This is a genomic window from Pseudoxanthomonas sp. z9 (genome assembly GCF_006542425.1).
In the GTDB taxonomy this organism is placed as follows: Bacteria; Pseudomonadota; Gammaproteobacteria; order Xanthomonadales; family Xanthomonadaceae; genus Pseudoxanthomonas_A.
In genome coordinates this window covers 228,581-452,514 of record NZ_VFID01000007.1, presented here as the reverse complement: position 1 = coordinate 452,514, position 223,934 = coordinate 228,581, and the positions used below count along the sequence as shown (strand labels likewise).

Below are 223,934 nucleotides of genomic sequence, written 5' to 3'. Positions count from 1 at the left end.
CACCAGCGGCGCTTCCGGGCCGACCACGGTCAGCGCCACGCCTTCCTGTTTCACCAGTTCGACCAGGCGATCGATTTCGGTCGCGCCGACGGCGACGTTGCGGCACTTGCCCTCGCGCGCGGTGCCGGCGTTGCCGGGAGCGACCAGCACTTCGGTGACGCGTGGCGACTGCGCGATCTTCCAGGCCAGCGCGTGTTCGCGGCCGCCGGAACCGATGACGAGGATCTTCATGGCTGTCTACTCCGAAATGCGTGTGGACCCGCGGTGCGGATCAAGGAAAGGAAGGGGAATGGTGGCGCGCTCACGCCTCGGCGCCCAGGCGCGCGGCGGTCAGCCTGACGAAGGCCGGATCCAGCTCGCTGCCGACATAGCGCCGGCCGCTGCGCAGCGCGGCCACGCCGGTGGTGCCGGAACCGTTGAAGGGATCGAAGATGCGATCGCCCGGATCGGTCGAAGCCTCGATGCAGCGCAGCAGCAATTCCACCGGTTTCTGGGTGGGATGGCGGCCATGGCTCTTCTCGCCCTTGGCCGGCGCGGGCAGGCGCCACACCGACTTCATCTGCTTGTCGCCGTTCTCCGCCTTCATCTTCCGGTAGTGGAAGCGATGCCTGCTCTTCTCCGTCTTCGCCGCCCAGATCAGGGTCTCGGTGGAATGGGTGAAGGTGCGGCAGGCCAGGTTGGGCGGCGGATTGGGTTTTTCCCAGGTGATGTCGTTGAGCAGCTTCATGCCCAACTGCTGCATGGCGAAACCCACCGAATGGATCACGTGGTGGGTGCCGGACACCCACAGGGTCCCGTCGGGTTTCAACGCGGCCTGGCAGCGTTGCAGCCAGGCCAGGTTGAACTCGTGGTTGTAGGCCGGGCCCTGGCTGCGATCCCAGGCGCCCTTGTCGACCTTGACCATCTTCCCGCCATGGCAGGTGACGCCGCCGTTGGAAAGGAAATACGGCGGGTCGGCGAAGATCATGTCGAAGAAGCCATCCGGATGGCGTTCGATGATCCGGTCCAGCAGTTCCAGGCAGTTGGCGCGGTACAGCAGCACGCGGCCGTCGGCGTCGGCCCAGGCCAGCCGGTTGGGCGAGGTCGGGCTTGCGGCCAGCGTGCCCAGCCCCAGCGCGTCGGCCAGGGCGTGGGAGGTGGCGGCAGGCTGCGCGCGGGCCGGCACGATCAGTGCCGGAAGTGGCGCACACCCGTGAACACCATGGCCAGGCCATGTTCGTCGGCGGCGGCGATGACCTCGCTGTCGCGCATCGAACCGCCCGGCTGGATTACCGCCTTGATGCCGGCTTCGGCGGCGGCGTCGATGCCGTCGCGGAACGGGAAGAACGCATCCGAGGCCATCACCGAGCCTTCCACCTGCAGGTTCGCGTCCGCGGCCTTGATGCCGGCGATGCGCGCGGAGTAAACCCGGCTCATCTGGCCCGCGCCGACACCGATCGTGCGGTTGTCCTTGGCGTAGACGATCGCGTTGGACTTGACGTACTTGGCCACCCGCCAGGCGAACAGCAGGTCGCGCAGCTCGGCCTCGGTCGGCGCGCGCTGGCTGACCACCTTCAGCTCGTCCGCGCTCATGCCGCGGTTGTCGGAGGACTGCAGCAGCAGGCCGGAGCCGATGCGCTTGCTGTCGTAGTTGTTGAGGCCGGCGCCCAGCGGGATGCGCAGCACCCGCACATTGGCCTTCTTCTTCGCGTAGTCCAGCGCGCCTTCCTCGTAGTCCGGCGCGATCAGCACTTCGACGAACTGGCGATCCAGGATGACCTTGGCGGTGGCCGCATCTAGGGTGCGGTTGAAGGCAATGATGCCGCCGAACGCGCTGGTGGGATCAGTGGCATAGGCCAGTTCGTACGCATCGCCGCAGGCCACGCCGACCGCCACGCCGCACGGATTGGCGTGCTTGACGATCACGCAGGCCGGGGCGTCGAACTGGCGCACGCATTCCCATGCCGAATCGGCGTCGGCCAGGTTGTTGAAGCTCAGTTCCTTGCCCTGCAACTGCTGGAAGGTCGCCAGGGTGCCCGGCACCGGGCCCAGATCGCGGTAGAACGCACCGGATTGGTGCGGATTCTCGCCGTAGCGCAGGTCCATCACCTTCACGAAGGTGGAATTCATCTGCGCCGGGAACTCGCTGCGCGCCGGCACCACCGCCGAAGCATCGGTGACCGCGGACAGGTAATTGCTGATCGCCGCGTCGTACTGGGCCACGCGGTTGAACGCCGCCACCGACAGGGCGAAGCGGGTTTTTGCCGACAGGCTGCCGTCGTGCTCGTCCAGTTCGCGCGCCAGGTCGGCGTATTGCGCGGGGTCGGTGGCGACCGCGACATGGGCGAAATTCTTGGCCGCCGCGCGCAGCATCGCCGGGCCGCCGATGTCGATGTTCTCCACCGCCTCGTCCAGGCTGCAATCGGCGCGCGCGGTGACCTTCTCGAACGGATACAGGTTCAGCACCAGCAGGTCGATCGCGCCGATGCCGTGCTGCGCCATCACCGCGTCGTCGGTGCCGCGGCGTCCCAGCAGGCCGCCGTGGACCTTGGGATGCAGGGTCTTGACCCGTCCGTCCATGATTTCGGGAAAGCCGGTGACGTCGGAGACATCGCGCACGGACAGGCCGGCGTCACGCAGGGCCTTGGCGGTGCCGCCGGTGGACAGCAGTTCCACGTTGCGCGCGGCCAGGGCCTGCGCCAGTTCGATGAGGCCGGTTTTATCGGAAACGGAAAGCAGTGCCCGGCGGACGGGCAGGCGTTGGTCGGTCATGGGGAGATGCGGCGGGAGGACCGCGGAATTATAGCCTCCCGGGCGGGTCGCTTCCCCCGTGGACGGGGCGGATCAGGCCTCAGCCGGCATGATCCGGCGTCATCGGGCGCGCTCAGGCCAGCCCGTAATCCTTGAGCTTCTTGCGCAGGGTGGCGCGATGGATGCCGAGCAGGGCCGCGGCCCGGCTCTGGTTGCCCTCGCAGTGGTTCAGGACTTCCACGAACAGGGGAATCTCCATTTCCCGCAGGACAATCTCGTACACGTCGTCGGCGTCGCAGCCGTCCAGATCACGGAGATAGCGGCGCACCGACTGGGCGACATGCTCGCGCAGCGGCGGACGGGGCGAACGGGGGTTGTCTTGGCGGGTGGAAGCTGCGTTCACACGGGTTCCCGGAAGCGGAGGACGAAGCGCCCGCCTTGTGGTTGTGTTCTGCGGCGGGGGAGGGAGTCTAGCGCCAGTCGTGCGTCCGTGCACCCCGTTCGTCGCGGGAACGCGCGATGGTGGCGCCGATCAGTGGAAGTCGAAGGAAAACGCGACCACGTTGGCACTCGGCTCGCGGACCCGCACGGCCACCTGGGCGCTCTGCCCCGGACCAATGGTCGCCTGGGCCGCGCTGTCCCTGGGCAGGTACTCGGCCGGACGCAGCGCGCGCGCGCCCAGGGTGCGCCCGTCGGCATCCTTCAGCGTCAGCGTCAATACCGGCCACGACTGCGCCCAGCGCGCATCGTTGCGGAAGGTTGCCTGCGCCAGCAGCACGCCCGGCGCGCCGGGCACCGGACGCACGTCGCGGTCGAGCATCGCGAACGCCTGCGGTTCGCGCCACGGCGGCAGCGAGCAGCCCAGCGCGTTGCACAGCGACGCCAGTACCGGCCGCCAGCCGGCATCGGCGGAAAGCCGCGCGCGATCGGCCAGCAGCACCTGCAACACCAGCACCACCGCCAGCACGATCAGCGTGGCCCATTGCCAGCGTGGCACACCGGAAGGTACGCGTGCATGCGCCTGTCCATGCAGGAAGCTGGGCGCGCGCGATGCCGGCCGCGCCGGAGCGTGGGCCGCCGGCGCGGCGGCGGGTAGCTCGACCGCGTCCGGTTCGGTGATCGCATCGGCGGAAAATTCGGAGGAATCTGCGGATTTGGATTCGGTTTCGGCGATGGAGGATGCCGCCTCGACCTCGACGGCGTCGTCTTCCGCCGGCCTGGCGACGGACGCGGATGATTCGACCGCACCGGCTTCGTCGCGGCGCAGCAGGCGCGCGAGGCTGGGGCCGCCGTCGACCGCCGCGGCATCGGGCACGGATGCGGTCGCGCGTCCGTCGTCCCGCGCGCCGGCGTCGCCCAGCGCGCCCCCGCAACGCGGGCAGTGCGCCGGGGCATGCTGCCCACGCGGGTCGGTGGCCACCAGATAGCGACAGTGCGGGCAGGCGATGAACATGCGGCCTATTCAAACATGCGGGCCGGGGCGCGCAAAGCCGGGCAGGCAGGGGCGGACCCGCGCGCACCGTCCAATCGGCGACGCCGTCCTGAGATGGCCCGCGAGTTCCATCGCGGACTGGATCCGCAAACCCGAGGGATTGCGCTGTTCTGGTATTGGTGTCCGGAGTGAAGCAGGCACCGCGGACGCGCATGTTCGACGCGCGCGCTTCCCCTTCTTCACCCCTGCCACAAGCGGCTGGGACTTCTGGCCGATGGCGCCACACCGGCGGGCTTCCTAGAGTGGTGATACCGGAGAGCCGCCCCGAGCTGAAGTTCGGCGGCAGCGCGTCGTTGCTGACGAGGAGCGGTGATGAAGTTTCGACTGGCCGGATGGTTACTGGCGGGATGCGGGTGGCTGGGGACGGCGCAGGCCGGAGAGTGTCCGGCGGCTATCGTCGGCAAGGGTGCGCGGGTGCCGGGCGCGGTGATCGTGTCGTTCCGGGACGCGCGGGCGGACATCGATGCCTGCGGTATGGCCGATGTCGCAGGCCAGCGCACGATGTCCAGCGAAACGGTGTTCCAGGCCGCCTCGCTCAGCAAGCCGGTCACCGCGATGATCGCCCTGGCGCTGGTCGATGACGGAAAGCTGGATCTGGATCGCCCGCTGGCGGGTTATCTGGATGGGCCGTACCGGCATGATCAGGCGCTGCTGGGCGACCAGCCGGTGTGGGATGTCGTCGAGGATCCGCGCCTGCGCAAGGTCACCGCGCGCCTGGTGCTGAGCCATCGCGGCGGGCTGCCGAACTGGGCGTTCGGCGAACCGCTGCGGTTCGCGACCGAACCGGGCACGGAATGGAAGTATTCGGGCGAGGGCTTCTCGCTGCTGGCGACGGTGCTGGAGCACATCACCGGCGAATCGTTGCCGGCGCTGGCGACCGAGCGGGTCTTCATCCCGCTGGAAATGCGCGATAGCAGTTTCGTCTGGCGCGACGACTATGCCGATCGCATCGCCACCGGCTACGACAAGCAGGGCAAGCCGCTGGATGCGATGCGCTTCCGCCGCCCCATCGCGGCGGCCTCGCTGTACACCACGCCGGCCGACTACGCGCGCTTCGTGCAGGCGTTGCTGCGGGCCGCGCCCCATTCGGCGCAGGCGCGCCTGCGCGAGCGCCAGGTGGAGGTGGACGCGGCGTACGCGCTGGGTTGGGGGCTGGGCGTGGGGCTGGAGGAACACGCCCAGGGCGACTGCCTGTTCCACCATGGCATCAACAACGGCTTCCAGTCGTTCTTCATGGCCTGCCCGGCGCAACGTCGCGGGGTGCTCTGGTTCACCAACAGCGACAACGGCCTGTCGCTGGCGCCGGAACTGCTGGAGACCTATCTGCCAGGCCCGCATCCGGTGCTGGGCTGGCCGACATTGCATCCCTAGTCATCCCGGGCGGGACGGATCCCCGCGTTGCCCGCGACACGCGGTTGCGAAGACCGGTCGCCGACCTTAGGCTCCAATGCGGGGACGAACCGGATCCGCCGGTTCGATCGGTATCAGGGGCATGCAAGGGTGATGGGAAGGATCGCGCTGTTCGCGCTGCTGGTGTTGTTGGCGGGGTGCCGGGTCTCGTTCACGCCGTCGCAGGAAGACAAATTGCCCGCATCCACGGCTGGCACCGCCGAGGAACAGGAAGCGGCGCGGAAGGCCGCCGAAGGCTATCTGGCCCTGATCGACAGCCAGCAGTATCAGAAGACCTGGGAAGACGCGGGCCCGGCGTTGAAGGACATGACCAGCGAGTTCGTCTGGGTCAACACGCTGAAGCTGACGCGCAAGATAGTGCTTCCCGAGGGACGCAAGTTGCAGGGCTTCGGCTTCAGTACCCGCGTGGATGCGCGGGTGCCGGAAGGCGAGTACGTCGTGGTCCAGTACCTCAGGCGCGCGGACGGCGCCACCGGCACCGAGAAGGTGGTCATGCAGCGGCACGAGGGCCGCTGGATGATCATCGGCTACTTCGTCCACAAGCAGGTCAACTTCAGCGCCGACGCGGACTAGCGGCCGCCCGCGTCGCACCCGCCGGCCATCGCGCATCGCGCGCGTTGCGGAAGACTCAGCCGGCGCGCGCTTTCAGGAACTGCTGCGCGGCCGCTTCCCAGTTCTGCCCGTCGAACGGGAACACCTTCAGCGCCGACAGATCCACCTCGTCCACGCAGCGCAGGTTGACCACCCACATCGCCGGGGCGATGCGCGGATGGCTGAAGGGACTGACGCCGCAGTGCCGGCAGAAGTAATGGGCGGCGGTCTGGGTGCCGAACCGGTAGGTGCCCAGTTCGGATTCGCCGGACAGCAGGCGGAAATGCGCGTCGTCCGTGCCGTGCCAGAGCGCACCCTTGCGCCGGCAGATCGAGCAGTTGCATTCGATGGCGACGCCCACCTCGCCATCGAACTCGAAGGTGACGCGTCCGCAATGGCAACTGCCCCGATGTGCTTGCATGCCGCTCTCCCGTGCGTGATGCCGGAAATGTCCGGTGGATTCCCGTGGCCCGGGGACGGCGGCCGCCGCTGCCGGGAAACCGCAGCCTAGGGCGGTAAACCGCCGCGGGCAAGGCGCGGTGCGGCAGCGCGACGGAGAACTGCGGCTAGCGCCGGCGCTTGCGCGGACGCTTGCCGCCGTCGCCGATCAGATCCAGCAGGCCGGTGCGCTGGCGCGGCGAAAGGCTGTCGAAACGTTCCAGCAGGCGGCGCTGCTGCTCGCTGAGATCCTTGCCGTAGCCGGCGCCGTCCTCGCCGACGTGCGGGTTGGGCTTGTCGATGAAGGCCGGGCCGCGGCCGGTGGCGAGGAATTCGAAACCCATGCCGGTGCGGATGGCCAGGGCGATCATGTTCTCGACCGACGGACAGGTGCCATCGACCATTTCCCACTGGGCGATCGCGCTGCGGGTCAGGCTCAGTTCGACCGCGAGTTGTTCCTGGGTCAGACCGGCGTGTTCACGGGCCTGTCGGACCCGCAGGTACAGCTTGTTGCTCACGATGTTGGCATGGGAGGACGAAGGGGAAACCGATATAGCCGGTCCTCCATGCAAGTGAGGTCAGTAACACTGGCTCTGGCGGATTGTTAGTGATTCTAACATGGTGAAAATTATGCCACTCACATTAGCTGGCGGCGAAAGATATTCGACTCACGCTGAGCGGCGGATGCCGTCGATGCGCATCCAGTCGTCCTCGCGTTCGGCGCGCAGCGATTCGAACCACGGCGAGTAGCGCTCCAGCAGATCCGCTTCCTGCCCGTGCAGGATGCCCGACAGCGCGATGCGTCCACCCGGCGCGACGCGATCGGCCAGGGTTTCGGCCAGTGCGTCGAGTGCCGAGGCCAGGATGTTGGCGACCACGATCGGATAGCGCGCCACCGGTTCGTCTTCCGGCAGGAACACCGACAGGTGATCGCCCACTTCGTTGCGCCCGGCGTTGTCGGCGGTGGCGATCAGCGCCTGCGGATCGTTGTCCACGCCCACCGCCGCCGCCGCGCCCAGCTTCAGCGCGGCCAGCGCGAGGATGCCCGAGCCGCAACCGAAATCCAGCACGGTGCGCCCGGCCAGTTCGCCGTCGCCGGCCAGGCCGTCCAGCCAGCGCAGGCACAGCGCGGTGGTCGGATGGGTGCCGGAGCCGAATGCCAGGCCCGGATCCAGCCGCACCACCGCCGCATCGTCGGTGCGTGCTTCCTCGGGCAGTTCGTGGTTCCAGGGCACGATGAAGGTGCGCGCGCCGAAGCGCATCGGCTTGAACTGATCCAGCCAGGCGCGTTCCCAGTCCTCGTCCTCGACCGTGCGGAAGGCCGCATCGGTCCAGTCCAGGCCGGGATCGAAGGCTTCCAGCGCGGCCAGCAGGATCAGCGCATCGGTATCGGCGGGGAACAGCGCGGTCAGCACCAGCGAATGCCACAGCGGGGTCTCGCCGACGCCCGGTTCCAGGATGGCCCGCTCGTTGCCGGTATCGGCGTCGGCGTCCAGCAGGGTCACCGACAGCGCGCCCACATCCTCCAGGGCATTCTCGTATCGCGGCTGTTCAGATTCGCGGCAGCGCAGGGTAAGTTCGAGATAGGGCATGGAGGGCGGAAAAATGCGGTTCGGGCGCGCATTGTCGCATGCGACCCGGCAAGACCCGGCCGCGTTGAAACCCCCCACGCGGCCACGGATAATCGCGAGATGCCTCGCATGCTCCCCTGGGTACTCGTATGCGCCTGCGTGCTCGGCACGGCGGGTGCATGGTGGTGGGCGCAGGGCGCGCGGAATGCCGTGGCGCCGATCGCGACCACGGTCGCCGACATCAGCGGCGAACCGGCACCGGCCGCCCGGCCGGCGCGCCGGATCCAGGAACCCTCGCCGACCGCGCTGGCGTTCGACAGCCGGCGCGAATTCGAGACCACACCGGATCTGTTCGTGTATGCGCAGCAACTGGCGCTGCAGGCGCGTGCCGGCGACGCCGATGCCTGGTGGATGCTGAGCCGGGTGCACGATTACTGCGCCGGCTTCGCCAGCAACCCGGCCGGCTATGCCCGCGATACCCGCGCCATCGCGGCGCTGGACGTGTCCAACGCCGCGACCATGGCCGCCGCGCGCGAGCGGGTCAGCGCGCGCTGCGCGCGTTTCATGCCCGAGGACGGACTGTCCTCGCGCAGCGTCCACGAAGCGCGCGTGCAGGCCGCCAAGGCCGGCAGCCTCGCCGCCGAGGCCGCGCTGATGGCCGATGGCGAACCGATGTCGGAGGACGCCGGCTATCGCAGCGCGCTGGTCGCGCGGGTCACCGCTTCCGGCGATCCGCAGGCCTTCCTGGCGCTGTCGCGGGCGATGGGCCTGGCCGCCAGCGGCGCGGAAGCCGAACTCGGTGGCGTGTCCGGTACCTGGCTGTCGGAAGTGGCCTGGCAGATCGCCGCCTGCCGACTGGGGCTGGATTGCCGTCCGCAAGGTAATCTGATGACCGCCTATTGCGCCCACGGTGGCATCTGTTCGCGGGACCCGTCGCAGGACTTCCCCGCATTCGTCGTGGACGCAGGCGTTCCGCGACAGGGTGTCGAGAACTTGAACGAGATGGTCGATAGTCTGCTGTCGGGCAGGAGAGCAATCCAATGAGCCACCCATCGAACCGCAACCGGTTCTTGCCAAGGCCTCACATCTGGCTGTGGATGCTGGTGTTCGTCACCTATGCCGCCGCCGCCGCCACCGTGGTGATCAACGCCATGGACGCGCCGTACCGCGATCTGCAGCGCACGCCCGCCGGCGTGCAGGCCTCGCAGGAAGATCGCGCGATCGGCGCGGCCCAGATGGTCGCGCTGTACCGCGCGCGCAGTGGCGCGCCGTTCTCGGCGCTGCCGGCCGGCACCACCCTGGAAGTCACCTGGCCGGACGGTTCCAGCGAAACCCTGCGCATCGTCGACCCGCTCTCGCCGACCGGCGTGGTGCCGGTGAAGGGCACGCAGCGCGAGAAGCGCTGAACCCCATGCTGTGGGAGCGACGTCAGTCGCGACGGTGATATCACCCGGCTCGCAAACCCATCGCCCCAAACGAAACGGCCCGGGGCGGTTTCCGATCCGGGCCGGGTTTCTTCGCGACTGACGTCGCTCCCACAAGAGAGGGGAAGGGTGACGTCAAGGCCGCGCGTTCGACTCGCCGGCCGGTGTGGTGCCGGTGAAGGGCACGCAGCGCGAGAAGCGCTGAACCCCATGCTGTGGGAGCGACGTCAGTCGCGACGGTGATATCACCCGGCTCGCAAACCCATCGCCTCAAACGAAACGGCCCGAAGCGTTTCCGATCCGGGCCGGGTTTCTTCGCGACTGACGTCGCTCCCACAAGAGAGGGGAAGGGTGACGTCAAGGCCGCGCGTTCGACTCGCCGGCCGGTGTGGTTCCGGTGGAGGGCACGCAGCGCGAGAAGCGCTGAACCCCATGCTGTGGGAGCGACGTCAGTCGCGACGGTGAAATCGCCCGGCTCGCAAACCCATCGCCTCAAACGAAACGGCCCGGGGCGGTTTCCGATCCGGGCCGGGTTTCTTCGCGACTGACGTCGCTCCCACAAGAGAGGGAAAGGGTGACGTCAAGGCCGCGCGTTCGACTCGCCGGCCGATGTGGTTCCGGTGGAGGGCATGCAGCACGAAAAGCGCTTAACCCCGCGCTGTGGGAGCGACGTCAGTCGCGACCGTGATATCACCTGGCTCGCAAACCCATCGCCCCAAACGAAACGGCCCGAAGCGTTTCCGCTCCGGGCCGGGTCTCTTCGCGACTTACGTCGCTCCCACAGGGAAGTGGGAAGAGGGTTTGATCACACCAGCGCGATCGACTTGTTCTTGCGTTCGGCCAGGCGCTTTTCCAGGTAGTGGATGTTCTGGCCGCCGGCCTGGAAGCCCTGGTCGCGCATGATCCGCTGCTGCAGCGGGATGTTGGTCTTGATGCCGTCGACCACCATCTCGCTCAGCGCCACCCGCATGCGGGCGATGGCGGTTTCGCGATCCGGGCCATGCACGATCAGCTTGCCGATCATCGAATCGTAGTTCGGCGGCACGCGGTAACCCTCGTAGATGTGGGTGTCCACGCGCACACCGGGGCCGCCCGGCGGATGGAAGTGCTGGATCAGGCCCGGGTTGGGCATGAAGGTTTCCGGATCCTCGGCGTTGATGCGGCACTCGATGGCATGGCCGCGCAGGACGATGTCCTCCTGCTTGATGGTCAGCTTGCGACCGGCGGCGATGCGCAGCTGCTCGCAGACCAGGTCGATGCCGGTGATGCGTTCGGTGACCGGGTGCTCCACCTGGATGCGGGTATTCATCTCGATGAAGTAGAAGCGGCCGTTCTCGTACAGGAACTCGAACGTGCCGGCGCCGCGGTAACCGATGCGCAGGCAGGCTTCCACGCAGACCTTGCCGATTTCGGCGCGCTGCGCCTCGGTGATGCCGGGCGCGGGTGCTTCCTCCACCACCTTCTGGTGGCGGCGCTGCATCGAGCAGTCGCGCTCGCCCAGGTGGATGGCGTTGCCCTGGCCGTCGGCCAGCACCTGGATTTCCACGTGGCGCGGATTTTCCAGGAACTTCTCCATGTACACCTGATCGTTGCCGAACGCCGCCTTGGCTTCCGACTTGGTGGTGGCGATGGCGTTGCTCAGCGCGGCCTCCGCGTGCACCACGCGCATGCCGCGACCACCGCCGCCGCCGGCCGCCTTGATGATCACCGGATAGCCGATCTCGCGGGCGATCTTGGTGTTGGCGACGATGTCGTCGCCCAGCGGACCGCCCGAGCCGGGCACGCACGGCACGCCGGCGGCCTTCATCGCGCGGATCGCTTCCACCTTGTCGCCCATCAGGCGGATGGTGTCGGCCTTGGGACCGATGAAGACGAAGCCGGACTGCTCCACCCGTTCGGCGAAGTCGGCGTTCTCCGACAGGAAGCCGTAGCCGGGATGGATGGCCTGCGCGTCGGTGACCTCGGCCGCGGCGATGATCGCCGGGATGTTGAGGTAACTCTCCGACGACGGCGCCGGACCGATGCAGACCGACTCGTCGGCCATGGCCACGTGCTTGAGGTTGCGGTCGACCGTGGAATGCACGGCCACCGTGCGGATGCCCAGGGTGTGGCACGCGCGCAGGATGCGCAGCGCGATTTCACCCCGGTTGGCGATGACGACTTTATCGAGCATGGGAAGGCCGGGAATGGGGAATGGAGAATGGGGAATCGTAAAAGGCAGTGCGGTTCATGCGGGCTCCACCTGTGGCTTGCCGATGGCGTTCATGAGGGCGGTGAGCTTGGCGAATATCCGGTCGATGAGTGCTTCCAGTTCCGGCGATGCATCGACAAATCCCAGGCGAATGGCGATTTGCTGTTGCGTATCCAGTTCCGACAACGAACCTCGTGCGATCGAAAGAAACCTCAGATATTCGGCCGTCGAACGGCGGGCGGCACCCTCGGCGATGTTGGAAGGAATGCTGACGGCCGAACGCCGGAGCTGCGCGGTCAGGCCGAAGCGTTCCGAATCGGGAAAGTGGGCGGACAATTGGTAAGCCATTTCCACCAGATCCATCGAGTCCCGCCACACTTCCAGCCGCGCGTGCGGCCGCTTGGACGATTCCCGATTCTCCATTCCCGATTCCCGTTGATCAGCCGATGACGAACAACGGCTGATCGAATTCCACCGGCTGGCCGTTCTCGGCCAGGATGGCCTGGACGGTGCCGGAGACGTCGGCTTCGATCGGGTTGAACATCTTCATCGCCTCGATGATCGCCAGGGTGTCGCCGGCCTTGACGGTCTGGCCGACCGTGACGAACGCCGGCTTGTCCGGCGAGGCCGAGGCGTAGAAGGTGCCGACCATCGGCGCGCGCATCACGTGGCCTTCGGGCAGGTTGCCGCCGGCCTTGGCGGCGCCGCCGGTGGAGGCCTCGGTGGGCGAGCTCATCGGCATCGGCGCGGCCGGGCGGGCCTCGACCGGGGCGTACACCGGCGCCGGCGCGGCGGCGACCAGGCCGCCCTTGGGCACGCGCGCCAGGCGCACGGATTCCTCGCCTTCCTTGATTTCGATTTCGGCGAGATTCGACTCTTCCAGCAGGTCGATCAGTTTCTTGATTTTGCGGAGATCCATAGGGGCCTCTTGGTTGAGCGGGTTCCCAGGCGGGGAACGAAAAGGAAAAGGTCGGAAAGGGTCAGCCGGACAATCGCGCCAGCGCGGCATCCAGCGCGTAGCGGTAACTGTCGGCGCCGAACCCGCAGACCACGCCGACCGCCAGATCGCTGAAATAGCTGTGGTGGCGGAACGGCTCGCGGCGGTGCGGATTGGACAGGTGGATTTCGATGAAGGGCAGGGCCACCGCCGCCAGCGCGTCGCGCAGGGCGACCGAGGTGTGGGTGAAGGCGGCCGGATTGATCAGGATGAAGGCGGTACCATCCGTGCGGGCCGCCTGGACCCGGTCCACCAGCAAATGCTCGGCATTGGACTGGACGCTGGACAGCTCATGGCCCCCCGCCTGCGCCTGCGCCAGCAGGGCCGCGTCGATGTCCGCCAGCGTGGCATGGCCGTACACCTCCGGCTCGCGGGTGCCGAGCAGGTTGAGGTTGGGACCATGCAGGACCAGCAGTTTAGCCATGGGCGCTCCGACGGGAGGGCGGCAGTCTGCGCGAAGCCGGCGATCCTGTCCAGATCGCCGAAGTTGTTGGCGTTTTAAACGGATGTTTGAATTTCCGGAGCCCCACGCGCGCAAGGCTTGGTGGATGGACGTTTCGCGCGGGCAGGCCCGCGACAAGGGGGCCGGAGGGCGGTGGGTCCGCGACGCCAAACGGGCTGCGGACTTCCCGGGAGTTTTAGGTGGTGGCGTAGAACCGTGCGTTGACGGCATGTTCGCCGGAGAAGGCGGGGGATGCGTCTGGGCCCCTCGGGTCAGCGGGCGCCTATTGAGCTTGGCTGCTGACGTCCGCGACGAAGCGCGCGGCGATGGCGGCGTGGCGCGCGGACAGGCGCTTGATCGCCGTATCGAACCGGGAGCGCCAGCCGCTGCCGCGTTCAAGGAGGTCCGCGACCGATGCCTGCAGCGCATCCACATACCCCTGGTCGAGCATGCATTCGATCACGGTGCCGGCTTATTCGAGGTCTTTGAGCGACTCGACATGATCGGACGCCGGCCTCACGTAAATCTGACGGGCCCCGCCGTCCAACTAGGCGAAGTACCACGCTTGCCCTTGATGGACTTGGACTGAAAGGAGCCCGACAGGGGGCCATGCTCCGGTGCAGTTCCGCATGGTGGGTCGCTTCATAGGCTTCGCCGCAGGCGGCCTGGGCGCCTGCGGGGAGTTCGCGATAGAGCGCGGTCATGACGGATAGTCCGAGTTATACAACTAAGGACAGAGACGGTTGTATAACTCAGATTTCAAAGTAGGGCGGGCCAGACAAGCTCGTCCTGGCACACCCCCGGCGCCTCTTGTCTCAAAATCGAACGAGATGATCTTGGAGCGGAGTTCGTCGCCCAGTCTCAAAACGGTCATTCGATTTGCAATGAAATTCATCGATCCGGACCACTTCGCGGCACAGGGCTGCCTGCGCCTGGAGGGATTCCATCCGCGGACGCGGCTGGCGGCGCTCAAGCGGGCACTGGATCTCGAGTTGAAGCGCGTGCACGCGGGACGCGGCGTATCAGCGTCGCTGCGGGCCCTGCCGGTCTTCCAGCAGATCGGCCGGTTGTCCGCGCTGGTGAAGCTGCCGGGCCTGCACGAAACACTGGCGACACCGGAGCTGAGGCAGAGGGTCGCGCACCTCGGTGGACGCACGCCGTCCGGCGTCCAGGACACGCAATTGTTGCTGTCGCCCGTGAAGCAGGGGACCTGGACACTGCAAGGCCTGAACTGGCACGTGGACGTGGGGGCGGATGCGGACGGCCCAATCCCCGGCATTCAGGCGTTCTTCCTCATCGATGACGTGGCCCCCCACGGGGGAGCGACGCTGGCGCTGGCCGGATCCCATCGGCTCGGCGCCGATGCGATGCCGGCGTTGAGGCGAGTGCTCAGGACGTCGACGGATCTGGAGCGGGACCTTGCCGGTCTTGGCATCCGGCTCGTGGAAATGTCGGGGCGCGCCGGCGACGTGTTCCTGATGGACCTGCGCACGCTGCACACGCCATCGGTCAACACGACGGCACAGGTACGCATGATGGCGACCACGCGCTACTTCATGGGCGAGTGATGAAATCGTACAGCGCATAGTTGTCCCAACAACGATGACAGCGGACGCTGGATGGCGTTCGTGTGGCGAATGGCAATGGATCCACTCGGGGAAGTGTCTGCGTGAGATGTTTGTTTCTCACCGAATGACGGTGGATGGCATATCTCGTCATCTGCATAACATTGAACGCCAAAGCATTGAACGCGCTCGATGGCGAAGGCAGACTCGTCGCCGGAGCTCCAAAACTCCTTCGTAACGTAAAGCCACCGAAGAATTTTGGAGTACTACCAATGAGTTCAGAGTCTGCTACGTCCGCTTTGCCCCGCACCGGCTACTTCTTTTCCGAAGCGGCCATCTACGAACTGAAACAACTGCGCAACCAACTCAACCTGATGGGCTGCCTCAGCGCCGCCTGCGGTGGCGACGAACACAACGAACCCACCATGGCCATCCATCGCTGGTACGCCAGCTTCGAAAGCATGGAGCGACAGGTCGATCGGATCATGAGCCAGTCGGAGTGGATCTCGGTCAGCCCGGCGAAACCCGGCGACGGCCCCAAGCGGAAGCTGCTGAAACGCAAGCGCGCGATGCGCTGATGCGGGTAGGGGGAGATCGGGTAGCACGAGGATTCCCCCGTCAGTCCAGTGGAGGGGAACTTCCTGAATTTCCCCCCGGCCTCGGGCATCATCGCGTCTCGCCCATCCTGCGTGGCTGCTGGACTTCCCGTCGACTGCAAAAGGCATGGAGTGACGCGGCAGACGCAGCCGGGGTCGCAACCGAATTTTTCCCCGCGAGGGGTGTGTTGCGGACGGGATGCAATAGCGGGAAGCTCCACATCCTCGGCCAGGGAGGTGCGGCGATGGCATGCGACTGGATCGGCTTTTGCAGCCTCAAAGAGGAGGCCCAGGCAGCTTGGGCCCAGGCGGTCCTGTCGGTGTTTGCCATCGGCGTGGCGATCTATCTGCCGCATCGAGACCGAAAGGCCGAATTGCGGCGTCGACTGGATGTCTACTGCACCCTGCTGGGCACGCTCTCCACCCAGGCAAAGATGGACGCCGAGCACCTCGAGCGAGCCATCCAGATCGGTGGCGACGCCACCCGGCCATTGGATGGATGGCAAAAGATGGTGGATGCGATCGCGTCGTGTCCCCTGCATGACGTTCCCGACCACCGGCTGGTCCTGCTCCTGTCGGATGCGGGCATCATGGCCGGGATGGAAGGAGAGGCCTGGAACCGCGGACGCGGTGCCGACGTGATCCCTGCCGAGCGGAGGCGCGCGCTGCGGGATCTGAAGATTGCCGCCAACACCCTCAGGGAAATCCATGAGGATGCGGTCGCCATCCGGAATGAGCTCGGGAGCTCCACCTGGATCGGAGCCGCCCGCTATCGGGCATTTCGCCTGAAGCGATGGCTGGCCGCAAAGCGGGAGAAAGAAGGAACGACGGGTGCCTGACGGCCTGTTGCCGCAAGCAGATGGATGCCAGCTCCCTTGTCCCGTCAACAAGTGTTGACAAGTCTTCTATCGTCAACTATTGTTGACGCCATGAGGCTACCGAAGACCTTGCCTGACCCCAATGACAGTGCGGATGCCCTCGCGGCCGTACTGGCGCTACGCCAATTGGCGGATGAACTGGAAGCCCGGGCGGTGCATGCCGCGCTGCGCGAGGGTTGGTCGTGGTCCCAGATTGCGGAGGCTTTGGGGGTTTCGAAGCAGGCCGCACATCGGCGTCTTTCACATCTCCAAACCACCGCAAAGGGATAGCGCAATCATGTTCATGTCGCTCAGTCGATATGTGAAAGATGCCCGTACGCTGGCCAAGCTTTGCAGCCGGGCGGAAGAAATCGCGCGCGACCATGGCCATGCCAGGCCGGGCTCCGAGCATTTTGTGCTGGCGGCGCTTGGATTGGCCGACAAGACCGCAAGCGAGGCCTTCGGGCATCTCGCGCTGACCGAAGCGGCTTTCCTTGGCGCACTTGCTTCCCAGCACGAAGCCGCACTTGCCTCCATTGGTGTCGCGCGACCGGCGGTGTCCGCAGGCCCCCCTGCCCAGACACGGGTCGCTCCGAAAGGCAGCCTCTACGAAGCGGGGCCTTCCGGCCAGTCGCTTGTCCAACGCCTGGCGGAGTCGCGCGGCGCACGGAAGGGCCGCGAACTGCTGGGCGCGGATGTCCTGCTTGGCGTCGCCCAGGAGGTGCACACAAGCGCGGCCCGTGCCTTCCGGGGGCTCGGAATCAGCGCCGAGCAAATGGCCGACGCGGCATCGGCGGCGATGGCCGGGCACGCGGCTCGCGCAGGCGCTGGCTGATCCGGATTCATCTCCAAGCGTTACGGCGATCTTCCAGATGAAGGCCGGTGACCCGGATCCGCTTCCGGGATGATGAGCCGATCTACCTGGCGAGTGGTGGGTCATCTCCGACCGAAAGGTACACGGCTGTCGGGATGGGATTTCAGGTCCACTCGTGAAGATTCCGACGCCCCGAGTCCCCATCCACCCCGCCATGCGCGTTTGCCCTGACTGAAGCAGCAGCCTGCGCGGCACCCTGGGTGGAGTTCATCAATTCCGGCAGCGAATCATGCTGCCGATGCAGTCCAGCGTTGGCCAACCCTGGCAGAAGCACCGTGTCGTTTGCCCTTGTCCGATGGCAGCAGCGGGGAAACCGACTTTGAGCGTCGATCTTCGCGGGACGACGGCGTGGCGACTTCGGATGTGCCCGGGCGCTTCCGGACGGGCTGCGATAGAGGGTGGCCTGGAGACGACGAGTCCATGAGCCCCCGAGTCTTTCGGAGACGCCTTCGAAGATGAGGCTGTCATCCAACCGTCCGTCGCTGCCGCGCAGGTCCACCGACAAGGAGGACCTTGGGCTTTACCCACCCCGCCGCGCCGAATGCTGCTGCTATGCAGCAAGGAATCTCCCACAGTTCCTCCTCTGAGGTCATTTGGCGCCAATTTGGGGGGCGGATGGCGGATTTCTGCCCGGGGATCCGTCCCGGAGTGAAATAGCACTTGATTTGTATGATTGAATATTTGTATACATTATCGGGAGGGGATGGTTTGACCTGACCGGCGTCGCCGGACGGAGCCATCGGACCGCAGCCAAACCTGGAGGGGGTAATGAGCTACCGGAACAACCTGTTGTGCGACGCGATCCGTGTCGCCTTGCTGTTCGGCGTCACGCTGTCACCGGTCATCGCCGTCGCGCAGCAGGCCGAACAGTCCACGGCCACAAGCGCGAACGCGGACGAGCCGGCGGCCGGCGTCCAGAGCCTGGATACGGTGCGCGTCACCGGCTCGCGGATCCGCCGGGTCGACGTGGAGACCGCGCAGCCGATCGAAGTGATCAGCCGCCAGGACATCGAGAAGCAGGGCTTCCAGTCGGTCGGCGACATCCTGCAGAACCTCAGTGCGATGGGCAACGCGCCGCTGAGCCGCGCCAGCCCGAGCAGTTCCGGCGCGGACGCGGGTGGCACCTATGTCAGCCTGCGCGACCTTGGACCGGAGCGCAGCCTGGTGCTGGTCAATGGCCGCCGCATGGGCGTGGGCATCACCGGCCAGGCCGACGTTTCGCTGATTCCGGCCGCGGCGGTGGAGCGGATCGAAGTGCTGAAGGACGGCGCCTCCTCGATCTATGGCGCTGACGCGATCGCCGGCGTGGTGAACATCATCACCCGCTCGAACTTCGAGGGCGTCAGCGCCAGCGTCTACTATGGCCAGTACAGCGAAGGCGACGGCGCGGTGACCAAGGGCGACATGGTGTTCGGCTTCAGCGGCGATCGCGGCTCGCTGACCTTCGCCGCGGAGTGGGCCAAGGAAGACCGCGTGGGCGCCGTGGATCGCGAATACAGCCGCTATCCGAGCTCGCAGCGCCATCCCACCGACAACTGGGCGATCAACCTGCCCCGGGCGGTGTTCACCAGCCGTCCCTCGGATGGCCTGCCGAACGTGGTCTACACCGGCAACAACACGCGCGTGCTGCTGCGCGACGGCGGCGACCCGATGAATCCGGCGGACTATATCGCCCAGGACACCTTTGTCGGCACCTGCCTGCCCAACTCGGTCGCCCAGCCGGGACCGAACATCTGCGTGCCCGGTTCCACCGCCACCAAGTTCAACACCAAGGATCTGGCGGACTTGCGGATTCCCCGCAAATGGAAGTCGGTGTACGCGGACGGCATCCTGAACATCACCGACGCCGTGCGCTTCCGTACCAACCTGCTGTACAGCGACCGCTCCAGCACCCGTACATCGTCAGGGCGGCCACTGACCGCCAGCCGGTTCAATCTGCCCATCTCGGGCGATAGCTACTTCAACCCGATCAATCGCGACATCACCACCTGGTTCCGCAACTTCCAGGAAGTCCCGCGGCAGACCACGAATGAACTCAGCACCTTCCGGTTCTCCGCCGCGCTCGAAGGGACCTTCGAACTGGCCGCGCGCCCCTTCGACTGGGACGTGTCCTACATGCACAACCGGAACAAGCTGCTCCTGACCGGCATTGGCGATATGGGCATCGATCGTCTCCGCAACGCACTGGGACCGTCGTACCTGGATACGGCCACGGGCGAGGTGCGCTGCGGACGACCAGGCGCGGCCGTCGCCGGGTGCGTTCCGTTCAATCCGTTCATTCCCTATGGAACCGTCGCCCCCTACGGTCTGACGGGTAACCAGAAACTGCTGGACTACCTGTATCACATCGAACACGACAGCGGCGAAACCATCACGGAAGTGCTGGCGGCCAACCTGTCGGGAACCGTGATGGCGCTGCCGGCCGGCGATCTGGGATTCGCGGTGGGCGTCGAGCGCAGGAAGGAGAGCGGCGAGTTCATTCCCGACGCGATGGCGGCGGGCGGACTTTCCACCAATCAGGGCGACAACCCCACCCGCGGCAGTTACTCGGTGAAGGAGCTGTACGCGGAGCTGGAGGTGCCCCTCCTGGCCGACATGCGTTTTGCCCGGGAGCTGAGCCTGAACATGGCCAGCCGCTATTCCGACTACAGCAATTTCGGCGATACCACCAACAACAAGATCGGCCTGCGCTGGAAGCCGATCGATTCGCTGATGCTGCGTGCCACGCTCGCCGATGGCTTCCGCGCGCCCACCATCAGCGATCTCTACGGTGGCATGAGCGAGACGGCCGAACGCTATACGGATCCGTGCGATGTGGTGTACGGCAGTTCGGCGTCCAATCCGACCACCCGTGCCAACTGCCGGGCCGAGCTGGGCGCGCGCGCGGATACGTTCCGCCAGCTCAACGCCGCCGGCACGCCGGTCACCGGGCCGGGCGCCAGCGCGGCGGTGCCGTTCTTCACCGGATCGAACCCGGATCTGCTGCCGGAGACATCCAAGTCGCAGACCATCGGCGTGGTGTGGAGTCCCGGCTTCATCCCCGGGTTAAACCTCGCCCTGGATTGGTGGCGGATCCGCATCGACGACACCATCGTGTCGGATGGTCCGGACAGCATGCTCACGGATTGCTACGTGATCGGCATCGCCTCGCGCTGCGGACAGAGCACGGGCAACGGTTTTACCCGGGATCCGGCCACCGGCAACATCAATGATCTGCGCTTCGGCGACACCAATGCGGGTTTCCGCAAGGTGCAGGGATTCGATCTGGATCTGTCCTATCGTTTTGAACTGGCGGACTGGGGCAAGTTCAGCATCGGGTCGACCTCCACCTACACGGTGTACGACTACTCGGTCAGCAGCGATCTGCCGGAGCATCCGATTTCCGACGTGGGTTGGGCGGGAAGCAGCTTCCGTCTTCGCTCCAACCTCAACGTGGGCTGGGAACGCGGCATCCTGGGCGCAAGCTGGAGTACCCGCTACTACTCGGGCATGAAGGAAGCCTGCGTCTACTTCACGCCGACCGGGCCCGGCGCGCCGCCGGTGACGCAGCCCCATCTGGAGTGCGACGAGATCACCTATGCGCCGAGCGGCACGCTGGGGCCGGATGGCCGGCCGGAGAGCGAGATCTCGCGGCGCCGCAACGTGGGGGCCACGGTCTTCCACGATGTGCAGTTCCGGGTGACCCTGCCGTGGAACGCCACGGTGTCGGTCGGCGCCAACAACGTGTTCAACAAGGTCGGGCCGCTGATGTACACCCAACCGCTGTCGAACTACGCGTACTACGGCGGCTTCGACATCGGCCGGTTCCTGTACCTGCGCTACACGCAGTCCTTCTGATCCGTTTCCCGAACCCACGTCCTGTCATGCCCGTCGAATGCCGGAACATTGAAATGAGCAAGCGCGGTCCGGCGCCGCGGATCCTGTTCGCCAAGGTGCCGGGAATCGTCCCCGGCGCCTTGGCGTCGGATAGATTGGAATGTCCCGGCACGGGAGAAAGGGTAGGAGTCTCATGAGGGATTCAGGCGGAAATGTCCGACACGAACCGTCGCCTGCGCGGACGCCAACGGGTGGCTGGAGCCGGACCACGACACTGGTCGTCCTGGCGGTGGTAGCGGCCGCCGCCGCATTGCTGGCGCTCTATCCCCGGGACGACCACGGCCAGGCCGACGCTCCGGCGACGACGCTGGAAAAAATCAGGCGCACCGGCGAGATCACGCTCGGACACCGCGAGAACAGCATCCCGTTCTCGTATTTCGACAACCAGCAGCACGTGGCCGGCTACGCACACGAGATCGCGATGGCAATCGCACGGGAGGCCGGGCGTGAAGCCGGTGTGCCGGCGGTCAAGGTGAAGCTGGTGGCGGTGACTTCGCAGACGCGGATCCCGCTGCTGATCAACAACACCATCGATCTGGAATGCGGCACCACCACCAACAACTTGGCGCGTGCCCGGTCGGTGGCCTTCACCACCAACTACTTCATCGCCGGCACCCGCCTGCTGGTGCGCCGGGACAGCGGCATCCGGGACTTCGACGATCTGCGGGGGCGCAACGTGGTGGTCTCCGCCGGCACCACGTCGGAAATCGCGCTGCGCCAACACGACGCCCGTCATCATCTGGGTATCCGCATCATCGCCGCACGGGATCACGGCGATGCGTTCGTGGCGCTGGAGTTCGGAAAAGCGGTGGCGTTCATGAGCGACGACGCCATCCTGTTCGGCGAAATGTCCAAGGCCAAGCAGCCCGACGAATGGCACGTGGTCGGCACTCCGCTGACCCGGGAGGTCTATGCCTGTGCCCTGCGCAAGGGTGATCCGGCGTTCAAGGCCGTGGCCGATCGCACCATCCAGGCGATGATGCGCGATGGCCGCATGCGCGCGCTGTATGCGACCTGGTTCCAGTCCCCGATTCCGCCGCGGCAGGTGAATCTCCAGGTTCCCTTCGGCGCGGACCTGGCCGAGCTGTATGCCCACCCCAACGACCGGCCGCTGCAATGAACTACGACTGGAACTGGGCGATCTTCTTCGCGCGCACCTTCACCGGGGCAGGACGCTACGCCGACTGGATCCTGTCGGGACTGGCGTTGACCATCGGCATCGCACTGGCAGCGTGGGTGCTGGCACTGGTCCTGGGCGTGTTGCTCGGCGTGGCGCGGACCTTGCCATGGCGCGCGGTGCGTGCGGTGGCGGCCACCTACGTGGAGCTGTTCCGCAACATCCCGCTGCTGGTGCAGTTGTTTTTCTGGTACTACATCGCGCCGGTGCTGCTGCTGCCACAAGCCTTGCAGGACGATCTCAACGCCGCGCATCCGGTGCTGGTACAGACCGCCACCGCGATATGGTGCCTGGGCCTGTTCACCGCCGCGCGCGTGTGCGAGCAGGTGCGCGCCGGCATCCAGGCGCAGCCGCCAGGACAGTTCAATGCCGGCTTCGCGCTGGGCATGCGGCGGTCGCAGGTCTATCGCCACGTCATCCTGCCGATGGCATTCCGGGTGATCGTGCCGCCGCTGACTTCCGAGTTCCTCAATGTCTTCAAGAACTCGGCGGTGGCGCTGACCATCGGCCTGCTGGAACTGACCGCGCAGAGCCGGCAGATCGGCGAGTTCACCGGACATATCTTCGAGGCGTTCATTGTCGCCACCGCGCTGTACTTCCTGATCGCGCAGCTGGTCGCCTGGCTGATGGCGCGGCTGGAACGGCGGTTGCGGCTGCCCGGAGCGGAGGCCCACCGATGAACGACGCGCTGGACTGGAGCGTGATCGGGGAGGCCATGCCGTTCCTGGCCCGGGGCATGCTGCTGTCGCTGGGCCTGCTGGCCGCCTCGCTGCTCGGCGGCCTGGTGCTCGGCATCGGGCTGGCGCTGATGCGGCTGTCACCCCATCGTTGGGTATCCGGCGTGGCGACGTTGTATGTGTCGGTGTTCCGGTCGATTCCGCTGGTGCTGGCGATCTTCTGGTTCTATCTGCTGGTGCCGCTGTTGATCGAGGCGATCCGAGGAACCTTCACCCCGATCGGCCCGATGTATTCGGCCTTCATCGCCTTCGTCGCGTTCGAGGCGGCCTACTTCTGCGAAGTGATCCGCGCCGGCATCCTGAGCATCCGTCCTGGCCAGACCAGCGCCGCGCTGGCGCTGGGCATGACCCGGGGACAGGCCATGCGCCACATCGTGCTGCCGCAGGCCCTGAAGGTGATGACACCGCTGATCCTGACCAAGGCGATCATCATTTTCCAGGACACCTCGCTGGTCTACGTGATCAGCGTCAGTGATTTCCTCGGCGCGGCCACCAAAATCGGACAGCGCGACAGCCGTCTGATCGAACTCTATCTATTCGCGGGCGCGGTGTACTTCGTGCTGTGTTTCGCGGCATCCAAGTGCGTGGACATCTACACGGAAAAGAAGCGGGCGGCGGCATGATCAGGATCGAGAACGTGTCCAAGTGGTATGGGCAGACCCAGGTGCTGCACGACTGCAGCACCCAGGTCGGCAAGGGCGAAGTGGTGGTGGTATGCGGCCCGTCGGGCAGCGGAAAGTCCACGCTCATCAAGTGCGTCAACGCGCTTGAACCCTTCCAGCAGGGGCGCATCGTCATTGGCGATCAGGTCATTCCCGCACCGGCGTCGAAACTGCCGTCCATCCGCGCCGGCGTCGGCATGGTGTTCCAGCACTTCGAGCTGTTCCCCCACATGGACGTGCTGCGCAACCTGGAGTTCGCACAGCTCAAGGTACTCAAGCGCGATCCCGCCCAGGCGCGGCAGAAGGCGTTGGGCTACCTGCGGCGGGTGGGCCTGGAGAACTTCGCCGACAAGTACCCGGCGCAGCTGTCCGGCGGACAGCAGCAGCGGGTGGCGATTGCACGGGCGCTGTGCATGGACCCGGCCTGCATGCTGTTCGACGAACCGACCTCGGCGCTGGATCCGGAAATGGTCAACGAGGTGCTGGAGGTGATGACCGGGCTGGCCCGCGAGGGCATGACCATGGTGTGCGTCACCCACGAGATGGGGTTCGCCCGGAAGGTCGCGGATCGGGTGATTTTCATGGACCAGGGCCGGATCGTCGAAGACTGCGCCAGCGAGGCGTTCTTTGGCGATGTCGCCCAGCGGTCGGAGCGGGCACGGCGGTTTCTGGCGAGCATAATTGCATAATTGTGTACTAGACCCGCCCCGGAGCCGACATGACGACCTTCTCACCATCCGACACCCCCGAGTGGCAAAACCACGACGTTCCGCTGCTGACCCGCCTGACCAACTGGATCTCGCACCCGGAAAGGATGCAGGGGGTGTGGGTCACCGAGGCCGAACTATCCCTGGTGTTCGGAGTGAGCCGGACACCGCTGCGCGAAGTGCTCAACCAGTTGAACGGTATCGGCCTGATCCGGCGCCAGCGCAGCCGCTCCATCGAGATACCGCCGCTGTCGGTGGCCGACATGGTCCAGCTCTCGCGCACCCGCGAGGAACTGGAAGCGCTGATCACCGTGCAGGTGACCGAGCGCCATATCGCGCGCGAGATCGACATCGGCAGCCTGGAACGCATCAACCGCCAGATGGGCGCGCTGGCCGCACTGGGCGATACCGGCGTGGTGCTGGCGACGGGCCGCGATTTCCACGGCGAACTGCGCCTGCTGTCCGGAAACCATGTCGCGTCGTTCCTGCTGGAGCAGCTGATGCTGCGGATGGAGCGCTATCGCCAGTGCATTCTCAGTTTGCAGGGACGATCGACCGAGATCGTCCACGAGCACGACCAGATGCTGGAAGCCATCCGTGCGGGCGATACCAGTGCCGCCGCGCATGCCGCGCGCGCGCACATCGTGCATGCGCGCGCGTTCTACCGGGACGAATTGATCAAGCACGGGCTGTTGTAGCCCGCGCACCTTTCCAATGCAGAGGATCCGATGAGAAACCGCACCTCCCTGTTCCCGCGAAACGTCGCACGGAAAGTCCTGACCGCGGGCCTGCTGGCAATGGCGCTCGCCATGCCTTCCTTCGCGCGGGACGCGGCGCCCCATGGATCCGGTTTCCATCCCTACGATCTGGACAGGAATGATCTCGGCCGGTCCGACGGGGACAGGTTCATCAGCCGCGCCCAGGCCGTCCAGGATCTGGACGCACTGGCGGATGCCATCGACGGGAACAGCTCCTACATCACCGCCTCCACCTTCGACTATCGCGGCGCGCTCGCGCGGATCAAGACAGCCCTTCCGGAACGGGTTTCGGTCAATGGCCTGTCCACCCAGATCAACAAGTTCGTGCGGTTGTTCGGCGATGACCACGCGCTGGTCGTGGGCTGGGAGAAGCGGATTCCTCAGACCGGCATCGCCGTGCAGATTGGGCGCGCGGATGCGCGCTACTTCCTGTACACCGAGTCGCCGGGCGGACTGCTCGATGCGCGGTATCCCTATGTGCGCGCCATCGACGGGGTTCCCATCGAGGAATGGGTCCGCGTCATGGGCGATATCGGGCAGGGGCCGCTCAGTTCGGTCTCGGCGCGGTTCTCGCGCGGCTACCGGTTGTTTCCTTACACCAACTACCTGCGCCGCGAAATGGGCCTGCCGGAGACCGCCGAAGTGGTGCTGGACATGGTGTCAGAGGACGGCCGCGACAGCGCCCTCCGGCGCCTGCCCGTCGACACGCCGGTCAAGGCGATGGCGGCGAAACCTTTCCGGCTGTCCAACGACAGCCGCCTGCTCGCAGGCAACGTGGGTTACCTGCGTGTCCCCGCGCATCGCGGGGAACTGGCTGACCGCTTCGTCGCGCAGTTGCCGGAGTGGATGCGACGGTTCAAGGATACCGACGCGCTCATCATCGACGCCCGCCAGGGCGGAGGAGGGCGCCGTACCGTACTCAACGCGCTGTTTCCTTACTTCATGCCCGCGAACGCGTCTCCCTACGTGTTCAATGTGGTCAAGCTGAGGCAGCGCCCGGAGAACGCCGATCCGACGCAGGTCTTCGATGATCCGGACAAGCAGTTCTGGTACGTCACCGATCCGAAGGCCCCTGCGGATGAGCGGGCGGCCTACGAGCGCCTGACCCGGAGTTTCGTGCCCGCCTGGAATCCGCCGAAGGACCGGTTCACCGACTGGTATTTCATGGCGCTCAAACCCTCGGCGGACAAGCCGTACTACGGAAAGCCCGTCTACATGCTGATCGATTGGGGACTGGGCAGCGCGGGCGACATCTTCACCTCGGCGTTCAAGGGCTATCCGGGCATCACCCTGGTCGGCACCGCCACCATGGGACGCAGCGGACAGGGGGTGGAGTTTCCGTTGCCCAACAGCCAGCTCGAAGTGAACCTGTCCACCATGGCGTCGTTCCAGAAGACCGGCGAGCGCTACGACACCGTGGGCATCCAACCGGACATCCCGATGGAGCCGATTCCCGGCGACTGGTATGGCGCCGGTGACAGCGTACTGATGCGCGTGCAAGCCCTCATCGCGGCGCGCAAGACGTCTGGGGGGAACTGAACATGCCGGCATTGCAATCCAGGGCGGCGAGCCGCCGGTTGGTGGGCGGGCTGGTGCTATCGACCTGTCTCATGGTCTTCGGCGCCAAGGCAGCGACTCCGGCGCCCGACGCGAGGGACCGGCAGCAGGCCCGCGAGATCTACAGCGAACTGCTCAGGATCCCGACCGTCAAGGGACAGGGCCAGGTACCGGTACTCGCCGAGGTGCTGATCCGGCGGTTGCGGGCGGCGGGTTTCCCGGCCGAGGACATCCAGACCCTCCCGCTGGACGTGGGGGGAGAGACCACGGTGGGCCTGCTGGTCCGCTACCGGGGCGCCGCTGGCAACACCCGCAAACCCGTCGCGCTGCTGGCGCACATGGACGTGGTGGGCGCGGTCGCCGAAAACTGGTCCACCGATCCGTTCCGGCCGGTGGAGAAGGACGGCTACCTGTACGCACGCGGCAGCGTCGACACCAAGGCATCGGTGGCGTTGCTGGCCACTACCTTCATCCGGCTCAGGGAGGCGGGCTGGGTGCCGGATCGTGACCTGGTGCTGGCACTGTCCGGCGATGAGGAGTCCGGCAGTCGCACGACCCGCCAATTGGCAGCGCATGCATGGATTCGCTCGGCCGAGTACGCATTGAATGCCGACGGCGGCACCGGCGAAATGGCGCACGACGGTGCTCCGGCCGCGTTCTTCTTCCAGGCGGCGGAGAAGACGTCGGTCAGCTTCAAGGTGGAGACCCGCAATCGCGGAGGACACAGTTCCGCACCCCGCCCGGACAATGCGATGTACGAGATGGCCGATGCACTGAAGGGCATCCAGGCACTGCGTTTCCCCGTGCAGTTCAACGAGGTCAACCGCGCGATGGCCGAGGCCATGGCACGGGCGCGCGGCGGCGAGGTGGCGACGGCCTTGCGGACGCTGCTGGGCGATCCCGGCGATGCCGCCGCCCGGGCGGTAATGGAGAAGCATCCGGAAGACGCGAACATCCTCTGGACGACCTGCGTGCCGACGATGATCGAAGGCGGCAACGCGCGCAACGCGCTGGCCCAGAACGTGGCGGCCACCGTGCATTGCCGGATTTTTCCCGGTGTTCCGATCGAGCAGGTCCAGGCGGCGCTGGAACGGGCGGTCCGTGGCAGCGGTGCTTCGGTCAGCGTGGATGCCGCACGCGGTTCGAGCCCGCCTTCTCCCATCCGTGCCGATGTGTTCGAAGCGGTGCGCAGGGCAGTGAATGCGAACTATCCAGGGGCCACGCTCACACCGGAAATGTCGTCGGGCGGTACCGACGGACGCTATTTCCGGGCAGCGGGCATTCCCACGTACGGGGTGGGCAGCCTGGCCCTGCGGCATCCGGAAGATGATCGGGCACACGGCATCGACGAGCGCATGTGGATGGAATCCTTTGATCGCGAGCTGACGTTCTGGGACGTCCTGCTGAAGGACATCGCCGGCGAGCACTGATCAAGAAAGACGTACTTCCTTATTGGAGCAAGACCTTGTTGGACATACCCAAACGACAGAATGCCAATCCCACCTACGTCGAATGCCCGGTTCGGCGAGTAGGCCAGGAAGACGGCCGCCACCACTTCTTCGGCTACTACAACAAGCCGGTGTGGAGCGCGGACGGTCGGCGCATGCTCGCCCAGCGCGTGCACGTGATGCAGGCCGAACTGGGACCTCACTTCGCCGCGCAGGTCGGTTACTTCGATTTGCAGGATGGCGACCGCTTCCATGCCGTCGGTGAAACCACTACCTGGAACTTCCAGATGGGCAGTCAGTTGCAGTGGCTGGAGAACATGCGCAACGGCGTGGTCTACAACACGCGCCGGTTCGATCAGGGCGGTCCTTATCCGGACTTCGGCGCGACGGTAGTCGATCTGGAAAGCGGCCAGCGCCGCGAGCTGCCACTACCGGTGTACGTGGTCGCATCGAGTGGCGAGTTTTCCCTGTGCATCAGCTACGATCGCCTCCAGCAGGCGCATCCGACCATCGGCTATTTCCGCCATACCGCGCCTGCGCAGCTGCGGTTGGCACCCGACGACGATGGCATTTGGCGCATGGACATGACGACCGGCGCGCACGAACTGCTCATCAGCCTGCGGCAACTCCGCGAGCATCGGCCGGTGGCATCCATGGACAAGGCATTCCATTGGGTAACCCACATGGAGATCGCACCGGGTTCGCGGCGTTTTCTGTTCCTGCACCGCTGGACCGAATGCTTCGAGGACGAAACCCGCTGGTTGCATCGCCTGTTCACCGCAAACGTCGATGGCAGCGACTTGACCTTGCTGGAGGATGGCGATCATCCACTGGTGCCGATTCCGGACCCGGGTGCGCCGGAAGCCGGTGTCTTTGACTACGAGAAGTCCATCTGGCAGCTCTCGCATCCGGCCTGGCGCGATGATGAACACGTGATTGTCTGGGGCCCGCACCTGGCCCGGGCGAACTATCACCTGTACACGGACCGCAGCGACTGGGTCGAGATCATCGGCCGCGGCGTGCTGACCGAAAACGGGCATATGACCTATTCGCCCGATGGCCGCTGGATTCTTTCGGACACCTATCCTGATGATACCGATCACCGCATGCTCATCCTGTTCGATACGTTCAATGGCGAGCGCATCGACATCGGTCGATTCTATACGGATCCTGCGCTGGGCAAGGTCAATCGCTGCGATCTGCATCCGCGCTGGAGCCGCAACGGGCGGCAGGTTTGCATCGATTCCGTGCATGAGCATCAGCGCCAGTTGTATGTGGTCGATGTTGGGCACATCGTCGGTCCATGAATGACGAACACGACGGCGTGCAGGAAGGAGGATCGCGCGCTGTCATGAACCGGCATGAGGACATTTTCCCTGCCGGGAGTGGCGTGCCGGAACCGACGGGTCTGGACGAGGCAAGTTGGGCCCGCATCAGCGAGCGCCTGTCGCGCCGTAGCCTGGGTCGTGTGCACAGGAACAACAGCACCCGGGTATTCGTGGAGGTGGTGCTGTGGGTTGCGGAAACGGGGGGTGCGTGGGACCGGATACCCCGACGCTACGGCAATCGGCATTCCATCTATGTTCGCTTCACCCGCTGGGCACAGGACGGCACCTGGATACGGATCCTCCTGGCGCTGGACGAGGATGGAATCGCCCGGGAAAACCTGAAGCGCCTGGTGGGAAACTACTTGCGCCTGCGCAAGGCCAGACAGGACATACTTGCTCCTGGCGAGGCCGCCGGCCGAACCCCGTCGCCGGGAAGTGGCTGAGCTCGACTTGCCCTCCTGCTCCGGAATGCAACCCCGGGCCCGCTTTGTGCATCCGACCCCACGGAAAACCACAAACGAGGATGGACAAGATGCGCAGAGGGACGATATTGGCGGTTTGCCTGGCCTGGGGTACCCCCTTTCTGGCCCATGCCCAGAACCTGATCACGCTCGATGACGACATGGTCGGCCCGCGCACGCAGATGCTGGTGCTGGGGTCGGTCCACCTGCGCGAGCAGAAGGATTTCAAGGTGGAGGCGCTGGCGCCGCTGCTGGATAAGCTGGCCGCGTTCAAGCCGCAGGTCATCACCATCGAGGCGATTGGCGGCGAGCAGTGCGATCTGGCCGCGCGCCATCCCACTGTCTACGGCGAGGACTATTGCCGGAGCACGGACCAGGCCAAGGCGGCCACGGGGTTGGACATCCCCGCCGCGATGGCCGGGGTGAACAAGGCGCTGGCCGCGTGGCCGGCGAATCCGGCGCCCGCGCAGCGCCGGCATCTGGCCGCGCTGTTCCTTGCCGCCAGCGATCCCGCGTCGGCCTACGTGCAGTGGCTGCGGCTGCCGGCGGACGAGCGCCGCATCGGCGACGGTCTGGACGAAGCGCTGGTGCGGACGTTGCGGGAACTGGAAACGCGCAACAACGAAAGCTTCCAGATCGGCGCGCGGCTGGCAGCCACGCTGGGCCTGGAGCGTGTGCATCCGATTGACGATCACACCGGCGACAGCCATCAGATCGCGGACACCAAGGCTTTCGGCGAAGCGGTGATGGCGGCATGGAAGAGCGATCGCACGAAGCTGGAACGGGCCATCGCCGAGCAGGATCGGCTGATCAAGGCGCCGGACCTGCTGCCGCTGTATCGCTACATCAACCAGCCCGAAGTGTCCTGGACCTATGCCGAGAACAATCTGCGCGGCCCGCTGCGTGCGCAGTCGCCGCAGCACTATCCGCTGATCTGGGTCAACGGCTGGGAAATCCGCAACCTGCGCATGGTTGCCAACATCCTGGAGACGGTGCGTGATCGCCCGGGGCAGCGCGTGCTCAACATTGTCGGCGCGTCGCACAAACCCTGGTTCGATCAGTGGCTGGGGCAGATGCCGGGGGTGAGCATCGTGGATGTGCAGGCGGTGTTGAAGTAGAGGGTGAGTGGGTGGGGGGGGATTTGCGTGGTGCTGGAAGTAAAGAGCAAATCCCCCTCAATCTCCCTTTTGCAAAGGGGGAGGCAAAAGCTCGCGCGACCTGATAGCCCCCTTGACCAGCCATTCGGCTGTTGAAAGCGAAAAAGGGGGCGGGCACCCGCGCTAGCGGGTGACGGGGGATTTGCGCGGTGCTGGAAAGAAAAAGCAAATCCCCCTCAATCCCCCTTTTAAAAAGAGGGAGGCAGAGCTCAACGCTTGCTCGCCCAGCCGGTGATCTCGCCTTCCACGAAGGGCCCGATCTTCTGTTTGAGGATGCGCCCATCCGCGCCCACCAGCACGGTGTAGGGCAGCACGCCCTTGGCGTTGCCCAGCCAGACGCTGCTGTCGGCCGGGCCGGGCGTGTCCAGCAGGATCGGGTACTGCACCGGCACCTTGGCGAGGAAGTCGTTCACGCCTTCCACGGTGTCCAGCGCCAGGCCGATCACCTGCACGCCGTCGGCGCCCTGTTCGCGGGCGAAGCGATCCAGTTCCGGCATTTCCTTGATGCACGGGCCGCACCAACTGGCCCATACGTTGATCAGCAGCGGACGGCCGCGATAGCTCGCGAGGTCCACGGTCTTTCCGTCGGGGCCGGGCAGGGTGATCTTCGGCATCGGATCGCCCACCTTGGCGGGGGTCACGCCGGGCGGCGGCGTGGGCGCGGTCGCGTTGACGACGGTCTGCAGCGCCTGCTGTCCCGGTTCGGTGCGCCACAGCCAGCCGCTGTCGAAGGCGTGGCTGGCCAGCAGGCCGAGCGCGCCGGCGGCCACCGCCACCCACAACACGCGCGTGGTCGTGAGCTTCATCGCGCGGCCCTCGCCAGCGCGTCCTCGATCATGGACTGGGTCAGCACGGTCGGCAGCACTTCACCTTCGCCGCCGTTGCGCGGATACACCACGTACAGCGGCACGCCGACCGCACCATGCTGTTCCAGGTAGGCGGTGATGGTGGCATCGACATTGGTCCAGTCGCCGCGCATCAGCACGCCGTTGGCATCGGCCAGCGCCTTGCGGAAGGGTTCGCGATCCAGCACGGTCTTTTCGTTGGCCTTGCAGGTCACGCACCAGTCGGCGGTGATGTCGACGAACACCACCTTGCCCTCGGCGCGCAATGCGGCCAGCCGCTCCGGCGAAAAGGCCACGCTATCCTGCGTCTCGGCGGGCGCGGCGCGTTCCGGTGGCGGCAGCCGATGCGCCATCACCAGCGGCACGAGGGCGGAGGCCAGCACCAGTACCGCCAGCACGCGCTGTACCGGCGCGGCGCGCCAGCGCAGGCGTTGCAGCCACCACGCCGCCACCGCCAGCAGGACCAGCCCGACCAGCACCAGCGCGACCGCGTCGATGCCGCGCTGGCGGCCCAGCACCCACAGCAGCCACACCGCGGTCAGGTACATCGGGAAGGCCAGTGCCTTCTTCAGCGTTTCCATCCACGCGCCCGGGCGCGGCAGGCGGTTGGCCAGCGCGGGCACGAAACCGATCAACAGGAACGGCAGCGCCAGGCCCACGCCCAGCATCAGGAACACCAGCAGTGCCAGTGGCACCGGTGCGGCGAATGCGAACGCCAATGCCGCGCCCATGAACGGGGCGGTGCACGGACTGGCCACCACCACCGCCAGCACGCCGGTGAAGAAGTCGCCAGCCGGGCCATGCTTGCGGGCCAGCCCATCGCCGGCGCCGGCCAGGCCGTAACCCACGGCGAACACGCCCGATAGGCTCAGGCCGACCGCGAACACCACGTACACCAGCACGCCGATCACCAGCGGCTGCTGCAACTGGAAGCCCCAGCCCAGCGCCTGCCCGGCCGCGCGCAGCGCGATGGCCGCGCCGCCCACCGCCAGGAAACTCAGCAGCACGCCGGCGGTGTACCAGAGTGCACGCGCCTTCGGCCGATCACCGCCGGCCAGCGACAGCGCCTTCAGCGACAGCACCGGCAGCACACAGGGCATCAGGTTGAGGATCAAGCCGCCACCCAGCGCCAGCAGCAGCGCCAGCCACAGGCTGGTCGGAGTGCGCGAGGCGCGGCGCAGCGCGTCTTCCGGCGGCAGCGTGCGCGGCACGTCGGTGGTGGACGTGCCGTTGGAAGCGGCGGTGTCGTACGCGGCAGGCGTTTCGGTGGTGGATGCATCCGCGCCGGAGGTATCCGCAACCTTCGCGCCGTCGGCCGCGGGCAGCGCTGCCGGCACTTCGGAGGCAGCGGCTTCGGCCGGCGGGGTCACCTTGCCCGCCGGAATCGACAGCGCGATCCGGCGGGTCATCGGCGGATAGCAGATGCCGCCGGTCTGGCAACCCTGGAAGGTCACCCGCAGGGTGGCCTTGGCGGCGTTGGCATGGTCGCGCTTCAGCGGCACCGGCACTTCGGCCTGATCGAAGTAGACGATGACGTCGCCGAAGTGCTCGTCGTGGTAGGCCTGACCCTTGGGCCAACGCGGCTTCTGCAGGCCGATGCCGGACGCGCCTTCCAGCGCCATCGAGGTGCGGTCGCGATAGACGTAGTAGCCGCGCGCCGGGGTGAAGCGCAGCAGCAACTGGTTGCCGTCGAAGGCGATGGCTTCGACCGCGAAGGCGCGATCCTGCGGCAGCGGCGCGGCATCGACCGCGCCCTTGCCGCCGCCCAGCAGCGACGATCCGCCCCCGGTCAGCGAACCCAGCGGCACGAAGCCGCCGGCGTCGTTCGCCGCCGCCGCGGGCGCGCCGCCGGGCAGGTTCACGGTGAGGTTGCGGACCTGCGGCGGATAGCAGATGCCGGCGTCGGCGCAGCCCTGGTACTTGATCTTGAGGGTGACCGTATCGGCGTCCGCGCCGGCCTGGCCGGGCAGGACCGCGGTCAGGCTACCGCGATAGGTTTCCACGTCGCCGAAGAACTCGTCGCGGTAGGCCTTGCCCTTGGGCAGTTGCAGCGGTTTGGCGGTGAAGCCGCCGGCGCTCACCTCGACGCCGGTGCGATGCCGGTACAGGTAGTAGCCGTCGGCGATTTTCCAGTGCACCTCGATGCGGTCGCGGCTGGGCGCGGTCACGCTGGGGACGAACACTTCGTCGACCGGCGGCAGGTCCTGCGGACGGATCTGGGCCTGCGCGGCGCAGGCGAAGGACAGCAGGCCCAGGGCCAGCAGGCGGGACAACCACGTCATCGGTCAGGATTCCTCTCGGGGCTCGCTCGTCTCCGCCGTCACCCAGGCCAGGTAGGCGGGCAGGCCGGCGGCGGCTTGGACCGCCAGCAACTCGGGGAGTTCGTAGGGATGCAGCTCGGCCAGCCGGGCCGCCAGCGCCGGCAGGCGCACGGCGGTGGTCTTGATGATCAGCTGGACCTCGTCGGTGGTCTCCACCGCATCCCGCCAGCGGTAGACCGAGGTCATCCCGGGCAGGAGGTTCACGCAGGCCGCCAGCCGCTCTTCCACCAGCGTCCCGGCCAGGCGACGGGCGCTGTCGGCATCGGGGCAGGTGCAGAAGGCGATCAGGACGGACATAGGCAGGCGATTATCGCAGCGTGGGCGCCGGTTCAGGGCGCCGGAAAAGGTTGGAGTCGGGACCGGATCCAGTCGGCCAGTTGGGTCTCGTTCAAATCGCCGGCCGCCAGCGCCATCGTCATCAGGTAGCGATCCATCGGCGGAGCGACGAGGTCCTGGCCGTTGAGCCGCAGGAACAGCAGCAGGGCGATCAGCGCCGTGCGCTTGTTGCCGTCGACAAAGGGGTGGTTGCGCGCGATGCCGTGGGCGTAGGCCGCCGCCAGCGTTGCCAGATCCACCCCGTCGCCGTAGGCGAATACCTGCTGCGGACGCGCCAGCGCGCTGCGCAGCAGGTGCGGGTCGCGGACGCCGGACGGGCCGCCGTGCTCGGCCAACTGCTGCAGGTGGGCGGCTTCCATCACCGACGCCAGCAACCAGACCGGTTCGCGCATGGCTACTCGGCCAGCTTGCGCAGGACGTCGCGGTTCTCGCGCATGATCTGCTCGGCCGCATCCATCTGCCGCGCGAACTCGGGATCGAACGGAGTCAGCCGGTAACCGTCCGGCGCCTCGGTCAGATAGAGGGTGTCGCCTTCGGCCACTTTCAGCCGCGACAGCACGTCCCGGGGCAGGACCAGGCCGACGGAATTGCCGATGCGGTTGAGCTTGAGCGTTTTCATGGACGTAATTACAGACGTAATACGGTCGAAGATCAAACATTCGATCCCCGGCCCCTTGAAAGGCCCGGCCCGGGCCCCATTTCCGTGCAATCCCCGGTTCGCCGGGGTTTGTTTGCCCGCGTTGCTGGCACTCTCACATTCCGAGTGCTAACATCGCCGCCCCTTTCCCTGTCCAATCAATCACTTAAAGAGGATTGAAATGAGCAATATCAAGCCGCTGTACGACCGCGTGGTCATCAAGCGTATGGAAGAAGAGAAGCTGTCCGCCGGCGGCATCGTGATTCCGGACTCGGCCACCGAGAAGCCGATCAAGGGTGAAGTCGTCGCCGTCGGCGAAGGCAAGGTCCTGGACAACGGCAACGTGCGCGCCCCGAAGGTGAAGGTCGGCGACAAGGTCCTGTTCGGCAAGTACAGCGGCACCGAAGTGAAGCTGGACGGCACCGACTACCTGGTCGTGAAGGAAGACGACATCTTCGCCGTTCTGGGCTGAGCCCAGAACGCGGGAATCGGGAATGGGGAATAGGGAATCGAAAGTGCCGGCGAATGCCAGGCGCTCGATCTCATCCCCACCGGTTCCCCGCTCCTGCTTTTGACGATTCCCGATTCCCCATTCCCCATTCCCGGAGTTAATACCCATGGCTGCAAAGGACATCCGTTTCGGTGAAGACGCTCGTTCGCGCATGGTGCGCGGCGTCAACGTGCTCGCCAACGCCGTCAAGGCCACCCTCGGCCCGAAGGGCCGCAACGTCGTGCTCGAGAAGAGCTTCGGCGCCCCGACCATCACCAAGGACGGCGTTTCCGTCGCCAAGGAAATCGAACTGGCCGACAAGTTCGAGAACATGGGCGCGCAGATGGTCAAGGAAGTCGCTTCCAAGACCTCCGACAACGCCGGTGACGGCACCACCACCGCCACCGTGCTGGCGCAGGCGCTGATCCGCGAAGGTTCCAAGGCGGTCGCCGCCGGCATGAACCCGATGGATCTGAAGCGCGGCATCGACAAGGCCGTGATCGCCGCCGTGGCCGAGCTGAAGAAGATCAGCAAGCCCACCGCCGACGACAAGGCCATCGCCCAGGTCGGCACCATCTCCGCCAACTCCGACGAGTCGATCGGCAACATCATCGCCGACGCGATGAAGAAGGTCGGCAAGGAAGGCGTGATCACCGTCGAGGAAGGCTCGGGCCTGGACAACGAGCTGGACGTCGTCGAAGGCATGCAGTTCGACCGCGGCTACCTGTCGCCGTACTTCGTCAACAACCAGCAGTCGATGACCGCCGACCTGGATGACCCGTTCATCCTGCTGCACGACAAGAAGATCTCCAACGTGCGTGACCTGCTGCCCGTGCTGGAAGGCGTGGCCAAGGCCGGCAAGCCGCTGCTGATCGTCGCCGAGGAAGTGGAAGGCGAAGCGCTGGCGACCCTGGTGGTCAACACCATCCGCGGCATCGTCAAGGTCGTGGCCGTGAAGGCCCCGGGCTTCGGCGACCGTCGCAAGGCGATGCTGGAAGACATGGCCGTGCTGACCGGCGGCACCGTGATCTCCGAGGAAGTGGGCCTGTCGCTGGAGAAGGCCACCATCAAGGATCTGGGCCGCGCCAAGAAGGTGCAGGTCTCGAAGGAAAACAGCACCATCATCGACGGCGCCGGCGACACCGCCGCCATCGAAGCGCGCATCAAGCAGATCAAGGCGCAGATCGAAGAGACCTCTTCGGACTACGATCGCGAGAAGCTGCAGGAGCGCGTGGCCAAGCTGGCCGGCGGCGTGGCCGTCATCAAGGTCGGCGCCGCCACCGAAGTCGAGATGAAGGAAAAGAAGGCGCGCGTTGAAGACGCCCTGCACGCCACCCGCGCGGCCGTCGAGGAAGGCGTGGTCCCGGGCGGCGGCGTCGCCCTGATCCGTGCCAAGGCCGCCATCGAAGGCCTGAAGGGCATCAACGAAGACCAGACCCACGGCATCCAGATCGCCCTGCGCGCGATGGAAGCCCCGCTGCGCGAAATCGTCACCAACGCCGGCGAAGAGCCCTCCGTGATCGTCAACAAGGTCAAGGACGGTTCGGGCAACTTCGGCTACAACGCCGCCAACGGCGAGTTCGGCGACATGGTCGAGTTCGGCATCCTGGATCCGACCAAGGTCACCCGCACCGCGCTGCAGAACGCCGCGTCCATCGCGGGCCTGATGATCACCACCGAAGCGATGGTGGCCGAGGCCCCGAAGAAGGACGAGCCGGCGATGCCGCCGGGCGGTGGCATGGGCGGCATGGGCGGCATGGATTTCTGATCCGGCCCTCCAGGCAAACCCGCGAGACGAAAAACCCCGCCGCAAGGCGGGGTTTTTCTTTGGGTCGGATCCCTGTACTTATCCTGTGGGAGCGACGTCAGTCGCGAGCTTTTGCCCTCAAGGCCCGCGCCCTTCCCGAATGATGAACGGAAGGCTCGCGACTGACGTCGCTCCCACAAGGAGAGGGCGGGTGCTTGACCGAAGCGATGGTGGCCGAGACCCCGAAGAAGGACGAGCCGGCGATGCCGCCGGGCGGTGGCATGGGCGGCATGGATTTCTGATCCGGCTTTCCAGGCAAACCCGCGAGACGAAAAACCCCGCCGCAAGGCGGGGTTTTTCTTTGGGTCGGATCCCTGTACTTATCCTGTGGGAGCGACGTCAGTCGCGAGCTTTTGCCCTCAAGGCCCGCGCCCTTCCCGAATGATGAACGGAAGGCTCGCGACTGACGTCGCTCCCACAAGGAGAGGGCGGGTGCTTGACCGAAGCGATGGTGGCCGAGGCCCCGAAGAAGGACGAGCCGGCGATGCCGCCGGGCGGTAGCATGGGCGGCATGGATTTCTGATCCGGCCCTCCAGGCAAACCCGCGAGACGAAAAACCCCGCCGCAAGGCGGGGTTTTTCTTTGGGTCGGATCCCTGTACTTATCCTGTGGGAGCGACGTCAGTCGCGAGCTTTTGCCCTCAGGGCCCGCGCCCTTCCCGAATGATGAACGGAAGGCTCGCGACTGACGTCGCTCCCACAAGGTGGAGGGCGGGTGCTTGCAAATGAAACATTTTGCATCGCGGCAAACCTGTGTTATCAATGCAACCCAATGAACGCAGCCCGCGCCAGCTTTTACTTTTGGTACTACTTTCCGATGCCGCTGGCGGAGGAAGGACTGCGCTCACCCTGAAGAAACATTCAGACGCATTCCCGAAAGCCGCCAGCGAACCTGGCGGCTTTTTTGCTTCCAGGGCTGGCGACATCGCACACAGACAACGAACTGGAGATTTCCCGATGGCGCCCCACACCGACGATCTGCGCATCCGCAAGCTGGAACCGCTCACGCCTCCGTCCGAGGTCATCGCGGAACTGCCCTGCGACGAGGCAGTGTCCGAAACCGTCAGCCGCAGCCGCGAGGCGCTGCACGCGATCCTGCATGGCCGCGATGACCGCCTGGCGGTGGTGATTGGGCCGTGTTCCATCCACGACCCGATCGCCGCGATGGAGTACGCGCAGCGCCTGCGCCCGCTGCGCGACGCACTCGGCGGGGAACTGGAAATCGTCATGCGCGTGTATTTCGAGAAACCGCGCACCACGGTCGGCTGGAAGGGCCTGATCAACGATCCCGGCCTGGACGGCAGCTTCCGCATCAACGAGGGCCTGCGGCTGGCGCGCGGCCTGCTGCGCAACATCAACCGCCTGGGCCTGCCGGCGGGTTGCGAATACCTGGACACCACCTCGCCGCAGTACATCGCCGATCTGGTCGCCTGGGGCGCCATCGGCGCGCGCACCACCGAGAGCCAGATCCATCGTGAACTCGCCTCGGGCCTGTCGTGTCCGGTCGGTTTCAAGAACGGCACCGACGGCAACGTGAAGATCGCCGCCGACGCGGTCAACGCGGCTTCGCATCCGCACCATTTCCTGGCCGTTACCAAGGAAGGCCGCTCGGCCATCGCGGCCACCACCGGCAATCCGGATTGCCATGTGATCCTGCGCGGCGGCAAGGCGCCGAACTATGACGCCGACAGCGTGGAGGCGGCCAGCCAGGTATTGGCGAAGGCGGGCCTGGCGCCGCGCCTGATGATCGACGCCAGCCACGCCAACAGCCTGAAGGATCCGGAAAATCAGCCGCGCGTGATCGAGGACATCGCCGCGCAGATCGAAGCCGGCGAGACCCGCATCATCGGCGCGATGATCGAAAGCCACCTGGTCGCCGGCCGCCAGGATCTGGTGCCGGGCCAGCCGCTGGCCTACGGGCAGAGCATTACCGACGGCTGCATCGGCTGGGACGCGTCGGTGGCCGTGCTGGAACGCCTGGCCGCCGCCGTGCGCCGCCGCCGCGAGCGCAACGTGTCGCAGGCCGCCTAGTCCGCATCGTGGAGGGCCGCAGGAGCGGCCCGGACGCGACGGCGATCCGTTCCCCTCTCTCCGGATCGTCGGCGCAATCCCCGGGGCCGCTCCTGCGCGGAGCGCCAACCCGAAGCAGGCGCGCCGCGCGATGCGATCAGTGTGTTTCACCGCGATAGACGAACTTCGGTACATCCCAGTTGTAGCGGATCGCCAGCAGCCGCAGCAGGAAGCCACCGCCCAGGCAGCCCAGGGTGGCGGTGGATTCATTCACCCCGGCGTGCAGCAGGAGCAGGTAGGCCGCGCCGGTGAGCAGCGAGACGCTGGCATACAGTTCCTTCTGGAACACCAGCGGAATCTCGTTGCACAGCACGTCGCGCAGCACGCCGCCGAAGGTGCCGGTGAGCATGCCGGCGATCACCACGATGACGGGTGCATGCCCGGCTTCGCGCGCGATCGCGCAGCCGATCAGGGTGAAGGCGACCAGGCCCAGCGCGTCCAGCCACAGGAAGGCCTGGCGCAGATGGTGCATCCAGCGGGCGACGAAGGTGGCGACGATGGCCGCGCCGATGGTGTAGCCCAGGTATTCCGGATGCTTCACCCAGCCCAGCGGGTAGTGGCCGAGCACGATGTCGCGCAGCGATCCGCCGCCGAGCGCGGTGACCGAGGCGATGATGACGACACCGAACAGATCCATCCGCCGGCGACCGGCGGACAGTGCGCCGGTCATGGCTTCGGCGGTGATGGCGACGAGGTAGATCAGGGACAGCAGCATGGAGAAGGTTCCGACGGGAGGTGGCCGGCACCGGCGAGACTTGCGCGCACGCGCTCCACGCGCGGAGGCGCGTGGGACGGAACACTCAATTCATGACCGGAATCCGGTGCCGCTCCCGCTGTCCTTTTGCCTGAGAGTTCGGCGGCGTGGGCCGCTTGCCCCTTCGGCGGGTCATCGAAGACCTCTCTCCAGATCGGCGTGGGTGGATGCAGTGGATGGTTGCGTCCAGCAACCGGGCCTGAGCGATTATGGGAGCCTGCGCCTTCGGCGGGAGCCGTGTGGCTCCGCTCTCCTGCATCCGGCGCGCACTTTAGCAGAGACCGATGTGAAAATGCCGGCTCCACTGGCCCGCCTGTCCCCATGATCGCCTACGCGCTGCGCTCCGAAACCTCCGCTGACCTGACCGCCCTCCGCGCCCTGATCACGGAAGCCTTCGCTGGCGCCGAACACAGCAGCGGCACCGAGGCGGCGATCGTCGACGCGCTGCGCGCACGCGATGAGCTGACCTTGTCGCTGCTGGCGGAACAGGATGGGCGGGTGATCGGCCACGTCGCGTTTTCGCCGGTGGCCATCGGCGACGGCGCGGCCGGCTGGTACGGGCTGGGGCCGGTGGCAGTGGCGCCGGACTGCCAGGGCGCCGGCGTCGGCGCCGCGTTGATCGAAGCCGGCCTGGCCCGGTTGCGCCAGGCCGGCGCGGGCGGCTGCGTGGTGCTGGGCGATCCCGGCTACTACGCGCGCTTCGGCTTCGCGAACGTGGCCGGGCTGCGTTATGAGGGCGCGCCGGCCGAGTACTTCATGGCGCTGACCATGGACGGCAGCCGGCCGCAGGGTGCGGTGACGTACAGCGCGGCGTTCGAGGCGACGGAAGCCGCGCGGGACTGACATTGGCTTTACCTCCCCTTTTGAAGAAGGGGGATTGAGGGGGATTGACCAGCCATCCGGCTGTTGAAAAGCGCTTGCTTTTTGCGCCAACAGCAAATCCCCGGTCGCCCGCTTTGTTAAAGGGGGCTATCGATGTTGCGGCATCTGCTTTTACTTCCCCCTTCGAAGAAGGGGGATTGAGGGGGATTTGTTCTTGGCGCCAACAGCAAATCCCCCGTCGCCAGCTGCGCGGCCGCCCGCCCCCTTTGTTAAAGGGGGCTATCGATGCTGCGGCATCTGCTTTTACCTTCCCCTTCGAAGAAGGGGGGCCGAGGGGGATGATCAGCCACGCGGCTGTTGAAAAACGCTTGCCCTTTCAGGCCTTCATGTTGCCCGTGTCCAGCCACCGCTGGTGCCACGATAGCGCTTCGGGCAACAGGTGCGGGGTGTGGCGGCCATAGCTGGCATGCAGGGCGCGTTCGAAATAGTCGGTCAGCGCGTCGCGGTAGTCCGGATGCGCGCACTGCGCGATCAGCACGCGCGCGCGCTGCTTGGGCGAGAGGCCGCGCAGATCCGCCAGGCCCTGTTCGGTGACGATGATCGAGACATCGTGTTCGGTGTGATCCACGTGGCTGACCATCGGCACCAGCGAGGAGATGCTGCCGCCCTTGGCGGTGCTCGGGCTGAGGAAGATCGACAGGTAGCCGTTGCGGGCGAAGTCGCCGGAGCCGCCGATGCCGTTCTGGATGCGCGAGCCCATGATGTGGGTCGAGTTGACGTTGCCGTACAGGTCCGCTTCCACCATCCCGTTCATGCAGATGCAGCCGAGCCGGCGCACCAGTTCCGGATGGTTGGAGATTTCCTGCGTGCGCATGACGATGCGCTCGCGGTAGAAACCGATGTTCTGCTTGAACACCTCGTTGGCTTCCGGGCTCAGGGCGAAGCCGGTGCACGACGCGCTGCGCAGCACGCCGTCGCGCAGCATGTCCAGCATGCCGTCCTGGATCACCTCGGTGAACGCGGTCAGGTCGCGGAAGCCGCTGGCCGACAATCCGGCCAGCACGGCATTGGGGATGTTGCCTACGCCCGACTGCAGCGGCAGCAGGTTGGGCGGCAGCCGGCCCTTTTTCACTTCGTGCTGCAGGAATTCGATCAGGTGCGCGGCGATCCGTTCGCTGGTCGCGTCGGCCGGATTGAACGGGCTGTTGCGATCCGGACCGTGGGTGCGCACCACCGCGACGATCTTGTCCGGGTCGCAGCGCAGCGCGGTGTCGCCGATGCGATCGTCCGGATGGACCAGTGGAATCGGCTTGCGGTGCGGCGGCAGCGCGGTGCCGTAGTAGATGTCGTGCATGCCGTCCAGGCCTTCGGGCTGCCAGTCGTTGACCTCGACGATCACCTTGCGGGCCAGGTCCAGCCAGGTCTTGTTGTTGCCCAGCGACGTGGATGGCACCAGCGCACCGTCCTCGCGGATGGCCGACACTTCCACCACCGCGGTATCGACCTCGCCGTAGAAGCCGAACCACGTGTGTTGGGCGACGTGGCTCAGGTGGGTGTCGAGGTACTCGAGGGTGCCGGCGTTGATGCGCTGGCGGGTATCCGGATCACTCTGGAACGGCAGGCGCAGGGCGATGCCGTCGACCTTGGCCAGCGCGCCGTCCAGTTCCGGCGCGGTGGACGCGCCGGTGAGCAGGCGGATCTGGAAGCCCTGGCCCTGCGCGTGGCAGCGGTCGATCCGCGCGGCCAGCGCCAGCGGCACTTCCTTCGGATAGCCCGAACCGGTGAATCCGCTCATGGCCACGGTCTCGCCGGGCTGGATGTGCGCGGCGGCTTCTTCGGCGGAAACGGCGAGCGCGCGCAGGCGCGGATGGCGGATACGGTCGCTGGACATGCGGGGGAGCGGAACCAGAAAGCGGAAAGCGCGCATTATCGCCTGCGGACCCGGCCCGGGGGCCAAGACGATCGGGGAATACACCGCATGCGATGTTTCGTGTCCCGTGGTTCGGGCATGCTGTGCGCATGAACAGGACGTCGATTTCCGGGTTCGCCCCCCGCTGGAGCACTACATGCCGCTGGCTGCTGCGCGCGGCCCTGGCCTTGCTGGCGCTGTACGCGCTGTACCTGGCCGCGGCCAATCTGTGGATCAACACCGCCTGGGGCGAGCGCACGCTCAACCGCAAGCCGGAGAAATTCCAGATGCATTGGGCCGGCGGCCACAGCTGGTGGCCCGGACGGGTCAGCCTGCGCGAGGTGAAACTGCAGGGCCAGGTGCGGCGCATCGCCTGGCAGGCGCAGGCCAGCGCGGTGCAGGGCGAGATTGCGTTGTGGCCGCTGCTGCGGCGGGAACTGCACGTGCCGTGGGTACAGGCCGACGGCGTGAGCGGTGGCGTCCATCGCGCCGAACGCGAACTGCCGGTGCCGCCGCCGCGCGATGGCGGCTGGGTGTTGCGCTTCGATCGCATCGCCAGTGACAGCCTGACCCGCGGCGAGTTCGATGGCCTGCGCCTGGACGGCGAAGGCAGCGCGCAGGTCGGTTTCGTCAAGCAGTTGCGCGGCGGGCCGATGGAGCTGCTGCCCTCGCGCGCGGCGTTCCGCAAGGCGCGCCTGGTCCGCGATGGCGAGGAGGTGCTGCGCGAGGCGGATCTGGAGGCCACTTTCGCGATCGCCAGGCACCGCCGCGAGGAAGCGCCGGGCCTGCGCAAGCTGCTCAAGACCGACGCGCGGCTGAAACTGCGTGGCACCACCAGTGGCCTGGACGTCACCCCGGTGCCGGGCGGCGTTACCTTGGCAGTGGTGCCCGGGCGCGGGCGCGCCGACGTGGATCTGGGTTTCGCCAAGGGCGCGCTGACGCCGGGCAGCCGCCTGCGATGGAGCATGCCCATTGGCGGCAGCGACGCGTCCGGGACCTCCCGCACCGACGCGCTGGGCATCGCGCTGGCGGTGGACCGCCAGGACATCGCGCTGAAGGTGAAAGCGCCGCCGCTGGCCCGGGGACGGATGTCGGTGGACGCGGATCTACGCCTGCGCGGCCGCGAGCTTCCGCTGGGCGATTTCCCCTCGCTGCTGCCGCGCGCGTCCGGCCACGTGGTCGGGCGTTGGCGGTTCTCCTCGCTGCACTGGATCACCAGCCTGTTTCCGCGGACGCCGTGGCTGCAACTGGAAGGTGCGGGGGACGTGGACGCCGACGTGCAGGTGGTGGACGGCCAACTGGCCGCCGGCAGCCGCATCGGCGTGCCGGAGGTGGACGCGGTGGCCGATGTGATGGGCAACCGCATCCGCGGCCGTGCCCATGCCGACATCCGTCTGGATGCCGGTCCCAAGGGCGAACTGGTGCCGCGCCTGCAGGCGGTGATGGAGCAGTTCCACGTCGCTTCGGTGCGCGCGCCGCAGCGTCCCTATGTGCAGGGCCGCAATCTGCGCCTGTTCCTCAATGCCGACGGCCCCTTGCAGGATCTGCGCAATGCGATGCGCGGGCGGGTGGTGTTCGACAACGCCAATGTGCCCGACCTGCGCGTCTACAACCCGTACCTGCCGCGCCGGCACATGCGTTTCGACGGCGGCGCCGGCTTCCTCAGCGGCGATCTGTCGCTGGATACCGCCGGCGATGTCGGCCAAGGCCGCCTGCGCATCACCGGGCGCGGCGCGCGCATGCATCTGGCCGGCATCGATCTGCGTGGCGATGTGGACATCGGCCTGGAGCTGCGCCGCGCGGATCTGCGTCGGCGCGCGTTCGTCGCCGACGGCAGCACGGTGCAGTTCCGCAACCTGGGTTTCCGCGAACCCGGCGGCGATGCACGCAGCGGATGGTGGGCGAAGCTGCGGCTGGATCGCGCGCGCCTGGACGTGGACCGGCCGCTCAGTGCCGGCGGCAGCGCGGCGGTGCAGATGAAGGACGTGGGCTTCCTGCTGGCGCTGTTCTCGCGCCAGAAGGACTATCCCAAATGGGTGTACCGGCTGGTCGATGCCGGCCAGGCCCAGGCCGACGGCCGGGTGCAATGGCGCGACGACGTGCTGGTGCTGGACCGGGTGAAGGCCAACAACGACCGTTTCGACCTGCAAGCCCGGCTGCGCCTGCAGGGGCAGCGCCGCAACGGCCAGCTCTATGCCCGCTGGGGCGTGCTCAGCGCGGGGCTGGAATTGCAGGACAATGCCCGCCGCTGGCACTTGGTGAAGGCCCGGGAGTGGTACCAGGGACAGCCGGATCTGCTGCGTTGAGGACGGTTTTGCGCAGCTGAACGGTTTGGCCCCTATTCAGGTTTCGGCCGCGTGAATCGTGAAACCGGTTACAGGATCGACCTGGAAATTGGTCTGGCATCGGTAACATCCAAGCAGAACAAGGCTTTTCGGGAAAACCCCGTTCCCGGCTCAAATGTACTGCCCGGTTTTGTTTTGCAGTGCAGCGTGCAAGCCCCGCAACCGCTCCTTCACGATGGCCCCGCATCCCGACGTGGGGGAGGGAGCAAGCCCGCAACTGGCCTAGCCATTGCGGGCTTTTTTATGCCCGGGATTCGGGATTTGGATTCGGGATTCGCAGGGGCGCGGCGTCGTTGCAATGCTGGATTCCGGCCGGGTTGGCAATCGCGGCTGTTGGTGGGGTGGGGGAGGCGTAGAATTCACGCCATGAACGAGTCCTCCCCACGCCAGATTCCGCTCCAGGTCGTTTCCACCGCCACCACCGCCGCCTCCGCCCCGCTGGAAACGGGCGTCAAGCAACTGGGCGGCGACAAGATTTCCCGTTCGCCGGTGCAGTTCGCCGACGCGCCGGTGCTGCGCAAGCCTTCGTGGATCCGCGTGCGCATCCCCAGCGATGGTTCGGTGGCGCGATTGAAGGCCAAGCTGCGCGAGAACCGGCTGGTCACAGTGTGCGAGGAGGCCAGCTGCCCGAACATCCACGAGTGCTTCGGCCACGGTACCGCGACCTTCATGATCCTCGGCGAGGTCTGCACCCGCCGCTGCTCCTTCTGCGATGTCGCCCACGGCCGGCCCAAGCCGCCGGATGCGTCCGAGCCGCTCAGCCTGGCCCATACCGTGGCCGACATGGGCCTGAAGTACGTCGTCGTCACCAGCGTGGACCGCGATGACCTGCGCGACGGCGGCGCCCAGCATTTCGTCGACTGCATCGCGGCCATCCGCGAGCATTCGCCAGGCACCCGCATCGAGATCCTGACCCCGGACTTCCGCGGCAAGGGCCGCATGGACCGGGCGCTGGAAATCCTGGCGGTGAATCCGCCGGACGTGTTCAACCACAACATCGAGACGGTGCCGGACCTGTATCCCAACGTGCGTCCCGGCGCCGACTACCAGTGGTCGCTGACCCTGTTGCAGAAGTTCAAGCAGCAGCATCCGGAGCTGCCGACCAAGTCCGGCATCATGCTGGGCCTGGGCGAGACCATGGAGCAGGTGAAGGCGACCCTGCGCGACCTGCGCGCGCACGACGTGGAGATGGTCACCATCGGCCAGTACCTGCAGCCCACCGCGCACCACCACCCGGTGATGCGCTACTGGACCCCGGAAGAGTTCAAGGAACTGGAGCTCTACGGCAACGAGCTGGGCTTCAGCCATGTCGCCTCCGGACCGCTGGTGCGCTCGTCCTACCACGCCGATCGCCAGGCCGCCGAGGCCGCGGCCAGCACCCGCAACGCCGCTGCCGGCTGAACCGCGCGTCGGCCGACGGACGGCCAGCCGAAACAGGTTCACTTTTCTCTACGGGCCCGGGGTTAGGGTCTCTTTCGGCAGGCCCATCCCCCTGCCGAAAGACAGGGATGACAAGCGCCGCAACTTTGGGCACTGTCTGGCTGTCAGATGTCCCCGCCGTTCTCCTGCAAGGCCTCCGGGCCGCGAGTACCCGATGAAAGTGAAGAAAGTCCCCGCCGTCCTCCTGCTGTCCCTGGCGCTGGCGTCGCCGCTGGCGCTGCTGGCGCGTGGCGATGGCGACAACCGCGTCGCGCTGCCAACCGCGCCCACCGCGGACCAGACCACCACCTCCAAGCTGGTCTACGGCCTGCTGTCCGACAGCCGCTACGCCTACCGCCCGCGCGCGCTGGATGAAACGCTGTCGGCGGACATCTTCAAGCGCTATCTGGAAGCGCTGGATGGCGGCAAGCAGTTCTTCACCGCCGCCGACGTGGCCAAGTTCGCGCCGCTCAAGGCGCAGATGGGCGAAGCGGTCCGCAGCGGCGAACTGGATCCGGCCTACGACATCTTCACCATCTACCGCCAGCGCGTGCAGCAGCGCGTGGCCTACGCGCGCTCGCTGCTCAAGCAGGACTTCGACTTCAGCGGCGACCAGCGCTGGGAATACGACCGCAAGGACGCCCCGTGGGCGGCCAGCACCCAGGAGTTGGATGCGCTGTGGAAGAAGTCGGTGATGAACGACTGGCTGCGCCTGAAGCTGGCCGGCAAGAAGCCCGAGGACATCCGCAAGACCCTGGACAAGCGCTACGCCAACCTGCAGCGCACCGTCGACGAGTTCAAGAGCGAGGACGTGTTCCAGGCATTCCTCAACAGCTACACCGGCGCGATCGATCCGCATACCGATTACTTCACTCCGCGCACCGCCGAGAACTTCAACCAGTCGATGTCGCTGTCGCTGGAAGGCATCGGCGCGGTGCTGCAGCGGCAGGACGATCTGGTGGCGATCCGCGAGATCGTGCCCGGCGGCCCGGCGGATCTGAGCGGCAAGCTCAAGGTCGGCGATCGCATCGTCGCGGTCGGCCAGGGCAAGTCCGGCGCGATGACCGACGTGATCGGCTGGCGCATCGATGATGTCGTCGCCCAGATCCGCGGCAAGAAGGACACCCAGGTCCGGATCGAATACATCCCGGTCGAATCCGGCATCGACGGCAAGCACGCGCAGGTCACCATCACCCGCCAGAAGGTCAAGCTGGAGGAGCAGGCGGCCAAGGCCGAGACCATCACCCTGCCGGCCGCCAACGGCGAGCCGCAGCGGCGCATCGGCGTGATCAAGCTGCCGGCGTTCTACCAGGACTTCGAGGGCCGTCGCCGCAATCCGAACGACTTTACCTCCGCGACTCGGGACATCGCCAAGCTGCTGGCCCAGTTCAAGACCCAGGACGTCGACGGCGTAGTCATGGACCTGCGCAACAACGGTGGCGGTTCGCTGGACGAGGCGGTCGAACTGACCGGCCTGTTCATCGACAAGGGCCCGGTGGTGCAGGTGCGCGAGTCCGGCGGCCGCGTCACCGTCAACAGCGACCGCAAGCCGGGCGTGGCCTGGGACGGTCCGCTGGCGGTGCTGATCAACCGCGGTTCGGCTTCGGCCTCGGAGATCTTCGCCGGCGCCATCCAGGACTACGGCCGTGGCCTGGTGATCGGCGAGACCAGCTTCGGCAAGGGCACCGTGCAGAACATGGTGGATCTGGATCGCTGGCCGGCCAACGAGACCGCGCGCTTCGGCCAGGTCAAGCTGACCATCGCGCAGTTCTTCCGCGTGGCCGGCGGCAGCACCCAGCACAAGGGCGTGGTGCCGGATCTGGCGTTCCCGGTGAGCGTGGACGCCAGCGAGTACGGCGAGAGCACCTACGACAACGCACTGCCGTGGACGCGCATCGCCGCGGTGCCGCACACCCAGTACGGCAACTTCGCGCCGCTGCTGCCGAAGCTGGAAGCCCTGCACGCCTCGCGCGTGGCCAAGGACAAGGAATTCCAGTGGTGGACCGAGGATGTGGCGACGTTCCGCGCCGAGGCGGCCAAGAAGTATGTCTCGCTCAACGAGGCCGAGCGCCGTGCCGAACGCGACAAGCAGGACACCCTGCGCAAGACCCGCCAGGCCGAACGCAAGGCGCTGGGACTGGCGCTGGACCCGCTCGCCGATGATCTGGCCGACGACGGCCTGGGCGCGAGCGAGCGCGACATCGTCAAGGACGCCGCCCGCGAGAAGCTGGTCGACAAGCGTCCGGATCCGCTGCTGCGCGAATCGGCGGCCATCCTGGGCGACGCCATCGGCGTGTTGAACCAGGACCGCAAGCTGTCGGCGCAGGTGCTGCCGGAATCGACGGGACCGGGGCGCTGGGCGGATTGACGCCGGGCGTGGTTTGTAGAGATGAGAAAAGCGCGGCCTTCGGGTCGCGCTTTTTTTTTGGGGATGCTCGCGACGGGGGTGGGTGTTGGGTTGTTTTCCCGGACGCTGGGGAAGGGGTTTACGGTCGCGACTTACGTCGCTCCTGCAAGGATGGGGCGGGAGACTTGAGCCAGATGAAAGGCGGACCGTGAAAGCTTTCAACGGTGGGGCCGCGCCGTGGCCGCCGGGGCTGGCCTAGAATAAGCGTCAATACGCTTGGCGCCTCCCCCATGAACTCCTCCGCTTCCAGCACCGCCGCGCCAGCGCGCGGTGGCGTCGCCGTCGTCGTCGCCCTGGCCCTGGTCTATGTCGTCTGGGGCTCCACCTATCTCGGTATCCGCCTGGCCCTGGAAGGCGGCTATCCGCCGCTGTTGATGGCCGGGGGCCGCTTCATCGTCGCCGGCACGCTGATGTACGCGGTGCTGCGCTGGCGCGGCTATGCCGCGCCGACCCGCGCGCAATGGAAGAACGTGGCCTTCATGGCGCTGGCGCTGCTGCTGTTCGGCAACGGCTTCGTGTGCGTGGCCGAGCAGACCGTGTCCTCCGGCCTGGCCGCGGTCGCGGTGGCCTCGATGCCGCTGTGGATGGGCCTGTTCGGCGCCATGCGCGGACAGCATCCCAGCCGCGCCGAATGGGCGGGCATCGTGATCGGCTTCCTGGGCGTGGTCTGGCTCAACTCCGGCAGCGCGCTGACCGCCAGCCCGAAGGGGCTGATCATGTTGCTGATCGCGCCGATCGCCTGGGCCTACGGTTCGGTGTGGAGCCGCGGCCGCGATCTGCCGTCGCCGTTCATGTCGGCGGCCGCGCAGATGGTGTGCGGCGGCGTGATCATGCTGGTGGTGGGCGTGGCGATCGGCGAGCGCTTCACCCAGTGGCCGACGTTGCAGGGCACGCTGGCGGTGGGCTACCTGGCGCTGTTCGGTTCCATCGTCGCCTTCAGCGCCTATGTCTGGCTGCTGCACAACGTGCGTCCGGCGGTGGCCGGCAGCTACGCCTACATCAACCCGGTGATCGCGGTGGCGCTGGGCGCCTGGATCGCCCACGAGAGTTTCAGCGCGCATGACCTGGGCGCGATGGCGCTGATCCTGCTGGGCGTGGTGGTGATCACCCTGGCCAAGGCGAAGCGCTCGTGAGCCAGCACGGTATCGATCGCAAGGGGCTGGTCATCACCAGCCTGACCTTCGTCCTGTGGGGCGTGGTGCCGCTGTACTGGCACCTGCTCAAGGTGGTGCCCTCGTTCCAGATCATCGCCCACCGGATTGTCTGGAGCGCGTTGCTGGTGATCGGCTGGCTGGTGCTGAAGAACGGCCTGGGCTGGCTGCGCGCGATCCGCGCCCAGCCGCGCGCGCTGGCCGCGCTGGGACTGAGCAGCCTGCTGATCGCGTTCAACTGGGGCCTGTACATCTGGGCGGTCAATGCCGGCCACGTGGTCGAGACCAGCCTGGGTTACTTCATCAACCCGCTGCTCAACGTGCTGCTGGGCGTGCTGGTGTTGCGCGAGCGGCTGAGCCGCCTGCAATGGGTCGCGGTGGGCTTCGCGCTGATCGGCGTGGCCTGGCTGACCTGGCAGGCCGGTTCGCCGCCGTGGATCGCGCTGGGACTGGCGCTGTCGTTCGGCATGTACGGGCTGGTGCGCAAGCTGGTGGCGGTCGACGCGGTGGCCGGACTGGGCGTGGAAAGCCTGTACCTGTTCCTGCCGGCGCTGGCGTTCGTGGCCTGGGGCGAGAACGGCCACGGTGGCGGCTTCCTGCAAGGCTGGGGCTGGCAGATCGATCTGCTGTTGATCTTCGGCGGCGTGGTCACCGCCATTCCGCTGATCGGCTTCGCCTACGGCGTGCGCAGGATTCCGCTGACGGTGGTGGGGCTGCTGCAGTACATCGCGCCGAGCATCCAGTTCCTGATCGGCGTGTTCGTGTTCCGCGAGCCGTTCGGCGCGGCGCAGGCGCTGGGCTTTGCCGCGATCTGGACCGGCCTGCTGATCTTCGCCGGCGACGGGCTGTGGCGTTCGCGCCAGCGGCCGCCGGTGGCGGCCACGGTCACCGAGTAGCGCGCGCGGAGTTGATGCGCCGCGCTCAGGCGCGGCGCGGCGCCAGCGGTTGCGGGCAGGCCGGCGTCGCCGTCGGCGTGCGCTCGAACCAGTCGATCACCGTCGGCGCGAGCCGATCCAGCCGCATTGGCAGGCTCAGGTGATCCTCGCCGGGAATTTCCAGGTAGCGAGCGCGCTTGGATGCCGCCGCGAGCAGGCGGCCATGCGCGACCGGAATGTGCCGGTCGGCGTCGCCATGGATCAGCAGCACGCAGGCCGGCGCCTGCGCCAGCGCCGCGCCAACGTCCACCTTGTCCAGATCCAGGCCCAGCTTGCGGTCGGCCTGGGCGATGGCGACGTTCAGGCTGTCGCCGCTGTAGCGCCAGCGCGCCAGCGGCAGGGCCAGGCGATCGCGCCAGTTCGACGCCGGGCGGGTGAGCATGTGCGGCACCATGTCGCGGATCGCGCTGCCGGCGTTGTCGAAGGATTCCATCGCCACCACGCCGCCGGCCTGCACGCCGAGATCGCGCGCGGTGAAGATGGCGGTGGCCGCGCCGTAGGACACGCCCATCACGTGCAGCGGACCGGTGACCTCGCCGCGCTCGCGCAGCGCGCGCAGCATCGCCACGACGTCTTCGCCCTCGCGGGTGCCGTAGCCGGACGGCGCGACGCCGGAACGGCCGTGGTTGCGCAGGTCCACGCTGATGGTGCGGTAGCCGGCCTGGGCCAGTTCCAGCGCCCACGGCAGCAGCGAGCCGCCGTCCATCATCCAGCCGTGTAGCAGCACGACGGTGCCGCGCGGCTTCTGCGCGGACGGCCTGGCCGCCGCGTCGAAGTCGAGCTGGAAATCCATGCGGTTGGCGGCAGTGCCGCCGGCATAGCGGTAGCGCAGGCCGTAGTCGCCCGGATCCAGCGCGCGCCAGTACAGCGGCACGCCATTCACCGGCACGAAGCCCTCGCGATGCGGCAGGCGCGCGAACATCGCCTCGATGCGATCGCGCGGCAGCAGCGGCGACACGCCGCCGGGCGCGGCCAGGCGTTCGCTCAGCGATAGGGCGGGCAGATGGGCGGTGGTGAAGCCGACCAGCGACAGGCAGACGCAGGCCAGCGCGATCAGGCGCAGCAGCATGGCGATCATCGGGGGGAGGCGAAACGGCCGCGCAAGATATCGCCCGCGATGGCGTGGCGCTATCGCAGAACGATGACAGAAAGATGACGGTTAAGCCGGGATTTGCCTGGCAGCGGGGCGGTTGGCCCGGAAACGACGCACCGCGCCGTGAGGGCTCGGTCCGTGGTTTCGTGTGAAGTGCAGCCGGGCGAACCCGGCTGTACGCCCCGGGAAGCCGCGCGTTACGGCGACGGGCAGGGCGCGCCGGCGTCTGCCCAGGCCTTGAACGCGGCGACGAACTTGTCGTGCGGGACCGGCACCGGGGCGCGGTTGCCGCCGGGGTTCCAGCCCCACAGCACCAGCTTGTCCTCGGCGACGTGCTTCATCAGCGCGGGCATGTCGCGATCGCCGTTGCGCTTGCGGTCCTGGATCATCGCGCACAGTTCATGCGCGGGCAGTCCGATCCAGGCCATCTTGTGATCCGGCGGCGGCAGTTGCCAGTGCGGCGCGCCCGGCGGCGCGTGCGCGCTGTAGCCGGCCGGTGGATTGGCTTCGCCGTGGCAGGTGGAACAGGGCTGGCCGGGCGCGCCCTTGCCTTCGGGACCGCGCACCACATTCATCATGTGCGGCGTCTGGCTGTCGAACTGCAGTGGCTGATCGCCGGGAATGTGGCAGTTGCTGCAGCGCGGATGCTGGAACACCTGCTCGACGGTGGCGAAGGCCTGCAGTGCCTGCGCCTTCTGTTCGGCGCTGATGCGCGGGCCGCAGGCGGCCAGCAGCAACGATAGCAAGGCGATGGAGAAGAGGGCGGCGGCGCGCATCGTCGGATCCTCAGGCGGGTTTGGCCGCGGGGGCCAGGGTGAAGGGAAGATCACGCAGGCGCTGGCCGGTGAGCGCGAACACCGCGTTGGCGACCGCCGGCGCGATCGGCGGCGTACCGGGTTCGCCCACACCGCCCATCTTGTCCGTGCTCGGCACGATGTGCACTTCCACCACCGGCATTTCCGGCAGGCGCAGCACCGGATAGTCGTGGTAGTTGGACTGCTCCACCTCGCCGTTCTTGAAGGTGATGCGCCCGTGCAGCGCCGCGCCCAGTCCGAACGCCAGTCCGCTCTCCAGCTGCGCCTTGACGTTGTCCGGGTTCACCGCCAGGCCGCAGTCGATCGCGCAGACCACGCGATGGACCTTGATCACGCCGTTGTCGACCGAGACTTCCGCCGCGTGCGCGACGTAGCTGCCGAACGATTCGTGCACCGCGATGCCGTGGCCGCGTCCCTTCGCCGCCGGTTTGCTCCAGCCGAATTTCTCCGCCGCCAGGTTCAGCGCGGCCAGGTGGCGCGGATGATCCTTGAGCAGGCGCCGGCGGTATTCCAGCGGATCCTGCCCCGCCGCGTGCGCCAGTTCATCGACCAGGCTTTCCATCACGAAGCCGTTGTAGCTGTGCCCCACGGAGCGCCACCAAAGCACCGGGATGCCGGTCTTGGGCGAATGCAGATCCACCCGGTGCGCGGGCGTGGCCAGCACGTACGGCGAATCGGCCACGCCTTCCACCGAGGTCGCGTCGATGCCGTTCTTCACCGTGAACGGCTCGAACGACGTGCCGGCGGTGATCGACTGGCCGACCATCACCTGCTGCCAGGCCACCGGCGTGCCGTCCGCGGCCAGTCCCACCTTGGCGCGCTGCACATAGGCCGGGCGGTAGTAGCCGCCACGCACGTCGTCCTCGCGCGGCCACACCGTCTTGACCGGCGCCTTGGCGGCCTTGGCCACTTCCACCGCCTCGGACACGAAGTCCGACACCGGCGTCGCGCGCCGGCCGAAGCCGCCGCCGAGGAAGGTGGTGTGGATGCGGATCTGCTCCGGCTTCAGTCCGGTGATGCGCGCGGCGACCTGCTGGTCGACGGTCTGGAACTGGGTGCCGGTCCAGATGTCGCACCCCTCGGCGTCGATCTTCACCGTGCAGTTGAGCGGTTCCATCGGTGCGTGCGCCAGGTAGGGCACGCTGTACTCGACTTCCACCACCTTGGCCGCCTGCGCCATCGCCGCGGCGGCGTCGCCGGCCTGCACCGCCACCGCACCGGCCGTGCGCGCCTGCGTGGCGAACTGTTCGCGCAGCCGCGCGCTGTCCAGATCCGCGTGCGGGCCGCGATCCCATTCCACCTTCAGCGCATTGCGGCCCTGCAAGGCGGCCCAGTAGTGATCGGCGATCACCGCCACGCCGCTGGGCACCTGCACCACGTTGCGGACCCCGGGCACCGTCTTGGCGGCGGTGGCGTCGAACGATTTCACCGTGCCGCCGAACACCGGCGCGCGCGCGACCACCGCGGTGAGCAGGCCGTCGAACTGCACGTCCATGCCGAAGATCGCGCGGCCGGTGATCTTCTCCGGCGTATCCAGGCGCTTGGCGCCCTTGCCGATCAGTTTCCAGTCCTTGGGATCCTTGAGGGTGAGCGTCTTTGGATCCGGCGCCTTCAGCTGCCCGGCCGCGTCGGCCAGTTCGCCGTAGCGCAGGCGCTGGTCGCCATGCACCACCACACCGTTCTCCGTCTTCAGTTCCGCCACCGGCACGCCCAGGCGCGCGGCCGCGGCCTGCAGCAGCAAGGCGCGCGCAGTGGCGCCGGCCATGCGGTAGCGATCGAACTCGGACCAGGTGCTGGTCGAGCCGCCAGTCATCTGCATGCCGAAGGCGGTATGCGCGTAGGCCGGCGCGGCGGGCGCGTGTTCGACCTTCATTTTGGTCCAGTCCGCATCCAGCTCCTCGGCGATCAGCATCGGCAGCGTGGTCCAGATGCCCTGGCCCATTTCCGAGTGCGACAGCAGCACGGTGATGCTGTCGTCGGCGGCGATGCGCAGGAAGGCATTGGGCGCGAACGGCGCGACCGTGGCCGGCGCGGCGGCGGCGTTCTGCGCCAGCGCGAAGCGGCCGGCGGCCGGCACGATGAAGCCGATGACCAGGCCGCCGCCGAGGACGGCGCCGGCCTTGAGGAACTGGCGGCGGGAAGAGGAAGCGACGGAATCCGCAGGCTTGGCGTCCACGAACATTCTCCGATCGGATGCCGGGCCCTTGTGGCCCGGCGCGGGGGAAAGAGGAATCAGGCCTTGCCCAGCTGCGCGGCGCGGTGCACCGCCGCGCGGATGCGCGGGTAGGTGCCGCAGCGGCAGAGATTGCCCGCCAGCGCCTGGTCGATGTCCTGATCACTGGGGCTGGGCACCACCGCCAGCAGCGCGGCGGCGGTCATGATCTGGCCGGACTGGCAGTAGCCGCATTGCACCACGTCCAGTTCGGCCCACGCCTGCTGCACCGGATGGCGTCCGTCGGATGACAGGCCCTCGATGGTGGTGATTTTCTTGCCGGCCACCGCGGACACCGGGGTGACGCAGGCGCGCAGCGGTGCACCATCGATGTGCACGGTGCAGGCGCCGCACTGGGCGATGCCGCAACCAAACTTGGTGCCGGTGAGTTTCATCAGGTCCCGCAGGACCCAGAGCAGCGGCATGTCGGGCGGTGCTTCGACGTCGTGCTCGGAACCATTCACATGCAGCTTCATGTTCGTTCCCTGGCGTCGGCGGGGGAGTTGGCACATTACGCCCGCGGATGCGACATTGCCAAGACGTCCGGCGACTTTTTTCGGAGGCCCATGTCCAGCCAGCGCAAGGTGTTGCAAGCCGCCCTGCGGGCCCTGGCGAGCGGCGATGCCGGCGCGGGACTGGCGCTGGTCGTGGACACCGAGGGATCGACCTACGTGCACGCCGGGGCGATGGCCCTGTTCAGTGCGCGCGACGGCCAGACCGGCTGGTTGAGCGGCGGCTGCCTGGAGCCGGACATCCGGCGCCGCGCGCTGGCCGCGGCCGAAGCGGGCGCGCTGGACTGGATGGACATCGACACGCGCGATGACGAGGACCTGCTGTCCGGATCCGCGGTCGGTTGCCGCGGACGCCTGCACCTGGCGCTGCTGCCGCTGGCCCGGCTGGCAGGCTTGGCGGCGTTGCTGGAAGACTGGCAGCGGGGCGGTGAATCACTGCATTGGTCCTTCGATGCCGGCGGCGAAGTGCGTGCCGGCATCGGTGCGCGCCAGGCGCAGTGGCGATTGCCGGTGGTCGCAGGCGCCGAGGCGCCGCAACGGCCGGCCTACACGCTGGCGATCCGGCCCGCGCCGCAGGTGTTGATCTGCGGCGCCGGCCCGGAGACGCCGCTGCTGGTCCCCTGGCTGCGCGAACTGGGCTGGCGGGTGACCCTGGCCGAACGCCGCCCGCGCTGGCAGCCGCACGCCGCGCTGGCGGATCTGGCCTGGGACGTGTCGCCCACCGACGCGGCCGCGCGTGCCGACGGCCATGCCGCCGCGCTGGTGATGCACCACCATTTCGAACTGGATCGCGAGGCGTTGGCGGCGCTGGCCGACACCGAACTGCCCTTCATCGGCCTGCTAGGACCGGGCCGCCGCCGCGACGATCTGTTCAAGGTGTTGCCGGCGGAAACGCGCGAACGCCTGCGCCATCGCCTGCGCTCGCCGATCGGCCTGCGCCTGGGCGGGCAGGGACCGGAGGCGATCGCGCTCAGCATCGCCGCGCAGTTGCAGGCGGTGCTGGCCGGCGAGCCGGCATGACCTCGGCGCACGACGCGGTGGTGCTGGCGGCCGGCGGCAGCCGCCGGCTCGGCCAGCCCAAGCAACTGCTCACCCGTGACGGCGAGACGCTGGTCCATCGTGGTGTCAGGCTGGCGATGGAAACCGCGCCGCGCCGGTTGCTGGTGGTCGTCGGCGGGCACGCGGAAGCGGTGAGCGCGGCGGTGCGCGATCTGCCGGCGGACATCCTGTTCAATCCCCAATGGGAAGAGGGACTGGCGAGCAGCCTGCGCCTGGTCGCGGCGACGCTCGCGGCCACACGCACGGAGTCATCGCCTCCGTGCCTGCTGCTGGCCTGCGATCAGCCGGCGCTGGAAGCGATGCATCTGGATGCATTGCGCGCAGGCTTCATCACCCATGGCTGCGCGGCCACCCGCCACGGCGAGGGCCGCGGTGTCCCGGCGTGGGTGCCGGCGGACCTGCTGGCGCAGGCAAGCCCACTGCAAGGCGATCGCGGCCTGCGCGGACTGCTTGCGGCGCGTGCAGACGAGCACATCGCCCTGCTCGACGTACCGGAACTGACCCGCGACATCGACACGCCCGACGACCTGCGCGAAGCACGCCGGCGCGGCTGGATCGATCCGGCTTCGGCGCCGATGCCGGATCCTTCTCCCTGAAACGAAAACGGCCGGCAGGCGCCGGCCGTTTTCCTGTTCACGCCGATGCGATCACAACGCGCGCAACGCGGTGGTGATCGGCAGGCGCGCCGCGCGCAGCGCCGGGAACAGGCCGCCAACCAGGCCGATGCCGAGTGCCCACTTCAGGCCGTTCCACAACAGCTCCGGCGTGACCTTGAACTGAAACACCACCTGGCTGAAGTTGCTGCCCAGGGTCGAGACGCTGTAGCCGTTGAAGATCGCCCAGGCGATCACCCCGCCCAGCACGCCGCCCAGCAGCGCCAGCAGCATCGTCTCCAGCATCACCGCGGTGACCACCGGCAGGCCGCGAAAACCGATCGCGCGCATGGTGGCGATTTCGCGCGCGCGCCCGGCCACCGCCGAGTACATCGTGTTGAGCGCGCCGAACACCGCGCCGATCGCCATGATGGTGCCGATCACGATGCCCAGCCACTTGATGATCGTGGCCAGCTGCCCGGACTGCTTGCTGTAGTAGGCGCGGGTGGTCTCCACGTCCAGCTTCAGGCGCGGATCGCCCTCGACCGCGGCCTTGAACTGATCGAAGCCGGCCTTGCCGTCGGTCTTGACCGTGATCGACTGGTAGGCGCTGCGGTTGTAGGTGGACGACAGGGTCTGCGCGTCGCCCCACAGTTCCGAGTCGTGCGCGTCGCCGGAGGCGAACCGGCCCACCACGGTCCATTCCTGGTTGCCGAGATTGAGCTTGCTGCCGACCTTCAGGCCGCGGAACTGGGTGGCCGCGCCCTGGCCGACCACGATCTCGCGCAGGCCGGCACCGAACTTGCGGCCCTCGACCAGCTTGATCTTGTCGCGGACCAGCCAGGCCTCCTCGCCCACGCCGCGGAACTGCGCGTTGGCATCGGTGCCGTCGGCCATGCTGGGCAGGTTGACCACCTGCGACAGTTCGGCCGACATCAGCGGCTTGCCGTTCGGTCCCTTGGCCACGCCGGGCAGGCTGGACAGCAGCGGCGCCTGTTCGCGGGTGATGACCGAATTGGTTTCCGCCTGCGAACCGCCGCGCAGGACGATCGCGGTGGTGTCGTCGCCGGTGCTGTTGAGGGTGGCCTTGAAGCCCTCGCCCATCGCCAGCATGGCGACCAGCACGCCGACCACGCCGGCGATGCCGACCACGATCACCGAGGACGCGCCCCAGCGTTGCGGCAGGCTGCTGATGCCGATGCGCGCGGCGGCCAGTGCCAGCCGGCCGCCGCGGGTCAGCAGCAGCCACAGCGCCAGCAGCACGGCCAGGCCCAGTACCAGGAACCACGGCAGGTTGATCCAGACCACCAGGAAGACGGCCAGGCCGACGACGGAGATGATGTTTGCAATCCAGTTGGGCATGTCGTTCTCCTCAGCGTCCGGCCAGTGCGTCGACGATCTTCAGGCGCTTGGCGCGCAGCGCCGGCAGCAGGCCGACGACGATGCCAATGACCACCATCAGGCCCAGCCCGACCAGCCAGGTCTGGGTGGGAACGTTCGGCAGCGAGATGGCGCCCTGACTGGCCGCGGTCAGGCCCGGCATGATCACCGCCGCCAGGCCCATGCCGATCAGGCCGCCGAGCACGATCAGCAGCACCGACTCGATCATCACCAGGGTCAGCACCGTGCCGTCCTTGAAGCCCAGCGTCTTCAGCACCGCCAGTTCCGGCACCCGCTCGCGCACGGCCTGGGCCATGGTGTTGCCGGTCAGCAGCAGCAGGGTGAAGAACACCGCGCCCATGATCGAGGTGACGATCAGGCCGATGTCGGCGAACTGCTTGGCGAAGGCCTGCTGGAACGCCGACTCGGTCTGGCTCTTGGTCTCGTGGTCCGAGTTGGCCGACAGCGCGTCGATGGCGCGCGCCACCTGGTTGGCCTGGTTGGTGTTGGCCAGTTGCACCGTGTACCAGCTGACCTGGCTCTTGATGTAGTCGTTGGATTCGTCGAAGTACTTCCAGTTCATCATCAACTGGTTCTCGGCGCCGACGTTCTTGCGATCCTTCACCCGGAAGATGGCCTTCAGTTCCAGCGGCCAGTCATTGCTGCCGCCGCGCGGGAAGATGGTGGCCTTCAGCGGGATGGTGTCGCCGATCTTCCAGCCATGCTTCTTGGCCAGCGACTCGCCGACGATCGCGGCATTGCGGGTGTCCTGGAACGCCTTGAGCTGATCCGGCGGCACCGTGTACTCGGTATAGACGTCGAAGAAATTGGGCGCCACCGAGAAGTTGGGGAAGAAATCCTTGGGATCGCGGTAGATGCCGCCGAACCACATGGCATAGGTGGCCTTGCGCACGCCGGGCACCGATTCGATCTGCGGCTGCAGGTTGATCGGCAGCGACTGGGTGATCGACAGGCGCGAGGCGACCACCAGGCGGTTGGCGCCATCGACGCTGCCACCGGAGTTGAACGCCACCCGCACCGAATCCAGCAGGCCGAACAGCAGGAAGGCCGCGACCACGGACAACAGGGTCAGCAGCGTCCGCGTCTTGCTGCGGAACAGCTGTGCCCAGACCAGGGACAGATATTTCATCGCCGCCTCCCGTCAGTGGGCCAGCGCAGGGGCGTCGACCAGCTCGCCCTTGTCCAGGTGGATGGTGTGGGTCGCGTACTCGGCCGCCTTCGGATCGTGGGTGACCATGATGATGGTCTTGCCATGCTCGCGGTTGAGCAGGCGCAGCAGGTCCAGGATTTCCTCGGCCGAGTGGCGATCCAGGTCGCCGGTCGGTTCGTCGCAGATCAGGAAGGTCGGATCCGAGACAATCGCGCGGGCGATCGCCACGCGCTGCTGCTGGCCGCCGGAGAGCTCGTTGGGGCGGTGCGCGCCGCGTTGGGCCAGGCCGACCAGTTGCAGGGCGATTTCCGCGTTGCGCTTGCGCTGGGCGGCGCCAAGCTTGGTCAGCAGCAGCGGCAGCTCCACGTTCTTCTGCGCGGTCAGCATCGGCATTAGGTTGTAGAACTGGAACACGAAGCCGACATGGTGGCTGCGCCAGGTGGAGAGCTGGGCCGCGCTCATGCTGTCGATGCGCTGGCCCTCGATCTCGATTTCGCCCGAGGTCGGGGTGTCCAGGCCGCCGATGAGGTTGAGCAGGGTCGTCTTGCCCGAGCCGGACGGCCCCATCAGGGCGACGAAATCGCCCTTGGGAATGTCCAGGTTCAGTCCGTGCAGCACCTGCACCTTTTCCGGACCGCGCTGGTAGGTTTTGACGAGGTTGCGAATGGTGACCAGTGAGGACATCGTGTTTTCCCTTCTGTGGTGTTCGGAGGCGGGCGCCGGCGAAATGATCCTCGCCGCGCGCACGGCATTGCGTTGTCTTGCGTTGCAGCCAACCACTTTGGTGCGTGCCCGGGCATGGTTTCCCGGACGTCGTGCGGGCCGCGCGACCGGTGGGTGGCGGCGGTCATGAGCGGCAGCCGGTGGAGCCTGCCGGGCACGCGTCGCAACATCCGCGACGCGCGCGATGGAACCGGAACCGTTACTGCGCTTCGTCCTCGGCCAGCGTGACCTTGCTGCCGTCCTGCAATTCATCCGGCGGGCTGAGCACCACCGTGTCGCCCGCGCCCAGGCCCGACAGCACCTGGCGGTCGTCGCCCATCGGCTGGCCGACCTTCAGCAGGCGCTGCTCGACCGTGTTCTGTTCGGTCAGGGCGAACGCCACCGGCTGGCCGTCGCGCTCGACGATGGCCGCCGACGGGGCACGCACGCCCTGCGGCTTTTTCTCCTGCGCCGGCTTGGCCGCTTCCAGGAAGCTCACCCGCACGCCCATGTCCGGGACGATGCGCGGATCCTTCTGCTTCAGCGCGATGCGCACCTTGACCGTGGCCTTGCCGCGATCGGCGGTGGGAATGATGGCGATGACCTCGGCCGGGATCTTCCAGTCGGGGTAGGCATTGAGCGTGGCTTCCACCGGCATCTTCGGCTGCACCCGGCCGATGAAGGCCTCGCCCACGTCCACTTCCACTTCCAGCGAATCCATGTCGACGATGGTGCCGATGCCGGTGCGGGTGAAGCCGCCGCCGGCCGACAGCGGCGACACGATCTCGCCGGGCTGGGCGGCCTTGGCGATCACCACGCCGGAGAACGGCGCGCGCACCACGGTGTTGTCCTTGCCGATGTCGGCGATGCGCAGGCGGTCGGCGGCGGCGCGCTGGTTGCGCTGCGAGGTCAGCGCCTCGGCGCGCAGGGCGTCGCGTTCGGCCACGGCCTGGTCGTATTGGGAGCGTGCGACCAGTTGCTGCTGGGTCAGCTGCGACAGCCGGCGCACGTTGGCCTCGGCTTCCTTCAGCCGCGCCTGCACGCCCGTGCTCTGGCTGCGCGCGGCCTGCAACTGGCTCTCGGCCAGCGCGCGTTCGGCGTCGGCGTCGATCGGTTCCAGCCGTGCCAGCACCTGGCCGGCCTCGACCTGCATGCCTTCCTCGATCAGCACTTCCTGGACCTTGCCGGTGACCTTGGCCGACACCGTCGCCATCCGCCGCGCGACCACGTAGCCGGTCGCGTCCAGCACCGAGGCCGAGGCGCCGCTGCTGCCGATCGCGATGACCGGCGCGGTGCGCACCGGCACGCCCTTGTCGCGTCCGAACACGAACCAGCCGCCCACCGCCAGCAGCACCAGCAGCGCGGCCACGCCCAGTCCAATCCACAGGCCACGGCGCGACGGCGGTTCCGGCGGCGCGGCCTTGCGATCGATGCGGAGTTCCTTCAACAGGTCGGCGGAAGAGTTCATCGCTTATCCAGACGGGCGAACGCGGAAAGTGTGACCAGCTAGGGTAACCCGGCCCAGTTGCCGGAAGTCACTTGTTGGCCGGTCCCGACGGCCCGCGCCCGGGTGGGGAGGGCACAGGATGCCCGGCCGGGGCCGGACGACCAAGTGACAGCTGTCATCCCCTGCGCATGAAGTCCGCCACTGCCGGGTCCGCCGCCGGCGGCCTAGATTGGTCGCATCGCCGACACCTCGGGAATGCGCCCACATGGACATGCAGGCACCGCAGTACGAACCGGCCCGGTTGCGCGCCGTGCACAAGCGCTATGGACCGATCACCGCCTTGGCCGGGCTGGATCTGGCGCTGGCACCCGGGCGCCTGCTGGCGCTGCTGGGCCCCAACGGCGCCGGCAAGAGCACGGCCATCGCGATCCTGCTGGGCCTGCAACCGCCCGATGGCGGCGAGGCCCGCCTGTTCGGCCAGGCACCCGGTGCGATGGCGGTGCGCCGGCGCCTCGGGGTGATGCTGCAAAGCGCCGGCATTCCGGACACGCTCAAGGTGCGCGAACTGCTGGATCTCACCCGCAGCTACTATCCCGTGCCGCGCAGCGTCGCCGATTGCGTGGCGATGGCCGGACTGGACGGCCTGCTCGAACGCCGCTACGGGCAACTGTCCGGCGGCCAGCAGCGGCGCGTGCAGTTCGCACTGGCGATTTGCGGCCGTCCGCAACTGCTGTTCCTGGACGAACCCACCACCGGCCTGGACATCGAGGCGCGCCAGACCCTGTGGAAAGCGATCCGCGAACTGGTCGCCGACGGCTGCGCGGTGCTGCTGACCACGCACTACCTGGAGGAAGCCGAGGCGCTGGCCGATCGCGTCGCGGTGATCGACGGCGGACGCGTGATCGCCGAGGGCAGCGTGGCCGAGGTGCGCGCGCGGGTCGCGCAGCGGCGCATCCGCTGCCTCACCGCGTTGCCGGCGGAGGTCGTGGCCGGCTGGCCGCAGGTGCGCAGCGCCCGGCATGACGGTGAGCGTCTGGAGATCGTCGCCGATCGGGCCGAACCGGTGGTACGCCGGCTGCTGGCCGAGGACGGTGCGTTGACCGAACTGGAAGTGGCCCGCGCAGGCCTGGCCGAAGCCTTCATCAGCCTCACCCGGCAGGCCCGCGAACAGGAGGCCGCCTGATGGATACCGCGATCGCCCGTGTGCGCACGCCGTTGCGCGCCTACCTGCTGGAAGCCCGCTACGAATTCCTGCGCCTGCTGCGCACGCCTTCGTTCTCCCTGCCGACCCTGCTGTTTCCCGCGCTGTTCTACCTGCTGTTCGGCGTGCTGCTGGGCGCGCGGCAGGGCGGCGACGTGGCGGCGCGCTACTTCCTGGCGACCTATGGCGTGTTCGGGGTAATGGGCGTGGCCCTGTTCGGCTTCGGGGTCAGCGTGGCGCTGGATCGCGAGCGCGGCCTGCTGGCACTCAAGCGCGCGCTGCCTATGCCGCCGGCGGCCTATCTGCTGGCCAAGACCGCCATGGCGATGATCTTCGCCGCCGTGGTGTCGGTGCTGCTGGCGCTGATCGCCGCGGGCCTGGCCGGGGTTTCGCTGTCGCCGTGGCAATGGGCGACGCTGTGGCTGGTCAACGTGCTGGGCGTATTGCCGTTCGCCGCGCTCGGCCTGTGGCTGGGCTGCCTGGTCGGCGGCGAGGGCGCGCCGGCGGTGATCAACCTGGTGTATCTGCCGATGGCGTTCCTGTCCGGCCTGTGGTTGCCGTTGAGCATGCTGCCGGCGGTGCTGTCGCAACTGGCGCAGTTGTGGCCGGCGTATCATCTGGCCCAGATCGCACTGCGGGTAGTGGGCAAGGATGCGGGCCAGCCACTGATCCTGCATGTGGCCGTACTGGCGCTCGTCACCGTCGTGTTCGGCCTGCTGGCCTGGCGGCGGCTGGCGCGTCCGGCCTGAGGTTCGGTTCCGTCCGGAGAATCCACGTGTTCATGTACTTCCCGCCCGTATCCGAGAATTCGCTGGCGAACCTGCATGAGCGACGCAGCGAACTGCGCGGGCGCGGCACCGGGCGCTGGTTCCCGTTGCTGATGCTGATCTGGTCGATCTGGATCTTCGTCACCCCGATGTCCAACCCGGCGTCGTTTCCCAACTGGCTGTGGCCCACCCTGGCCAGCTACGCGGTGTTCCTGGTGCTGTTCCATGGCGCTTACTACCGCGATCGCCGGTACATGCTGTTCAACGCGCTGGGCATGGCGGCGCTGGGCCATGCGCTCACGCCGTTCAATCCCGGTGCGCAGAGCTACATGATCTACGCCTGCGCCTTCATGGCGTTCGCCGGCCCCACCCGTTCCGCGATTGCCTGGATGCTGGTGCTGCTGGCGGCGTATTCGGTGGAATGGATGGTGCTGGGCTGGCCGCTGATCTACCTGGCCAGCACGCTCATGGTCGGGTTCGCGGTGGGCCTGATGAACATCAGCTTCGCGCGCAAGGCGCAGGCCGATGCGGCGCTCATGCTCAGCCACGAGGAAGTGCGCCGGCTGGCCGCGATGGCCGAGCGCGAGCGCATCGGCCGCGATCTGCACGATCTGCTCGGCCACACGCTGTCGCTGGTGGCGCTCAAGTCGGATCTCGCCGGCAAGCTGCTGGATCGGGATCCGGCGGGCGCGCGGCGCGAGATCGACGAAGTCAGCCGGGTCGCCCGCGATGCGCTGGCGCAGGTGCGCAGCGCGGTCACCGGCATCCGCGCGGCCGGCCTGGCCGCCGAACTGGCCTCGGCGCGGCTGCTGCTGGAATCCGACGGCGTGGCGCTGACCTGCCCGACAGGAATCCCGCCGCTGTCGCCGGAACAGGAAACCGTGCTGGCGATGACCGTGCGCGAGGCGGTGACCAACCTGCAACGGCATGCCCGCGCCAGCATCGCGCGGGTGGAACTGGAGGTGGCTGATGGGTGCCTGCGGCTGCGCATCGAGGACAACGGCCGTGGCGGTGCCATCGTCCCCGGCAACGGATTGAGCGGCATGCGCGAACGACTGGAGGCGCTCGGCGGCAGCCTGCGCATCGACGCGCGGCCAGGACGCGGCACCGTGCTGGAGGCCAGCCTGCCGGCAGGCCCGCTGGCGCCGCAGGCCTCGGGCGCGGCATCCTTGCTGCCCGCGCAGACCTGAGGAACAACCCCATGCCGCACGCCTCGCACCCGGCGCAATCGCCGCGCGCATGATCCGGGTACTGCTGGCCGAGGATCAGGCGATGGTGCGCGGCGCGTTGACCGCGCTGTTGAACCTGGAAGCGGACATCGAGGTCGTCGGCACCGCCGCCGACGGCGAATCGGCCTGGCGCGAACTGCAGCGGCTGCGTCCGGACCTGCTGGTCACCGACATCGAAATGCCCGGCCTGACCGGTCTGGAACTGGCCCAGCGCATCCATCGCCACGCATGGCCCACCCGGGTGGTGATCGTCACCACCTTCGCCCGCGCCGGCTACCTGCGCCGCGCGCTGGACGCGGGTGTGTCCGGCTATCTGCTCAAGGACGCGCCGGCCGATCAGTTGGCCGCCGCGCTGCGCAAGGTCCATGCCGGCGGCCGCGCCATCGATCCGCAACTGGCGCTGGAAGCCTGGAACGAAGCCGACCCGCTCAATGATCGCGAACGCCAGGTGCTGCGGCTGGCCGGCGAGGGATTGTCGGCCGGCGACATCGCGCGCCAGCTCAGCCTCTCGCAGGGCACCGTGCGCAACTACCTGTCCGAGGCCATCGGCAAGCTCGGCGTGAGCAACCGCATCGAGGCCTATCGGCTGGCGCGCCAGCGCGGCCTGCTGTAGCCGCGGCTGTAATCGCGACTTGCACATGCGTCAGCGTACGTTCTCACGCGCGCGGGCCGGCGCGGCCGTGATGCGCCTCGACAAGCGCAAGAATGCAGCCCGCGCGCTTTCGATGTGGCTCCATGCGGCGCGTCATGATGTGTCGCTGGTTCCATAACGGCGCCCGCGGGATTGTCGTGTCCGCTTCCTGTGCTTAGGCTGGGGCCGGACCCGACCCGGCACCGACCCCTTCCGTGAGACCCCGCCAAGCCAATCGACTCGGTCTGTTCGCCGCCGCGCTGATCTTCGTGGCCATCGGCGCGGGCGTGTTCTACGGGGCGCAGCGCTTCATCTCAGATGCCAACCGGGTGACCCACACCAACGAGGTCATCGCGCTGATCGGCGACATCGAATCGGCCGTGCATGACAGCGAGTCGGCCCAGCGCGGCTACCTGCTCACCGGCAACGTCAACTACCTGGCCGATTACGGACGCAGCCGCGACCAACTGCCCAATGCGATCGCACGCCTGCAGCAACTGGTCGGCGACAATCCCGATCAGACCCGGCGGGTGCTCGCGTGGCGGATCGAAATCCTGCGCCGGCTGTCGCAGATGGAAGCCACCCTGGGTAACTTCCGGCTCGGCGGGCTGGCGGCGGCGCAACGCTCGATCAACCACGAGGTGCGGCAGGCGACCGTCAACATCCGCGATCAGGCCGAAGTACTGGTTGCGGCCGAGCGCGAACTGCTGGCCCAGCGCGCCCGCTCCAGCCACGACAGCGCCAACCTGCTGCGCGGCCTGGCATTGCTGGGCATCCCGCTGGGACTGGCGGTGACCGGACTGGTCTACTGGCTGCTGGTGGGCGAGATCCGCCGTCGCGCGCATGCGGAGGAAGCCAGCAGCGATGCCCGCCGGCAGCTGATGGTCACCATCGAGAAGCTGGAGGATCACAGCGCCGATCTCAACGAACTCAGCCGCTACAGCGGCATGCTGCAAAGCTGCGTGCGCACCGAGGAAGCCATCCGCCTGGCGACCCAGCATTTCGCCCGCCTGCTGCCGCACGCCGGCGGCACGATCTATCGCATCCGCGCCTCGCAGGACTATGCCGAGGAGGCCGCGCACTGGGGCGAGCACGCGCTGCACAGCGACGCGATGTTTCCGCTGGAAGCCTGCTGGGCGTTGCGTCGCGGCCAGCCGCACGTGCATCGCGCGCATGCCGAGATGCTGGGCTGCACCCATGTGATGTCGCCGGCGCTGCACGCCTCGCCGACCACCGCCTGCATTCCGCTGATCGCCCAGGGCACCCAGCTGGGCCTGCTGTACCTGTCCAGCCACGATGACGGCTTCCTGGCCCGCCAGGATCTGATCGAGACCGCCGCCGAGCAGCTGTCGATGGCGCTGTCCAACCTGGATCTGCAGGAACGCCTGCGCCTGCAATCCATCCGCGAACCGCTGACCGGCCTGTTCAACCGCCGCTATCTGGAAGAGTCGCTGGCCCGTGAGCTGGCACGCTGCGAACGGCGCGGCCTGCCACTGAGCGTGATGATGATGGATCTGGACCACTTCAAGGCCTTCAACGACCTGCACGGCCATGTCGGCGGCGACACCCTGCTGTCCGGGTTCGGCCAGTTGCTGCAGAAGCTGGCGCGCAGCGAGGACATCGCCTGCCGGTACGGCGGCGAGGAATTCACCCTGATCCTGCCGGAAACCGATCTGGACACCGCGTGCGAGCGCGCCGAGAACATCCGCGCGGCGGTGGGTGCGATGCGCATCCGCCACATGGGCCAGGAACTGCCGGCGGTCACCGTGTCGATCGGCGTGGCCAGCTTCCCGCTGCACGGGCGCCAGGGCGAAAGCCTGATCCGCCACGCCGACGAAGCGCTCTACCGCGCCAAGCGCGATGGGCGGGATCGGGTGGAAGCGGCCGCCGAATCAGGCGGCCCGGTGGTCCATCAGGTGTAGCGCGCCTTCAGCAGCGCGTAGGCGCTGCGCAGGGCCAGCGCTTCGCCGCCGGCCGGGCGGCCGGGACGATCGCTGTCGTTCCATGCGTACACGTCCAGGTGCGCCCATTTCTGGTTGGCCGGCAGGAAGCGTTCCAGGTACAGCGCGGCGGTGACCGCGCCGGCCATGCGCGAACCGGCGTTGGCCAGATCCGCCACGTTGCTGGTCAGGTAGCGCAGGTAGGGACGCCACAGCGGCATCCGCCAGACCGGATCGCGCATGCGATCGCCGGCGGCGATCCAGTCGTTGGCCAGCGCGTCGTCATTGGCGAACAGGGCCGGCAGATCCGGGCCCAGCGCGATCCGCGCCGCGCCGGTGAGGGTGGCGAAATCCAGCACGATCTCCGGCGACTGCTCGCCGGCATAGGTCAGCGCGTCGCACAGGATCACCCGCCCTTCGGCGTCGGTGTTGTCGATTTCCACGCTGATGCCCTTGCGGGTGGCGATGATCTCGCCGGGGCGGAACGCGTTCGGACCGATGCTGTTCTCCACCGCCGGCAGCAGCAGGGTCAGGCGCACCGGCAGCCCGCGCGCCATCACCAGTCCGGCCAGCGCCAGCGCGTGCGCGGCGCCGCCCATGTCCTTCTTCATGTTGCGCATGCCGTCGGCCGGCTTGATGTCCAGCCCGCCGGTGTCGAAGCACACGCCCTTGCCGACCAGCGCCACGTGCGGGTGCGCCGGGTCGCCCCATTGCAGCGCGATCAGGCGCGGCGCGCGATGCGAGGCGCGGCCGACCGCGTGGATGGCGGGGAAGTTCTGCGCCAGCAGTTGATCACCGGCGATGACGTCGATGTCCGCGTCATGCGCCTCGGCGATCGCGCGCGCGGCGGCTTCCAGTTCGTCCGGACCCATGTGCTCGGTCGGCGTGTTGACCCAATCGCGCACGCGCAGGCTGGCGGTCAGTAGATCCAGCGCTTCGGCGTCGGGCTCGCCCAGCACCAGCCGCGCCGGCACGCGCGAGGGTGTCTTGTAGCGGCTGAAGCGGTAGCCGCCCAGGCCCCAGCCCAGTTGCAGCGCCGCGCGCGCACCGGCATCCAGGTCATGGACGATCCGCCAGTCGCCGGCGGGCAGCGCGAACGGCGCGTGCGCATAGCTGTAGGGGTCCAGTGGATCGCCCACGCCGATGATCGCGCCGGCCAGGCCGTCATCGCCGGGCAACAGCGCCAGCGTGCCCGGTGCGGCGGTGTAGTTCTGCGCTTCCAGCCACGCGCGCACGGCGGCGGGCTGCGCATCGCGCCAGCTTTCCCAGCCGCCGCGCTCGACGACGTGCAGGGGCCGGGCCTGGGAGGAATCCTGGGTGTAGCCGGGGGAAAGGTTCATGCGCGGGCATGCTCCGTGGCGAAATCGGGATGGGCATCCAGCCAGTCGGCCAGTGCGGTGAGGGTGGCGAATTCCAGATCCGGCAATGGATCCGGATGCGGCCAGCCGGCCAGGTGATCGACGTGGTCGATCCGGTTGAGCCAGCAGGTGCGCAGGCCGGCGCGCGCCGCGCCGACCACGTCCAGATCGATGTGGTCGCCCACGTGCAGCACCTGCGCGGGCGGCACGCCCAGGCGATCGCAGGCGGCCAGGAAGATGCCCGGTTCCGGCTTGGCCGAACCGTGCTCGCGCGCGCCCAGTTGGAACACGAAATGCCGGGCCAGCCCGATCCGCTCCAGATCGGCGTTGCCGTTGGTCACCGCCGCCACCGGCACCCGCGCGGCGATGCGCAGCAGGGCGTCGATCGCATCGGGGTAGCATTCGACCTGGTTGCGGGCGGCATAGAACACTTCGTAGGCCGGTTCCAGCAGCGCCGGATCCGCCTCGCTCTCGTGCAGCGCGCGCTGCAGGGTCAGCCGGCGCATCGCGCTGAGATCGTGGATCAGTTCCGGATGGGCGGTGAACACCTGCTCGCGCAGCGCGCGCATGCGTTCGATCGGGAACAGTTCGGCGGTACGCGGACTGTGTTCGACCAGCCACTCGTGCAGCACCCGTTCAATCCGCGCGCCGATGGGCGCGAACGGCCAGAGGGTGTCGTCGAGGTCGAGGGTGATGGCGCGGACGGGGAAGCTCACGGGGCGATTTTACCCCGCCGCGCTTCCAGCCGCCGAAAACGCTTCCTTCCACCCTTCTCGTGGGAGCGACGTGAGTCGCGAGCTTCCGGCGCGGAACAGGGCCACACCCGGTTCTGCGGCTTTCCTGGCCACGGTGGGTATCGCGACTCACGTCGCTCCCACAGGTTGGTGGGCCCGGGGCGGGATTACTCCAGCAGGCGGGCCCAGCCTTCCATGCCTTCCACCCGCGCCAGCACCAGTTTCACGCAGACGAGCAGCGGCACCGCCAGCAGCAGGCCGATGATGCCCCAGGCCCAGCCGAACAGCATCAACGCCAGGATCAGCACCAGCGGCGACAGCGCCATCCGCCGGCCCAGGATGATCGGCGTGATGATCTGGCCTTCCAGCGTATGCAGCACCAGGTAGATGCCGGCCGGCAGCAGCGTGTGCAGCGGATCGTCGAAGGTGATGAAGCCGACCAGCAGCATCATGATCACGCCGATCAGCGGGCCGACATACGGCGCGAAGTTGAGCAGCGCCACCAGCGTGCCCCACAGCATCGCCTCGCTCAGTGGCATTTTCAGCAGGTACAGCGCGGTGGCGAAGATCAGGCCCACCACCGTGTTGATCACGCTGATGGTCAGCACGTAGCGCGAGACCTCGCGCTCGATGGAATGCAGGATGTCCACGGTGAACTTCTTCTGTTGCCGGCTGGGCAGCAGGGCGATGGCCTGCCGCTGCAGGTTCTCGCCGTAGACCATGAAGAAGAACGTCAGCAGCACCACCGCCAGGATCGAGGCCAGCAAGCGGGGCGTGGTGGTCAGCATGCGGTAGGGATCGTCCTGCGCGGTGCGCACGATCTGCGGACGCTTGCCGGTCTCACCGCCGGCGGCGCGGGCGAAATTCTCCGCCGCGCGGTTGGCTTCCTGCACCGGTTTGGTCCACTCGCGCAGCTTCGGCGCCAGCTGGCGCAGCTCGCTCGGAGCCTCGCGGAACCACACCGACGCGGGCTGCCACAACTGCGTGCCCAGCGCGCCGGCGGCGGCCAGTCCGCCCAGCAGCACGAGCAGCGCGGCCAGGAAACGCGGCAAATGCAGGCGCCGCAGCGTGCGGATGATTGGATTGCCGACCAGCGCGAAGAACGCGGCCAGCAGCACCGGCAACACCACGTCCTGCGCCGCCCACAGGGTGAACCCGACTGCCAGCGTCGCCAGCACCACCAGCGCGATCGGCGCACGCGGGCGTGGCGGCAACGGCGCGGATTCGGCGGCGGTGGTGGGGGTGTCGCCAGCGGGCGAAAGAGCCATCGGGTCACTCCTGAGATGGAGCCCGATTATGCCGCTCCGGACCGGTTCCGCACGGGCCGCGAGGTAGCCGGACGGGTTCCGGCAGGCGTCATCGTCATGGCGTGAAGGGGAAGCGGGTTTCGTTCACGCCGAATCGACGGGCATCGGGCGACACAAGCCATACCCCCTTCGGAGAAGGGGGTGGGCGCCGCAGGCGACCGGGGGATTTGCTTTTACGCGGAAGAGCCAATCCCCCTCGGTCCCCCTTTTTCAAAGGGGGAGGCAAGAGCAGCATCAGGGCGTGCGGAGATTCACCGGCACGACGCGCGAGCCTAGCGCTCGGACATCTCGGTCGCCGCTTCCGCCGGCATGGGCTGGCGGATGGGCATCTCTTCCTCGTCGAAGGCTTCATCCACCAGCGGTTCTTCCGGCGGATAGGCCTGCGTGGTTTCCTGCTCTTCCTGCACCGCCTGCGCGGTGTCAGCGGCCTCGCTGGCCTGGTCGGCGGCGGTGGCTGCCTGCACGGTGGCGAACAGGCTGCTCAGCGAACCCACCATCTGCAACCAGCGCGCGCCGTTCATCGAGCGCAGCGGTTCGGCGCGGCCGGCCAGGAAACCACTGACCAACCCGGCAATCATGATGCGGCCGGGCGTCCAGCTGTCGCGCCAGACCTGGCTCAGGGTCTGCCAGTGCGTCCGGGTCTGCAGCGCGCGGCCCTCGACCAATTGTTCGGCGCGATCCACGCGGCGTTGCAGGCGTTCGAAATTCATCGCGCCGCTCCCGGGTCGGTGTCGCCGTCCTCGTCGGCGTCGTCGTGCTCGTCGAACAGGCCCAGCCGCTGCAACTGGCGGCGGGTGGCGTGCAGCCCGGTGTGATCGAAATATTGCCCCACTTTCCACGCCGCCAGCACGGTCACGCCGATGCTGACCAGTGCGGTCACCGACAGCGATTGCAGCCAGGACCAGCCCAGCCGCTGCAGCAACGCGATCAACGCGCCCGCGCACAACAGCCAGGCCGAGGCGCCGAAGATGATCGCCACGCCGGCCCAGGCCAGCGCGCGGCCGAACGCGCTGCGCGCCAACGCCAGATCCGCCGACACCAGCCGGCGCAGCGCGCGGCCGGTGTCACCGGCCGAGGCCAGCGCCGCCTTGCCGGCCGCGCCGACCTCGCGCAGGCTGTCGTCCAGCCCGGGCTTGGCGGCTCGGGGTGCTTCGGCGTCGGAAGATTCCGGCGGAACGCTCACGCGTGGGGCTTACTTGTCGCCGCTGCGTGCCAGCTTGGCGATGATCCAGCCGGCGGCGAAGGCCACGCCGAACGAGGCCAGCGGACGCTCGCGGATCAGGTCGGCGGCGCTGTCGATCAGATCGCGGCCCTTGTCCATCAGCGCGTCCACCTGTTCGCGGGCGGCGGCGCCACCCACTTCGGCGGCGGCGATGCCGGCCAGCGCGCTATCGGCCAGCTCGGACTTCACGTTGGCCTTGCCCAGCTTCAGTTCGTCGCCGGCCGCGCCGGCCGCGCCCTTGATCGCCTCGCCGGCGGCGGATGCGGCCGACTTCAGGTGCGAACCGGCCTCGCCCAGATTGCTCTTCATCGCATCGGTAGCGGTGGGATTGCTCATCGTCGTCTCCAGCAGTGAGGGATTGCCACTCCACTCTATAGCAGGTGGGCATGAATGGGCTGTTATGTGGCCGGGGGCGGGGGGCTTCTGCAAATCCCACTATCAGAAGCAAATCCCCCTCAGTCCCCCTTTTTCAAAGGGGGAGGCAGAAGCAGCATCCGTTCAAGTGAAAAACACCGAAGGATCCCCCCTTTTAAAAAGGGGGGCAGGGGGGATTTGCTTTTGCTTTTGCTTGGCCTACTGCATCAACAGATTGCCAGGCCGCCCGCCACGCACCACCTGGAACACCAACTGCTGCGGCTTGCGATCGAAGCTGGCGCGGAAGCTGGCGAGGTCGGCGAAATCGCCGCTGCTGCTGGCCACCACCACATCCCCCGGACGCAGGCCGCTGTTCCAGGCGCGACTGCCGCGCGCGACGTTGCCGACCTGCAATCCACCGCCCGCGCCCATGCTGCGCAGTTGCTGGCGGGTGCCTTCATCCAGTTCCTTGAAGGTGGCGCCGGTCAAACGCGGATCCAGCGTCGCGCCATCCAGCGAACGCAGGCCTTCCTTCAACGTCGCCGTCAGCTGCAACGGCTTGCCGTCGCGGCGCACGTCCAGGCTGATCCGGCTGCCGACGTCCTGCAGACCCTCGAAGTTGTGCAGCGACGGCGCGTTGTCGATGCGCTGGCCGTTGGCGGCCAGCACCACGTCGCCGGACTGCAGGCCGGCGGCGGCAGCGGCCGAACCCGGATACACCCGGGTCACCAGGGCGCCGCGCGGGTTCTCCAGGCCCAGGCCCTTGGCCAGGCGCTCATCCACGTTCTGGGTTTCCACCCCCAGCGTGCCGCGCTTGACCACGCCATTGTTGGCGATCAGCTGGTCCTTGATGTTGCGGGCCAGGTTGATCGGAATCGCGAAGCCCAGGCCGATGTTGCCGGCCATGCTGCCGCGCGGGTTGAAGCTGGCGGTGTTGATGCCCACCAGCTGGCCCTGCAGGTTGACCAGCGGACCACCCGAGTTGCCCGGGTTGATGGAGGCGTCGGTCTGGATGAAGTTCTGGAAGCCCGCCATCGGGATGCCGCTGCGGCCCACCGCCGAGACGATGCCCGAGGTCACCGTCTGGCCCAGGCCGTAGGGATTGCCCATCGCCACCACGAAGTCGCCGACCTGCAACTGGTCGCTGTTGGCCATCGGGATGGCGGTCAGGTTGGTGGCCGGGATGCGGATGACGGCCACGTCGGTGTCCGGGTCCGAACCCAGGAACTCGGCCTCCATGGTGCGGCCGTCGCTGAGGGTCACCGACACGCCGTCGGAATTCTCGATGACGTGGTGGTTGGTCAGGATCAGGCCTTGCTGGGCATCGATGATCACGCCCGAGCCCAGCGCGCGCTCCACGCGCTCGCGCGGCATGTCCGGAATGCCGAAGATGCGGCGGAAGAACGGGTCGTCGGCGAACGGCCCCAGCGGACTGGCCACCCGCACGGTCTGGCGGCTGTACACGCTGACCACCGCCGGGGTGACCTGCTTGAGCATCGGCGCCAGCGACGGCACCGGCTGGCCGCCGACGGCGGCCGGCAGCGTCGCGGCGGCGGGAATCGCGGCCGCGGGCATCGCCTGCGCCGGCTGCTGGAAGGTTTCGTGGAGGGCCGTGGCGGCAAATCCGCCGAAGGCGGCGGCGGCGGTCAGGGCCAGCAGGGTGGGGAGCGGTCGGATCGGTCGCATCGGTCGTATCGCGGCAGGTCGTGAGGGTCTGGGACTTCGGATGGCGGCGCCCGGCGAGGCTTGCAAGGGGCGTCCGCCGTTCCTGAACGAGTGTGCGCATCGACCACTAAACCCGCAATGAAGTTCCACGCCAGGACTGTCCGCGGTTTCACCGGATCACCCCGGATTGTCATGAAAAAAAGCACCATCAGCCGATTGACAGACCCCCCGGCCGGGGGTAGCTTGGCTACCTCGTGCCGCCACTACATATAGCGGTCTGGTGCGAAAGCGGCCCAAGCACTGGTGTTTTTGCTTGACAAAGGAAGGCTCCCCGGGGAGGGGCGCCAAAGCGACGGAAGGGTGTGAGAAAACTAGCGTGAGCCTACGTGAGCACGTTTCCCGCAATCCCGCCAACACACTCCGGCAACCTGCGCCGCGCATGATGGAGCGCTGCGCGCGGGCCGGTCGTCCCCGTCGTCCGGGCACGCTGCGGTAACACACAACTAGAAAAGAACCCGGTTCAGGAACCAAGGAGAACGACACAACATGAGCACGGTGCGCCTCGAGGCGGTCAAGACAGCGGCAACCGGGACCGAGATTCCCATGCAGCCGGCGTCCCAGGACATCTGGGACAAGAAGTACCGGTTGAAGACCAAGCAGGGCGAAGCCCTGGACGCCGACATCGACGGTACCTACCAGCGCGTGGCCCGTGCCCTGGCCGATGCCGAAACCACCAACGAGAAGCGCGCCTACTGGTACGAGCGTTTCGTGTGGGCGCTGCGCCGCGGAGCCATCCCCGCCGGCCGCATCACCTCCAACGCCGGCGCCCAGCAGCACAAGCCGGCTACCAGCACCATCAACTGCACCGTCTCCGGCACCATCGAAGACTCGATGGACGGCATCCTGGACAAGGTCCACGAAGCCGGCCTGACCCTGAAGGCCGGCTGCGGCATCGGCTACGAGTTCTCCACCCTGCGCCCGCGCGGCGCGTTCGTGGCCGGCGCCGGCGCCTACACCTCCGGCCCGATGTCCTTCATGGATATCTACGACAAGATGTGCTTCACCGTGTCCTCGGCCGGCGGCCGTCGCGGCGCCCAGATGGGCACCTTCGACGTCTCCCACCCGGACGTGAAGGACTTCATCCGCGCCAAGCGCGAAGACGGCCGCCTGCGCCAGTTCAACCTGTCGCTGCTGATCACCGACGGCTTCATGGACGCGGTCAACAACGACGGCGACTGGCCGCTGGTGTTCCCGGTCAACATCAAGGAAAAGGGCGACCTGGACCTGGAAGACGCCAACCAGGTGGTCTGGCGCGACTGGCCGACCCACAAGAACTACGTGGTCCGCGACGACGGCCTGGTCGCCTGCAAGATCTACGGCCACATCCGCGCCCGCCACCTGTGGGACATGATCATGGTCTCGACGTACGACTACGCCGAGCCGGGCTTCATCCTGATCGACCGCGTCAACGAGATGAACAACAACTGGTGGTGCGAGACCATCCGCGCCACCAACCCGTGCGGCGAGCAGCCGCTGCCGCCCTACGGCGCCTGCCTGCTGGGCTCGGTCAACCTGACCAAGTTCGTGCGCGATCCCTTCACCGACCAGGCCCGTTTCGACTGGGAGGAATACAAGGAAGTCGTGCGCGTGTTCACCCGCATGCTCGACAACGTGGTGGAAGTGAACGGCCTGCCGCTGGAACAGCAGCGCGCCGAAATCCTGCGCAAGCGCCGCCACGGCATGGGCTTCCTGGGCCTGGGCTCCACCCTGACCATGCTCAAGCACAAGTACGGCAGCCCGGAATCGTGCGAGTTCACCGAGTCCATCGCCCGCGAAATGGCCGTGGCCGGCTGGGAAATGGGCCTGGCGCTGGCGAAGGAAAAGGGCGCCGCCCCGATCATGGAAGAACTGTTCACCGTCACCGCCGAGATGCTGCGCAAGCGTCCGGAAATGGCGAAGGACGGCTGGAAGGTCGGCCAGGAAATCCCCGGCAAGGTCCTGCACGCCAAGTACAGCCGCTACATGCAGCGCGTGGCTTCGGTCGCCCCGGACCTGGTCGATGAAATGGCCGAGGTGGGCAGCCGCTTCACCCACCACAGCTCCATCGCACCCACCGGCACCATCAGCCTGTCGCTGGCCAACAACGCCTCCAACGGCATCGAGCCCTCGTTCGCGCACCACTACAGCCGCAACGTGATCCGCGAAGGCAAGAAGTCCAAGGAAAAGGTGGACGTCTACTCCTACGAGCTGCTGGCCTACCGCGAACTGGTCAACCCCAAGGCCATGCCGTTCAGCGACGACGCCGACGCCAAGCTGCCGGAATACTTCATCGCCGCCGACGACATCTCGCCCAAGGAACACGTGGACGTGCAGGCCGCCGCGCAGAAGTGGGTGGACAGCTCCATCTCCAAGACCGCCAACGTCCCCACGGACTACCCCTACGAGGAGTTCAAGGACATCTACCGCTACGCCCACCAGCAGGGCCTGAAGGGCTGCACCACGTTCCGCTTCAACCCCGCCGCCTTCCAGGGCGTGCTGGTCAAGGAAGCGGACCTGGAAAACACCACCTACCGCTTCGAGCTGGACGACGGCAGCGTGGTGGAGGTCAAGGGCAACGAGCAGATCGAATACGACGGCGAAATGCACACCGCCGCCAACCTGTTCGACGCGCTCAAGGAAGGCTACTACGGCAAGTTCTGACGGCCGGCGCGCGCTGCCCCGCAGCCGCACCAAACCCGAAAGAACCCCGCCCAAGTAGAACCAACCGAAGTCTCCTCTCCCGCCTGCGGGAGAGGATGCCCAAAGGGCAGGTAAGGGGGGCGAGCAAAGCGAGCTGCTCCTAACCGACAAACCAACTGAAAGCCCCCTCTCCCGCCTGCGGGAGAGGATGCCCGAAGGGCAGGTGAGGGGGGCGAGCAAAGCGAGCTGCTTTTACCGCCAACCCAAACCACTCCAAAGGCAAACCCACAACCCCCAGCCCCGCTGCAAAACCGCGAAGCTGGGTATAGCATCGGCGACGTAATCCGACAGAACGCCCACAGGAGGGCACATGAGCAACGGTAATGGTGTCACGGCGACGCTCTCCGACGCCGCCGAGACTGTGAAGGAAAAGGCGATGGAAATCGGCGGCGCGGTCGCCTCCTCCGCCAGCGCCACCGTCGCCAAGGCGAAGAAGGCCGCCAAGAAGGCGGAAAAGACCGTCAAGGCCGACCTCGCCAAGGCCAAGAAGGCCGTCGCCAAACGCACCAGCAAGGCCAGCAAGGCGGTGAAGAAGACCGTCGACAAGGCCAAGAAGAAACTGGCCGCCGCCAGCGCCAACGCCAAGAAGGAAGCCGCCGCGCTCAAGCGCAAGGCCACCGGCGCCAAGAAGAAGGCGGCCAAGAAGGTGTCGGCCGCGCGCCGCACCGCCAAGAAGGATGTCGCCAAGGCCAAGGGCACGGTGAAGCGTGACGTGGCCACGGCCAAGCGCAAGGTTGCCAAGAAGGCGACGACCGCCCGCAAGGCGGTGAAGAAAGCCGTGAAGAAAGCCACGGCCAAAAAGGCAGCACCGAAGAAAGCAGCACCCAAGAAGGCGGCCAAGAAAGCCGTCCGCAAAGCAGCCCCGAGAAAGACCGTGAAGAAAGCCGCCAGAAAGGCGGCCAGGAAGTAACCCGCAACACCGCCTTCCCCTCTCCCTGACCGGGAGAGGGGACAGGCGTTAAGGGCACCACCGCCCGGAAGGCGGTCCCCTCATCACCTCGCACAACGACACAACAGGATTTCCCGCCATGGCCGTCAAGATCGACAAGAAAATCAAGGGTTACAGCGTCCTCACCCCGGAAGACAAGGCGCGCGAAGCGGCGCCCCCGGTGCAGGCCGAGTCGATCTCCCGCGCCAAGGCCGAAGCCGAACTGCCCAAGGCCGACATCATCCACATGCACGAGCGCATCGAGCGCCCGGAAGTGCTGGTCGGCAGCACCTACAAGATCAAGTCGCCGCTGGTGGAACACGCCATGTACGTGACCATCAACGACATCGTGCTCAACGCCGGCACCGAGCACGAACTGCGCCGCCCCTTCGAAATCTTCATCAACAGCAAGTCGATGGAGCACTTCCAGTGGATCGTCGCGCTCACCCGCATCATGTCCGCCGTGTTCCGCAAGGGCGGCGACGTCACCTTCCTGGTCGATGAGATGAAGGCCGTGTTCGACCCGCGCGGCGGCTACTTCAAGGCCGGCGGCGTCTACATGCCGTCCCTGGTCGCCGAACTGGGCGCCATCGTCGAAGAACACATGAAGTCGATCGGCCTCATCCACGACCCGGAAATGAGCGACCACCAGCGCGCCATCCTGGCCGAAAAGCGCAAGCAGTACGAAGACCGCGCAAAAAAAAACTCTGAAATAACCCCCCCGCCCATCCCTTCCCCCGCCCAAGCGGGGGAAGATGCCCGAAGGGCAGAAGGGGGCGCTCCTGGCGCAGGCCCTTCAAACACCACCACCAACACCCCAGGCGCCTCCGAAGACATCGCCGTCACCGGCGACGGCGCCAGCTTCCCGCCCTCCGCCACCCTCTGCCACAAGTGCAGCACCAAGGCGCTCGTCATCATGGACGGCTGCGCGACGTGCTTGAACTGTGGGTATTCGAAGTGCGGGTGAGTTTTGAATAGGGATTGAAAATCCCCTATGTCTGTTGTGCGGACCCCCATAAGGCGCTAGTTGGGTAGCCATAAAACGCTAGCGTGGCTCGCATAAGACGCTAGTTGACTTGCGCAAGCGTGTAAGAGCCTGGATTCCAGTCCTAAAAGTAAAAAAGGCTCCTTGAGGGCCTTTTTTCTTGGGCGCGCGTTATTAGGGGCCTTGGCCCCAAGCCTTGGTATACCCGAACTACCACCATGAATGCACGCCAGAGTGACAGCGGCTCAGCGGGCGGGATAGTCGTCCCAGGTGGGAGATGGCAAGTAGCGCGCCGTGCCATTGAGATACGGGATGCTAAGCGCCGCTGCGATCGTTTGCGCTGGCAGTTGATGCTGCTCAGCGAGCGCTCTGTCCAGCACGTGGCGAAGGGCTCGGATGTGGAGTGGCTGCGTCATTTCCTCAGCTTCGCCGATCTTTCGCAACAACCGCCACACATCTACACGCGTGAGGCACCGCCCTCGGTGACTTGTAAATAAGGGGGATTGGTCTTTCGTTGCGGCCCTAGTGAGGGTTCCCCACGGCGCCCAATCGCAGGATAGGAGGGGTCGCCAGTAGGACGACGTTGGGAAAGAACCTGAAGGAGCATGCCCACCAGCTGCAGTTTTTGCGCGATGAAGTCACGCGATTCGGAGCAGGTTACTGGACACGAGAGCAGCTGACGAGATCTCCAAGGGAGCCCCGTCAAGTACAGGAGTGGACACAGACACGCGAGGCCTGTTCGTGGGGCTCTGTGCCGGATGCTGCTGCGCTCATGGGGATCGATCAGAGAACGCTACTGAAGCGTATCAAGAATGGAGAGGTATCCATTCGCCGAAATGACGACCTACGTTGGAATCGAAACTATCAGATCAGCATGGAATGGGCGCGCAGTCAGAAGTGCTGCAAGGCAATGGTCATGCGCGCAGCTGCGACACATTTCGGTGTCTCCACACCGTTCTTCAGACACTGAAGGTCTACAAGATAAGCGTGCTCCCACGTCGTCGAGGATGCCTTGCGGAAGAAGACGTCATGGCGTTCAAGAATGTTCTTGAAAGACTGACCGCTTTGCACTCGTCGGATGGATCGCTCGCCGGAATCACTGTGGATGGGCGACGATTGGACAAAATAGGTTCGCCCAAGGGAGCCTTGGCCTTGAAGGCCCTGCTGGCAGAGGACATGGACCGTAGCGGCGAGGCTCTATCCGCTCTTCGGCAAGACCCGCTTGCGGCGTGAGGCAGCATGAATCCCGTATACCTGTTTCTCGTTTTTCCTGAGTCCCGCGGACCCACTTGTTCCGACGGTTCCCACCTAACTCTAGGATCGTAAGGTATGCCAGGTGTTGATATGAAATAGCACGGCCGCGTCCCCCTCCTTGTTCCAGACTGTGCGCCCGAGCTTCCAGTAGAAGATGTGGGTTGTTGTACTGCGGTTATTGGAGGCGGTTGTGTCTGTGCCGCTCTTGGTCATCAGCTTGATCCAATCACCTTTCTTGACCGCCTTATTCTTGAACCAATACATGTGGCGAAGTTCATTGGAGATGTGGGTAGCATCCGAGTAGGTAGTGTCGCATACGATGTAATGGGACAAGCTGGCAATGTCCTCAAGGACGTCCAGCCAAACGCACTCATTGGCCAGATCTCCCTTGCCCCCAATGCTATGGATCTTCAAGTTGCTCATGAAACGTCCTTCATCTCTAGGTGGTGTAAGTAAGCAGGTTCTACTTGCTGACTAAACCGCATCGTCCTCGCGCAGCGAGGCGTAGTGCGACTCGAATATCTTGAAGCGCTCTTCGGCTTCAAGCCGCTGGTAGCAGTACAACTGCCAGTAGGCCTGCCAAAGCGGATCTTCCGGCGGCATGTAGTCCACGCGTAGACCAAGTGTTTGTGCTTCCACGTAGCCAATCATTTGGCCGTGGGAAAGGTATTGCTTGGTGTTCATCAACTGACCAGCGATGGCAGTGACATTGCCAGAACCCGCCGGAAACATGCGCGCCGCTAGCAACTTCTCCGCCAAGCTGCGGGCGCGTTTGATGGCCGCGTTGTACTCATGCACGCGGGCGGGATCAAATTTTTCCACCATCGCTTGCGCCGCGGGATCTTGTGGATCTTTCTTGAGCGCAGCAGAAAAGTCAGCGAACGCGTCCAGATAAGCCTGTATGGCGGTCAGGTGAACCGTGCCATTGCGTTCCTCGGTGACGACCTGGGGGTCGATAGGCCCTAGTTCCGAACTATCGCTCATTACGATGCTGTTGGAGCCAAGCGCCATCAACGTACCTGCACTCTTGGCAAAGTCGGGCACGATAATGCGAAAAGCTGCGGTGCTGGCGGCGAGGCTGATCATGGAGACCAACTTCTCCGCAGCATCCATATCGCCTCCGGGCGTATGCAACAGCAGATCGATTGGCTGGCCACGGTCTATGTTGTGCAACAAGTCGGACAGGAACAGGACGTCGTCACGACGAATCGCCGTCGACGTCCCACCAACGCAGCAAATCAGTTGGTTGCCGGTGGCCCCCTCGATTTCCTTGATCAGCTCTTGGCGCCGATAGCGCATGCCGTTCTGCGCCGCGAATGCTGGCGTATGTTTCATTGACGGGATTGGAGGGGCGCCGGTATCCGACGTCGCGTCTTCCACTATTGGTATCGGTGTTTTACCCATTCCAGCTTCCCTCGACGAATGAAGTAATGACAACGCTTCGTGTATTCGTGCCAAGCGTCGATGCTAGGCGAAAGCGTCGTATGGCGACTTCCAGCAATAGACCAACGCGGAGTAGAGGAGCGAGAAGCAGGTAGCAGCACCCTGTGACCCCTACGGCAGGGGCAATCGAAGGCGATCCACTTGGGCGAATCCATGCTACCCACCACGACGATGCCCGTACGGGGTAAGCGCTCGGGGATTTCATCGGCTGCATCTACATGGCCAACCACCCGCCATGCCCACCAGGGCCACCAGTCGTACCAATGGATCTTCATGAGGGCCAGCCCAAATCAAGAAACGGGGCGACGACTCCATGCCCCCACTTGCCTGCGTCAGGGTGGCAGTAGTGGCGAGGCCGCGGCTGTCTGCGGTTGGTGGAAATCTCTCGCTCGTGGAAACGCAGCAGCACTTCGCTGGGCCGAGGGTCCGGGCCGAAGCCGATCATCCGCTCCAGCAATTCGTTGACCGCGGCGGCGGCTACGGCGGTGGTAAAAGTCACTACCGCCGGCTCAACGTTACCGAGTGCCGGGGCATAGCCTTCCGCTTGGCGCAGACGATACTCATGGGCGGGCAGCATCTGGGCCGCGGCCAGTGCCGTGTCGATGCGATTGCGGCAGATAAGGCAGGCGCCCCCAGGGCTCAGTATGGTTACGCGCCCGTCGATTCCGATGATAACCCCTGTCGCGTCACTGGAGATCAGGACTCCGCAATCGATCACCGGGCACAGCAGGTAGGTGCTAAACCGAGAAAGGACCAAGCGCCCCGCCTCATCATCGGTGCAACCGAAGACCAAGTCACATCCAGCCAGGGCGGCCGTGGTATCGGCATTGGTCAGGCTGCCGACGACGGCCTGCACGTAGGCATGCGGTGCAATCTTGGCCACGTGCTCGCGTGCGACCTCAACCTTGTCGGCGCCGACTTGGGCAAGAGATGAGCCATACACCCGGGTCACGTTGCTTTCGGTTAGGGCCTTGGGATCGATCAGGACGAAGTCACGCACACCAAGGCGTGCCAACTGTTCGATCACGGCCGAACCAGTGCCTCCGCATCCGACCACGCCGATTTTAAGTTGGCCCAGCGCCGCCTGGATGTCGCTGCCGAAAGCACGCACATTGCGGTCATAACGAGGCGGAGCTGCGGACTGCGGAGAATCAACAGCCGGCAGCAGACGCCAGCGCTCGCCCACGATCCAGATCCGATCAATCGTCCACACCTGCGTCGGGGTTTGCAGCGTGCCGGAGAAGCGAAAGGGGCCTGATTCGCTCGGGCTGGCGATGAGAGTGGCGTAGTACGGCTGGTTAGTGCGGATACGCACGGTTTCGGCCAGTTCGCGATCAACTTGGTCATCATGCAGGCTGGGCAGCGGTGCGCTCTGCAGGCCAGGGTGGGTGTGGAACCAGATCGCCACGGCTTGGTCTTGCTCGGCGGCAGCCAATGCCGGCACAAACCCGTCGGCACGCACCGTCAGGGCGTCCACCGCTTGCAGCTCATAGTGCTCGGTTGGCACCGGCACATACCGGCGGGCAAGCAAACGGACCTCCTGGTCGATCTGCATCACGCGCGCCAGCAGCACACCACCGCTTTCCACGGCACCGGCGGCAGCTTCGGCGATCTGCTCGGCCAAGGTTTCCGTCAGGACCAGGGTTACGCGCATGCAACCGCCTGCGGCACCGAAGTTGCCAACTCGCGCCGGATAATTGCGATGAAGGATTCCATTGTGTCCACCCCGGACTGCCATTGGCTTGGATCCAGATGCCGCGACCAGCGCTGCCAAGGTCGCCCGAGATGGTGCTCACTGTGATCTGTAGCCGGGATCACCGCACCATCGGCTCGTAGCACCGGCGGGTCGAACCACCACATGTCCGGCGGCACGTCTGGGAAGGCGGGATTCAGGCGAAGCAATAGAGTGGAGGTCGACCGGGTGAAGCCTTCCGGAAGGCGAAATTCAGGGATCTCCACGCAGGTCATCCCCCCCTCATCACACACGACAGCCCTCAAGCCGAGCCGCTGAAGTGATTCTTGATCCTCAGTCGTGAGCGCCATCGTGGATCCTCCAACGTCCCGGGTTAATCCGTGCCGGCGCGGTGAAGAACCGCATTCCATCCCGCAGGGCCACTACGTCGGTCAACTCGATCTTGACGTCATCCCCGGCTGGTACGACCCGAAACAGGTCGCGGTCCATGGGGATGGGTGGGGTCACTAGTTGCCTGAGCTGCTCTCCGGTCATCGTGTCGGTATGTACACGGTAGTGGACGCGGTCGATCTGGATGTTGGTCTGCTCATGGCCAGGAGGGCGTGGGCCAGGCTGGTTGTCATGGGAATTGGACGTCATGGCTGAGCTCTCCAAGTATCGGGGGATGGTTGTATGGTATCACGGTGTCTTGGTGGTTGACAACCGATATGTCTCCGTGGCAGGATTAGTTCATGAAACCCGCCAAAGCGATGACGATTCGCCTCTCTGAGGAGCAGGCCGATGCGCTGGAAACGGTTGCCACGGTCGAGAACCAGCCTGTCTCGGAAGTGATTCGGGCTGCTATAGCCGAGCACGTGGTGCGCCGCTCCCAAGATCCCCACTTCCAGTCCAGCCTGCGCGATAGAATCCGACGCGCCGAGCGATTGCTAGGCAAGTAAGCGCATAGAGGCCTCCCATGGCAACCAAGGTATCCAAGACGCGCGCCAAGGGTGCACGTGCTGCCACACAGGTGTCGGCTTTGACCCAAGTCGCCACGACCCATTTCTCGGCTCGCGCCGTGGAGCAAGTGGTGGGCCAAATCCGCTTTGGCCGTGTCGTTGTTGAAACAGCGAAGCCATCGGCGGCACAAGCCAAGATCAACATCGATGCGGGCCGCTCAGCGCTGGTGCGGGCCAAGGCCGTCCTGACCCGACCGGGCGTGCAGGTACGCGTCGACCCGAAGGTGCCTCTGTACCGCGCCGATCCAGCTACGCCTGGAGTGCTGGTGCGCACGCTCAACGGCCAGGTTACGCGCGGGCGCATGGTGGCTGGACGGTTCAAGCCCGTCTGATGCTCGCCATTCCGGGCGCAGTGGATCGGGTGCTCGCTGAGCAGCGCGCATCCGACCGACCATTGGCGGTCATCCTAGCGGGCCACAATGGGTCTGGTAAGTCCACGTTGTGGTATCGGCGCCTAGCTGATCGTTTACAGATTCCCTTGGTCAACGCCGACCGGATGATGCTGTCGATTCTGCCGGAGGTGGGGGCGGGCGAGCGATTGCCGGCATGGGCTGCCGAACTTCGGGACAAGAACCACAGCTGGATGCGCGTAGCGCAAGACGGCGTGCAGGGGTTCGTTACCCATGCGATGGCCGCCATGGTGCCCTTTGCGATGGAGACGGTCTTTTCCTATTGGAAACCGCTCCCGGATGGCAACTATGAGTCCAAGATCACTTTGATCCGGCAGATGCAGGAGGCCGGCTATTTCGTGATGTTGGTTTTTGTAGGTTTGACCAGCGCTGAACTGTCGATCGCCCGTGTAGAAACGCGTGTGGCACAAGGTGGCCACGCGGTCGAAGTTGACACGCTGCTAGCCCGCTTCCCGCGAACCCAGATCGCCATTAATCAAGCGGCCTTAGTGGCGGACGCAACTATCATGGTGGATAACAGTCGCCAGCTTAGTCAGGCGTTTGCTGTGTGTCGGGTGCAGTTGCGCGATAACGCCATCTATGACCGTCGCGCGGGCACGCGTAAAGTTCCACTGGAAATCACCAGCTGGTTGGATGTCGTCAGTCCTAGAGCCTGAGAAACCAGGGCACTAAAACGAGCACTCCCACATGCGAAAGCGTGTGGCTCCAGCTGGTTTAGGACTAGCCCGTTGCCCCGAAGGCCAGATTGGTGACGTAGCGGCGGATCTCCTCGGCCTTGCCGTTGGCCACGTATACTCGGCGGCCTCGCTGCCCAGTTCGATCAACGGCACACGTCTGACACCAGCTATGCATAAGACTATGCCAATATGCCGGTTTAGATGAAGGCCTGACCGACATGCATGGTGGGGTTGCTGAAGAAGTTAGTGCCCTGCTGCGACACCTGATTGGGGATAGCGCGCCAGCCGCTACCCACATGAAGGCCCTGCTATGCAGCCTTGCTCCCCTTATGGCCGATTACCATCGGCGGACCTTGAAGTAGGCACGGCCGAATGCGTGGAAATCGGCAACTTACTGACTCAGTAGCATGAAAGAACGCGGGCGCCGGCTGCCTGCGTTTTTTGTTACGTGCTGCTGACGGCTTCTTCCTCGTGCTCGCCGTAGTAATAGCGCAGGGATTCCAGCATGTCGCTGACGTCTTGGGCCATGTAGGCGAAGCAGTCGCTCAGGGCCTGCAAGGAAATCGGCAGGCGGAGGGTTTCATCCGGGCGGAAGCGCGGATTAGCCAAGGCGGCTCGACCAGCCCCGGCCAAACCCAAACCACCTATTCCTTCAACCGCATCCTGAACTGAAAACACTCAATCCCAAACCCTTCGCGGAAATAAAAGCGATGTGCCTGTTCGCGGATGGTTCGGGAGATCAGTTGAATCTCGGAGCAGTCCAGGGCTTCGGCTTCGGCGCGTAGTCTGGCGAGGATTTTTGATCCGTAGCCCTTGGAGCGGACGCGCTCGTCCGTCACCAGATCGTCGATATAGAGCAGGCGACCGCAATAGATCATGTTCATGATGCGGTAGCTGGCGACGGCCCGCACCACGTTGTCATCCGTGAGCGCCAGCAGCTTGAGGTTGTCGCTGGCCATCAGATCCCGGATGAGGGAGACGTAGCTGGCTCTTTCGATCTGGGGCCGCAGTTGGCGCATGACGTCGAACGTCGCGGCAATCTGTTCGTCCGAAACGGCATGCTCGATATGAAGGGTCATCGACGTGGGTGTTGGCGATACACGACTGGGATGCCGCGATTCTGGGCAGGCACCGGCAGGCCGTCAATCAGTGCCAACCGGGCCGCTAGTCGTTCCGGCCATGGGCAGATTGGCTCCCAACCTATGACCTATTCAGCCCGGCCGTACGCAGCCATACCATCGGCGATCTGCTGTCGGACGTCGCTCGTATGAAAGGCTGACCGCGTTAAACACCCTGGAGAAGCGCAATGAGGTTCAGAGGCACCCGTCGTCATTCTGATCAGACCTCCGTCGCCGTATGGGCATACCGCATGCGCGCCGTCCTGGCGCTGGTCCTGGCCGCCCTCGCGCCGGCCGCCGCCGCGCAATCCACGCTGTTCGATTCGCACGTCCACCTGTGGGACGGCGAGAAGTCGCTCCAGGCCTACGAGGCGCAGTTGAAAGCGCGGAAGCTGGGGCCGGCTGATTTCGCCGGGATGTGGTTTGGCGGCCCCAACCAGGCGCTGGCCGGGGACACGGCGGCCATTCGCGCCGGCAACGACGGCATCCTGGCCCTGGCGGCCAGGCATCCCCGGATGACGGCGGTGGTGACCGTGCATCCCTACGATGGTCAGGCGGCGCTGGACGAGCTGGCGCGGGTGGCCAAACAGGGCGCCCGCATCCTCAAGATTCATCCGCACACCCAGAAGTTCGAGGCCGATGACCCGCGAGTGCTGGCCCTGGTCAAGCGTGCCGGCGAACTCGGCGTCATCGTGCTGATCGACAACGCCAACATCCTGCCGGGCGACAGCGAGAAGATGTTCAATCTGGCGCTGCACGCACCGGGTACCAAGATCATCTTCGCGCACATGGGCGGGATGAACTTCCGCTTCTGGAACACGCTCAAGGCGGCACGCACCGCCGAGGGCCTGCTGGGCGACAACATCTATTTCGACGTCTCAGCCATCGTGGCGCTGGTGGCGGATTCGCCGGTGGAGCAGGAGTTCGTGTGGACCATGCGCAATGTCGGCATCGACCATATCCTGCTGGGGTCCGACTATCCGCAGTTCTCGCTCGAACAGAATGCCGACGCGCTGAATCGTTTGGGCCTGGACGAGCAGGAGCTGGCCAAGGTGCGTTACCAGAATGCCCGCGCCTTGCTGGAACGGCGCAACTGAGCCGCAGACCAGCAGGCAGCGGACGTAGCGAGCGGGTCAGGGGCGATAGGCTCTCTCTTCGCCCCTCCGGCGGCGGGCAACTCCCGAACCGGAGGGGGCCGCGATGAAAGCAAGCCGCACCGGCCGTTCGCTTGCAGCTAGGCGCCCTGCTTTGCGGCGGCGTAGTGGCGCAGCCTCTGCGCAATGTCGCCGGCGTGGAGTTCAAACAGGTGATTGTCGAAGTCGTAGAAGTAGACGGAAGCGCTTTCTGCGTCTATCCGGGGGCGTGAGGGCACCACCTCCGCGCCCGCATCAATCAGGCGGCGGGTGACTTCGGGAATGGCCTCCAGATCGATACTGAGAGCAATGTGGTCGTAGGACCGGGCGCGCCGGGTGTCCGCGTCTTCCATGACGACCAGCCATAGATCACCGATGCGGAGGAACGTCTCCGGATACTTCGAATACTCCCGTTCCCGGCTCCGATATTCCTCGCGGGCGCCCAGGGCCTGGACCAACAGGCGAACGGTCCGGTCCATGTCGCGCACGACAAGAGTCACGTGGTTGATACCGCGAATGGACATGGGCTGCTCCGGCTGCCGGACGAAAGCCGGACGTCCGATGGATGATAGATCGTCCATCGGTGCATGAGCGCTTGCTTGGGGGCTGGTGCGTGGGAGGCACAGAACGCGGGCGCCGGCTGCCCGCGTTTTTGTTACGCGATGCTGACGGCTTCTTCCGCCGCTGCTTCGGGTTCGCCGTAGTGATAGCGCAGGGCAGACAGCATGTCGCTGACGTCCTGGGCCATGTAGGCGAAGCAGTCGCTCAGGGCCTGCAAGGAAATCGGCAGGCAGAGGGTTTCATCCGAGCGGAAGCGCGGATTGGCCAGGGTGGACAGCATCTTGAGGTGGTCACGCAGCTGGATCATGTTCAGCTGTGTCTCTTCTTCCAACAGATAGACCATACGTGCATTACTCATGGGATCTCCTTTCCTTGATGGGAACCCCGGTACGCAGGATTGCGACCGGGAGCCGGGAGGCAGAAAAACCGCACGTAGTCGGATGGGCTGATTTCCCTTTCGGGTCTTGTATTTCGCCCCCTCCCGGCGAAGACGCAGAGTCGCCGGTTGTCATCCAGTGATGAAGCAAAAGAAGCCACCGGATTGACGGAGGTGGTACCGCTACGTGTGGGAGTTTTTCTGAACTCCTGAGACCGGAGTCTGCCGAGCGTGTCGCGCGGTGTCGACTAACTTTGAGCGTTTTACGTTCAAAGTTTTCCTTCTCACGAGAATGGGGAGAACCGAGGTTCTCGCGACCCGTTACGACCATTTCCTACCTGCCGTCTGATTGATCCGGGCGTCTCGCATGCTGCATGGTTCGTGCAGGTGGCATGCAAGCGAGCGGTCGAACATCAACAGGAGAGTGCAATGGTCGGGTCCAGTAACACAGATGGTTTCAAGCGATGGTTGGACGGGTTGTTCGATAACCCGGCGTTCCGGCTGGTAGTGGCCCTGGTCCTCCTGGAATGGGGGTATTCCCAAGGTACGCGGCTGGTCAACGGCTTCATCGCGGGCGTGAAGAGCCTGAGCGGGTTGTGATCGGAAGATGCGACCGCCCGCTTCTGATGCTTCCAGCTTGAGCAGGACGAATGCGGGTTCTTCACTTCTGGGGTTTGGGGAAAGAAATCCGATAGACGAAGATCGCAACCAGAGCGCCCGTGCCTGTCACCAGCGCGCGGAGCAGGGGGCTTTGAACGAGCAGCGCACCAACGACGGCCGTGACGGCGCATACGGCAAGCGCGGCGAGCAAAGGGATGACATATTTCACTGCGTGTTCCTCATTTACGTTATCAGTATCCAGGCAACCGCCATGGCGTTGTGAAACATGTGGATGAGCGCCGAAGCCATCGTATTTTCTCTGGATGGCCGGGATGAGCGCAGGAGTGGGATGGCAAAGACCAGCGAGGGGAACCACACCACCAGCCCCCAGGGCCAGTAGAACAGGCTCTGAGCTGCGGCCAGTAATGTTCCGGCACCTATCGCCGACCACAGTGGTGTGAGGCGCTTGGACATCTTCTTGAACAGCCACGCCAGCAGTAGCGCTTCCGTTGCCGGTGAAAGCACTACGGTCGCCACGACCATCAGGACAATTGAAAACGCATCTGAACCCATGTCGAGAGGCGGATGCGGGCTCTCCAGCACATGATTCAATCCCGAGCCCACCAGGAAGGCGCCTGCAAAACTGACACATGCCCACAGAAAGCAGTGGAGGACCATCGGAGGCTCCGGTGAAGCTAAGAGACCCCGGCGACATTTCGCCGCCGGGGCAGGGGATTACTGCATGCCTGCGGGCATGTTGTTGTAGTAGTTGCAGGCATCTCCATCGGAGTGCTTTTCGGAGAGAACTGTCTTGACGAGCGCCTTTACGCCTTGTCCGAGTACAAGGCGAACAATTGCGATTCGTACTCCTCCGCTTACCATTTCCACTTCACGGGACGAAAGCTCACGCATGCTTGGTTTCCTCCTTTCAATGGTCATTCGACCGGGAGTCCCGAGCCTGTCATGCTGTCGACCCAGCGTCGACTAACTTTGAACGTATCTCGTCCAAAGTTCACGAGGTCACAAACCCGCCCAAGAATGGCTTACGCGGGTATCTGTTCGGCGGCAATCCGTCCGTTTTCCATTACCAGCACCCGATCGGCGCTGTTGATGGTCTCGGGCCTGTGCGCCACGATGATTCTGGTCAGGTCCAGTTGCTGGATGGCTGCGTTGACCAGCTGCTCTCTTGTCACGTCCAGATGGCTGGTGGCCTCGTCGAGAAACAGGAGCCTGGGCTTCCGGTACAGCGCCCTCGCGAGGATGAGGCGTTGCTTCTGGCCACCGGACAGCGAGCTTCCCATGTCGCCGATAAGGCTGTGATACCCCATGGGCATGGCGACAATCTCCTCGTGCACCGCCGCCAGCCGGGCCGCGGCTTCTATCCGCGCCGGGTCGTGGTCGGGGTCGAAGAAGCTGATGTTGTCGGCGACGCTGCCGGCGAACAGTTGGTCATCCTGCATCACCGAGCCAATGATCGGGCGGACACTGTGCGGGCCAACCTGATGCAGGTCCAGGCCACCGATGCGGATGCTGCCCGAATTTGGCCTCAACAGGCCCAGCATCAGTTTCACCAGGGTCGTCTTGCCGCAGCCGGATGAGCCGATGATGGCGACCGACTCGCCCGGCTCGATTACGAAGCTGCAGTTATCGATGACCCAGGGCTCGCCTTCGGCGTAGCGGAAAGACAGGCTGTCCACCACGATGCGGGAGTCCGCGGGAGGAGGGCTCTCCTGCCTGTGGATATCCTCGGGCGGGGTAAGGACGATATCCGCCAGCCGCTCGCCATGCAGTCGAAGCAGCTTGAACCCGATGAATGTGTCGATGAGGCTGATGATGCGGCTACTGAACTGTCCTTTGTAGGACAGGTATGCCACCAGCATGCCTATCGAGAAGGTATTGCCAAGGACCAGGTGCGCACCGATGGCCAGTACGACGATGTTCTCGACCCCGAAGATAAGGCCGCTCGTGGTCTCGTAGATCATGTCCATCTTGGCGATGCGGACGGTCTGGTTCTGCGTGTCCACCGCATGGTTCATCCAGGCGGCGTGGCGTTGGCGCTCATGCCCCATGAGTTTTATGGTGCTGACGCCTCGCAGGGTCTCCAGGAGATGGGTCTCAAGCCTTGCGGAAAGCACGAGCTTCTCTTCGTTGGCCTGCCGGAACCATCGGTAGGTAGCCAGGCGAACGCCAAAGTAGAGCAGGAGTGCAATCGCGCTGACCAGCATCAGGCGAGGGCTGTACATCAGCATCACCACCAGCGTGGTGATCGTCATGATGCCATCCAGGACCACTCCCACCGCGCTGGAGGTGATCATGTTCTGGATGGTGCCCACTGATCCCATCCGGGACGTGATGTCACCGAGGTGGCGCTTCTCGAAGAACTCGACCGGAAGGCGGAGAAGGTGCGCCAGCACATTGCCGTTCCATTGCAGACCCAGGTGCATTGACAGATGGATTCCAGCCCAGGTGCGCATCAGGCCAATGGCGATCTGCAGGACAAGGAGCAATGAGAAGGCGACGATCAGGACGCTGAGAAGGTCGGTATCGGCGCTGACCAGGACGTGGTCGATGACCCCCTGGGTGAGCAGCGGGGATATCAGGGTGAAAACCTGGAGGGCCAGTGAGAGCAGGAGGATATGCAGCAACGAGCGCTTGAGCCCTCCGATGGAACCGGCCAACTGGCGAAATGAGACGGACGGCTTCGGCTTTTCCTCCTTGAAGTCCATCCCGGGTCGCAACTCCAGGGCGACGCCGGTGAATCGGTTCGACACCTCGTTCATGGCCAGCTTGCGCAGGCCTGTCGCGGGATCCATGACTGTAAGCGACTTGCCACTAACCCCGGTCAGTACGACGAAATGATTGAGATCCCAGTGCAGGATGCACGGCAATTGGAGCTGGTCAAGCTCTGCCAGTTCCAACCTTAGCGGGCGCGCCAGGAGGCCTTGCCGTCCCGCCACGTCGATCAGTTGCTGGAGCGTCGCTCCCTTCAGCGACATGCCATTCTGGCCGCGAAGGGTAGCCAGATCGATATGGCGGCCGTGGTGGGCCAGGATCATGGCCAGACAGGCTAGGCCGCACTCGGCGGCTTCGGATTGAATGATGGGTTTCATGTGCCCCGGACAAGATCGAAGCGGGATAGCGAAAGACTGATTGCCATGCCCTAACGGATGATCACCGGGGCTCCCGTGTCGGTCCGAAATCCAAGCTTTCCGTAAACGGCGAAGGTCTGATCGACCAGGGAATCTTCTTCCGCCGCCAGGTCGAAGTAGGCATCAAACTCGGGGATGTAGACAATGACGTGGTTCGCCCAGATTGGATCAGGCACTACCAAGCTTCTTGGTGGCGTTGACTTGAGGCTTGTGATGATGGTGGTTGAAGGGATTCCTCGTGCGTCGAGCTTGGCTCTCAGTAACGTCACATAATCTTTGCAGTCGGCGAAGCCAAGCTTTGTGATCTGGTCGGGAGAGTTCCTGGGGTGGATTCCCAAGTTGTCAGAAGTGACCAGGTATGGGAATTGGCTTCTCAGCCCTCTCGCAATTTCATCTATTTCGTCAAGAGTGATGTTGCTTCTATTGGGATTTCTATTGGTAAGTAGCGCACTCTGGTGTATTTCGTAGTGCCTTGCGAACTGAGACCAGCTTTCTATGGTTGAGTAAAACGTGTAACTGCTTTCTTCGGTCCAGCGGCGATCGTCATCCAGAATGGTAGAGCCATTTATTCTGCCTCGGTGGATGCTGCCATCCATCATTTTTGGCGAGTCTAGATAGATGGGGGTGCCCTCTGCGGCGGTGATGATATGTCGGTTTATTGCGCCTCCTTCCATGTGTAACGTTCCAAGAACGCCATCAAAGATTGGCGATGTTTCTGTTACTTGGCGTACGACAAGTAGCTCTCTTTTTTGCGAGGCTGAGGTGATGATGGATTTGTCTATTTCGTGATAGCAGATAAAGTTATCGGAATCGCCTGCTGATATGGGAACCGGGCGATTCTTCCTGTCAGTCGGAGAATAGATATCGGCTGACATGCTAAGTACACGTGTTCGATCGCACAGATAAGGAAGGCTAAAGGAGTTGCGATCAGTTCCATCTACAAGCCGTATGTCATCTGGTGAGATGATATTGAGACTGACGCGGATCGTCACGTTGTCTTCCTTGAGCAGTATTCGAGAGTAAAAGCAGGAAGATGTCAGTTCCTTGCATTTTTCCAGGAAGGAGATTTCGTCCTTCCAGGCAGACATGAACGGATCGTCTTTCGCATGGACATGCAGGGGCGTTAGTGCGGAGAGGGCCAGGACGATGCGGACGAATGTTTTCATGCGAGGCTATTGTTGTTTTTGATGCTTTTTCAACTCAGTTGCCCATGAACACATGGGCAACTGAGTTTTACTTCACTGGATACAGGTTCGTCCCCGGGAGTCCCACCTCCCTCCCGTCAGTTGCTCACAAATAGCGGCGGGAGACCTGTCCAGCGCTGAGATCCATGTTTTCGCCGCAATCTTGCAGAACTGGCTAGTTGCTTCCGCCAATGATTCGCCTGTTTTTCCGGTGACAACGCTCAAGCCTTCGCCAAGACGTTGGCAGGCGTTCATCGCCTGGTCATGGCTTAATCCCTTACTCCTGGCATCCCTGTACGCAAATTCCAGTTCTCGCTGCACGTGCGGCGGAATGTCGCCACCGTTCCGCCCGCCTGCCACATTCATCAGTTCTTTCGTTGTCAGTGTTCTCATGAGTAGACTCCTTTACCTTCCGCGTGAATCCGGGAACACACCCGGCAATTTCAAGGAATGTGGGTGGATGCTTGTCCCAAGCAGGGCTGTCAATGGGCCAGCACCGTCCCCCGAATCGAATAAATCGGCTCAAGCACCCATTCGATCAGGCTGCGCTTCTCTCCCAGAACATCGGCATCCAGCAGCATTCCCGGTTTGAGGGGCTCGGGTTTCCCGTAGGCGGTAACCGACTGCCTGTCGAGCGCAACGCTGATTCGGTAGAGTGGTTCGTTGGTGGAATCACTTGTTCCGCCTGCCTCGCCGTTGACCGCACTCCGGCTGATACGACTGACGCTGCCCCGATGCTGGCCGAACTTCTGGTACGGGTAGGCCTGGTAACGCAGCAATACGACATCGCCGGGTTCGATGAAGCCGATGGCGCGACTGGGCACCCATAGCTCCGCTTCCAGCCGGCCGTCGCCCGGCAGTACGTTCATCAATGGCTGGTTGGCCTGTACGGCCTGACCTGGCTTGAACAATTGGGCGGCGACAACGCCGGCGACGGGAGCAGTGACGGCCAATTCGCTGCGGGCCTGCGTTTCGAGACCCTCCTGTTCCAGCAGGGCGAGATCCCGCTGGAAGGTCGCTTCGCTGCCCCGGCGTTGTCCGGGGAGTTCGCGGATGGCCTGGTCGAGCTGGGTGATCAGGCGGCGCGCCGTGATGAGTTGGCGCTGGAGCGCCTGCATTTCCCCCGTCAGGGCCAGTACCGTGGTTTCCTGTTGCTTGATCTGCAACAGGCTGACGTAGCGGTCCTCTTCCAATCCCCGCAGTCGATCCAGGGTTTCCCGTGCGATTCGGATCTGTGCCTGCCGGGTGGCGATCTCGGTCTGAATCTGTTTCAGCTCCCGCCGGGCGTCGGCCCGTTGCCCGGAAAGGCCCGAGGCCTGAGCATCCAGTTGCTCCCGCTGGGCCGAACGGGTTGTATGCAGACCCTTCGTTCGTCGCTGCAGTCGCGCTTCCAGAGCGGCCAAGGTGTCACCGTCGGCAACGGTGGCGCGCGGCATCGTCACCACCGCGATCGTCTCGCCCGCCCGGGCGTGACCGCCTTCGGGAATGTCGACACGCGAGACGATGCCGGTGGCCGGCGCAAGGACGGTCGCCATGCCTTGCACCGGCACCAACTGTCCCACCACCCGTGAGCGGCGGGTATACGTGCCGAAAACAAGAAACAAGACAATCGCCAGCGCCGCGGTGCTGGCAAACGCGGTCAGCACCCACAGGCGTAGGGGTTGGGTAAGGGAGATGCTGCCCAGCCAACCCGTGCGCCTTGCCTCCAGCACTTCCTTGCGAAAAAGATCCTGCGACATGGTGTGGACCGCCGGGGACGTCGTTGCGAAACAGTTACCCGGTTACCGCATCCAAGTCGACTAACTTTGAGCGCTTGGCGAACAGTGTTTCTCATCTCACTTCGAAATCAGGCCGCTGGCCATCGAGCCGCTTTTCGTTCCAATCGAACGGTCATCGCCCGAATCATTCAAATGCGAGCAGCCTTTGCGCTGGGATCTTCTGGCTATTTAGCCCGCCATGCGGCATGGTTTCCCGGCCGACAGGGGGATGGAAGGAGCATGTAATGCAGAAGCCGGGTTATCTGGAACGGATATTCGAAGCAAAGCAGCAGGATCCAGAAGTCATGGTGAGGATGTCGGAGGAGGCGTGGAATGCCTACGCTGGCTATCTCAAGGATGCTCTGGATAGTTTTGGTGAGGACGAGGCCACCTTCGTACGCGACGCCGTGCTTGGCGGGAGATCCAAGGGCGGATGGCATGACTCAAGTCTGAGCAGGTTCAGCATCTTTCGTGCAGGCGATACCGTGGGCGCCGAGTTGGATGTCGAGGGCGACAGCGGTACTGCAAGAGTCATCTATGAGGATCTCGTCGACTGGGAATTCCCGGGCGGGGAACGGCTCTACATGATTGATCGGCATGAACTCGTTAAGGTGGGTGATGTCTATCAGCATACGGTCTACTTCGTATATCCAAGAGAACCGCTAAGAATTCTGGCTGGATCCATCAGGCTGGACCAGGTTGCACCCAGCTCGCGCTGATGGTCTTGTGTCGTCTCTGCTGGCAGATGGAAGAGGCAGGATGCTCGGGAAGGGATGCTCGGTGATGGAACCGGAAGCCACGAGGACGATTCCGAACATCGACGCCTTCAGCGGGCGGTTGATGCCGTGTGCCCAACGGTCGGGCCTTTCTCGGGTGCGTCGCTTTCTGCCACGAGCGCTTCTGGCTTTCGTCGTGCTTCTGCTAACGGGTTGTCCGCCGGAAGAGCGGTACGTCGTGACCAATTTCCTGGGCGAGGACATTCAGGTCCAGTCGACGGACGGAGTCATAAGCGTTCGAAGCTCGGAAGCGGTCACCATCCGGAGCTACGAGCATGTGTTCGAGCTCAACAAGGCGGGTCATAGCCTGCTGAAGATAAGATCCGGAAAGGGTCGTCGATGCTTTGTTCTGGATATCTCTTCCTACGGGGTAGACCGGGACACTTACTACGGAAGCGAACCGCGCCCGACACTTCAGATAGTGCTGCTTCCAGAGGGCGATGCGTACGCCATCCCGTACAACCATTCCGCCATGGCTGAATTCAAGAACGGAAGCATCAAGTCCAGGCCGCGTTTTCCGAGGTGTCCAGGGCCCAGGCGAGTCGCCGGCGGATAGAAGCTGTCATATCGACCTGCCTGGAGGGACGCGACTTTTCCAATTACGAGAACAAAATGAGAAAGAGCGTGAACAATCCGGATATCCATCGGCAGGCTTTGCACAGGATGATGAGCCTTGCGTTCATAGAGATACGCGCAGCCGATTCTCCCGGATTTCCGCGAAAGCTGGCCGATATATTCCACAATCTTCCCGTGCGACTGCTTCGCTGCTCGACGGATGAGGACTACGCTGCCGAGTATCAGGTGCTGTTGGACCGGGCCCGGCGCTGGGGAATGGAAGGCTATCTGAGCCAGGTCCGTGAGGGAGTGGAGAAATCGATACGCGAACGTGATAGCCCCAGTGCGGATGACTAGGATGACGTAATGTGGCCGGTCACCGCCCGCCTTTCTCTTCGTATCGACGTGCTATTCGCTCTTTCGCAGGCATCACCCCCAAAGCGGCGGCCAGCGGGAAGCCCAGCATCAGTGCCGCCGCCTCCGCACCCGAGGCCTCCAGCTGCACGGCTGCAATCGGCAAGACAATCAACAGCACCCCATTGTTGAGGCTTTCCGAGACGGCCAGTACCTGACCTTTGTCGGGGCCGCTGCGGTGGGCGAGCAGGGCGGTGCTGGCGGGGGCGGCCAGGCCGAGGGCGAATCCCCACAAACTCAGACAGACGAGTGCGGCCGGGAGCGTCAGTGGTGTGGCCATGAAGGCGCCCATCGCCAGCGGGAGCAGCCACAACGCGGCCATCAATACCGCCTCGTCCCCTGAAAGCAGGCGGCGTACCGCGCCAATACCCAGATTGCCGAGAAACAGTCCGCCGCCGAAGACGGAGACCGACAGGCCGACGGTGGCGGTGCCCAGGCCATGCCGGTGGCGGAGCACTTCGCCTGCCAGCAGGAAGCCGGCGACGGCGGCGCCGTTCCAGAGTCCCTTGGCCAGCAGCAGGCGCACCAGCCTGCCTTGGGCAAGCCAGCGGACGGCGCCCGACCCGGCAAAGGCGCGCGCGGGTGGCGTGGACGTCACCGCGCCCCACGCCACACCGAAGGTCAATACGCATCCGGCCGCCATCGTCCAGAAAGGCATGCGCCAGCCCCATGTTTCCGCCAGCACGCCGGCCAGCGCGGGACCGGCGACAAGGCCGAAGGTCATCCCGGCCATCACCGCGCCCATCGCGGCCGATTGTCGTGACGCGGGCACGGTATCGGCCACCAGCGCGAAGGTGGTGGGAATGAGCGCTGCTGATGCCAGTCCGCCCAGCATCCGCAGGCCCAGCGCGACTTCGAAATTCGGCGCGAGCGTCAACGCCAGATGGTCCGCCGCGAGTAGCAGCAGCGACAGCAGCAACCACCGCCGCCGATCCATCCGGTCGGACAGATACCCGAACACGGGCGCGGCCAGCGCATAGGCCAGCGCGTAGCTGGACACCAGCCACGCCGCCCGCGCGGGCCAAACCGCGAACACACGCGCCAGCGGCGCCAGCATCGCGGACAACATGAACTCGGAAGCGCCGACGAAAAACACCGCCAGCGCCAGCGTGGGCAACAGGAATCGTGAAGGCATGAAGCCCTCCTTGCAGTAGGGGGAATGAAGGCGCACGGCGTCGCCGCCGCGCCCGTCGTGTGACGAGGTGAGGCGATTCAGGGAGAGAGGAGAAGAACGCAGCGACGCGGACAGCATCGTGGCCGCAACGCAGGCAATGGAGCTGCGTTTTCGCGAAGTTCGGAGTGGGAGTGTGGCGGCGCGCGGAATCGCGTGGCCGGAGATGTCAGGGCCGCGCAAAGCTGGGCCGTGCGTGACTATATACCTTCAACGGTTTCGCGGAAACCGGTGGTGGCTGGTGCTCGTGCGTCGCCCGGAACGTCCGCAGGAGGCGACCTGTCGCGGATGGACGCGAGCACACTGGGGAGGCAACTGCCTCCGGGGTGTCGCGTCACGCCGATGGGCGCCCCGGGGATTGACGCGAAGGCGACAGGAAAAGCAGATTGGCCACTGCCCGTTGGAGCCTGGCGGATGACGGGGATGAGGAAAGGCCGGTGACGGCATTGCAGCGGGTTGGCGGGCAGGCCGACCGCATCAGTTGTATTGCAGGACGTAGGTCAGGGTGGCGTCGGCCTTGCCGGCGGTTATCTCATCGTCGGTAGCAACGTAGCGGGCCTTTCCCGACAAGCGATACCGTTCGACATTGGGTCTGCTCGATTGCCACTCCAGGGGCACGGTGCTTTGCTTTGTGAGAGGCAGGGCAACCCCTGCTTCGTCGGTCACCGCGATGCCGACGCCCTTGGCGACCTGATCCGCGCCGGCGCCATCCAGCATCAGAACGCCGTCCCGACCGGCGTTTCCCTCGAGGTAGACCTCGACGGCGGGCTTGACCGTCGGATTCATGCCTTCGCAGTGGACGTCAAGGGAAAACGCCTGTTCCTTGGCCTGCCCCAGTTTGATCTCGGCAATCATCGCCTGCCCCATGTCGACGCGGGTGTCGGCGGCGGGTGTATGGCAACTGCTGAAGTAGGTGCTTTGTTGCAGGGTGGTCCGCAAAGCGGTGCCCACGATCTTGTGGAATGAGCCCGTGGGCGCAGTCCGGGTTTCGATGAAGAACCGGGTTTCGTAGTCGAAAGTGAGTTCTCCCTGGCCCACGCCCATGGCGGTACGGACGAACTCGACGATCAGCCGTCTTGGAGCGTACAGCGTCACGTTGGTTGTTGGCGTGGGAGCGGCGAAGGGGGGAGGCGTTATGTAAAAGTAGGCATTCGACGCGCTGGCGGGTCTGATTCTTATGCCCACTCCCGGAATGCCGGTGGCGTACACGTGATCAATACCCGAGGGACTCAACGTGGTCACTGGATTCGTCAGGCCGTACTGGCCGTTGGGCGAGCCGCTTGCGCAGTTTGCCCAGCCGGGGACGCTGCTGACGACAAGATCGACGTCGTAGTGGGCCATGATCTGGCCAACGGGGACGTGTTTCAGCGTGGTGACGGCCGGGAAAGAGCCCACTTGGACCGTGGTGGGATAAGGGTAGTTGGGGTCGGGGGTGCCGCAAAGGGCGTGCGCCGCGTTGGTCCAGGCGCTTCCAATCAGCAACAGCGACGCACACAGGGTGGACCTTCCCGGGAAGGAAGTCGCGAGGCGGGAGAGACGGCTCGCGGTCTCGAAGCGCGTTCCGCCGGGGTGTCGGGTGGCCCGCAGGGATGTCGCATTGAAGGAAGCGGGGAGCAATGGCATGTTCAATCACTCTTCCTTGGGCAGAGGGGTGTTCGCTGAGGGGGTACTTCCTTGCTCGTGGTAGCAAGCGAATTGAGAAGCACGAATGCCGTCGAAGCGAGTGCGTCGTGAGTTCGGTGCGGATACTCGCTTCGATTCGATGTAACGCGCGGATTGCCGATTCAATCGGGTGGCGTCGATGCCGCGCCGCGCGCCCCGGCTTCCTCTGATGCGAGTGAAGCCGGGAGACGGAGTCTGCCATGGCACCTAATGGGCATCGATTAACTTTTGGTAACTTGCGGTAAGGGTTCAGTTTCTCGCAATAAATGCGGCGGAATTTTTCGCGCATTTAGGATTTTTCTGATTGATCTGCGTGTCCTGTCCGCATAGGGATTTGCCCGTCGAATGGACCGGGCGCGATGGGCCGGATAGATGACGCTCGCACGCTCCACCGATCAGTAGACGAAACCGGGGAGGCAGCCCGGCTATCGGGCGGCAGCCGTCCAAAGCCTGACGCATTGCTGACGAAAGCCGCCGCTATCGGCGTCGAGCCCGCCGGCAATGCATCGGGGAGCGTGCTTTTGATCGCGTCACTCGTATTGCAGGACGTAGCTGAGGGTGGCGTCTGCCTTTCCCGCTGTTATCTCTCCGGTGGTGGCCACGTAGCGTGCCTGTCCCGAGAAGCGGTACCGCTCAACGTTGGGGTCGCTCGATTGCCACGCCAGGGGCAAGGCGCTTTCCTTTGTGAAAGGCAGGGCAACCCCTTTGTCATTGGTCACCGCGATGCCGACACCTTTGGCCACGTGGGGGGCGCGATTGTTATCCAGATTCAGGAGCCCATCCCGAACGGCGCTTCCCACGAAATAGACCTTGACGGGGGGCTTGGTCGCGGGATTCATGCCTTCGCAGTGGACATCAAGGGAAAACGCATGTTCCTTGGCCTGGCCCAGTTTGATTTCGGCCACCAGGGCCCGCCCCATGTTGACGTCGGTGACGGTTCGGGGTGTATGGCAACTGGTGAAGTAGGTGTCCTGCTCCAGGGACGTCCGCAAGGACGTGCCCACGATCCGATAATGTGGGCGCTTGGGCGTGGTGTAGTTGGTATCGATGAAGAACTGGGTCTCGTAGTCGAAGGAGAAGGATCCCTTGCCTACGCCCATGGCGGTACGGACGAATTCGAACACGACCTCTGAGGGAGCGTAAAGTGTCGGGCCCGAGCTGGGAGTTGGCCGCGTGAAAGGAGCGGCGCGGGACCAAAAGTCGGGGTTGCCCCTACTTGTGAGCTTGATTCTTATGCCCACTCCGGGAATGCCCGTCTCGTACACGCCAGGTATGTTCGAGGGCTGCAAAGTGGTCACCGGCGCCGTCAGGCCATATTCCCCGTCGTTTCCGCAGTTTGTCCAGTTGGGAACAGGGTTGATGGTGAGGGCCAGGTGGACGGTGATGGGGTCCTTCGTCATGAGCTGGCCAATGCTGACGTGGTCCAGCTTGATGGTGGTTGGCAAAGGGCTGATGGGCGTCGAGTCGGGATAGGTCTTCTGGTTGGGGGGGGGCCGCAAAGGGCATGTGCCGCTCCGGTCCACACGCTTCCGATCAGGAGCAGCGACAGGCACGCGGCGGCTTTTTCCGGGAAGGACGTCGCCATGCGCGAGGCAGGGGTTGAAGTTGTGGCGTGCTCGCCGGGGGATCGTGCAGTCGTCTTCATGGAAGGCATGTTCAATCACTTTTCTGGCGAATCGGGCCGTGTGGGCGGCGTGTACTCATTGCCCTCTTCGCGGACGGCGATGAAGGAAAAACCGGATCCCGTCGAATCGGAAAGGTTCCGGATATCGGCACCTGCTTCGAGCGGGTGGGCATGCGAGACGGTCAATCGATGATGATGAAACCGAGCAACAGCGCGTGGCGCGGTTTCGTTCCATGAGCCTGCATTCCGAGGTTCAGAGTGCCAAAGCCTGTCACGCCCACGAAAGTTAGGGCAACTAACTTTTACGATTCAAGTTTCAAAGTTTCACTTCCCACATTTGTGGGTGTGACAGCACATCGATTTCGTCCGTCCTTCTGATTGACTTTCGCGCGAGGTCGGTTCGTGGTTCTTCGCGAACTGTCTCCCCTCGCCGTGATGGCGGTACAGGGAGTCGGACTGATCCCGGGAGGGAATTCGTCGGCAAGGGGCAGGCTTGGCCAGCGATCATCGTGCGGGGGGATGGAACTGGTGGCGTTGCCGGGATTCGGGATACGGTACGGCGCGGGTGGATGGGGGACCGATGGACCTGCCGGATCTTCTGACGGAACGCTCATGAAACGAGGCTGCGCCGCACTCCTGTTCCTTTTGCTGAGCGCTTGCTCGGCGGGTACGCCGGTCCAGGTCATCAACCGGTCGCAGACGCCGCTGCATGACGTCCGGGTTTCCGGCGCCGGCTTCTGCGTCCCGGTCGTGCCCGTGCTGGCGCCGGGGGAGATCCGCACGGTCCGGGTGGACCCGCGCGGAGAGTCCGGAATCGCCGTATCCTTCCGGGCAGGGGAGCGCCGGTTTGCCTTGCCGGCGCAGGGGTATTTCGAGGGGACCGGCCCGTATAGCGTCAGCGTGGTGGTGCAACCGGACCATTCGGTTTCGGTGAGCACGAAAATCGGTTTCTGAAACCGCTTGCCCGGTTGCTGGAAGACGGTGTGTTTCCGTGGGGATATCGAACGGACGCGTTTGAAAGGGAGATCACATGCGGCACAACCTGTTTGTCATTCTGCTGGCGCTGGCAAGCCTGACGGCATCCGCCGATGAGCCTGCGTTCAAGCCCCTGACGCCCGCCGAACGATCCGCGGCCTTGCAGTTGGCTTCGACGACCGGCGAGGCGTTGTACCGGCACGACCAGGCGGCCTGGCACGCGACCGATGCGCTGATGGCGCTCTGGAAGGGCACGCCGGATTCCCGTGTGGCCGGCTGGATCACGCAGGAAGCGGAAGGCGGGGTTGCCGTTGTATTCGTGGACCGCACGCCGGAAGCGCTGTACCGGGTCACGGTATCCGATGCGGGCGTGGCCGGGCCGGTCAACGCACTGGCCGCTCCGGAGCCGCTGAGCGCCTATGAGGCCGGGGCCGCCGCCGCGCGCGCGGTGGCGGCGGACGCGCGCTTCGAGCAGTGCGGTAAGCGCTACAACACCATCACGCTACCGGCAAACGACGACACGAGCACGTGGGCGGTCTACCTGATTCCCGGCACGACCACGTACGAGGACCTGCCGGTGGGCGGGGCTCATCGGGTGAGCGTGAAGGAGGGAAAGGTCGTCTCGCAGCGCGCCTACAGTCGCAGCTGCATCGTGCTGAAGAATGATCCCAAGGCCGTGGGACTCATGATCACCCATCTGCTGGATCCGGCTCCCACCGAAATCCACGTCTTCTGGAGCCTGTGGGCCAAGAAGACGTTCTATGTGATGACGCCGCCGGATGGCGTGCCGTGGACGGTGGACGGCAAGACCATCCAAGCGATGGAAAAGGACTGAGGGCAGCATGGGAACCATTGGCCGAGGAACCCAGATGATTCTGCTGGGCAGCGGGGTTTTCCTGCTGGGCAGCGGGCTGCATGCGCTGGAGCGCTGCTACCGGGAAGGTGAATGGGTAATCGTTCTGCGCAATGTGGCCTACGGGGATGGCCTGGCGATGTTCATCATAAGCGCCATGACCGTGATGGGCGCCTGTCTGGTCGTCAGCAGTGTGCGCCAGCTCCAGAAGCGGTGAGCTGACGAATCGCGGGCCACAGGCATGGATGGGAGCGCGGTTCGACGTAGGACGAACCCTCGTTCCGAGGCAATCAAACGCGGGCACATCAGAAAGGGAGGAGGTGTGATATGGCGAAGCATGGCGTGAACATCAAGCGGTCCCTGGTGGCGGCACTGGCGGTCGCGGTCATCGGGCCTGCGCTGGCGCACAAGCTGGCAACCCAATCGACCGCGGAAGAACGGCGGTTGGCGGGAATCACTTCCGGCACGATGGCGAGCGTGGAGCGGATGCTGGCGCGGCTGTCGGTATCCGCCTTCACCGAGCCGGTCCACGAGGAAATCACCAACCGCATCTATGGCTGCAATGGCGACATCTGCAGCGGAAGCGTGGCGACTTCAGCGCCTGTTCCCGTGCTGGCGGGGATCCGCTGGAATGATGATCCGCCTTTCCGGATGTCGCTCCAGCAGGCGCGCGGGATCAGCTGCAAGACGCGGGAGACCATCCGCTTCGAGACCCAGCCGAGTTGCTGGGTAGGCCTGTTCCTGGATGCCAACAAGGGCGCGGCCGCCGGCAAGGTGTACGGTCCGGGCGATGCGATGCTGTATCGCTCCCACTTTGGCGATCTCCAGTACCTGCATGCGATGGCGAGCCGGAACGGCGAACCCGCCGCACAGACCAAGGCGCGGCTGATGGGCTGGTTCGAGTTCACCTGGCGCGCGGCGCGCGGCGAGTACGACCTGGAAAAGCGCCTGAAGGAGATCCAGATTCCGACGATCCAGGAAGGCTATGGACGCGGGGAATGGCGCCTGCTGGATCTGTATACGCAGGGTGCCAGCGGGGGACTGCGCCGCTATGTGGACGACGTGGCATTCGGATCGCTGCTGCATACGTTGCAGGACAGCTATGCGGAAGGCCATGTGGACCGGGAGGACAGCAGCGGAATCCGGCAGTGCTCCGTGCGGGGACTGTCGGTCGCGGCGCCGGGCAACATTCTGGAGTTCCACGCGTACAACCAGCAGGACCACGGCAAGCATGCGGACGCGGATTCACGTGCCGCCTTCATGCGCGGGTATCAGGAAGCGGGAGATGTGGTCGAAGTGGGACGCCTGCTGGTCAAGGCGCGCGACCAGAAGGTGCCCTGGGAGGAGATGGCCCCCTTCTTCGATTGCGTATTTGCCTTGCAGCGTCCTGATGCCCCCGCCGGGCCGGGGGATTTCGTGGCGGAGTCGTGACCGCCGGCAATACCGGCGGACGAGGAAGCGCTCGAACGGATGACGGGCTAACCAGGCGGACGAGACTGCGGGAAAAAATGCAGATTGCGTCCGACGCAATCCGCACTCCACTCAATGCCTGCGCGGTCCATACTCCGCGTCCAGGCACTGCCGCAGCACTTCCAGCGCCTGTTCGATGTCGCCCACCGGCAGGCCGGCGTAGCCGAGGATCAGGCCGGCGCGATCCGGCGGATCGAGGTAGTAGGGGGCGATGGAGTACAGGCCCAGGCCCATGCGGCGGGCGCGGTCGACGAACTGGCGGCCCTGTTCGCGATCGCGGTGGTTGAGCCAGACCGGGATGTGCATGCCGGCCTGTGAGTCCACGAAGCTCAACCGGCCTTCGTTCATCCGGTGCAGGCCGTCCAACAGGGCGTCGCGGCGTTCGCGCAGCGCGATGAGCGAGCGGCGCAGGTGGCGGTCGCAGGCGCCGGAGGTCATGAAGCCGGCCAGCGCGGCCTGATCGATGGCGGAGGCGCCGAAGTCCTCCATCCATTTGGCCGAGATGAAATCCCGCCTCAATCCGCGCGGCACCACCAGGTAGCCCAGCCGCAGCGACGGGAACAGGGTCTTGGAGAAGGTGCCGACGTAGATCACCCGGCCGTGCTCGTCCTGCGACTTGAGCGAGGGCAGGGAGCGGGCGTCGTAGCGGATTTCGCCATCGTAGTCGTCCTCGATGATCCAGCACTCATTGCGCGCGGCGTAGTCCAGCAGCGCGGCGCGCCGTTCCGGCGGCAGGGTGCCGCCCTGCGGAAACTGGTGGGAGGGCGTGGTGTAGATGACGCGCGGCGCGGTCGTGGGCAAGGCCTCGACGATCAGGCCCTGGTCGTCCACCGGCACCGGCTGCAGCTGTGCGCCGTAGGCCTGCAGGATCACCCGGGCGGCGTAGTACTGCGGCTCCTCGATGCCGACCGGATCGCCGGGGTCGAACAGCACGCGCGCGCACAGCGACACCGCCTGCTGGGTGCCGGCGACGATCACCACGTCCTCCGGACGCGCTTCCACGCCGCGCCGCAGCACGTATTCGCAGATGGCCTGGCGCAGTTCCGGCAGGCCCTGCGCCCACGGATAGCCGGGCGAGGTGTACAGGGCGGCATGGCCGAGTTCGCGGGACCAGGCGGTGGTCACGGCCGGGTGCGTGTAGGGCGCGCCGTACTGGAACGAGAAGCGCACGCCGGGCACGCGCTTGCCGGGCAGGTTGTCCTGATCGTGGGCCTGGCGCGCGCGCGCGGTGAAGCGGGTCTGGGGCGGCAGCGGCGGTGTTTCCACCGGCGCGGGCGCGGGCCGCGCGGGCAGGGTCACGTAGCTGCCCGAACCCACCCGGCCATCGATGTAGCCTTCGATGCGCAATTGCTCGTAGGCCGCCAGCACGGTGTTGCGCGATACGCCCATCTGCTGGGACATGAAGCGGGTCGGCGGCAGCCGGCTGCCCTGGCGCAACTGACCGGTCGCCAGCGCCTGCTTGAGCGCGCGGGTCAGCTGCGCGTGCAGGGGGCCATTTCCATCGAGTTGCAGCTGCGTGAGCATCCGGTTCCTCCCAATGGCCCTATTAGATCCGGGTGGATTGGCCCTTGATGGAGCCATTCGCATTGTTTCAGATAGGGCCAAATTGGCAATCGGGAGGCCGTGATGGCCAGTCGAAGCGAGGCGTTCCACCCGCTGCCGCCGGTTCCACCGGCGGTGTTCTGGTCGGTCATGGGCGGCACCGCCGCGGCGATGCTGGATCTGGCGGTGGCGGCGGCCTACTGGGGGCCGCGCGGGGTCGCGCCGGACCGCATCTTCCAGTCGATTGCCGCGTGGCTGCTGGGGCCGGCGGCCTTCACCGGCGGCGAGGGCACGGTCGCGCTCGGTGCGGTGCTGTACGCGGGCGTGCTGTCGGGCGTGATGGGCGCCTACCGGCTGCTGGCGCGGCGCTCGCCGGTGCTGTTGCGCCGTCCGTTCGGCGCGGGCGCGGTGTATGGCGCGTCGATGTACGGGTTGATCTTCCTGGTGTTCGTGCCGCACTTCAGCGCGGCCACGCCCGCCACCCACGCGTGGCAGTGGCATGCGGTCTGCGTGGCGGCGTACGTGTTGTTGATCGGCATTCCCGCCGCGCTGCTGGCGCGCATCCAGGCGCGCTGACGGCGGTGTGCGGCGCGTCCGGGTTCAGGCCCGGCCGTGCGCCAGTCCGGCATCGCCGGGCGCGCGGGGCGCGAGCGCATAGCGTGCGCACAGCACGCCGATCAGCGCGTGCATCGCGATGCTGGCCGCGACCCAGCCGATATCCTTGAAACTCGCCATGCCGGCGGCCGACAGCGGCAGCACGACGAAGTTCATCACCAGATACAGGAAAAGTCCGTAGAGCGCGCCCATCGCGAGCGGACGCAGACGCAGCGACGCAACGCGCGTGGCCATCTGCCGGTAGGCGGCGACGAACAGGAACATGATCGCGAAGTGGGACACCGCGCCGACACCGGCGGTCTGCACGCCGCCGGCGAAACTGGCTTCGCCGTACCAGCCGGCGGCGATGGATTGCAGGATGCGGATTGGCGGCACGTCATGGCTGATCCACCAGAACCCCATCGCGAACACCAGATCGGCCATGCCCGCCACCAGGGCGCCGAGGCCGACGCGCGGCCAGCCCGAGACGCGTGAATCTTCGCGGTGCATCGCAATTCCCCTTGTGATGGATGGTATGGACGGGTCGCTGCTTTCAGGCGGCCCGCGAAGCCCGCGACAGGGCGTGCCGGCGGATGCCCGTGGGCGTGGCGCCAAACGTGGTCTTGAACGCACGACAGAACGCGCTCTGGTTTTCATAGCCCAGCCGCAGCGAGATGTCGAGGATGGACAGATCGGTGCCGCGGATGAGTTCCAGCGCCCGGCGATCCCGCAGGCGCGAAGCGTATTCGAAAGGCGTTTCGCCGAACACCCGGCGGTGCATGCGCAACAGGTGGCAGGGCGAATAGTTGGCCAGCCGGGCCAGCGCATCCAGATCCAGGCGCTGGCCGGGGTCGCAGTGGATCGCATGGCGGACACGCAACAGCCGGGTCATGGTCTGGTGGCGCAGCGGCTGCGTGCGTCCCGCGCAGCGTGCGAGCGCGCCGTGCAGATCCGATTGCCAGTGCGCGAGGTTTTCCATCACGGTGGTGACGGCATCTTCCGGCGGTTCACGCGCGCGGTCGCGAACCGGGGCGGCCAGCGCGATCAAACCGTGGGCCAACCCGCGCGGGATGCGCGCCTGCCAGGGCAGCAGCGGCCCGCTCTCGGTGTATCGATGCGGCCGCCATGGCCAGGCCTGGCGCGGACCCGTGACCACCAGCCAGGCCTGTGGCCGCGAACTGCGGCAGCGAAGCACGCCATCTCCCCAGGCCTGGCCGTGGCCCGCGCCGAGGTGCCATTCCAGTTCACCGGACTGCAGGCGCAGATCGCCGCGCAGGGACCAGCAGAGGCTCATCCATTGCGCGGGCACGATGAGTCCGCTGCCCCGTCCCTGGGCCAGCACGACGTGCAATCCGTGCGCGGTTTCGCGATGCAGATCCAGCTGGCCGAACTGGCGCAGCCGGTGCGGGACGAGTTCGAACATGGCGATTCTCTCTCCGTGCCGGCGCATGCGGGGATGCCCGCCGGCAACGGCCACACCCTAGGAGCTGGCGCTTGCTTCACCGAGAGCCAATCGCGCGTCCGGCGAGCAGGCCAATCCCGGGAAGCGTGGAAAAAAGAAGGCCACGAATCGCGGTCGTGGCCTTCAGGCCGGAGCAGAGAGAGCGGGTTCCGGCGGCCTGAATACTGCGGCCCTGCATCGACGCGCGTTGTGCCGTGGTCGCGCAAATCGTATGCGCCGGTTGCGCACGCGTGCGAAAGCGGTTGCATCCGAACCGGACTCATCCGGCCACGGACGCGGCACAAAACTCAATTTCCGCACATCCGGAAAGTAAACGGATCGTTAGCCTCCTCGCGTCAGGCGTGGGGGAGACCGGCACCTGATTCGCCGCATCACGCGCCCGGCGCGTGGTCGTGATCCTTGATCTGCAGGAGAACCAGAGAGTGCGAACCATGAGCATCAACCGAAACATGCACCGCTTGACCCGGGGACTGAAGCGCACCGCGCTGTGCACCGCGCTGGGGGTGTGCTTCGTCGGCGGCGTGCATGCGCAATCGAATACGTCCGGCGCCATCACCGGACGCGCCACCGCCGGTGAAACCATCACCATCACCAATCCGGCCACCGGTTTCAGCCGCAGCGTCACCGTGGGCAGCGACGGCAGCTACCGCTTCTCGGCCTTGCCGACCGGCCAGTACACGGTGACCACCGCCGGCGGCGCCAGCCGCACGGTCAGCGTCAGCGTGGGCACGGCGACCACCGCCGATCTCGTCGCCAGCGGCGGCGGAAGCGCGACCACGCTGGATGCGGTCACCGTGGTCGGCTCCAGCGCGGTCAACCCGATCGACGTGTCCTCGGTGGAGTCCACCACCATCCTGACCGCCGAACAGATCGCACGGATCCCGGTGGCGCGCGATGCCACCAGCGTGGCGCTGCTGGCGCCGGGCACGGTGCGCGGCGATGCGGCGTTCGGCAACCTGGCCTCGTTCGGCGGTTCGTCGGTGGCCGAGAACCAGTACTACGTCAACGGCTTCAACATCACCAACACTTTCCGCGGACTGAACTTCACCCAGGTGCCGTTCGAGGCGATTGCCGAACAGCAGGTCAAGACCGGTGGCTACGGCGCCGAGTTCGGCCGTTCGCTGGGCGGCGTGCTCAACCAGATCACCAAGCGCGGCAGCAACGAGTTCCATGCCGGCGCCAACATCTTTTACGAACCCAAGTCGCTGCGCGAGGAAACCGAGAACGTCCACTATTCCAATCCGCTGGTGCCCGGCAGCCTGGGACGGGTGCAGGAAGACAATTCCCGTGACAGGGAATGGCAGGCCACCGCCTCGGTCTGGGCCAGCGGCGCGCTGATCCAGGATCGCCTGTTCGCCTACGGCCTGGTCCAGTACGAGCGCGAGGAAGCCGATACCTGGAACAGTGTGGTGGCCAGCACCAATACCAGCGCGGTCACCAAGACGCCGAACTGGGTGGTCAAGCTGGACTGGCAGATCACCGACAGCCACCTGCTGGAATTCACCGGCATTTCGGACAAGCGGGAAGTCGAGACCGCAGTGTACGGAAATACCGTGGGCCGGCTGGATCGGCAGGCGCTGATCGGCACCAACTTCCAGGAGGCCGGCGGCGACAACTACATCCTCAAGTACACCGGCTACCTGACCGACAACTTCACCCTGTCGGCGCTGGCTGGCCTGGGCAAGTCCTCGCGCGCCCAGCATCTGCGCACCGCCGACGGACGGGATGTCCGCTACGGCGGCAACCTCGACCAGCCGGCCAGCGGCTGCCCGTTGATCGTGGACGCGCGCCCGCAGTATCGCCGCGATCTGACCAACGGCGGCCTGCCCTACGTCAGCACCTGCAACATCACCGGCGGCGCGATCCAGGGCGCCAACAACGAGGACACCCGCCACCAGTTCCGGGTGGATGCGGAATGGCAGCTGGCGACCCACCGCCTGCAGTTCGGCATCGACATCGACAACTACGAGTCCGTGGCCGGCACGTCGATCGAAGGCGGCCGGACCTGGCGGTATGCGACCAACAACGGCACGGATGGGCAGCCGGAGACGGGCGACGAATACGACGTCGTGCGCGAGCAGATCGTCAACCAGGGCTCGTCCAACGAAATCAAGCAGCGCGCCTTCTACCTCCAGGACAGCTGGAACGTCACCGACACCTTCATCGCCTACCTGGGCCTGCGCTGGGACACCTTCGACAACCGCGACGGTTTCGGCAACAGCTTCGTGAAGGTCGAGAACCAGCTGGGCCCGCGGCTGGGATTCTCCTGGGACGTCAACGGCGACTCCACCCTGAAGATCTTTGGCAATGCCGGCCGCTACGCCTTGCCGCTGACCGCCGACGTCGCCACGCGCGGCGCCTCGGCCTCGGTGTTCACCCGCCAGGAGTTCCGTTTCACCGACGTCGATCCGATCACCGGCGCGCCCGTCGGATTGACGCCGGAAGGCGACCTGACCTACATCAACGGCGAGTTCGGCGAACCGAAGAATCCGCGGACCATCGCGGCCAAGGACCTGGATCCGATGTACCAGGACGAGTTCATCCTCGGCTTCCAGGCGGCACTGACCGAGCACCTGAATCTTGGTGTACGCGGCATCTACCGCAAGCTGAAGGCGGCCATCGACGACAACTGCGACTACACCGCCATCCTGGAATCGGCCGGTTTCCATCTGGACGAAGAAGATGGCTGGCTCGACGCGCAGGGTCGCGCCGCGGCGCTGCCGGGCGCGGGATTCCCGTATTGCCGCATCTTCAATCCGGGCAAGGACGCGGTGTTCCTGACCGATCTGTACGGCGACGGCAACCTCACCCCGGTGCGGGTGGAAGGCTCGCGTCTATCACCGGAGGCGAAGCGGTCGTACAGCGCCATCGAGCTGTTCATGGACGGTAGCTGGGACAACTTCTTCTTCCAGGGTTCGTACACGTATGGCCGCAGCCGCGGCAACACCGAAGGCGGGGTGAAGTCCGACATCGGCCAGGCGAACACCAACACCACCCAGGACTTCGACTACATCGAACTGACCACGGATACCTACGGTTACCTGCCCAACGACCGCCGCCACAGCCTGAAACTGTTCGGCAACTACGAGTTCAACGAGGAATGGTCGATCGGCGCCAATCTGGTGGTGCAATCCGGACGGCCGCTCAACTGCTTCGGCGTGTACGCGCCCTGGCCGAGCAGGACCGGCTTCCATCCCTACGGTTCGTCGTTCATGCGTTGCGGCACCACCGAGGCCGGCCAGGCGCTGGGACCGGACGGCAACCCGGCCAATCCGGTGCAGGCGTTCCCGCGCGGCACCAAGGGACGCCTGCCGTGGACGCGGCAGCTGGATCTCAATCTGCGCTACGCGCCGGCATGGGCGAAGGGATTGCAGTTCAAGGTGGACGTGTTCAACGTGTTCAACGAGCAGAAGGTCACCTCGGTCAGCGAGAGCGCCGAGGACGGATCCACCGGCATCCCGGTGGACACCTACCTGTTGCCGCTCTCGTTCCAGACACCGCGCTCGGTGCGCTTCATGGTGCAGTACGACTTCTGATCAGGCGGAGGTCCGTGCATGGCCGTCTTCGGACGGCCGTGCTTCTCAGGATGCCGCGGGCGTGTCGAGAATCCGCCCCTGCGCATCCACCACGAAGCGGGCGCGATGGCCGGCGTGATAGAAGCTGACCCGCCAGGTGCCCTCGTCCTCGCCGGTGCCGCGCTCGCATAGCACGGTGATCTTTTCGGCGTCCATCAATTGGCGGAACACCGCCACGTCCAGGCCCAGTTCGCGCGCCACCGCCGTGCCGTCCACTTCGATGGGCGCGTGGGTGCGGGTGGGGTGGAAGGACAGGGGCAGGGTGGTCATGGTCGGCTCCGGGCGAGACGCATTGTCGCCCGGAGACGAGGTGGCGGGTCTTGACCTGCATCAAGGCCGGCGGCTAGCCGGGTTTGTGGTGCGACGGCGGGAGTCCGCGCGCATGTGATTCATCGCTTCCCTCGCGTTGCACGCCCACGCCATGCGTGTAGACCAGGCTGCCGCCCAGCCAGCCGGTCACGCACAGGGCCAGGAAGCCGATGATGCTCAGGGCCAGCTCGAGCGCGTCGGGCGGGTGCAGGGTCTTGCCGTGCAAACGCAGCATCAGGCTGGCGGTGTAGCTGCTCCAGGCGATCAGCGCCATCAGCAGATGGCGGTTGGCCACGCGCAGGGCGGGGTTGTCGTTGGGAATCTTCATCAGCTCGACGAATCCGGCCGCCATCGTGGCGAGCGCGCTGATCGCGCCTATCAGCAGCAGGCCGCCGGCGACCCGCCAGGCCGGCTCGCCCCACCACCGGCCGCCGACATCGGCGAGCGTGGCCAGCGTCCAGCAGGCGATGGGGAAATGCACCAGCGCGGGATGCAGCGGATGTTTCATACCGCCAGCACGGCGCTCAACAGGGTGAGGACACCGGCGATGGCGACGCCGGCATGCACGAACACCACTGCCTTGGGCGCAACCCGGCCGCGCAGGTGGATCGAGGCCAGGAAGAAGCCGCCGAGCGCGGCGAGGATGAGGATGGCCAGGGCGGCGGTGACCCGCGCGGAGGCGCCGCCCTGCACGATCGTGAGGATCAGCAGGATGAGTCCACTGGCGCCGAGCAGGGCGTGCAGGATGGAGATTGCCCACGGGGCGAGATGGCCGCGCAGCACGCGGCTGGCCATGAACAGACCGCCGATGGCGGCGATGGCGAAGACGATCAAGGCGGTGGTCAACATGGTGTTCTCCCTTCAGATGGCGGGCGGGCTATCGGGCAGGTGGGAGCGGGAAGGTTCGGCCGGTGACGGATCCAGCCGCCTCAGCACTTCGTCGGTCATGCGTTCGCAGCGGGAACCGAGGAAGGGAAAGGCATCGGTGAGGGTTGTCGCGAGGGTGTCGCGCAGGGCCGCCCGCAGTTGCCGGCGGGCGCGATGCAACCGGGTCTTCACGGTTTCCTCGCGCAGATCGAGCGCGGCGGCGGTTTCCTCCACCGTGCACTCCTCGATCTCGCGCAGGACGAACACGAGGCGGAACGGTTCGGGCAGGCCGTCGATGGCGTGTTCGACCAGGGCGCGGATCTGCGCGCGCGTCGCGGCGGCGGCGGGATCCTCGTGGCCGAAGCGCGCGGGGAAGACCAGCACGCGATCTTCATGCTGCGCGGCTTCGAGCTGCGCCATGTCCACGGTGGCGCGACGCTGGCGCAGGCGTCCGTAGGCGACGTTGAGCACGATGCGGGTCAGCCAGGTGAGCAGCGAGGCCTCGCCGCGGAAACCGTCGATCTTCTCGTACGCGTGCACGTAGGCCTCCTGGACCACGTCCTCGGCTTCGGCGTCGTCATTGACCACGCCGCGCGCGACCCGGAACAGGCGCTGGTTGCAGCGCCGCATGACCTGGCGGAACGCGTCGCGGTCGCCGTACCTGACCCAGGCGACCAGCGTGGCGTCGTCCATGGCGGCGTAGTCGCGGGCCAGCGGGGGATGAACAGGGCTCATGGCATCTCCTCTCTTACCCATCGGATGCAGCAGGGGCCGCGAGGTTCCCGCGCGTGGCGCGCTACAGCGGCTCGCCCAGGTAGAGCGTGTGGCCCTGGTCGTCGCGGAGGACGACCTCGCGCGTGTTCCAGGGCGTCTCGTGTACATCCTTGACCAGCGGCACGCCACGGGCCTTGAGCCCGGCGGCGAACGCGGCGACGCCGTCGGTTTCCAGATACAGGTGGAAGTGCCCGCCTTCCTCCACCCAGGCGATGGAGGGGTCGGGCTCGTCGACCTGCTTGAGGTGGAAGATCTGCGCGCCGGCGCGGATGCCGACGTAGAAATCCTCGTAGTTGAAGGCAATCTGGAACCCCAGGGTTTCGGTGTAGAACCGCAGGGATGCGCGCAGATCGGTGGTGCGCAGCTGGGGGATGATGCCGGTGATGGACATGGTGGCCTCCGGTGGCGACCCCGCTCGCCGGACGTCATGGCGGTGGGCCGGGGCCCACCCTACACCTTCCGCCGATACCGGACCCGGCGTTGCAACGTAAATCCCTCGCGCCAAGGCATACTGCGCGCCATTGCACGCCATGCCCGAGGGCCTCGTGAACGCACGTCTTTGCCGGTTCGTTTTCGCACTGTTCGCATTGCCGTTGTCCCTGGCCGCCGCCAAAGCTCCGGCTCCGGTCGAACTGCGTCTGTGGCGGCTGGATTGCGGGCAGCTGTGGACCTACAACCTGGACGAGATGTCCGACACCCGCGCCTATGTGGGGCAGAGCAAACTGTTCGTCGGCAGCTGTTACCTGATCCGCCATGGCAACGACTACCTGCTGTGGGATACCGGCTTGTCGCGCGAGTACCTGGGCAAGCCGCTGACGCAGGGCAAGGAGGATTCCACCGCGCTGGCGAAAACCGTGGTGGACCAGCTGGCGCAGATCAGGGTGAAGCCGGCGCAGATAACGAAGGTGGGCATCAGCCACTACCACTTCGATCATGTCGGCCAGGCGGCGGAGTTCCCGCAGGCCACGCTGCTGATCGGTGCGGGCGACTACGCGGTGCTGGGCACGCCGGGCCACGAGGAGCGGACGAAGCGGTTTGCGCCGTGGCTGGGCAAGGATGCGAAAGTGGAGAAGGTGCGCGGGGATCTGGACGTGTTCGGCGACGGCAGCGTGGTGATGCTCGACCTGCCCGGGCACACGCCCGGCCACCACGGCCTGCTGGTGAACCTGCCGAAGCGCGGCCCGGTGCTGCTGTCCGGCGACGTGGTGCATCTGCACGAGAACCTCGATACCCGCGGCGTGCCCTCGTTCAACACCGACCGCGCGCAGTCGCTGGCTTCGATGGACCGCTTCGCCAGTCTTGCGAGGAACCTCAAGGCGACGCTGGTCATCCAGCACGAGGAGGCGGATGTGGGGAAATTGCCGGGGTTTCCGGAGGCGGCGGAGTAGGGAAAACCTCCATGCCGCCGTAGAAGAGCTGCCCTAGATTGCTTCTTTGAGCTTGATTTGACCCCCCGGTGCCTGGCGGCATAATGCGTTGAGGAAACGGGGAGAGGCAGGATGGCCGAATCGACGGGGAGCTTTTCGCTGGCAGCGATGGAACGGCGTTTGATGGCAATTCCCGACGGACCCGCTACGGTTCTCAATACCCCTGGATGGGTGTGGTGGCTGAATGTGCTGGGTGGTGTCGGCGTTGTTGTCGGGCTGGCCTCCTCGGTGTTAGTACAGTTCATTCGCCCGCAGGTATGGATGGTGTACTTGGCGCAGGCGGGAACCTTCACGGCGATTGCTGGTTGGGCGCCCTTCATCCTGCGCTCGTTGTGGGTGATCCTTCGAAGCGTCAGGAACTGGAAGGGCGAGCAAGCCGCGCAACTGGACCACGATGTCGGTCACTTTCGCGAACTGACGGATTGGCTGGTTACCTTTCCCAAAGGCCAGTTGGTTGAGTACCGGCGCATGACATCGTTGTGGCGACAGCAGTTGGATACGAAAGTGGGGCTGCTTTCCGGAGGCTTCTCCCGACTGGGTTTTCTGCCGGTTGCTGCGGCGCTGTTCCTGTTGCTGATGAACCGGGAAAGCCTTCTCGCCATTCCCGGATGGTTGGCCATGTTGGGGGCTTTTGTCGTACTGCTGTACCTGATTTCAACTTCTGGTGCATTGATGAAGATCCGTGTGGATCTTTACGACACACTGCTGGCCAACGCGATTGAGCGGAAAGGAGGCAGGCATGACTGATTCTTGGGGAACCGGGCTGCTTCTGGTAATGGTTGCGCTAGCCATCTGGGCCGCCATACGGAGACGTGCGCAGGCCAAGCGATTGCTGGAAGAGTCGTTTTCTGCACTGGAGTTTGATACTCCTGAAGGTCGCGTCAATGGAGAACGCGTAACCGTGGTCAGCAAGCGGCAGGAGTACATGAATGCCATGTGGTCAGGGCGCCAGATCGGCGCAATGCAGTCGTCGGACGCTTTCTGGTACTGCGTCGGACCAGGGCCCTCCTATTTCCTGGTCGTTCCGTCGCTGACCAATCGATGGAGCGGCTTGGATCTGAAATGGATCGTCAGGCCGCTGACCGAGGAGCGTATGCGGGCGGCGCTGCAAGGTGATCGTACGGGCATGCAGCGCGCGTTCGGGGCATCCTGACGAGTTTCCGTTCTTCCAAGGCTTGATGAAAATGACAGAAAAAATCACAGCGGCATGTGCTCTCTTTGTGAGCATCCTGCTCGCCATCACCCCCGCGCACGCCGCCGACAAGTCCCTCGAAGGCGCCTGGGAACTCCAGGGCGGCGAGTACGTCACCGAGGACGGGCAGACGAAGACCTACGCGGAAATGAAGTTCAACGGACAGAAGGTGCTGGCTGATGGCCGGTTCTCCTTCACCATGCAGTCCGGTGACAAGTTCTGGGCGGGTGGGGCTGGCCGGTACGCGGCTGAAGAGGGCCAGTACACCGAGACGCTGATGCAGCGTTCCTTTCCCGCGGAGGACAGTGGCGTGTATTCGTTCCGTTATCGCGTGGACGGCGACGTCTGGCGATTGGAGCGATGGAAGGACGGAAAGCGGGTCGAGTTCGAGGAGTGGAAGAAGGTCCGGCCCTGATGGAGGGCGGCGTTTCGCCGCCTCCATGAGGTTGCATCACCTGTCGCCGCCCGGTTCTGTCGGAGCTTGTTTGCGCGTTCCCGCCATGCTGGCGAACACGCCGTCACGGCGCACCCAGGCGTGGTACAGCGCCGCCGAGAGATGCAGCAGCACGGTGGCGAACAGCAGGCGGGCGCCCCAGCCGTGGGCGTCGCGCAGCCAGGCGTAGATGGCGGGATCCGGTGCCAGCAACGGGGGCAACTGCACGCCGCCGAACAGCACGATCGGATAACTGCCCGCCGACAGCATGGCCCAGCCGACCAGCGGCATCGCCAGCATCAGCGCGTACAGCAGCCAGTGCGAGGCGAGCGCGGCGGTGGCTTGCCAGCGCGGCAGATCCGCCGGCAGCGGCGGCGGACGATGGCGCAGGCGATGCACCAGCCGCCAGATCGCCAGCACCAGGATGGCCGCGCCGAGTGGGCGGTGCAGCGCGATCAGCCAGGGCCGCTGCGAGACCGAAGCGACCATCGCCACGCCGATGAACAGCATCGCCAGGATCATCAGTGCCATGGTCCAGTGCAGCACGCGCGCGATCAGGTCGAAGGACGCCGGGCGGTTCATCGGGCACCTCCCTTGCCGCTGGCTTCGGGCGCCTGGCCGCGGCCGATTTCGCGTTCACGTCGATTGAACGACTGCGAGTACACCGCCGAGCGCGCCGCCAGGATCGGATCGTCCGAGCCACGGATGCCGGTCGGCAGGATCAGCGGGTCGTAGTTGATGTCGCGGCAGGCGCCGGTGGCCTGCGGTTCCGCGCCGGTCAACGAGAGGGTGCCGGCGATCACTTCCCGTCGGTTTTCGGGCCAGGGCTGAGAAGGATCATTCACCGGGTCCCCCGGTTCGGCGAGGGTCAGCATGAGATCCCATTGCAGCGGTCCCTGTGCCAGTCGCTGTGCAAGATCCTCAGCGAGGAAATCGGCATCGGCCTGCTTGCGTTGTTGCGGGCTCAGTGGCGCGAACGGCAGGTGCGGGCGCATCGACCAGCGCACCGCGTGTTCGCTGCCGTCTTCGGCGATGAAGCGGAATGCGTTGACGCCGTTGTACTGGGTGTTGCCCCAACTGTTCGACCACGGCGCCGACTTGGCCCAGGCCTGGAACTTGCGCGCTTCCGGATAGCGTTCGACGAAGGCGGCCATGCGCGCGGGATCCGGTTTGCCGGTGGCCGGGTCCGGGCGCGAGGCGAGTGTCTGCGCGTGGAAACCTTCCGGCGTGGCGACCACGAAGAACGGGAAGCTGTTCATCGCCGTGCGCCACTGCTGGCCATCGTCGGTGCGCAGCAGCAACGCCATGCTGCGCACGCGCGCCTGCGCGTCGGCGCCGTGCGGATCGCCGCCGCCGATCGACATGCGGCCCAGCACCGGCGTCTCCGCCTGGCGGAACACCCGCGCCGACGACAGCGCGGCGGCCTGCCCGGAACTGCGGAATACACCGGTCACGCAGACGCCCTTGGCGTGGGCGCGACGGAAGCCCGGGTGGGGCGATCCGCCGGCTTCGATCGCGTTGGTCATGGCAGGCGCGGTCAGGCGGGAGGCGCCGCCCAGCCAGCCGGCGGTCCAGGCGAACGCGGCGGCCAGTGCGGCGGCGATCGCGCCGATGGCCAGCAGCGGCCACCAGCGACGGGCGGTGGCCCGGGGAGGCGGTGGGGAAGGACTTTGCACGGCGGGCTCCTGGCGATGGGACTGGGGATCAGACGCCGCGGGTGGCGGATTTATTCCCGAATCTTTTTGCGGAGACGGATGGAATAATCCGGGCCTCGGGTGCGTCTTACCCCACGACCCGTTCCGAAACGATGACGATGGATGCTTCCGACGACCCGCGCCTGAGCGCGCTCCTGCCCCGGCTGCGGCGCTTCGCGCGCTCGCTGGCCGGCGATGGCGCGGACGACATCGTGCAGGCGGCGCTGGAACGCGCGTTGCGGCGCTGGGATTCGCGCCGGGACGAGGAGGCATTGCAGGCGTGGTTGTTCGCGATCGTCTACCGGCAGTTCGTCACCGAGCACCGGCGCGCGCGGCGCTGGCAGCGGGTGCTGGAGCTGTTCGGCGCCGAGGCCGTCGAGCCGGTGCCTTCGCCCGAACGCATCCACGAAGGGCAGGCAATGCTGGCCGCGTTCGCGCGGCTGCCGCCGGACCACCGTGCGCTGTTGCTGCTGGTCAGCGTGGAAGGTTTCAGTTATCGCGAGGCGGCGGACATGCTGGGTCTGCCCATCGGCACGGTGATGTCGCGGTTGTCGCGCGCGCGTGAACGGCTACGCGCGCTGGCCGACGACGGTGCCGCATCGCCCCGCACCCTGAGGGTACTCAAATGAACCGCTGGTCTCCCACCGAAGAAGAACTGCACGCCTATGTCGACGGGCGGCTGGCGCAGGAACGGCACGAGGCGGTGCGGCAATGGCTGCGCGAGCATCCCGAACAGGAGGCCAGGGTCGGTGGGTGGAAGCGCGACGCCGAGACGCTGCGCGCGGGCTGGGCGCGTGATCTGGAGGCGTCGGTGCCGCTGGCACTCCAGCCGCACCGGTTGCGCGCCGGTGTGCGCCGCCAGCGACGTGCGCGGCTGGGCATGGCTGCCGGTTGCCTGCTGGCGTTGGGCGTGGGTGGCATGGCGGGCTGGCAGTGGCGCGATGCGCGGTTGGCCAGCGAGCAGTTGCCGATGGCCGATGCGGTGTCGGCGTATCGCCTGTTTGCCGCCGCCGGTGAAGGCGATGATGCCGATGGCGTCGCGCCGGAGACGATGCGGAACTGGTTGCAGGCGCATTTCGGAGCTGCCGGCGAAGTACCGGATCTGCGTGCGCAGGGATTCCGCCTGCACGCGGGTCGGTTGTTGTCCACGCCGGAGGGCGCCGCTGCCATGCTGGTGTATGAGGACGCGGATGGCGCGCGCATCGGCCTGTACCTGCGTCCGCGCACACCGCGCAACGTGACCGGCGAGCGTCGCGACGGCCGCCTGCTGGCGCAGTACTGGGCCGAGGGCGACACGGCGTTCGCATTGGTGGGGCCGGCCACGCAGTTGCGGATGCGCGAGATTGCGCCGCTGTTGCGTGGTGGGTGAAGTTTGGGTTGGGGGCTTGCGCCAAAAGCAAATCCCCCTCAATCCCCCTTTTTCAAAGGGGGAGGTAAAAAGCGGCGTGGTCGTGGAGAGCGCATGCTCTTCAGCCCCCTTCGAAGAAGGGGGCGGGCAGCCGCGAAGCGGGTGACGGGGGATTTGCTTTTGGCGCCAAGAGCAAATCCCCCTCAATCCCCCTTTTTCAAAGGGGGAGGTAAAAAGCGGCGTGGTCGTGGAGAGCGCATGCTCTTCAGCCCCCTTCGAAGAAGGGGGCGGGCAGCCGCGAAGCGGGTGACGGGGGATTTGCTTTTTGCGCCAAGAGCAAATCCCCCTCAATCCCCCTTTTAAAAAGGGGGAGGTAAAAAAGCGGCGTGGTCGTGGAGATCGCATGCTCTTCCGCCCCCTTCGGAGAAGGGGGCGGGCGCCCGCGAAGCGGGTGACGGGGGATTTGCTTTTTGCGCCAAGAGCAAATCCCCCTCAATCCCCCTTTTAAAAAGGGGGAGGTAAAAAAGCGGCGTGGTCGTGGAGACCGCATGCTCTTCAGCCCCCTTCGAAGAAGGGGGCGGGCGCCCGCGAAGCGGGTGACGGGGGATTTGCTTTTTGCGCCAAGAGCAAATCCCCCTCAATCCCCCTTTAAAAAAGGGGGAGATAAAAAGCGGCGTGGTCGTGGAGATCGCATGCTCTTCATCCCTCCGCAGAAGTGGGCAGGCACCTCAAAGTGCGTACTTGTGCGGTGGCGAGCCGGTTCCCGAGAATGCCGCTCCCCACTCGGTGCGGCGAGCCGCACAAGGATGCTTCCATGGCCCACGTGCTCCACGTCAGCGCCTCGCCCGGCGGCGAGGATTCCCGTTCGCTCGCCCTTGCCGACGCCTTCCTCGATGCCTGGCGGCAGGCGCATCCCGCGGACACGCACGAGACGGCGGATGTCTGGAACCTCGAACTCCCCGAGTTCGACGCGTCGATGATCGCCGCCAAGTTCGCTGTGCTGCGCGCGCAGGACGCCGCGGCCGAGCAAGAGGCACAGTGGGACCGCGCGGTGCGCGTCTCGCGGCAGTTCAATCGCGCCGACGTGTACGTGTTCAGTCTGCCGATGTGGAACTATGGTCTTCCCTACCGGCTCAAGCACTACATCGATATCGTGACCCTGCCTGGGCAGAACTGGCGCTGGTCGCGCGACGAAGGCTACCAGCCGCTGCTGTCCGGCAAGCGCGCTTTCCTGATGTATTCCAGCGCCGGCGATTTCTCGGAAGGCGCCACGCCCCAGTACCAGGATTTCCAGAAGCCGTACATGCACCAGTGGCTTCGCTTTCTCGGCATCGAAGTGGCCGGCGAGGTGGCGCTGGCGCCCACGTTGACGAACCCGGACAAGCTGATGCGGATACGCGCGGATGCCATCGCGCGGGCCAGGTCGCTTGCCGCCCGGTCATGAACCGGGCGCAAGCGGGCGCGTGGCCACGGGCTATTCCTCTTCTTCCTCCGCGGGCTCGCGGTCGCGGCGGGGATCGGGTTGCGGGGCGGGATCTTCGCGCCCGGCCAGCAGGCGGGACAGCGGATTCGTTTTCATGGAAAGGCTCCGGTGATGCGCGGTGGTGCGCGCGCAGCAACGCTGCGCCGGACGCCATGAAAATCCCGTGACCTGAGGGCGCCCCATGCCTCATGTTCTCGTAACCGCGTGCTGCCTACGGTGGTCAGGTCCGCAACGACAGGAGAGATCCGATGATCATCGAAGAGATCATGACCCGCGACGTGGCCACCATCCGTCCGGAGCAATCCCTGCTGGACGCCGCCGAGCTCATGCGCAGCCGCGACGTGGGAAGCCTGCCCGTGCACGAGAACGATCGCCTGATTGGCATGATCACCGACCGCGACATCGTGGTGCGCGGCCTGACCGACAACGACGTCGCCGGCAAGACCGTGCGCGACGTGATGTCCGAGGACGTGATGTATTGCCGCGCGGGCGATCAAGTTGAATCGGTCGCCACCAACATGGCCGATCTGGAGATGCGCCGGCTGCCGGTGGTGGACGATCACAAGCGGTTGGTCGGCATCGTGTCGCTGGCCAACATGATGCATTCCAAGCGTTCTGCCGCGCAGACGATGGGACGCGGCGTCGCGACGCCGCATTGAAAGTTGCCTCCGGGACTGGCGAGCGTCAGCGGCGCAGGCCGCCCAGCACGCTTTCCAGGTTGAAGGCCAGGACTTCCTGGTCCGGGCCGGACGGCGCGAGTTCGGCCCGGGCCGCGGCGCGCATGAAATCGTCACTGACGTTGTAGGCGCCACCCACGGCTTCCACGTGGGCGGCGAACCGATCGTCGTGCGCGGCGCGGCCGAGCAGTTCGTTGAACGCCAGCACGCGCAGGATCAGCGAGTTGCGCTGATCGAAGTCGAGATTCCAGCGTTCCACCTCGCCGACGAAGAGATCACTGGCCTCCTCCACGCGCATGCGCACGCCGGCCCCGTCGAGCGGCGTCTGCAAGGCGGACTGGAAAGCCGCCAGTGCCTGGCCCAGCTGATCCTCGCGAACGGGAGGAAAACGGGGCGCGTCGTCATTCAAGGGGGAGTGGCCGGTCACTGCATGCACCACCAGGCACCCAACACCAGCGCGAGCAGCGAGACCAGGCCGAACAGGCTGAGGGCGAAAAAACGGATCCTGCGAAGAGAATGATGGGCCACGGGCAGTTCCAGTAAGGAAGCTGCACGGAGGCTCCAGGGACACGGCGGGGGCACCGAGTGCGCATGCACCCTAGCACCCGTGGCGTTAATGCGGTGCATGCGGGGTCTCCGGCCACCCCGTAAGGGGAATCTGACGCTTCAGCAACACTCCCGACGGCGGACACCAAAGCGTCATATTGGTTACCTAGGATGGCCCGAGGCAGGTATCGAACCTTGGGTCCAGAGAAGGTCAAACGCACCGGAAAGGTGACCCTTGCGCCTGCCCTGATCCTTTCGGGAGTACTGGCGATGGCTGCGGCTACGGCTTCGTTGGCGCAAGGACGCGTTGCGCCTTGTGACGTGCAGGAAGAACCGGTTCCCGAACGGTCGGCGTCTTCCTGCGCGGGTGGCGAATTCGATTTCGATATCGGCCCGCAGTCATTGGATCGCGCCATCGAGGCCTTCGGCGACGCGACCGGTCAATCGGTCATCTACGACAGCAGCCTGACCGCCGGCGTGGTTTCGCCCGGCGTGCGCGGGCGTTCCAGCGCGACCGATGCGCTCGCGCGGATCCTGCAGGGCAGCGGCCTGCGGACGCGCCAGGTGGGACAGGGTGCGCTGGTGCTGACCCGCGATCCGGAAGCCACGGCGGTGCCCGCGCGCGATCCGGCCTGGTATTACGGCGAGATCCAGCATCGCCTGGGCGAGGCGTTCTGCCGTCGAAGCGAACTGGCCGAAGGGCGGCATCGTCTTGCCCTGCAACTGTGGTTTGCCGCCGACGGCACCGTCGCGCGCTCCCGCCTGCTGGAATCCACCGGCGATGCGGCGGTCGATGCGGCGGTGCGCGAGGCGATGGACGGGCTGACATTGGGGGCACCGGTGCCGGCGCAGGTGGCGCAGCCGTTCACTTTGCTGGTGCTGCCGCGCGCGGCCGGCTACGGATGGGCCTGTCCGGCGCCCGGGACACGGCCATGAGCGCGGTGGAAGCGGCGGCGGGCCTGCAGCAGTTCCTGGTGCTGCGTTATCACGAACTCAAGCGGCGGCTGGTGCAACGTCTGGGATCGGACGAGGTGGCCAGCGACGCGCTGCAGGAAACCTGGTTGCGCCTGTCCACGCGGCGGGTGGCCGACACCGTGTCCGACCCGTGGCATTACGTCTTCCGGATGGCGGTGAACGCATCGATCGATCTGCATCGCTCCGCCAACCGGCAGCTCAGTGCGCGCGAAGTGGACGAGCTGCTGGAACTGGCCGACCCGGCGCCCGGTCCGGCCGATGCGGCGGCCTCGCAGGCCGAACTGGAAGCCCTGGTCCGGGTGATGCGGGAAATCCCGGAGCGCCGCCGCAACATCCTGCTGGCGGTGCGCGTGCAGCAGCTGACCCAGCCCGAAGTGGCGCGCCGGATGGGCATTTCCCTGCGCCTGGTCGAACTGGAACTGCAGAAAGCCCAGGCCCATTGCGCGGCCCGGTTGGGCCGTTGACGCGCACGACGGGAAGCATCCCGGATCACGCCGGGGACGCCCGCCATGCGGGATTGGCCATCCAGATCGGTCTATTGTCTGACAGGCACCGTTGGCCATCCCGGCCAGGGCGGTCCGCCGGGTGCGGGCAAAGCGCGGCATGACATTCTCGAACGACGACAAACCGAAAAAGCGGCTGAGACACGAGGCGGATGCCTGGGTACGGTTGCTGGCGTCGGGCCGGGCAACCGAAGAGGACGCGCGCGCGTTGCAACGCTGGCGCGCGCAAGGACCGATGCACCGGGCCGCGTTCGAGGATGCCAAGCGACTGTGGCGCGATTTCGGGCCTGCCGGCGAGCGCCTGATCGCGCAGGCCGCCGCCAATGCCGCTCGGACGACGGGGCCGCGCATGAACCGGCGGATGTTCCTCGGCGGCATGGCCGCGGCGGCGTCGGTGGCCGGCGTGGCGTTGCTGGCGGAACACCCGCTGCTGGGCGGCTGGACGCCGATATCGGAGTGGGGTGCGGACTACCGCACCGCCACCGGTGAACAGCGCACGGTGCGCCTGCGCGAGGATGTGGTGCTGGCGATGAACACGCAGACCAGCATCGAGGTGCAGCGCCAGGACGGCAGGATCGACGGGATGACGCTGCTGGCGGGCGAGGCGGCGATCGATGCGATGACCGCGACCGGCGGACTGTTCCGGATTTCGTCCGGCGCCGGGAGGATCACCGCGGAACTGCCAGCCAGGCTGGAAGTGCGCCGCGTCGGCGAGCGTACCTGTGTCACCTGCCTGCGCGGCAGGGTGGCGGTGCAATGGGGCGACCAGCAGCGCACGCTGGCCGCGCGCTACCAGGTGGACTATGGCGAAAACGGACTGGAAGCGGTGCGCGCGATCGAACCGGAACAGGTGTCCGCCTGGCGTGACGGTGTCATCGTGTTCCGCAACACGCCACTGCCGGACGCCATCAACGAGATCAACCGCTACCGTCGCGGGCGGGTGATGCTGATGGACAAGGCACTGGAAGGGCGGTCGGTCAGCGGCCGCTTCCCGATCACCCGGATGGATCTCGCGATCACGCAGATCCAGCAGGCCTTCTCGGCCCGCGTGACCTCGCTGCCCGGCGATATCGTCCTGCTCGGTTGAGTCGGGTTGCGCCGAGCGCCATGCCGCTCCGTTCGCGCTGACGCGCCGGCAGGCGCATTCAGGAACCTTGACGTTCACCCTCGCGTACACGTCGGACGCATCGGAGCTTTGCGGGTTCGTCCGACAACGAGCGTCGTGAAGAAGGAAAGCCATCGATGGCACACGCCATCGTCCCCCTCTCCACGGAGCGTCCCGCAGTGCCCAAGCAAGCGATTGCCCCTTCACGTCCCGCGTTCCGTACGCATCCGCTTTCGCGCGCGATCGGCCTGCTCCTGCTTGCCGGCGGTGGCATGGATGCCGCCCTGGCGCAACAGGCGTTCAGTTCGGCCTGGTTCGCCAACAAGGCCGCGGTGCAGGGCGCGGTGGGTTCCACCGGCCGCCTGCCCAACGGCGCGCCCGCGCCGCTGCGTCCGACCGGGCCGCAGCAGCAATCCCAGGCCGCGCGTGATCGCCTGCAGCAGTCGATCAACAACCTGGGTGTCGCCGCGCAGGCCATCGCGCTGCGCCAGGCCTTGCAGCAGCAGGCGCGGCAGGCCGCGCTGGCGCGCCCGTCCGACGTGCCCGATGGCCTGGGCGAGGGCGGCCTGAAGATCGACGAGGACGCGCTGACCCGCGGCTGGCACAACGCCAAGGATCCGACCCAGCAAGTGGCCGACGGAAAGACCACCGTCACCATAGAACAGACCGGTAGCAAGGCGATCCTCAACTGGGAAACCTTCAACGTCGGCCGCAACACCACGGTGAAGTACGACCAGCAGGCCGACTGGGCGGTACTCAACCGGGTGAACGATCCGCTGGCGCGGCCTTCGCAGATCCAGGGACAGATCGAAGGCGCCGGCACCGTGCTGGTGCTCAATCGCAATGGCGTGGTGTTCGACGGCAGTTCGCAGGTCAACGTGCGCAACCTGGTGGCGGCGGCGGCGCAGATGAGCGACACGCAGTTCCTCGGCAACGGACTGTATGGCGCCAACGGCGCACCGAGTTTCACCGATGCCGGCGGCGCGGTGAAGGTCGAGGCCGGCGCGCTGATCCGCACCCGCGAACCGCAGTCGGTCACCCAGGGCGGTGGATATGTGCTGCTGCTGGGCGGTGAGGTCGACAACGCCGGGCAGATCCTCACCCGCAAGGGGCAGACACAGCTCGCCGCCGGCGACAGTTTCGTCATCCGCAAGGGCGCCGGCACCGAGGGCAACCAGGCGTCGACCACGCGCGGAAATGAAGTCGCCGCCCTGCGCGACGCGGCTTCCACCCATACGGGCCGGGTCGTCAACACCGGCCTCATCCAGGCGCGCGAAGGCGATGTCACGCTTGCCGGCCATGACGTGCGGCAGGAGGGCGTCGCGATCGCGACCACCACCGTCAACGCGCGCGGCACCGTGCACCTGCTCAATTCGGCGGGCGACGCCGAAGGTTCGGTGACGCTGGGCGAAGGTGCGTTGACCGCGGTGCTGCTGGAGGACGATGGCAAGACCACGGCGCTGGACAGCCAGCGCGATGCGCTGATTGCCGAATCGGAAAAGCTGGACGCGTTGCGGATGCAGACCGACCCCGGCGCGTTCGACAACTATTCGCGACTGTCGGATCGCCGCGACCAGTCGCGGGTGGAGATCGTCTCCGGCGGCGACGTGAACTTCAAAGGCGATTCGCTGACGCTCGCCACCGGCGGCCAGATCGCGGTCACCGCCGGCAATCGTGCCCAGGCCGAGGCGGGCGCGCGGCTGGACGTGTCCGGCGCGGTTGGCGTGAAGGTGGCGATGGAAAGCAACACCGTGCAGGTCAACGTGCAGGGCAACGAATTGCGCGACTCGCCGCACAACCGCGATGGCGGCAAGCTGCTGAACAGCACGATCTGGGTCGATCGCCGCGATCTGGTGCTGGTACCCGCCGGTACCGGCGGCTACGCCTCGGATCGCTGGTACGCCGCCGGCGGCCTGCTGGAGGTCAGCGGCTGGCTCAACAACCAGGGCCACGGCATCGGCGAGTGGGCCGCGCAGGGCGGCACGATCACCCTGGGCGGCAAGGAGGTGATCACCCGCGCCGGATCGCAGATCAACCTGTCCGGCGGCGCGCTGGACGTGCAGACCGGCTACGTGCAGCAGACCTGGCTGCGCGACGGCGAGGGCCGGCTGCATACGCTGCAGGATGCGCCGACGGAGTTGATCTACGCCGGCGTCTACCAGGGCTACGAGGTGGATCACGAGCGCTGGGGCGTGCAGGACGCCTACCTCAATCCGATCATCGCGCCGCGCCAGCGGCTGGAGAACGGCTACACCGTCGGCCGCGATGCCGGTCGCCTGATCGTGGACGCGCCCACCGTCGTGCTCGAAGGCGACATCGAGGCCAAGGTGTTCGAGGGCGAGCGGCAGACCCGCGCGCGCGACGCCGTGGACGGCTACCGGCAGGCGCAGAGCGCGGTGGCGCGTTCCGGCGAACTGATCATCGGGCGGGTCAATACGCGCGGGTTCGATGCGCCGCATGCCAGCCGGGTGGTGATCGGCGATTTCGACGATGTCGCGACGGGCGGGCCGGACGCCGCGCTGCCGGAGGATCGCATCGGCACCGTGCTGCTGGACGCGGACCGGTTGAACCGCAGCGGCCTGGGCGGCCTGACCCTGACCAGCGCCGATGCCATCCACATCAATGCCGATCTGTCGCTGGCCGACGGTGGCGTGCTGGATCTGTCGGCGGCCGAAATCGCCATCAACGCCGATGTCACCGCCCGCAGCGGCAACGTGAGGGCCGACAACGTGGTGGAGGTGGCCACGGTTGCCGAGCCAGCGTCCACCTTCCTGTTGCGCGAGGACGGCAGCGCGGACTTCACTCTGGGCACCGGTGCGACCCTGGACCTGTCGGGCACCTGGCACAACGGCCTGCTCGACGGCGCCGGCGCGGTCTCGCTGGCGCATATCGACGGTGGTGCGCTGTCGGTGCGGATGGTGGCGGGCTCCATTCGCCTGGAACAGGACAGCCGCGTCGATCTGCGCTCGGGCGCGGCCCTGCATGGCGACGGCAAACTGAGCGGCGGTCGTGGCGGCGACCTGAGCCTGATCGCCAATGATGATCGCGTCGCGGTCACCGGTGAGGGTGTGCTGGATCGCCCGGGGCGCGAGCTGGTGCTGGATGGCGAGATCCTGGCCGCGGGCATGGCCGGCGGTGGCACCCTGACCCTGCAGGCGCCCACGCCGGTGGTGTTCGGTACGGATGCGGTGCTGGAAAGCGGCGTGCTGGAACCGGGCACGCGCCTGCCGGCCGATGTGGTGCTGGGTGAAGCGGTGACGATCGGGATCGGCGGACGCCTGCCGGTCGATGCCTCCGCATCGGTGACCACGGTGGTTCCGGATCGGCCGTTGCCGGCGGTGACGGTGGATACCGGCACGCAACCGGAAGTGGTGCTGGCCGGCGAGTGGACGGTGCCCGAGAACGTGTGGGTGAACGTGGACGGCAACTGGCTGACCGGCGGCACCGTGCTGCCGGCCGGTACGCGCATGCAGTTCCTGGCCAACACGACGATTCCGGCGGGCACGGTGTTCCCTTCGTCGGTGTTCCCGCAGGGGTTCGCGGTGTTTCCCTATGTGCTGACCATGCAGGCCGGCGAGATCGCGCCGGTCGCGGTGACCGTGCCGGCGGGGCAACTGCTGCCGCGCGGTACCTGGTTCGATCAGGCGATCGCTTTCGACCCCGCGCTGAAGCTCGACGCCGGACTGCTGCGCAGCGGTTTTGCCGACTACCGCATCGGCAGCCGGGCCGGGCTGGTGGTGTCGGAAGGCACGGAACTGGCCGCCGAAATGCCGCTGTTGCGCCCGACTGCCGACGCATTCCTGCGTCCCTCGGACAGCGCGCTGTCCGAAGTATTGGCGGCATGGACGCCACCGGTGGTGGCGGAAGATCCGACCGCGGGCCGGCTGCGCCTGCGCGCCGGCGCGGACGTGTCGCTGCATGGCGCTTCGCTGGAGGTTGGCGAGGGTGCGCATATCCGCGTCGATCCCGGCCACCGCGTGTGCCTGGCGGCCGCGCGTCAATTGGTGATGGATGGAACCATCACCGCGCCCGGCGGCGAGATCTCGCTGCTGAGCGCGCCCATCGGCGTGTCCGGCAATCTGGCCGCGGGCGGAACCGGCGTGTCGCTGTGGGTGGGCGAGAACGGCGTGCTCGATGTCGCGGGCCGTGCCTGGACCGCGCGCGACGCGGCGGGTCGGCGCTACGGCCTGGCTCAGGATGGCGGCGCCATCCGCATCGGCCTGGAGGAATATGGCATCAACGTGAAGGACGTCCCCGACACCTCGCGCGCGATGGTGGTGATCCGCGAGGGCGCGCGGCTCGATGCTTCCGGCGCGGCCGCCACGGTGGATCTGGCGGAAGGACTGCCGGCACTCGCACGTCCGATCACGCTGGCCGGCGACGGCGGCCTGATCCAGTTGGGATCGCAGGCCGGCATCCTGAACGATGGCGAACTGCGCGCGTCCGCCGGCGGCGCGGGCGCGGCCGGCGGTCAACTGAACCTTATTCTGGAAAACCGCGAAGGCAACGGGCACGAGGGGGTGCGAACGCTGACCGTGAGCCAGGCGCGGGTGCGCAGCGGGCTGGCCGACGATGCGATGGCGGGCGATGCGTTCGCGCCGGAGGACTACCTGGGTGCGCGCATCAGCGCCGAACAGATCGAAGCCGGCGGGTTCGGCACGCTGGATCTGTGGAGCCGCGACGTGATCTCCTTCGAGGGCGATGTCGACCTGGCGCTCAGCCAGCGACTGGCGCTGCGCCGCGGGTTGTTGTCGGTGGCCGAAGGCACGCCCGAGGCACGGGTGACGCTGTCGGCGCCGCATGTGCTGCTGGTGGGCAAGGTCGACATCCCGGTGACGGCACCGGATGTTCCCAAGCCGGGATTGGTCAACACCATCGGCAGTGCGTATCGCGACTATTCCCCCGGATCGCGCAATGACGCGGCGCTGACCATCCAGGCGAACCTGATCGATGTGCGGGACGCGGTGCAGTTCGGCGGCGCCGGCCAGGTCTTCCTGGAAACCGCACCGAACAGCTGGACGCCGGAGGCCGTGGATCGCTTCGGTTTCGATCAGGTCAACCTGGTCAGCCAGGGCGATCTGCGTTTCGGCGATGGCCTGCTGTATACGGGCGGCGATCTGAACCTGACCGCGCGCCAGATCTATCCGACGACCCATGCCAGCGCGGAGGTGGCGGCCGGCGTCAGTTTCGACAACACCGGCAAGCACTTCGATCCCGGGCGCACACTGACCATCCGTGGCCTGGGCGATACGCCCGAAGCGCCCTTCTCGGTATTCGGATCGCTCGCCCTGCGCGCGGCCAACATCGATCAGGGGGGCGTGGTGCGCGCACCGCTGGGCCGCATCGTGTTCGGTGGCACGCCGGATCCCGATACCTTCCTGGCCGACCAGCAGTTCCATGTCCTGCTGCGTGAGGGCAGCCTGACCTCCACCAGCGCGGCCGGCCTGCGCATGCCCTACGGCGGCACGGCGGATGGACTGCGCTACCTCTACAACGGCCAGGTGGTGGAATTCGACGACCTCGCCGCCCTGGATGGGGACGGCAATGACAGCGCCAGCAGCGGGACGGTCGATGCGATCGAGCGCGGCGTGCTGATGGGCCAGGTGACGCTCACCGCGGAGGCCGGTTCGGTCATCGATGTGTCCGGAGGTGGCGAACTGACCGGCGCCGGCTTCTTCACCGGTCGCGGCGGCTCGGTCGACATCCTGCGCACGCCGCTGGCCAATGCCAATCCGGCGAACGGCTTCAGCGATCCCGATGCCGAGGTGTACGCCATCGTGCCGTCGATGCCGGGCCAGTATGCGCCGGTCTCGCCCGACGCCGGCGCGGGTGCGCCGCGGGTCGGCCAGCAGATCACTTTGACCGAGGCGGTCGGCGGACTGCCGGCGGGCACCTACACGTTGATGCCCTCGACCTATGCGCTGTTGCCGGGCGCGTTCCGGGTGGAGCTGGCCGGAGGCGCGAGCCGCGAAGCCGCCGCGGTGACGATGCCGGGCGGAACCTTCCGCGCCAGCGCCTACCTGGGCATCGCCAACACCAACGTGCGCGATGTCCTGCCGACCACGGTGACGCTGATGTCCGGCGAAACGGTGCGCCGGTTCTCGCAGTACAACGAAACCAGCTACGCCGATTTCGCCATCGCCGAGGCCGCGCGTTTCGGCACGCGCCGCCCGCGCCTGGAGCGCGACGCGCAGAGCCTGCACCTGGACTTCGCCCGCGCCGTCGGCGAGGCGATGGACTTCAAGGGCCAGGTGCGGATGGCCGGCGAAGATGATGGCGCGGACGGCAACCTGTTCCTGACTTCGCTCGGCGCGCTGGAAATCAAGCAAGCCGGCCAGGCCGCGACCGAGGGTTTCTCTTCCGTAAACAGCGAGGACCTGGCCGGTATCCAGGCCGGCATCCTGACCGTGGGCGGCACGTTCTCGCTGGTCGAAGCCACGGCCGCTCCCAGCCAGGGCAGTTTCGCGCTGGGTCCCCGCGTGGTGTTCGAGAGCGGCAAGGGCACGGTGGCGGTACGCGATGGCGCGCAACTGCGCGCGGATCAGGTTTTCCTCACCAGCGGCGAGCAGGTGCTGGTGGAAGGCGGCGCGACGCTCGAAGCGCGCGCCACCGACGGCCTGTTGCTGGATTCCAGTCGTGGCTACGTGTTCTCCGACAGCGCCAATGGCGAACAGGCGATCGGCGGCGCGGTGCTGGCGGTGTCCGCCGGCGACGTGCGCTTCACCCCGCCGACCGGCGCCAACGCGGACGCGGGCATCAACCCCAACGCCATCCGCATCGGCGACGGCGCGGTGCTGCGGTCGCCGGGCACGCTGGCGTTCTCCACCAACGGCGAACTGGCACTGGGCGATGCGCAATACAACGCGCGCTACTTCGCGCTCACCGCGCCGAGCCTGCACATCGGCACCGATGCCGCCTTCGCGCGGGCCGAGGAAGCCGGCGCGATCGGCGATGGCGTGCGCCTGTCGCAGACGCTGTTGGAGCGCCTGATACATCCGTCAGCTGGCCAGCAGGCGGTGGAACGGGTGTCGTTGAGCGCGGGCAATTCGATCAATCTGTTCGGCGAGGTCGATTTCGATCTCGGCCGCGCCAGTGGCGACGCGGACACCCAATTGTGGCTGGAAACACCGGCGCTGTACGGCTGGGGCGAGGCGGACGAAACCGCGCGGATCGCCGCCGGCACCGTGGTCTGGAATGGCCTTGCCTCGGGCTTGGGCACGCCGGCGAGCCCTTACGTCAGTGCGGCGCCCGGTGCGGTAGTGGCCGGCGGTGCGGGTACCGGAGCGGGTCGGCTGAGCATCGAGGCAGAGCGCATCGAATTCGGCTATGCGCCCTATGCGCGCGGCCAGGACCAGGTTGAACTGGATCGGCTGGCGCTGGGTTTCGCCGGCGTGGATCTGCGCGCCAGCGAACGCATCACCGCCAACCATCGCGGCACGCTGTCGGTGTACGCCAGCGGCACCGACGCCGACAGCTATGCCGGCGGCGACCTGCATCTGTCCACGCCGGTGTTGACCGGCGCGGCGGGCTCGTTCATGGCCTATCGCACGGGTGGCGCGCTGACCGTGGACGCGCCGGCCGGCGCGCCGGCCTACGATCGCGCGGGCTTCAACGAACTGGGCGCGGAAGTGCGCCTGTCCGGCCAGCGCGTCAACGTCGATACCGCGGTGGCGCTGCCGAGCGGCCGGCTGGTGCTGGAAGCGGAGGACGGCATCGCCCTGGGCGAACGCTCCATGCTGGATCTGGCCGGCCGCACGCTGAACTTCTTCGACGCGCAGCGGCACAGCTGGGGCGGCGATCTGGTGATGGAGGCGGAGAACGGCGCGATCACCCAGGCCGCCGGTTCGCGGATCGACGTGTCCGCGCAGGGCAACGACGCCGGCACGATCCGTATCACCGCCACCGGCGCGGAAGGCCGGGTGGCGCTGGATGGCCAACTGTTCGGCGGCAGCGATGGTGCTTATCTGAGCGGCGGGATCGATGTGCGTGCGCATGTGCTGCCGGATTTCGCCGGCCTGAACGCGCGCCTCAACACGGGCGGGTTCTTCGAGGCACGTGGTTTTTCGATCGGTACCGGCGATCTGGTGATTGGCGACGAGGTGCGCGCCCGCCAGGTATCGATTGCCGCCAATGGCGGCAGCCTGACCGTGAACGGACGCATCGACGCCAGCGGCGCGCAGCCGGGCGACATCCGCCTGGCCGCGCGCGCTGACCTGGTGCTGGCATCGACGGCGATGCTCGATGCGCACGGCACGCAGTTGCAGCTGGATGGCCACGGCGCGGTGATCGACGCGTCCAACCGGGGCCATGTCGAACTCACCAGCGCGGCGGGCCGGGTGTCGTTGGAGGACGGTGCGCGGATTGACCTGGGCACGCCGGACGGCATCGCCCGCGGACAACTGGATATCAACGCGCCGCGGCTGGGCGCCGACGACGTGGCGGTGGATGCCGCGAGCGGCGTGGATATCCGTGGCGCAGCGAGCATCGCGGTCAATGCGTTCCGCGGATACGTCGCCGAGGACGGCACGGTGGATCAGGCGCGCCTGGATGCCATCCATGCCGACAGCGTGGCGTTCATCGATGCGGCGCTCGGCAACGAAGCGCTGGCGGCGCGCCTGCAGGGCCTGTCCAGCCATGGGGATGCATTCCACCTGCGCCCCGGCGTGGAAATCCGCAGCGGGACCGCCGAGGGTGATCTGACGGTCACCGGCGATATCGATTTCTCCGGCTACCGCTATGGACCGGATGCGGATCCCGCGTTGCGTGGCAGCGGCGAGCCTGGCGTGGTGGTGCTGCGTGCCGGCGGCGATCTGCGGGTCAACGGCAGCATCAGCGATGGTTTCGCGCCACCGCCGGTCACCCCGGACGACGATGGTTTCTCGCGACTGCGGATGCTGCTGGCCGGCGGGCAGGCGACGGAGGGCGAGATCAGCTTCGAAGCGCCGTTCAATCCCGACTTCGGTGATTTCTGGTTCCTGTTTCCTGGCGCCATGACCGGAGCGGACCTGCCTGTCGTGGAATCGGGCTGGGTCACCGACGGATTGGGGGCGTACTACGGGCCGGGTGATCAGATTCCCGGCATGCTCTACGGCACCATCACCCTCGGCGCCGGTACCCGCCTGACCGCGGTCGACCCGGTCAATGCCGACATCGCGTTGCAGGAACAGGTCGAGCGCCGCAACTGGGCGGCGGCGCCGATGCTGGAAGGCGGCATGCAGTCCTGGTCGATGCGGCTGGTCGGTGGCGCGGATCTCGCCGCGGCCGACAGCCGCACGCTGGCCGCCGCCTCGCGACTGGGCGGACGTGGCGACGTCATCCTCGACGGACCGGGCAAGGTCGGCCCGTTGCGCCAGCAGTCCGCGCTTTCGGTCATCCGCACCGGTACCGGCGATCTGGAGGTGCTTGCCGGCGGCGACTACGTGCAGAAATCCCTGTTCGGCGTGTACACCGCCGGTACCCAGGTCGCCGGTGCGGAGGCCTGGGATCAGGAGCGCGCGCGGCTGGCCGACGGCACCGTGCTGGGCGTCGGCAACGAAGCCTATGAGGCCACCCTGGCCGCGCGCCGGATGTACTTCACCACCGGCGGTGGCGATCTTCAGCTGTCCGCGCAGGGCGATGTGCGCGGTTTTACCGAAATGACGCAGAACACCAGCGGCGATATCGGCAACTGGCTATGGCGCCAGGGGGGCGAGGAACTGGGACAGCCGACCGCCTGGGGCGTGAATTTCGGCCAGTATGTGTACAACCCGAACTCGTTCGCACTGGAGTTTGCCGGTTTCGCCGGCATCGGCAGCCTCGGTGGCGGCAATGTCAGCGTGAGCGCGGGCGAAGACATGGGTTCGACCGTGAACAGCACGGGTTCGCTGACCAGCAATGACGCCTTGTCGATCGTGGTGGGATCCAGCGGGCGCGTCGAGGCACAGGGGCGAGTCTTGCAGGACGGTGGCGGTCGGCTGAGCGTGAGCGCCGGTGGCCGTATCAACACCGGCCTGAATGATCCTGCCACTACGCTCGTCACCGGAGCGGTGACCGGGCTGGTGGCGAACCTGCGCGGCGACGCCAGCGTGCGTGCCGGCGCCATCGGACAATCGCTGGTCAACGGTTACGGCGTCAATCGAACGGGTGATCCGCGTGCCGTGGATGTCCAGATGCCCTCCACCTACTTCGATTACTCACCGCTGACGGTGGCCGTCGGCGACGGCCGAATGCAGGTGAACACACGTGGCGGCATGCAGGTCACCACCGGCACGGATGCCGGCCGGGTTGCACTGAATGGCGGGGCTACCCGCGTCGCGGGCGAAACCGGCGATGGCAGTGCGGTCGCGTCCTTCAGCTTGTGGACCGAACATAGTGGGCTGGAACTGTTCGCGGCGGGTGGAAACCTGCTCCAGTCCAATGCAGCTCTTGCCACGAATGAGTTTGTGGTGCAGTACGACGCCGGGCGTTTCAGTGCGACCGCCGCGGGAGGCTCCCTTGTGCTGGAGCGCCTGCTGCTCGCGCCTTCGCATGAGGGCTCGCTGGATCTGCTGGCGCGCGATCACGTGATCGGCCGTGCGGCGATGTCGAGCGCGGCACCCGATGGCATGGCAACGCCGGACCGGCCCCTGTGGGTGCTGGATATGCAGGGCCTGATCACCAGCAACGCGCGCGAGGGGGCGGAAGCATCGCTGGATGGTGGGACACTGTACAACTCCACCAGCGGCGCACTTTTGTTCGCGTTCGCGCCGGACACCGCCAGTGATCTGCATCAAGGCAAAGCGCCGTCCTTCCGGATCTACGCACTGACCGGCGACATCGACGCCGACATCGGTCGCATTCATCAGAGCCTGGATCACACCCGGACCTACTACGTCGCCGCCGGACCGGCCCGGCTGCGGGCCGGGCGGGACATCCTGGCCGGCAGCCATGTGCTGCTCAACAACGATGCCAACGACGTGTCGCTGGTGCGCGCGGGACGCGACATCCTCAACACCAGTTTCCGCATCGCCGGACCCGGCCTGCTGGACGTGGCGGCTGGGCGCAACATCTATCAGACGTCCGTCGACGATCCCGTCTCCAATCTGCCGGATCTGAATCTCGGCGTGTTCCGCAGCCTGGGCCCGGTGGTCGTCGGCGACGATCGGCCGGGCGCGGGCATCGTGCTGTCGGCGGGAATGGGGGCGAAGGGGCCGGACCTCGAAGGCTTCGCCGCGCGCTATCTGGATCCGGCCAATCTGGCGGACCCGGCGCGGCCGCTGGCGGATCAGCCGGACAAGGTGGTGCGCACCTACGAACGCGAACTGGTCGATTGGCTGCGCGAGCGCTTTGCCTACGAGGGCGATGCCGCCGGCGCGCTGGCCTGGTTCCAGGCCTTGCCGGTGGAGCAGCGCGGCATCTTCCTGCGCCAGGTCTACTTCGAGGAACTGCGTCTGGCCGGACGTGAATACAACAACCCTGACAGCCGCCGTTTCCAGAGCTACCTGCGCGGCCGTGATGCGATCGCCAGCTTCCTGCCGGGCATGGCCGAAGGGGATGATCCGGGCAGTTACCAGGGTTCGATCGTTTTCAGCGAAGGCGCCGGCGCGCATACCGACTTCGGAGGCGGCATCCAGGTGCTGGCGCCGGGAGGCGGATTGACCCTGGGCGTGGACGGCGTCTCGCCGCCGCCCACCACCGGCCTGTTGACCCAGGGCAACGGCGACATCGAGGCGTTCACCCGCGACAGCGTGCTGCTGGGCCTGTCGCGCGTGTTCACCACCTTCGGCGGCGGCATCACCCTGTGGTCGGCGCGCGGCGACATCAACGCCGGGCGCGGCGCCAAGACCACCGTGGTGTACACGCCACCCCGCGTGGTCTACGACGATCTCGGCAACGTCAGCCTGTCGCCGCAGGTGCCCAGTTCCGGCGCGGGCATCGCGACCCTGAATCCGATTCCGGAAGTGGCGCCGGGCGACATCGATCTGATTGCGCCGCTGGGTACCATCGACGCGGGTGAAGCCGGCATCCGCGTGTCCGGCAACGTCAACCTGGCCGCGCTGCGGGTGGTGAACGCCGACAATATCCAGGTGCAGGGCAAGGCGACCGGATTGCAGACCGCGGCGGCGGTGAACGTGGCGGCGCTCAGCACCGCCAGCGCGGCGGCGACCAATGCGGTGCAGGCCGCGCAGGACACCGTGCGCCGGCAGGCGCAGCAGTCGCGTCCCTCGATCATCAGCGTGCAGGTGCTCGGCTTCGGCGACAGTCCCGGCAGCAGCGTACCGTCGCCCCGGGTTTCTCCCGGCGCGGTGACGCAAACCGGCTACGACCCCGGCAACGCGTTCCAGGTGCTCGGCAACGGCGCGCTGGGCGAGGCGCAGCGCGCACGCCTGAACACCGCCGAGCGCAGCCGGCTGGATCAGCCCTAGCGATCAGTCCTGCATGGGCGTCAGGGACGATGCCCGCCGGACCACGCAGGGGAAATCCGCCGGAATGCGGACAGGATGCGGACAACACCACCCGGTGTCCGCGGGCGCATCGCAGCGAGACGCGGTGCATCGGACTTCATGGCAGAGGAGGCACATGCAGATGGACAGGCACGCACAGGGGGAATCATGAGTGACGCATTCGTGAGCGTTTACGAGTTCCGCAAGCGGCTCGAGCAGCACATGCTCCACGCCAGGCAGCCCATGGTGGTATCGCACGGCGGCATGCCGATTGGTTACTTCATTCCCGCCAAGGTCTGGCACGACCGCGCCACGGTCGAGGTATTCAACGAGCTCATCTCCGCCATCCTGGAGATGAGCGGATACGACGAGGCGGACGTCAAGGAAGCGATCGAGTCGTACAGCTCGGCGAATGCGGAGATCACCCGCGAGCGGATGCTGCGGCATCTGGCGCGCGTGCATCCGGAAGCGATGCAGAAGACGGGAAACATTGCGAAACGGTGACGGTGGGTTCACCGGAACGACACCGTAGTTTCTTCGCGCGGGAACAATGCGGGCGCAGGCTTGAACCTGCCGCCCGTGGTCACGGGCGGACAGGCAACCGCGCACGATTCGATGCGCGGTTGTTTCCTTCCTCGCCATGGTGATCCTTCTCAAAAGGAGTTCTCGTTATGCGTCGTTCCAAGTTCCTGCGTGTGCGTCCGCTGGCCGTCGTCGCCTTCGCCGCGATGACCGTTGCCGGCTCCGCCGGTGCTGCCGATCTGTTTGGCGGCGGCGCCACCTTCCCGGTGCAGTCCTATGTGGGTGACAACTTCCTGACCACGGTCCCGGTTCGCGCACGCCTGTCGCGCAACACCACCAACACGGTGACCACCACGCCGATCGCCACCCTGACCCCGCCGGACACCCTGTTCGCCCGTTTCGCATCCGGCACCGGCAACAAGATTTCCTACTGCCAGACCGGCAGCGGCACCGGCAAGACCGTGTTGATTGGCGTGGGTTCGGTGATCAACGCCAACGGCGAGTGCGGCAACTACCAGTCCGGCACCAGCCCGGCCGGTTTCAGCGGCACCGCCGCCGCGCCGAACTACATCGGTACCGATTCGCCGATCAGCCAGGCCGACGTGACCAGCTTCAACGGTGGCCCGCGTGCGGCGCGCGAGCTGTGGCAGATCCCGACCCTGGCCGGTGCCATCGCGTTGCCGAACCACTCGGCCCTGGGTTTCACCAACCTCACCACCGAGCAGGTGTGCCAGATCTTCTCGGCGCGCGTGACCAACTGGTCGAGCATCCCGGGTTCCGGTTCGACCGCGGCGATCCGCGTCGTGTACCGCGCGGACGGCAGCGGCACCAGCTTCGCCTTCACCAGCTATCTGGCGACCGCCTGCAATGGCAAGTTCAGCATCCCCGCCGGTTACTTCAAGCCCAACCAGAGCTTTGCCGCGGCGGTTCCGGCGGCTGGCTCGGCGGCGCCGTTGTATGCCGCCTCGGCGGCCGTGTCCGGCAACCCGGGCGTGGTGACCTCCGTCATCTCCACCGCCGCGTCGATCGGTTACGCCGATTATCCGGAAGTGGACGCGCAGGGCGCCGAGTTCCCGACCGTCAACAGCGCCAGCCCGGCCGCGCTGCCGGCGTCCATCAGCATCTCGGCGCCGTTGTCCGGCCAGGTGCTCAATGCCAGCAACGCGCCGGTCGCGGTGACCGGCATGGCGAATCCGGCCTGCCTGCGCCTGATCAGCCCGAGCACGATCCCGGCCGGCGTGACCTATCCGATCCTGGCGTACACCTACCTGGCCGGCTATCGCAACACCAACGGCACCAGCACCACCGCGCTGCGCGATCTGCTGGGCTACTTCCTGGCGACCCAGGCCAACCGTCCCGCCCCGCCGGCCGGTTTCGCCTACCTGGATGGCAGCGCCACCTACCGCAGCTCGGTCCAGAACACGATCACCACCTGCGTCCTCTGATCCACGCAATCGAAAGACGCCGGCACGCCGGCGTCCTTCCACACCGGCGGCGGGGAAGCATCCCCGCCGCTTCCATGAGCGGAACAGAATCGGAAAACCAACACATGCATACCAACAGCGTAAAGAATGCGATCCGGAGAGCCACGGTGGTGTTGCTGGCGCTGGCCGCCTGCCTGGTCGCAGGGCAGGTATTCGCGCAGCAGAATGATGATCCGGAACATTGCGGCACCATCACCCACTACCCGGGCGCGGTCACCGTGGTGGGCAAGGCTTGGGGCAACGCGACCCAGGGCGACTTCCGCATCTGCAGCACCACCTATCAGTGCGGCGCCAACGCCAAGTCGACCGAAGTGTTCGGCGTCGGCTACAGCAGCCATGCCGCGGGCGTGATCGCCACGGAGAACTACGCCGCCGCCAGCGACGGTACCGAAGCGATCCTCGCCAGCTGCGAAGCGATCAGCAAGGATCCGGGCAAGGTGCGTTCCTGCATGGCGCAGAAGCAGAGCTTCCAGCTGCCGGCGTCGGTCGCCGGGCAGGCGAGCTGCACCGTGGCGGTGGGTGCTCCGGCCAAGGGATGGACCGCGGCCTCCGCCACCTGCTTCTGCGAAGGCTGATACGGAAAAGAGATTCATGCGGCGTGCGGGAGGCAGGCGGAGTCCTGGCACGCGCATCGGGAGGAAGCATGTCCCCGCGCCCCGGCCGGCACCCGCCGACCGGGGCTTTTTTGTGCTTCCCCGCGGGACCACGCAGGACGGTTTTCGCGCGGCTGACGCGCTCGCGCGATCGCGTCCGAATATGACAGCACTGTCATAAAAATGTTTGCGGATCGCCGTGGCCGCATGCGTCTAGAAAACAGATGACGAGTGGATGCGCATCGCCGCGTCCACCAGGGCCATTTCGCTTCGGATGAACAAATCGATGGATGGATCAAGAGCAGCCTCCGCGCTCGCGCGGATCGTATGCGTGCTGATGGTGGGCACCACCGCGCAGGCGCAGGACGCGCCGGTGTCGCCGGAAGGCGCGGCCACGGCAGGCGTGCCGCAGCGGGTGAGCATCCAGGAGTACCGGGTGCGCGGCAACAGCGTGCTGGAGGCGCGGGTGATTGAGCAGGCGGTGATGCCGTACCTGGGTCCGGGACGGACGCTGGCCGACGTGGAGGCCGCGCGCGATGCGCTGCAGGCGGCCTACCAGCAGCGCGGCTACCAGTCCGTGTACGTGGAGCTGCCCGAGCAGCAGGTCAGCGGCGGCGTGGTGGTGCTGCAGGTGACCCAGACCCGGGTGGGGACGGTGAACGTGGTCGGGGCCCGGCACCACGACCCGGCACGGTTGCGCGCGGCGGTACCGGCGCTGGCCACCGGCCAGGTGCCGGACTTCCGCCGTGCCCAGGACGAGCTGGCCGCGCTCAACCGCACCGCGCGCCGGCAGGTGGTGCCGCTGGTCAAGCCCGGGGCCACGGAGGGGACCATGGACGTGGACCTGAAGGTGGAAGACACCGCGCCGTGGCGGGCCAGCCTGACGGTCAACAACGACCACAGCGTGGACACCACCCGGCTGCGCAGCATCCTGAGCGTGGGCCACGACAACCTGTGGCAGCGCGAGCACAGCGCCTCGCTGAGCTGGTTCGCCGCCCCGCAGGACGTGGACGAGGCCAGCGTGTGGTCCGGGTCCTACCGGCTGCCGCTGGGCGGGCCGGACTGGCAGCTGGAAGCGGCCGGCTACCGCTCCGACAGCAACGTGGTTTCCAGCGGCACCACCCAGGTCACCGGCAAGGGGCATTCGGTGGGCCTCAAGCTCAGCCACACCCTGCCCATGGCCGGGGCCTGGTGGCACCAGTGGACGCTGGGAGTGGACTTCAAGGACATGGACGAGGCGGTGGCCCTGACCGGGATGGCCAGCGATTTCGCGCCGCTGAAGTACGCGCCGATAACGCTGGCCTACAGCGGATTCCGCCAGGGCGAGCGCCACCAGGTCGCGCTGGGCCTGCAGGCGGTGTTCGGCGCGCGCAGCGTGCTGGGCTACGGCAGCGATGCGGATGCGTTCGACTGGAAGCGTGTCTATGCCGATGCCAGCTTCTTCGTGCTCAAGGCCGATGTCAGCGACACCTACAGCCTCGCCAGCGGGGCGCAGTGGTACGCGCGGGTGTCGGCGCAGTTGACCGACCAGCCGCTGGTGTCCGGGGAGCAGTTCGCCGCCGGCGGCATGTACACCACCCGCGGCTACCGCTCGGCCGAGGCCATCGGCGACTACGGGGCGATGTTCACCCTGGAGTGGCGCAGCGCGCCGCTGACCCGCTGGGGCCTGCGCGAGTGGCGTTTCCACGGCTACCTGGACGGGGCCTGGCTGGGCCTGCGCCAACCACTGCCCGAGCAGGAGGCCGAGGCCTCGCTGGCGGCGCTGGGGTTCGGGACCAGCTTCCGGGTGGGCGAGCACTTCGACGTGCGCTTGGACTACGGCCACAGCCTGCTGGACGGGCCCACCACCACCCGCGGCGCGGACCGGCTGCACGTCAGCGTCGGCGCCAGCTACTGACCCTCATTTCTTTTTTCTGGAGATTTTTCCATGCAACGCGTCCTTCTCCTGTTGTTGATGCTGCTGGGCCTGTCGCTGCAGGCCAGCGCCCGGGCCCAGGAACCCGGTCCGGCCTGGTGGCAGGCCGACTGGAAGTACCGCAAGCCGCTGACGGTGGAGGCCGGCCCGCAGGGCGCGGGCCTGGCCACCGGCCCGGGCCGGCTGCCGGTGCTGGTGCGCCTGCACGCGGGCAACTTCGCCTTCGACGGGGTGGGCGAGGGCGGCCAGGACCTGCGCTTCATCGCCGCCGACGGGCACACCGTGCTCAACCACCAGGTCGAGCGCTACGACGCGGCCGCGGCCATGGCCCTGGTCTGGGTCGACGTACCGGCGGTGAACCCCGGCGCGGCGCAGACCCTGTGGATGTACTACGGCAACCCGCAGGCCCCGGCCGCGGGCAACGGCCAACTGGTGTTCGACCCGGACTACACCGCCGTCTACCACTTCGCCGGCAGCACCGCCCAGGTCCAGGACACCACCGCCTACGGCAACCATGCCACCGGCCCGTTGACCGCGCTGGAGGCGGCCCTCATCGGCCGCGGCGCGCAACTGGGCAGCGCGCCCTTCCAGCTGCCGGCCTCGGCCTCGCTGGCGGTGCCGGCCGGCGGGACGATGAGCTTCTCGGCCTGGGTCAAGCCCGAGGCGGCCGGTCCGGGCCAGGGCGTGTACCTGCGCCGGGACGGGGAGCACCTGCTGTGGCTGGGCGTGGACAACGGGGTGCCGTTCGTGCAGGTGGACCAGGCGCGCAGCGCGCCGGTGGCCGCCCTGCCGAGCGGGCAATGGAGCCATCTGGCCTTCACCGCCGACGCCGGCGCGGTGGTGCTGTACGTGGGCGGGCGGGAAGTGGCCCGGGTGGAGACCCCACTGCCGGCGCTGGCCGGTCCGGCCTGGGTCGGCGGCGAAGGCACCCCGGCCCCGGCCGGGGCGGTGGCCGCCGCGCCGTTCACCGGCGCGCTGGACGAGGTGCGCCTGTCCAAGGTGGCCCGGCCGGCGGCCGCGCTGCTGGCCGAGGTGGCCTCGCAGGGCCCGGCCGCGCGGCTGGTGCGCCTGGGCGAGGACGAACAGAACGCCGGGGTGAGCCATTTCGGGTTTATTTTGAAGTCCATGCCGGTGGACGCCTGGGTGGTGGTCATCGTGCTGGGGCTGATGCTGCTGCTGTCCTGGGCCATCATGCTGGCCAAGGGGCGGTATTTCGGGCGGGTCAGCCGGGCCAACGCGGCCTTTGCCGTGCAGTACCAGCAGGTGGCCGGCCTGCCGGCGGCCAGCCTGCAGGAACGCGCCCGCCAGGGCACCCTGGGCGCGGACATCCGCGAGCACGCCAGCCTGTGGCGGCTGTACGCCATCGCCATGGACGAACTCAAGGGCCGCCAGGCCCACGCCCACGGCCTGAGCGCGGCCGCGCTGGCGGCCATCCGCGCGGCCATGGACGCCGAGGTCATCCGCGAAGGCGAGCGCATGGGCCGGCGCATGAACTGGCTGTCCACCACCATCGAAGGCGCTCCCTACGTGGGCCTGTTCGGCACCGTCATCGGCATCATGCTGGTGTTCGCGGTGGCGGCCATGGCCGGGGCGGTGGATATCAACTCGGTGGCCCCGGGCATGGCCGCGGCGCTGCTGTGCACGGCCGCCGGCCTGGGCGTGGCCATCCCGGCCCTGTTTGGCTACAACTGGCTGGCCGCCCGCGCCGAGGCCATCGGCGCGGACATGGCCGTGTTCGTGGACGAGTTCAGCGCGCGCCTGGCCGAGGAGTTCGACGCCGCCGGCCCGGTGCCGTCGCTGCTGCACTCGGTGCGGGCCTGAGGACCGCGCCATGGCCGCCAAGCGATTCGGTGTCAAAAAACGCGAGAAGGGCATCAACGTCACCCCCTTCGTGGACGTGCTGCTGGTGGTGCTGGTCATTTTCATTTTGACCAGCAACGCCACCATCCCCGGCATTGAGGTCAACCTGCCCAAGGCCAGCAGCAGCCAGGCCCTGGAGAAGCCGCAGACCAAGGCCATCACGGTGGACAACGCCGGGCAGATTTTCCTGGACGCCTACCCGGTGAGCCTGGCCGAGCTGGAACAACGCCTGCGCACCGAACAGGCCATCACCCCGGACTTCCCGGTCATCGTGCGCGGCGACGCCCAGGTGCAGTACGCCCGGGTGGTGGAAGTGCTGGACCTGCTGCGGCGCATCGAGCTGACCCAGGTCGGCCTGGTCACCGGCAAGGCGCAGGGGTGAGGCCATGACTGCGCCCGCCCCTCGTCCCGGCCGTGGCCTGCGCGCGGGCTGGCCGGCCCTGCTCGGGGCGCTGCTGCTGGCCGCGCTGCTGGTGGGCCTGGTGGGCTACCTGCTGCTCAAGGACCCGGCCAGCACCCGTCGGCCGGTGGCCGCCGTGCCGGTGCTGACCCTGCCGCCGCCCCCGCCGCCGCCGCCCGAACCCGAGCCCGAACCCGAGCCGGAAGTGGAACCGGAAGAGGTCATGCCCGAGCCCGAGCCGCTGGAGGACGTGCCCAAGCCGGCCGAGGAGGCGCCCACCCCGGACACCGCCGACCCGGTGACCATGAACGCCGACGCCCAGGCCGGCACCGACAATTTCGGCATCCAGTCCGGCCGCGGCGGCGGCATGAGCGGGGTCGGCGCCGGCGGCGCCGGCAACGCCTCCTACGGCCGCTACCTGGGCTACGTCCTGCAGCAGGCCATCGCCCGCGACGAACGCCTGCGCCCGCTGGCCTTCCAGTTGACCCTGCACGTCTGGCTCGGCCCCGGCGGGGAACTGAGCCGGGTCGAACTGGCCCGCGGCAGCGGCAACCCCGACGCCGACCAGGCCGTGCTGGAAGCCGTGCGCGCCCTGGGCCGGGTGGACGAACGCCCGCCGGCCTCGCTGACCTTCCCGGCCCGGGTGCTGGTGCAGGGCCGCCGGCCCGCCGGCTGACCCGGACCGCCCCATGCCGACCACTTCCCCCTTTTCCGCCCCTTTTTCCTGCCTTGTGAGTTGCCCATGACCCGTATTCCCCTTTCCCGCCTGCGCCACCTGGCCGCCGGCATCGGCCTGGCCCTGGTCCTGTCCACCGCCGCCCAGGCCCAGGAGGCCCCGGCCGCCGAGAGCACCCTGGTCAAGCTCATCCGCGGCCTCATCGACAGCGGCGCGCTCACTCCCCAGGTGGGCCAGGCCCTGCTGGAGGAAGCCCGCCGCGAGGCCGCCGCCCGCCCGGCCGCCAGCGCCGCCGGCCCCGCCGGCCCCGCCCTGGAACCGGGCGAGGTGCGCGTGCCCTACATCCCCGAATCCGTGCGCGAAGGCATCCGCGAGGAGGTCAAGGCCGAGGTGCTGGCCCAGGCCAAGGCCGAACGCTGGGCCGCCCCCGAGGCGGTGCCGGAGTGGACCCAGCGCGTGCAGGTCACCGGCGATGTGCGCGTGCGCAACGAGTCGCGCCTGTTCTCCGAACGCAACAGCACCATCGAGACCGACTGGGCCCGCATCAACGCCGGCGCCGGCTACGACATCAACCCCAACACCAACCTGGACCTGCCGCCGCTGCGCAATACCCGCCAGGACCGCAACAACTCCTGGCGCATCCGCGCCCGCCTGGGCGTGCTGGCCCAACTGGGCGAACACACCCGCGCCGGCGTGCGCCTGGCCACCGGCAACGACGACGGCCCGGTCTCCACCACCCAGACCCTGGGCGGCGGCCTGGCCAAGAAGGACGCCTGGCTGGACCAGGCCTGGCTGGCCTGGTCGCCGCTGCCGGGCCTGGAGTTCACCGGCGGACGCTTCGCCAACCCCTACTGGTCCACCGACATCCTGTTCTCCAACGACCTCAACTTCGACGGCCTGGCGGTCAAGTACGAACGGGCCGTGGGCGAAGGGCTGGACCTGTTCGCCACCCTGGGCCTGAGCCCGCTGGAATACTCGGCCGACAACTTCCCGGCCACCAGCCAGGACAAGCAGGCCAGCCGCGACAAGTGGCTCAACGGCCTGCAGGTGGGCGCGAACTGGCGTTTCGGCGAGGACCAGACCCTGCGCGCGGCGCTGGCCTACTACCAGTTCCGCAACATCTCCGGCGAGTACTCGGCCCCCTGCGCGCTGTACGCCGGCGCCCAGGTCTGCAGCACCGACGGCACCCGCCCGGCGTTCATGCAGAAGGGCAACACCCTCATGCTCCTGCGCAACATCGCCCTGGACCCGCTGGATCCGGCCAACACCCCGCTGCCGCAGTACGTGGGCCTGGCGGCGAATTTCAGGTTGGTGGACCTGAACCTGAGTTGGGAGACCCCGGCCCTGGCCGGCACCCGCCTGCGCGTGGAAGCCCACGGGGTCAAGAACACCGCCTACGACCCGCAGCGGATGTGGACCCGCGCCCACGGCGGGCTGGTCACCAACCTGGCCACCGCGGCCGGGGCCACCCCCACCGTGGCCGACCTGGACAGCGGCGACACCGCCTACCTGGTCCAGGCCACCTTCGGCGACCTGGCCCTGGCCAAGGCCGGCGACTGGAACGCCTGGCTGGGCTACAAGCGCATCGACCCGGACGCGTTGCCGGACGGGTTCAACGACTCCAATTTCCATCTCGGCGGCACCAACGCCAAGGGCTACTACCTGGGCGCCTCCTACGCCTTCGATCGCAAGGTCTGGCTGACCGGCCGCTGGATGGCCGCCAAGGAGGTCTCCGGCGCCCCGCTGTCCATCGATGTCTTCCAGCTGGAGGTCAATGCCGGGTTCTGACCGGACCCTGGCGACGTGTCCTGGCGACGCGTCCTGATGCCGGGTTGCGAAGCATGCGAAATGTGGCGGGCCGGATCACGACACCGGCCCGCCGGGTGGACTGGTAGGCTGTGTTCTCCTTCCGTGATCGCGTGGCTGGACCATGACATCGCCGCGGCGCGTGACGCGCTTCCGGATCACCGCGTGTTTCCTGCTATCGGCCGCCCTGGCCGCCTGCACGCATGCGCCCGCGGACAGCGGCGCGAACGGAAACACCACGAGCGCGGGCACGACGGCGAGTACGGGACAGGCACCGCTGCCGGATTGGCTGCGCGCGAGAATCGCCGACTACGAACGACTGCCCGCAAACGGCGCGCCCGGTTCGATCTGGCGGATCACCCATCAGGGATCGCCGGCGTTCTACCTGGTGTCGCCCTGCTGCGATCAGTTCAACCCGCTGCTCGATGCGCGGGGCAGGGAAATCTGCAGTCCGTCCGGCGGTTTCACCGGCGCCGGCGACGGCAAGTGTCCCAAGCCGATGGATGCGGGTACCGAGGCGATCCGGATCTGGGTGCATCCGGAAGAAGAGAATCCACCCGCCGTGGCTCCGGGACTGGGTCGATGAACCGGCTGCCGTGACCGTTGCACGTGACCGGCGCCGTCCGCCGGGACGGGTAAGATAGGCTGCAGATCGTTTCGTTCCCGGGTCCGGTCATGGTCTACGCGTTCCTGGCTTCCGTCCTGATTTTCGCCGCCGTGGTGATGCTGCATGTCCAGCACAGCCGGGTGGGCGATCGCCTGCTGCAACGCTCCTTCGAGGGACTGCGGTTTCCGGCCGGAACCGGCAGCCTGCGGGTGGACGAGATCACCGTGGTCAAGCGGGTGACCCACGAGGTTTCGCGGCACAGCGATCACGCCCCGCTGGCCGCATTCTGGTACTGCGTCGGTCCGGGGCCGAACTATTACGTCGCCGTCGCCCAGTACGAGCGCAACGGCTGGCGCAGTGGGCGCTACCAGTGGGTCGTGCGCCCGATCGACGAGGAGCGCATGCGCGGCGCGCTGGGTGGCGACCCGGACGCGCTGCATGCGGCCTTCGGCGACCACGTGGAAGGCATGCTGCGCGCCTGAACCGTAGCGGCGATCAGGCCGCCTTGGCCTCGCGATGCTTGAGCACGCGATCGATCAGGCCCCACTCCCTGGCTTCCTCCGCGCTCATGTAGTGATCGCGATCGAGCGTGCGTTCGACTTCCGCGTAGCTTCGACCGCAATGTTCGGCGTACAGGCGGATGATGCGCTCCTTGGTTTTCCGCATTTCCTCGGCGTGGATGAAGATGTCCGAGGCCTGCCCCTGGAAACCGCCCAGTGGCTGGTGCACGTGCAGGCTGGCATTGGCCAGCGCCTTGCGCTCGCCCGGTTCACCGGCCATCAGCAGGAACGATCCCATCGAACGGGCGGTTCCCATGCACAGCGTGTGCACCGGCGCCTTGATGTATTGCATGGTGTCGTACATCGCCAGACCGGCAGTGATCAATCCGCCAGGTGAATTGATGTAGAGATGAATGGGCTTGTCCGGATTCTCCGCCTCCAGGAACAGCAGTTGCGCGCACACCAGCGCCGAGACGGTGTCGTTGACCTCGCCGTTGAGGAAGATGATCCGTTCGCGCAGCAACCGCGAATAGATGTCGAAGGAACGTTCTCCCCGGCTCGACTGTTCGAGCACCATGGGGACGAGTTGCATCGTTTCGCGCATGCGCGAACTCCCGGTTTCCAGCAGGTGAAGGGGACGCGCGTCAGGCCGCGCGCATGAGCACGGGGGCGTCGTCGTTGGCGGCCGGCGCGGCGGAGGCCAGGCGCGGATCCGGTGGGGCATGGATGATCCGCAACGTGCTGCCGCCGCCTTCATTGGGGCGTATCCGGAAGGTCACGATGCTTTCGAGGAAGGGCGGCTCGTCGTCGCGCACGCGGTAGCGGATTTCCTCGCCGCCGACGCTGGATACCGGGGCGGCGTCGGCCAGGGCGCGATCGGGCAGCCACTGCTCGCGGAACGCCGGGATGCTGATGGCGCGCCAGACCTGGGCCGGTGGTGCGTCCAGCTCGTATTCGAGCACCAGATCGCCGTCCCCGGGCTGCGTTTCGGTCGTGGATTCGTTCATTGGTCCATGTCCTTCAACAGCGCCTTCAGGGCGTCGATCCGGGCCGGCCAGTAGGCGCGGTATTTCGCCAGCCAGCGCGCGATGAGCGCCAGGCCATCCGGATCGACTTCGTAGTTCACGAACCGGCCCTCGCGCTCCTCGCGCACCAGTCCCGCGCCGCGCAGCACGGCCAGGTGCTGGGACATCGCCGGCTGGCTGATGTCCAGGCCCGTGCGCAGGGTGCTGGCGTTCATCCGTCCCGCCGCCAGCTTCTCGAAGATCGCGCGGCGGGTGGGATCGGCCAGGGCCTTGAAGATGTCGTTTTCGACCATGCGCAACACATTAGCGAATACTTATGTGTTGCGCAAGTGGCTGCCTGAAGGCAGGACCGCGCGGCTAGAAAGTGACCTTCACCGACGGCGCGCTGCGCTTGGCCTCGCCGTGATAGACCGCCTCGATGTTGTTGCCATCCGGGTCCAATGCGAACGCGCCGTAGTAGCCCGGGTGATAGGCGCGTTCGCCGGGCGCGCCGTTGTCGCGGCCGCCATTGGCGAGCGCGGCGCGATGGAAGGCGTCCACCATCGCACGGTCCTGCGCCTGGAAGGCCAGGTGATGGCGGCCGGTGAGTTCGCCCTGCGCGGCATCGCTGCTGGCGGTGGACACGAACAATTCGTCGGCCCAGAAATAATCCTCGCCGCTGCCGCTCATCGGAATCTGCAGGACGTCGAATACGGCCTGGTAGAAACGGCGGCTGGCATCCAGATCGCGCACCACCAGTTGCAGGTGATCGATCAGGCGGCCGCGGTGGAGTTCGTTGGTTTCCATGGACGAAGTTCCCGTGATGGCGTGGATTCGTCTTATAGCATCGGCGCGTGGCGCGCCGCTTCACGATTTCTTCAAGCCGGGACAGCATTGCTTCAAGGCCACGTCGGAGATGGCGATGGCGCGCGCAGGTATCCGATGACCGGTTGCTGCCGAGCAGATGCGACGGATCAGGGTGAGCGCAGCAATGCCTCGATGCGCGCACGCAGGTCCGCCTGCATGCCCGCGCTGAAATCATGGGTGACGCCGGGATAGGACGTGAGCGCGGCATCGAAACCTCGCTCGCGCAGGGTTTCCACCGCCGCCCGGGTCGGCCCGATCGGCACCGTGGCATCGTCTTCCCCGTGCAGCGCATGCAGCGGCGGGCAGTCCGCCGCGCACGCCGGACGCGCGGGCAGCCACTCCGGCAGCAACCGTGCCGCCACCGGGAACGCCGCACGGAAACGCGCAGGATGATCCAGCGCCAGCAGGAAGGCCAGATCGCCACCATAGGAAACGCCGGTGACGATCACCTTGCCGCGTCCCGGATACCGCGCTTCCACCGCGCCGATGACCTCAAGCAACCGGCGTTCGCTTTCGCGTGTCAGCGCCGCCTGTTCGATGTCGGGACGCTGGCCATACCCCTGCGGGAACCAGGACTTTCCCTGTGGACGCGGGTGCGGGCCTTCCGGCAGCACCACCCGCGCCGGCACCCGCAGGCCGGTGAAGGCGTCGACCAGCGCCTCCGGATGGGCGCCGGAATAATGAAGGGCGACAATCAGCGGCAGCGCATCGGCGGGTCCGGCAGCGCCGGTTTCGTACACCAGGTATCGCGATCCGGCGGCCAGTTCCTCGCGCGGCGGCGACGTTTGCGCCAGGACGCCCGACGCAGGGACCAGGCAGGCCGCCATCAACAGATACATGAACAGGCGCATGGCGGAGTCGGATCCAGGAGGGACCGTCACGCTAGCGCCGGAGCGGGCGCGCTGCAATGAACGCGCTGCAATGAATCCGGGATTTGACCGGATCCTCACCCGGAGTGGGGCAACCTGCGCCGCACGGTCGACCCGCGCGCCGGCCCGGAGAAACAGGATGAAAAGCGCGACACGCCACATGCTGCTGCTGGCCGGCATGTTGTGCCTCTGGGCCAGCGCCTACTCGCTGGGACGGGACGCCGTGCGCGAGCGTCCCGCGCCACACGGACAGACCACGCCGTCCAATCCGCCCGGTGCAATCACGGTTCCCGCCGGTCATACCGCCGGCTCCGCTCCCGCCGGATCGCCACGCGTTGCCAGTGCGACGGCGATCGCGACACCGATGCTCGGCCCCGAGACCGGGGCGGCCGCGCGGCTCGCGATACGCCATCCTCCCAGGCCGTAGCCCGCGCCGCATTCCCGCGGCGCGTTGCCACGTCGCGCCTAGGCTGCCTGCAACTGTTCGACCTGCGCCATCGCCTGGCGCACCGCCACATCGGCGCGCTCGGGACTGATGCGCACGCCTTCGGCGCTGACCACCTCCAGACGGGTCACGCCGAGGAAACCGAACAGCGCGCGCAGGTGGCTTTCCTGGTGCTCCAGCGCGGCCATCGGGCTTTCCGATCCGTAGAAGCCTCCGCGCGCCGAGGCGATGATGACCCGCTTGTCGCCCAGCAATCCTTCCACGCCCTGCTCGCCATAGCGGAACGTCCTGCCGGGAATGGTCACGGCATCAAGCCAGGATTTGAGCTGGCTGGGCACGCCGAAGTTGTACATCGGCGCGCCGACGACCAGTACATCGGTCGCCAGCACCTCTTCAAGCGCGACGGCCAGTTCGCGGGTCGATGCCGATGCGGGATCGGTGACGAATGCGTCCGCGGAGAATTGCGGCAGCGGCGCGGCGGCGACGTCGCGGTAGGTCACCCGCGCGTGCGGCTGGTGCTTGCGCAGGTGGGTTACGATGGCGGCCGAAAGCGAACGGGTGATTGACTGGTCGCCCAGGATGCTGGAATCGATATGCAGGATGTTCATGCGTGTTGGCTCGTGTGGGGCGCATGAAACTATTGGCGTATCGCGCTTCCTTCAAGAAGGATGCTTTTCAATACCTAGTATGCAAAACCATACCGAACCCTGCGAAGGCAGCTACGAGGAAGTGGCTCCCCGGCATGACCAGATTCGCGCCGCGATGCAATCGATCGGCGGAAAATGGAAGCTGGAGATCCTGTGGCTGCTCAGCCAGAGGATGCATCGCTTCAACGAACTGCGTCGCGCGATTCCGGGCGTCACCCAGCACATGCTGACCCAGCAGTTGCGCGAGCTGGAAAGCGACGGGCTGATCAGCCGCACCGTCTATCCCGAAGTGCCGCCGCGCGTGGAATACGCAATCGCCGAGCCCGCGCGCCGCCTGCGCCCGGTGTTCGAAGCCCTTTTCGCCTGGATGGCCGAGGGCAGCAACGCCTCGGAACCGGTGATGGCGGAAGCCGCGTCCGGCGCCTCGTCCCTCGGGGAGGCGAGGTAAGCCGCGACTTCCGACCCCCGTTGCTGCGCGGGCACTACCGGGTCAGACCGATCCGCTTCATCAGCGCCTGGTTGTCCCAGTGGAGGTATTCCTCCTTCATCACCCGTTCTCCCACACGACCACCGTCAGCATCGGCAACTTCAATGGCTTTGTTTGCCTGGCGTCATGGCCAGGCAAACGGAAATTCCGGCGTGGTGGCGCCTGCAACCATCCTTGTGGGAGCGACGCAAGTCGCGACCGCCCTCTCGACTCCCGCCAAATCCGGTAATTCCGTCAATCGAAACTCGTCCTAAGCGCCTCGCGCCGCCAACGCGCCCAGCTGGAGACCCAACTGGAACGCCGCCTCCGGATCACGATGGCGCACGCTGCCCGCCTGGCTTTCGGGCAATGCGTCCAGATCCAGCTGGAACCGGGCGTCGCCCCGTTTTCCCGCGTCATAACCCAATTGATAGGCACAGCCCGCGCAACGATGGCGCCCCGGCCCACTCTGGTCGAGGGGCAACGATTCGAAGCGTTCGTCGTAACGGTGCTCCTGCTTGCAGATGTTCATGCGATCTTCCTTGTGTCGTGTGGCGCCGGGAACCAGTGGGCGCGTGGACTATCTTGCCTCACTCCCATGCCGAAATCCGCAGCCTCACCTTGCCGCGGATGCCCGGCACGCTGGGGCGGCGGCTGCCGTCGGCGGCGACCGTGTGGCTGTCGAAGGGGATGGCGATCTCCACTTCCTCGCCACTGATCTTCTTCGCGTCGATTTCGGTATGCGCCGCCGCCACGCCGGCGTCCTGCCAGGCATAGCTGATCTTCCACTTGCCGCCGGCCTGCGCGGGCGGTGTCAGATCCAGGATCAGCGAATTGCGGAACAGGTAGCCGCCCTCGTAGTGCTCGTTGATCCACAGCTTGCGCTCGATCTCGTAGTCGGGCACGCGCACGCCCAGGGTCATGCTGTAGGACAGCGAGCGCCGCTCCGGATTGACCCGGGCGCGATTGGCGAGGAACACGCTGGACAGGTAGTGCGACTTCTGCTGCTTCCATTCGGTATGCGAGAAGCACGACACCGAATCTTCCTCCGACATGCGCCGGGTCAGGTACCACAGCTTGCCGCGCGGGGAAGCCAACGCTTCGACCTGGTACAGCGCGTCTATCTGGCGTCCCTGGTCGGCTGCTTTCTGCACCGGTTCGGGCAGGCGGATGTCGTCCACGTCCAGCCACACGTCCACGCGCACGTCGCCGAACAGGAAGCGGGCCAGGTTCTGGAAGGCCTCCTCGCTGTTGACGATACCGAAGAAACCCGAGTGTGCCCGGTAGGCGAACGCCTTGGCGCAATACGCGCCGATGGAACCGTCCGCGTTCAACCCGCGCAGGGTCGCATTCTTGATCAGCACCAGGCCATCGCTGCCATGGCCAACGAAGGTGCGGGACAGGCCGGCGGCGGTGGCGTAGTCCATCCGGTTGGTGCCGACCATGCAGAACACCCGCCGCGACGGGAAGCGATCCTCGGGCAGCAGGTCCACGCGCTTGTGCTGCTTGAACGCGGCCTTGAGATCCAGATATTCCGGCATCCGCTTGTCGCGGTCGAAATTATTGATGTCGAAGGCGGACAGCCACTGCGGCACGTTGACCCCGGCCACGTCGATGCCGTTGTGCGGAGTCGCGTAGGTAAACAGCTTGTCCACGTACTTGCGCGCCTGCTTCGGGTCCAGCACGGGGTTCTGCAGGAATGCGCGGCAGACCAGTCCGCCCATCGAATGGGCGACCAGGTAGCAGCGGAAGTCGGCTGGTTTCACCCCATTGTCGGGATTGCCGCAGATGAGGTCGCGGGTCTTGACGATGAGATCGCCCAGCTCTCGGGCGAAGGTTTCGATTTTCGGCGTGCTGCCGGTGCCGAACAGGCCCGAGGCGTTGTCGTAGTAGCGATGGATGATGATGGAGCGGCTGCCGAGCCGGTTGCGGGTGGGCTGCCCCTCCGCATCGGTTTCCCATTCCGGATCCAGGATGTCGCGCCCGTCCTCGTACACGTCCGAATAGCCGAACTCGGACATCAACCGCACGATCGGCGATTCGAACACGTACTTGCGCGGCTTGCGCGAGGGATCCGAAACCGCGCGGTACACGGTCGATCCCAGGTTGAACCCGCAGAACGGATCCGCGGTGGTCTCGTCGATCTCGCCGCGGGTCATCGCGTAGCCGCGGACGTAGATGATCGGGTAGTAAGGCGCTTCCATCTTGGCCATCGTGAACTCCTGTCGACGGGGGATCCGTATGCGCGGGACAGCTTAGTCCCAGAGATGGCTACGGATTTGGACGCCGGTCACGGCCAATGCCCCTCAGCCCGATGCCGCCTCGTCCGCCAGGCGCCGGCAGAACGCGGTGGTGGCGTCGTCCATGGGGAAGCAGCATTCGATGCGAAGTTCGTCCAGGGTGACGTCGCGCGGCGCGGCGAACACGGTGATGCTGGAGAAGAACTGCAGACGCTGGCCGTCGCGCTCGAAAATCGTGGTCAGCAATGGCGAGGCCCGTTGCCCCGGATCGCGCTGGCGCCAGCGCTGCGGCACGCCGGGATGGGCCAGGATTTCCTCCAGCAGCTGGCGCGGAACCGGATCGGAAGGATGCGCGGCGATCTCGGCGTGCAGGTGATGGACGAGATCGCCGGCGACTTCCTCCCAGTTGACCAGCGCGGCGCGCAGGTCGGCCGGATCGAACACGTGCCGCAGCATGTTGGCATGCGGACTGGCGCGGCCGGCCAGCAGGAAGCCGTTGACCCGCAGGGCAGCGGCATTGGCGCGCAGGATGTTCCAGTGCCGGTCCAGGACGAAGGCCGGATACGGTTCCTGCTGGGCGATGATGAAATCGATCGCGCGCTGGATGCGCGCCAGTTCGGGGGCGTCCAGCGGCGTTTCCGGGTATTGCGCGGCGTAGCCGGCGGCCTGGAGCAGGGCATTGCGCTCGCGCAGCGGCAGCACCAGCGCGTCGGCCAGCCGCACCACCATCTCGCGGCTGGGCCGGGACTTGCCGGTTTCCACATAGCTGAGATGGCGCGCGGAGATGTCCGCGGCCAGCGCCAGGTCGAGCTGGCTGAAACGGCGCGTGGCGCGCCATTCGCGCAGCAGCGGCCCCGGACCCCGGGCGGAAGCGGTGGCGTTGTTCATGGCGCCGAGCATAGCGGCCGGCCGGTCATCGCCGCCATGACCTCCGAGGTAATTGAGCGTGGATGACACGGCGCCCATCCTGCCGCCACCCCAACGTGAATTACCAACGTGGATTACGGAGAACGGAAATGCAGCGCAGAGACATTTTGAAACTGGGACTGGGTGTGGCGACGGTGGCCTGGGCCGGCGGTGCGGGACGGACATGGGCGATGGCATCGGGCGGTGGCGCCGCGACAGGCGCGGGCATGCTGGATGCGGCGGCCTGGAACGCCACGCGCCAGTGGACCCGCACGCCGTTCGGACGCATCGCCCACGTCGAGCGCGGCAGCGGTCCCGCGGCGTTGTTCCTGCATGGCTTCCCGCTCAACGGCTTCCAGTGGCGCGGCGCGCTGGAACGATTGTCCGCGCATCGCCGCTGCATCGCGCCGGACATGCTGGGCCTGGGCTACACCGAAGTGGCGGAAGGCCAGGGTGTGACGCCGGCGGATCAGGTGCGGATGCTGGCGGACCTGCTGGATCGGCTGGGCGTGGATAGCGTGGACCTGGTCGCCAACGACAGCGGCGGCGCGGTGGCGCAGTTGTTCGCGGTGGCGCATCCGACCCGCGTGCGCAGCCTGCTGCTGACCAACTGCGACGCCGAGACCGACTGCCCGCCACCGGCGCTCAAGCCGGTCATCGATCTGGCGCGCGAAGGGCGTTTCGCCTCCGAATGGCTGGCGCCCTGGTTGGCGGATTACGCGCTGGCACGCTCGCCGCAGGGCCTGGGCGGCATGACCTTCACCCATCCGCACAATCCGACCGACGAAGCGATCGAGATGTACCTGCGCCCGCTGGTCGACAACGCGGCGCGCACCCACGCCTACGCCCTCGGCCTGGACAGCAATGTGCTGGCCGGCGTGGAAGCCGCGTTGAAGCAGGGCCGTTACCCCACCCGCATCCTGTGGGGCACCGGCGACGACATCTTTTCCAGGGCAAGCCCCGACTACCTGGCCGGCGTGTTTGGCGACTCGCGCGGCGTGCGCCGGATCGATGGCGCCAAACTGTTCTGGCCGGAAGAGTTCCCGGATCTGGTCGCCGAGGAAGCGCGCCGCCTGTGGGGTGTGTGATGACCCCATCCCTGTAGGAGCGACACAAGTCGCGACCGGAGATCCCGAACCGCCATCGCGGCTCACGCCGCTCCCACAAGAAATCTCCACCCTGTAGGAGCGACATAAGTCGCGACCGTAAATCCTGAATCGCCCGTCGCGGCTCACGCCGCTCCCACAAGAAATCTCCACCTTGTAGGAGCGACATAAGTCGCGACCGGAAATCCGGACCCCCCATCGCGGCTGACGCCGCTCCCACAGGAAATCCCCACCCTGTGGGAGCGACGTGAGTCGCGATATCGGAAATCCGGAACCACCGGTCGCGGCTCACCCCGCTCCTACAGGTGACGGCACCCACAATCATCTGCCACATGCGTTGTAGGATCCCCGGCGAAACGGCAGGAACATGAAGCATGTACGGAAAGGTTCTGGTGACGGGCAGTTCGGGGCACCTGGGCGAAGCGCTGGTGACCACATTGCAGGCGCGTGGGCACGCGGTGGTGGGCGTGGACCTGCTGGCGGGCGCGTACACGCACCGGGTCGGCACGATCGCCGATCGCGCCTTCGTGCGCGAGGCGATGGCGGGCGTGGAGGTGGTGCTGCATCCGGCCACCCTGCACAAGCCGCACGTGGCGACCCATTCGCGGCAGGAATTCATCGACACCAACCTGACCGGCACGCTCAACCTGCTGGAGGAAGCGGTGGCCGGCGGGGTACGCGCGTTCGTCTACACCAGCACGACCAGTGTGTTCGGGGATGCGTTGGTGCCGCCGCCGGGCGAACCGGCGGCCTGGATCGCCGAGGACGTGCGGCCGGAGCCGAAGAACATCTACGGCGTCACCAAGGCCGCCGCCGAGGATCTGTGCCAGCTGTTCCAGCGCAACCAGAAGCTGGCCTGCATCGTCCTGCGCACCTCGCGCTTCTTCGCCGAGGAAGACGACGATCGGCGGGCGCGGGAGAGCTTCAGCGACGCCAACCTGAAAGCCAACGAGTTCCTGTACCGGCGGGTGGACATCGAGGACGTGGTGGATGCGCACCTGCGTGCGATCGAACGTGCGCCCATGCTGGGCTTCGGCCGCTACATCGTCAGCGCCACCACGCCTTTCGCGCGCGAGGACATGGCGCGGTTGCGTGCCGACATGGCAGGCGTGCTGCGCGATCGCGTGCCGGGATTCGAGGCGGAATACACGCGGCGCGGCTGGCTTCTGCCGGCCGGCATCGATCGCGTCTACGTCAATGCGCGGGCGCGCGAGGATCTGGGCTGGCGACCGCGGCACGATTTCGCCGACGTGCTGGCGCGCCTCCGGTCGGGAGGCACGGTATTGAGCCCGTTGGCTGGACGCATCGGCGCCAAGGGTTATCACGCCGAATCCTTCGCGGATGGACCGTATCCGGTCGAGAGCCACTGAGGCGAAGCGATCCCGGCGAGGCCGGCGTGAGCGCCGGTGCTTTGCTGCAGACGGCGGCGGCGCCGTTTCTTCAAGCTGCCCGCCGCCACCCCTCTCCCGCTGGCGGAAGAGGGGAGGACGCTGGCGTCATCAACCGAACAGCTTGTTCGCCACTTCCGCGATATGGCGGCCCTGGAAGCGCGCGCCTTCCAGTTCGTTGTCGCTGGGCTGGCGCGAGCCATCGCCGCCGGTGATGGTGGACGCGCCGTACGGGCTGGTGCCGGTGACTTCGTCCAGGCGCATCTGGCCCTGGAAGCTGTAGGGCAGGCCGACCGTGACCAGGCCGAAATGCAGCAGGTTGGTCAGGATGGAGAACAGGGTCATTTCCTGCCCGCCATGCTGGGTGGCGGTGGAGGTGAAGGCGCCGCCGACCTTGCCGTTGAGCGCGCCCTTGGCCCACAGGCCGCCGGCCTGGTCCAGGAAGTTGGCCATCTGCGAGGCCATCCGGCCGAAGCGGGTGCCGGTGCCGACGATGATCGCGTCGTAGTTGGCCAGATCGTCGATCTTCGCGATCGGCGCGGCCTGGTCGAGCTTGTAGTGGGACGCCTTGGCGACGTCTTCGGGCACCAGTTCGGGCACGCGCTTGATGTCGACGGTGGCGCCGGTGGAACGCGCGCCTTCGGCGACGGCTTCGGCCATCTGCTCGATATGGCCGTAGGCGGAGTAATAGAGGACGAGGATCTTGGACATGGAAGTCTCCACGGGTGGCAGGAGGGGGAGCGGGTCTTGCTGCGGCAGCGCGGTGACTATAGGCCAGCCTCCCGCGCGGGATTGAGGCCCGTGGGGGAATTGGATTGTTCCATCCGTGCAGCTGACAGAACCCGGCCAGCGCGGTTGTTGGTGCATCCGCAACGACTGGGCTGGCGATGGCACAGGCCACTTGGACGTTAGCGGTGTTACATTTCGAGAGACCCCGATGGAGCAGCGGCGGGCGCGCGGAACGATCCGCGTGCGGGCGTCCGGTGGCGGCTCCAGCGTGGCATCCCGTCCATGGAAGAACGATGCCTATGCCCGCAGCCGATGCACCGGTCAGTCCCGAAGATCGCCATCACCTCATCGACGCGCTGCGCGGATTCGCGCTGGCCGGCGTGCTGCTCGCCAACCTGGGCTATCTCAGTCTCTACAACCTGCTGGCCGAACCGGCGCGCGCCGCGCTGCCGACCGCGGGCTTCGACGCCGTGGCGATCGGCGTCATCGAATGGCTGGTCAGCGCCAAGGCCATCACCGTGTTCTCGCTGCTGTTCGGCCTGGGTTTCGCCATCCAGATCGAGCGCGCGCAGGCGCGTGGCGCGGGGCTGTCGCGGTTCGTCAGGCGCCTGTGCTGGCTGCTGATCATCGGGGTGGTGCACAGCTACTTCGTCTGGTGGGGCGACATCCTGATGACCTACGCGGTGGTGGGCCTGTTGCTGGTGCTGTTCCGGCGCGCGCCCGATGGCGTGCTGCTCTGGGGCGGCCTGTTCGTCGCGCTGGTCCTGCCCACCCTGCTGGTGCCCTGGCTGGGAGGTGGCTTCCCCGGCCTGCCATCGCGCGCCGAGATCGATGCGTCGACGTTGCAGGCTTTCCGCACGGATGACTGGCAGCGCGTGTTCACCGCCAACGCGGCGATGGTGAACTGGACCCGCCTGTCCGGCGGCATGTTGCTGTGCTTCGTGCTGGGCCGTTTCCTGCTGGGTTACTGGGCCGGCCGCCGGCGATTGCTGCAGCAGCCGCGAAACCACCGGGCGCTGTTCCAGAAGCTGTTCTGGGGCAGCCTGGCGATCGCGGTCGCGGGTACCCTGCTCCAGTTGGCGAAAGCGCACCTGGGCTGGGGCGCGGAGTTCCTGCCGCGCTGGATCAACGGATTCCTGTTCCGGCTCGACTCCCTGGCGCTGGGCATCACCTGGGCGGCCGGCTTCACCCTCCTGTTCCTGCGCCCGCGCGGCGAGCGCGTGCTTGGCGTGCTCGCGCCGGTCGGGCGCATGGCCTTGACCCACTACCTCGCGCAGAGCGTGGTGGGCATCTTCCTGTTCTACGGCATCGGCCTGGGCGTGGGACCGGAGACCGGGGCGGTCGGCTGGTTGCTGGCGTGGGTCGGCATCTTCGGCGCGCAGATCCTGTTCAGCCACTGGTGGCTCGCGCGTTTCCGCTACGGACCCTGCGAATGGTTGTGGCGCAGCCTGACCTACGGGGCGCCCCAACCGATGCGCCTGCCCCACGCCGCCGTGGCTTCGTGACCGCCGCCACGGATCGCCACGCCGGGATCACGAATCGCTACGGTCTTTTTAACGCGCCGGGGAATAGGCTCGCTTGCCGTCGTCGAGAGGAGGCAAGCATGAATACCGATTACTTCTTTGCCCAGGACGATGCGGGCAACCGCTGCCGCGTCGATGTGCTGCGTGCCTGCGACATGAGGGAGCGCGAGGCGACGCTGCACGACAACGCGCCGGTCTACCTGCTGGAAGACGGATCGCGCCTGCACCGGATCGATCGCGACACCTTCCGCGTGCTGGGCACCGGCGCCTACGTCACCGTGCTGCGGGATTGAACCGTAGATCGGAACTTGCTCCGCTGATCGCGAACGCCGATCGGGCAACGGTGCTTTCGGGAATTCGCAGCCGAGCAAGCTCGGCTCTACAGGGATGGGTAGAGCGGAGCTTGCTCCGCTGATCGCGAGCGCCGATCGGCAGCGGTGCTTTCGGGAACCCGCAGCCGAGCAAGCTCGGCTCTACAGGGGGACCGGCCGCGACCGGTTCGTGCCAAAGAAGCATCACGCAGTGCTGGCGGCCATGACCTTGCGCCGGGCATGCAGTCGCAATGCCTGGTAGCCCGCACCGATCACGAACAGCACGAACACGACCGACACCAGACCCAGCACCAGCGGTGACTGCGGTCCGTCGGCCAGCGGCTGCGATGGCGGCACGCGGCGCAGGGTCTCGTTGATGGCGGGAATGAACAGCAGCATGTAACTGAAGGACAGGCTGAGGTTCTGCAGATACTCGGCGCCACCGCCCAGCCACGCATGGCGACGCGCGGTGAAGCCCACGGCCAGCGCCAGCAGGGCGAGGATGCCCAGTGCGTGCGCCTCGTTGAAACCGCCGGTGCTGGACAGGCCGAAGGAAGTGAAGATCGAGATCAGCATGCCGGCCAGATACGCCTTGCCGATGCGCGAAGCGGGTTCGATGCGGCCGTCGCGGATCAGCGCGATCGCGCCGAACACGACGGGCAGCAGGCTGAGAACGGTATGGACGATACCGAGCGGCGAGAACGAGGGCGTCATGGCGCGTGTCCTTTCGAAGGGAGGAAAAGGAACTTCGACCTGCCGCACGGGATGCCCCCGGTCGTCGTGCCTTCCCCCTCCGGGACGGTCGCCGCGCGTCCGCGCAGCCTATGCCGGACGCGACCGTGGCGCCAGCCCTCCGGTCAGGGCGTAACCGCCCAGCGCAATTCGGCCACTACCGGGAAATGATCCGAGGGGTAACGGCCGTTCTCGTGGTCGGTCACCGTGGCGACCGGACCCACCTCGAAACCACGCACCAGGATCCAGTCGATGCGGCGATCGGCCTTACCGGAGAAGGCATGGAAGGTCGCCTCCGGACCGCTGCGTTGCGTGCTGCGCTCCCAGGCATCGGCCATCGCGTCGGTGAGCAGCGCATGCACGCGGCTTTCCGGACCGGTGTTGAAATCGCCGGTGACCACGACCGGCACTTCCGCCGGCAGGGCCGAGAGCCGCTTCAGCAGCAGCGCGGCGCCGCGCTCGCGGATGGGTTCGTCCTCGTCGCGATAGGGCAGGTGGGTGTTGAAGAAATAGAAGCGGCGGCCATCGGCGATGCGTTCGAACAGCGCCCAGGTGACCATGCGCGGATACAGGTTGCCCCAGGTGATGCTGCCGGCCACTTCCGGCGTATCCGACAGCCAGAAATCGCCGGACTCGATCACCTTCAGCTCGTCGCGCAGGTAGAACACACCCATGTGCTCGTCGCCGGCACCCTCGGCGTCGCCGCGCCGGCCGACGCCGAACCAGGCGTATTCCGGCAACTGCCGCACGATGTAGTCGCCCTGTTCGGCGAACAGTTCCTGGGTCCCGAACACCACGGGACGCTGGTCTCGGATGGTGTCCACGAGGATGTCCTTGCGCGCCTGCCAGCGGTTGTCGCCATCGGCGTCGGTGGGCAGGCGGACGTTGAAGGCCATCACCTTCAGGGGAGCGATGGCGGCGTCGGCCGCCGAGGCGGCGAACCCCGTCAGGGCGGTGGACAGGACGAGCAGCAGGGCGGCGAGTCGGCGCATGGTTCCGGATTCGTGCGGAGAACGCCGGAGTGTAACCGTCGCCCACGGACCCTTCGTGACCGGGCGCAGCCTCCATCGGGACGCCCCGGCGATATGCCTGATGTTGCATGATTATGCGTGTTTATGCACAATCATGCGAGTCCGTCCAGGTCATCCCCCATGAATCGCCCGGAACCCGTTCCCGTGCCCGCCCCCGAGCCGGCCATCGACGCCATCGTCTTCGACCTGGGTGGCGTGCTGGTCGACTGGAATCCCCGCTATCTCTACCGCCAACTGTTCGGCGACGACGTCGCCGGCATGGAATGGTTCCTCGCCGAGGTGTGCAGTCCGGCCTGGAACGCCGTGCAGGACGCGGGCCGCGGCTGGGACGAGGCGGTGGACGAGGCCATCGCCCGCCACCCCGATCAGGCCGGGCGCATCCGCGCCTATCGCGATCGCTGGATCGAAACCCTGGGCGGGGCGCTGGCGCCGACCGTGCGGGTGCTGGAAGAACTGCGCGGCGGAGACTGCCGGTTGTATGCGCTGACCAACTGGTCGCGCGAGACCTTCCCGCATGCGCTCGAACGCTATGACTTCCTCGGCTGGTTCGACGGCATCGTGGTGTCCGGCCAGGAGCGCCTGGCCAAGCCGGATCCGGCGATCTTCCGGTTGCTGATGGAACGCCACGACCTGCGCGCCGAACGCACGGTGTTCATCGACGACATGGCCTACAACGCGGACGCCGCCGCACGCCTGGGCATGCATGCGATCCACTTCCGCGACGCCTCCCAACTGCGCCACGAGCTGGCGCGGCTGGGCGTTGCTATCGGTTTGACGGAGACTGCGCCATGAACCCGCCGGCCGGCATCGATCTGCTGCCCGAGGAACGCCAGCAGCGCATCCTCCAGCGCCTGCACGCGCAGGGGCGGGTGCTGGCGGTGGAACTGGCGCAGGAATTCGCGGTGTCCGAGGATTCCGTCCGCCGCGACCTGCGCGAGCTGGCCGCGCGCGGCCTGTGCCGGCGCATCTACGGCGGCGCGCTGCTGCATGCGCCGGAAGTGAAGCCGCTGCTGCAGCGCCAGGGCCAGGATTCGGAGCGCAAGCAACTGCTCGCGCGCAAGGCGCTGGGCCTGCTGCGCAAGGGCCAGACGCTCATCCTCGACGCCGGTTCCACCAACAGCGCGATCGCCGACGCGCTGCCGCGCGACTTCGACCTGACCGTGGTCACCAACGCGCCCGACATCGCCTTCCGCCTGATGGAACGCGCGGATGTGGAAGTGCTGGTCATCGGCGGACGCATCGAACACCGGATCGGCGCGGCCATCGGCGCGCAGGCGGTGCAGGAACTGCGGCGCGTACGCGCGGATCTGTGCTTTCCCGGTACCTGTGCGGTCGACATCGACAGCGGCCTGTGGGGCAACGACGCCGAGGAGTCGCTGTTCAAGCGGGCGATGATTGAATGCAGCGGCGAGACCGCGGTGGTGGTGATGAACGAGAAGTTCGGCGCCGACGCGCGCTTCCAGTTCGCTTCGCTGCACCAGATCGATCACCTCATCGTCGAACACGACGCGCTGGAAAGCCTGCGCAAGTCCTTCGAGCAGCAGGAAATCGCCGTGCTCCGTGCCGACCGGCGCTGAGCGCCACAGCTTTATTGCCGTCCCCCACGAGAATCGCCACGATGTCCGTTGCCACTTCCGATTCGCCCATCTCCCATGGCGAGTTCCGCGCCACCCGCCTGTTGTTCTTCGCCGCGGGCTGCGCGGTGGCGGTATGGGCGGCGCTGGTGCCGTTCGCCAAGGCGCGCGCCGGGCTGGACGAAGCCTCGCTCGGCGCGCTGCTGCTGTGCCTGGGCCTGGGATCGCTGATCGCGATGCCGCTGGCCGGCGCCTGGACCACGCGGCGGGGGTGCCGGCGGGTGCTGGTGGCCTGCACGATCGTGTCCAGCCTGATGCTGCCGCTGCTGGCGTGGGTGCCGTCGGTTTACGCCCTGGGCGCGGTGCTGTTCGTGTTCGGCGCGGCGATCGGCGCGGCCGATTGCGCGTTCAACGTGCAGGCGGTGATCGTGGAGGAAGCGGCGGGCCGTCCGATGATGTCCGGCTTCCATGGCTTTTTCAGCCTGGGCGGCATCGTCGGCGCGGCCGGTGCGGCGGGGATGATGTCGCTGGGCGTGGCGCCGCTGGCGATGACCGTGTTCTGGGCGGCTTTCATCCTGCTGCTGCTGGCCTTCAACTGGCGCGGCCTGCTGCCCTATGGCAGTCCGCACGAGGGGCCGTTGTTCGCGGTGCCGCACGGCTTCGTGATCCTGCTGGGCGTGCTGGGCTTCGTGGTGTTCCTGACCGAGGGCGCGATGCTCGACTGGAGCGCGGTGTTCCTGACCGAGCAGCGCGGCATGGGTTCGGCGCAGGCCGGGTTCGGCTATGCCTGTTTCGCGCTGGCGATGACCGCCGGGCGCTTCGCCGGCGATGCCATCGTCGCGCGGCTGGGGCCGACCCGGGTGGTGTGGCAGGGCGGCCTGCTGGCCGCCGCCGGCATCACCCTGTCGGCCTGCCTGCCGCAATGGCAGTGGTCGCTGGTCGGTTACACGCTGGTGGGCCTGGGCTGCTCCAACATCGTGCCGGTGCTGTTCACCGCCGCCGGCCGGCAGAAGGTCATGCCGCAGGCGCTGGCGGTGCCGGCGATGACCACGATCGCCTACGCCGGCGTGTTGACCGGTCCGGCCGGCATCGGCTTCGTCGCCCACCACAGCAGCCTGCCCACCGCGTTCCTGCTGCTGGCGGCGATGATGATCGGCGTGGCGATGTGCGGACGCGCGCTGCGCGACTGACCCGCGCCGTCAGATTTCGGTGCCGATCGGGACGAACAGCGCGCCGATGCCGGCATGGAATCCGCGCACGATTTCCGACGCGTTGTAGACCGCGTCCAGCAGCATGAACTTGCTCAGATCGTGGGAGAGCAGGGCGTTCATGCCATCCAACTGTTCGCGCTTGGCCTGTTCGCCGTGGAAATAGTGCGCGTTGAACCAAAGATCGATGAGCTTGCCCGAGCTGATGGGTTTGCCGTTGATCCGCAACTGGACCGAACAGGAGTGCTCCCAGCGCGCCTTGATGCTCCGGAACACCTCCGGTGCCGGCGGCGCCGCGTACCGGGAGACCAGATTGACGATCCGTGGAAAATGGGTCATCTCGCTCTTCATGTAGAAGAACCGGAATGCCATCAGGAACTGCGCGACCTGCTCCTCCGGCGGCAGTACGACCTGGCGGGCAAGGTCCTTGCCGGCTTCCAGCCGGAGCGACGCGTTGATGTTCGACTGGCCGCCCTTGACCAGGCGCGTGCCGGCCAGTGCCACGACCCGATCGTGAAACAGCCGGAGCTGCGAGAGATCCGGTTCCGGGATGTCGGGGTTGATGCTGACGAGAACCTGGGTCATCGGCCTGCGGTCCGGGCAACTTCCGGGCGGATACCCGGAGTGCCACTGTAGCGGCCGGCGACGTTCAGCGCAGCAGCGGCACTTCGATGTAACTGCTGCCCGTCCAGCGGATTTCCAGCGGCTTGCCCGCATCGGCCAGGGTCTCGTCGCCGACCTCCTTGCCGCTGCCCAGGTTGATCTGCAAGTCGCGCTGCTTGTTGACGCCCAGCACCACCACCAACCGGCTGCCCGGTTGCAACTGGCGGCTGGTCAGGCGTTCGCTGCGGAACGCGATCGACTGCGGCTTGCCCGGGATCAGCAGTTCACGCTTGCGGCGATCGCGCGCGTGGCTGGCGCGGCCCATGTGCCAGGACAGCAGCAGATAACGGCCGTCCGGCAACTGCTCGTACAGCGCCAGGTTGAGGTCGAAGTCGCGCTTGTTGGTGATGAAATCGAGCTGTCCGGAGAACAGGCCGGACAGTTCCGCGGGCCCGGTCAGCGGCGCGCCGCGGAACACTACGGCGGCGTGCGGATCCAGCGCATCCAGCATCGACAATGTGGGCGGATTCCAGCCGGCGTCGCTGCGATCCGCCAGATCGACGGTCAGCGTGGTGCTATCCCTGCGCACCGTCGACGGCTGTTCCGCGAGCAGGCCTTCGGCGCCCGTCGCGGCGGGCCGCAGGTACAGGCGCTGGCGCTGGTTGGCCATCGCATCAAGGGTTGCGGCGTGCTTCCACGTGTTGGCGCCCATCACCTGGTAGTTGATGCGATCCTTCAGGACGGCCGGCCGCGCCGCGCCGCGGAAGACGTGATCGAACCACTGGAAGCGCAGCGATGGCAGATCGATCAGCGCGACCGGATCCACCTCGTAGCCTTCCTGGACGCGCGCCGCGCCGGCCTGCATCGAGAAGTGGTTGTAGGGTCCGATCAGCAGGGTGTGATTCGCGTTGGCGTTGTGTCGCGTGTGTTCGTCGAAGTAGTGCTGCACGCCCACGCGCGCGCCGTCGAAATAGCCGGTGACCGCGAGCACGGGAATGTCGATGCCGGCGAACTCGTCGCCCTGCGGAGTCATTGCCTGCCAGTAGGCGTCGTAGGTGGGGTGTTCCAGCCAGCGCGAGAAATAGGGGTTCGGGTGGCCGTCGATGGCGGGCAGGTCGCGGTAGGCGCGACCGCTGCGGTACCAGTTCGCATCCAGCCGCCGCCAGCGTTCCTCATCGCCGTAGCTGTCGGTGTCCAGGGTCGCATTGGCGGCGGTCCACAGTGGCCACGGATACAGGAAATTGAGGAAGACGTTGCCCTGCATCGGGATGTCGATGCCCGGTGCGGTCGAGGCCGAGGTCAGCATCGCCTTCAGCGCGGGCGGGCGGTGCTTGGCCGCGGACCATTGAGTGAAACTGTTGTAGCTGTTGCCATACATGCCCACGCGGCCATCGCACCACGGTTGCCGGCTGATCCAGTCGATCGCGGCGGCGGCGTCTTCGCCATCGTGTTCATAAGGCACGGGTTCACCCGGAGCGCCGGCCTTGCCGCGGCTGTAGACGAACACGCCCACGTAGCCGTGCGCGGCCGCCGCCTTGGCATCGGACAGCGACCAGCTGTCATTGACGTAGATGGTGAAGCCGAGCAGTACGGGCTGCGGCGCGGTCATCTTCCGCGGCCGCACCAGCAGGCCGCGCAGGCTCGTGCCGTCCGCGCCGGGAACGACCACGTCGCGTTCGATGACATAGCGGTTGGCCTCGTCCTCGGCCAGCAGCTCGGGCAGGACCGGCAATAGCGCCGTGTAGACCGTGTGGAACTGGTACAGGCGGATCAGTTCCAGTGCATCGACGCGTTCGATGGCGACCTTGCCATGCTGTTTCTCCAGCGCCGCATCCAGATCGCGGCGCGCGCGCGGCAGATCCGCGCCCATCACCGGCAGGGTGCGGGCGGCCTGTCGGTCATCCAGGCGCGCGAATGCGCGGCGGAACGCGGCGGCCGGATGGGTTTCGCCGCGCAAGCGCGCGTCGGCATCGATTTCGTACTGGATGAACAGCACGTCGGCCTGCTCCGGCGCTGTTTCCCGGCGCACCTCGCGCAACGCGGCGATGCTCGCCAGCGCGGCCTCCGGTTGCCCGGCGACCATCTGCAGGCGCACCCGGTTGATCAGTTCGCGCTCGCGATCCGGATCCGCGTAGTCGGCCAGCAATTTGCGGGCGAGCGCGGGCAGCTGTCGTTCAAGCGCGGCGCTGGATGCCGATGGCTTGTCCGGCCAGGCCAGGGTCTGCGCGTGCAGGCCCAGGGGAATGACGAACCATGCGAGTACCAGCAGTGCCGCTTTCCATGACGCCTGTGTCCGTGCCTGCCGGTTCCGCGTCCGCATGCGATGCTCCATGGTGTCCGGCCGGTGGCCGGATGGTCGGCGGATGATGCCGGAAGCGCCGGCATCACGCACCTGCCGCCCATCGGCGGATGCCGGCGCCCGTGTTCGGGACTACCGGCGAGCGGGTACGCGCACGCCCAGCACCAGCAGCCACAGGCAGGTGCCGATCTCGCCCAGCGTCGCGGGCAGGGTGATATATCCCGCCGCGGCGGTGCCGGCGAAGCCTGGCACCAGCAGGCGGAGGAACACATCGGTCACGTAACCCAGGCAGCCCAGCATCAGCAGGATGCCCAGCACCCGCGGCAACAGGCGCGAGGTGAACACCAGCCAGCCGAACGGCAGCAGCCACAATCCCCAGAACAGCTTGGATACCAGGATGCCGTTGGCATAGCCCTTGAGCGCCAGCATCACCTGCGCGTTCAATACTTCGGGCGTGAACGCGCGCAGGTAATCGGCGCCGTCCAGCAGGCTCAGCACGTCCAGTTTGTGCAGCAGGTTGAAGAACGACAGCGGCACGCTGGCCACCGCCAGCGCCACCATCAGTGTGGCCGCGGTCCTGCCATGCGGTGCCAGCAGGCGGTACAGCGCCAGCGGCAGCAACAGGAAGGCGAGATAGCAGACCAGCCCGGCGGCGATGCCGAGCCGGAACAAGCCTTCGTGCGCGGCGATCTTCGCGACGGTTGCGGCCGCGTCGCCCGCCACCTGCGTCTGCGATGGCACGTAGGCGATGCTGAAGATGCCGGCCAGCACCACGATCAGGTAAAGCACCCCGGCGATGCGGGCGGTGGCGCGCGGATTGTGCAGGGTGACGGCGGAATCCATGTTCATGAGAGTGGTTCCGGAAGAATCAAAGCGGCCGGCGCGGCCATTTCAGCGCGAAGCCGACAATGGCCAGGCACAAGAGGATCTCGACCACGCCAAGCAGCTGGTAGAAGCGCCAGGCGCCCGGCATGGTCAGCACCATGATGGCGGCGTAGGCCAGGCCCAGCAGCGCGTTCATCCAACGGCTGAGCGCCGGTTTCATCACCAGCGACAGGAACACCATCAGCGCCGGTATCGCCATCATGATCGAGGTGCCAACCAGCACGTTCTGGGTCACCGCGCCGAGCGGACCCATGCTGCCCTCGATCATCTTTCCCAGCTTGCCCGGCACGTACAGGCCGAAATAGTCGCCGTACACGAAGCACAGCATCAGGCTGGCCCACAGCGCGGACAGCTTGATCTTCACCGGTATCTTCGCGTCCTCCAGCGGAGGCGCGGCCTGCTTCATCGATGCCATGGATTCCCCTTGCCGGAACGTGTCGTGGAAACGGACAACTGCAGCGTGGTGCGGAACAGTGCGGCCGGGGAAGCGAATGCGGGCCGGGAGAAACCAAGGAGCCGACAACGGGCAGGCCACGCGTCTCTCCTCGCCCGTCCACGCCCGTTGTGGCCGGAGGCGACGTTAGCACGGGCTCCCTGCCGGGCCATATGCCGGATGGGCTAGTGCCTGTCGGCAGGGAGAAATCGGTTCCGCATTCGCCATGAAGGCGATGCAACCCTGGGCGGCCGGAAAAGCTCGCGACTCACGTCGCTCCCACAGTCAAGCATGATCTCCCTTGTAGGAGGACGGAGGTCAATCCGGCGCGTAGGTACGCCAGTGCACCATGTGGCGGCCGTCGTGGCGCATCCCGACGAATTCGAATTTGGCAGACGAGGCGGGACAGGTGAAGAAGTTGTACTGCGAGGCAAGCGTCCCCTGCGAAGGCCACCAGGAACGCGCGAACCGAACCGGCAGCGTCTGCGCATAAGTGGCCGGGAGGCAGCCGTCGGGCAAGGGTATGCGGGTATCGCCGGGCAGGTCGAACGCCAGCGCACTGACGTTGGTGTCCAGGTTGTGCACTTCATGCAGCGCGGTCGCGCTTTCCGGCACCCAGGCGGGAATCCAGCCGCGGTCGATGGCGCCATCGGCGCGAGCCTCGGCCAGGTTGCCATAGGCTGCATCAAGGGTGTCCGACAGGCATCCGGCGAGCAGGCCCAGGCATGGCAGGATGATCAGGAGCCCGCCTGTGGGAACGACGTGAGTCGCGAGCTTTTTTCCAATCGTCATCGCGGGCTGTCGCGACTTGCGTCGCTCCTGCAGGGGGAATGGTGTTTGCGCTCAGAACGCCAGCGCCGACCATAGCGGCGCCGGGTCGTTCCAGCATTCGCGTGCGCCGAGGAATGCCAGTTCCACCAGTACCGCGGCACCGACCACGTCGGCGCCCTGCTGGCGCGCCAGCGCCACCGCCGCGCGCAGGGTGCCACCGGTGGCCAGGACGTCGTCGATGACCAGCACGCGCGCGCCGGCGGGCAGGGCGTCGGCGTGGATTTCCAGCCGATCGCTGCCGTATTCCAGCGCGTAGTCCAGGGTCAGGGTGCGCGCGGGCAGCTTGCCGGGCTTGCGCACGGGCACGAAGCCGATGTCGAGTTCGCGCGCCAGCGCCGCGCCCAGGATGAAGCCGCGCGATTCCACGCCGATCACCGCGTCCAGCGCGGTGCCGCGCCAGGGTTCGGCCAGTTCGGCCATCGCCTCGGCGAAGCCCTCGGCGTCGGCCAGCACCGGGGTGATGTCCTTGAACACGATGCCCGGTTTTGGGAAATCGGGCACGTCGCGGATCAGATCGGACCAGTGGGACATCGGGAGGCTCGCCAGGGAACAAGGGGGATGGCGATGCTACCGCGTCCCCGCACACGAACGAAAACCGCCGGGCGAGCCGGCGGTTTTCCAGGCTGAGTCCCGTAGGGGAATCAGAAGTCGTAGCGGACCTGCAACTGCGCCAGATCCACGTCGGCGTCCTCGATCTCGAAGCGGCTGTATTCGCCGCGCAACGCGACCTTGTCGGTGAACCGGTACTGCAGGCCCAGGCCATAGGTGGCATCGGTGCCGCTGTCGTCGCGGGTGCGGGTCACTTCCGGCAACGCGCGATCCAGATCCCAGCGCTGCACGCCGACCTTGGCATAGCCGGAGAACTTGTCGGTGAACGGCACGGTGGCGACCGCGGTCAGCGAAACGCTGCTGACTTCCAGCGGACGGCCGAGGTTGCCGCGCGGTTCCAGCTTGCCGAGATCCGAATAGCCGGCTTCCAGGCCGAACCAGGGGTTGAACTGGTAGCCGCCGAACACCGAGAACGCGGTGTCCTCGTCGTCGTAGCGCTGTTCGTCCACGCTGGACTGGCCGGCGCCTACGCCGGCATAGAAGCCCTTGGGTTCGGCGGCCTGCGCGCCGAAGGCGATGCCGCCCAGCAGCACGGCGGAAAGAAGGGCACGGGACAGCTTGTTGTTGTTCTTCATGTGTGAAACTCCTGCATGCATCGCGCGGGGGAGGGAGTTGCGATGCGTGTGGCGACGGGTCCTGGCGGAGTGCCTGGGCAGCCGTCGTGCGAAGCAAAGATAGGGATGCGGATGCCAGAACAAACGGTGGCATCGGCGATGCAGTTTCCCGTCGATGGAACGAAGGAATGACGCATCGGCACTGGACTTCCGCGATGGATTGCGCGCAACGCGCGCGCCCGTTGCCTGAAGTGGGGACCGCATGCGGACGCAGCACAGGATTCGGGATGGACTCTCCCGCCGGGGAGGACTAATCACCGGAATCGGACTTGTCTAAGCTGCGCGCTTCCCTGTCCCGAGCCCGCCGCCATGAGCGAACCGTTGTCGATGTACCAGGCCTCCGTTCCCGTGCTGATCCGCGCCCTGCGCAACTTCAGGCACATCCTCGCCAAGGGCCACGCGCATGCGCTGGCGCAGGGCTACGATCCGGCGGTGCTGCTGCAATCGCGGCTGTATCCGGACATGCTGCCGTTGCTGCGGCAGGTGCAGATCGCCACCGACACCGCCAAGTTCGCGCCCGCGCGGCTGGCCGGCGTGGACTCGCCGCGCTTCGAGGACAACGAGACCACGTTCGAGGAATTGCAGGCGCGGCTGGACCGCGCGCTGGAATTCCTCGGCAGTTTCACGCCGGCGCAGATCGACGGCAGCGAGGGCAGGGAGGTGGTGCTGCCGCGTCGCAGCGGCGACCAGCATTTCAGCGGCCGCGATTACCTGCTGGGCTTCGTGCTGCCCAACCTGCTGTTCCATGTCGGCATCGCCTACGCCATCCTGCGCCACAACGGCGTGCCGCTGGGCAAGATGGATTACCTGGGCGAAGCCTGACGCTTCTTCCCGCGCGCGGGCGGATTCTCCGGCGTCGTCGCGGCGTCGGCGATTTCCCGCTGCCGTGCGCGGCTCAATGTGGCCAGCGCTGCCCGGTACGACCAGCGGATCAGGGACTGCAATTCCTCCTCGGGCATCGCACGCACGTCCACCACGGTGATCCAGCGGTAGCGGCCCAGCCAGCGCGCCGGTTTGATGCCCGGTTGATCGGTCAGTTCCAGGAAGCGCTCCGGCGCGACCTTGAAGCTGAAGCGCCAGCGCTCCGGATCGCTGGTCTTGAAGTGGGCGAAGCGTTTGCCGCCGACGAAGTAGGCGAGCAGGTTGGCGGGTTCGCCCCATTCGGTGACGGTGGCGCCGGGAAGGCCGGCGCAGAAGCGTTGGGTCTGGTGGACGTCCATGGCTGCGGGCGGAGGGACAAGCTGGCATGATGCCACCGGGGCCCCTCGAGTCGTCGTCATGATGCGTCGCTATCCGGTGGTGCTGTTCCTGCTGTTGACCTTCGTTCTCAGCCTTCCCTTCTACCTGCTGCTCAACCTGTCCTTCGCCAACGCGGAAGGGCGGCGCCTGTTCGTGACCGGCCTGATGTGGGGTCCGGGTCTGGCGGCGCTGCTGACCTGCCTGTTGGCGCGGATACCGCTGGCGACGCTGGGCTGGCGCTGGCCCGGCGGTCGGGCGGCCTGGCTCGGTTACCTGATTCCCATCGGCTATGGCCTGTTCGCCTACGGCATCATCTGGGCCACCGGCATGGGCAAGTTCTCGACCGAGATCTACCTGCCGTATGCGCGGCGGGTGATCGGCTTGCCTGAAGTATCCGACGGCGCGGTCATGGCCATGCTGCTGGTGCTGCAGCTGAGCATGAGCTTCCTCCTCAACGTGGCGATGGCGCTGGGCGAGGAGATTGGCTGGCGCGGTTTCCTCGGGCCGCGCTTGGTGCAGCGGTTCGGTTTCGGCGCCGGCCCGCTGTTCACCGGCCTGATCTGGGCGGTGTGGCATTACCCGGTGTTGTTCTGGCTGAACTTTCCCGGCGATCCGCCCAAGCCGTTCGCGATGGTCTGCTTCACGATCATGGTGACGGGATTGAGCTACGTGTATGCGTGGCTGCGCGAGCGCACCGGCAGCGTCTGGACCGCCGCGTTCCTGCACGGCAGCCACAACGCGGTGATCAGTCCGGTGTTCACCCTGCTGACGGTCGAGACCGGGCTGATCACCGTCTACGCGGTGGACGAGTTCGGCTTCATGCTGGCGGTCACCAGCGTACTGATGGCGCTGTGGTGCTGGCGGCACCGCGTGCGCCAGGCCGTCCTGCCGGCGGTGCCGGCGAGCGCGCTTTCCTGAGGCGGTGGGCCTGGACGGACGTGCGACATTTCGTCGCACATCCGTCGGATCAGGCACTTGCGCCATGGGCTGTGTGCGCATCGGGCCGCGTCGACGACTAGAATCCCGCTCGTGATCCGGAACCCCGCCTTTTCCCGCCCGATGGCCCGGCTGGCGCTCTGCGCCATGCTGCTGCTGGCGTTTGCGCCCGCGCTCAGCCGGGTGCTGGCCGTGGGGGCTTCCGGCGCGATGGCCGGCTGGGTCGAACTGTGCACCGCCAGCGGCCTGAAATGGGTGGACGCGGCCGCACCGGCCGGTGACGCCACGCCCATGCCTCCGGCCACGCCGGCCGGCGCGGATTGCGCCTATTGCCCGCTGGCGTCGTCGCTGCCGCCGATGCCGCTGGCGCTGATCGCGCAGGTGCCATTGCCGCCGCTGCCGCAGCTGGCGATGCCCGGACATCATCCCGGACCGCACGCGCCGATCCGCCTGCGTGGGCTCGGCGGGCAGGGGCCGCCGCCGATTTTCTGAACCACGCGTACCGAGCTGTTCCCGCGGCCGCCTGGCCGCGCCCGTGCTTTGGAGAATGCCGAGATGTCCGTTGACTTGCCGACGCGCCGGAGCGCGTCGCCGTTTGCCGTCCGCGGGAGCCATCGTGTTCCCGCCGTTGCCGTTTCCACCTTGCTGCGCGCGGGCGCGCTGGGCCTGCTCGCCCTGCTGGCCGCCTGCGGTGGCCGCGAACGCGTGGACGCGGAAACGAAGCGGGCGGAACCCGCGTCACCGCCGCCTGCGATCGCCCGGGTGCGCGAGTGGAACCTGCCCGCACCCATCGGCGCCGCACAGCCGGATCTGGTGATCGCGCCGGATGGACGACGCCTGTTGAGCTGGGTGGAACCGGCGGCCGGGGAGGCGCATCGCCTGCGTCTGGCCTGGGCCGGGCAGGAGAGCTGGCAGGCGCCGATCACGATCGCCGAAGGCAACGACTGGTTCCTCAACTGGGCCGACACCCCGCATGTGCAGGCGCTGCCCGATGGTTCGCTGTGGGCGCACTGGCTGCGCAGCACCGGGCCTTCGCGGATGGATTACGGCATCGATCTGGTGCGCTCCGGCGATGGCGGACGCAGCTGGAGCGCGCCGCAGTTGGTGCATCCGGCGGGTACCCGTGGCGATCATGGTTTCGTGACCTTCTGGACGCAGGCGCCGGACCAGCTCGGCATCGCCTGGCTGGACAGCCGGCAGAAGGCCGCCGCCGATCATTCCGCCGATGCCGGGCATGACGACGCCCACCATGGCGGTGGCGGCGCGATGATGCTGCGCGCCGCGCTGTACGGCGCGCAGGCGCGGCAGCTGGCCGAATGGCCGCTCGATGCATCCACCTGCGATTGCTGCACCACCGCGTCGGCGATCACCGATCGCGGCGTGGTGGTGGTGTATCGCGGGCGCACCGCGGGCGAGATCCGCGACACCCGCATCGTCCGCTTCGACGGGCAGGCATGGACCGCGCCGCGCGATGTGCACACCGATGGCTGGCACATGCCCGCATGCCCCGTGAATGGTCCCGTTGTGGCCGCGCGCGGCAACGAGGTCTGGGTAGCGTGGTACACCGAGGCCGGCGGCGTGCCGGAACTGCGCGCGGCGCATTCCGGCGACGCGGGCGATCATTTCGACGCACCGGTCACGCTCGCGCGCGGCGGGCAGGTACTGGGCCGGCTGGGCCTGGCGCTGGGTGACGACCGCCTGCTGGCCAGCTGGCTGGAGGAGACCGGTGCGGGCAACCAGCGCATCGTGCTGGGCACTTACGATTCGCGCTGGCAGTCCGCCACCCGCGTGGAGGTCGCCACCCTGGCCGCGCGTGGACGCGCCAGCGGGATGCCGCGCCTGCGCTGGGCCGACGGCGCCGCCTGGCTGGTATGGACCGACGTGGACGACGGCAAACCGCGATTGAAAGGCGCTTCGGTGCGCTGAGGGACAGGCAGGTGCGTCCCGGGATTCCGTTCGCGCGGATGATGGCGCGGCTGGCGTTGCTGGCCGCGTTGCTGCTCGTGCTCGCGCCATCGATCAGCCGCGTGCTCGCCGGACGTGGTGGCGACGTACTGGCCGGATGGGTCGAACTGTGCACGCCCGCCGGATTGAAGTGGGTGGACACCGCCGCGACAGCGGCGCGAGGAAAGGCTCCCGCCGCGCCGCTGTCGGGTTGGCCGGACGACGGCGATGCCTGCCCGCAATGTCCGCTGGCCGCCGCGCTGCCGCCGCCACCGGAAGCGTTCGACTGGGCATCGTCACCGTGCCCGCCCGCGCCGGCGCACGGATTTGAAACCTCATTGGCGCGGGCAGCATTCCGGCCGGCGGGCGCGGGTTGCCGGGGACCGCCAGCGGTGTAGCGCAACGCCATCACCGCCCTGTTTCCCCACGGCGCCGCATGCGCCGCTTCCGGAGTCCTACCTTCATGTCGATGCATCATCGCGGCACGCTTCGCGCGTCCCGTCTTTCCCTGGCCGTGCTCGCGGCCCTGTCTTCCGTTCTCCCGTCCGCGATGGCGCGCGCCGCCGATGCGGATTCGCCGTCCGCCGACCCGCAGGCCACCACCCTCGATGCCGTTCGCGTCGAAGGCCGTCGCACCGTCCTGGACGCGCCGGCCGGCACCGGCACCCGGCTCGGGTTGAGCGTGCGCGAGACGCCGGCCTCGGTCACCGTCCTCGATCGCGACACGCTCGATGCGCGCGGCGTGCGCACCACCCAGGAAGCGCTGTCCGGCATTCCCGGCCTGACCGTGGCCTCGCCGCCGGGCAATGGCAACGCGGTGACCCTGCGCGGATTTTCCGGCAGCCAGATCACCCAGCTGTTCAATGGCATCGACGTGCAGTACGCCTCGATCGCCGCGCGCCCGGTCGACGCCTGGCAATACGAACGGGTGGAAGCGATCGGCGGCCCGTCGAGTTTCCTGTACGGTGCCGGCGCGGTCGGCGGCACCATCAACTACGTCACCCGGCTGGCGAAGCTCGAACGCGACGACGCGCAATGGCAGGCCGGCATCGGCTCCTTCCGTGATCGCACCGTGGCCATGGGCGCCAACCTGCGCCTGGGCGGCGATGCCGCGCGCCAGGCGCTGCGGCTGGATGTCAGCGCGCGTGATGCCGACAGCGCCATCGATGGCCAGCAGCGCCAGGCGACCACCGCCGCCGCGTCGTGGCTGGTGCAATGGACGTCGACGCTGCGGCACACGCTGGCGCTGGAGCATCAGCAGGAAGACAACGATCGTCCCTACTGGGGCACGCCGGTGCGCCAGCCGGCCGGCGGGCGCCTGTCGGTGCTGCCGGAAACGGTGGGACGCAACTACAACGTGTCCGATGGCTACTACGGGCAGGACGTGCTGTGGGCGCGCTCGATCCTGGAGTGGTCGCCGGGCGCGGCGGACACCGTGCGCAACACCATCTACCACTACGACGCCCTGCGCGATTACCGCAATGTCGAAAGCTACCGCCTGAGTGCCGACAACCGCGGCGTGATTCGCTCGGGCGCGCTGTTGCAGCGCCACGACCAGCAGGTCTACGGCAACCGGCTGGAGTGGTCGCACGATGGAACCCTGGGCCGGCTGCCGTCGCGCTGGAACACGGGACTGGACATCAGCTACAACCGGCAGACCCGTTTCCCGCAATCGCTGCCGGCGGTGATCGATACCGTGCCGCTGGATGCGGTCACCCCGGGCGATTTCCTCGACGTGCCCGGCGCGGGGATCGCCTACCAGCCGGATCGCACCAACCGCCTGCATACCCAGGCCCTGTTCGTCGAAAACCTGACCGAACTGACCCCGTCGCTGTCGCTGCTGACCGGCCTGCGCCGGGATCGCATCCGCCTGGACGTGGTCAATCATCGCGTCGCCAGCGCGAGCAACCCGGCGCGGTTCGAACGCGAATACACGCCCACCACGGGCCGCGCGGCGCTGAACTGGGCGATCACGCCGCAGGCCAGCGTGTACGCGCAGTACAGCACCGCCGCCGATCCGCCGGCCGGCATCCTCAGCACCGCCAATTTCGCGACCCTGCGCGATTTCGACCTGACCACTGGCCGCCAGGGCGAACTGGGGGCGAAGTTCCAGTCGCGCGATGGACGCCATTTCGCGACGCTGGCCGCGTACCGGATCGTGCGCCACAACCTGGCCATCAGCGATCCGGCCAACCCCGGCCAGACATTGCCCGTTGGCCGGCAATCGGCGCGCGGCGTCGAGGCCACGTTCGGTTGGCAACCCTGGCAGGGACTGGACGTGCAGGGCAACCTGGCCTGGGTGGATGCGAGCCTCGACGATTTCTTCGAGAACGCCGGCGGTGTGCCGGTGTCGCGCGCGGGCAACCGGCCGGCCAACACGCCCGCACGGGTCGGCAACCTGTGGGTGGACTACGCGTTCGATGATCGCTGGTCGGCGGGTGTGGATCTGCGCGCCGTGTCCTCGCGGTATGCGAACGCGGCCAACACGCTGTCCACCGCCGGCTACGCGTTATGGGGCGCGCACGTGGACTGGCAGTGGGGTCCGCACACGCGCATCACCCTGCGCGGCCGCAACCTGGGCGATCGCACCCACGTGGTCTATGCGTTGAACGACAGCATGGTCTATCTGGGCGACCCGCGCAGCTGGGAACTGGTGCTGCGGCAGTCGTTCTGATCGCGGTGCGCGTGCGCGTGGATCAGGCTGGTTTGCCCAGCACGTCGCGCAGGGCGTCCTCCAGTTGCGGAAAGCGGAAGCGGAAGCCTTCCACCAGCGCGTGCATGGGCATGACGCGCTGGCCGGTCAGCATCAACTGCGCACCCTCGCCAAAGGCCAGTCGCAACAGCGGCGAGGGTGCCGGCAGCAGCGCTGGACGATGCAGCACCCGCCCGAGGGTGCGTGCGAACTCGCGGTTGCGCACGGGTTCGGGGGCGGTGCCGTTGTAGGCGCCGCCCGCGGATTCGAGTTCGAGCAACCACTGGATCAGGCCGATCAGGTCCTCGCGGTGGATCCAGCTCATCCATTGGCGGCCGTGGCCGATCGGGCCGCCCAGGCCCCAGCGGAACGGCGGCAGCATCTTCCCCAGTGCGCCGCCATCGGCACCGAGCACGATACCGGTGCGCAGGCGACACACCCGCAGGCCCAGATCCTCGGCCTGCATGGCGGCGTATTCCCAGTCGCGACACAGCAGGGCGGCGAAATCGTCGCCGGCCGGGGTGGATTCATCCAGCAGGGCGTCGCCGTGCGCGCCGTAATAGCCAATCGCCGAGCCGGAGACCAGCACGTGCGGCCGGCGCAGGCGCGGGGTCATCCAGCGCACCAGCTGGGCGGTGGTGTTCAGGCGCGAATCGCGGATGGCCTGCTTCTGCCGGGCGCTCCAGCGGCGTCCCACCAACGGCTCACCGGCCAGGTTGACCACCGCCTCGATCTCGCCCGCCTCGGCCAGATCCTCGATGACCGCCACGCCAGGCAGGCGCTGGCGCGCCAGCGCGGGGCGTCGGGACCATACGGTCAGGCGATGGCCGCCGGCCAGGAGCCGGGTACACAGGGCGCGACCGATGAAGCCGGTGCCGCCGGTGAGCAGGATGCGCATTCAGGAAGAGCGTCGTGGGGTCTTTCAGGGTACGCCCAGACGCGTGTTCCGCCCGTGGAAAGCATCGTGCGCTCGGCTTCGAGGCGCCGGGCGACTAAAATTCGCGGATGCCCGCTTCCTCCCCGCGCCCGACCCTCCTGCTGCTGCCCGGCCTGCTGTGCGATGCCCGGCTGTGGCGGGACCAGGTGGAAGACCTGGCCGACCTGGCCGAAATCAGCGTCCCGGACCTGACCCTGGACGACAGCGTCGGCGCGATGGCCGCGCGCGTGCTGGCACAGGCACCGGCGCGATTCGCGCTGGGCGCGCTGTCGATGGGCGGCTACGTGGCATTCGAAATCCTGCGCCAGGCGCCGCAGCGGGTGGAGCGGCTGGCGCTGCTGTCGACCAGTGCGCGCGCTGATCCGCCCAAGCGCGCGGCGGTGCGGAGGGCCAGCCTGGCGATGGCCGAGCGCGGCCGTTTCGCCGGAGTCACCCGCAAGCTGCTGCCGCAACTGGTGCATGCCAGCCGGGTCGACACGCCGGTCGGCGAGGAGGTGATGGCAATGGCCGAGCGGGTTGGCCGTGACGCCTTCCTGCGTCAACAGCGCGCGATCCTGGAACGCCCCGATTCGCAGCCGCTGCTGCCCACCCTGTCGATGCCGGCCGTGGTCGGCGTCGGCGACGACGACCGCATGACCGCGCCGGAGGAATCGCGGATCCTCCAGACGGGGATCGCCGGTGCGCGATTGCACGTGTTCGCCGACTGCGGCCATCTTCCGCCGATGGAAAAGCCGCGCGAAACCAATGACCTGCTGCGGGCCTGGCTGACCGCCTGAGTCCCGCGACGTCTCCCTCCACTCACTTCACCCCCGAACTCAGGAGCATTTATGGAACTGGCAATGATCGGCTTGGGCCGCATGGGCGCCAACATGGCCGAACGCCTCACCCGCGGCGGACACCGCGTGCACGGCTACGACCCCGGCGAACCCGCGCGCAAGCAGGCGGCCGAACGCGGCATCGCCATTGCCGATTCCCTGCAGGCGGCGGTGGCCGCGCTGCCTTCGCCGCGCGTCGTCTGGGTGATGGTGCCGGCGGGCGTGGTCGACGACACCCTGGACACGCTGCTGCCGCTGCTGTCGGCCGGCGACACCGTCATCGACGGCGGCAATTCCAACTACAAGGAAACCATGCGCCGCGGCGCGCGCCTGGCCGAGGCCGGCGTGCATTACGTCGACAGCGGCACCAGCGGCGGCGTGTGGGGCCTGGCCGAGGGCTACAGCCTGATGATCGGCGGCGACACGCAGGCGGTGGAAGCGCTGCGGCCGGTGTTCGAGACCCTCGCGCCGGCGGCCGATCGCGGCTGGGGCCACGTCGGTCCCTCCGGCGCCGGCCATTTCACCAAGATGATTCACAACGGCATCGAGTACGGAATGATGCAGGCCTTCGCCGAAGGCTTCGCCATCCTGGAGCGCAAGGAAGCCTTCGGCATCGATCTGCAGCAGGTTGCCGAGATCTGGCGCCACGGCAGCGTGGTGCGTTCCTGGCTGCTGGACCTGACCTCCGACGCGCTGAAGAAGAATCCGACCCTGGCCGGCATCGCGCCGTACGTCGAGGACTCGGGCGAAGGCCGCTGGACGGTGGCCGAAGCGATCGATCTGGACGTGTCCGCGCCGGTGATCACGATGTCGCTGCTGGAACGCCTGCGTTCGCGCGAGGACGATTCGTTCGCCGACAAGCTGCTGGCGGCGATGTGCAACGAATTCGGCGGGCACCGCATCAAGCAGGGCTGACCCGGGGTGACAGGGCGGTGACGGTAACGCGATCGCCACGGGATCGTTACCTGCCTTTAGCGATTGCGCTGCTAGCGTCGCCACTTCCCCGATGTTCCCGCATGGAGCCGGATCATGAAGATCCTGATGGTGTTGACCTCGCACGACCGCCTGGGCGAAACCGGCCACAAGACCGGTTTCTGGCTGGAGGAGTTCGCCGCGCCGTACTACGTGTTCAAGGATGCCGGCGCGGAGATCGTGCTGGCCTCGCCGCGCGGTGGCCAGCCACCGCTGGATCCGAAGAGCGACGCCGCCGACGCGCAGACCCCGGCGACGCTGCGCTTCAACAACGACACCGCCGCGATCGCCGAACTGGCGCAGACGCGGCCGCTGGCTGACGTGCTCGACGAGGACGTGGACGCGGTGTTCTACCCCGGCGGGCACGGCCCGCTGTGGGATCTGTCCGAGGATGCGGATTCGATCCGGCTGATCGAGACCCGGTTCGCCGCCGGCAAGGCGGTGGCGGCGGTGTGCCACGGACCGGCGGTGCTGCGCCACGCGCAGGGCACGCTCAGCCAGCCGCTGGTGAAGGACAAGCGGGTCACCGGTTTCACCAATGCCGAGGAAGCGGCGGTGGAGCTCACCGACATCGTGCCGTTCCTGCTGGAGGACGAACTGAAGGCCAAGGGCGCGCGTTTCGAGGCCGCGCCTCCATTCCAGCCGCACGTGGTGGTGGATGGCAAGCTGGTCACCGGCCAGAACCCCGCATCCTCCGAACCGGCGGCGCGCGCGCTGCTCGAACTGCTCGCCTGACTGCCCGGCACCTTCACGGGTGCTTATCGCCGCGGCGCTAGAGTGGATCGTCCCTCCCTGGAGCGACGGCCATGATTGAAACACCGCAGACGCTGTACACGCGGCAGGCCGACATCGATCGGCTCGAAGCCATGGTGCAGGCGCTGCCCGACGAGGCGGTGGTGGAACTGCGCCTCACCGACGGCGGCACGTTGACCGGCACGGTATCCACGCGGCCGAGCGTGCAGGTGTTCCGCGACGCCGGGGGCGCGGAAGGTTTCAACGCGGTGGTCCGCCTGGACGACCAGCGCGATCCCGCGCGTGCGCACTACCTGTGGATGGATCGCATCCGCGAGATCGTGCAGCTCGGTTCGGCCTGACGCGCGCCGCCATGCCGCAACTTCCTTCGACCGACATCGCGTGCCCCTATTGCGGGGAAATGATCACCCTGTTCGTCGACGATTCCGCCGGCGAACAGGACTATGTCGAGGACTGCCAGGTCTGCTGCCGGCCGATCGAGATCCGCGTACGCGTGGATGAGGACGGCGTGCCGGCGGTATCGGTGCAGCGCCAGGACGACGCCTGAGCCGGTCTTGACGCGGCGTTCGCCCGGACAGGGCCAGCATGAATCGTCCCTTTCGAGGAGCGCGGCCATGGGCATGCGGAAGATCCTGGGGGGAGGGCTGGCGCTGCTGATCACCGCATGCGCACCCTCCGTCGCGCAGCAGGCCAGCGAAACCGGGCCGCGGCCGGAACTGCCGGCGCCGCAGCAGCGCTGGATTCCCACGGTCAACATCGCGCCGGCGGTCGGCTGGCCGGAAGGCGCGGCGCCGATCGCGGCCGAAGGACTGGCGGTGCAGGCGTTCGCGCGCAATCTGGAACATCCGCGTTGGCTGTATGTGCTGCCGAACGGCGACGTGCTGGTGGCGGAAACCAACGCGCCACCCAAACCCGGAGAGAAGGGTGGGCTGCGCAACTGGTTCATGAAGCGCACGATGGCCAAGGCCGGCGCGGGCGTGCCCAGCGCCAACCGGATCACGCTGTTGCGCGATGCGGATGGGGACGGCGTCGCTGAAACCCGCCACGTGCTGCTGTCGGATCTGTTCTCGCCGTTCGGCATGGCGCTGGTCGGCGATCAGCTTTACATCGCCAACGCCGATGCGGTGGTGCGGGTGCCGTACCGCGCCGGCCAGATCCGCATCGAGACCGCGCCGATGAAGGTCGCCGATCTGCCCGGTGGGCCGATCAACCACCACTGGACCAAGAGCCTGGTCGCCAGCGCCGACGGAAGCCGGTTGTACGTTGGCGTGGGCTCCAACAGCAACATCGGCGAGAACGGCATGGCGCACGAGAGCGACCGCGCCGCGGTGCTGGAAATCGACATCGCCAGCGGCCAGCGGCGCGTGTATGCCTCCGGCCTGCGCAATCCGGTCGGACTGGCATGGGAACCGATCACCGGCGCGCTGTGGACGGTGGTCAACGAGCGCGACGAGAGCGGCGACCAGTTGGTGCCGGACTACCTGACCCGCGTGCGCGAAGGCGCCTTCTACGGCTGGCCCTACAGCTATTACGGCGCGCACGTGGACACGCGGGTGCAGCCGCAGGATCCCGCGCGGGTCGCGCGCGCCATCGCCCCGGACTATGCGCTGGGCGCGCACGTGGCGGCGCTGGGACTGGCCTTCGCGCGTGGCGAACCGATGCCGGCGCGTTTCCGCGAAGGCGCGTTCATCGGCCTGCACGGCTCCTGGAACCGTTCCGAACCGGCGGGCTACAAGGTGGTGTTCGTGCCGTTCGCGCGGGGCCAGCCGGCGGGAATGCCGATCGACGTGCTCACCGGTTTCCTCGATGCCGAAGGCAACGCGCGCGGTCGGCCGGTCGGGGTGGCGTTCGACCGCGGCGGCGCGCTGCTGGTGGCGGACGATGTGGGAAATGTTGTCTGGAGGCTCGCCCCGCGTTGAGGACGTAAGCGCAATGACAGTCCGCCGGGCGTATGCTCGCGCCGTCCGACAACCTGGGGAGGGAAGGGCATATGAACGGCACGATGGAGATTCCGCGTTCCAAGGGGTTCTGGCTGGTCGCCATCCTCGCGCTGATCTGGAACCTGATCGGCGTGGCGATGTTCTGGATGCAGGTGAACATGAGCGCCGAAGCGCTGGCAGCGATGACCGAGCAGCAGCGCCAGGTCTACGAGGCCACGCCGATGTGGCTCAACGTGGCCTTCGCGATCGCGGTGTTCGGCGGCGTGCTGGGCGCGCTGGGCATGCTGATGGGGAAACGCTGGGCGGTGACGATGTTCTTCGTCTCCCTGCTCGCGCTGCTGGTACAGATGATTGGTGCCTATCTGGTGACACCAGCCTGGGATGCCTACGGCGTGGCGGGACTGGTGATGCCGGCGGTGCTGATCGTCATTGCCCTGCTGTTCTGGCGCTACGCGCAGAAGTGCGTGCTGCGCGGATGGCTGGTGTGAGGGGAGAGCAAATCCCCCTCACCTCAAGCGCCTCTCAACCGCCGAATGGCGGGTCAAGCGGGAGGCAAAAAAGCCGAAGTTCGCAATTGCCCCCTTTGAAAAAGGGGGCGGGCACCTGCGTAAGCAGGTGACGGGGGATTTGCTCTTGGTGCCGAAAGCAAATCCCCCTCAATCCCCCTTTTTCAAAGGGGGAGGAAAAAGCAGCATCCGCCGATTCCCGATTCCCGATTCCCGATTCCCGATTCCCGATTCCCGAATCCCGATTCCCGAATCCCGAATCCCGAATCCCGATTCCCGAATCCCGATTCCCGGCCCTCAACCCATCTCCGCCACGTCCAGCCCGATGAATCCACCGGACTGCCGCCGCCACAATGCCGCATACAGGCCGTCGCGCTGCAGCAGTTCGTCGTGGCTGCCGGTCTCGATGATGCGGCCCTGGTCCATCACCACCAGGCGATCGAGCACGGCGATGGTGGACAGGCGGTGGGCGATGGCGATGACGGTCTTGCCTTCCATCAGCGCGTAGAGCTGTTCCTGGATCGCGGCCTCGACTTCCGAGTCCAGTGCGGACGTCGCTTCGTCCAGCACCAGGATAGGCGCGTCCTTCAACAGCACGCGCGCGATTGCCACGCGCTGGCGCTGGCCGCCGGACAGTTTCACGCCGCGCTCGCCGACATGGGTGTCGTAGCCGCTGCGGCCCTTGGCGTCGGTCAGGGTGCGGATGAACTCGTCCGCGTGCGCGCGCCGTGAAGCCTCGACGATCTGCGCCTCGCTCGCGTCCGGCCGCCCATAGCGGATGTTGTCGCGGATGGAGCGGTGCAGCAGCGAGGTGTCCTGGGTGACCATGCCGATGTTGCGGCGCAGGGACTCCTGGCGGACCCGGGCGATGTCCTGCCCGTCGATGAGGATGCGCCCGCCCTCCAGGTCGTAGAAGCGCAGCAGCAGGTTGACCAGGGTCGACTTGCCGGCGCCGGAGCGGCCGACGATGCCCACCTTCTCGCCCGGGCGGATGACCAGCGACAGATCCTCGATGACCTTGGAGGTGCGGCCATAGTGGAACTGCAGGTGCTCGAAGCGGATTTCGCCGCGGCTGACTTCCAGATCGCGCGCGCCGTCGCCATCGGTGATCGCCAGCGGCTGGGCGATGGTGTTCATGCCGTCCTCGACCGTGCCGATGTTCTCGAACAGGCCGGCGACCTCCCACAGGATCCAGTCCGACATCGAGCGGATTCGCATCACCAGGGCGATCGCGACCGCGATCGCGCCCAGCGAAATCGAGCCCTGCAGCCAGGCCATCACCGCCAGCCCGCCCACACCGGCCAGCAGCAGCGCGTTGATGCTGTGCAGGCTGACGGTCAGCTGGGTCACCAGCCGCATCTGCCGGTGCACGGTGACCATGAATTCGTCCATCGCGTCGCGCGCGTAATCCTGCTCGCGCATGGTGTGGGCGAACAGCTTGATGGTCTGGATGTTGGTGTAGCTGTCCACGATCCGGCCGGTCATCTGCGCGCGTGCGTCGGATTGCGCCATCGACACCCGCTGCAGGCGCGGGACGAACCAGAACAGGATGACCAGATAGCCGACCAGCCACAGCGCCAGCGGCAGGATCAGGCGCAGGTCCGCGCGCCCGACCAGGATGACCGTGCCGACGAAGTAGACGGCGACGTAGACGAACACGTCCATCAGCTTCATCACGGTCTCGCGGATCGCCAGCGCGGTCTGCATGACCTTCTGCGAGATGCGCCCGGCGAACTCGTCCTGGAAGAACGACACGCTCTGCCGCAGCAGGTAGCGGTGCGACAGCCAGCGCGCGATCATCGGGTAGTTGCCGAAGATGGTCTGGTGGATCACCAGCGACTGCACCAGCACCAGCAGCGGGTACACCACCACCACCAGCGCGCCCATCCACAGCAGGGTCGAGCCGTGGGTGGACAGGAAGCTGGCGCGATCGGCGCTGCCGAGCCAGTCGACCAGTTCGCCCATGAAGTCGAAGAACAGGATTTCCAGCGCCGAGATGGTGCCGGTCAGCACCGACATCAGCAGCAGCCACGGCAGCAGAGGCCGCGAGTAGTGCAGCAGGAACGCGAACAGCTTGCGCGGCGGCGTGGCGGGCTCGCCGGCGGGATAGGGATCAATCCGCTTTTCGAAGAATCGGAACATCGGTCGGGTCTTCCATGTGCACGCGGCACGTCAGGGGGAGTGCCCGCCCCGCCATCTGCGGCGGCGGTGGGCGATCATCGCGCGGGATAGGGCCAGGCCGCGCGCGCCTGGCGCAGGGCATGGCCCAGCCAGGCCAACTGGTCGAGCATGGTGGAGGCGGCCTGCGCGCAGGCCGCCGCGTCGCGCGGCTGCCCGTCGGCGCCGAAACGGTCCCACGCCATCGGGAACAGTACCGAATTGCGCACCGTGCAGGCGTGCAGCCCGGAGAACACCTGGCGCAGTTGCTCCACCGCGCGCGAACCGCCGCTGACGCCGCCATACGCGACAAACGCCACCGGCTTGGCCTGCCAATGCTCCTGCACCGAATCGATCAGGAACTTCAGCGCCGCGGGATAGCCGTAATTGTACTCCGGCACCACCAGCAGGAAGGCGTCGGCGCGCCAGACCCGCTGTTGCAGGTTGACCAGGTCGGCGGAGGGCGTCATGCCGTGCCGATGCGGCAGATCCATCAGGGCGGGGTCGAGCACGTCCACCGCGTAGTCGCGGCGCTGGTCTATCTGGCCGCGGATCCAGTTGGCGACCACGTCGCAGAAGCGGCCTTCACGGTTGCTGCCGTAGATCAAGGCCAGGTCGAGGGGAGGAGTCATGACGCATCAAGGACTTGCAGGGAGAGGCCGCACAGGGTAAAACCTCAATCAATATTGAGGTCAAGCGAGTGTGGCCATGTCCGCGCAAGCCAAACCGGAAACGGCGAAGAAGAAGGCGAACGTCTGCATGGAATTGACCGTGGGCGAAGTGGCGGCGCGGGCGGGCGTGGCGGTCTCCACCCTGCATTTCTACGAGAGCAAGGGGCTGATCCACAGCTGGCGCAATGCCGGCAACCAGCGCCGCTACCCGCGCGAGGTGCTGCGCCGGGTCGCCATCATCAAGGTGGCGCAGCGCACCGGGATTCCGCTCGCCGAGATTCGCGACGCCCTGTCCTCGTTGCCGGAAGGGCGTACGCCCACCGCCGCCGACTGGCGCAAGCTCTCCGCGCGCTGGCAGGCGGATCTGGATGACCGCATCGAGCGGCTGACCCGCCTGCGCGACCACATGGACAGTTGCATCGGCTGCGGTTGCCTGTCGCTGAAGGTCTGCCCGCTGCGCAATCCGCTGGATGAACTGGCGGATGAAGGCCCCGGCCCGCGCCTGCTCGATCCGTGACGTGGAGCCGAACTCGTCCGGCGCCGGAAATCCTAGGAACCGGGACCATCCCGCACACGGTCCACAGCGGAGCAGGCTCCGCGCTACGCGTAGGGGATTTCGCGGCGTTCGTCGGTGCTGCGGATGCCCAGTTCGATCAACCGCATCACCGCCAGTGCTTCCTCCGGGCTGACCGGCAGCGTCGCCCCGTCGACAATCGCCGCCCGCATCGCGGCGTAATAGTGCCGGTAATCGCCGGGCAGGCTGTCGATCGCCTGCGCGATCGGCATGCCGTCCTCGCCGGCCAGGATCAGTTCGCCCGGACGGGGATCCGTCCCCCAGCCGGCGTCGCCGGGCAGGCCGCCGGCGCGTAGCCGATCTTCCTGCGCGTCCAGTCCGTGCTTGAGGTAGCTGCCGCGATCCCCGTGCACGGCGTAGCGCAGGCCGTTGCCGGGCACCAGCGAACCCGCGTGCAGGTGCACCCGCACGCGCGGATAACGCAACTGGACGTGGAAATAGTCCGGCGCGCGCGCGCCATGGCGCTGCTTCGCCAGATCCGCCTGCACCGCCAGCGGCGTGCCGAACAGTTGCAGCGCCTGATCGGCCAGGTGCGGACCCAGGTCGTACCACAGGCCGGCGCCGGGCACGTCGCTTTCGCGCCAGCGCTGCGCGACCTGCGGGCGATGCCGATCGAAATGGGAATGGAATTCCGCCACCTCGCCGAGCACCCCATCGGCCAGCAATTGGCGAACGGTCAGGAAATCCGCGTCCCAGCGCCGGTTCTGGAACACGCTGACAAGCCGATCGCTGGCACGCGCCTGTGCGATCACCCGTTCGGCTTCCGCCAGCGACAGGGTGAACGGCTTGTCCACCACCACGTGCTTGCCTTGCGCGAGTGCGGCGATGGCCAGCGGCGCGTGGGTGTCGTTGGGCGTGGCGATCACCACGACGTCGATCGCCGGATCCGCGAATGCCTCCGCCGGGTCCGCCACCACCCGCGCATGCGGCAGGTCCGCATGCACCTTGCCGGCATCGCGCGAGACCACGGTATGCAGGATCCAGCCGGGCGTGCGACTCAACAGCGGTGCGTGGAATACCTTGCCGACGAAGCCATACCCGAGCAGGGCGACATTGAGGGCGGTGCTCATGCGCGATTCTCCGGAACCATCGTGCCCTGATCTTAACGTCTGCATGGCGCAACTGAATGGCGCATCGCCGGGAGCGGTGAAAACCGCTGCTCTTCACGCCTGCTGTACGCGGGCGTGGCAAGACTGGCGATGGTTTCCGCAAAGCAGGAGGAACCATGAACAGGTCAACTCCCCGTGTTTTCCGTCCGTTGCTGGCCGTGGCCTGCGCCACCGGCCTGTCACTGATCTGCGCAGGCGCGCTTGCGCAGCAGCAGACCGAACCGGAAGAACAGCGCGCGCAGTCCGCCTCGCAGGGCGATTCGAGCCAGCCGGTCAACGACACCTGGATCACCACCAAGGTGAAGACGGAACTGCTGGCCGCCGAGGATGTCTCCGGTCTCGACATCAAGGTCGAGACCACCAACGGCGTGGTCAAGCTCTCGGGCCGGGTCGACAACCAGGCCCAGATCGACAAGGCGGTATCGGTGGCGCGTGGCGTCAAGGGCGTGGGCAAGGTCGACAGCAGCGGCCTGAACGTCGGCGCGAAATAACCGGAACGACGACCGGCATCAACGTGTGTGGCACGAAGCGGGCGCATCCCAATGCAGGATGCGCCCGTTTCTCTTTCCGTCAGCAAGGAAGGCCATACATCGGCGGACACACGCCGGTGCATGGATGCGCGATCACTCCTGCAACAGATCCAGCAGCGCCTGGCGCTTGCGTGGACTCAGCCGGCCCAGCAGGTTCAGCAGGCGGCGCTGTTCGCCGGCGAGCCGGTAGCCCGCACGTGATTCGGCGGTGTGGCCACGGCGTTGCTGCTGGCCTTCGCCGGTTTCCAGCCAGTACGCATCCACGCCAAGCACGTGGGCAAGCGAACCGATCTTCGATGTGCTCTTGCTGACCCCGCGTTCCAGCGCGGAATAGCTCGGCTGGGTGATACCGATCGCCTGTGCGATCTGTTCCTGTGACATGCCGATCGCGGCACGCGCCTGTGTGAGTCGCTGAGCGAGAGTGGGGCCTGACTTGACCATGCGCATACGCTAACGGTCGTGCCCGTCGGCAGGCAAACAGGCTTGCCTATCACGGGTACATATGCAAGGCTCTCTAACCATCGTGATGTGCGTTTTTATAGTGTGTTTTTTCACTTTTTTTATCCGCGCGCACGATGCAAGGATCGCTGACAGGAGGACGACGATGCAGGCACGCGGAACGCCGGACGAAGATCCCGGCTACCACCTGCCGGAAGAAGCGCAACTGCAATTGCAGCAAGTGCGCGATCAACTGGAAATGATGGCGGCGCTGGTGATGCCGGCACATCGCCGCGACGATGCCGACGACGCGATCCGGCTCAAGCCCTCCGCGCTGGCCCGCTGCTTTCGCCAACTGGCCGACGAGATGACCCGCGCGCTCGGTACCACCCGCTGGCATGGCTGAAATAAGCGGGGCCGGGTCCACCCGACCCGGCCCCACGCCTTCCCTGGCGTCATCGGCTCCGCCGATGGCCTGTCCTGTGCTTCTACTTCACTTCAGCGCTGCACCAGCGTCGTGTCGCTTTCGCCGCGCGGCGCGGGATCACCGATCTCGCGCTTGACGCTGGCCAGCGCCGGATCCACGTCCGGTTCGCCCCAGCCGCCCAGCGACTTGTAGACCGCGACCACGCCGACGTTGACGCCGGCCTCGGCCTGCGCGAGCGCGTCGTCGGCGGCCAGCTGGGTGCGCTGCGCATCGAGCAGGGTGAGGAAGTCCGACGCGCCGGCCCGGTAGCGGGCCTCCGCCAGATCTGCGGCGCGGCGGGCCGCGGTGGCCTGCTCGTTGACCCGCAGCAACTGGGTCTGCCGCTTGGCGTAACCCAGCAACGCGTTCTCGGTGTCTTCCAGCGCGCCCAGCACGGCCTTCTCGTACTCGGCCACCGCACCATCGTTCTGCGCCTGCACCGCGCGCAGGCGCGCACGCACGCTGCCCAGATCGAACGCCGCCCAGCTGATCGACGGCGTCACCGACCAGGCCTTGTTGTCGCCGTTGATCAGCCCGCTGAAATCACCGGCGAGGAAGCCGACGAAACCGCGGATGCTGACCCGCGGGAACAGATCCGCGGTGGCGACGCCGACCCGCGCGGTGGCCGACGCCAGCCGGCGTTCGGCCGCGCGCACATCCGGACGCTGGCGCAGCAGGTTGCCGGTGTCGCCAATCGGCAGCACCTTCACCAGCGCCGGTGTTTCGCGCGGCGCCAGCACCGCGTCGAGCGTGCCCGGCCGGCGGCCGGTCAGTACTTCGATGCGATGGCGCGATTGCGCCTCGGCGGTTTCCAGCACCGGCAGGGTCGCCTCGATGGCCTTCATCCGCGCCAGGCTGCTCTGCACTTCCAGTTCGGTGCCCGCGCCGAGCTGCCAGCGCGACTCGGTCAGGCGCTGGGTCTCGCCGAGATTGCCCAGGGTCTTGCGGGCCACGTCCAGGCGCTTCTGCGCGCCGCGCAGTTCGAAGTAGTTGCGCGCCACTTCCGCCGCCACGCTGACCTGCATCGCGGTCATGTCGTTGCGCTGGGCCTGCAGGTCCGCATGCGCGGCCTCGGCCGAACGGCGCAGCCGGCCGAACAGATCCAGTTCCCAGGCGGCATCGAAACCGACGCTGTCGGTTTCGGTTTCCACCCGGCCCTGACCGGCCACCGGCTGCTTGCTGCGGGTCTGCTCCACGCCCAACTGCACGTGCGGGGCGAGATCCAGCCGGCGCTCGCTGAACACCGCGCGCGCCTCCTGCACCCGTGCCGCGGCGATCCAGAGATCGGGATTGGCGGCGAGCGCGTCGGCGATCAACTGGTCGAGGGTGGGATCCTCGAACTGCGACCACCAGTTGGCGACCGGGCGGGTGTCGTTGAACGCGGTCTCGCCGGCGCTCGGCAACGTGGCCGGCGCCAGTTCCGGCGCACGGTAGTCCGGGCCGACGGTGGCGCAGGCGGCCAGCAGCGCGGAGGCGATGCCGACGACGAGGGAACGAATCACCATGGCAGCACCTGTCCCTGGTAGAAGAAGCCGCCCTGCGGACCGTTGTCGTCGATCAGCGCCAGGGCGACGCTGGTGCGGGCGCCGTCGGCGATTTCCAGTTCGCCCTCGCCGGCGTTCATATCGGTCTTCACGTAACCGGGATGGATGGTGTTGACCTTGATCCGGCTGTCGCGCAGTTCGTAGGCCAACTGCACCGTCCACGCGTTCACCGCGCTCTTGGAGACGTTGTAGGCCGGCACCTTGAAGTCATAGATGGGCGAGGACGGATCCGCGTTCAGTGCCACCGAGCCCAGGATGCTGGACACGTTGACGATGCGGCCGGACGAGGACTTGTGCAGCAGCGGCAGGAACGCCTGGGTGACCGCGATCAGGCCGAACACGTTGGTGTCGAAGGTCTTGCGCCAGGTCGCGGCGGTCTGCTCGGAGACCTTCTTGCCCATTTCGTCGACCAGGATGCCGGCGTTGTTGACGAGGATGTCGAGGCGGCCGTGGCGCGCCTCGATGGTGCGGACGGCCTCGGTGATGCTGGCATCGTCGGTGACGTCCAGCGTGACCGCCTCCACCGGCAGGCCTTCGGCCTGCAGCTTGAGCGCGGCCTCGACCGCCTTGGCGCGATCGCGGCCGGCCAGCAGCGTGTGCACGCCGGCCTCGGCCAGCTGGCGCACGGTATGCAGGCCGATGCCGCGGGTGGCGCCGGTGACCAGGGCGATGCGGGATGTGTCTTGCATGGGATTCTCCAGGGAGTGGGGGAGGGAGAAACGAACCAAAGGAAGAAAGGGATGCTTACGGGTGTGCTTCACCGGTCGCGTGCGCCGGGGCGTGCGAGACCAGCGGGCGATGCGCAAGCTTGCGCAGCGCCACGTAGAACACCGGGGTCAGGAACAGGCCGAACAGGGTCACGCCCAGCATGCCGGCGAACACGGTGATGCCGGTGACCGAGCGGACTTCCGCGCCGGCGCCGGTCGACAGCACCAGCGGCACGGTGCCGGCGATGAACGCCACCGAGGTCATGACGATCGGGCGCAGACGCAGGCGGCAGGCTTCCAGCGCCGACTCGACGATGCTCTTGCCCTGCAGTTCCAGCTCACGGGCGAACTCGACGATCAGGATCGCGTTCTTGCACGCCAGGCCCATCAGCACCACCAGGCCCACCTGCACGAACACGTTGTTGTCGCCGTTGGTCAGCCACACGCCCAGCAGCGCCGACAGCAGCGTCATCGGCACGATCAGGATCACCGCCAGCGGCAGGGTCCAGCTTTCGTACAGCGCCGCCAGCACCAGGAAGGCCAGCATCACCGCCAGCGGGAACACCACCAGCGCGGCCTTGCCCTGGGTCGCCTGCTGGTAGCTCAGGTCGCTCCAGTCGATGCCCATGCCGGTCGGCAGGACCTTTTCGGCCAGTTCGGTGACCTTGGCCATCGCCTCGCCGGACGACAGCACGCGCGGGTCGGCTTCACCCAGCAGGTCGGCGGCCGGATAGCCGTTGAAGCGGATCACCGGATCCGGACCGTAGGTCTGCTTGATGCTGACCATGCTGCCGACCGGCACCATCTCGCCGTTGGCGTTGCGGGTGCGCAGGTTGGCGATGTCCTCGACGTTGTCGCGGAACTGGCCGTCGGCCTGCGCGATGACCTGCCAGGTGCGGCCGAACATGTTGAAGTCGTTGACGTAGGCCGAACCCAGGTAGGTCTGCAGGGTGTCGAACAACTCGGTCAGCGGCACGCCCTGGGCCTTGGCCTTGACGCGATCGACCTCGGCGTCCAGCTGCGGCACGTTGGCCTGGTAGCTGCTGATCGGGAAGCCCATGCCCGGCGTCTGCGACGCCGCGCCCTGGAATGCCTGCACCGCGTTCTGCAGCTCGCCGTAGCCCAGACGGGTGCGATCCTCGATGAACAGCGACCAGCCCGAACCGTTGCCCAGGCCCTGGATGGGCGGCGGCATCAGCGCGAAGGTGAAGCCTTCCTGGATGGTGGAGAACTTCTGGTTCAGCTCGGCGGTGATCTGCTCGGCGCTGTTCTTGCGTTCGCCGAACGGCTTGAGGTTGAAGAACACCACGCCGCTGTTGGGGGTATTGGTGAACTGCAACGGGTTCAGGCCGGGGAACGCGATCTCGTCCTGCACGCCTTCCACTTCCATCGCCATCTTGGCCATCTTCTTCAGCACCGCGTCGGTGCGTTCGATCGAGGCGCCTTCCGGCATCTTCACGCCGGCGATGATGTACAGCTTGTCCTGCAGCGGGATGAAGCCCGCCGGCACCGCCTTGAACATCACGCCCGCGCCCAGCAGCAGCAGCGCGTAAACCGCGAACACCGCGCCGCGACGGCCCAGCGCGCGCGAGACCGCGCCCTCATAGCGCTCGGAGCTGCGCTTGAAGAACCGGTTGAACGGACGGAACAGCCAACCGAACAGGCGATCGATGATGCGCGCCGGGGCGTCCTTGGGGGCGCCGTGCGGCTTCAGCAGCTTGGCGGCCAGGGCCGGGGACAGGGTCAGCGAGTTGATCGCGGAGATCACCGTGGAGATGGCGATGGTGACGGCGAACTGCTTGTAGAACTGGCCGGTCACGCCGGTCAGGAACGCCATCGGCACGAACACCGCGCACAGCACCAGCGCGATCGCGATGATCGGGCCGGACACTTCCTTCATCGCCAGGTGCGCCGCTTCCAGCGGGGTGGCGCCTTCCTCGATATGGCGTTCGACGTTCTCCACCACCACGATGGCGTCGTCGACCACGATGCCGATCGCCAGCACCAGTCCGAACAGGGTCAGGGTGTTGATGGAATAGCCCAGCAGATACAGCACCGCGAAGGTACCCACCACCGACACCGGCACCGCCAGCAGCGGGATGATCGAGGCGCGCCAGGTCTGCAGGAACAGGATCACCACCAGCACCACCAGCAGGGTGGCTTCCAGCAGCGTCGTGATCACCGACTTGATCGAATCGCGCACGAATACCGTGGTGTCGTACACCGAGGTGATTTCCACGCCCGGCGGCAGCTTCTTGCGGATTTCCGCCATCTTGGCGACGACCGCGTCGCGGATGTCCAGCGCGTTGGCGCCGGGCGCCTGGAAGATGCCCAGCGCGGCGGCGTTCATGCCATTCAGGCGGGCGCGCAGGGTGTAGTCGCCGGCGGCCAGCTCGATCCGGGCCACGTCCGACAGGCGCACGATTTCGCCCTCGTTGCCGCTCTTGAGCACGATGTCGCCGAATTCCTCGGCGCTTTCCAGGCGGCCCTTGGCGTTGATCGGCAGCAGGAAGTCGCTGCCGTTGGGCATCGGCTCGGCGCCGAGCTGGCCGGCCGAGACCTGCACGTTCTGCTCGCGCACCGAGCGCAGCACGTCGCTGGCGGTCAGGCCACGCGCGGCGACCTTGTCCGGATCCAGCCAGATGCGCATCGCGTAGTCGCCGCCACCGAAGGCCTGGGCATCGCCCACACCGGTGATGCGCGCCATTTCGTCCTTGACGTGCAGGCGCATGTAGTTGCGCAGGTACAGCGAGTCGTACTTGCCGTCCTTGGAGACCAGATGGACGACCATCAGGAACACGGGTGACTGCTTCTGCGTGGTCACGCCCTGGCGGCGCACGTCCTCGGGCAGGCGCGCCTGCGCCTGGGCGACGCGGTTCTGCACGCGCACCGCGGCCTCGTCCGGATCGGTGCCCGGCTTGAAGGTCACGGTCAGCTGCAGCACGCCGTCGGAACCGGCGACGGACTTGATGTACATCATGTCCTCGACGCCGTTGATGGCTTCTTCCAGCGGGGTGGCGACGGTTTCGGCGATGACCTTGGGGTTGGCGCCGGGATAGACCGTGCGCACGACCACCGAGGGCGGCACCACTTCGGGGTATTCGCCGATCGGCAGCATCGGGATCGAGATCAGGCCGGCGGCGAAGATCACGATCGACAACACCGCGGCGAAGATCGGCCGGTCGATGAAGAACTTTGAGAAGTCCATGGGTGGATTTCCTGGAAAATGGGAAAGCAGAGGACTCGCCCCTCCCCCGACGTGGGGGAGGTGGGGAGGGACGGCTCAGGTGTTGCCTGGCCCGCCTCCGGCGGGCGTGGCGGGGCTTACTTCATGGCGACGGCGTCGGGCGCGGGAGCCTTGTCTTCCGGCTTGGCATCCATGGCGACCACCTTGGCGTTGACCGGCATGCCCGGGAAGAACACCTTCTGCACGCCGCTGATGATCACGCGGTCGCCGGCGACCAGGCCCTGTTCGACGATGCGCAGGCCCTGCACCATCCGGCCCAGCTTGACGTCGCGGCGCTGCGCCTTGCCTTCCTTGTCGACCACGTAGACGTAGCGGCGGTCCTGATCGGTGAGCACGGCCTTGTCGTCGACCAGCGCGGCCTTGAACTCGCCGCTGCCCAGCAGGCGCACGCGGGCGTACAGCCCCGGCGTGAACAGGCGATCCTTGTTGTCCAGCACCGCGCGGGCGCGAATGGTGCCGGTGCTGCGATCGACCTGGTTGTCGAGGAAGTCGACGGTGCCGCTGTAGGGGAAGCCCTGATCGTCGGCCAGCGCGACCTGCACCGGCACCTTGCCGTCGCGTTCGCTCGGGCGCTCGCCCTTGCGTGCCATCTCGGCGTAGCGCAGGAACGCGCGCTCGTCGGCATCGAAGTGCACGTGCACCTTGTCCAGCGACACCAGCGTGGTCAGCACGCTGGCGCTGTCGCCGGCGGTGACCAGGTTGCCGGCGGTCACCAGCGCGCGCCCGGCGCGACCGTCGATCGGCGCGCGCACCTGGGTCCACTCCAGGTTGAGGCGAGCCGTGTCCACCGCGGCCTGGGCGGCGGCGACGTTCGCCTGCGCCTGGGCGGCGGCGGAACGGCGCTGCTCGTACTCCTCGGTGGAGATGGCCTGCAGCTCGGACAGCTTGCGCGCGCGCTCGGCCTCGCTGCGGCCCAGTTCGGCCTGGGTGCGGGCACGCGCCAGTTCGGCCTGCGCGCGCGCCAGTTCGGCGCGGTAACTGCGCGCATCGATGGTGAAGAGGACTTCGCCCTTCTTCACTTCCTGGCCTTCGGTGTAGTTGACGCGATCGATGTAGCCGGACACGCGCGGACGCAGTTCAACGTTCTCGATGGCCTCGATGCGGCCGCTGAATTCGTCCCACTGGCTGACCGGCTTGATCAGCACCGGGGCGACGCTGACCGAAGGCGGCGGCGGGGCGCCGGTTTCGCTGGCCTGGCCGCCGCTGCAGCCGGCCAGGACGGCCAGCGACAGCACGCTGGCCGCGCCCAGGGCAAGGAATCGTCGCGTACGCGGAGCGATGTCGATGTACTTGTTCATGGAAGTCTCGTGGTGGGTGGGGGAGGAACAACGGGCGTGAAGCCTAAGACCTGAACTTAAGTTGAGGTCAAGCGGGGGCGGCATCGCCCCAGCGGGAAGCGGGAAAATCGGAGAACAGCGTGCGGGTCGGTGCCGCCGCCAACTCCTTCGAATAGGAGACGATTGGGAGCGGCTTGCCGTGACGGCTCAGCAACGACACCGCATTGCGTCCTACCGCCAGCGCGTTGGGCCATTCGGCACAGGCGTTGCCGGCATTGGCCGGCGTGCAGATCGGCTTGTCCACCGACAGCAGCTGCACGCGCACGCCCAGTGCATGCGCTTCCTCATGCAGCACCTGCGCCATCATCCGCATGGTGGCGCCGGTCACCGAAGCATGTCCGTAACCGGACCATCCGCGTTCGGCAAACGGGCCGCCGACCAGGATGTAGTGCGTGGTGCCACCCGACTCGGCCAGCAGCGGCAGCAGGTGCCGGGCCGCGGCCAGGTGCGGGATGACGTCCATTTCCAGCTTGTGGCGAAGCACGTCGGCGGGCTTGTCCAGCAGGCGCCCGGACTCGAGCGGGCTGGTCAGGCTGGCGAACACCGCGCGCAGCGGCCGGCCACGCGCGCGAATGTCCCGGGCCAGCCGCGCCGCATCGTCATCGCTGAAGATGCAGCCGCTGTGCATGAACTCCAGGCCGGGCTCGTCGGTGAAGCAATCGGCCAGCGCCTGCATGCGCGGACCTTCGCGTCCGACCGCGAGCACCGGGCTGCCGACTTCCAGCAGGGCGCCGACCACGCCGGCGCCGACCGTGCCGGAGGCGCCCAGCACCAGCGCCTGCGGATGTGCGGCGGTGCCTTTCATGGCCGGCTCCGACGCGCGCCCGCGCCGGTCAGCAGCGCACGCTGGCCGAACGCGCGGGCGCGCAGTACGGTCGCGGCGCCCGACTGCATCCGGCGCGGCACGGTGAATTCCCGGAAACCCGCCACCGGCGGCCGCGGGGACAGACGCGCACGCGACGGTTCGGTCGACGTGTCGGCGGACTGTCCCCGTGACCAACGGCGCCACCACCGGGCCAGCAGGCCGGACACGCCGCCAGGCGCTTGGGGGAGGGAGGCGGCGGCGTTGTCCGGGGCGGTGGCTTTCACCGCGTCGGCGGGGGAGGGTTCCGACGTGGGAGAAAGTGTGGGACGGGCGGACGGGAAAGCGATATCCGGATCCTGCGGCGTGATTGCACGATCCTGCGGTGCGGAAGCGGCACGCACGGTCGCGGCCAGGTTCAGGCGCAGCGGCAGGGCCGGCGATGCAGGCTGGCTGGAAAAAGATGAGGCAAGTATCCCACTCATGGGATGTTTACTCCCGCATTCGGGACAATCACGGGAAACAGCCAGGGGGCACTCGCCGAGGGGGCGCTGCCTTGACCTGCCTCCACCGTTTCCGCCGCGCGGCGCGGGCGCAGGCGGATCTCCACGCCAGGCGCGCGATGGGCCAGCGCAAACGACCGCATGACCGGTGTTTCGGACAGGCGGCGGAGGGCCAGGGGAAGGCGGTTGGGCAGGGAAAGCGACATGGGGGAGGTCATCGCCAGCGGAACAGGCGGCTACCTTATGCCTTCAATGGGGACTTGATTAGTCCGGATTTAGGGGAATAATCATCCCGCTGGCGGTCCAATCCGGGTCCGCCTCCCCGGAGTCTCCCCCATGAGCCACGATCTCAACGACACGCTGATCTTCGTCAAGGTGGTCGAACAGGGCAGTTTCATCGCCGCCGCCAAGACGCTCGGCCTGCCCAAGACCACGGTCAGCCGCAAGGTACAGGAGCTGGAAACGCGCCTGGGCGCGCAGTTGCTGCACCGGACCACCCGCAAGCTGGGCCTCACCGAAGCGGGCAACATCTACTACGAACACTGCCAGCGCATCGCGCGTGAACTGAGCGAGGCCGAAAGCGCGGTCAACCAGTTGCAGGGCGGTCCGCGCGGCTGGCTGCGCTTCACCACGCCGTACTCGATCGGCATCGACAAGATTGCCCCGCTGCTGGGCGAATTCCACGCGCAGTACCCGGAGATCCGGGTGGAGATGCTGCTGAGCAACGAACCGCTGGATCTGATCGGCGGCGAGATCGACGTCGCCCTGCGCCTGGGCAACCTGCCCGATTCCAACCTGGTCGCGCGGCGGCTGGGCGTGCTGCGCACCCAGGTCTACGCGAGCAAGAGCTACCTGGCCCGCTACGGCGAACCGCTGGGTCCGGACGATCTCCAGCACCATCGCGCGCTGGCGATGCCCAAGCACCGGCGTGGCGGCGGCAGCTTCTGCTGGACCCTCAACGACGGCAACCAGGACAAGGACTTCGCGATCAATCCAATACTGATCGCCAACGATCCGGCCGCGCTGAAGGGCGCGTTGCTGTGTGGCGAGGGCCTGATGGTGGCGGCGGACGTGATGGTCAGGCCCTATCTGGAACAAGGCTATGTGCAGCGCGTGCTGGCCGGCTGGACCGGACCGGAATTCGAGTTCAACGCGGTGTTCCCGCGCGGCCGGATGATGTCGCCGAAGGTGCGCGCGTTCGTCGACTTCCTGGTCGAGCGGCTGAAGTTCGACATGGACTACATGATGGAACATTGCCCGGTGTACCTGAAGCAACAGGCCGAGGCCTGCGCGAGCGCGCTGGCCGAATCGGCGCGTCGCGAAACAGAGGCGGAAGAGGCCGCGGAAATCGCGACCGGCCGCCGCGTGCTCGCCGAAGTGGTGGAGTAAGCGCGCTTCGACGCGTCGTCGCCATGGAACGGCTAACATGCCGGCCGTGGCGCGACGCGCGCGCCTTTGCCGGAGGCGAACGATGAAAGCATGGATTCCCTTGGCCGCGATGATGTTGCTGGCCGCCTGCAAACCCGCCGCGGAGCCGCAACCTGCCGCGGCTCCCGCACCCGCCGCCACGCCGGCCGAAGCCGCGGCTCCCGCGGCGGATGCATCGGCATCTTCCACGCCCGATCCGATCGCGCAGACCCACGGCGGCGCGGCCGCGCCGACGCCCGCCGCGGCTGGCGAAGTGGACGATCACACCGAGGTCAACCAGCGCATCGGCCAGATGCTGGGCGATGCCGCGCGCTATGAAACCGCGATCCTGGCGTTCCAGCAGGCGGTCGCGCAGAAAGATGCCGCCACCGTGGCGGCGATGATCGACTTCCCGTTCAAGACCACCGTCGACGGCAAGGCCGCGACCCTCAGGAATGCGCCGGAGTTCATCGCCCAGTACGGCCGCATCGTCACGCCCGCGATGGCCGAGACCATCGTCCGCCAGCGCTACTCGGACCTGTTCGTCAATTACAAGGGCGTGATGTTCGGCAACGGCGAGGCCTGGCTCAACGGCATCTGCGTGGACAAGGCCTGCAACTCCTTCAACGTGCGCGTGGTGGCGCTGCAGCCGACCCAGTGAGTCCCTGACCTGTGGGAGCGACGTAAGTCGCGAGGTTCTTACGGGACCGCATCCGTCGAAGATCGGCGCATCGCGACTTACGTCGCTCCCACAAGATGGGGTATTCACAACAGACAGGGCGGCCATTGGCCGCCCTGTTTCATCGCGCCGTCGAATGCGGAAGCGCGCTATTCCACCTTCACTTCCACCCGCCGCGCCTCGTCGGCGTTGCCGTTGCCCTCGGTCTGCATCGGCTTGTCCAGTTCGATGCGCTCGGCGGGGATGCCATTGACCACCAGCCACTGCTGGATGGCCTGCGCGCGTTGCTTGGCCAGCTCCTGGTTGGTCGCCAGATCACCGCTGGCATCGTGGAAGCCGGACACCCGCGCCTTGCTGTCGGATTTGGCGTGCAGGCTGCCGAGCACGCTGGCCAGGCGCGCGCTGGCATCGGCCGGAACCACCGCCGAGCCGACATCGAAGTACACCTTGGCGAGACGGGCGTCGGTCATCTCCGCGACGTGCATGGATTCGGCCGAATGGGCGCTGCCCACCGCCGCGCCCGCGCCACCCTTGAACCAGCCGTCCACCGGCAGCAGCGGCACCAGCAGCAGGGCGACGATGTTGATGATCTTGATCAGCGGATTGATGGCCGGGCCGGCAGTGTCCTTGTAGGGGTCGCCGACGGTGTCGCCGGTGACCGCGGCCTTGTGCGCATCCGAACCCTTGCCGCCGTGATGGCCTTCCTCGATGTACTTCTTGGCGTTGTCCCAGGCGCCGCCGCCGGTGCACATCGAGATGGCGACGAACAGGCCGGTGACGATCGTGCCCATCAGGAGGCCGCCCAACGCGGCCGGGCCGAGCAGCAGGCCGACGATGATCGGGATGATCAGCGGCAGCAGCGACGGCACGATCATTTCGCGGATCGCCGACCTGGTCAGCAGGTCCACCGCCTTGTCGTACTCCGGCTTGCCGGTGCCTTCCATGATGCCCTTGATCTCGCGGAACTGGCGGCGCACTTCCTCCACCACCGCGCCGGCCGAACGGCCCACCGCCTGCATCGCGAAGGCGCCGAACAGGTACGGAATCAGGCCGCCGATGAGCAGGCCGACCACCACCTTGGGATCATTGATGGCGAAGCTGACCGCGCCCTCGCCGAACTTCTCGCCCAGCTTGTGCGCGTAGTCGGCGAACAGCACCAGTGCGGCCAGCGCGGCCGAACCGATCGCATAACCCTTGGTCACCGCCTTGGTGGTGTTGCCGACCGCGTCCAGCGCATCGGTGATCTTGCGGATGTCCGGGCCCAGTTCGCTCATCTCGGCGATGCCGCCGGCGTTGTCGGTGATCGGGCCGTAGGCATCCAGCGCGACCACCATGCCGGCCATCGACAGCATCGCGGTGGCGGCGACGGCGACGCCGTACAGGCCGCCCACCCAGAAGCTGGCCAGGATGGCGATCGCCACCGCGATCACCGGCAGCGCGGTCGACTTCATCGACACCGCCAGGCCGGCGATGATGTTGGTGGCGTGGCCGGTTTCGGACGCCTTGGCGACCTGCTGCACCGGCGCGTACTCGGTGGCGGTGTAGTACTCGGTGATCACCACCATCGCCGCGGTCAGCACCAGGCCGATCAGCGCGCAGCCGAACAGCGGCATCAACAGTTCCGGCGCGAACATCGACCTGGTGACGAAGAAGAACGCGATGGCGGCCAGCACGCCGGAAACCGCGAGTCCGCGGTACAGCGCGTTCATGATCTTGCCGCCTTCACGCGCCTTGACGAAGAAGGTGCCGATGACCGACGCCACGATCGACACCGCGCCCAGCACCAGCGGATAGACCACGCCGGCCCAGCCGTAGGTGGCGAAGGAGATGCCGGCGATCAGCATCGCCGCGATCACCGTCACCGCGTAGGTCTCGAACAGGTCGGCGGCCATGCCGGCGCAGTCGCCGACGTTGTCGCCCACGTTGTCGGCGATCACCGCCGGGTTGCGTGGATCGTCCTCGGGGATGCCGGCTTCGACCTTGCCGACCAGATCCGCGCCGACATCGGCGCCCTTGGTGAAGATGCCGCCGCCCAGGCGCGCGAAGATCGAGATCAGCGAGGCACCGAAGGCCAGGCCGACCATCGGCTGCAGCGCGGCCTTGATCGCGGCCTCGGTGGGCTGGCCGTTCCAGACCACGATGAAGTAGCCGGCCACGCCCAGCAGGCCCAGGCCGACCACCAGCAGGCCGGTGACCGCGCCGCCGGTGAAGCTGATCTTCAGTGCCTGGTTCAGGCCGTGGGTGGCGGCCTCGGCCGTGCGCACGTTGGCGCGCACCGAGACGAACATGCCGATGAAGCCGGCCACGCCCGACAGCAGCGCGCCAATGGCGAAACCGATGGCGGTGGGCCAGCCCAGTGCGGGGACCAGGCCGATGATCAGGAACAGGATGACGCCGACGATCGCGATGGTGGTGTATTGCCGGCGCAGGTAGGCGCTTGCGCCTTCCTGCACCGCCGCCGCGATTTCCTGCATGCGCGGATTGCCGGCAGGCCGGGACAGAATCCAGCGTGCCGAGAATATTCCGTAAAGAATTGCCACCGCGGCGCAGACCAGCGACAGCGTCAAACCGTGTTGTTCCAGCATGACCCCTCCCAAGGTAGATGGATGACGTCCGGCGAGTGCGTGACCGGTCGAAAATCCGGGTGGGGCGGTGATCCCGATGGAGCCTGTCGAACGGGATACAGCCACTGCGGCGAGGGGCCGCGCGGATACCGACGTGTTCAGACAATCCCTGGAGCGCCCCGAGTATGACCCGAGCCCGCCCCGCTCGCCAACCACGAGGCGGGGTTCAGGCAGTCCGTGCCAGCCTTGCGCGGTCGTGTTCCCGAGGTTGTCCGATGCGTCCGATTTCCCCCCTCGTCCTGACCGCCACCCTGGCCGCCGCCGTTGTCCTGCCGGCGTTTGCGGCCGAACCGCAGCCGGAGATCAAGCGGCCCGGCGCCGCCACCGCGCAGGCGGTGGGCGCGGTCCATACCATCCGCCAGATTCCGGAGGCGTGCGCCCGTTTCGAGGGCATGTTCACCGGTGATGCGGCGCAGCCCTACCGTTTCAGCGTGGTCCGCACCAGCGCGCAGTGCCAGCCGCGCGCGCGCCTGCTGGACGCGGCCAAGGCCAAGCCGGACGCGGCATCGGGCTGGCTGCTCAACGACGTGATCCGCATTCCGAGCGCCGCCTGCGCCTCGCAGCAGGCGATCGTGCGCGTGTGGCGCAAGCCGGTGGCGGTCAGCACGCCGGACAAGGATGGCCAGGGCCAGGCCCGCATCTATCTGGAAGACGCCAAGCAGGACATCGCCGCCGGCAAGATCGCGCAGGCGAAGATTCCGCTGTTCGCTGCTGAAATGAAGGTCGAGGGCAAGTGTCCCTAGGGCGGGGACCTGCCCGGCGCCATCGTCGCTGCTCGACGATGGCCGGCCAGAATCACGCCGCGTCATTTCAACCACGCGTGCAATGGCCACACGCAACTGGGTCGCCGTCGCGACTTACGTCGCTCCTACAAGGGAGGTGGTGGCGCATCCGGGCCATGTGTGGTCCTGCGCGAACGGCAGGCTTCCCGGTTCGGTGGAGGCATTGCGCTCGGCCTGCGGCGCACGCGGGTCCAGCTTCCGCGTGCGCCGGTGGATGAAACTCAGTTCTTCAACGGCTTGGACGGCTTGAGCTTGCCGGACATGGCGTCGAACGCGGCCTGGTCCGACGGCGACAGGTTCGGCCGCCCCGCCAGGAAGCCCATGGTGATGCCGCCGATCACGTAGTAGGTCTCGCCGGCCTCCACTTCCAGGTTGAGCACGTCCTTGGCTTCCGAATGCACGGTGTAGGCGTGCGCGCCGGGCTCCACCGCGACGACGAAATAGCTGCCGCTGCTCAGCTTGCCCAGTTCGGTTTCGCCTTCGCGGACGATGTAGTTGACGGCGGCGCCGGCAAACTTCTTTTCACGGAAGAACACGATCTGGCCCTTGCCGGCCTCCGGAGCGGCGATGGCGATCGCGCCCTTGGACTGCGATGCCGGCGCGGGCGCGGGCGCGGGCGCGGGCGCGTCGGCGGCGGTGGCCGGCGCAGGTGCTGCTTGTTCCTGTGGCGCGGGCGAGGGGGCGGCATCGGCCGCTTCCGCCGGCGCCGCGGTGGCGGCTTCCTGGGCGGCGATGGCGAACGGGGCACACAGGACTGCGGCGATCACGAGGCGGGTCAGGCGGAAACGCATGGATGCTCTACTCCGTTGGTTGGGTGGTGGTGGGTGGGGATTCGGTTGGCGGCATCCGCGCGATGGCGCAGGCCGGCGAAAGCGATGCGGCCGCCGCCGATGGCGGCAGTGCCTGCGCGAGCCGGGCCCGCGCACGGGTGCCGGCGGGCAGTTCGATTTCCCTGCCCTTGAGGAAGTAGGCGAAGGGGCCGGCGACGACGGCCGTGCCGATGGCGGCATGCGAGCGATCCTGTCCGCTGCCCCCCAGCTTGAAACCGCGCAGTCGTATCTGCTCGCCCTGGTATTCGAGATACCGCGCCGCCAGCAGGATTTCACCCGGCTTGCCGCCGCCGCGCGACGGCTCGGCATGCACGACTTCACCGACACCGGCGGTGCCGGCGGGCAAGCTGCCATCGGATGTGATCAGGGACTCGACCAGCGTCAGGCGGAAGCGTTCACCGCGTTGGGTACGCGCGGAATTCAAGGTCTCGGCGAGCGCGAGTTCCAGTTCCGCGCCATCCGATGGCGGGCAGGCCGGCACCGTGACGGATGCCGATGGCGGAACCGCGGGAATGGAGGGAATCGCCTGACCCGGCGTGACCGCGCCCGCGACGGCGGACGCGCACAGCAACGCCAGCGCCGGCAAGGCGCGAACCGTCGACATCGGGTTTCCCCTTCAGATTTCCCCGCGCGCAGGCTAGCGCAGGCGTGGGGAACTGCATAGGGGATATCACGGCGAAGTTTGGCGCAACGGTGGGACTTGGTCCCACCCGCGTCATTGAACGATGAACAAGGAAACGAGCAGGAAGACAGCGCCACGATGTTTCATCGCGAACGCCATCTCCCGCTCACCCCTCCCACTTCGGCAGCTTCTGCTTCACCGCCACATTCTTCAGCGCGACGTACTTCGGCAGGCCGTCGCGGCCGAACTCGGGATAGGCTTCGCCGCGGATCAGCGGCTCCAGGTATTTGCGCGCGGCGGCGGTGATGCCGTAGCCGTCCTTGCGCAGGAAGCCGTTCGGCATCTTCTTTTCGTGGTTGGCGACCTTTTCCAGCGGCGCGGCTTCGATCTTCCAGCGGTACGGCGCGTCGGATGTGCGCACGATCACCGGCATCACCGCGTTCTGTCCCTTCAGCGCGTACTGCACCGCGGCCTTGCCGACCGCCTGGGCCTGTTCCCAGTCGGTCTTGGAGGCGATGTGGCGGGCCGAGCGCTGCAGGTAGTCGGGCAGGGTCCAGTGGACCTTGAAGCCCAACTGGTCCTTGACCCGGCCCGCGAGATAGGACGCCACGCCGCCGAGCTGGGTATGCCCGAACGAGTCCTTGCCGCCGCCGGCGTCGGCGACGAAGCGGCCGTCGGCGTGCTGGATGCCTTCGCTGGCCACCACCACGCACCAGCCGACCTTGGCCACGACCTTCTTCACCTGGGCCAGGAAAGCCGCCTCGTCGTAGGCGCGCTCGGGGAACAGGATGATCTGGGGCGCGTCGTCCGGCGACTGCCCGGCCAGCCCGGCGGCGGCGGCCAGCCAGCCGGCGTGGCGGCCCATGGCCTCGTACACGAACACCTTGGTGGACGTTTCTGCCATCGCCGCCACGTCCAGCGCCGCCTCGCGCACGGACACCGCGGTGTACTTGGCGGCCGAGCCGAAGCCGGGGCAGGTGTCGGTGACGGCCAGGTCGTTGTCGACCGTCTTGGGCACGCCGATGCAGGTCAGCGGGTAGTCGAAGGCCTTGGCCAGTTGCGACACTTTGAGCGCGGTGTCGGCCGAGTCGTTGCCGCCGTTGTAGAGGAACCAGCGCACGTCGTGGGCCTTGAATACCGCCAGCAGGCGTTCGTAGCGGGCGCGGTCGGCCTCCAGCGACTTCAGCTTGACCCGGCACGAGCCGAACGCGCCGCCGGGGGTCTGGGCCAGCGCGCGGATGGCCGCGGCGGACTCCTTGCTGGTGTCGATCAGTTCCTCGCGCAGGGCGCCGAGGATGCCGTTGCGGGCCGCCAAGACCTTGATTTTACGGGTGCGTGCCTCGCCGATGACGGCCGCGGCGGTGGCGTTGATGACGGCGGTGACGCCACCGGACTGCGCATAAAGTAGGGTGCCCTGGGACATGGGGGGTACGTTCCGGGTTGCTGGGATGCGGTAAGCTTCACACAGATGACGCGGTGCAGCGAGGCGCGGGGGATCCCGCCGCCCGGCACCGCCAGCAGGATTCTAGTTCGGGAGTTACACAATGCGATTGGTTCTACTGGGCCCCCCCGGGTCGGGCAAGGGCACTCAGGCGGCGCGTCTGAAGGAATATCTGCAGGTTCCCCACATTTCCACCGGTGATCTGCTCCGCGCGGAAGTCGCGGCGGGCACGCCGCTGGGCGTGCAGGCCAAGGAAATCATGGCGCGCGGCGATTTCGTCAGCGACGAGATCCTGCTGGGCATGCTGGAGGATCGGTTCGCCCGTCCGGATACCGCCAACGGTTTCATCCTCGACGGCTACCCGCGCAACCTGGTCCAGGCAGACGCGCTGGGCGTGTTGCTGGAGCGGATCCGCCAGCCGATGGATTTCGCGGTGCAACTGGAAGTCCCCACCGATCTGCTGGTGGAACGCATTGCCGGCCGCGCCAAGGCCGAAGGCCGTGACGACGATTCACCGGAAGTGGTCCGCAACCGCCTGGACAAGTACACCAGCCAGACCGCGCCGGTCATCGAGTACTACCGCCAGCACGGCCAGCTCACCGTCGTCGACGGCGTGGGCTCGCTGGACGATGTGTTCAGCCGCCTGATCGAGGCGCTGTCGCCGGCCAAGGAAATCGGCTGAGCCCGGCTTCCGCGCGGCCGCTGCCACCGCGCGATCGCGCGGTGGCCCTCCGCGAGGCGGCAGCCCGCCGCTGATATCGCCCCCTGTTTCCCCTGCCCGGGCCGTCCCCTCGGGCTCAAGCGTCCGTGCGCCGGTCCGCGCCACCGCCGGCGTGCCGAAAGGGGAGCACTGGGCTAAAGTCTCGTCGTTCACCACGGAAAACGTCGTCTTGAAGATCCACATTCTGGGAATCGCCGGTACCTTCATGGGCGGCGTGGCCGCGCTTGCGCGCGAGCTGGGGCATGAGGTCGAAGGCAGCGACCAGGCGATTTATCCGCCGATGTCCACGCAACTGGAGAACCTCGGCATCGCGCTCGCGCAGGGCTACCAGGCACGCAACATCTCGCCGGACTGCGAGGAGATCGTCGTCGGCAACGCGCTCTCGCGCGGCAACGATGCGGTCGAGGCGGTGCTGGACGAGGGCCGCCGCTACACCTCCGGCGCACAGTGGCTGTCCGAGCGCGTGCTGCCCGGACGCGACACCCTCGCGGTGGCCGGCACCCACGGCAAGACCACCACCACCACCATCCTGACCTACCTGCTGGAAGCGGCCGGGCGTTCGCCGGGTTTCCTGATTGGCGGCGTGGCGGAGGACTTCGGCGTGTCGGCGCGGGTGGGCCAGGGCCGCGAGTTCGTGGTGGAGGCGGACGAGTACGACACCGCGTTCTTCGACAAGCGCAGCAAGTTCGTCCACTACCGTCCGCTGGTGGCGATCCTCAACAACCTGGAATACGACCATGCCGACATCTTTCCCGACGTGGCCGCGATCCAGCGTCAGTTCCATCATCTGGTCCGCACGGTGCCGCGCCGCGGCCGCCTGATCGTCAACGGAGAGGATGCGCGCCTGGCCGAAGTGCTGGCGATGGGCTGCTGGACGCCGGTGGAGCGCTTCGGCTTCGATCCCGCGCTGGAATGGAGCGCGCGCTTGATCCGCGAGGACGGCAGCGTCTTCGCCGTGCGCCACCAGGGCCGCGAGATGGGTGAAGTGCACTGGCCGCTGCTGGGCCGCCACAACGTGCTCAACGGACTGGCCGCGCTGGCCGCGGTGAACGCGGTCGGCGTGGACCCGGCGACGGTGATGCCGGCGCTCGCGCATTTCCTCAGCGTCAAGCGGCGTCTGGAAGTCATCGGCGAGGCCGATGGCATCACCCTGTATGACGATTTCGCCCACCATCCCACCGCCATCCACACGACCCTGGAAGGGTTGCGCGCAAAGGTGGGCGACGCGCGCATCGTGGTGGCGATGGAGCCGCGCAGCAATTCGATGCGGCTGGGCGCGCACGCCGATGCGCTCGCGCCATCGCTGGCGCTGGCCGACGCGGTGGTGTTCCTGCATCGGCCGGAACTGCCGTGGGACGCCGGCAAGGTGGTCGACGCGATCCGCGGCGATGCGTGCACGGTGCCGGACGTGGAGGCATTGATCACCGCACTGCGATCGATCGCGCGCCCGGGCGACCACGTGGTGTTCATGTCCAACGGCGGCTTCGACGGTGCGCCGCGCCGCTTCCTGGCCGCGCTGCGGGAAACCGCGTAGGGTGGATTCCGCCCCACCACCGCCCCGTGTCGATGACGGTTCCGTGGACGGGTCCGATACACCACCCTGGACCGTGGTTGACGGAGATCCGATGACCGAAATCCTGCCGTTGTTCCCCCTGCATGCCGTGTTGCTGCCCGGTGCGGGCCTGGGCTTGCGGGTATTCGAGCGGCGGTATCTGGACCTGGTGCGCGACTGCGGGCGATCCGGTCGCGGTTTCGGTATCTGCCTGATCCTGGAAGGCGAGGAAGCGGGACAGCCCGCGGTGCCGGCCGCCTACGGCACCGAGGCCATGATCGAGGACTTCGATACCGGCCCCGACGGCCTGCTCGCCCTGCGCGTGCGCGGCGCGCGCCGGTTCCGGGTCATCCGCACCCGCGTGCGCGACAACGGCCTGGTGACGGGGGAAGTGCAGTGGTGCGAACCCGACCCCGACGACGAGCTGCAGCCCCAGCACGGCCTGCTGGCGACGCTGCTGCAGAGCCTGCTCGAACAGGCCGGCGCGGATCTGGCGCGGATCACCCCGGCGCAGATGGACAGCGCCGCGTGGGTGGGATGGCGGCTGGCGGAACTGCTGCCACTGACCGTGCAGCAGCGGGCGATGCTGCTGCAGGAAGACAATCCGCACGCGCGCCTGGATCGGTTGCTCGCGGCGATCGCCTGATCAGGCTCAAGGTTTCCTGGCGGCGGGTTCCGGCGGAGCGATCGGCACCGCATCCGTGCGTACGCGCAGCACCGGCAGTTTCGATTGCGGGTGCGGTTCGATCCGGTGCTGCATCGGCGCGGTGGCGGCGCTGACCGCGAGCAGCGCGGCATCGGCTTCGCGCAGCGGGCGCCACACGCCCACCAGGCGGAACGCCTGTTGATGCTTCAACACCTGCGCGCTGCCAATCCAGAGCGGAGTGTCGCCGGGTTGCAGCAGGGTGTTCGCCGGCCATAGCCGCAGCACGAAGCGCAGGCCGGGCTGGGCGCCGTCGCGCACCATCAGCAGGCTTTCGGCGCGGGTGTCCAGGGTCGCCGGCAGCACCGGCTGCTCGGCCGGGGAAAGATCGGTATCCAGCAGGTTGAGCGCGTCCTCCCAGCCGGCCTGCGGCTGCGCGCGCCAGCCGGCAGCTTCCAGCCGCGCCTGCAGCGGCGCCAGCGGCCCGGCCACCTGCACGTCCAGCGGCCAGCGCTGCTCGTCGTCGAACTCGTTGCGGCGCGCCGGCAGCCGTTGCCAGCCTTCCCGCCACCAGTCGTCCATCGCCATCGCCCGCACCATCACCGGGGTCTCGAACTGCGCCAGCATGCGATCCACGTTGCGTGGCGCGTGCCACAGCGCGGCGACGGCGAAGGCCCCGTAGAACAGCCAGCCCAGCGGGGTGATCCAGAACGAACGCACCATGCGCCGCCGGTAGGCGATACCCAGCACCAGCAGCCAGACGATGCCGAACAACATGCCGCCGATGATGTCGCTGAGCCAGTGCGCGCCCAGGTAGATGCGGGCAAAGCCGATCAGCGCCACCACTATTCCCGAGACCAGGTAGGGCCAGACCCGCTGGCGGCCCGGTAGTTCGCGCGCGATCAGCACCGCGAAGAAACCGAAGGTGATGGTCGCCATCGTCACCGCGATGGACGGGAAGCCGAAGCCACTGCTCACCGACGGCGGCTTGGGAATATCGACCGAGGCGCCCAGCCACGCGGTCAGCGCCAGGCCGAACGCCAGCGCGGCCAGCCAGTGCGCCGCCGCCATCCAGCGCCGCCGCCAGCACAGGTAGACCAGCACCAGCAGCGAGGCCGGCGCCAGCACCTGTTCGTCGCCGAGCGAGGCGATCGCGGCCAGCGGCTGGTCGGCCAGCGGATTGCGCAGCACCTGCATCAGTTCGTGCACGGCCAGATCGATGCCCAGCGGTTCACCGTGGCCGATGACGATGACCAGGAAGGCGAACCACACCCAGACGATCGCCAGCAGCAGGATCGCCAGCAACGCCAGCGGCACCGACTCGCGGCGCCGGGGATCGAACACGGCCGCCGAGTAGCGGCCGATGACCGGATGCGCGTGCGACCACGCCAGCGCGCGCGCCAGCAGCGCGTCGGCATGGGCGGCGAACCAGCGGTAGCTGTACAGCACCAGCGCCCACGCCAGGGCCAGCACCACCAGCAGCAGGCCCAGCACCAGGCCCAGCCGGCCGGCGACCGCGGCCACCGCGTCGTAGGCGTGTCCGAAGATCCAGCCCGGCAGCAGGAACAGCGCCGCCCACGAAACCGCCGCCAGCAGGCTGGCCGGCAGATAGCGCTTCATCGGCATCCGCAGCATGCCGGCGACCGCCGGCACGAACGGCCGGATGGGGCCGACGTAGCGGGCAATCAGGATGCTCTTGATGGCGTTGCGGCGGAACAGCACCTCGCCCCGGTCCAGTAATTGCGGATAGCGGCTGAAGGGCCAGTGCCGGCGCAGTTGCGGTCCCCAGCGATGCCCGACCCAGAAGCTGGTGCCGTCGCCGGCCAGCGCGCCGATGGCGGCGCAGATCAGGGCATACGGGCCGGAGATCTCGCCCAGGCCAATCAGCACGCCGACCGCGAACAGCAGCGGCAGCGCCGGCACGATCGCGCCCAGGATGATTACCGCGTCGCAGAAGGCGATCGCGAAGATCACCGCCCCCGCGGCCACCGGATGTGCGCTGATCCAGGCCAGCAGCGAGTCGAACCAGGACGGATTCATCGCCCGGATTATAGGCGGCCGTTCATGACTGGCATCCCGTCTGATGGGCGTGGACTTTCAACGTGAAAAGTGCCTGGCGGCGTGATCCGGACACCCGTATCCGGCGGTTCGTCCCCGCCGCGGCCGGTCCGCAACCCGGCCGGGGTATCCTGAAAGCCTCCTTTTTCACTGCCAGACCCGGGAATTCCATGGCCAGTTTGCAGGGCAAGACTCTCTTCATCACCGGCGCCTCGCGCGGCATCGGCCTGGCGATCGCCCTGCGCGCGGCGCGCGACGGCGCCAACGTGGCGATCGCGGCCAAGTCCTCGGTTCCCAATCCGAAGCTGCCGGGCACCATCCACAGCGCGGTGCAGGCGGTCACCGAGGCGGGCGGGCAGGGCCTGGCGCTGAAATGCGACATCCGCGAGGAGGACGACGTGCGCGCCGCGGTGGCCGCGACCGTGGACGCCTTCGGCGGCATCGACATCCTGGTCAACAACGCCAGCGCGATCTGGCTGGCCGGCGCGCTGGACACGCCGATGAAGCGCTTCGACCTGATGAACCAGGTCAACGCGCGCGGCAGTTTCCTGTGCGCGCAGGCGTGCCTGCCGTACCTGCGCCAGGCGGCCAATCCGCACATCCTTACCCTGGCGCCGCCCCCGTCGCTGGATCCGCGCTGGTGGGCACCGCACACCGGCTACACCTTGGCGAAGATGGGCATGAGTTTCGTGACCCTCGGCCTGGCCGGCGAGTTCGGCCCGCAGGGCGTGGCGGTGAACGCGCTGTGGCCACGCACGATCATCGCCACCGACGCCTTGAACATGATTCCCGGCGTCGAGATTCCACGCTGCCGCAAGCCGGCCATCGTCGCCGACGCGGCGCATGCCGTGCTCAGCCGGCCGGCGGCGGGATTCCACGGCCATTTCCTGATCGATGAAGACGTGCTGCGCGAAGCCGGCGTGGAGGATTTCTCCGGCTATGCCGTGGATCCCTCGCAGCCGCTGTTGCCGGACCTGTTCCTGGATCCCTGATGGACTGCATCTTCTGCGCCATCCTCGAAGGTCGGGCCGCGGCCAGCCGGGTGGCCGAGGATGCCGACGTGGTGGCGTTCCTGGATCTGCGCCAGCCGGTACCGGGCCATGTGCTGGTGGTGCCGCGCGCGCATGTCGAGACGATCTACGAGCTGGCGCCGGACACCGCGGCGGCAGTGATGCGGATGGCGGTACGCGTCGCGCGGGCGCTGCGCGCGGAGTTGGATCCGCCCGGCCTCAACCTGTGGCAGTCCAATGGCCACGCCGGCGGGCAGGAAGTCCCGCACGTGCATCTGCACGTGCAGCCGCGCCAGCATCGCGATGGCCTGTTCCGGTTGTATCCGCAGGGGATGCCGGCACCGGCCGCGCGCGCTGGTCTGGATGAGTTGGCCGCGCGGTTGCGCCCGCATTGCGATATCGCCTCCTGAAGTTCCATACCGCTTTTTTTCCAGAACGTCTTTTTTTTTCGGAGCATTCCAATGACCGCTGACGCCGCGTCCATCCGGCAAGGACTGACCCTGATCCGCTGTGTCCTGGCGGCGCTGCTCTTCATCCACGGCGCGGCCCGCCTGGGCGCGGGCGGGGTGGTGCCGTTCGGCCAGTTCCTGGATGCGCAGGGGTTCCCGTTCGGCGCGGGTATCGCCTGGTTCATTACCGTGTTCGAGCTGTCCGCTACCCTGTTGCTGGCCTGGGGACGCTGGGTCGCCCCGCTGGCGCTGGTGTTCGCGGTCATCTACGCCTGCGGCATCTGGCTGGTGCACGCGCAGGAAGGCTGGTTCGTGGTCGGCCTGGGCCGCAACGGCATGGAGTACAGCGTGCTGATCCTGGCCTGCCTGCTCGGCCTGGCCTGGGCCTGCCGGCCCCGGCGTTCCGCCATCCCCCATTGAACCGCAACAACGATTCACGAGAACGACATGAAATACCTGCACGCGATGATCCGCGTCCACGATCTGGACGCCACCAGCAAGTTCTTCACCGAGGGCCTGGGCCTGAAGGAAACCCGGCGCATGGACAACGAGGCCGGCAGGTTCACCCTGGTCTATTTCGGCGCGCCGGCCAACCCGGAGTCGGAAATCGAACTCACCTACAACTGGGGTTCGGACGAGGACTACGGCAGCGCCCGCAACTTCGGCCATCTCGCATTCGAGGTCGACGACATCTACGCCACCTGCGCGCACCTGCAATCGCTGGGCATCACCATCAACCGCCCGCCGCGCGATGGCCGCATGGCGTTCGTGCGCACGCCGGATCTGATTTCCATCGAGCTGTTGCAGAAGGGCGCGGCATTGCCGCCGCAGGAGCCGTGGACGTCGATGGCAAACGTCGGCGTATGGTGACGTGGCCTTGGTGATGGCACGCGCGAACGTGCGCGCTGCACTTGGATTCGCCATCGAGATCGGGGAAGCTGTGCTCCCGCGATGACACGACGGATGCATGATGAGCCTGGCACTGCTGGTGATTGATGTGCAACGTGGATTGTTCGAGACCAGCCCGCCACCGGCCGACGCGGACGGCGTCATTGCCGGCATCAACGCGCTCGCCGGCCGCGCTCGCTCGCGTGGCGTGCCGGTCATCCACGTGCAGCACGAGCGCGCGGGCGGGATGGAGCCGGAATCGTCCGGCTGGCAACTGGATCCGCGGCTCGACGTCGTCGACGGCGATCGCCGCATCCGCAAGAGCACGCCGGATTCGTTCCTGCGTACCGGGCTGGACGAAGTGCTGGCTTTCCTGGGCGTGGAGGAACTGGTGATCTGCGGCTACGCCACCGAGTTCTGCGTCGATACCACCACCCGCAGCGCGGCCGCGCACGGCTATGCGGTGACCCTGGCGGCGGATGCCCACACCACCCACGACAAGGCACACGCCAGCGCCGCGCAGATCCGCACGCACCACAACGCCACCCTGCCGGACATCACCAGTTTCGGACCGCGGATCCGGGCGGTGCCGGCGGACGCGATCGATTTCGCCTGATCCCGGACGCTCGTTCCGGCATCCCGACGCGGGCCGCGCCGGTGCCGGGGATGAAGGCGCCAGCGGTCCGCGGGGACCGCCGTTCGGCGGGAAATCAGCGACAATACCGGTCTTGTCCCGCCCGCCTGCCGACGCCATGACCGCCAGCTCCGCCTCCGAACTGCTCGCCAAGGGCAAGCAGTACTACCTGCCCGTCTATCGCCAGCGCGAGCTCGTGCTCGAACGCGGCCAGGGCGCGCGCATCTGGGACAGCGAGGGACGCGAATACATCGACCTGTCCGCCGGCATCGCCGTATGCGGCCTGGGCCACAACGATCCCGATCTGGTGGCGGCGCTGGTCGAGCAGGCCGGCAAGCTGTGGCACACCAGCAACGTCTTCCACAGCGAGCCGCCGTTGCGCCTGGCCGAGGAACTGGTGGCGTCGTCGCGTTTCGCCAGCCGCGTATTCCTGTGCAATTCCGGTGCCGAAGCCAACGAGGCGGCGATCAAGCTGGTGCGCAAATGGGCGGCCGGCCAGGGACGGGCGCCGGACAAGCGCGTCATCGTCACCTTCCGCGGCAGCTTCCATGGCCGCACCCTGGCGACGGTGACCGCGACCGCGCAGCCCAAGTACCAGGAAGGCTACGAACCACTGCCCGGCGGTTTCCGCTATGTGGATTTCAACGACCTCACCCAGCTGGAAATCGCGATGGCGGCCGGCGACGTCGCCGCGGTGATGCTGGAACCGATCCAGGGCGAGGGCGGGGTGATGCCGGCGGCGCCCGGATTCCTGAGCGCGGTGCGCGAACTGTGCGATCACCACGGCGCGTTGCTGGTGCTGGACGAGATCCAGTCCGGCATGGGCCGCACGGGGACCCTGTTCGCGCATTGGCAGGACGGCGTGACCCCGGACATCGTCACCCTGGCCAAGGCGCTGGGCGGCGGCTTCCCGATTGGCGCGATGCTGGCCGGTCCGAAGGTGGCCGAGGCGATGCAGTTCGGCGCGCACGGCACCACCTTCGGCGGCAATCCGCTGGCCGCGGCGGTGGCGCGGGTCGCGCTGCGCAAGCTGGCCGCGCCGGCCATCGCCAACAACGTCGCCCGCCAGTCGGCGGCGCTACGCAAGGCACTCGGCGACATGGACGCGGAACTGGGTCTGTTCTCGCAGGTGCGCGGCCGTGGCCTGATGCTCGGCGCGGTGCTCAAGCCCGCCTACGCCGGTCGCGCCGGCGAAATCCTCGATCACGCGGCGGCGCAGGGCGTGCTGTTGCTGCAGGCCGGCCCGGACGTGCTGCGCTTCGTGCCGGCGCTGAACATCCACGACGAGGAACTGGTCGAAGGCTGCAAGCGCCTGCACGCCGCGCTGCGCCAGTTCGTGGGGAAGTAGGCGCACGACCGATTGCTCCCCTTGTGGGAGCGACGTCAGTCGCGAAGCCTCTGTGCGTGTGCCGACAACAACTCGTTGGGCGGCAATCGCGACTGACGTCGCTCCCACAAGACAGGCCGGAATGTGCGCTGGGTTTCAGGCCAACCGATAGCGCCTGAATACCTGCCGCAGGCTGGCGGCGTCGGTGACGGTTTCCGCGTGCAGGCCCACGCCGCGGGCGCCCTGGACGTTGGCGAACACGTCGTCGACGAACAGCGTGTGCGTAGGGTCCCAGCCCAGTTGCTCCAATGCCAGCGTGTAGGTGCGTGGCTCAGGCTTGCGCAGTTGCAGGGCGCCGCTGCAGATCACGCGGCCTTCCAGGCGCGGATGGATGGGCGCGACGATGCGCGGGATGGCGCGCGCCATCAGCAGGCCGTTGTTGGTGAGCACGCCCAGTTCCAGGCGGGCGTCGAGGGCCAGGATCTGGTTCAGCACCGCCGGGTCGGCGTGGCTGCCGGCCATCCGCGAGGCAATCCAGGTGTCTTCGTCGATCGCCCGGGCGATGCCTTCGCCCAGGCGCGACAGATACAGCTCGGTGCTGATCCGGCCACCGTCGTACTCGGTTTCCAGGCCGGAGGTGAACAGCACTTCGCGCACGCGTTCATGCGCCGCGCCGGCATGCGCGGCCAGGTGGGCGATGCGCCGCTCGTGATGGTAGTGCGCGAGCACGCCATCGAAATCGAACAGGATCCGTTCGATGCGCGGCGGCACCCTCATCCGGCGGCCACCACCTTGAACGCCTCGCGCGCGGCGGCCACGGTCTGCTCGATGATCGCGGCATCGTGCGCGCTGGACATGAAGCCCGCCTCGAACGCCGACGGCGCCAGGAACACGCCGCGCTCCAGCATCGCGTGGAAGAAGCGGTTGAACGCGCCGATGTCGCAGGCCACCGCCTGTGCGTAGGTGTCCACGTACTGGTCGGTGAAGAACATGCCGAACATCGCGCCGACGCGGGTGGTGGAGAACGGAACGCCGGCTTCGCGCGCGGCGGCTTCCAGCCCGTCGCACAGCGCATTCGTCGCGTCCGCCAGGCCGGCGTGGAAGCCGGGCGCCTGGATCAGTTCCAGCATCGCCAGGCCGGCGGCCATCGCCACCGGATTGCCGCTCAGCGTGCCGGCCTGGTAGATCGGGCCGGCCGGAGAGATCTGCGAAAGCAGTTCGCGGCGGCCGCCATAGGCACCCACCGGCATGCCGCCACCGATGATCTTGCCGAAGGTGGTCAGGTCGGGAGTGATGCCGTAGTGCGCCTGCGCACCGCCCAGGGCGACGCGGAAACCGGTCATCACCTCGTCGAAGATCAACAGCGCACCGTATTGCGTGCACAGCGCGCGCAAGTGCTGCAGGTAGCCCTCGCGCGGCGGCAGGCAGTTGGCGTTGCCGACCACCGGTTCGATGATCAGGCAGGCGATTTCCGTGCCGTACTGCTCGAACAGCGCGGTCGCGCCCTCGAAGTCGTTGTAGCTCAGGGTCAGGGTCAGCTCGCTCAGGCCCGCGGGCACGCCGGGCGAGGTCGGCACGCCCAGGGTCAGCATGCCGCTGCCGGCCTTGACCAGGAACGAGTCGCCGTGGCCGTGGTAGCAGCCCTCGAACTTGACGATACGGTTGCGGCCGGTGGCGCCGCGCGCCAGCCGGATCGCCGACAGCGTGGCTTCGGTGCCGGAGTTGACCATGCGCACCATCTCGCAGGAGGGCACCAGGCGGGTGATGGTCTCGGCCATGGTGACCTCGGCCGGGCACGGCGCGCCGAACGACAGGCCGTTCTGGATGGCGGCCTGGACCGCCTCGCGCACCGCCGGATGGTTATGGCCGACGATCATCGGGCCCCACGAACCCACGTAGTCGATGTAGCGGTTGCCATCGACGTCGTGCAGGAAGGCGCCGTCGGCGCGCTGCACGAAGAAGGGTTCGCCGCCGACCGACTTGAACGCGCGCACCGGCGAATTGACGCCGCCGGGAAGCAGTTGCTGGGCGCGGGAGAACAGGGCGTGGGACTGATCGTGGTTCATCTGGATTCCAAACAGGCAGGAGGGCGTCCGGTGGGAGCGGCCGGGGCCGCGAGGGAACGCCGGGAAAGCTTCATCGCGACGGGCGTCGCTCCCACAGCAGGCCGCCGCCTAGCGGGCGAGGCTTCGCCGGTAGGCGCGCACCGCCCCGACGGGATCGGCGGCTTCGAATACGCCGCCGATGACCGCCACCAGATCGGCTCCGGCGGCGACCAGGGCAGGCGTATTGTCCGGGGTTATGCCACCTATCGCCACCCGTGGTACGCCCAGGGCGGCGGCGTCGGCCAGCAGCGCGGGCGTGGCCCGGCGCGTGGTGGCCTTGCTGAGGGTCGGGAAGAACGCGCCGAACGCCACGTAGTTCGCGCCCGCGGCGACCGCGCGATGGGCGCGCTCCAGTTCGTCATAGCAGGACGCGCCGACGATGGCCGCTTCGCCCAGCAGCGCGCGCGCGGCGGCGATGTCGCCGTCGTCCTCGCCCAGATGCACGCCGGCCGCGTTCACCGCCCGCGCCAGCGCCGCGTCGTCGTTGATGATCAGCGGTACCCCGGTCTGAACGCACAGCGCCTGCAGCGCGCGCGCCTGCTCGCCGCGCAGCGCCGCGTCGGCGCCCTTGTGCCGGTATTGCAGCCAGGTGACGCCTTCGGCGAGCAGCGGTTCCACCCGCGCCAGCAGTCGTGCGGTGTCGGCCTCGTCGGGGGTGATCAGGTACAGGCCGCGCGGCGCGGGGCCGCTGGCGGGCCAGGGGGAATTCATCGGCGAAACTTCCGGTGTGGGAACGGGAGTGGGACAATGGACGGCCCACCCGCCCGCATTATCCGATGACCGACGCCACCGCCACCACCTACCGCACCTGGATGTGCGTGGTCTGCGGCTTCCTCTACGACGAGGCCGAGGGGTTGCCGGAAGAAGGCATCGCTCCCGGCACGCGCTGGGAGGATATTCCCGACACCTGGACCTGCCCGGATTGCGGCGTGACCAAGGATGACTTCGAGATGGTCGAGGTGCCGTAGGGCCGGGCTTGCCTGCCCGGGCGTGACGCCGGCAACGGGCGAGGTCGGGGACGTGTGTCAACGCCAGGGCAGCGGAGCAAGCTCCGCTCTACATGACGCGCAGAGGAAGATCCTGCTCCGGGAGCCCCCTTTGCAAAAGGGGGCGGGCGCCTGCGAAGCAGGTGACGGGGGATTTGCTCTTCGCACCAAAAGCGAATCCCCCTCAATCCCCCTTTTTCAGGTGCTTTTCAACAGCCGAATGGCTGGTCAAGGGGGAGAAAAGGCAAAAGCTTTGAATCCCCAATCCCCAATCCCCGCCCTCAATGCATCCTCGCCGGCGGCGCGGCATTCAGTTCCACCAGGCGCTCGCGCAGGTCGGCGGCGTCGGTGGCTTCGGGGGCCAGTTGCAGGTAGCGCGCCAGGTCCTGGCGAGCGCCGCCCAGGTGTTCCATCTTCAGATAGGCCATGCCGCGATCGCGCAGGGCCTCTGCCTGGTCCGGAATCAGCTTGAGCACGCGATCGGCGCTGCGCGCGGCGCGGTCCCATTCGTCGCGCTCGGCGTATACGCCATGCAGGTTGCGCAGCACGCGCACCAGGATGGCGCGGTGGCTGGCGGGATCCAGGATCCGCAGCAGGGCGTTGTCGTCGGGAATGTCGCCGCCCAGGTGCGGGCGCGCGCGTTCGCGCAGTTCGTCGGCGCCGAGCGGGCGGCCGCCGTTGAACGGATCCATCACCAGCAGGCCATCGTCCACCGGCAGGCGGACCAGGAAGTGACCGGGGAATGACACGCCGTCCAGCGGTACGCCGAGCCGGCGCGCGACTTCCATCTGCACCATCGCCAGCGAGATCGGGTTGCCCAGGCGGCGTTCGAACACCTGGTTGAGATAGCTGTTGCGCGGATCGTAATACTGCTCGTGATCACCGCTGTAGCCAAGCTCGTCGAACAGGTGGCGGTTGATCGCGGCCATCTTCAGCGGCCAGGCCGCGATGGCGTCGATTTCCGCGCGCAGGTGCGAAACATGGCCCTGTACCAGTGTGTCGCACGCGTCCGCATCGAGATCGGGGTACTCGTCGCGCGCGATCAGCAGCGCGGTTTCCAGCAGCGGCAGCGCCTCGTCGGCGCGGGTCGCCAGGCTGTTCCAATCCGGCAATGTCAGGCGATCCCCCATGCCGCCAGACTGGGGCCAATTTCCGCCGCGATCAAGCCCTAGCGGGCGGGCGTGATGTCCTTGCCCAGATGCAGTTCAGCCCCATCCTGCAGCTTCAGCCGCTCGGCTTCGCCCGCATTCAGCTCCAGCACGTAGCGCGCCGGCGCATTGCTCGGATAGGACGGGCAGGCGTCGCCGGCCGAACAGGGCGGGGTGTCGCGGCGCTGGGCGACCAGCTTGCGTTCGTCGTCGAAGTACAGGATGTCCAGCGGGATACGGGTGTTCTTCATCCAGTATGCCTGCGGTTCCTCGCGCTCGTGGATGAACAGCATGCCGGTACCGTCGGCCAGCACGTCGCGGAACATCAGCCCGCGCGCGCGCTCGGCGTCGTCGTCGGCGATTTCCACCTGGTAGCGCTGGCCGCCGATTTCCACCCAGCGGCCGTCGGCGCTGGCGCATCCGCTCAGCGCCAGCGACGCGCCGACGGAAAGCAGGCCGGTGACGAGAATACGGTTGAGCATGCGGCCTCCTGCGGCGCGGGTGGAAAAGGGGATTACAGCACCTGTGGCGGCTCGCCGCCGATGATCACCACGTCCGCCGGGCGGCGCGCGAACAGGCCGACGCTGACCACGCCCGGGATCTGGTTGAGTTCGCGTTCCAGGCCGACCGGATCGACGATCGACAGGTTGTGCACGTCCAGGATCCAGTTGCCGTTGTCGGTGGTCACGCCGTCGCGCCAGACCGGCTGGCCGCCGGTCATCGCCAGGATCTCGCGCGCCACCAGGCTGCGCGCCATCGGCACGACCTCGACCGGCAGCGGGAACTTGCCCAGCACCGGCACCTGCTTGATCGGATCGATGATGCAGACGAACTTGCGGCTGGCCTCGGCGATGATCTTCTCGCGGGTCAGCGCCGCGCCACCGCCCTTGATCAGGCGCTTGTGCGGATCGCACTCGTCGGCACCGTCCACGTACAGGGACAGGCTGCCGGTGGCGTTGAGATCCATGACTTCGATGCCATGCCGGCGCAGGCGTTCGGTGCTCTGCTCGGAACTGGACACCGCGCCGGCGATGCGATCCTTGATCCGCGCCAGCGCATCGATGAAGTAGGCCACGGTGGAACCGGTGCCGACGCCGACGATCATGCCGTCCTCGACGAAATCGATGGCCTTTTCGCCGGCCAGGCGCTTGTGTTCGTTCTGCGACACGATGGTCATTCCATGGAGAGAAGGTGTTTCCACTGCGCGGCGGTGACCGGCAGCACGGACAGGCGGTTGCCGCGGGCGATCAGCGCGAAGCCGTCGCCGAGGGCGTCGGCCTGCTGCTTGATCTCGTCCAGCGGGATGGTGCGCTTGAGCTTGCGCTCGAAGGCGACGTCGACCAGTACCCAGCGCGGTTCCTCGGGCTTGCTCTTGGGGTCGTAGTAGTCGCTCTTCCGGTCGAACTGGGTCGGATCCGGGTAGGCCGCGCTGGCCACCTTGGCGATGCCGACGATGCCCGGCACCGGGCAGTTGGAGTGATAGAACAGCACGCCGTCGCCGACCTGCATGCCGTCGCGCATGAAGTTGCGCGCCTGGTAGTTGCGCACGCCGTTCCACGGTTCCACGCCGACCTTCTTCAGATCGTCGATGGAGAACGCGTCCGGTTCGGACTTCATCAGCCAGTAGCGCTTGCGAGCGGTCATGCGGGCATTCCGTGGGGGCTGCGGGACGGGAACAGGGTCTGGCTTTCGGTGCAGATGGCATCCACCTGCACATCCCAGGCGGCGGGCGCCAATGCGTCGATGCGCTGGGTGGAAAAACCGACCCCGACCAGCCAGGGCGGCGCGGCCGAGCGCTGGCGGAAAGCGAAGCTGCGATCGTACCAGCCGCCTCCCATGCCCAGTCGGTGGCCTTCGCCATCGAAGCCCACCAAGGGCATCAGCACCAGCGCCATTTCGGTCGGATCCAAAGACGAGGCGGGTTCGACGTCGGGCTCGGGAATGCCGAAGCGGTTGGTGACCAGTGCATCGCCAGGACGCCAGGGCGCGAAGCCGAGGGTATTGTCCGCGCGCAACACCGGCAGGCAGTAGACCAGGCCCGGGGGCAGGCGCAACTGCCAGTTGTGCAGGCCGATTTCACCGTCCATGGCCCAGTAGCCGGCGGCGTAGCCGGACGCGGGCAGGAAGGGAAGCGCGCGCAGTCGCCCGGCCAGCGCATCGGCGGCGGCGATGCGTTGCGCGGCGGGAATCGCCCGGCGGCGCTGGCGCAGTTCGCGCCGGAGCGCGTCGCGATCGGAACTCATGAGAGCGGGCGGGACGAATCCATGGCCCGGAATTTTATGCCAAGCGGCCGGTTCCGGGTCGTTTGCCGGACGGGACCGTCATCCGGTGAGCGGCACAGCCCCTTCGCCGCGCGAGCGCGCGTGGGAAAAAGCCGGGGAAAGAACGGAGTGGGGCGCCGCCAGGACAGGGATCGCCAGGACCCGTAAACGCGCGGATGACGGATCGCATGGCAGGTGTGCCACGCGCGAAGGGGAGCACGGGAATGGCAGCAGCGCCGTCAGTCGCGGCCGCGGATGACGGTCCGGATACGACGGCTTCGTCGCGAAGCAATCCGGCAGAAGGTGGATGGCAAGACCGGCCGGGTCGCGACTGACGGCGCTGCTGCGCGGGAAAAAATACGTCCTCCGCCATGGCGATGCTCGCGAAACGACCTTGAACCCGGGGTTCAAGTGGGAAGGCTGGATATCCATCGGGCTTCCCGCTGCGAAGGCGGACCTGCACTCCCGGCTACCGTTGCCATCCCGTGGTCGTCATTAAGGGACAAGGCGAATGTTTGCGCGCGCTGTCGTTCACAGCAGAGGACGCGTCGCCAGTATAGCGGCCCGTCGGAAATTGCCTAGTCCGTTCGTCGGCACAAATTCAGTCGCGGTTCGCGACACCGCGCGATCATTGCACTAGCGCGGTGCGTCGAGCACTTCGTCCAGCCTGCGGTGCAGATCGTCGAGCGCGCGCGAGAATTCGCGATCGCGCGAATGGCGTTCGTCGCGCAGTTGCTGCAATTCGTGTGCCAGGTTCAGCGCGGCCAGGACCGCGACCCGATCCACCGCCGCCATCCGGTTGCTGCCGCGGACCTCGCGCATCTTGCTGTCCAGCAGCTTGGCGGCGGCCATCAGGCTGCTGCGCTCTTCCGGTTCCACGCCGACGGTGTACTCGCGATCGAGGATATGGATGCTGACCGGCTCGTTGGCGCTCACGTGTGCTGCTCCAGGGACTTCAGGCGGCTGATCATCGCTTCCACCCGCGAGCGGGCCTGTTCGTTCTTGGCCAGCAGCTGCGAACGTTCGCCGACCAGTTGTTCCTGCTGGTGGCGCAGGCTGCGGTTCTCATCGGCCAGTTGCTGGCAACGATCGGCCAGCGCCTGGATGCGCGCGGAGAGGCGTCGAATCTGTTCCAGCGGGTCGGCGTTGTCCATGGGCGGCACGATAG

Annotated in this window: 223 protein-coding genes, 1 other RNA gene, 1 pseudogene and 2 riboswitches (1 of these 227 cut by a window edge); of the genes and pseudogenes, 113 read left to right on the top strand and 112 right to left on the bottom strand. The window is 67.0% G+C overall.

Annotated features, from left to right (window positions below):
* From purD to FG323_RS09155, 5 genes are all read right to left on the bottom strand, one after another.
* Positions 1-231 carry the start of a phosphoribosylamine--glycine ligase gene (purD, locus tag FG323_RS09175; RefSeq protein WP_141454216.1) on the bottom strand. Its footprint begins 1,062 nt before the window's first position, so only the first 231 of its 1,293 coding nucleotides appear in the window; the start codon lies at positions 229-231; its stop codon lies beyond the left edge, outside the window.
* Between the two features lie 70 nt (positions 232-301).
* A complete protein-coding gene (locus FG323_RS09170; RefSeq protein WP_220094143.1) occupies positions 302-1,165 on the bottom strand; it encodes a site-specific DNA-methyltransferase in 864 nt (287 codons plus the stop codon).
* 2 nt (positions 1,166-1,167) lie between these two features.
* Complete coding sequence (gene purH / locus FG323_RS09165; RefSeq protein ID WP_141454215.1) at positions 1,168-2,751, bottom strand: bifunctional phosphoribosylaminoimidazolecarboxamide formyltransferase/IMP cyclohydrolase; 1,584 nt, start codon at positions 2,749-2,751, stop codon at positions 1,168-1,170.
* Positions 2,752-2,863: 112 nt separating this feature from the next.
* Positions 2,864-3,133: a DNA-binding transcriptional regulator Fis gene (gene fis / locus FG323_RS09160; protein WP_141454214.1), complete on the bottom strand. Its 270-nt coding sequence runs from the start codon at positions 3,131-3,133 to the stop codon at positions 2,864-2,866.
* A gap of 129 nt (positions 3,134-3,262) precedes the next feature.
* Positions 3,263-4,183, bottom strand: coding sequence for a DUF3426 domain-containing protein (locus tag FG323_RS09155; protein WP_141454213.1), 921 nt, complete (start codon positions 4,181-4,183; stop codon positions 3,263-3,265).
* Positions 4,184-4,534: 351 nt separating this feature from the next.
* On the opposite strand from FG323_RS09155, the gene FG323_RS09150 reads away from it, so the two are divergent.
* The gene (locus FG323_RS09150; RefSeq protein WP_141454212.1) at positions 4,535-5,593 is read left to right on the top strand and encodes a serine hydrolase domain-containing protein; all 1,059 of its coding nucleotides are present in this window, start codon (positions 4,535-4,537) and stop codon (positions 5,591-5,593) included.
* A gap of 132 nt (positions 5,594-5,725) precedes the next feature.
* The gene (locus tag FG323_RS09145; protein ID WP_141454211.1) at positions 5,726-6,205 is read left to right on the top strand and encodes a DUF4019 domain-containing protein; all 480 of its coding nucleotides are present in this window, start codon (positions 5,726-5,728) and stop codon (positions 6,203-6,205) included.
* 55 nt (positions 6,206-6,260) lie between these two features.
* Here the strand turns inward: FG323_RS09145 and FG323_RS09140 are convergent, their stop codons facing one another.
* The 3 genes from FG323_RS09140 to prmA all read right to left on the bottom strand — a co-directional run bounded on the left by FG323_RS09140 (position 6,261) and on the right by prmA (position 8,253).
* Positions 6,261-6,644 (bottom strand): GFA family protein, encoded by a 384-nt coding sequence (locus tag FG323_RS09140; protein ID WP_141454210.1) that lies wholly within the window; start codon positions 6,642-6,644, stop codon positions 6,261-6,263.
* A gap of 145 nt (positions 6,645-6,789) precedes the next feature.
* Complete coding sequence (locus FG323_RS09135; RefSeq protein WP_181444175.1) at positions 6,790-7,182, bottom strand: helix-turn-helix transcriptional regulator; 393 nt, start codon at positions 7,180-7,182, stop codon at positions 6,790-6,792.
* Between the two features lie 147 nt (positions 7,183-7,329).
* Positions 7,330-8,253, bottom strand: a complete 924-nt coding sequence (gene prmA / locus FG323_RS09130) for a 50S ribosomal protein L11 methyltransferase (RefSeq protein WP_141454208.1) — start codon at positions 8,251-8,253, stop codon at positions 7,330-7,332.
* A gap of 99 nt (positions 8,254-8,352) precedes the next feature.
* On the opposite strand from prmA, the gene FG323_RS09125 reads away from it, so the two are divergent.
* On the top strand, positions 8,353-9,276 hold the full coding sequence (locus FG323_RS09125) for a hypothetical protein (protein ID WP_141454207.1): 924 nt from the start codon (positions 8,353-8,355) through the stop codon (positions 9,274-9,276).
* Between the two features lie 26 nt (positions 9,277-9,302).
* Positions 9,303-9,638 carry a hypothetical protein gene (locus tag FG323_RS09120; RefSeq protein WP_255470114.1) on the top strand — a complete coding sequence of 112 codons (336 nt, stop codon included), beginning with the start codon at positions 9,303-9,305 and terminating at the stop codon, positions 9,636-9,638.
* An 823-nt stretch (positions 9,639-10,461) separates the two neighbouring features.
* Here FG323_RS09120 and accC read toward each other — a convergent pair.
* The 5 genes from accC to FG323_RS09095 all read right to left on the bottom strand — a co-directional run bounded on the left by accC (position 10,462) and on the right by FG323_RS09095 (position 13,737).
* A complete protein-coding gene (gene accC, locus FG323_RS09115) occupies positions 10,462-11,829 on the bottom strand; it encodes an acetyl-CoA carboxylase biotin carboxylase subunit (protein WP_141454205.1) in 1,368 nt (455 codons plus the stop codon).
* A gap of 54 nt (positions 11,830-11,883) precedes the next feature.
* Entirely contained in the window at positions 11,884-12,270 is a 387-nt protein-coding gene (locus tag FG323_RS09110; RefSeq protein WP_141454204.1) for a four helix bundle protein, read from the bottom strand.
* Between the two features lie 16 nt (positions 12,271-12,286).
* On the bottom strand, positions 12,287-12,766 hold the full coding sequence (gene accB / locus FG323_RS09105; RefSeq protein ID WP_141454203.1) for an acetyl-CoA carboxylase biotin carboxyl carrier protein: 480 nt from the start codon (positions 12,764-12,766) through the stop codon (positions 12,287-12,289).
* Between the two features lie 61 nt (positions 12,767-12,827).
* The gene (gene aroQ / locus FG323_RS09100) at positions 12,828-13,268 is read right to left on the bottom strand and encodes a type II 3-dehydroquinate dehydratase (protein WP_141454202.1); all 441 of its coding nucleotides are present in this window, start codon (positions 13,266-13,268) and stop codon (positions 12,828-12,830) included.
* A gap of 301 nt (positions 13,269-13,569) precedes the next feature.
* Positions 13,570-13,737: a hypothetical protein gene (locus FG323_RS09095; protein WP_181444147.1), complete on the bottom strand. Its 168-nt coding sequence runs from the start codon at positions 13,735-13,737 to the stop codon at positions 13,570-13,572.
* Between the two features lie 433 nt (positions 13,738-14,170).
* Here FG323_RS09095 and FG323_RS09090 point away from each other — a divergent pair, with 433 nt between their 5' ends.
* The 16 genes from FG323_RS09090 to FG323_RS09015 all read left to right on the top strand — a co-directional run bounded on the left by FG323_RS09090 (position 14,171) and on the right by FG323_RS09015 (position 31,007).
* Positions 14,171-14,854, top strand: a complete 684-nt coding sequence (locus FG323_RS09090) for a phytanoyl-CoA dioxygenase family protein (RefSeq protein ID WP_141454200.1) — start codon at positions 14,171-14,173, stop codon at positions 14,852-14,854.
* 269 nt (positions 14,855-15,123) lie between these two features.
* A complete protein-coding gene (locus FG323_RS09085; RefSeq protein WP_141454199.1) occupies positions 15,124-15,429 on the top strand; it encodes a hypothetical protein in 306 nt (101 codons plus the stop codon).
* A gap of 263 nt (positions 15,430-15,692) precedes the next feature.
* Positions 15,693-16,286 carry a hypothetical protein gene (locus FG323_RS09080; RefSeq protein ID WP_141454198.1) on the top strand — a complete coding sequence of 198 codons (594 nt, stop codon included), beginning with the start codon at positions 15,693-15,695 and terminating at the stop codon, positions 16,284-16,286.
* A gap of 24 nt (positions 16,287-16,310) precedes the next feature.
* The gene (locus FG323_RS19960) at positions 16,311-16,595 is read left to right on the top strand and encodes a helix-turn-helix domain-containing protein (protein WP_343192859.1); all 285 of its coding nucleotides are present in this window, start codon (positions 16,311-16,313) and stop codon (positions 16,593-16,595) included.
* Positions 16,596-16,602: 7 nt separating this feature from the next.
* The gene (locus tag FG323_RS09070; protein ID WP_141454197.1) at positions 16,603-17,139 is read left to right on the top strand and encodes a peptidase; all 537 of its coding nucleotides are present in this window, start codon (positions 16,603-16,605) and stop codon (positions 17,137-17,139) included.
* Between the two features lie 807 nt (positions 17,140-17,946).
* Positions 17,947-21,015, top strand: a complete 3,069-nt coding sequence (locus FG323_RS09065) for a TonB-dependent receptor (protein WP_141454196.1) — start codon at positions 17,947-17,949, stop codon at positions 21,013-21,015.
* Positions 21,016-21,187: 172 nt separating this feature from the next.
* Positions 21,188-22,174 carry a transporter substrate-binding domain-containing protein gene (locus FG323_RS09060; protein WP_181444146.1) on the top strand — a complete coding sequence of 329 codons (987 nt, stop codon included), beginning with the start codon at positions 21,188-21,190 and terminating at the stop codon, positions 22,172-22,174.
* A complete protein-coding gene (locus FG323_RS09055; protein WP_141454194.1) occupies positions 22,171-22,911 on the top strand; it encodes an amino acid ABC transporter permease in 741 nt (246 codons plus the stop codon). The genes FG323_RS09060 and FG323_RS09055 overlap by 4 nt, the downstream gene beginning before the upstream one ends.
* The gene (locus FG323_RS09050; RefSeq protein WP_141454193.1) at positions 22,908-23,591 is read left to right on the top strand and encodes an ABC transporter permease subunit; all 684 of its coding nucleotides are present in this window, start codon (positions 22,908-22,910) and stop codon (positions 23,589-23,591) included. Before FG323_RS09055 ends, FG323_RS09050 begins: the two co-directional genes overlap by 4 nt.
* The gene (locus FG323_RS09045; RefSeq protein ID WP_141454192.1) at positions 23,588-24,319 is read left to right on the top strand and encodes an amino acid ABC transporter ATP-binding protein; all 732 of its coding nucleotides are present in this window, start codon (positions 23,588-23,590) and stop codon (positions 24,317-24,319) included. The genes FG323_RS09050 and FG323_RS09045 overlap by 4 nt, the downstream gene beginning before the upstream one ends.
* 29 nt (positions 24,320-24,348) lie before the next feature.
* The gene (locus FG323_RS09040) at positions 24,349-25,035 is read left to right on the top strand and encodes a GntR family transcriptional regulator (RefSeq protein WP_141454191.1); all 687 of its coding nucleotides are present in this window, start codon (positions 24,349-24,351) and stop codon (positions 25,033-25,035) included.
* 30 nt (positions 25,036-25,065) lie between these two features.
* Positions 25,066-26,634: a S41 family peptidase gene (locus FG323_RS09035; RefSeq protein ID WP_141454190.1), complete on the top strand. Its 1,569-nt coding sequence runs from the start codon at positions 25,066-25,068 to the stop codon at positions 26,632-26,634.
* Positions 26,635-26,636: 2 nt separating this feature from the next.
* Positions 26,637-28,082, top strand: a complete 1,446-nt coding sequence (locus FG323_RS09030) for a M20/M25/M40 family metallo-hydrolase (protein ID WP_141454189.1) — start codon at positions 26,637-26,639, stop codon at positions 28,080-28,082.
* Positions 28,083-28,120: 38 nt separating this feature from the next.
* Positions 28,121-29,407 carry a hypothetical protein gene (locus FG323_RS09025; protein ID WP_220094141.1) on the top strand — a complete coding sequence of 429 codons (1,287 nt, stop codon included), beginning with the start codon at positions 28,121-28,123 and terminating at the stop codon, positions 29,405-29,407.
* Positions 29,404-29,871 (top strand): transposase, encoded by a 468-nt coding sequence (locus FG323_RS09020; protein ID WP_141454188.1) that lies wholly within the window; start codon positions 29,404-29,406, stop codon positions 29,869-29,871. The genes FG323_RS09025 and FG323_RS09020 overlap by 4 nt, the downstream gene beginning before the upstream one ends.
* Before the next feature lie 89 nt (positions 29,872-29,960).
* On the top strand, positions 29,961-31,007 hold the full coding sequence (locus FG323_RS09015) for a DUF5694 domain-containing protein (RefSeq protein ID WP_141454187.1): 1,047 nt from the start codon (positions 29,961-29,963) through the stop codon (positions 31,005-31,007).
* A gap of 248 nt (positions 31,008-31,255) precedes the next feature.
* On the opposite strand, the gene FG323_RS09010 is transcribed toward FG323_RS09015, so the two are convergent.
* From FG323_RS09010 to FG323_RS08990, 5 genes are read right to left on the bottom strand one after another with little or no spacing between them, the layout of a single operon-like run.
* Positions 31,256-31,852: a TlpA disulfide reductase family protein gene (locus FG323_RS09010; RefSeq protein WP_141454186.1), complete on the bottom strand. Its 597-nt coding sequence runs from the start codon at positions 31,850-31,852 to the stop codon at positions 31,256-31,258.
* On the bottom strand, positions 31,849-34,173 hold the full coding sequence (locus FG323_RS09005) for a protein-disulfide reductase DsbD (RefSeq protein ID WP_141454185.1): 2,325 nt from the start codon (positions 34,171-34,173) through the stop codon (positions 31,849-31,851). Before FG323_RS09005 ends, FG323_RS09010 begins: the two co-directional genes overlap by 4 nt.
* A gap of 3 nt (positions 34,174-34,176) precedes the next feature.
* Positions 34,177-34,509, bottom strand: coding sequence for a divalent-cation tolerance protein CutA (gene cutA, locus FG323_RS09000; RefSeq protein ID WP_141454184.1), 333 nt, complete (start codon positions 34,507-34,509; stop codon positions 34,177-34,179).
* A gap of 32 nt (positions 34,510-34,541) precedes the next feature.
* Positions 34,542-34,940, bottom strand: coding sequence for a type II toxin-antitoxin system death-on-curing family toxin (locus FG323_RS08995; protein ID WP_141454183.1), 399 nt, complete (start codon positions 34,938-34,940; stop codon positions 34,542-34,544).
* 2 nt (positions 34,941-34,942) lie between these two features.
* A complete protein-coding gene (locus tag FG323_RS08990; protein WP_141454182.1) occupies positions 34,943-35,167 on the bottom strand; it encodes an AbrB/MazE/SpoVT family DNA-binding domain-containing protein in 225 nt (74 codons plus the stop codon).
* Positions 35,168-35,366: 199 nt separating this feature from the next.
* Here FG323_RS08990 and groES point away from each other — a divergent pair, with 199 nt between their 5' ends.
* The 3 genes from groES (at position 35,367) to FG323_RS08975 (ending at position 39,512) form a co-directional block, all read left to right on the top strand.
* Complete coding sequence (groES, locus tag FG323_RS08985; protein WP_141454181.1) at positions 35,367-35,657, top strand: co-chaperone GroES; 291 nt, start codon at positions 35,367-35,369, stop codon at positions 35,655-35,657.
* 145 nt (positions 35,658-35,802) lie between these two features.
* The gene (groL, locus tag FG323_RS08980; RefSeq protein WP_141454180.1) at positions 35,803-37,443 is read left to right on the top strand and encodes a chaperonin GroEL; all 1,641 of its coding nucleotides are present in this window, start codon (positions 35,803-35,805) and stop codon (positions 37,441-37,443) included.
* Between the two features lie 995 nt (positions 37,444-38,438).
* The gene (locus tag FG323_RS08975; protein ID WP_141454179.1) at positions 38,439-39,512 is read left to right on the top strand and encodes a 3-deoxy-7-phosphoheptulonate synthase; all 1,074 of its coding nucleotides are present in this window, start codon (positions 38,439-38,441) and stop codon (positions 39,510-39,512) included.
* A 136-nt stretch (positions 39,513-39,648) separates the two neighbouring features.
* On the opposite strand, the gene FG323_RS08970 is transcribed toward FG323_RS08975, so the two are convergent.
* The gene (locus FG323_RS08970) at positions 39,649-40,266 is read right to left on the bottom strand and encodes a trimeric intracellular cation channel family protein (RefSeq protein ID WP_141454178.1); all 618 of its coding nucleotides are present in this window, start codon (positions 40,264-40,266) and stop codon (positions 39,649-39,651) included.
* Positions 40,267-40,376: 110 nt separating this feature from the next.
* Positions 40,377-40,468, bottom strand: a riboswitch (glycine riboswitch).
* Between the two features lie 10 nt (positions 40,469-40,478).
* Positions 40,479-40,571, bottom strand: a riboswitch (glycine riboswitch).
* Between the two features lie 55 nt (positions 40,572-40,626).
* On the opposite strand from FG323_RS08970, the gene FG323_RS08965 reads away from it, so the two are divergent.
* On the top strand, positions 40,627-41,148 hold the full coding sequence (locus FG323_RS08965; protein WP_141454177.1) for an N-acetyltransferase: 522 nt from the start codon (positions 40,627-40,629) through the stop codon (positions 41,146-41,148).
* A gap of 355 nt (positions 41,149-41,503) precedes the next feature.
* On the opposite strand, the gene FG323_RS08960 is transcribed toward FG323_RS08965, so the two are convergent.
* Positions 41,504-43,018 carry an acetyl-CoA hydrolase/transferase family protein gene (locus FG323_RS08960; protein ID WP_141454176.1) on the bottom strand — a complete coding sequence of 505 codons (1,515 nt, stop codon included), beginning with the start codon at positions 43,016-43,018 and terminating at the stop codon, positions 41,504-41,506.
* 128 nt (positions 43,019-43,146) lie between these two features.
* On the opposite strand from FG323_RS08960, the gene FG323_RS08955 reads away from it, so the two are divergent.
* The 5 genes from FG323_RS08955 (at position 43,147) to rarD (ending at position 51,254) form a co-directional block, all read left to right on the top strand.
* Complete coding sequence (locus FG323_RS08955) at positions 43,147-45,342, top strand: hypothetical protein (RefSeq protein ID WP_141454175.1); 2,196 nt, start codon at positions 43,147-43,149, stop codon at positions 45,340-45,342.
* A gap of 405 nt (positions 45,343-45,747) precedes the next feature.
* The gene (gene lipA, locus FG323_RS08950) at positions 45,748-46,782 is read left to right on the top strand and encodes a lipoyl synthase (protein ID WP_141454174.1); all 1,035 of its coding nucleotides are present in this window, start codon (positions 45,748-45,750) and stop codon (positions 46,780-46,782) included.
* A gap of 193 nt (positions 46,783-46,975) precedes the next feature.
* Positions 46,976-49,168 (top strand): carboxy terminal-processing peptidase, encoded by a 2,193-nt coding sequence (locus tag FG323_RS08945; protein ID WP_141454173.1) that lies wholly within the window; start codon positions 46,976-46,978, stop codon positions 49,166-49,168.
* Between the two features lie 269 nt (positions 49,169-49,437).
* A complete protein-coding gene (gene yedA, locus FG323_RS08940; protein WP_141454172.1) occupies positions 49,438-50,340 on the top strand; it encodes a drug/metabolite exporter YedA in 903 nt (300 codons plus the stop codon).
* On the top strand, positions 50,337-51,254 hold the full coding sequence (rarD, locus tag FG323_RS08935; RefSeq protein ID WP_141454171.1) for an EamA family transporter RarD: 918 nt from the start codon (positions 50,337-50,339) through the stop codon (positions 51,252-51,254). Before yedA ends, rarD begins: the two co-directional genes overlap by 4 nt.
* 25 nt (positions 51,255-51,279) lie before the next feature.
* On the opposite strand, the gene FG323_RS08930 is transcribed toward rarD, so the two are convergent.
* The 4 genes from FG323_RS08930 to FG323_RS08915 form a co-directional block, all read right to left on the bottom strand.
* A complete protein-coding gene (locus FG323_RS08930) occupies positions 51,280-52,359 on the bottom strand; it encodes an alpha/beta fold hydrolase (RefSeq protein WP_181444174.1) in 1,080 nt (359 codons plus the stop codon).
* A gap of 224 nt (positions 52,360-52,583) precedes the next feature.
* Positions 52,584-53,162 (bottom strand): hypothetical protein, encoded by a 579-nt coding sequence (locus tag FG323_RS08925; protein WP_220094140.1) that lies wholly within the window; start codon positions 53,160-53,162, stop codon positions 52,584-52,586.
* Between the two features lie 10 nt (positions 53,163-53,172).
* Complete coding sequence (locus FG323_RS08920) at positions 53,173-55,377, bottom strand: xanthine dehydrogenase family protein molybdopterin-binding subunit (protein ID WP_255470113.1); 2,205 nt, start codon at positions 55,375-55,377, stop codon at positions 53,173-53,175.
* Positions 55,378-55,433: 56 nt separating this feature from the next.
* Positions 55,434-55,889, bottom strand: coding sequence for a (2Fe-2S)-binding protein (locus tag FG323_RS08915; protein WP_141454168.1), 456 nt, complete (start codon positions 55,887-55,889; stop codon positions 55,434-55,436).
* A gap of 90 nt (positions 55,890-55,979) precedes the next feature.
* Here FG323_RS08915 and FG323_RS08910 point away from each other — a divergent pair, with 90 nt between their 5' ends.
* Together FG323_RS08910 and FG323_RS08905 are read left to right on the top strand one after the other, a co-directional pair.
* Entirely contained in the window at positions 55,980-56,945 is a 966-nt protein-coding gene (locus tag FG323_RS08910) for an XdhC/CoxI family protein (protein WP_141454167.1), read from the top strand.
* The gene (locus FG323_RS08905) at positions 56,942-57,580 is read left to right on the top strand and encodes a nucleotidyltransferase family protein (protein ID WP_141454166.1); all 639 of its coding nucleotides are present in this window, start codon (positions 56,942-56,944) and stop codon (positions 57,578-57,580) included. Before FG323_RS08910 ends, FG323_RS08905 begins: the two co-directional genes overlap by 4 nt.
* A 51-nt stretch (positions 57,581-57,631) precedes the next feature.
* On the opposite strand, the gene FG323_RS08900 is transcribed toward FG323_RS08905, so the two are convergent.
* The 4 genes from FG323_RS08900 to FG323_RS08885 form a co-directional block, all read right to left on the bottom strand.
* The gene (locus FG323_RS08900; protein WP_141454165.1) at positions 57,632-58,939 is read right to left on the bottom strand and encodes an ABC transporter permease; all 1,308 of its coding nucleotides are present in this window, start codon (positions 58,937-58,939) and stop codon (positions 57,632-57,634) included.
* 10 nt (positions 58,940-58,949) lie between these two features.
* Entirely contained in the window at positions 58,950-60,107 is a 1,158-nt protein-coding gene (locus FG323_RS08895; RefSeq protein ID WP_141454164.1) for an ABC transporter permease, read from the bottom strand.
* A gap of 12 nt (positions 60,108-60,119) precedes the next feature.
* Positions 60,120-60,812: an ABC transporter ATP-binding protein gene (locus FG323_RS08890; protein ID WP_141454163.1), complete on the bottom strand. Its 693-nt coding sequence runs from the start codon at positions 60,810-60,812 to the stop codon at positions 60,120-60,122.
* Positions 60,813-61,050: 238 nt separating this feature from the next.
* Positions 61,051-62,298 (bottom strand): efflux RND transporter periplasmic adaptor subunit, encoded by a 1,248-nt coding sequence (locus tag FG323_RS08885; RefSeq protein ID WP_141454162.1) that lies wholly within the window; start codon positions 62,296-62,298, stop codon positions 61,051-61,053.
* A gap of 244 nt (positions 62,299-62,542) precedes the next feature.
* On the opposite strand from FG323_RS08885, the gene FG323_RS08880 reads away from it, so the two are divergent.
* The 5 genes from FG323_RS08880 to FG323_RS08860 all read left to right on the top strand — a co-directional run bounded on the left by FG323_RS08880 (position 62,543) and on the right by FG323_RS08860 (position 68,027).
* Entirely contained in the window at positions 62,543-63,460 is a 918-nt protein-coding gene (locus tag FG323_RS08880) for an ABC transporter ATP-binding protein (protein WP_141454161.1), read from the top strand.
* A complete protein-coding gene (locus FG323_RS08875) occupies positions 63,460-64,227 on the top strand; it encodes an ABC transporter permease (RefSeq protein WP_141454160.1) in 768 nt (255 codons plus the stop codon). Before FG323_RS08880 ends, FG323_RS08875 begins: the two co-directional genes overlap by 1 nt.
* Before the next feature lie 32 nt (positions 64,228-64,259).
* Positions 64,260-65,435, top strand: coding sequence for a sensor histidine kinase (locus tag FG323_RS08870; protein ID WP_141454159.1), 1,176 nt, complete (start codon positions 64,260-64,262; stop codon positions 65,433-65,435).
* Positions 65,436-65,484: 49 nt separating this feature from the next.
* Positions 65,485-66,087, top strand: a complete 603-nt coding sequence (locus tag FG323_RS08865) for a response regulator transcription factor (protein ID WP_141454158.1) — start codon at positions 65,485-65,487, stop codon at positions 66,085-66,087.
* Positions 66,088-66,320: 233 nt separating this feature from the next.
* Complete coding sequence (locus FG323_RS08860) at positions 66,321-68,027, top strand: diguanylate cyclase (RefSeq protein ID WP_141454157.1); 1,707 nt, start codon at positions 66,321-66,323, stop codon at positions 68,025-68,027.
* Here FG323_RS08860 and FG323_RS08855 read toward each other — a convergent pair.
* From FG323_RS08855 to FG323_RS08825, 7 genes are all read right to left on the bottom strand, one after another.
* Positions 68,018-69,385, bottom strand: coding sequence for a leucyl aminopeptidase family protein (locus FG323_RS08855; protein WP_141454156.1), 1,368 nt, complete (start codon positions 69,383-69,385; stop codon positions 68,018-68,020). The genes FG323_RS08860 and FG323_RS08855 overlap by 10 nt on opposite strands.
* Positions 69,382-70,119 carry an HAD-IA family hydrolase gene (locus tag FG323_RS08850; RefSeq protein WP_141454155.1) on the bottom strand — a complete coding sequence of 246 codons (738 nt, stop codon included), beginning with the start codon at positions 70,117-70,119 and terminating at the stop codon, positions 69,382-69,384. Before FG323_RS08850 ends, FG323_RS08855 begins: the two co-directional genes overlap by 4 nt.
* A gap of 185 nt (positions 70,120-70,304) precedes the next feature.
* Entirely contained in the window at positions 70,305-71,405 is a 1,101-nt protein-coding gene (locus FG323_RS08845) for an AI-2E family transporter (protein ID WP_141454154.1), read from the bottom strand.
* A 311-nt stretch (positions 71,406-71,716) separates the two neighbouring features.
* Positions 71,717-72,154 carry a protein sip-5 gene (locus tag FG323_RS08840; RefSeq protein WP_141454153.1) on the bottom strand — a complete coding sequence of 146 codons (438 nt, stop codon included), beginning with the start codon at positions 72,152-72,154 and terminating at the stop codon, positions 71,717-71,719.
* Positions 72,151-72,627 carry a phage holin family protein gene (locus FG323_RS08835; RefSeq protein WP_141454152.1) on the bottom strand — a complete coding sequence of 159 codons (477 nt, stop codon included), beginning with the start codon at positions 72,625-72,627 and terminating at the stop codon, positions 72,151-72,153. Before FG323_RS08835 ends, FG323_RS08840 begins: the two co-directional genes overlap by 4 nt.
* A gap of 9 nt (positions 72,628-72,636) precedes the next feature.
* Complete coding sequence (locus FG323_RS08830; protein WP_141454151.1) at positions 72,637-73,002, bottom strand: hypothetical protein; 366 nt, start codon at positions 73,000-73,002, stop codon at positions 72,637-72,639.
* A gap of 237 nt (positions 73,003-73,239) precedes the next feature.
* Complete coding sequence (locus FG323_RS08825; RefSeq protein ID WP_141454596.1) at positions 73,240-74,697, bottom strand: Do family serine endopeptidase; 1,458 nt, start codon at positions 74,695-74,697, stop codon at positions 73,240-73,242.
* Positions 74,698-75,231: 534 nt separating this feature from the next.
* Here FG323_RS08825 and FG323_RS08820 point away from each other — a divergent pair.
* The 4 genes from FG323_RS08820 (at position 75,232) to FG323_RS08800 (ending at position 80,570) form a co-directional block, all read left to right on the top strand.
* The gene (locus FG323_RS08820; RefSeq protein ID WP_141454150.1) at positions 75,232-77,385 is read left to right on the top strand and encodes an adenosylcobalamin-dependent ribonucleoside-diphosphate reductase; all 2,154 of its coding nucleotides are present in this window, start codon (positions 75,232-75,234) and stop codon (positions 77,383-77,385) included.
* Positions 77,386-77,800: 415 nt separating this feature from the next.
* Entirely contained in the window at positions 77,801-78,334 is a 534-nt protein-coding gene (locus FG323_RS08815; RefSeq protein WP_181444145.1) for a histidine biosynthesis protein HisIE, read from the top strand.
* 118 nt (positions 78,335-78,452) lie between these two features.
* Positions 78,453-79,319 (top strand): NrdJb, encoded by an 867-nt coding sequence (locus FG323_RS08810; protein WP_141454148.1) that lies wholly within the window; start codon positions 78,453-78,455, stop codon positions 79,317-79,319.
* A gap of 1,047 nt (positions 79,320-80,366) precedes the next feature.
* Positions 80,367-80,570: a hypothetical protein gene (locus FG323_RS08800; protein ID WP_141454147.1), complete on the top strand. Its 204-nt coding sequence runs from the start codon at positions 80,367-80,369 to the stop codon at positions 80,568-80,570.
* 81 nt (positions 80,571-80,651) lie between these two features.
* Here the strand turns inward: FG323_RS08800 and FG323_RS08795 are convergent, their stop codons facing one another.
* From FG323_RS08795 to FG323_RS08775, 5 genes are all read right to left on the bottom strand, one after another.
* Positions 80,652-81,014 (bottom strand): hypothetical protein, encoded by a 363-nt coding sequence (locus tag FG323_RS08795; RefSeq protein WP_141454146.1) that lies wholly within the window; start codon positions 81,012-81,014, stop codon positions 80,652-80,654.
* 51 nt (positions 81,015-81,065) lie between these two features.
* Positions 81,066-81,926, bottom strand: a complete 861-nt coding sequence (locus FG323_RS08790; protein WP_181444144.1) for a hypothetical protein — start codon at positions 81,924-81,926, stop codon at positions 81,066-81,068.
* 379 nt (positions 81,927-82,305) lie between these two features.
* Positions 82,306-83,688 carry a ThiF family adenylyltransferase gene (locus FG323_RS08785; RefSeq protein ID WP_181444143.1) on the bottom strand — a complete coding sequence of 461 codons (1,383 nt, stop codon included), beginning with the start codon at positions 83,686-83,688 and terminating at the stop codon, positions 82,306-82,308.
* A complete protein-coding gene (locus FG323_RS08780; RefSeq protein WP_181444142.1) occupies positions 83,679-84,077 on the bottom strand; it encodes an E2/UBC family protein in 399 nt (132 codons plus the stop codon). Before FG323_RS08780 ends, FG323_RS08785 begins: the two co-directional genes overlap by 10 nt.
* Positions 84,061-84,366, bottom strand: coding sequence for a multiubiquitin domain-containing protein (locus tag FG323_RS08775; RefSeq protein WP_141454142.1), 306 nt, complete (start codon positions 84,364-84,366; stop codon positions 84,061-84,063). Before FG323_RS08775 ends, FG323_RS08780 begins: the two co-directional genes overlap by 17 nt.
* A 92-nt stretch (positions 84,367-84,458) precedes the next feature.
* Between FG323_RS08775 and FG323_RS08770 the strand changes: the two genes are divergently transcribed.
* Genes FG323_RS08770 through FG323_RS08760 form a run of 3 tightly spaced genes read left to right on the top strand, consistent with a single transcriptional unit; the run spans position 84,459 to position 85,791 of the window.
* On the top strand, positions 84,459-84,665 hold the full coding sequence (locus FG323_RS08770; RefSeq protein WP_141454141.1) for a DUF6290 family protein: 207 nt from the start codon (positions 84,459-84,461) through the stop codon (positions 84,663-84,665).
* A gap of 17 nt (positions 84,666-84,682) precedes the next feature.
* Positions 84,683-85,057 carry a hypothetical protein gene (locus FG323_RS08765; protein WP_141454140.1) on the top strand — a complete coding sequence of 125 codons (375 nt, stop codon included), beginning with the start codon at positions 84,683-84,685 and terminating at the stop codon, positions 85,055-85,057.
* Positions 85,057-85,791, top strand: a complete 735-nt coding sequence (locus FG323_RS08760) for a zeta toxin family protein (RefSeq protein WP_141454139.1) — start codon at positions 85,057-85,059, stop codon at positions 85,789-85,791. Before FG323_RS08765 ends, FG323_RS08760 begins: the two co-directional genes overlap by 1 nt.
* Before the next feature lie 465 nt (positions 85,792-86,256).
* On the opposite strand, the gene FG323_RS19665 is transcribed toward FG323_RS08760, so the two are convergent.
* Together FG323_RS19665 and FG323_RS08755 are read right to left on the bottom strand one after the other, a co-directional pair.
* Positions 86,257-86,421 carry a hypothetical protein gene (locus tag FG323_RS19665; protein ID WP_181444141.1) on the bottom strand — a complete coding sequence of 55 codons (165 nt, stop codon included), beginning with the start codon at positions 86,419-86,421 and terminating at the stop codon, positions 86,257-86,259.
* A 35-nt stretch (positions 86,422-86,456) separates the two neighbouring features.
* Positions 86,457-86,891: a GNAT family N-acetyltransferase gene (locus FG323_RS08755; RefSeq protein WP_141454138.1), complete on the bottom strand. Its 435-nt coding sequence runs from the start codon at positions 86,889-86,891 to the stop codon at positions 86,457-86,459.
* A gap of 290 nt (positions 86,892-87,181) precedes the next feature.
* Here FG323_RS08755 and FG323_RS08750 point away from each other — a divergent pair, with 290 nt between their 5' ends.
* Positions 87,182-88,027 (top strand): amidohydrolase family protein, encoded by an 846-nt coding sequence (locus FG323_RS08750; protein WP_141454137.1) that lies wholly within the window; start codon positions 87,182-87,184, stop codon positions 88,025-88,027.
* A 137-nt stretch (positions 88,028-88,164) separates the two neighbouring features.
* Here FG323_RS08750 and FG323_RS08745 read toward each other — a convergent pair whose 3' ends face one another.
* Together FG323_RS08745 and FG323_RS08740 are read right to left on the bottom strand one after the other, a co-directional pair.
* Positions 88,165-88,587, bottom strand: a complete 423-nt coding sequence (locus tag FG323_RS08745; RefSeq protein WP_181444140.1) for a VOC family protein — start codon at positions 88,585-88,587, stop codon at positions 88,165-88,167.
* A 131-nt stretch (positions 88,588-88,718) separates the two neighbouring features.
* Positions 88,719-88,982 (bottom strand): hypothetical protein, encoded by a 264-nt coding sequence (locus FG323_RS08740; protein WP_141454135.1) that lies wholly within the window; start codon positions 88,980-88,982, stop codon positions 88,719-88,721.
* 447 nt (positions 88,983-89,429) lie between these two features.
* On the opposite strand from FG323_RS08740, the gene FG323_RS19660 reads away from it, so the two are divergent.
* On the top strand, positions 89,430-89,600 hold the full coding sequence (locus FG323_RS19660) for a hypothetical protein (RefSeq protein WP_181444139.1): 171 nt from the start codon (positions 89,430-89,432) through the stop codon (positions 89,598-89,600).
* Between the two features lie 61 nt (positions 89,601-89,661).
* On the opposite strand, the gene FG323_RS19655 is transcribed toward FG323_RS19660, so the two are convergent.
* The 6 genes from FG323_RS19655 to FG323_RS08715 all read right to left on the bottom strand — a co-directional run bounded on the left by FG323_RS19655 (position 89,662) and on the right by FG323_RS08715 (position 95,672).
* Positions 89,662-89,829 (bottom strand): hypothetical protein, encoded by a 168-nt coding sequence (locus FG323_RS19655; protein ID WP_181444138.1) that lies wholly within the window; start codon positions 89,827-89,829, stop codon positions 89,662-89,664.
* A 14-nt stretch (positions 89,830-89,843) separates the two neighbouring features.
* On the bottom strand, positions 89,844-90,278 hold the full coding sequence (locus FG323_RS08735; RefSeq protein ID WP_141454134.1) for a hypothetical protein: 435 nt from the start codon (positions 90,276-90,278) through the stop codon (positions 89,844-89,846).
* A gap of 365 nt (positions 90,279-90,643) precedes the next feature.
* Complete coding sequence (locus tag FG323_RS08730; protein WP_141454133.1) at positions 90,644-92,710, bottom strand: peptidase domain-containing ABC transporter; 2,067 nt, start codon at positions 92,708-92,710, stop codon at positions 90,644-90,646.
* Between the two features lie 50 nt (positions 92,711-92,760).
* Positions 92,761-93,915, bottom strand: a complete 1,155-nt coding sequence (locus FG323_RS08725; RefSeq protein WP_141454132.1) for a hypothetical protein — start codon at positions 93,913-93,915, stop codon at positions 92,761-92,763.
* A 72-nt stretch (positions 93,916-93,987) separates the two neighbouring features.
* The gene (locus tag FG323_RS08720) at positions 93,988-94,326 is read right to left on the bottom strand and encodes a hypothetical protein (protein ID WP_141454131.1); all 339 of its coding nucleotides are present in this window, start codon (positions 94,324-94,326) and stop codon (positions 93,988-93,990) included.
* An 89-nt stretch (positions 94,327-94,415) separates the two neighbouring features.
* Positions 94,416-95,672 carry an HlyD family efflux transporter periplasmic adaptor subunit gene (locus FG323_RS08715; protein WP_141454130.1) on the bottom strand — a complete coding sequence of 419 codons (1,257 nt, stop codon included), beginning with the start codon at positions 95,670-95,672 and terminating at the stop codon, positions 94,416-94,418.
* Between the two features lie 263 nt (positions 95,673-95,935).
* Between FG323_RS08715 and FG323_RS08710 the strand changes: the two genes are divergently transcribed.
* Together FG323_RS08710 and FG323_RS08705 are read left to right on the top strand one after the other, a co-directional pair.
* Positions 95,936-96,409, top strand: a complete 474-nt coding sequence (locus tag FG323_RS08710; protein ID WP_141454129.1) for a hypothetical protein — start codon at positions 95,936-95,938, stop codon at positions 96,407-96,409.
* Between the two features lie 669 nt (positions 96,410-97,078).
* A complete protein-coding gene (locus FG323_RS08705) occupies positions 97,079-97,378 on the top strand; it encodes a hypothetical protein (protein WP_141454128.1) in 300 nt (99 codons plus the stop codon).
* A 19-nt stretch (positions 97,379-97,397) separates the two neighbouring features.
* Here the strand turns inward: FG323_RS08705 and FG323_RS08700 are convergent, their stop codons facing one another.
* From FG323_RS08700 to FG323_RS19650, 3 genes are all read right to left on the bottom strand, one after another.
* A complete protein-coding gene (locus tag FG323_RS08700) occupies positions 97,398-98,687 on the bottom strand; it encodes an MFS transporter (protein WP_220094138.1) in 1,290 nt (429 codons plus the stop codon).
* Between the two features lie 396 nt (positions 98,688-99,083).
* Positions 99,084-100,229 carry a fimbrial protein gene (locus FG323_RS08695; protein ID WP_255470146.1) on the bottom strand — a complete coding sequence of 382 codons (1,146 nt, stop codon included), beginning with the start codon at positions 100,227-100,229 and terminating at the stop codon, positions 99,084-99,086.
* A 569-nt stretch (positions 100,230-100,798) separates the two neighbouring features.
* Entirely contained in the window at positions 100,799-101,932 is a 1,134-nt protein-coding gene (locus FG323_RS19650) for a fimbrial protein (RefSeq protein ID WP_220094137.1), read from the bottom strand.
* A 572-nt stretch (positions 101,933-102,504) separates the two neighbouring features.
* Here FG323_RS19650 and FG323_RS08685 point away from each other — a divergent pair.
* The 4 genes from FG323_RS08685 (at position 102,505) to FG323_RS08670 (ending at position 105,151) form a co-directional block, all read left to right on the top strand.
* A complete protein-coding gene (locus FG323_RS08685; RefSeq protein WP_141454126.1) occupies positions 102,505-102,846 on the top strand; it encodes a hypothetical protein in 342 nt (113 codons plus the stop codon).
* A gap of 76 nt (positions 102,847-102,922) precedes the next feature.
* Positions 102,923-103,702, top strand: a complete 780-nt coding sequence (locus FG323_RS08680) for a hypothetical protein (RefSeq protein WP_141454125.1) — start codon at positions 102,923-102,925, stop codon at positions 103,700-103,702.
* 34 nt (positions 103,703-103,736) lie between these two features.
* Positions 103,737-103,937, top strand: coding sequence for a hypothetical protein (locus FG323_RS08675; RefSeq protein ID WP_141454124.1), 201 nt, complete (start codon positions 103,737-103,739; stop codon positions 103,935-103,937).
* Positions 103,938-104,047: 110 nt separating this feature from the next.
* Positions 104,048-105,151, top strand: a complete 1,104-nt coding sequence (locus FG323_RS08670) for a hypothetical protein (protein WP_141454123.1) — start codon at positions 104,048-104,050, stop codon at positions 105,149-105,151.
* A gap of 111 nt (positions 105,152-105,262) precedes the next feature.
* Here FG323_RS08670 and FG323_RS08665 read toward each other — a convergent pair whose 3' ends face one another.
* Positions 105,263-106,714 carry a PLP-dependent aminotransferase family protein gene (locus tag FG323_RS08665; protein WP_141454122.1) on the bottom strand — a complete coding sequence of 484 codons (1,452 nt, stop codon included), beginning with the start codon at positions 106,712-106,714 and terminating at the stop codon, positions 105,263-105,265.
* 102 nt (positions 106,715-106,816) lie between these two features.
* Between FG323_RS08665 and FG323_RS08660 the strand changes: the two genes are divergently transcribed.
* On the top strand, positions 106,817-107,308 hold the full coding sequence (locus tag FG323_RS08660; protein ID WP_141454121.1) for a hypothetical protein: 492 nt from the start codon (positions 106,817-106,819) through the stop codon (positions 107,306-107,308).
* Positions 107,309-107,332: 24 nt separating this feature from the next.
* Here FG323_RS08660 and FG323_RS08655 read toward each other — a convergent pair whose 3' ends face one another.
* Positions 107,333-107,836 (bottom strand): hypothetical protein, encoded by a 504-nt coding sequence (locus FG323_RS08655; RefSeq protein ID WP_141454120.1) that lies wholly within the window; start codon positions 107,834-107,836, stop codon positions 107,333-107,335.
* Between the two features lie 43 nt (positions 107,837-107,879).
* Positions 107,880-108,749, bottom strand: coding sequence for an AraC family transcriptional regulator (locus tag FG323_RS08650; RefSeq protein WP_181444137.1), 870 nt, complete (start codon positions 108,747-108,749; stop codon positions 107,880-107,882).
* A 470-nt stretch (positions 108,750-109,219) separates the two neighbouring features.
* Here FG323_RS08650 and FG323_RS08645 point away from each other — a divergent pair, with 470 nt between their 5' ends.
* The gene (locus tag FG323_RS08645; protein WP_141454118.1) at positions 109,220-112,324 is read left to right on the top strand and encodes a TonB-dependent receptor; all 3,105 of its coding nucleotides are present in this window, start codon (positions 109,220-109,222) and stop codon (positions 112,322-112,324) included.
* Positions 112,325-112,369: 45 nt separating this feature from the next.
* On the opposite strand, the gene FG323_RS08640 is transcribed toward FG323_RS08645, so the two are convergent.
* The 5 genes from FG323_RS08640 to FG323_RS08620 form a co-directional block, all read right to left on the bottom strand.
* Positions 112,370-112,633, bottom strand: a complete 264-nt coding sequence (locus tag FG323_RS08640) for a DUF6522 family protein (RefSeq protein WP_141454117.1) — start codon at positions 112,631-112,633, stop codon at positions 112,370-112,372.
* A 73-nt stretch (positions 112,634-112,706) separates the two neighbouring features.
* On the bottom strand, positions 112,707-113,180 hold the full coding sequence (locus FG323_RS08635; protein ID WP_141454116.1) for a DUF2231 domain-containing protein: 474 nt from the start codon (positions 113,178-113,180) through the stop codon (positions 112,707-112,709).
* Positions 113,177-113,521 (bottom strand): hypothetical protein, encoded by a 345-nt coding sequence (locus tag FG323_RS08630; RefSeq protein ID WP_141454115.1) that lies wholly within the window; start codon positions 113,519-113,521, stop codon positions 113,177-113,179. Before FG323_RS08630 ends, FG323_RS08635 begins: the two co-directional genes overlap by 4 nt.
* 12 nt (positions 113,522-113,533) lie before the next feature.
* A complete protein-coding gene (locus tag FG323_RS08625) occupies positions 113,534-114,274 on the bottom strand; it encodes an RNA polymerase sigma factor (RefSeq protein ID WP_141454114.1) in 741 nt (246 codons plus the stop codon).
* A 61-nt stretch (positions 114,275-114,335) separates the two neighbouring features.
* Positions 114,336-114,704, bottom strand: a complete 369-nt coding sequence (locus FG323_RS08620) for a VOC family protein (protein ID WP_181444136.1) — start codon at positions 114,702-114,704, stop codon at positions 114,336-114,338.
* A 154-nt stretch (positions 114,705-114,858) separates the two neighbouring features.
* Here FG323_RS08620 and FG323_RS08615 point away from each other — a divergent pair, with 154 nt between their 5' ends.
* From FG323_RS08615 to FG323_RS08600, 4 genes are all read left to right on the top strand, one after another.
* Complete coding sequence (locus tag FG323_RS08615) at positions 114,859-115,701, top strand: N-acyl homoserine lactonase family protein (RefSeq protein ID WP_220094136.1); 843 nt, start codon at positions 114,859-114,861, stop codon at positions 115,699-115,701.
* A gap of 111 nt (positions 115,702-115,812) precedes the next feature.
* A complete protein-coding gene (locus FG323_RS08610) occupies positions 115,813-116,487 on the top strand; it encodes a hypothetical protein (RefSeq protein WP_141454111.1) in 675 nt (224 codons plus the stop codon).
* Positions 116,480-116,893, top strand: a complete 414-nt coding sequence (locus FG323_RS08605) for a hypothetical protein (RefSeq protein ID WP_141454110.1) — start codon at positions 116,480-116,482, stop codon at positions 116,891-116,893. The genes FG323_RS08610 and FG323_RS08605 overlap by 8 nt, the downstream gene beginning before the upstream one ends.
* Positions 116,894-116,960: 67 nt before the next feature.
* A complete protein-coding gene (locus FG323_RS08600; protein WP_141454109.1) occupies positions 116,961-117,347 on the top strand; it encodes a hypothetical protein in 387 nt (128 codons plus the stop codon).
* A gap of 36 nt (positions 117,348-117,383) precedes the next feature.
* Here FG323_RS08600 and FG323_RS08595 read toward each other — a convergent pair whose 3' ends face one another.
* Both FG323_RS08595 and FG323_RS08590 read right to left on the bottom strand, forming a co-directional pair.
* On the bottom strand, positions 117,384-117,947 hold the full coding sequence (locus FG323_RS08595; RefSeq protein WP_141454108.1) for a cytochrome b: 564 nt from the start codon (positions 117,945-117,947) through the stop codon (positions 117,384-117,386).
* Positions 117,944-119,041: a catalase family peroxidase gene (locus FG323_RS08590; protein WP_141454107.1), complete on the bottom strand. Its 1,098-nt coding sequence runs from the start codon at positions 119,039-119,041 to the stop codon at positions 117,944-117,946. The genes FG323_RS08595 and FG323_RS08590 overlap by 4 nt, the downstream gene beginning before the upstream one ends.
* Positions 119,042-119,178: 137 nt before the next feature.
* Between FG323_RS08590 and FG323_RS08585 the strand changes: the two genes are divergently transcribed.
* From FG323_RS08585 to FG323_RS08570, 4 genes are all read left to right on the top strand, one after another.
* Entirely contained in the window at positions 119,179-119,688 is a 510-nt protein-coding gene (locus tag FG323_RS08585) for an RNA polymerase sigma factor (RefSeq protein WP_141454106.1), read from the top strand.
* Complete coding sequence (locus tag FG323_RS08580; protein WP_141454105.1) at positions 119,685-120,428, top strand: anti-sigma factor; 744 nt, start codon at positions 119,685-119,687, stop codon at positions 120,426-120,428. The genes FG323_RS08585 and FG323_RS08580 overlap by 4 nt, the downstream gene beginning before the upstream one ends.
* A gap of 793 nt (positions 120,429-121,221) precedes the next feature.
* The gene (locus FG323_RS08575) at positions 121,222-121,851 is read left to right on the top strand and encodes an NAD(P)H-dependent oxidoreductase (protein ID WP_141454104.1); all 630 of its coding nucleotides are present in this window, start codon (positions 121,222-121,224) and stop codon (positions 121,849-121,851) included.
* Positions 121,852-122,138: 287 nt separating this feature from the next.
* Positions 122,139-122,549 carry a CBS domain-containing protein gene (locus FG323_RS08570; RefSeq protein WP_141454103.1) on the top strand — a complete coding sequence of 137 codons (411 nt, stop codon included), beginning with the start codon at positions 122,139-122,141 and terminating at the stop codon, positions 122,547-122,549.
* Between the two features lie 25 nt (positions 122,550-122,574).
* Here FG323_RS08570 and FG323_RS08565 read toward each other — a convergent pair whose 3' ends face one another.
* The gene (locus FG323_RS08565) at positions 122,575-122,994 is read right to left on the bottom strand and encodes a hypothetical protein (protein WP_141454102.1); all 420 of its coding nucleotides are present in this window, start codon (positions 122,992-122,994) and stop codon (positions 122,575-122,577) included.
* A gap of 389 nt (positions 122,995-123,383) precedes the next feature.
* Here FG323_RS08565 and FG323_RS08560 point away from each other — a divergent pair, with 389 nt between their 5' ends.
* From FG323_RS08560 to FG323_RS08495, 14 genes are all read left to right on the top strand, one after another.
* Positions 123,384-124,049, top strand: coding sequence for a secretin and TonB N-terminal domain-containing protein (locus FG323_RS08560; protein WP_181444135.1), 666 nt, complete (start codon positions 123,384-123,386; stop codon positions 124,047-124,049).
* Positions 124,046-124,552 carry an RNA polymerase sigma factor gene (locus FG323_RS08555; protein WP_141454100.1) on the top strand — a complete coding sequence of 169 codons (507 nt, stop codon included), beginning with the start codon at positions 124,046-124,048 and terminating at the stop codon, positions 124,550-124,552. Before FG323_RS08560 ends, FG323_RS08555 begins: the two co-directional genes overlap by 4 nt.
* 139 nt (positions 124,553-124,691) lie before the next feature.
* Positions 124,692-125,678: a FecR domain-containing protein gene (locus tag FG323_RS08550; protein WP_141454099.1), complete on the top strand. Its 987-nt coding sequence runs from the start codon at positions 124,692-124,694 to the stop codon at positions 125,676-125,678.
* A 155-nt stretch (positions 125,679-125,833) separates the two neighbouring features.
* On the top strand, positions 125,834-138,079 hold the full coding sequence (locus FG323_RS08545; RefSeq protein ID WP_141454098.1) for a filamentous haemagglutinin family protein: 12,246 nt from the start codon (positions 125,834-125,836) through the stop codon (positions 138,077-138,079).
* 186 nt (positions 138,080-138,265) lie between these two features.
* Positions 138,266-138,601 (top strand): hypothetical protein, encoded by a 336-nt coding sequence (locus FG323_RS08540; protein ID WP_141454097.1) that lies wholly within the window; start codon positions 138,266-138,268, stop codon positions 138,599-138,601.
* Between the two features lie 167 nt (positions 138,602-138,768).
* Positions 138,769-140,064 (top strand): substrate-binding domain-containing protein, encoded by a 1,296-nt coding sequence (locus tag FG323_RS08535; RefSeq protein WP_141454096.1) that lies wholly within the window; start codon positions 138,769-138,771, stop codon positions 140,062-140,064.
* 104 nt (positions 140,065-140,168) lie between these two features.
* A complete protein-coding gene (locus tag FG323_RS08530; RefSeq protein ID WP_141454095.1) occupies positions 140,169-140,678 on the top strand; it encodes a hypothetical protein in 510 nt (169 codons plus the stop codon).
* A 355-nt stretch (positions 140,679-141,033) separates the two neighbouring features.
* Entirely contained in the window at positions 141,034-142,593 is a 1,560-nt protein-coding gene (locus FG323_RS08525; protein ID WP_255470145.1) for a ShlB/FhaC/HecB family hemolysin secretion/activation protein, read from the top strand.
* A gap of 30 nt (positions 142,594-142,623) precedes the next feature.
* The gene (locus tag FG323_RS08520) at positions 142,624-144,432 is read left to right on the top strand and encodes a MotA/TolQ/ExbB proton channel family protein (RefSeq protein ID WP_141454093.1); all 1,809 of its coding nucleotides are present in this window, start codon (positions 142,624-142,626) and stop codon (positions 144,430-144,432) included.
* A gap of 10 nt (positions 144,433-144,442) precedes the next feature.
* Positions 144,443-144,853: a biopolymer transporter ExbD gene (locus FG323_RS08515; protein ID WP_141454092.1), complete on the top strand. Its 411-nt coding sequence runs from the start codon at positions 144,443-144,445 to the stop codon at positions 144,851-144,853.
* Positions 144,854-144,857: 4 nt separating this feature from the next.
* Entirely contained in the window at positions 144,858-145,547 is a 690-nt protein-coding gene (locus FG323_RS08510) for an energy transducer TonB (protein ID WP_141454091.1), read from the top strand.
* 66 nt (positions 145,548-145,613) lie between these two features.
* Positions 145,614-147,335 (top strand): putative porin, encoded by a 1,722-nt coding sequence (locus FG323_RS08505; RefSeq protein WP_141454090.1) that lies wholly within the window; start codon positions 145,614-145,616, stop codon positions 147,333-147,335.
* A gap of 142 nt (positions 147,336-147,477) precedes the next feature.
* Positions 147,478-147,939 carry a hypothetical protein gene (locus FG323_RS08500; protein WP_141454089.1) on the top strand — a complete coding sequence of 154 codons (462 nt, stop codon included), beginning with the start codon at positions 147,478-147,480 and terminating at the stop codon, positions 147,937-147,939.
* 89 nt (positions 147,940-148,028) lie between these two features.
* A complete protein-coding gene (locus tag FG323_RS08495) occupies positions 148,029-148,442 on the top strand; it encodes a hypothetical protein (RefSeq protein WP_141454088.1) in 414 nt (137 codons plus the stop codon).
* A 13-nt stretch (positions 148,443-148,455) separates the two neighbouring features.
* Here FG323_RS08495 and FG323_RS08490 read toward each other — a convergent pair whose 3' ends face one another.
* From FG323_RS08490 to FG323_RS08470, 5 genes are all read right to left on the bottom strand, one after another.
* Positions 148,456-149,064, bottom strand: coding sequence for an ATP-dependent Clp protease proteolytic subunit (locus tag FG323_RS08490; protein WP_141454087.1), 609 nt, complete (start codon positions 149,062-149,064; stop codon positions 148,456-148,458).
* A gap of 40 nt (positions 149,065-149,104) precedes the next feature.
* On the bottom strand, positions 149,105-149,467 hold the full coding sequence (locus tag FG323_RS08485) for an SRPBCC domain-containing protein (RefSeq protein WP_141454086.1): 363 nt from the start codon (positions 149,465-149,467) through the stop codon (positions 149,105-149,107).
* On the bottom strand, positions 149,464-149,778 hold the full coding sequence (locus FG323_RS08480; protein WP_141454085.1) for a metalloregulator ArsR/SmtB family transcription factor: 315 nt from the start codon (positions 149,776-149,778) through the stop codon (positions 149,464-149,466). The genes FG323_RS08485 and FG323_RS08480 overlap by 4 nt, the downstream gene beginning before the upstream one ends.
* A gap of 64 nt (positions 149,779-149,842) precedes the next feature.
* A complete protein-coding gene (locus tag FG323_RS08475) occupies positions 149,843-150,271 on the bottom strand; it encodes a VOC family protein (protein ID WP_141454084.1) in 429 nt (142 codons plus the stop codon).
* A 167-nt stretch (positions 150,272-150,438) separates the two neighbouring features.
* Positions 150,439-151,182 carry a dienelactone hydrolase family protein gene (locus tag FG323_RS08470; RefSeq protein WP_181444134.1) on the bottom strand — a complete coding sequence of 248 codons (744 nt, stop codon included), beginning with the start codon at positions 151,180-151,182 and terminating at the stop codon, positions 150,439-150,441.
* Positions 151,183-151,339: 157 nt separating this feature from the next.
* Here FG323_RS08470 and FG323_RS19645 point away from each other — a divergent pair, with 157 nt between their 5' ends.
* Positions 151,340-151,627 (top strand): hypothetical protein, encoded by a 288-nt coding sequence (locus FG323_RS19645; protein ID WP_181444133.1) that lies wholly within the window; start codon positions 151,340-151,342, stop codon positions 151,625-151,627.
* A gap of 38 nt (positions 151,628-151,665) precedes the next feature.
* Here the strand turns inward: FG323_RS19645 and FG323_RS08465 are convergent, their stop codons facing one another.
* The gene (locus FG323_RS08465; RefSeq protein ID WP_141454082.1) at positions 151,666-152,253 is read right to left on the bottom strand and encodes an NAD(P)H-dependent oxidoreductase; all 588 of its coding nucleotides are present in this window, start codon (positions 152,251-152,253) and stop codon (positions 151,666-151,668) included.
* Positions 152,254-152,332: 79 nt separating this feature from the next.
* Here FG323_RS08465 and FG323_RS08460 point away from each other — a divergent pair, with 79 nt between their 5' ends.
* Positions 152,333-152,740, top strand: coding sequence for a helix-turn-helix domain-containing protein (locus FG323_RS08460; RefSeq protein ID WP_141454081.1), 408 nt, complete (start codon positions 152,333-152,335; stop codon positions 152,738-152,740).
* A 289-nt stretch (positions 152,741-153,029) separates the two neighbouring features.
* Here FG323_RS08460 and FG323_RS08455 read toward each other — a convergent pair whose 3' ends face one another.
* The 3 genes from FG323_RS08455 to FG323_RS08445 form a co-directional block, all read right to left on the bottom strand.
* Complete coding sequence (locus FG323_RS08455) at positions 153,030-153,290, bottom strand: hypothetical protein (RefSeq protein WP_141454080.1); 261 nt, start codon at positions 153,288-153,290, stop codon at positions 153,030-153,032.
* 58 nt (positions 153,291-153,348) lie between these two features.
* Positions 153,349-154,971 carry a hypothetical protein gene (locus FG323_RS08450; RefSeq protein WP_181444132.1) on the bottom strand — a complete coding sequence of 541 codons (1,623 nt, stop codon included), beginning with the start codon at positions 154,969-154,971 and terminating at the stop codon, positions 153,349-153,351.
* A 93-nt stretch (positions 154,972-155,064) separates the two neighbouring features.
* Positions 155,065-155,886: a helix-turn-helix transcriptional regulator gene (locus FG323_RS08445; protein ID WP_141454079.1), complete on the bottom strand. Its 822-nt coding sequence runs from the start codon at positions 155,884-155,886 to the stop codon at positions 155,065-155,067.
* A gap of 128 nt (positions 155,887-156,014) precedes the next feature.
* On the opposite strand from FG323_RS08445, the gene FG323_RS08440 reads away from it, so the two are divergent.
* Complete coding sequence (locus FG323_RS08440) at positions 156,015-156,992, top strand: alpha/beta hydrolase (protein WP_255470110.1); 978 nt, start codon at positions 156,015-156,017, stop codon at positions 156,990-156,992.
* A 392-nt stretch (positions 156,993-157,384) separates the two neighbouring features.
* Positions 157,385-158,380: an NAD(P)-dependent oxidoreductase gene (locus tag FG323_RS08435; RefSeq protein WP_141454078.1), complete on the top strand. Its 996-nt coding sequence runs from the start codon at positions 157,385-157,387 to the stop codon at positions 158,378-158,380.
* A 129-nt stretch (positions 158,381-158,509) separates the two neighbouring features.
* Here the strand turns inward: FG323_RS08435 and wrbA are convergent, their stop codons facing one another.
* Entirely contained in the window at positions 158,510-159,109 is a 600-nt protein-coding gene (wrbA, locus tag FG323_RS08430) for an NAD(P)H:quinone oxidoreductase (protein ID WP_141454077.1), read from the bottom strand.
* Between the two features lie 311 nt (positions 159,110-159,420).
* On the opposite strand from wrbA, the gene FG323_RS08425 reads away from it, so the two are divergent.
* Positions 159,421-160,632 (top strand): DUF418 domain-containing protein, encoded by a 1,212-nt coding sequence (locus FG323_RS08425; RefSeq protein ID WP_181444131.1) that lies wholly within the window; start codon positions 159,421-159,423, stop codon positions 160,630-160,632.
* Between the two features lie 98 nt (positions 160,633-160,730).
* Entirely contained in the window at positions 160,731-160,943 is a 213-nt protein-coding gene (locus FG323_RS08420; protein ID WP_141454075.1) for a hypothetical protein, read from the top strand.
* Between the two features lie 222 nt (positions 160,944-161,165).
* On the opposite strand, the gene FG323_RS08415 is transcribed toward FG323_RS08420, so the two are convergent.
* Both FG323_RS08415 and FG323_RS08410 read right to left on the bottom strand, forming a co-directional pair.
* On the bottom strand, positions 161,166-161,675 hold the full coding sequence (locus FG323_RS08415; RefSeq protein ID WP_141454074.1) for a hypothetical protein: 510 nt from the start codon (positions 161,673-161,675) through the stop codon (positions 161,166-161,168).
* Positions 161,676-161,818: 143 nt separating this feature from the next.
* A complete protein-coding gene (locus tag FG323_RS08410; protein WP_141454073.1) occupies positions 161,819-162,685 on the bottom strand; it encodes an endonuclease/exonuclease/phosphatase family protein in 867 nt (288 codons plus the stop codon).
* 183 nt (positions 162,686-162,868) lie between these two features.
* Between FG323_RS08410 and FG323_RS08405 the strand changes: the two genes are divergently transcribed.
* Genes FG323_RS08405 through FG323_RS08395 form a run of 3 tightly spaced genes read left to right on the top strand, consistent with a single transcriptional unit; the run spans position 162,869 to position 165,488 of the window.
* Complete coding sequence (locus FG323_RS08405; RefSeq protein ID WP_255470109.1) at positions 162,869-163,516, top strand: HAD family phosphatase; 648 nt, start codon at positions 162,869-162,871, stop codon at positions 163,514-163,516.
* On the top strand, positions 163,513-164,301 hold the full coding sequence (locus FG323_RS08400) for a DeoR/GlpR family DNA-binding transcription regulator (protein WP_141454071.1): 789 nt from the start codon (positions 163,513-163,515) through the stop codon (positions 164,299-164,301). Before FG323_RS08405 ends, FG323_RS08400 begins: the two co-directional genes overlap by 4 nt.
* 41 nt (positions 164,302-164,342) lie before the next feature.
* Complete coding sequence (locus FG323_RS08395; RefSeq protein ID WP_141454070.1) at positions 164,343-165,488, top strand: MFS transporter; 1,146 nt, start codon at positions 164,343-164,345, stop codon at positions 165,486-165,488.
* Between the two features lie 9 nt (positions 165,489-165,497).
* On the opposite strand, the gene FG323_RS08390 is transcribed toward FG323_RS08395, so the two are convergent.
* The 7 genes from FG323_RS08390 to FG323_RS08360 form a co-directional block, all read right to left on the bottom strand.
* Positions 165,498-166,091 carry a hypothetical protein gene (locus tag FG323_RS08390; RefSeq protein WP_141454069.1) on the bottom strand — a complete coding sequence of 198 codons (594 nt, stop codon included), beginning with the start codon at positions 166,089-166,091 and terminating at the stop codon, positions 165,498-165,500.
* 64 nt (positions 166,092-166,155) lie between these two features.
* Positions 166,156-168,429 (bottom strand): CocE/NonD family hydrolase, encoded by a 2,274-nt coding sequence (locus tag FG323_RS08385; RefSeq protein ID WP_181444130.1) that lies wholly within the window; start codon positions 168,427-168,429, stop codon positions 166,156-166,158.
* 111 nt (positions 168,430-168,540) lie between these two features.
* A complete protein-coding gene (locus tag FG323_RS08380) occupies positions 168,541-169,257 on the bottom strand; it encodes a DUF4386 domain-containing protein (protein WP_220094134.1) in 717 nt (238 codons plus the stop codon).
* Between the two features lie 19 nt (positions 169,258-169,276).
* Entirely contained in the window at positions 169,277-169,708 is a 432-nt protein-coding gene (locus FG323_RS08375; protein WP_249889661.1) for a DUF6326 family protein, read from the bottom strand.
* A 336-nt stretch (positions 169,709-170,044) separates the two neighbouring features.
* The gene (locus FG323_RS08370; RefSeq protein ID WP_141454067.1) at positions 170,045-170,518 is read right to left on the bottom strand and encodes a hypothetical protein; all 474 of its coding nucleotides are present in this window, start codon (positions 170,516-170,518) and stop codon (positions 170,045-170,047) included.
* Positions 170,519-170,569: 51 nt separating this feature from the next.
* Complete coding sequence (locus FG323_RS08365; protein WP_141454066.1) at positions 170,570-171,088, bottom strand: adenine phosphoribosyltransferase; 519 nt, start codon at positions 171,086-171,088, stop codon at positions 170,570-170,572.
* Between the two features lie 110 nt (positions 171,089-171,198).
* Positions 171,199-171,741 carry a porin gene (locus tag FG323_RS08360; protein WP_181444129.1) on the bottom strand — a complete coding sequence of 181 codons (543 nt, stop codon included), beginning with the start codon at positions 171,739-171,741 and terminating at the stop codon, positions 171,199-171,201.
* A gap of 348 nt (positions 171,742-172,089) precedes the next feature.
* Here FG323_RS08360 and FG323_RS08355 point away from each other — a divergent pair, with 348 nt between their 5' ends.
* Positions 172,090-172,602, top strand: a complete 513-nt coding sequence (locus FG323_RS08355) for a DUF1993 domain-containing protein (RefSeq protein WP_249889665.1) — start codon at positions 172,090-172,092, stop codon at positions 172,600-172,602.
* On the opposite strand, the gene FG323_RS08350 is transcribed toward FG323_RS08355, so the two are convergent.
* On the bottom strand, positions 172,584-173,000 hold the full coding sequence (locus tag FG323_RS08350) for an MmcQ/YjbR family DNA-binding protein (RefSeq protein WP_141454064.1): 417 nt from the start codon (positions 172,998-173,000) through the stop codon (positions 172,584-172,586). The two genes, FG323_RS08355 and FG323_RS08350, sit on opposite strands and share 19 nt — an antisense overlap.
* Positions 173,001-173,058: 58 nt before the next feature.
* Here FG323_RS08350 and FG323_RS08345 point away from each other — a divergent pair, with 58 nt between their 5' ends.
* The 5 genes from FG323_RS08345 (at position 173,059) to FG323_RS08325 (ending at position 178,573) form a co-directional block, all read left to right on the top strand.
* Entirely contained in the window at positions 173,059-173,937 is an 879-nt protein-coding gene (locus FG323_RS08345) for a CPBP family intramembrane glutamic endopeptidase (RefSeq protein WP_181444128.1), read from the top strand.
* Between the two features lie 111 nt (positions 173,938-174,048).
* Complete coding sequence (locus FG323_RS08340) at positions 174,049-174,447, top strand: DUF2946 family protein (protein ID WP_141454062.1); 399 nt, start codon at positions 174,049-174,051, stop codon at positions 174,445-174,447.
* A 63-nt stretch (positions 174,448-174,510) separates the two neighbouring features.
* On the top strand, positions 174,511-175,881 hold the full coding sequence (locus FG323_RS08335) for a hypothetical protein (protein ID WP_141454061.1): 1,371 nt from the start codon (positions 174,511-174,513) through the stop codon (positions 175,879-175,881).
* Positions 175,882-175,892: 11 nt separating this feature from the next.
* On the top strand, positions 175,893-176,297 hold the full coding sequence (locus FG323_RS08330; protein WP_181444127.1) for a DUF2946 family protein: 405 nt from the start codon (positions 175,893-175,895) through the stop codon (positions 176,295-176,297).
* A 65-nt stretch (positions 176,298-176,362) separates the two neighbouring features.
* Positions 176,363-178,573 carry a TonB-dependent receptor gene (locus FG323_RS08325; protein ID WP_255470108.1) on the top strand — a complete coding sequence of 737 codons (2,211 nt, stop codon included), beginning with the start codon at positions 176,363-176,365 and terminating at the stop codon, positions 178,571-178,573.
* A gap of 22 nt (positions 178,574-178,595) precedes the next feature.
* Here the strand turns inward: FG323_RS08325 and FG323_RS08320 are convergent, their stop codons facing one another.
* Entirely contained in the window at positions 178,596-179,489 is an 894-nt protein-coding gene (locus FG323_RS08320; RefSeq protein WP_141454059.1) for a TIGR01777 family oxidoreductase, read from the bottom strand.
* Between the two features lie 107 nt (positions 179,490-179,596).
* Between FG323_RS08320 and FG323_RS08315 the strand changes: the two genes are divergently transcribed.
* From FG323_RS08315 to FG323_RS08285, 7 genes are all read left to right on the top strand, one after another.
* The gene (locus tag FG323_RS08315; RefSeq protein ID WP_141454058.1) at positions 179,597-180,304 is read left to right on the top strand and encodes an alpha/beta fold hydrolase; all 708 of its coding nucleotides are present in this window, start codon (positions 179,597-179,599) and stop codon (positions 180,302-180,304) included.
* Positions 180,305-180,355: 51 nt separating this feature from the next.
* A complete protein-coding gene (gene gnd / locus FG323_RS08310; RefSeq protein ID WP_141454057.1) occupies positions 180,356-181,258 on the top strand; it encodes a phosphogluconate dehydrogenase (NAD(+)-dependent, decarboxylating) in 903 nt (300 codons plus the stop codon).
* Positions 181,259-181,372: 114 nt separating this feature from the next.
* Positions 181,373-182,050, top strand: coding sequence for a type 1 glutamine amidotransferase domain-containing protein (locus tag FG323_RS08305; RefSeq protein WP_141454056.1), 678 nt, complete (start codon positions 181,373-181,375; stop codon positions 182,048-182,050).
* Positions 182,051-182,121: 71 nt separating this feature from the next.
* A complete protein-coding gene (locus FG323_RS08300) occupies positions 182,122-182,409 on the top strand; it encodes a DUF3247 family protein (RefSeq protein ID WP_141454055.1) in 288 nt (95 codons plus the stop codon).
* Between the two features lie 11 nt (positions 182,410-182,420).
* Positions 182,421-182,615, top strand: a complete 195-nt coding sequence (locus tag FG323_RS08295; protein ID WP_141454054.1) for a CPXCG motif-containing cysteine-rich protein — start codon at positions 182,421-182,423, stop codon at positions 182,613-182,615.
* Between the two features lie 67 nt (positions 182,616-182,682).
* A complete protein-coding gene (locus FG323_RS08290) occupies positions 182,683-183,987 on the top strand; it encodes a sorbosone dehydrogenase family protein (protein WP_141454053.1) in 1,305 nt (434 codons plus the stop codon).
* A 71-nt stretch (positions 183,988-184,058) separates the two neighbouring features.
* Positions 184,059-184,496: a hypothetical protein gene (locus tag FG323_RS08285; protein WP_141454052.1), complete on the top strand. Its 438-nt coding sequence runs from the start codon at positions 184,059-184,061 to the stop codon at positions 184,494-184,496.
* A gap of 315 nt (positions 184,497-184,811) precedes the next feature.
* Here the strand turns inward: FG323_RS08285 and FG323_RS08275 are convergent, their stop codons facing one another.
* Both FG323_RS08275 and FG323_RS08270 read right to left on the bottom strand, forming a co-directional pair.
* A complete protein-coding gene (locus FG323_RS08275; RefSeq protein ID WP_141454050.1) occupies positions 184,812-186,656 on the bottom strand; it encodes an ABC transporter ATP-binding protein in 1,845 nt (614 codons plus the stop codon).
* A gap of 74 nt (positions 186,657-186,730) precedes the next feature.
* On the bottom strand, positions 186,731-187,303 hold the full coding sequence (locus tag FG323_RS08270) for an NAD(P)H-dependent oxidoreductase (RefSeq protein ID WP_141454049.1): 573 nt from the start codon (positions 187,301-187,303) through the stop codon (positions 186,731-186,733).
* A 76-nt stretch (positions 187,304-187,379) separates the two neighbouring features.
* Between FG323_RS08270 and soxR the strand changes: the two genes are divergently transcribed.
* The gene (gene soxR / locus FG323_RS08265) at positions 187,380-187,859 is read left to right on the top strand and encodes a redox-sensitive transcriptional activator SoxR (protein ID WP_141454048.1); all 480 of its coding nucleotides are present in this window, start codon (positions 187,380-187,382) and stop codon (positions 187,857-187,859) included.
* 83 nt (positions 187,860-187,942) lie between these two features.
* Here soxR and FG323_RS08260 read toward each other — a convergent pair whose 3' ends face one another.
* Positions 187,943-188,986, bottom strand: coding sequence for an oxidoreductase (locus FG323_RS08260; RefSeq protein ID WP_141454047.1), 1,044 nt, complete (start codon positions 188,984-188,986; stop codon positions 187,943-187,945).
* Between the two features lie 155 nt (positions 188,987-189,141).
* On the opposite strand from FG323_RS08260, the gene FG323_RS08255 reads away from it, so the two are divergent.
* On the top strand, positions 189,142-189,516 hold the full coding sequence (locus tag FG323_RS08255) for a BON domain-containing protein (RefSeq protein ID WP_141454046.1): 375 nt from the start codon (positions 189,142-189,144) through the stop codon (positions 189,514-189,516).
* 132 nt (positions 189,517-189,648) lie between these two features.
* On the opposite strand, the gene FG323_RS08250 is transcribed toward FG323_RS08255, so the two are convergent.
* Complete coding sequence (locus FG323_RS08250; RefSeq protein ID WP_255470107.1) at positions 189,649-189,996, bottom strand: helix-turn-helix transcriptional regulator; 348 nt, start codon at positions 189,994-189,996, stop codon at positions 189,649-189,651.
* A 163-nt stretch (positions 189,997-190,159) separates the two neighbouring features.
* Here FG323_RS08250 and FG323_RS08245 point away from each other — a divergent pair, with 163 nt between their 5' ends.
* On the top strand, positions 190,160-190,399 hold the full coding sequence (locus FG323_RS08245; protein ID WP_141454044.1) for a hypothetical protein: 240 nt from the start codon (positions 190,160-190,162) through the stop codon (positions 190,397-190,399).
* Between the two features lie 92 nt (positions 190,400-190,491).
* On the opposite strand, the gene FG323_RS08240 is transcribed toward FG323_RS08245, so the two are convergent.
* The 6 genes from FG323_RS08240 to FG323_RS08215 form a co-directional block, all read right to left on the bottom strand.
* A complete protein-coding gene (locus FG323_RS08240; RefSeq protein WP_141454043.1) occupies positions 190,492-191,964 on the bottom strand; it encodes an efflux transporter outer membrane subunit in 1,473 nt (490 codons plus the stop codon).
* The gene (locus FG323_RS08235) at positions 191,958-192,692 is read right to left on the bottom strand and encodes an SDR family oxidoreductase (RefSeq protein ID WP_141454042.1); all 735 of its coding nucleotides are present in this window, start codon (positions 192,690-192,692) and stop codon (positions 191,958-191,960) included. Before FG323_RS08235 ends, FG323_RS08240 begins: the two co-directional genes overlap by 7 nt.
* 55 nt (positions 192,693-192,747) lie before the next feature.
* The gene (locus tag FG323_RS08230) at positions 192,748-195,918 is read right to left on the bottom strand and encodes a multidrug efflux RND transporter permease subunit (protein ID WP_141454041.1); all 3,171 of its coding nucleotides are present in this window, start codon (positions 195,916-195,918) and stop codon (positions 192,748-192,750) included.
* 116 nt (positions 195,919-196,034) lie between these two features.
* Entirely contained in the window at positions 196,035-197,255 is a 1,221-nt protein-coding gene (locus FG323_RS08225) for an efflux RND transporter periplasmic adaptor subunit (protein ID WP_141454040.1), read from the bottom strand.
* Between the two features lie 67 nt (positions 197,256-197,322).
* Entirely contained in the window at positions 197,323-198,099 is a 777-nt protein-coding gene (locus FG323_RS08220; protein WP_141454039.1) for an SDR family NAD(P)-dependent oxidoreductase, read from the bottom strand.
* On the bottom strand, positions 198,096-198,581 hold the full coding sequence (locus FG323_RS08215) for a hypothetical protein (protein WP_141454038.1): 486 nt from the start codon (positions 198,579-198,581) through the stop codon (positions 198,096-198,098). Before FG323_RS08215 ends, FG323_RS08220 begins: the two co-directional genes overlap by 4 nt.
* 354 nt (positions 198,582-198,935) lie before the next feature.
* Between FG323_RS08215 and FG323_RS08210 the strand changes: the two genes are divergently transcribed.
* Both FG323_RS08210 and FG323_RS08205 read left to right on the top strand, forming a co-directional pair.
* Positions 198,936-199,988: a LysR family transcriptional regulator gene (locus FG323_RS08210; RefSeq protein WP_141454037.1), complete on the top strand. Its 1,053-nt coding sequence runs from the start codon at positions 198,936-198,938 to the stop codon at positions 199,986-199,988.
* Between the two features lie 82 nt (positions 199,989-200,070).
* Complete coding sequence (locus tag FG323_RS08205) at positions 200,071-200,667, top strand: hypothetical protein (protein ID WP_141454036.1); 597 nt, start codon at positions 200,071-200,073, stop codon at positions 200,665-200,667.
* A gap of 167 nt (positions 200,668-200,834) precedes the next feature.
* On the opposite strand, the gene FG323_RS19850 is transcribed toward FG323_RS08205, so the two are convergent.
* The gene (locus FG323_RS19850; protein ID WP_255470144.1) at positions 200,835-201,155 is read right to left on the bottom strand and encodes an OmpA family protein; all 321 of its coding nucleotides are present in this window, start codon (positions 201,153-201,155) and stop codon (positions 200,835-200,837) included.
* Positions 201,156-201,236: 81 nt separating this feature from the next.
* Positions 201,237-203,270: pseudogene (locus FG323_RS08200) on the bottom strand (sodium-translocating pyrophosphatase); the annotation flags it as partial.
* 254 nt (positions 203,271-203,524) lie between these two features.
* On the opposite strand from FG323_RS08200, the gene FG323_RS08195 reads away from it, so the two are divergent.
* On the top strand, positions 203,525-204,052 hold the full coding sequence (locus tag FG323_RS08195) for a hypothetical protein (protein WP_141454034.1): 528 nt from the start codon (positions 203,525-203,527) through the stop codon (positions 204,050-204,052).
* A gap of 260 nt (positions 204,053-204,312) precedes the next feature.
* Here the strand turns inward: FG323_RS08195 and FG323_RS08190 are convergent, their stop codons facing one another.
* The 3 genes from FG323_RS08190 to FG323_RS08180 all read right to left on the bottom strand — a co-directional run bounded on the left by FG323_RS08190 (position 204,313) and on the right by FG323_RS08180 (position 206,966).
* Complete coding sequence (locus FG323_RS08190; RefSeq protein ID WP_141454033.1) at positions 204,313-204,882, bottom strand: DUF2846 domain-containing protein; 570 nt, start codon at positions 204,880-204,882, stop codon at positions 204,313-204,315.
* A gap of 7 nt (positions 204,883-204,889) precedes the next feature.
* Positions 204,890-205,525: a hypothetical protein gene (locus FG323_RS08185; RefSeq protein ID WP_141454032.1), complete on the bottom strand. Its 636-nt coding sequence runs from the start codon at positions 205,523-205,525 to the stop codon at positions 204,890-204,892.
* A 184-nt stretch (positions 205,526-205,709) separates the two neighbouring features.
* The gene (locus FG323_RS08180) at positions 205,710-206,966 is read right to left on the bottom strand and encodes a 6-phosphofructokinase (RefSeq protein ID WP_141454031.1); all 1,257 of its coding nucleotides are present in this window, start codon (positions 206,964-206,966) and stop codon (positions 205,710-205,712) included.
* 121 nt (positions 206,967-207,087) lie between these two features.
* On the opposite strand from FG323_RS08180, the gene FG323_RS08175 reads away from it, so the two are divergent.
* The 3 genes from FG323_RS08175 (at position 207,088) to FG323_RS08165 (ending at position 209,903) form a co-directional block, all read left to right on the top strand.
* Complete coding sequence (locus tag FG323_RS08175; protein ID WP_141454030.1) at positions 207,088-207,666, top strand: adenylate kinase; 579 nt, start codon at positions 207,088-207,090, stop codon at positions 207,664-207,666.
* A gap of 208 nt (positions 207,667-207,874) precedes the next feature.
* A complete protein-coding gene (gene mpl / locus FG323_RS08170) occupies positions 207,875-209,239 on the top strand; it encodes a UDP-N-acetylmuramate:L-alanyl-gamma-D-glutamyl-meso-diaminopimelate ligase (protein WP_255470106.1) in 1,365 nt (454 codons plus the stop codon).
* A 91-nt stretch (positions 209,240-209,330) separates the two neighbouring features.
* Positions 209,331-209,903 (top strand): LON peptidase substrate-binding domain-containing protein, encoded by a 573-nt coding sequence (locus tag FG323_RS08165; RefSeq protein WP_141454029.1) that lies wholly within the window; start codon positions 209,331-209,333, stop codon positions 209,901-209,903.
* A gap of 6 nt (positions 209,904-209,909) precedes the next feature.
* Here FG323_RS08165 and FG323_RS08160 read toward each other — a convergent pair whose 3' ends face one another.
* Complete coding sequence (locus FG323_RS08160) at positions 209,910-211,940, bottom strand: bifunctional DedA family/phosphatase PAP2 family protein (RefSeq protein ID WP_141454028.1); 2,031 nt, start codon at positions 211,938-211,940, stop codon at positions 209,910-209,912.
* A 188-nt stretch (positions 211,941-212,128) separates the two neighbouring features.
* Between FG323_RS08160 and FG323_RS08155 the strand changes: the two genes are divergently transcribed.
* The 6 genes from FG323_RS08155 (at position 212,129) to FG323_RS08130 (ending at position 216,287) form a co-directional block, all read left to right on the top strand.
* Positions 212,129-212,950, top strand: coding sequence for an NAD(P)-dependent oxidoreductase (locus FG323_RS08155; RefSeq protein ID WP_141454027.1), 822 nt, complete (start codon positions 212,129-212,131; stop codon positions 212,948-212,950).
* A complete protein-coding gene (locus FG323_RS08150; protein WP_141454026.1) occupies positions 212,950-213,378 on the top strand; it encodes an HIT family protein in 429 nt (142 codons plus the stop codon). Before FG323_RS08155 ends, FG323_RS08150 begins: the two co-directional genes overlap by 1 nt.
* Before the next feature lie 51 nt (positions 213,379-213,429).
* Positions 213,430-213,837 carry a DoxX family protein gene (locus FG323_RS08145; protein WP_141454025.1) on the top strand — a complete coding sequence of 136 codons (408 nt, stop codon included), beginning with the start codon at positions 213,430-213,432 and terminating at the stop codon, positions 213,835-213,837.
* A 27-nt stretch (positions 213,838-213,864) separates the two neighbouring features.
* Entirely contained in the window at positions 213,865-214,287 is a 423-nt protein-coding gene (locus FG323_RS08140) for a VOC family protein (protein ID WP_141454024.1), read from the top strand.
* Positions 214,288-214,387: 100 nt separating this feature from the next.
* Positions 214,388-214,921, top strand: coding sequence for a cysteine hydrolase family protein (locus FG323_RS08135; RefSeq protein WP_141454023.1), 534 nt, complete (start codon positions 214,388-214,390; stop codon positions 214,919-214,921).
* Positions 214,922-215,057: 136 nt separating this feature from the next.
* Positions 215,058-216,287 (top strand): acetylornithine transaminase, encoded by a 1,230-nt coding sequence (locus FG323_RS08130; RefSeq protein WP_141454586.1) that lies wholly within the window; start codon positions 215,058-215,060, stop codon positions 216,285-216,287.
* Between the two features lie 135 nt (positions 216,288-216,422).
* On the opposite strand, the gene FG323_RS08125 is transcribed toward FG323_RS08130, so the two are convergent.
* The 3 genes from FG323_RS08125 to thiE form a co-directional block, all read right to left on the bottom strand.
* Positions 216,423-217,043, bottom strand: coding sequence for an HAD-IA family hydrolase (locus tag FG323_RS08125; RefSeq protein ID WP_141454022.1), 621 nt, complete (start codon positions 217,041-217,043; stop codon positions 216,423-216,425).
* The gene (hemL, locus tag FG323_RS08120; protein WP_141454021.1) at positions 217,040-218,332 is read right to left on the bottom strand and encodes a glutamate-1-semialdehyde 2,1-aminomutase; all 1,293 of its coding nucleotides are present in this window, start codon (positions 218,330-218,332) and stop codon (positions 217,040-217,042) included. Before hemL ends, FG323_RS08125 begins: the two co-directional genes overlap by 4 nt.
* Positions 218,333-218,440: 108 nt before the next feature.
* Positions 218,441-219,082: a thiamine phosphate synthase gene (thiE, locus tag FG323_RS08115; protein WP_141454020.1), complete on the bottom strand. Its 642-nt coding sequence runs from the start codon at positions 219,080-219,082 to the stop codon at positions 218,441-218,443.
* Positions 219,083-219,147: 65 nt separating this feature from the next.
* Here thiE and FG323_RS08110 point away from each other — a divergent pair, with 65 nt between their 5' ends.
* Positions 219,148-219,339, top strand: coding sequence for a rubredoxin (locus FG323_RS08110; RefSeq protein ID WP_141454019.1), 192 nt, complete (start codon positions 219,148-219,150; stop codon positions 219,337-219,339).
* A 299-nt stretch (positions 219,340-219,638) separates the two neighbouring features.
* Here the strand turns inward: FG323_RS08110 and FG323_RS08105 are convergent, their stop codons facing one another.
* The 8 genes from FG323_RS08105 to FG323_RS08070 all read right to left on the bottom strand — a co-directional run bounded on the left by FG323_RS08105 (position 219,639) and on the right by FG323_RS08070 (position 223,920).
* Complete coding sequence (locus tag FG323_RS08105) at positions 219,639-220,487, bottom strand: SirB1 family protein (RefSeq protein WP_141454018.1); 849 nt, start codon at positions 220,485-220,487, stop codon at positions 219,639-219,641.
* A 38-nt stretch (positions 220,488-220,525) separates the two neighbouring features.
* Positions 220,526-220,987, bottom strand: coding sequence for a DUF192 domain-containing protein (locus tag FG323_RS08100; protein WP_141454017.1), 462 nt, complete (start codon positions 220,985-220,987; stop codon positions 220,526-220,528).
* 32 nt (positions 220,988-221,019) lie between these two features.
* On the bottom strand, positions 221,020-221,682 hold the full coding sequence (gene rpiA / locus FG323_RS08095; protein WP_141454016.1) for a ribose-5-phosphate isomerase RpiA: 663 nt from the start codon (positions 221,680-221,682) through the stop codon (positions 221,020-221,022).
* Positions 221,679-222,149, bottom strand: coding sequence for an EVE domain-containing protein (locus FG323_RS08090; RefSeq protein WP_141454015.1), 471 nt, complete (start codon positions 222,147-222,149; stop codon positions 221,679-221,681). Before FG323_RS08090 ends, rpiA begins: the two co-directional genes overlap by 4 nt.
* A complete protein-coding gene (locus tag FG323_RS08085; protein ID WP_141454014.1) occupies positions 222,146-222,748 on the bottom strand; it encodes a 5-formyltetrahydrofolate cyclo-ligase in 603 nt (200 codons plus the stop codon). The genes FG323_RS08090 and FG323_RS08085 overlap by 4 nt, the downstream gene beginning before the upstream one ends.
* Positions 222,749-223,125: 377 nt before the next feature.
* Positions 223,126-223,312, bottom strand: a non-coding RNA gene (ssrS, locus tag FG323_RS08080) — 6S RNA.
* A 90-nt stretch (positions 223,313-223,402) separates the two neighbouring features.
* Positions 223,403-223,702 carry a cell division protein ZapA gene (locus FG323_RS08075; RefSeq protein WP_141454013.1) on the bottom strand — a complete coding sequence of 100 codons (300 nt, stop codon included), beginning with the start codon at positions 223,700-223,702 and terminating at the stop codon, positions 223,403-223,405.
* The gene (locus FG323_RS08070) at positions 223,699-223,920 is read right to left on the bottom strand and encodes a TIGR02449 family protein (protein WP_141454012.1); all 222 of its coding nucleotides are present in this window, start codon (positions 223,918-223,920) and stop codon (positions 223,699-223,701) included. Before FG323_RS08070 ends, FG323_RS08075 begins: the two co-directional genes overlap by 4 nt.
* Positions 223,921-223,934 lie beyond the last annotated feature (14 nt).

Excerpts from the sequence above, each read along its gene's own strand:
- FG323_RS08270 (WP_141454049.1), bottom strand. The coding sequence starts at position 187,303 with ATGACTCCTCCCCTCGACCTGGCCTTGATCTACGGCAGCAACCGTGAA.
- FG323_RS08325 (WP_255470108.1), top strand. The coding sequence starts at position 176,363 with ATGTCGATGCATCATCGCGGCACGCTTCGCGCGTCCCGTCTTTCCCTG.
- FG323_RS08445 (WP_141454079.1), bottom strand. The coding sequence starts at position 155,886 with ATGAACAACGCCACCGCTTCCGCCCGGGGTCCGGGGCCGCTGCTGCGC.
- FG323_RS08395 (WP_141454070.1), top strand. The coding sequence starts at position 164,343 with ATGTCCGTTGCCACTTCCGATTCGCCCATCTCCCATGGCGAGTTCCGC.
- FG323_RS08515 (WP_141454092.1), top strand. The coding sequence starts at position 144,443 with ATGGCCGCCAAGCGATTCGGTGTCAAAAAACGCGAGAAGGGCATCAAC.
- FG323_RS08660 (WP_141454121.1), top strand. The coding sequence starts at position 106,817 with ATGGCCAGTCGAAGCGAGGCGTTCCACCCGCTGCCGCCGGTTCCACCG.
- FG323_RS09060 (WP_181444146.1), top strand. The coding sequence starts at position 21,188 with ATGAGGGATTCAGGCGGAAATGTCCGACACGAACCGTCGCCTGCGCGG.
- FG323_RS08650 (WP_181444137.1), bottom strand. The coding sequence starts at position 108,749 with ATGTTCGAACTCGTCCCGCACCGGCTGCGCCAGTTCGGCCAGCTGGAT.
- FG323_RS08105 (WP_141454018.1), bottom strand. The coding sequence starts at position 220,487 with ATGGGGGATCGCCTGACATTGCCGGATTGGAACAGCCTGGCGACCCGC.
- FG323_RS08685 (WP_141454126.1), top strand. The coding sequence starts at position 102,505 with ATGAAACGAGGCTGCGCCGCACTCCTGTTCCTTTTGCTGAGCGCTTGC.
- FG323_RS08880 (WP_141454161.1), top strand. The coding sequence starts at position 62,543 with ATGGACATGCAGGCACCGCAGTACGAACCGGCCCGGTTGCGCGCCGTG.
- FG323_RS08775 (WP_141454142.1), bottom strand. The coding sequence starts at position 84,366 with ATGACGTCCAATTCCCATGACAACCAGCCTGGCCCACGCCCTCCTGGC.
- FG323_RS08540 (WP_141454097.1), top strand. The coding sequence starts at position 138,266 with ATGAGTGACGCATTCGTGAGCGTTTACGAGTTCCGCAAGCGGCTCGAG.
- FG323_RS09055 (WP_141454194.1), top strand. The coding sequence starts at position 22,171 with ATGAACTACGACTGGAACTGGGCGATCTTCTTCGCGCGCACCTTCACC.
- gnd (WP_141454057.1), top strand. The coding sequence starts at position 180,356 with ATGGAACTGGCAATGATCGGCTTGGGCCGCATGGGCGCCAACATGGCC.
- FG323_RS09005 (WP_141454185.1), bottom strand. The coding sequence starts at position 34,173 with ATGACGTGGTTGTCCCGCCTGCTGGCCCTGGGCCTGCTGTCCTTCGCC.
- FG323_RS08230 (WP_141454041.1), bottom strand. The coding sequence starts at position 195,918 with ATGGACTTCTCAAAGTTCTTCATCGACCGGCCGATCTTCGCCGCGGTG.
- FG323_RS09085 (WP_141454199.1), top strand. The coding sequence starts at position 15,124 with ATGAGTTCAGAGTCTGCTACGTCCGCTTTGCCCCGCACCGGCTACTTC.
- FG323_RS08305 (WP_141454056.1), top strand. The coding sequence starts at position 181,373 with ATGAAGATCCTGATGGTGTTGACCTCGCACGACCGCCTGGGCGAAACC.
- FG323_RS09155 (WP_141454213.1), bottom strand. The coding sequence starts at position 4,183 with ATGTTCATCGCCTGCCCGCACTGTCGCTATCTGGTGGCCACCGACCCG.
- FG323_RS08380 (WP_220094134.1), bottom strand. The coding sequence starts at position 169,257 with ATGAACATGGATTCCGCCGTCACCCTGCACAATCCGCGCGCCACCGCC.
- FG323_RS08905 (WP_141454166.1), top strand. The coding sequence starts at position 56,942 with ATGACCTCGGCGCACGACGCGGTGGTGCTGGCGGCCGGCGGCAGCCGC.
- FG323_RS08145 (WP_141454025.1), top strand. The coding sequence starts at position 213,430 with ATGACCGCTGACGCCGCGTCCATCCGGCAAGGACTGACCCTGATCCGC.
- FG323_RS09010 (WP_141454186.1), bottom strand. The coding sequence starts at position 31,852 with ATGAAGCTCACGACCACGCGCGTGTTGTGGGTGGCGGTGGCCGCCGGC.
- FG323_RS08400 (WP_141454071.1), top strand. The coding sequence starts at position 163,513 with ATGAACCCGCCGGCCGGCATCGATCTGCTGCCCGAGGAACGCCAGCAG.
- FG323_RS08225 (WP_141454040.1), bottom strand. The coding sequence starts at position 197,255 with ATGAACAAGTACATCGACATCGCTCCGCGTACGCGACGATTCCTTGCC.
- FG323_RS08755 (WP_141454138.1), bottom strand. The coding sequence starts at position 86,891 with ATGACCCTTCATATCGAGCATGCCGTTTCGGACGAACAGATTGCCGCG.
- FG323_RS08570 (WP_141454103.1), top strand. The coding sequence starts at position 122,139 with ATGATCATCGAAGAGATCATGACCCGCGACGTGGCCACCATCCGTCCG.
- FG323_RS08975 (WP_141454179.1), top strand. The coding sequence starts at position 38,439 with ATGGCGCCCCACACCGACGATCTGCGCATCCGCAAGCTGGAACCGCTC.
- FG323_RS08485 (WP_141454086.1), bottom strand. The coding sequence starts at position 149,467 with ATGAACGAATCCACGACCGAAACGCAGCCCGGGGACGGCGATCTGGTG.
- FG323_RS08215 (WP_141454038.1), bottom strand. The coding sequence starts at position 198,581 with ATGAGTGGGATACTTGCCTCATCTTTTTCCAGCCAGCCTGCATCGCCG.
- FG323_RS09145 (WP_141454211.1), top strand. The coding sequence starts at position 5,726 with ATGGGAAGGATCGCGCTGTTCGCGCTGCTGGTGTTGTTGGCGGGGTGC.
- FG323_RS08250 (WP_255470107.1), bottom strand. The coding sequence starts at position 189,996 with ATGGTCAAGTCAGGCCCCACTCTCGCTCAGCGACTCACACAGGCGCGT.
- FG323_RS08125 (WP_141454022.1), bottom strand. The coding sequence starts at position 217,043 with ATGAGGGTGCCGCCGCGCATCGAACGGATCCTGTTCGATTTCGATGGC.
- FG323_RS08910 (WP_141454167.1), top strand. The coding sequence starts at position 55,980 with ATGTCCAGCCAGCGCAAGGTGTTGCAAGCCGCCCTGCGGGCCCTGGCG.
- FG323_RS08480 (WP_141454085.1), bottom strand. The coding sequence starts at position 149,778 with ATGGTCGAAAACGACATCTTCAAGGCCCTGGCCGATCCCACCCGCCGC.
- FG323_RS08530 (WP_141454095.1), top strand. The coding sequence starts at position 140,169 with ATGCATACCAACAGCGTAAAGAATGCGATCCGGAGAGCCACGGTGGTG.
- FG323_RS08545 (WP_141454098.1), top strand. The coding sequence starts at position 125,834 with ATGGCACACGCCATCGTCCCCCTCTCCACGGAGCGTCCCGCAGTGCCC.
- FG323_RS08635 (WP_141454116.1), bottom strand. The coding sequence starts at position 113,180 with ATGAAACATCCGCTGCATCCCGCGCTGGTGCATTTCCCCATCGCCTGC.
- FG323_RS08210 (WP_141454037.1), top strand. The coding sequence starts at position 198,936 with ATGAGCCACGATCTCAACGACACGCTGATCTTCGTCAAGGTGGTCGAA.
- FG323_RS08730 (WP_141454133.1), bottom strand. The coding sequence starts at position 92,710 with ATGAAACCCATCATTCAATCCGAAGCCGCCGAGTGCGGCCTAGCCTGT.
- FG323_RS08765 (WP_141454140.1), top strand. The coding sequence starts at position 84,683 with ATGGCAACCAAGGTATCCAAGACGCGCGCCAAGGGTGCACGTGCTGCC.
- FG323_RS08195 (WP_141454034.1), top strand. The coding sequence starts at position 203,525 with ATGCGTCCGATTTCCCCCCTCGTCCTGACCGCCACCCTGGCCGCCGCC.
- FG323_RS08365 (WP_141454066.1), bottom strand. The coding sequence starts at position 171,088 with ATGTCCCACTGGTCCGATCTGATCCGCGACGTGCCCGATTTCCCAAAA.
- FG323_RS08345 (WP_181444128.1), top strand. The coding sequence starts at position 173,059 with ATGATGCGTCGCTATCCGGTGGTGCTGTTCCTGCTGTTGACCTTCGTT.
- FG323_RS08815 (WP_181444145.1), top strand. The coding sequence starts at position 77,801 with ATGGAAATCGGCGGCGCGGTCGCCTCCTCCGCCAGCGCCACCGTCGCC.
- FG323_RS08245 (WP_141454044.1), top strand. The coding sequence starts at position 190,160 with ATGCAGGCACGCGGAACGCCGGACGAAGATCCCGGCTACCACCTGCCG.
- FG323_RS08740 (WP_141454135.1), bottom strand. The coding sequence starts at position 88,982 with ATGAGTAATGCACGTATGGTCTATCTGTTGGAAGAAGAGACACAGCTG.
- FG323_RS08470 (WP_181444134.1), bottom strand. The coding sequence starts at position 151,182 with ATGCGCCTGTTCATGTATCTGTTGATGGCGGCCTGCCTGGTCCCTGCG.
- FG323_RS08385 (WP_181444130.1), bottom strand. The coding sequence starts at position 168,429 with ATGCGGACGCGGAACCGGCAGGCACGGACACAGGCGTCATGGAAAGCG.
- aroQ (WP_141454202.1), bottom strand. The coding sequence starts at position 13,268 with ATGGCTAAACTGCTGGTCCTGCATGGTCCCAACCTCAACCTGCTCGGC.
- FG323_RS08550 (WP_141454099.1), top strand. The coding sequence starts at position 124,692 with ATGACATTCTCGAACGACGACAAACCGAAAAAGCGGCTGAGACACGAG.
- FG323_RS08450 (WP_181444132.1), bottom strand. The coding sequence starts at position 154,971 with ATGGCCAAGATGGAAGCGCCTTACTACCCGATCATCTACGTCCGCGGC.
- FG323_RS08500 (WP_141454089.1), top strand. The coding sequence starts at position 147,478 with ATGACATCGCCGCGGCGCGTGACGCGCTTCCGGATCACCGCGTGTTTC.
- FG323_RS08375 (WP_249889661.1), bottom strand. The coding sequence starts at position 169,708 with ATGGCATCGATGAAGCAGGCCGCGCCTCCGCTGGAGGACGCGAAGATA.
- FG323_RS08290 (WP_141454053.1), top strand. The coding sequence starts at position 182,683 with ATGGGCATGCGGAAGATCCTGGGGGGAGGGCTGGCGCTGCTGATCACC.
- FG323_RS08535 (WP_141454096.1), top strand. The coding sequence starts at position 138,769 with ATGCGTCGTTCCAAGTTCCTGCGTGTGCGTCCGCTGGCCGTCGTCGCC.
- FG323_RS09040 (WP_141454191.1), top strand. The coding sequence starts at position 24,349 with ATGACGACCTTCTCACCATCCGACACCCCCGAGTGGCAAAACCACGAC.
- FG323_RS08190 (WP_141454033.1), bottom strand. The coding sequence starts at position 204,882 with ATGCGTTTCCGCCTGACCCGCCTCGTGATCGCCGCAGTCCTGTGTGCC.
- FG323_RS08185 (WP_141454032.1), bottom strand. The coding sequence starts at position 205,525 with ATGTCGACGGTTCGCGCCTTGCCGGCGCTGGCGTTGCTGTGCGCGTCC.
- FG323_RS08625 (WP_141454114.1), bottom strand. The coding sequence starts at position 114,274 with ATGAGCCCTGTTCATCCCCCGCTGGCCCGCGACTACGCCGCCATGGAC.
- FG323_RS08285 (WP_141454052.1), top strand. The coding sequence starts at position 184,059 with ATGAACGGCACGATGGAGATTCCGCGTTCCAAGGGGTTCTGGCTGGTC.
- FG323_RS08700 (WP_220094138.1), bottom strand. The coding sequence starts at position 98,687 with ATGCTGTCCGCGTCGCTGCGTTCTTCTCCTCTCTCCCTGAATCGCCTC.
- FG323_RS08990 (WP_141454182.1), bottom strand. The coding sequence starts at position 35,167 with ATGAAAACGCTCAAGCTCAACCGCATCGGCAATTCCGTCGGCCTGGTC.
- FG323_RS19850 (WP_255470144.1), bottom strand. The coding sequence starts at position 201,155 with ATGACCGACGCCCGTCTCGCCAAGGTGTACTTCGATGTCGGCTCGGCG.
- FG323_RS08140 (WP_141454024.1), top strand. The coding sequence starts at position 213,865 with ATGAAATACCTGCACGCGATGATCCGCGTCCACGATCTGGACGCCACC.
- wrbA (WP_141454077.1), bottom strand. The coding sequence starts at position 159,109 with ATGTCCAAGATCCTCGTCCTCTATTACTCCGCCTACGGCCATATCGAG.
- FG323_RS08440 (WP_255470110.1), top strand. The coding sequence starts at position 156,015 with ATGCAGCGCAGAGACATTTTGAAACTGGGACTGGGTGTGGCGACGGTG.
- FG323_RS08605 (WP_141454110.1), top strand. The coding sequence starts at position 116,480 with ATGACTGATTCTTGGGGAACCGGGCTGCTTCTGGTAATGGTTGCGCTA.
- FG323_RS08925 (WP_220094140.1), bottom strand. The coding sequence starts at position 53,162 with ATGCGCGCCGCCGCCCTCTTCTCCATCGCCTTGCTATCGTTGCTGCTG.
- FG323_RS09020 (WP_141454188.1), top strand. The coding sequence starts at position 29,404 with ATGAATGACGAACACGACGGCGTGCAGGAAGGAGGATCGCGCGCTGTC.
- FG323_RS09015 (WP_141454187.1), top strand. The coding sequence starts at position 29,961 with ATGCGCAGAGGGACGATATTGGCGGTTTGCCTGGCCTGGGGTACCCCC.
- accB (WP_141454203.1), bottom strand. The coding sequence starts at position 12,766 with ATGGATCTCCGCAAAATCAAGAAACTGATCGACCTGCTGGAAGAGTCG.
- FG323_RS08150 (WP_141454026.1), top strand. The coding sequence starts at position 212,950 with ATGGACTGCATCTTCTGCGCCATCCTCGAAGGTCGGGCCGCGGCCAGC.
- yedA (WP_141454172.1), top strand. The coding sequence starts at position 49,438 with ATGAACTCCTCCGCTTCCAGCACCGCCGCGCCAGCGCGCGGTGGCGTC.
- FG323_RS19960 (WP_343192859.1), top strand. The coding sequence starts at position 16,311 with ATGCCAGCTCCCTTGTCCCGTCAACAAGTGTTGACAAGTCTTCTATCG.
- FG323_RS08745 (WP_181444140.1), bottom strand. The coding sequence starts at position 88,587 with ATGTCCATTCGCGGTATCAACCACGTGACTCTTGTCGTGCGCGACATG.
- FG323_RS08205 (WP_141454036.1), top strand. The coding sequence starts at position 200,071 with ATGAAAGCATGGATTCCCTTGGCCGCGATGATGTTGCTGGCCGCCTGC.
- FG323_RS08675 (WP_141454124.1), top strand. The coding sequence starts at position 103,737 with ATGATTCTGCTGGGCAGCGGGGTTTTCCTGCTGGGCAGCGGGCTGCAT.
- FG323_RS09050 (WP_141454193.1), top strand. The coding sequence starts at position 22,908 with ATGAACGACGCGCTGGACTGGAGCGTGATCGGGGAGGCCATGCCGTTC.
- FG323_RS09140 (WP_141454210.1), bottom strand. The coding sequence starts at position 6,644 with ATGCAAGCACATCGGGGCAGTTGCCATTGCGGACGCGTCACCTTCGAG.
- FG323_RS08670 (WP_141454123.1), top strand. The coding sequence starts at position 104,048 with ATGGCGAAGCATGGCGTGAACATCAAGCGGTCCCTGGTGGCGGCACTG.
- FG323_RS09125 (WP_141454207.1), top strand. The coding sequence starts at position 8,353 with ATGCCTCGCATGCTCCCCTGGGTACTCGTATGCGCCTGCGTGCTCGGC.
- FG323_RS08715 (WP_141454130.1), bottom strand. The coding sequence starts at position 95,672 with ATGTCGCAGGATCTTTTTCGCAAGGAAGTGCTGGAGGCAAGGCGCACG.
- FG323_RS08175 (WP_141454030.1), top strand. The coding sequence starts at position 207,088 with ATGCGATTGGTTCTACTGGGCCCCCCCGGGTCGGGCAAGGGCACTCAG.
- FG323_RS08610 (WP_141454111.1), top strand. The coding sequence starts at position 115,813 with ATGGCCGAATCGACGGGGAGCTTTTCGCTGGCAGCGATGGAACGGCGT.
- FG323_RS08490 (WP_141454087.1), bottom strand. The coding sequence starts at position 149,064 with ATGCGCGAAACGATGCAACTCGTCCCCATGGTGCTCGAACAGTCGAGC.
- FG323_RS09150 (WP_141454212.1), top strand. The coding sequence starts at position 4,535 with ATGAAGTTTCGACTGGCCGGATGGTTACTGGCGGGATGCGGGTGGCTG.
- FG323_RS08335 (WP_141454061.1), top strand. The coding sequence starts at position 174,511 with ATGTCCGTTGACTTGCCGACGCGCCGGAGCGCGTCGCCGTTTGCCGTC.
- FG323_RS08165 (WP_141454029.1), top strand. The coding sequence starts at position 209,331 with ATGACCGAAATCCTGCCGTTGTTCCCCCTGCATGCCGTGTTGCTGCCC.
- lipA (WP_141454174.1), top strand. The coding sequence starts at position 45,748 with ATGAACGAGTCCTCCCCACGCCAGATTCCGCTCCAGGTCGTTTCCACC.
- FG323_RS08160 (WP_141454028.1), bottom strand. The coding sequence starts at position 211,940 with ATGAATCCGTCCTGGTTCGACTCGCTGCTGGCCTGGATCAGCGCACAT.
- FG323_RS08100 (WP_141454017.1), bottom strand. The coding sequence starts at position 220,987 with ATGCTCAACCGTATTCTCGTCACCGGCCTGCTTTCCGTCGGCGCGTCG.
- FG323_RS08945 (WP_141454173.1), top strand. The coding sequence starts at position 46,976 with ATGAAAGTGAAGAAAGTCCCCGCCGTCCTCCTGCTGTCCCTGGCGCTG.
- FG323_RS08875 (WP_141454160.1), top strand. The coding sequence starts at position 63,460 with ATGGATACCGCGATCGCCCGTGTGCGCACGCCGTTGCGCGCCTACCTG.
- FG323_RS08840 (WP_141454153.1), bottom strand. The coding sequence starts at position 72,154 with ATGAATTTCGAACGCCTGCAACGCCGCGTGGATCGCGCCGAACAATTG.
- FG323_RS08640 (WP_141454117.1), bottom strand. The coding sequence starts at position 112,633 with ATGACCACCCTGCCCCTGTCCTTCCACCCCACCCGCACCCACGCGCCC.
- FG323_RS08795 (WP_141454146.1), bottom strand. The coding sequence starts at position 81,014 with ATGAGCAACTTGAAGATCCATAGCATTGGGGGCAAGGGAGATCTGGCC.
- FG323_RS09030 (WP_141454189.1), top strand. The coding sequence starts at position 26,637 with ATGCCGGCATTGCAATCCAGGGCGGCGAGCCGCCGGTTGGTGGGCGGG.
- FG323_RS08460 (WP_141454081.1), top strand. The coding sequence starts at position 152,333 with ATGCAAAACCATACCGAACCCTGCGAAGGCAGCTACGAGGAAGTGGCT.
- FG323_RS08785 (WP_181444143.1), bottom strand. The coding sequence starts at position 83,688 with ATGCGCGTAACCCTGGTCCTGACGGAAACCTTGGCCGAGCAGATCGCC.
- FG323_RS08580 (WP_141454105.1), top strand. The coding sequence starts at position 119,685 with ATGAACCGCTGGTCTCCCACCGAAGAAGAACTGCACGCCTATGTCGAC.
- FG323_RS08415 (WP_141454074.1), bottom strand. The coding sequence starts at position 161,675 with ATGACGCCCTCGTTCTCGCCGCTCGGTATCGTCCATACCGTTCTCAGC.
- FG323_RS19660 (WP_181444139.1), top strand. The coding sequence starts at position 89,430 with ATGGTCGGGTCCAGTAACACAGATGGTTTCAAGCGATGGTTGGACGGG.
- FG323_RS08575 (WP_141454104.1), top strand. The coding sequence starts at position 121,222 with ATGGCCCACGTGCTCCACGTCAGCGCCTCGCCCGGCGGCGAGGATTCC.
- FG323_RS08810 (WP_141454148.1), top strand. The coding sequence starts at position 78,453 with ATGGCCGTCAAGATCGACAAGAAAATCAAGGGTTACAGCGTCCTCACC.
- FG323_RS09110 (WP_141454204.1), bottom strand. The coding sequence starts at position 12,270 with ATGGAGAATCGGGAATCGTCCAAGCGGCCGCACGCGCGGCTGGAAGTG.
- FG323_RS08135 (WP_141454023.1), top strand. The coding sequence starts at position 214,388 with ATGAGCCTGGCACTGCTGGTGATTGATGTGCAACGTGGATTGTTCGAG.
- FG323_RS08885 (WP_141454162.1), bottom strand. The coding sequence starts at position 62,298 with ATGAACTCTTCCGCCGACCTGTTGAAGGAACTCCGCATCGATCGCAAG.
- FG323_RS08705 (WP_141454128.1), top strand. The coding sequence starts at position 97,079 with ATGAGAAAGAGCGTGAACAATCCGGATATCCATCGGCAGGCTTTGCAC.
- FG323_RS08970 (WP_141454178.1), bottom strand. The coding sequence starts at position 40,266 with ATGCTGCTGTCCCTGATCTACCTCGTCGCCATCACCGCCGAAGCCATG.
- rpiA (WP_141454016.1), bottom strand. The coding sequence starts at position 221,682 with ATGACCATCGTGTCGCAGAACGAACACAAGCGCCTGGCCGGCGAAAAG.
- FG323_RS08845 (WP_141454154.1), bottom strand. The coding sequence starts at position 71,405 with ATGGCTCTTTCGCCCGCTGGCGACACCCCCACCACCGCCGCCGAATCC.
- FG323_RS08995 (WP_141454183.1), bottom strand. The coding sequence starts at position 34,940 with ATGCGCGAACCGGTCTGGTTGCTGGCGTCGGTGATGGAAGCCGCCCAC.
- FG323_RS08585 (WP_141454106.1), top strand. The coding sequence starts at position 119,179 with ATGGATGCTTCCGACGACCCGCGCCTGAGCGCGCTCCTGCCCCGGCTG.
- FG323_RS08520 (WP_141454093.1), top strand. The coding sequence starts at position 142,624 with ATGCAACGCGTCCTTCTCCTGTTGTTGATGCTGCTGGGCCTGTCGCTG.
- FG323_RS08770 (WP_141454141.1), top strand. The coding sequence starts at position 84,459 with ATGAAACCCGCCAAAGCGATGACGATTCGCCTCTCTGAGGAGCAGGCC.
- FG323_RS08260 (WP_141454047.1), bottom strand. The coding sequence starts at position 188,986 with ATGAGCACCGCCCTCAATGTCGCCCTGCTCGGGTATGGCTTCGTCGGC.
- FG323_RS08090 (WP_141454015.1), bottom strand. The coding sequence starts at position 222,149 with ATGACCGCTCGCAAGCGCTACTGGCTGATGAAGTCCGAACCGGACGCG.
- groL (WP_141454180.1), top strand. The coding sequence starts at position 35,803 with ATGGCTGCAAAGGACATCCGTTTCGGTGAAGACGCTCGTTCGCGCATG.
- FG323_RS08960 (WP_141454176.1), bottom strand. The coding sequence starts at position 43,018 with ATGTCCAGCGACCGTATCCGCCATCCGCGCCTGCGCGCGCTCGCCGTT.
- FG323_RS08370 (WP_141454067.1), bottom strand. The coding sequence starts at position 170,518 with ATGACGATTGGAAAAAAGCTCGCGACTCACGTCGTTCCCACAGGCGGG.
- FG323_RS08220 (WP_141454039.1), bottom strand. The coding sequence starts at position 198,099 with ATGAAAGGCACCGCCGCACATCCGCAGGCGCTGGTGCTGGGCGCCTCC.
- FG323_RS08275 (WP_141454050.1), bottom strand. The coding sequence starts at position 186,656 with ATGTTCCGATTCTTCGAAAAGCGGATTGATCCCTATCCCGCCGGCGAG.
- cutA (WP_141454184.1), bottom strand. The coding sequence starts at position 34,509 with ATGTCCGTCCTGATCGCCTTCTGCACCTGCCCCGATGCCGACAGCGCC.
- FG323_RS08645 (WP_141454118.1), top strand. The coding sequence starts at position 109,220 with ATGAGCATCAACCGAAACATGCACCGCTTGACCCGGGGACTGAAGCGC.
- FG323_RS08495 (WP_141454088.1), top strand. The coding sequence starts at position 148,029 with ATGGTCTACGCGTTCCTGGCTTCCGTCCTGATTTTCGCCGCCGTGGTG.
- FG323_RS08630 (WP_141454115.1), bottom strand. The coding sequence starts at position 113,521 with ATGTTGACCACCGCCTTGATCGTCTTCGCCATCGCCGCCATCGGCGGT.
- FG323_RS08315 (WP_141454058.1), top strand. The coding sequence starts at position 179,597 with ATGCCCGCTTCCTCCCCGCGCCCGACCCTCCTGCTGCTGCCCGGCCTG.
- FG323_RS08235 (WP_141454042.1), bottom strand. The coding sequence starts at position 192,692 with ATGCAAGACACATCCCGCATCGCCCTGGTCACCGGCGCCACCCGCGGC.
- FG323_RS08780 (WP_181444142.1), bottom strand. The coding sequence starts at position 84,077 with ATGGCGCTCACGACTGAGGATCAAGAATCACTTCAGCGGCTCGGCTTG.
- FG323_RS08965 (WP_141454177.1), top strand. The coding sequence starts at position 40,627 with ATGATCGCCTACGCGCTGCGCTCCGAAACCTCCGCTGACCTGACCGCC.
- FG323_RS08790 (WP_181444144.1), bottom strand. The coding sequence starts at position 81,926 with ATGAAACATACGCCAGCATTCGCGGCGCAGAACGGCATGCGCTATCGG.
- soxR (WP_141454048.1), top strand. The coding sequence starts at position 187,380 with ATGTCCGCGCAAGCCAAACCGGAAACGGCGAAGAAGAAGGCGAACGTC.
- FG323_RS08870 (WP_141454159.1), top strand. The coding sequence starts at position 64,260 with ATGTACTTCCCGCCCGTATCCGAGAATTCGCTGGCGAACCTGCATGAG.
- FG323_RS08240 (WP_141454043.1), bottom strand. The coding sequence starts at position 191,964 with ATGGTGATTCGTTCCCTCGTCGTCGGCATCGCCTCCGCGCTGCTGGCC.
- FG323_RS08255 (WP_141454046.1), top strand. The coding sequence starts at position 189,142 with ATGAACAGGTCAACTCCCCGTGTTTTCCGTCCGTTGCTGGCCGTGGCC.
- FG323_RS08560 (WP_181444135.1), top strand. The coding sequence starts at position 123,384 with ATGGCTGCGGCTACGGCTTCGTTGGCGCAAGGACGCGTTGCGCCTTGT.
- groES (WP_141454181.1), top strand. The coding sequence starts at position 35,367 with ATGAGCAATATCAAGCCGCTGTACGACCGCGTGGTCATCAAGCGTATG.
- FG323_RS08680 (WP_141454125.1), top strand. The coding sequence starts at position 102,923 with ATGCGGCACAACCTGTTTGTCATTCTGCTGGCGCTGGCAAGCCTGACG.
- FG323_RS08425 (WP_181444131.1), top strand. The coding sequence starts at position 159,421 with ATGCCTATGCCCGCAGCCGATGCACCGGTCAGTCCCGAAGATCGCCAT.
- FG323_RS08620 (WP_181444136.1), bottom strand. The coding sequence starts at position 114,704 with ATGTCCATCACCGGCATCATCCCCCAGCTGCGCACCACCGATCTGCGC.
- FG323_RS08800 (WP_141454147.1), top strand. The coding sequence starts at position 80,367 with ATGGCGTTCAAGAATGTTCTTGAAAGACTGACCGCTTTGCACTCGTCG.
- FG323_RS08155 (WP_141454027.1), top strand. The coding sequence starts at position 212,129 with ATGGCCAGTTTGCAGGGCAAGACTCTCTTCATCACCGGCGCCTCGCGC.
- FG323_RS08720 (WP_141454131.1), bottom strand. The coding sequence starts at position 94,326 with ATGAGAACACTGACAACGAAAGAACTGATGAATGTGGCAGGCGGGCGG.
- FG323_RS08895 (WP_141454164.1), bottom strand. The coding sequence starts at position 60,107 with ATGAAATATCTGTCCCTGGTCTGGGCACAGCTGTTCCGCAGCAAGACG.
- FG323_RS08295 (WP_141454054.1), top strand. The coding sequence starts at position 182,421 with ATGCCGCAACTTCCTTCGACCGACATCGCGTGCCCCTATTGCGGGGAA.
- FG323_RS08420 (WP_141454075.1), top strand. The coding sequence starts at position 160,731 with ATGAATACCGATTACTTCTTTGCCCAGGACGATGCGGGCAACCGCTGC.
- FG323_RS08350 (WP_141454064.1), bottom strand. The coding sequence starts at position 173,000 with ATGGACGTCCACCAGACCCAACGCTTCTGCGCCGGCCTTCCCGGCGCC.
- FG323_RS08085 (WP_141454014.1), bottom strand. The coding sequence starts at position 222,748 with ATGAGTTCCGATCGCGACGCGCTCCGGCGCGAACTGCGCCAGCGCCGC.
- FG323_RS08510 (WP_141454091.1), top strand. The coding sequence starts at position 144,858 with ATGACTGCGCCCGCCCCTCGTCCCGGCCGTGGCCTGCGCGCGGGCTGG.
- FG323_RS09065 (WP_141454196.1), top strand. The coding sequence starts at position 17,947 with ATGAGCTACCGGAACAACCTGTTGTGCGACGCGATCCGTGTCGCCTTG.
- FG323_RS08360 (WP_181444129.1), bottom strand. The coding sequence starts at position 171,741 with ATGAAGAACAACAACAAGCTGTCCCGTGCCCTTCTTTCCGCCGTGCTG.
- FG323_RS09045 (WP_141454192.1), top strand. The coding sequence starts at position 23,588 with ATGATCAGGATCGAGAACGTGTCCAAGTGGTATGGGCAGACCCAGGTG.
- FG323_RS08320 (WP_141454059.1), bottom strand. The coding sequence starts at position 179,489 with ATGCGCATCCTGCTCACCGGCGGCACCGGCTTCATCGGTCGCGCCCTG.
- FG323_RS08555 (WP_141454100.1), top strand. The coding sequence starts at position 124,046 with ATGAGCGCGGTGGAAGCGGCGGCGGGCCTGCAGCAGTTCCTGGTGCTG.
- FG323_RS19645 (WP_181444133.1), top strand. The coding sequence starts at position 151,340 with ATGAAAAGCGCGACACGCCACATGCTGCTGCTGGCCGGCATGTTGTGC.
- accC (WP_141454205.1), bottom strand. The coding sequence starts at position 11,829 with ATGCTCGATAAAGTCGTCATCGCCAACCGGGGTGAAATCGCGCTGCGC.
- FG323_RS09080 (WP_141454198.1), top strand. The coding sequence starts at position 15,693 with ATGGCATGCGACTGGATCGGCTTTTGCAGCCTCAAAGAGGAGGCCCAG.
- FG323_RS08410 (WP_141454073.1), bottom strand. The coding sequence starts at position 162,685 with ATGCGCCGACTCGCCGCCCTGCTGCTCGTCCTGTCCACCGCCCTGACG.
- FG323_RS08390 (WP_141454069.1), bottom strand. The coding sequence starts at position 166,091 with ATGACCCAGGTTCTCGTCAGCATCAACCCCGACATCCCGGAACCGGAT.
- FG323_RS08665 (WP_141454122.1), bottom strand. The coding sequence starts at position 106,714 with ATGCTCACGCAGCTGCAACTCGATGGAAATGGCCCCCTGCACGCGCAG.
- FG323_RS08595 (WP_141454108.1), bottom strand. The coding sequence starts at position 117,947 with ATGAACCGCCCGGCGTCCTTCGACCTGATCGCGCGCGTGCTGCACTGG.
- FG323_RS08955 (WP_141454175.1), top strand. The coding sequence starts at position 43,147 with ATGAACAGGACGTCGATTTCCGGGTTCGCCCCCCGCTGGAGCACTACA.
- FG323_RS08760 (WP_141454139.1), top strand. The coding sequence starts at position 85,057 with ATGCTCGCCATTCCGGGCGCAGTGGATCGGGTGCTCGCTGAGCAGCGC.
- thiE (WP_141454020.1), bottom strand. The coding sequence starts at position 219,082 with ATGAATTCCCCCTGGCCCGCCAGCGGCCCCGCGCCGCGCGGCCTGTAC.
- FG323_RS08830 (WP_141454151.1), bottom strand. The coding sequence starts at position 73,002 with ATGAGCAATCCCACCGCTACCGATGCGATGAAGAGCAATCTGGGCGAG.
- hemL (WP_141454021.1), bottom strand. The coding sequence starts at position 218,332 with ATGAACCACGATCAGTCCCACGCCCTGTTCTCCCGCGCCCAGCAACTG.
- FG323_RS08505 (WP_141454090.1), top strand. The coding sequence starts at position 145,614 with ATGACCCGTATTCCCCTTTCCCGCCTGCGCCACCTGGCCGCCGGCATC.
- FG323_RS08900 (WP_141454165.1), bottom strand. The coding sequence starts at position 58,939 with ATGCCCAACTGGATTGCAAACATCATCTCCGTCGTCGGCCTGGCCGTC.
- FG323_RS08455 (WP_141454080.1), bottom strand. The coding sequence starts at position 153,290 with ATGAACATCTGCAAGCAGGAGCACCGTTACGACGAACGCTTCGAATCG.
- FG323_RS08710 (WP_141454129.1), top strand. The coding sequence starts at position 95,936 with ATGCAGAAGCCGGGTTATCTGGAACGGATATTCGAAGCAAAGCAGCAG.
- FG323_RS08435 (WP_141454078.1), top strand. The coding sequence starts at position 157,385 with ATGTACGGAAAGGTTCTGGTGACGGGCAGTTCGGGGCACCTGGGCGAA.
- FG323_RS08695 (WP_255470146.1), bottom strand. The coding sequence starts at position 100,229 with ATGCCATTGCTCCCCGCTTCCTTCAATGCGACATCCCTGCGGGCCACC.
- FG323_RS08130 (WP_141454586.1), top strand. The coding sequence starts at position 215,058 with ATGACCGCCAGCTCCGCCTCCGAACTGCTCGCCAAGGGCAAGCAGTAC.
- FG323_RS08750 (WP_141454137.1), top strand. The coding sequence starts at position 87,182 with ATGCGCGCCGTCCTGGCGCTGGTCCTGGCCGCCCTCGCGCCGGCCGCC.
- FG323_RS08110 (WP_141454019.1), top strand. The coding sequence starts at position 219,148 with ATGACCGACGCCACCGCCACCACCTACCGCACCTGGATGTGCGTGGTC.
- purH (WP_141454215.1), bottom strand. The coding sequence starts at position 2,751 with ATGACCGACCAACGCCTGCCCGTCCGCCGGGCACTGCTTTCCGTTTCC.
- FG323_RS08355 (WP_249889665.1), top strand. The coding sequence starts at position 172,090 with ATGAGCGAACCGTTGTCGATGTACCAGGCCTCCGTTCCCGTGCTGATC.
- FG323_RS08180 (WP_141454031.1), bottom strand. The coding sequence starts at position 206,966 with ATGTCCCAGGGCACCCTACTTTATGCGCAGTCCGGTGGCGTCACCGCC.
- FG323_RS08820 (WP_141454150.1), top strand. The coding sequence starts at position 75,232 with ATGAGCACGGTGCGCCTCGAGGCGGTCAAGACAGCGGCAACCGGGACC.
- FG323_RS08855 (WP_141454156.1), bottom strand. The coding sequence starts at position 69,385 with ATGAACCTTTCCCCCGGCTACACCCAGGATTCCTCCCAGGCCCGGCCC.
- FG323_RS08735 (WP_141454134.1), bottom strand. The coding sequence starts at position 90,278 with ATGGTCCTCCACTGCTTTCTGTGGGCATGTGTCAGTTTTGCAGGCGCC.
- FG323_RS08725 (WP_141454132.1), bottom strand. The coding sequence starts at position 93,915 with ATGAAAACATTCGTCCGCATCGTCCTGGCCCTCTCCGCACTAACGCCC.
- FG323_RS09090 (WP_141454200.1), top strand. The coding sequence starts at position 14,171 with ATGAAATTCATCGATCCGGACCACTTCGCGGCACAGGGCTGCCTGCGC.
- FG323_RS08300 (WP_141454055.1), top strand. The coding sequence starts at position 182,122 with ATGATTGAAACACCGCAGACGCTGTACACGCGGCAGGCCGACATCGAT.
- prmA (WP_141454208.1), bottom strand. The coding sequence starts at position 8,253 with ATGCCCTATCTCGAACTTACCCTGCGCTGCCGCGAATCTGAACAGCCG.
- FG323_RS08525 (WP_255470145.1), top strand. The coding sequence starts at position 141,034 with ATGGTGGGCACCACCGCGCAGGCGCAGGACGCGCCGGTGTCGCCGGAA.
- FG323_RS08915 (WP_141454168.1), bottom strand. The coding sequence starts at position 55,889 with ATGAAGCTGCATGTGAATGGTTCCGAGCACGACGTCGAAGCACCGCCC.
- FG323_RS09095 (WP_181444147.1), bottom strand. The coding sequence starts at position 13,737 with ATGCTCGACCAGGGGTATGTGGATGCGCTGCAGGCATCGGTCGCGGAC.
- FG323_RS08655 (WP_141454120.1), bottom strand. The coding sequence starts at position 107,836 with ATGCACCGCGAAGATTCACGCGTCTCGGGCTGGCCGCGCGTCGGCCTC.
- FG323_RS08070 (WP_141454012.1), bottom strand. The coding sequence starts at position 223,920 with ATGGACAACGCCGACCCGCTGGAACAGATTCGACGCCTCTCCGCGCGC.
- FG323_RS09070 (WP_141454197.1), top strand. The coding sequence starts at position 16,603 with ATGTTCATGTCGCTCAGTCGATATGTGAAAGATGCCCGTACGCTGGCC.
- FG323_RS08465 (WP_141454082.1), bottom strand. The coding sequence starts at position 152,253 with ATGAACATCCTGCATATCGATTCCAGCATCCTGGGCGACCAGTCAATC.
- FG323_RS08890 (WP_141454163.1), bottom strand. The coding sequence starts at position 60,812 with ATGTCCTCACTGGTCACCATTCGCAACCTCGTCAAAACCTACCAGCGC.
- FG323_RS08475 (WP_141454084.1), bottom strand. The coding sequence starts at position 150,271 with ATGGAAACCAACGAACTCCACCGCGGCCGCCTGATCGATCACCTGCAA.
- FG323_RS08865 (WP_141454158.1), top strand. The coding sequence starts at position 65,485 with ATGATCCGGGTACTGCTGGCCGAGGATCAGGCGATGGTGCGCGGCGCG.
- FG323_RS09035 (WP_141454190.1), top strand. The coding sequence starts at position 25,066 with ATGAGAAACCGCACCTCCCTGTTCCCGCGAAACGTCGCACGGAAAGTC.